General features: G+C 63.5%; 210 protein-coding genes, 8 tRNA genes and 4 pseudogenes (1 of these 222 cut by a window edge). 141 read left to right on the top strand and 81 right to left on the bottom strand.

The window, feature by feature from the left end; translation table 11 throughout:
- Positions 1–465: 465 nt before the first annotated feature.
- Both WS68_RS27800 and WS68_RS17980 read left to right on the top strand, forming a co-directional pair.
- A complete protein-coding gene (locus tag WS68_RS27800; protein WP_156429568.1) occupies positions 466–825 on the top strand; it encodes a hypothetical protein in 360 nt (119 codons plus the stop codon).
- 498 nt (positions 826–1,323) lie between these two features.
- Positions 1,324–1,701, top strand: coding sequence for a hypothetical protein (locus WS68_RS17980; protein WP_059572086.1), 378 nt, complete (start codon positions 1,324–1,326; stop codon positions 1,699–1,701).
- A 286-nt stretch (positions 1,702–1,987) separates the two neighbouring features.
- Here the strand turns inward: WS68_RS17980 and WS68_RS17985 are convergent.
- From WS68_RS17985 to argA, 3 genes are all read right to left on the bottom strand, one after another.
- Positions 1,988–2,062 (bottom strand) — tRNA-Val (locus WS68_RS17985).
- Positions 2,063–2,373: 311 nt separating this feature from the next.
- Positions 2,374–2,649 carry an oxidative damage protection protein gene (locus tag WS68_RS17990; protein WP_059572212.1) on the bottom strand — a complete coding sequence of 92 codons (276 nt, stop codon included), beginning with the start codon at positions 2,647–2,649 and terminating at the stop codon, positions 2,374–2,376.
- Between the two features lie 46 nt (positions 2,650–2,695).
- Complete coding sequence (gene argA, locus WS68_RS17995) at positions 2,696–4,072, bottom strand: amino-acid N-acetyltransferase (RefSeq protein ID WP_059572087.1); 1,377 nt, start codon at positions 4,070–4,072, stop codon at positions 2,696–2,698.
- Between the two features lie 23 nt (positions 4,073–4,095).
- On the opposite strand from argA, the gene hrpA reads away from it, so the two are divergent.
- The 5 genes from hrpA (at position 4,096) to WS68_RS18025 (ending at position 12,671) form a co-directional block, all read left to right on the top strand.
- Positions 4,096–8,490 (top strand): ATP-dependent RNA helicase HrpA, encoded by a 4,395-nt coding sequence (gene hrpA / locus WS68_RS18000; protein WP_059572088.1) that lies wholly within the window; start codon positions 4,096–4,098, stop codon positions 8,488–8,490.
- Between the two features lie 352 nt (positions 8,491–8,842).
- Positions 8,843–9,835, top strand: a complete 993-nt coding sequence (locus tag WS68_RS18010) for a YVTN family beta-propeller repeat protein (protein WP_059572090.1) — start codon at positions 8,843–8,845, stop codon at positions 9,833–9,835.
- A gap of 19 nt (positions 9,836–9,854) precedes the next feature.
- Complete coding sequence (locus WS68_RS18015) at positions 9,855–10,841, top strand: sterol desaturase family protein (protein ID WP_059572091.1); 987 nt, start codon at positions 9,855–9,857, stop codon at positions 10,839–10,841.
- Positions 10,842–11,019: 178 nt separating this feature from the next.
- The gene (locus WS68_RS18020) at positions 11,020–11,862 is read left to right on the top strand and encodes an EI24 domain-containing protein (RefSeq protein WP_059572092.1); all 843 of its coding nucleotides are present in this window, start codon (positions 11,020–11,022) and stop codon (positions 11,860–11,862) included.
- On the top strand, positions 11,859–12,671 hold the full coding sequence (locus tag WS68_RS18025; RefSeq protein ID WP_059572093.1) for a competence/damage-inducible protein A: 813 nt from the start codon (positions 11,859–11,861) through the stop codon (positions 12,669–12,671). Before WS68_RS18020 ends, WS68_RS18025 begins: the two co-directional genes overlap by 4 nt.
- 93 nt (positions 12,672–12,764) lie before the next feature.
- Here WS68_RS18025 and WS68_RS18030 read toward each other — a convergent pair whose 3' ends face one another.
- The gene (locus WS68_RS18030) at positions 12,765–13,229 is read right to left on the bottom strand and encodes a rhodanese-like domain-containing protein (RefSeq protein WP_059572094.1); all 465 of its coding nucleotides are present in this window, start codon (positions 13,227–13,229) and stop codon (positions 12,765–12,767) included.
- 420 nt (positions 13,230–13,649) lie between these two features.
- On the opposite strand from WS68_RS18030, the gene glnA reads away from it, so the two are divergent.
- From glnA to ntrC, 3 genes are all read left to right on the top strand, one after another.
- On the top strand, positions 13,650–15,065 hold the full coding sequence (gene glnA, locus WS68_RS18035; RefSeq protein ID WP_059516496.1) for a type I glutamate--ammonia ligase: 1,416 nt from the start codon (positions 13,650–13,652) through the stop codon (positions 15,063–15,065).
- 163 nt (positions 15,066–15,228) lie between these two features.
- Positions 15,229–16,371: a nitrogen regulation protein NR(II) gene (gene glnL, locus WS68_RS18040; RefSeq protein ID WP_059572095.1), complete on the top strand. Its 1,143-nt coding sequence runs from the start codon at positions 15,229–15,231 to the stop codon at positions 16,369–16,371.
- A 37-nt stretch (positions 16,372–16,408) separates the two neighbouring features.
- Entirely contained in the window at positions 16,409–17,926 is a 1,518-nt protein-coding gene (gene ntrC, locus WS68_RS18045) for a nitrogen regulation protein NR(I) (protein WP_059572096.1), read from the top strand.
- Between the two features lie 166 nt (positions 17,927–18,092).
- On the opposite strand, the gene xth is transcribed toward ntrC, so the two are convergent.
- On the bottom strand, positions 18,093–18,869 hold the full coding sequence (gene xth, locus WS68_RS18050) for an exodeoxyribonuclease III (RefSeq protein ID WP_059572097.1): 777 nt from the start codon (positions 18,867–18,869) through the stop codon (positions 18,093–18,095).
- A gap of 214 nt (positions 18,870–19,083) precedes the next feature.
- Between xth and WS68_RS29635 the strand changes: the two are divergent.
- A pseudogene (locus tag WS68_RS29635) lies at positions 19,084–19,182 on the top strand (hypothetical protein); the annotation flags it as partial.
- Positions 19,183–19,324: 142 nt separating this feature from the next.
- Here WS68_RS29635 and WS68_RS18055 read toward each other — a convergent pair.
- Positions 19,325–20,245, bottom strand: a complete 921-nt coding sequence (locus WS68_RS18055; protein WP_156429569.1) for a hypothetical protein — start codon at positions 20,243–20,245, stop codon at positions 19,325–19,327.
- A gap of 508 nt (positions 20,246–20,753) precedes the next feature.
- On the opposite strand from WS68_RS18055, the gene WS68_RS18060 reads away from it, so the two are divergent.
- Positions 20,754–21,461 carry a dienelactone hydrolase family protein gene (locus tag WS68_RS18060; protein ID WP_059572213.1) on the top strand — a complete coding sequence of 236 codons (708 nt, stop codon included), beginning with the start codon at positions 20,754–20,756 and terminating at the stop codon, positions 21,459–21,461.
- Between the two features lie 202 nt (positions 21,462–21,663).
- Here WS68_RS18060 and WS68_RS18065 read toward each other — a convergent pair whose 3' ends face one another.
- Positions 21,664–22,461, bottom strand: coding sequence for an FkbM family methyltransferase (locus WS68_RS18065; protein WP_231753054.1), 798 nt, complete (start codon positions 22,459–22,461; stop codon positions 21,664–21,666).
- Positions 22,462–22,666: 205 nt separating this feature from the next.
- Between WS68_RS18065 and WS68_RS18070 the strand changes: the two genes are divergently transcribed.
- Positions 22,667–22,743: transfer RNA gene (locus WS68_RS18070), tRNA-Met, on the top strand.
- A 289-nt stretch (positions 22,744–23,032) separates the two neighbouring features.
- A complete protein-coding gene (dinB, locus tag WS68_RS18075; protein WP_082710155.1) occupies positions 23,033–24,235 on the top strand; it encodes a DNA polymerase IV in 1,203 nt (400 codons plus the stop codon).
- A 105-nt stretch (positions 24,236–24,340) separates the two neighbouring features.
- On the opposite strand, the gene WS68_RS18080 is transcribed toward dinB, so the two are convergent.
- The 4 genes from WS68_RS18080 to fixL form a co-directional block, all read right to left on the bottom strand.
- A complete protein-coding gene (locus tag WS68_RS18080) occupies positions 24,341–26,455 on the bottom strand; it encodes a M3 family metallopeptidase (protein ID WP_059572099.1) in 2,115 nt (704 codons plus the stop codon).
- Between the two features lie 526 nt (positions 26,456–26,981).
- Positions 26,982–27,839: a bifunctional methylenetetrahydrofolate dehydrogenase/methenyltetrahydrofolate cyclohydrolase FolD gene (gene folD / locus WS68_RS18085; RefSeq protein WP_059572100.1), complete on the bottom strand. Its 858-nt coding sequence runs from the start codon at positions 27,837–27,839 to the stop codon at positions 26,982–26,984.
- Between the two features lie 397 nt (positions 27,840–28,236).
- Positions 28,237–28,875 carry an oxygen response regulator transcription factor FixJ gene (fixJ, locus tag WS68_RS18090; RefSeq protein ID WP_006025940.1) on the bottom strand — a complete coding sequence of 213 codons (639 nt, stop codon included), beginning with the start codon at positions 28,873–28,875 and terminating at the stop codon, positions 28,237–28,239.
- Complete coding sequence (gene fixL, locus WS68_RS18095) at positions 28,872–31,382, bottom strand: oxygen sensor histidine kinase FixL (protein ID WP_059572101.1); 2,511 nt, start codon at positions 31,380–31,382, stop codon at positions 28,872–28,874. The genes fixJ and fixL overlap by 4 nt, the downstream gene beginning before the upstream one ends.
- Between fixL and WS68_RS29410 the strand changes: the two genes are divergently transcribed.
- The 4 genes from WS68_RS29410 (at position 31,302) to lpdA (ending at position 38,016) form a co-directional block, all read left to right on the top strand.
- Positions 31,302–31,514, top strand: coding sequence for a hypothetical protein (locus WS68_RS29410; protein WP_082710156.1), 213 nt, complete (start codon positions 31,302–31,304; stop codon positions 31,512–31,514). The genes fixL and WS68_RS29410 overlap by 81 nt on opposite strands.
- A gap of 156 nt (positions 31,515–31,670) precedes the next feature.
- The gene (aceE, locus tag WS68_RS18100; RefSeq protein ID WP_059572102.1) at positions 31,671–34,367 is read left to right on the top strand and encodes a pyruvate dehydrogenase (acetyl-transferring), homodimeric type; all 2,697 of its coding nucleotides are present in this window, start codon (positions 31,671–31,673) and stop codon (positions 34,365–34,367) included.
- Positions 34,368–34,491: 124 nt separating this feature from the next.
- Positions 34,492–36,156 carry a dihydrolipoyllysine-residue acetyltransferase gene (aceF, locus tag WS68_RS18105; RefSeq protein ID WP_059572215.1) on the top strand — a complete coding sequence of 555 codons (1,665 nt, stop codon included), beginning with the start codon at positions 34,492–34,494 and terminating at the stop codon, positions 36,154–36,156.
- A 105-nt stretch (positions 36,157–36,261) separates the two neighbouring features.
- Complete coding sequence (gene lpdA / locus WS68_RS18110; RefSeq protein ID WP_059572103.1) at positions 36,262–38,016, top strand: dihydrolipoyl dehydrogenase; 1,755 nt, start codon at positions 36,262–36,264, stop codon at positions 38,014–38,016.
- Positions 38,017–38,220: 204 nt separating this feature from the next.
- Here lpdA and WS68_RS18115 read toward each other — a convergent pair whose 3' ends face one another.
- Positions 38,221–38,799, bottom strand: coding sequence for a phasin family protein (locus WS68_RS18115; protein ID WP_059572216.1), 579 nt, complete (start codon positions 38,797–38,799; stop codon positions 38,221–38,223).
- Between the two features lie 664 nt (positions 38,800–39,463).
- Between WS68_RS18115 and pbpG the strand changes: the two genes are divergently transcribed.
- Positions 39,464–40,579, top strand: a complete 1,116-nt coding sequence (gene pbpG / locus WS68_RS18120; protein ID WP_059572104.1) for a D-alanyl-D-alanine endopeptidase — start codon at positions 39,464–39,466, stop codon at positions 40,577–40,579.
- A gap of 138 nt (positions 40,580–40,717) precedes the next feature.
- On the opposite strand, the gene WS68_RS18125 is transcribed toward pbpG, so the two are convergent.
- The gene (locus WS68_RS18125; RefSeq protein WP_059572105.1) at positions 40,718–41,530 is read right to left on the bottom strand and encodes an IclR family transcriptional regulator; all 813 of its coding nucleotides are present in this window, start codon (positions 41,528–41,530) and stop codon (positions 40,718–40,720) included.
- Between the two features lie 383 nt (positions 41,531–41,913).
- Here WS68_RS18125 and WS68_RS18130 point away from each other — a divergent pair, with 383 nt between their 5' ends.
- The 10 genes from WS68_RS18130 to iscX all read left to right on the top strand — a co-directional run bounded on the left by WS68_RS18130 (position 41,914) and on the right by iscX (position 49,008).
- Entirely contained in the window at positions 41,914–42,123 is a 210-nt protein-coding gene (locus WS68_RS18130; RefSeq protein ID WP_442857176.1) for a hypothetical protein, read from the top strand.
- 91 nt (positions 42,124–42,214) lie between these two features.
- Positions 42,215–42,703, top strand: coding sequence for a low molecular weight protein-tyrosine-phosphatase (locus WS68_RS18135; RefSeq protein ID WP_059572107.1), 489 nt, complete (start codon positions 42,215–42,217; stop codon positions 42,701–42,703).
- Positions 42,704–42,812: 109 nt separating this feature from the next.
- The gene (gene iscR, locus WS68_RS18140; protein ID WP_059572108.1) at positions 42,813–43,352 is read left to right on the top strand and encodes a Fe-S cluster assembly transcriptional regulator IscR; all 540 of its coding nucleotides are present in this window, start codon (positions 42,813–42,815) and stop codon (positions 43,350–43,352) included.
- A gap of 75 nt (positions 43,353–43,427) precedes the next feature.
- Entirely contained in the window at positions 43,428–44,651 is a 1,224-nt protein-coding gene (locus WS68_RS18145; protein ID WP_059572109.1) for an IscS subfamily cysteine desulfurase, read from the top strand.
- An 81-nt stretch (positions 44,652–44,732) separates the two neighbouring features.
- Positions 44,733–45,143 carry a Fe-S cluster assembly scaffold IscU gene (gene iscU, locus WS68_RS18150; protein ID WP_059572110.1) on the top strand — a complete coding sequence of 137 codons (411 nt, stop codon included), beginning with the start codon at positions 44,733–44,735 and terminating at the stop codon, positions 45,141–45,143.
- A 193-nt stretch (positions 45,144–45,336) separates the two neighbouring features.
- Positions 45,337–45,660 carry an iron-sulfur cluster assembly protein IscA gene (gene iscA / locus WS68_RS18155; RefSeq protein WP_059572217.1) on the top strand — a complete coding sequence of 108 codons (324 nt, stop codon included), beginning with the start codon at positions 45,337–45,339 and terminating at the stop codon, positions 45,658–45,660.
- 126 nt (positions 45,661–45,786) lie between these two features.
- The gene (hscB, locus tag WS68_RS18160; RefSeq protein WP_059572111.1) at positions 45,787–46,314 is read left to right on the top strand and encodes a Fe-S protein assembly co-chaperone HscB; all 528 of its coding nucleotides are present in this window, start codon (positions 45,787–45,789) and stop codon (positions 46,312–46,314) included.
- Between the two features lie 143 nt (positions 46,315–46,457).
- Positions 46,458–48,326, top strand: coding sequence for a Fe-S protein assembly chaperone HscA (hscA, locus tag WS68_RS18165; RefSeq protein ID WP_059572112.1), 1,869 nt, complete (start codon positions 46,458–46,460; stop codon positions 48,324–48,326).
- A 111-nt stretch (positions 48,327–48,437) separates the two neighbouring features.
- Positions 48,438–48,779: an ISC system 2Fe-2S type ferredoxin gene (fdx, locus tag WS68_RS18170; RefSeq protein WP_059572113.1), complete on the top strand. Its 342-nt coding sequence runs from the start codon at positions 48,438–48,440 to the stop codon at positions 48,777–48,779.
- 22 nt (positions 48,780–48,801) lie between these two features.
- Positions 48,802–49,008, top strand: coding sequence for a Fe-S cluster assembly protein IscX (gene iscX, locus WS68_RS18175; RefSeq protein WP_059572114.1), 207 nt, complete (start codon positions 48,802–48,804; stop codon positions 49,006–49,008).
- Positions 49,009–49,305: 297 nt separating this feature from the next.
- Here iscX and WS68_RS18180 read toward each other — a convergent pair whose 3' ends face one another.
- From WS68_RS18180 to WS68_RS18200, 5 genes are all read right to left on the bottom strand, one after another.
- Positions 49,306–50,043 (bottom strand): glycine zipper 2TM domain-containing protein, encoded by a 738-nt coding sequence (locus tag WS68_RS18180; protein WP_059572115.1) that lies wholly within the window; start codon positions 50,041–50,043, stop codon positions 49,306–49,308.
- 491 nt (positions 50,044–50,534) lie between these two features.
- The gene (gene lysS / locus WS68_RS18185) at positions 50,535–52,061 is read right to left on the bottom strand and encodes a lysine--tRNA ligase (RefSeq protein WP_059572116.1); all 1,527 of its coding nucleotides are present in this window, start codon (positions 52,059–52,061) and stop codon (positions 50,535–50,537) included.
- Positions 52,062–52,192: 131 nt separating this feature from the next.
- Positions 52,193–53,297 (bottom strand): peptide chain release factor 2 gene (prfB, locus tag WS68_RS18190; RefSeq protein ID WP_156429570.1). Its coding sequence is split into 2 segments (ribosomal slippage): positions 52,193–53,215 and positions 53,217–53,297, totalling 1,104 coding nucleotides; the frame shifts between segments, so codons are not numbered across the junction.
- A 398-nt stretch (positions 53,298–53,695) separates the two neighbouring features.
- The gene (recJ, locus tag WS68_RS18195) at positions 53,696–55,390 is read right to left on the bottom strand and encodes a single-stranded-DNA-specific exonuclease RecJ (protein WP_059572117.1); all 1,695 of its coding nucleotides are present in this window, start codon (positions 55,388–55,390) and stop codon (positions 53,696–53,698) included.
- 12 nt (positions 55,391–55,402) lie between these two features.
- Complete coding sequence (locus WS68_RS18200) at positions 55,403–56,500, bottom strand: regulator (RefSeq protein ID WP_082710157.1); 1,098 nt, start codon at positions 56,498–56,500, stop codon at positions 55,403–55,405.
- Between the two features lie 239 nt (positions 56,501–56,739).
- On the opposite strand from WS68_RS18200, the gene WS68_RS18205 reads away from it, so the two are divergent.
- The 4 genes from WS68_RS18205 to WS68_RS18220 all read left to right on the top strand — a co-directional run bounded on the left by WS68_RS18205 (position 56,740) and on the right by WS68_RS18220 (position 62,413).
- A complete protein-coding gene (locus WS68_RS18205; RefSeq protein WP_059572119.1) occupies positions 56,740–57,993 on the top strand; it encodes a lipoprotein-releasing ABC transporter permease subunit in 1,254 nt (417 codons plus the stop codon).
- Positions 57,994–58,012: 19 nt separating this feature from the next.
- Positions 58,013–58,741: a lipoprotein-releasing ABC transporter ATP-binding protein LolD gene (gene lolD / locus WS68_RS18210; RefSeq protein WP_082710133.1), complete on the top strand. Its 729-nt coding sequence runs from the start codon at positions 58,013–58,015 to the stop codon at positions 58,739–58,741.
- 282 nt (positions 58,742–59,023) lie between these two features.
- Positions 59,024–59,812, top strand: a complete 789-nt coding sequence (locus tag WS68_RS18215) for a TatD family hydrolase (RefSeq protein WP_059572219.1) — start codon at positions 59,024–59,026, stop codon at positions 59,810–59,812.
- Positions 59,813–59,866: 54 nt separating this feature from the next.
- Positions 59,867–62,413: a ComEC/Rec2 family competence protein gene (locus tag WS68_RS18220; protein WP_082710134.1), complete on the top strand. Its 2,547-nt coding sequence runs from the start codon at positions 59,867–59,869 to the stop codon at positions 62,411–62,413.
- Here WS68_RS18220 and WS68_RS26490 read toward each other — a convergent pair.
- The 26 genes from WS68_RS26490 to WS68_RS18325 all read right to left on the bottom strand — a co-directional run bounded on the left by WS68_RS26490 (position 62,308) and on the right by WS68_RS18325 (position 78,880).
- On the bottom strand, positions 62,308–63,378 hold the full coding sequence (locus WS68_RS26490; protein WP_082710135.1) for a tyrosine-type recombinase/integrase: 1,071 nt from the start codon (positions 63,376–63,378) through the stop codon (positions 62,308–62,310). The two genes, WS68_RS18220 and WS68_RS26490, sit on opposite strands and share 106 nt — an antisense overlap.
- A 208-nt stretch (positions 63,379–63,586) precedes the next feature.
- Complete coding sequence (locus tag WS68_RS18235) at positions 63,587–65,047, bottom strand: DEAD/DEAH box helicase (RefSeq protein ID WP_059516560.1); 1,461 nt, start codon at positions 65,045–65,047, stop codon at positions 63,587–63,589.
- Positions 65,044–65,205 (bottom strand): hypothetical protein, encoded by a 162-nt coding sequence (locus WS68_RS18240; protein ID WP_197419637.1) that lies wholly within the window; start codon positions 65,203–65,205, stop codon positions 65,044–65,046. The genes WS68_RS18235 and WS68_RS18240 overlap by 4 nt, the downstream gene beginning before the upstream one ends.
- Entirely contained in the window at positions 65,202–65,345 is a 144-nt protein-coding gene (locus WS68_RS28460; RefSeq protein ID WP_176704078.1) for a hypothetical protein, read from the bottom strand. The genes WS68_RS18240 and WS68_RS28460 overlap by 4 nt, the downstream gene beginning before the upstream one ends.
- Positions 65,346–65,424: 79 nt before the next feature.
- On the bottom strand, positions 65,425–65,835 hold the full coding sequence (locus WS68_RS27810; RefSeq protein ID WP_125910447.1) for a hypothetical protein: 411 nt from the start codon (positions 65,833–65,835) through the stop codon (positions 65,425–65,427).
- Positions 65,828–66,037 carry a hypothetical protein gene (locus WS68_RS18250; protein ID WP_125910448.1) on the bottom strand — a complete coding sequence of 70 codons (210 nt, stop codon included), beginning with the start codon at positions 66,035–66,037 and terminating at the stop codon, positions 65,828–65,830. Before WS68_RS18250 ends, WS68_RS27810 begins: the two co-directional genes overlap by 8 nt.
- Positions 66,027–67,565 (bottom strand): hypothetical protein, encoded by a 1,539-nt coding sequence (locus tag WS68_RS18255; protein ID WP_059516567.1) that lies wholly within the window; start codon positions 67,563–67,565, stop codon positions 66,027–66,029. The genes WS68_RS18250 and WS68_RS18255 overlap by 11 nt, the downstream gene beginning before the upstream one ends.
- Positions 67,566–67,674: 109 nt before the next feature.
- The gene (locus WS68_RS28465; protein ID WP_176704079.1) at positions 67,675–68,094 is read right to left on the bottom strand and encodes a VRR-NUC domain-containing protein; all 420 of its coding nucleotides are present in this window, start codon (positions 68,092–68,094) and stop codon (positions 67,675–67,677) included.
- 3 nt (positions 68,095–68,097) lie between these two features.
- The gene (locus WS68_RS18260; protein ID WP_059516569.1) at positions 68,098–70,227 is read right to left on the bottom strand and encodes a DNA polymerase I; all 2,130 of its coding nucleotides are present in this window, start codon (positions 70,225–70,227) and stop codon (positions 68,098–68,100) included.
- Positions 70,224–70,496: a hypothetical protein gene (locus tag WS68_RS18265; protein WP_059516571.1), complete on the bottom strand. Its 273-nt coding sequence runs from the start codon at positions 70,494–70,496 to the stop codon at positions 70,224–70,226. Before WS68_RS18265 ends, WS68_RS18260 begins: the two co-directional genes overlap by 4 nt.
- Before the next feature lie 53 nt (positions 70,497–70,549).
- Positions 70,550–70,936 carry a hypothetical protein gene (locus WS68_RS18270; RefSeq protein WP_197419638.1) on the bottom strand — a complete coding sequence of 129 codons (387 nt, stop codon included), beginning with the start codon at positions 70,934–70,936 and terminating at the stop codon, positions 70,550–70,552.
- 511 nt (positions 70,937–71,447) lie between these two features.
- Positions 71,448–72,056: an ssDNA-binding protein gene (locus tag WS68_RS18275; protein ID WP_059516573.1), complete on the bottom strand. Its 609-nt coding sequence runs from the start codon at positions 72,054–72,056 to the stop codon at positions 71,448–71,450.
- Between the two features lie 5 nt (positions 72,057–72,061).
- Positions 72,062–72,340: a hypothetical protein gene (locus WS68_RS18280; protein WP_059516575.1), complete on the bottom strand. Its 279-nt coding sequence runs from the start codon at positions 72,338–72,340 to the stop codon at positions 72,062–72,064.
- Positions 72,337–73,725, bottom strand: a complete 1,389-nt coding sequence (locus WS68_RS18285) for a DUF2800 domain-containing protein (RefSeq protein ID WP_059516577.1) — start codon at positions 73,723–73,725, stop codon at positions 72,337–72,339. The genes WS68_RS18280 and WS68_RS18285 overlap by 4 nt, the downstream gene beginning before the upstream one ends.
- Positions 73,722–74,261 carry an Nmad5 family putative nucleotide modification protein gene (locus WS68_RS18290; protein ID WP_059516579.1) on the bottom strand — a complete coding sequence of 180 codons (540 nt, stop codon included), beginning with the start codon at positions 74,259–74,261 and terminating at the stop codon, positions 73,722–73,724. The genes WS68_RS18285 and WS68_RS18290 overlap by 4 nt, the downstream gene beginning before the upstream one ends.
- Before the next feature lie 5 nt (positions 74,262–74,266).
- Entirely contained in the window at positions 74,267–74,851 is a 585-nt protein-coding gene (locus WS68_RS18295) for a hypothetical protein (protein WP_059516581.1), read from the bottom strand.
- Between the two features lie 389 nt (positions 74,852–75,240).
- Positions 75,241–75,555, bottom strand: a complete 315-nt coding sequence (locus WS68_RS18300; RefSeq protein ID WP_059516583.1) for a hypothetical protein — start codon at positions 75,553–75,555, stop codon at positions 75,241–75,243.
- 28 nt (positions 75,556–75,583) lie between these two features.
- A complete protein-coding gene (locus WS68_RS18305) occupies positions 75,584–75,784 on the bottom strand; it encodes a hypothetical protein (protein ID WP_059516585.1) in 201 nt (66 codons plus the stop codon).
- Between the two features lie 29 nt (positions 75,785–75,813).
- Positions 75,814–76,038 carry a hypothetical protein gene (locus WS68_RS18310; protein WP_059516587.1) on the bottom strand — a complete coding sequence of 75 codons (225 nt, stop codon included), beginning with the start codon at positions 76,036–76,038 and terminating at the stop codon, positions 75,814–75,816.
- A 15-nt stretch (positions 76,039–76,053) separates the two neighbouring features.
- Entirely contained in the window at positions 76,054–76,260 is a 207-nt protein-coding gene (locus WS68_RS26500) for a hypothetical protein (protein WP_082710136.1), read from the bottom strand.
- 27 nt (positions 76,261–76,287) lie between these two features.
- Positions 76,288–76,419, bottom strand: a complete 132-nt coding sequence (locus tag WS68_RS29300) for a hypothetical protein (RefSeq protein ID WP_269434553.1) — start codon at positions 76,417–76,419, stop codon at positions 76,288–76,290.
- Between the two features lie 115 nt (positions 76,420–76,534).
- Positions 76,535–76,723 (bottom strand): hypothetical protein, encoded by a 189-nt coding sequence (locus tag WS68_RS18315; RefSeq protein ID WP_125910449.1) that lies wholly within the window; start codon positions 76,721–76,723, stop codon positions 76,535–76,537.
- A gap of 365 nt (positions 76,724–77,088) precedes the next feature.
- Positions 77,089–77,619, bottom strand: coding sequence for a DUF2569 family protein (locus tag WS68_RS26505; RefSeq protein ID WP_082710137.1), 531 nt, complete (start codon positions 77,617–77,619; stop codon positions 77,089–77,091).
- A complete protein-coding gene (locus WS68_RS18320) occupies positions 77,609–77,941 on the bottom strand; it encodes a hypothetical protein (protein ID WP_082711896.1) in 333 nt (110 codons plus the stop codon). Before WS68_RS18320 ends, WS68_RS26505 begins: the two co-directional genes overlap by 11 nt.
- A complete protein-coding gene (locus WS68_RS27815; protein ID WP_082711897.1) occupies positions 77,931–78,161 on the bottom strand; it encodes a hypothetical protein in 231 nt (76 codons plus the stop codon). Before WS68_RS27815 ends, WS68_RS18320 begins: the two co-directional genes overlap by 11 nt.
- Positions 78,162–78,184: 23 nt before the next feature.
- Positions 78,185–78,880 carry a S24 family peptidase gene (locus WS68_RS18325; protein ID WP_231753056.1) on the bottom strand — a complete coding sequence of 232 codons (696 nt, stop codon included), beginning with the start codon at positions 78,878–78,880 and terminating at the stop codon, positions 78,185–78,187.
- 71 nt (positions 78,881–78,951) lie between these two features.
- Between WS68_RS18325 and WS68_RS26510 the strand changes: the two genes are divergently transcribed.
- The 19 genes from WS68_RS26510 to WS68_RS18415 all read left to right on the top strand — a co-directional run bounded on the left by WS68_RS26510 (position 78,952) and on the right by WS68_RS18415 (position 96,077).
- Positions 78,952–79,194 (top strand): transcriptional regulator, encoded by a 243-nt coding sequence (locus WS68_RS26510; protein WP_059516593.1) that lies wholly within the window; start codon positions 78,952–78,954, stop codon positions 79,192–79,194.
- Positions 79,195–79,241: 47 nt separating this feature from the next.
- A complete protein-coding gene (locus tag WS68_RS18330) occupies positions 79,242–79,502 on the top strand; it encodes a hypothetical protein (RefSeq protein ID WP_059516596.1) in 261 nt (86 codons plus the stop codon).
- A gap of 19 nt (positions 79,503–79,521) precedes the next feature.
- Positions 79,522–82,083, top strand: coding sequence for a phage/plasmid primase, P4 family (locus WS68_RS18335; protein ID WP_082710138.1), 2,562 nt, complete (start codon positions 79,522–79,524; stop codon positions 82,081–82,083).
- Positions 82,084–82,304: 221 nt separating this feature from the next.
- Positions 82,305–82,574, top strand: coding sequence for a hypothetical protein (locus WS68_RS18340; RefSeq protein WP_059516598.1), 270 nt, complete (start codon positions 82,305–82,307; stop codon positions 82,572–82,574).
- Entirely contained in the window at positions 82,571–83,293 is a 723-nt protein-coding gene (locus WS68_RS18345; RefSeq protein WP_059516600.1) for a terminase small subunit, read from the top strand. Before WS68_RS18340 ends, WS68_RS18345 begins: the two co-directional genes overlap by 4 nt.
- Complete coding sequence (locus WS68_RS18350; protein WP_059516602.1) at positions 83,290–83,550, top strand: hypothetical protein; 261 nt, start codon at positions 83,290–83,292, stop codon at positions 83,548–83,550. The genes WS68_RS18345 and WS68_RS18350 overlap by 4 nt, the downstream gene beginning before the upstream one ends.
- On the top strand, positions 83,547–84,968 hold the full coding sequence (locus tag WS68_RS18355; RefSeq protein ID WP_059516603.1) for a TerL: 1,422 nt from the start codon (positions 83,547–83,549) through the stop codon (positions 84,966–84,968). Before WS68_RS18350 ends, WS68_RS18355 begins: the two co-directional genes overlap by 4 nt.
- Before the next feature lie 292 nt (positions 84,969–85,260).
- A complete protein-coding gene (locus WS68_RS18360; RefSeq protein ID WP_059516604.1) occupies positions 85,261–86,910 on the top strand; it encodes a portal protein in 1,650 nt (549 codons plus the stop codon).
- Positions 86,910–87,206: a Bbp19 family protein gene (locus tag WS68_RS18365; protein ID WP_059516606.1), complete on the top strand. Its 297-nt coding sequence runs from the start codon at positions 86,910–86,912 to the stop codon at positions 87,204–87,206. The genes WS68_RS18360 and WS68_RS18365 overlap by 1 nt, the downstream gene beginning before the upstream one ends.
- Positions 87,203–87,553, top strand: a complete 351-nt coding sequence (gene gp10 / locus WS68_RS18370; RefSeq protein ID WP_059516608.1) for a capsid staple protein — start codon at positions 87,203–87,205, stop codon at positions 87,551–87,553. Before WS68_RS18365 ends, gp10 begins: the two co-directional genes overlap by 4 nt.
- 11 nt (positions 87,554–87,564) lie before the next feature.
- Entirely contained in the window at positions 87,565–88,296 is a 732-nt protein-coding gene (locus WS68_RS18375; RefSeq protein WP_059516610.1) for a hypothetical protein, read from the top strand.
- Between the two features lie 9 nt (positions 88,297–88,305).
- Positions 88,306–89,301 carry a major capsid protein gene (locus tag WS68_RS18380; protein WP_059516612.1) on the top strand — a complete coding sequence of 332 codons (996 nt, stop codon included), beginning with the start codon at positions 88,306–88,308 and terminating at the stop codon, positions 89,299–89,301.
- Between the two features lie 63 nt (positions 89,302–89,364).
- Complete coding sequence (locus WS68_RS18385; RefSeq protein ID WP_059516614.1) at positions 89,365–89,769, top strand: Bbp16 family capsid cement protein; 405 nt, start codon at positions 89,365–89,367, stop codon at positions 89,767–89,769.
- 71 nt (positions 89,770–89,840) lie between these two features.
- Entirely contained in the window at positions 89,841–90,065 is a 225-nt protein-coding gene (locus tag WS68_RS18390) for a hypothetical protein (RefSeq protein WP_059516616.1), read from the top strand.
- 11 nt (positions 90,066–90,076) lie between these two features.
- Positions 90,077–90,694 carry a hypothetical protein gene (locus WS68_RS18395; RefSeq protein WP_059516618.1) on the top strand — a complete coding sequence of 206 codons (618 nt, stop codon included), beginning with the start codon at positions 90,077–90,079 and terminating at the stop codon, positions 90,692–90,694.
- Positions 90,695–90,713: 19 nt separating this feature from the next.
- Positions 90,714–93,023: a phage nozzle protein gene (locus tag WS68_RS18400; protein WP_059516619.1), complete on the top strand. Its 2,310-nt coding sequence runs from the start codon at positions 90,714–90,716 to the stop codon at positions 93,021–93,023.
- Positions 93,013–93,438, top strand: coding sequence for a hypothetical protein (locus WS68_RS18405; protein WP_059516621.1), 426 nt, complete (start codon positions 93,013–93,015; stop codon positions 93,436–93,438). Before WS68_RS18400 ends, WS68_RS18405 begins: the two co-directional genes overlap by 11 nt.
- The gene (locus WS68_RS18410) at positions 93,439–94,005 is read left to right on the top strand and encodes a hypothetical protein (RefSeq protein ID WP_125910451.1); all 567 of its coding nucleotides are present in this window, start codon (positions 93,439–93,441) and stop codon (positions 94,003–94,005) included.
- 2 nt (positions 94,006–94,007) lie between these two features.
- Entirely contained in the window at positions 94,008–96,077 is a 2,070-nt protein-coding gene (locus tag WS68_RS18415) for a hypothetical protein (protein ID WP_059516625.1), read from the top strand.
- Between the two features lie 67 nt (positions 96,078–96,144).
- Here the strand turns inward: WS68_RS18415 and WS68_RS29020 are convergent, their stop codons facing one another.
- Entirely contained in the window at positions 96,145–96,465 is a 321-nt protein-coding gene (locus tag WS68_RS29020) for a hypothetical protein (RefSeq protein ID WP_231753057.1), read from the bottom strand.
- On the opposite strand from WS68_RS29020, the gene WS68_RS18420 reads away from it, so the two are divergent.
- From WS68_RS18420 to ftsB, 13 genes and pseudogenes are all read left to right on the top strand, one after another.
- A complete protein-coding gene (locus tag WS68_RS18420) occupies positions 96,460–98,775 on the top strand; it encodes a lytic transglycosylase domain-containing protein (RefSeq protein WP_231753058.1) in 2,316 nt (771 codons plus the stop codon). The two genes, WS68_RS29020 and WS68_RS18420, sit on opposite strands and share 6 nt — an antisense overlap.
- Positions 98,776–101,367 (top strand): hypothetical protein, encoded by a 2,592-nt coding sequence (locus WS68_RS18425; RefSeq protein WP_059516627.1) that lies wholly within the window; start codon positions 98,776–98,778, stop codon positions 101,365–101,367.
- A 58-nt stretch (positions 101,368–101,425) separates the two neighbouring features.
- Positions 101,426–103,585 carry a hypothetical protein gene (locus WS68_RS18430; RefSeq protein WP_059516629.1) on the top strand — a complete coding sequence of 720 codons (2,160 nt, stop codon included), beginning with the start codon at positions 101,426–101,428 and terminating at the stop codon, positions 103,583–103,585.
- Between the two features lie 11 nt (positions 103,586–103,596).
- On the top strand, positions 103,597–103,881 hold the full coding sequence (locus tag WS68_RS18435) for a phage holin family protein (RefSeq protein ID WP_059516631.1): 285 nt from the start codon (positions 103,597–103,599) through the stop codon (positions 103,879–103,881).
- A gap of 2 nt (positions 103,882–103,883) precedes the next feature.
- Positions 103,884–104,303: a glycoside hydrolase family protein gene (locus WS68_RS18440; protein ID WP_059516634.1), complete on the top strand. Its 420-nt coding sequence runs from the start codon at positions 103,884–103,886 to the stop codon at positions 104,301–104,303.
- Positions 104,300–104,788, top strand: coding sequence for a DUF2514 family protein (locus WS68_RS18445; RefSeq protein WP_059516636.1), 489 nt, complete (start codon positions 104,300–104,302; stop codon positions 104,786–104,788). Before WS68_RS18440 ends, WS68_RS18445 begins: the two co-directional genes overlap by 4 nt.
- A gap of 8 nt (positions 104,789–104,796) precedes the next feature.
- A complete protein-coding gene (locus tag WS68_RS18450; RefSeq protein ID WP_059516639.1) occupies positions 104,797–104,988 on the top strand; it encodes a hypothetical protein in 192 nt (63 codons plus the stop codon).
- Between the two features lie 166 nt (positions 104,989–105,154).
- Positions 105,155–105,340 (top strand): annotated as a pseudogene (locus tag WS68_RS18455) (competence protein ComEC); the annotation flags it as partial.
- A 44-nt stretch (positions 105,341–105,384) separates the two neighbouring features.
- Positions 105,385–106,215: an alpha/beta fold hydrolase gene (locus WS68_RS18460; RefSeq protein ID WP_059572123.1), complete on the top strand. Its 831-nt coding sequence runs from the start codon at positions 105,385–105,387 to the stop codon at positions 106,213–106,215.
- A gap of 177 nt (positions 106,216–106,392) precedes the next feature.
- Positions 106,393–108,054, top strand: coding sequence for a CTP synthase (locus tag WS68_RS18465; protein ID WP_059572124.1), 1,662 nt, complete (start codon positions 106,393–106,395; stop codon positions 108,052–108,054).
- Positions 108,051–108,905 (top strand): 3-deoxy-8-phosphooctulonate synthase, encoded by an 855-nt coding sequence (gene kdsA, locus WS68_RS18470; protein ID WP_059572125.1) that lies wholly within the window; start codon positions 108,051–108,053, stop codon positions 108,903–108,905. Before WS68_RS18465 ends, kdsA begins: the two co-directional genes overlap by 4 nt.
- Positions 108,906–109,009: 104 nt before the next feature.
- The gene (eno, locus tag WS68_RS18475) at positions 109,010–110,293 is read left to right on the top strand and encodes a phosphopyruvate hydratase (RefSeq protein ID WP_059516650.1); all 1,284 of its coding nucleotides are present in this window, start codon (positions 109,010–109,012) and stop codon (positions 110,291–110,293) included.
- A gap of 81 nt (positions 110,294–110,374) precedes the next feature.
- The gene (ftsB, locus tag WS68_RS18480; protein ID WP_059572126.1) at positions 110,375–110,821 is read left to right on the top strand and encodes a cell division protein FtsB; all 447 of its coding nucleotides are present in this window, start codon (positions 110,375–110,377) and stop codon (positions 110,819–110,821) included.
- Positions 110,822–110,930: 109 nt separating this feature from the next.
- Here the strand turns inward: ftsB and WS68_RS18485 are convergent, their stop codons facing one another.
- The 3 genes from WS68_RS18485 to WS68_RS18495 are packed head-to-tail and all read right to left on the bottom strand — an operon-like array spanning position 110,931 to position 112,842.
- Positions 110,931–111,278 carry a hypothetical protein gene (locus tag WS68_RS18485; RefSeq protein WP_059572220.1) on the bottom strand — a complete coding sequence of 116 codons (348 nt, stop codon included), beginning with the start codon at positions 111,276–111,278 and terminating at the stop codon, positions 110,931–110,933.
- Between the two features lie 47 nt (positions 111,279–111,325).
- Complete coding sequence (gene hslO, locus WS68_RS18490) at positions 111,326–112,276, bottom strand: Hsp33 family molecular chaperone HslO (protein WP_059572127.1); 951 nt, start codon at positions 112,274–112,276, stop codon at positions 111,326–111,328.
- A 41-nt stretch (positions 112,277–112,317) separates the two neighbouring features.
- Positions 112,318–112,842, bottom strand: coding sequence for a gamma carbonic anhydrase family protein (locus tag WS68_RS18495; protein ID WP_059572128.1), 525 nt, complete (start codon positions 112,840–112,842; stop codon positions 112,318–112,320).
- Between the two features lie 180 nt (positions 112,843–113,022).
- Between WS68_RS18495 and WS68_RS18500 the strand changes: the two genes are divergently transcribed.
- The 10 genes from WS68_RS18500 (at position 113,023) to WS68_RS28470 (ending at position 122,068) form a co-directional block, all read left to right on the top strand.
- On the top strand, positions 113,023–113,841 hold the full coding sequence (locus WS68_RS18500) for a ferritin-like domain-containing protein (RefSeq protein ID WP_197419643.1): 819 nt from the start codon (positions 113,023–113,025) through the stop codon (positions 113,839–113,841).
- 156 nt (positions 113,842–113,997) lie between these two features.
- Complete coding sequence (locus WS68_RS18505) at positions 113,998–114,888, top strand: alpha/beta fold hydrolase (protein ID WP_059572130.1); 891 nt, start codon at positions 113,998–114,000, stop codon at positions 114,886–114,888.
- 315 nt (positions 114,889–115,203) lie between these two features.
- Positions 115,204–116,034, top strand: a complete 831-nt coding sequence (locus WS68_RS18510; RefSeq protein ID WP_059572131.1) for a 3',5'-nucleoside bisphosphate phosphatase — start codon at positions 115,204–115,206, stop codon at positions 116,032–116,034.
- A gap of 67 nt (positions 116,035–116,101) precedes the next feature.
- Positions 116,102–116,731 carry an L-threonylcarbamoyladenylate synthase gene (locus tag WS68_RS18515; protein ID WP_059516665.1) on the top strand — a complete coding sequence of 210 codons (630 nt, stop codon included), beginning with the start codon at positions 116,102–116,104 and terminating at the stop codon, positions 116,729–116,731.
- A 115-nt stretch (positions 116,732–116,846) separates the two neighbouring features.
- Positions 116,847–117,509 carry a site-2 protease family protein gene (locus tag WS68_RS18520; protein ID WP_059572132.1) on the top strand — a complete coding sequence of 221 codons (663 nt, stop codon included), beginning with the start codon at positions 116,847–116,849 and terminating at the stop codon, positions 117,507–117,509.
- An 8-nt stretch (positions 117,510–117,517) separates the two neighbouring features.
- A complete protein-coding gene (locus tag WS68_RS18525; RefSeq protein ID WP_059572133.1) occupies positions 117,518–118,720 on the top strand; it encodes a tryptophan--tRNA ligase in 1,203 nt (400 codons plus the stop codon).
- A 120-nt stretch (positions 118,721–118,840) separates the two neighbouring features.
- Positions 118,841–119,743, top strand: a complete 903-nt coding sequence (dapA, locus tag WS68_RS18530) for a 4-hydroxy-tetrahydrodipicolinate synthase (protein WP_059572134.1) — start codon at positions 118,841–118,843, stop codon at positions 119,741–119,743.
- Between the two features lie 110 nt (positions 119,744–119,853).
- Positions 119,854–120,999, top strand: a complete 1,146-nt coding sequence (bamC, locus tag WS68_RS18535) for an outer membrane protein assembly factor BamC (protein ID WP_059572221.1) — start codon at positions 119,854–119,856, stop codon at positions 120,997–120,999.
- Between the two features lie 7 nt (positions 121,000–121,006).
- Complete coding sequence (locus tag WS68_RS18540; RefSeq protein WP_059572135.1) at positions 121,007–121,783, top strand: MBL fold metallo-hydrolase; 777 nt, start codon at positions 121,007–121,009, stop codon at positions 121,781–121,783.
- A gap of 93 nt (positions 121,784–121,876) precedes the next feature.
- Positions 121,877–122,068 (top strand): hypothetical protein, encoded by a 192-nt coding sequence (locus tag WS68_RS28470; protein ID WP_059516879.1) that lies wholly within the window; start codon positions 121,877–121,879, stop codon positions 122,066–122,068.
- Here WS68_RS28470 and WS68_RS29415 read toward each other — a convergent pair.
- Together WS68_RS29415 and WS68_RS18550 are read right to left on the bottom strand one after the other, a co-directional pair.
- The gene (locus WS68_RS29415; protein WP_009904701.1) at positions 122,065–122,334 is read right to left on the bottom strand and encodes a hypothetical protein; all 270 of its coding nucleotides are present in this window, start codon (positions 122,332–122,334) and stop codon (positions 122,065–122,067) included. The genes WS68_RS28470 and WS68_RS29415 overlap by 4 nt on opposite strands.
- A gap of 63 nt (positions 122,335–122,397) precedes the next feature.
- Entirely contained in the window at positions 122,398–123,621 is a 1,224-nt protein-coding gene (locus tag WS68_RS18550; RefSeq protein WP_059572136.1) for a cupin domain-containing protein, read from the bottom strand.
- 32 nt (positions 123,622–123,653) lie between these two features.
- On the opposite strand from WS68_RS18550, the gene WS68_RS18555 reads away from it, so the two are divergent.
- On the top strand, positions 123,654–124,196 hold the full coding sequence (locus tag WS68_RS18555) for an FKBP-type peptidyl-prolyl cis-trans isomerase (RefSeq protein WP_059516678.1): 543 nt from the start codon (positions 123,654–123,656) through the stop codon (positions 124,194–124,196).
- On the opposite strand, the gene WS68_RS18560 is transcribed toward WS68_RS18555, so the two are convergent.
- Genes WS68_RS18560 through WS68_RS27825 form a run of 4 tightly spaced genes read right to left on the bottom strand, consistent with a single transcriptional unit; the run spans position 124,176 to position 128,566 of the window.
- Positions 124,176–125,429, bottom strand: coding sequence for a hypothetical protein (locus WS68_RS18560; RefSeq protein WP_059572137.1), 1,254 nt, complete (start codon positions 125,427–125,429; stop codon positions 124,176–124,178). The genes WS68_RS18555 and WS68_RS18560 overlap by 21 nt on opposite strands.
- The gene (mutS, locus tag WS68_RS18565; RefSeq protein ID WP_059572138.1) at positions 125,416–128,061 is read right to left on the bottom strand and encodes a DNA mismatch repair protein MutS; all 2,646 of its coding nucleotides are present in this window, start codon (positions 128,059–128,061) and stop codon (positions 125,416–125,418) included. The genes WS68_RS18560 and mutS overlap by 14 nt, the downstream gene beginning before the upstream one ends.
- Before the next feature lie 3 nt (positions 128,062–128,064).
- Positions 128,065–128,250, bottom strand: a complete 186-nt coding sequence (locus WS68_RS29025; protein ID WP_156429572.1) for a hypothetical protein — start codon at positions 128,248–128,250, stop codon at positions 128,065–128,067.
- 16 nt (positions 128,251–128,266) lie between these two features.
- Positions 128,267–128,566: a hypothetical protein gene (locus WS68_RS27825; RefSeq protein WP_156429573.1), complete on the bottom strand. Its 300-nt coding sequence runs from the start codon at positions 128,564–128,566 to the stop codon at positions 128,267–128,269.
- 155 nt (positions 128,567–128,721) lie between these two features.
- Here WS68_RS27825 and WS68_RS18570 point away from each other — a divergent pair, with 155 nt between their 5' ends.
- Together WS68_RS18570 and WS68_RS18575 are read left to right on the top strand one after the other, a co-directional pair.
- The gene (locus WS68_RS18570; RefSeq protein ID WP_082710143.1) at positions 128,722–129,873 is read left to right on the top strand and encodes a lipid II-degrading bacteriocin; all 1,152 of its coding nucleotides are present in this window, start codon (positions 128,722–128,724) and stop codon (positions 129,871–129,873) included.
- An 82-nt stretch (positions 129,874–129,955) separates the two neighbouring features.
- Positions 129,956–130,273 carry a hypothetical protein gene (locus tag WS68_RS18575; protein WP_231753059.1) on the top strand — a complete coding sequence of 106 codons (318 nt, stop codon included), beginning with the start codon at positions 129,956–129,958 and terminating at the stop codon, positions 130,271–130,273.
- A 125-nt stretch (positions 130,274–130,398) separates the two neighbouring features.
- Here WS68_RS18575 and WS68_RS18580 read toward each other — a convergent pair whose 3' ends face one another.
- The gene (locus WS68_RS18580; protein ID WP_059572141.1) at positions 130,399–130,803 is read right to left on the bottom strand and encodes a DoxX family protein; all 405 of its coding nucleotides are present in this window, start codon (positions 130,801–130,803) and stop codon (positions 130,399–130,401) included.
- A 373-nt stretch (positions 130,804–131,176) separates the two neighbouring features.
- Positions 131,177–131,980 (bottom strand): inositol monophosphatase family protein, encoded by an 804-nt coding sequence (locus WS68_RS18585; RefSeq protein ID WP_059572142.1) that lies wholly within the window; start codon positions 131,978–131,980, stop codon positions 131,177–131,179.
- A gap of 305 nt (positions 131,981–132,285) precedes the next feature.
- Between WS68_RS18585 and WS68_RS18590 the strand changes: the two genes are divergently transcribed.
- On the top strand, positions 132,286–133,128 hold the full coding sequence (locus WS68_RS18590) for an RNA methyltransferase (RefSeq protein ID WP_059572222.1): 843 nt from the start codon (positions 132,286–132,288) through the stop codon (positions 133,126–133,128).
- A gap of 205 nt (positions 133,129–133,333) precedes the next feature.
- A complete protein-coding gene (cysE, locus tag WS68_RS18595) occupies positions 133,334–134,104 on the top strand; it encodes a serine O-acetyltransferase (RefSeq protein WP_059572143.1) in 771 nt (256 codons plus the stop codon).
- A 187-nt stretch (positions 134,105–134,291) separates the two neighbouring features.
- On the opposite strand, the gene WS68_RS18600 is transcribed toward cysE, so the two are convergent.
- The 4 genes from WS68_RS18600 to WS68_RS18615 form a co-directional block, all read right to left on the bottom strand.
- Positions 134,292–135,092, bottom strand: a complete 801-nt coding sequence (locus tag WS68_RS18600) for a UDP-2,3-diacylglucosamine diphosphatase (protein WP_059572144.1) — start codon at positions 135,090–135,092, stop codon at positions 134,292–134,294.
- Positions 135,093–135,129: 37 nt separating this feature from the next.
- Entirely contained in the window at positions 135,130–135,621 is a 492-nt protein-coding gene (locus WS68_RS18605; protein WP_059572145.1) for a peptidylprolyl isomerase, read from the bottom strand.
- 79 nt (positions 135,622–135,700) lie between these two features.
- Positions 135,701–136,276 (bottom strand): peptidylprolyl isomerase, encoded by a 576-nt coding sequence (locus tag WS68_RS18610; RefSeq protein WP_059516703.1) that lies wholly within the window; start codon positions 136,274–136,276, stop codon positions 135,701–135,703.
- 52 nt (positions 136,277–136,328) lie between these two features.
- Entirely contained in the window at positions 136,329–137,048 is a 720-nt protein-coding gene (locus WS68_RS18615) for a tetratricopeptide repeat protein (RefSeq protein ID WP_059572146.1), read from the bottom strand.
- 231 nt (positions 137,049–137,279) lie between these two features.
- On the opposite strand from WS68_RS18615, the gene cysS reads away from it, so the two are divergent.
- The 4 genes from cysS (at position 137,280) to tilS (ending at position 142,326) form a co-directional block, all read left to right on the top strand.
- Positions 137,280–138,677 (top strand): cysteine--tRNA ligase, encoded by a 1,398-nt coding sequence (gene cysS / locus WS68_RS18620; protein WP_059572147.1) that lies wholly within the window; start codon positions 137,280–137,282, stop codon positions 138,675–138,677.
- Positions 138,678–138,724: 47 nt separating this feature from the next.
- Complete coding sequence (locus WS68_RS18625) at positions 138,725–139,660, top strand: DNA-3-methyladenine glycosylase family protein (protein ID WP_059572148.1); 936 nt, start codon at positions 138,725–138,727, stop codon at positions 139,658–139,660.
- Positions 139,661–139,773: 113 nt separating this feature from the next.
- A complete protein-coding gene (locus WS68_RS18630) occupies positions 139,774–140,745 on the top strand; it encodes an acetyl-CoA carboxylase carboxyltransferase subunit alpha (RefSeq protein WP_059572149.1) in 972 nt (323 codons plus the stop codon).
- A 42-nt stretch (positions 140,746–140,787) separates the two neighbouring features.
- Positions 140,788–142,326 carry a tRNA lysidine(34) synthetase TilS gene (tilS, locus tag WS68_RS18635; RefSeq protein ID WP_059572150.1) on the top strand — a complete coding sequence of 513 codons (1,539 nt, stop codon included), beginning with the start codon at positions 140,788–140,790 and terminating at the stop codon, positions 142,324–142,326.
- A gap of 399 nt (positions 142,327–142,725) precedes the next feature.
- Here the strand turns inward: tilS and WS68_RS26530 are convergent.
- Positions 142,726–142,967: pseudogene (locus WS68_RS26530) on the bottom strand (hypothetical protein).
- On the opposite strand from WS68_RS26530, the gene WS68_RS18645 reads away from it, so the two are divergent.
- Both WS68_RS18645 and WS68_RS18650 read left to right on the top strand, forming a co-directional pair.
- A complete protein-coding gene (locus tag WS68_RS18645) occupies positions 142,950–144,200 on the top strand; it encodes an aspartate kinase (protein ID WP_059572152.1) in 1,251 nt (416 codons plus the stop codon). The pseudogene WS68_RS26530 and the gene WS68_RS18645 overlap by 18 nt on opposite strands.
- A 115-nt stretch (positions 144,201–144,315) precedes the next feature.
- Positions 144,316–144,409, top strand: a tRNA-Ser gene (locus WS68_RS18650).
- Between the two features lie 923 nt (positions 144,410–145,332).
- Here the strand turns inward: WS68_RS18650 and WS68_RS27830 are convergent.
- Complete coding sequence (locus WS68_RS27830) at positions 145,333–145,869, bottom strand: hypothetical protein (RefSeq protein ID WP_197419640.1); 537 nt, start codon at positions 145,867–145,869, stop codon at positions 145,333–145,335.
- A gap of 557 nt (positions 145,870–146,426) precedes the next feature.
- Between WS68_RS27830 and WS68_RS27835 the strand changes: the two genes are divergently transcribed.
- From WS68_RS27835 to WS68_RS18765, 23 genes are all read left to right on the top strand, one after another.
- Entirely contained in the window at positions 146,427–146,765 is a 339-nt protein-coding gene (locus tag WS68_RS27835; protein WP_156429575.1) for a hypothetical protein, read from the top strand.
- Between the two features lie 220 nt (positions 146,766–146,985).
- On the top strand, positions 146,986–147,915 hold the full coding sequence (locus WS68_RS18665) for a type VI secretion system protein TssA (protein ID WP_059572155.1): 930 nt from the start codon (positions 146,986–146,988) through the stop codon (positions 147,913–147,915).
- Between the two features lie 28 nt (positions 147,916–147,943).
- Positions 147,944–148,510 carry a type VI secretion system contractile sheath small subunit gene (tssB, locus tag WS68_RS18670; RefSeq protein ID WP_059572156.1) on the top strand — a complete coding sequence of 189 codons (567 nt, stop codon included), beginning with the start codon at positions 147,944–147,946 and terminating at the stop codon, positions 148,508–148,510.
- A complete protein-coding gene (gene tssC, locus WS68_RS18675) occupies positions 148,507–150,027 on the top strand; it encodes a type VI secretion system contractile sheath large subunit (RefSeq protein WP_059572157.1) in 1,521 nt (506 codons plus the stop codon). The genes tssB and tssC overlap by 4 nt, the downstream gene beginning before the upstream one ends.
- Before the next feature lie 151 nt (positions 150,028–150,178).
- The gene (locus WS68_RS18680; protein WP_059572158.1) at positions 150,179–150,706 is read left to right on the top strand and encodes an Hcp family type VI secretion system effector; all 528 of its coding nucleotides are present in this window, start codon (positions 150,179–150,181) and stop codon (positions 150,704–150,706) included.
- Between the two features lie 91 nt (positions 150,707–150,797).
- Positions 150,798–151,223, top strand: a complete 426-nt coding sequence (locus WS68_RS26535) for a GPW/gp25 family protein (protein WP_082710144.1) — start codon at positions 150,798–150,800, stop codon at positions 151,221–151,223.
- Between the two features lie 15 nt (positions 151,224–151,238).
- Positions 151,239–153,101, top strand: a complete 1,863-nt coding sequence (gene tssF, locus WS68_RS18685; RefSeq protein ID WP_059572159.1) for a type VI secretion system baseplate subunit TssF — start codon at positions 151,239–151,241, stop codon at positions 153,099–153,101.
- Positions 153,098–154,093, top strand: coding sequence for a type VI secretion system baseplate subunit TssG (locus WS68_RS18690; RefSeq protein ID WP_059572160.1), 996 nt, complete (start codon positions 153,098–153,100; stop codon positions 154,091–154,093). The genes tssF and WS68_RS18690 overlap by 4 nt, the downstream gene beginning before the upstream one ends.
- A gap of 2 nt (positions 154,094–154,095) precedes the next feature.
- A complete protein-coding gene (gene tssH, locus WS68_RS18695) occupies positions 154,096–156,852 on the top strand; it encodes a type VI secretion system ATPase TssH (RefSeq protein WP_059572161.1) in 2,757 nt (918 codons plus the stop codon).
- The gene (locus tag WS68_RS18700; RefSeq protein WP_059572162.1) at positions 156,843–159,134 is read left to right on the top strand and encodes a type VI secretion system Vgr family protein; all 2,292 of its coding nucleotides are present in this window, start codon (positions 156,843–156,845) and stop codon (positions 159,132–159,134) included. The genes tssH and WS68_RS18700 overlap by 10 nt, the downstream gene beginning before the upstream one ends.
- Before the next feature lie 5 nt (positions 159,135–159,139).
- On the top strand, positions 159,140–161,359 hold the full coding sequence (locus WS68_RS18705) for a DUF2169 family type VI secretion system accessory protein (protein WP_059572223.1): 2,220 nt from the start codon (positions 159,140–159,142) through the stop codon (positions 161,357–161,359).
- Positions 161,356–162,426: a pentapeptide repeat-containing protein gene (locus WS68_RS18710; RefSeq protein WP_059572163.1), complete on the top strand. Its 1,071-nt coding sequence runs from the start codon at positions 161,356–161,358 to the stop codon at positions 162,424–162,426. The genes WS68_RS18705 and WS68_RS18710 overlap by 4 nt, the downstream gene beginning before the upstream one ends.
- A 2-nt stretch (positions 162,427–162,428) precedes the next feature.
- Complete coding sequence (locus WS68_RS18715; protein WP_059572164.1) at positions 162,429–163,028, top strand: DUF3540 domain-containing protein; 600 nt, start codon at positions 162,429–162,431, stop codon at positions 163,026–163,028.
- A gap of 24 nt (positions 163,029–163,052) precedes the next feature.
- Positions 163,053–163,439 (top strand): DUF4150 domain-containing protein, encoded by a 387-nt coding sequence (locus WS68_RS18720; protein WP_059572165.1) that lies wholly within the window; start codon positions 163,053–163,055, stop codon positions 163,437–163,439.
- The gene (locus WS68_RS18725; RefSeq protein ID WP_082710147.1) at positions 163,439–164,017 is read left to right on the top strand and encodes a type VI secretion lipoprotein TssJ; all 579 of its coding nucleotides are present in this window, start codon (positions 163,439–163,441) and stop codon (positions 164,015–164,017) included. Before WS68_RS18720 ends, WS68_RS18725 begins: the two co-directional genes overlap by 1 nt.
- On the top strand, positions 164,014–165,375 hold the full coding sequence (gene tssK / locus WS68_RS18730; RefSeq protein ID WP_059516742.1) for a type VI secretion system baseplate subunit TssK: 1,362 nt from the start codon (positions 164,014–164,016) through the stop codon (positions 165,373–165,375). Before WS68_RS18725 ends, tssK begins: the two co-directional genes overlap by 4 nt.
- An 82-nt stretch (positions 165,376–165,457) precedes the next feature.
- The gene (icmH, locus tag WS68_RS18735; RefSeq protein WP_059572224.1) at positions 165,458–167,011 is read left to right on the top strand and encodes a type IVB secretion system protein IcmH/DotU; all 1,554 of its coding nucleotides are present in this window, start codon (positions 165,458–165,460) and stop codon (positions 167,009–167,011) included.
- Complete coding sequence (gene tssM / locus WS68_RS18740; protein ID WP_059572166.1) at positions 167,008–170,502, top strand: type VI secretion system membrane subunit TssM; 3,495 nt, start codon at positions 167,008–167,010, stop codon at positions 170,500–170,502. Before icmH ends, tssM begins: the two co-directional genes overlap by 4 nt.
- Before the next feature lie 54 nt (positions 170,503–170,556).
- A complete protein-coding gene (locus tag WS68_RS18745; protein ID WP_059572167.1) occupies positions 170,557–170,916 on the top strand; it encodes a DUF6277 family protein in 360 nt (119 codons plus the stop codon).
- Between the two features lie 86 nt (positions 170,917–171,002).
- The gene (locus WS68_RS18750) at positions 171,003–171,254 is read left to right on the top strand and encodes a hypothetical protein (RefSeq protein WP_059516747.1); all 252 of its coding nucleotides are present in this window, start codon (positions 171,003–171,005) and stop codon (positions 171,252–171,254) included.
- A 244-nt stretch (positions 171,255–171,498) separates the two neighbouring features.
- Positions 171,499–171,774: a hypothetical protein gene (locus tag WS68_RS29030; protein WP_059572225.1), complete on the top strand. Its 276-nt coding sequence runs from the start codon at positions 171,499–171,501 to the stop codon at positions 171,772–171,774.
- Positions 171,775–173,319: 1,545 nt separating this feature from the next.
- Complete coding sequence (locus WS68_RS18760) at positions 173,320–174,243, top strand: LysR family transcriptional regulator (protein ID WP_059572168.1); 924 nt, start codon at positions 173,320–173,322, stop codon at positions 174,241–174,243.
- Between the two features lie 510 nt (positions 174,244–174,753).
- Positions 174,754–175,398, top strand: a complete 645-nt coding sequence (locus tag WS68_RS18765) for an alpha/beta hydrolase (protein WP_231753061.1) — start codon at positions 174,754–174,756, stop codon at positions 175,396–175,398.
- A gap of 170 nt (positions 175,399–175,568) precedes the next feature.
- On the opposite strand, the gene WS68_RS18770 is transcribed toward WS68_RS18765, so the two are convergent.
- Positions 175,569–175,811, bottom strand: a complete 243-nt coding sequence (locus WS68_RS18770) for a hypothetical protein (RefSeq protein ID WP_059572169.1) — start codon at positions 175,809–175,811, stop codon at positions 175,569–175,571.
- Positions 175,812–176,411: 600 nt separating this feature from the next.
- Here WS68_RS18770 and WS68_RS18775 point away from each other — a divergent pair.
- Positions 176,412–177,755: a hypothetical protein gene (locus WS68_RS18775; RefSeq protein ID WP_156429576.1), complete on the top strand. Its 1,344-nt coding sequence runs from the start codon at positions 176,412–176,414 to the stop codon at positions 177,753–177,755.
- 208 nt (positions 177,756–177,963) lie between these two features.
- Entirely contained in the window at positions 177,964–178,323 is a 360-nt protein-coding gene (locus WS68_RS18780) for a hypothetical protein (RefSeq protein ID WP_059572171.1), read from the top strand.
- 95 nt (positions 178,324–178,418) lie between these two features.
- Here the strand turns inward: WS68_RS18780 and fabI are convergent, their stop codons facing one another.
- Positions 178,419–179,213: an enoyl-ACP reductase FabI gene (fabI, locus tag WS68_RS18785; RefSeq protein WP_059572226.1), complete on the bottom strand. Its 795-nt coding sequence runs from the start codon at positions 179,211–179,213 to the stop codon at positions 178,419–178,421.
- Between the two features lie 127 nt (positions 179,214–179,340).
- Here fabI and WS68_RS18790 point away from each other — a divergent pair, with 127 nt between their 5' ends.
- The 5 genes from WS68_RS18790 to WS68_RS18810 all read left to right on the top strand — a co-directional run bounded on the left by WS68_RS18790 (position 179,341) and on the right by WS68_RS18810 (position 186,037).
- Positions 179,341–181,320, top strand: a complete 1,980-nt coding sequence (locus WS68_RS18790) for an extracellular solute-binding protein (protein ID WP_059572172.1) — start codon at positions 179,341–179,343, stop codon at positions 181,318–181,320.
- A gap of 85 nt (positions 181,321–181,405) precedes the next feature.
- Positions 181,406–182,449, top strand: coding sequence for a microcin C ABC transporter permease YejB (locus tag WS68_RS18795; RefSeq protein WP_059572173.1), 1,044 nt, complete (start codon positions 181,406–181,408; stop codon positions 182,447–182,449).
- A gap of 1 nt (position 182,450) precedes the next feature.
- Positions 182,451–183,548: an ABC transporter permease gene (locus WS68_RS18800; RefSeq protein WP_059572174.1), complete on the top strand. Its 1,098-nt coding sequence runs from the start codon at positions 182,451–182,453 to the stop codon at positions 183,546–183,548.
- Positions 183,545–185,212, top strand: coding sequence for a dipeptide ABC transporter ATP-binding protein (locus WS68_RS18805; protein WP_231753062.1), 1,668 nt, complete (start codon positions 183,545–183,547; stop codon positions 185,210–185,212). Before WS68_RS18800 ends, WS68_RS18805 begins: the two co-directional genes overlap by 4 nt.
- Before the next feature lie 135 nt (positions 185,213–185,347).
- Entirely contained in the window at positions 185,348–186,037 is a 690-nt protein-coding gene (locus WS68_RS18810) for a C40 family peptidase (protein WP_059572175.1), read from the top strand.
- Positions 186,038–186,204: 167 nt separating this feature from the next.
- On the opposite strand, the pseudogene WS68_RS18815 reads toward WS68_RS18810, so the two are convergent.
- Positions 186,205–187,261, bottom strand: a pseudogene (locus WS68_RS18815) (patatin-like phospholipase family protein).
- A 243-nt stretch (positions 187,262–187,504) separates the two neighbouring features.
- Between WS68_RS18815 and gltX the strand changes: the two are divergent.
- From gltX to WS68_RS18850, 7 genes are all read left to right on the top strand, one after another.
- Positions 187,505–188,914: a glutamate--tRNA ligase gene (gene gltX / locus WS68_RS18820; protein ID WP_059572229.1), complete on the top strand. Its 1,410-nt coding sequence runs from the start codon at positions 187,505–187,507 to the stop codon at positions 188,912–188,914.
- Between the two features lie 146 nt (positions 188,915–189,060).
- Positions 189,061–189,136, top strand: a tRNA-Ala gene (locus WS68_RS18825).
- A gap of 148 nt (positions 189,137–189,284) precedes the next feature.
- Positions 189,285–189,360, top strand: a tRNA-Glu gene (locus WS68_RS18830).
- Positions 189,361–189,436: 76 nt separating this feature from the next.
- Positions 189,437–189,513, top strand: a tRNA-Asp gene (locus WS68_RS18835).
- A 66-nt stretch (positions 189,514–189,579) separates the two neighbouring features.
- A tRNA-Glu gene (locus tag WS68_RS18840) sits at positions 189,580–189,655 on the top strand.
- A 76-nt stretch (positions 189,656–189,731) separates the two neighbouring features.
- Positions 189,732–189,808, top strand: a tRNA-Asp gene (locus tag WS68_RS18845).
- Between the two features lie 204 nt (positions 189,809–190,012).
- Positions 190,013–190,483 (top strand): GNAT family N-acetyltransferase, encoded by a 471-nt coding sequence (locus tag WS68_RS18850; protein ID WP_059572176.1) that lies wholly within the window; start codon positions 190,013–190,015, stop codon positions 190,481–190,483.
- 47 nt (positions 190,484–190,530) lie between these two features.
- On the opposite strand, the gene WS68_RS18855 is transcribed toward WS68_RS18850, so the two are convergent.
- Positions 190,531–191,409, bottom strand: coding sequence for an AraC family transcriptional regulator (locus tag WS68_RS18855; protein ID WP_059572177.1), 879 nt, complete (start codon positions 191,407–191,409; stop codon positions 190,531–190,533).
- 141 nt (positions 191,410–191,550) lie between these two features.
- Here WS68_RS18855 and rraA point away from each other — a divergent pair, with 141 nt between their 5' ends.
- Both rraA and WS68_RS18865 read left to right on the top strand, forming a co-directional pair.
- Entirely contained in the window at positions 191,551–192,048 is a 498-nt protein-coding gene (rraA, locus tag WS68_RS18860) for a ribonuclease E activity regulator RraA (RefSeq protein ID WP_059572178.1), read from the top strand.
- Between the two features lie 57 nt (positions 192,049–192,105).
- Positions 192,106–192,513 carry a gamma-glutamylcyclotransferase family protein gene (locus WS68_RS18865; RefSeq protein WP_059572179.1) on the top strand — a complete coding sequence of 136 codons (408 nt, stop codon included), beginning with the start codon at positions 192,106–192,108 and terminating at the stop codon, positions 192,511–192,513.
- A gap of 385 nt (positions 192,514–192,898) precedes the next feature.
- Here the strand turns inward: WS68_RS18865 and aceB are convergent, their stop codons facing one another.
- Positions 192,899–194,491: a malate synthase A gene (aceB, locus tag WS68_RS18870; RefSeq protein WP_059572180.1), complete on the bottom strand. Its 1,593-nt coding sequence runs from the start codon at positions 194,489–194,491 to the stop codon at positions 192,899–192,901.
- Between the two features lie 64 nt (positions 194,492–194,555).
- The gene (locus WS68_RS18875) at positions 194,556–195,341 is read right to left on the bottom strand and encodes a haloacid dehalogenase type II (protein WP_059572181.1); all 786 of its coding nucleotides are present in this window, start codon (positions 195,339–195,341) and stop codon (positions 194,556–194,558) included.
- A 158-nt stretch (positions 195,342–195,499) separates the two neighbouring features.
- On the opposite strand from WS68_RS18875, the gene WS68_RS18880 reads away from it, so the two are divergent.
- Both WS68_RS18880 and WS68_RS18885 read left to right on the top strand, forming a co-directional pair.
- Positions 195,500–196,402: a LysR family transcriptional regulator gene (locus WS68_RS18880; RefSeq protein WP_059572182.1), complete on the top strand. Its 903-nt coding sequence runs from the start codon at positions 195,500–195,502 to the stop codon at positions 196,400–196,402.
- Positions 196,403–196,594: 192 nt separating this feature from the next.
- On the top strand, positions 196,595–197,029 hold the full coding sequence (locus tag WS68_RS18885) for a universal stress protein (protein WP_059516783.1): 435 nt from the start codon (positions 196,595–196,597) through the stop codon (positions 197,027–197,029).
- A gap of 438 nt (positions 197,030–197,467) precedes the next feature.
- Here WS68_RS18885 and aceA read toward each other — a convergent pair whose 3' ends face one another.
- The 3 genes from aceA to WS68_RS18905 all read right to left on the bottom strand — a co-directional run bounded on the left by aceA (position 197,468) and on the right by WS68_RS18905 (position 201,391).
- Complete coding sequence (gene aceA, locus WS68_RS18895; protein WP_059572184.1) at positions 197,468–198,787, bottom strand: isocitrate lyase; 1,320 nt, start codon at positions 198,785–198,787, stop codon at positions 197,468–197,470.
- Positions 198,788–199,158: 371 nt separating this feature from the next.
- Positions 199,159–200,700 carry a DEAD/DEAH box helicase gene (locus WS68_RS18900; protein ID WP_059572185.1) on the bottom strand — a complete coding sequence of 514 codons (1,542 nt, stop codon included), beginning with the start codon at positions 200,698–200,700 and terminating at the stop codon, positions 199,159–199,161.
- A 421-nt stretch (positions 200,701–201,121) separates the two neighbouring features.
- Entirely contained in the window at positions 201,122–201,391 is a 270-nt protein-coding gene (locus WS68_RS18905) for an acyl-CoA-binding protein (RefSeq protein WP_059572186.1), read from the bottom strand.
- Between the two features lie 167 nt (positions 201,392–201,558).
- Between WS68_RS18905 and tsaB the strand changes: the two genes are divergently transcribed.
- Genes tsaB through WS68_RS18925 form a run of 4 tightly spaced genes read left to right on the top strand, consistent with a single transcriptional unit; the run spans position 201,559 to position 205,139 of the window.
- Positions 201,559–202,329, top strand: a complete 771-nt coding sequence (tsaB, locus tag WS68_RS18910; protein WP_442857175.1) for a tRNA (adenosine(37)-N6)-threonylcarbamoyltransferase complex dimerization subunit type 1 TsaB — start codon at positions 201,559–201,561, stop codon at positions 202,327–202,329.
- On the top strand, positions 202,326–202,823 hold the full coding sequence (gene rimI / locus WS68_RS18915; RefSeq protein ID WP_059572187.1) for a ribosomal protein S18-alanine N-acetyltransferase: 498 nt from the start codon (positions 202,326–202,328) through the stop codon (positions 202,821–202,823). The genes tsaB and rimI overlap by 4 nt, the downstream gene beginning before the upstream one ends.
- A complete protein-coding gene (locus tag WS68_RS27840; RefSeq protein ID WP_059572188.1) occupies positions 202,810–204,063 on the top strand; it encodes a uracil-DNA glycosylase family protein in 1,254 nt (417 codons plus the stop codon). Before rimI ends, WS68_RS27840 begins: the two co-directional genes overlap by 14 nt.
- Positions 204,060–205,139: a DUF1853 family protein gene (locus tag WS68_RS18925; RefSeq protein ID WP_059572189.1), complete on the top strand. Its 1,080-nt coding sequence runs from the start codon at positions 204,060–204,062 to the stop codon at positions 205,137–205,139. The genes WS68_RS27840 and WS68_RS18925 overlap by 4 nt, the downstream gene beginning before the upstream one ends.
- A 141-nt stretch (positions 205,140–205,280) precedes the next feature.
- On the opposite strand, the gene thiD is transcribed toward WS68_RS18925, so the two are convergent.
- Entirely contained in the window at positions 205,281–206,090 is an 810-nt protein-coding gene (thiD, locus tag WS68_RS18930; RefSeq protein WP_059572190.1) for a bifunctional hydroxymethylpyrimidine kinase/phosphomethylpyrimidine kinase, read from the bottom strand.
- A 100-nt stretch (positions 206,091–206,190) separates the two neighbouring features.
- A complete protein-coding gene (lplT, locus tag WS68_RS18935; protein WP_059572231.1) occupies positions 206,191–207,501 on the bottom strand; it encodes a lysophospholipid transporter LplT in 1,311 nt (436 codons plus the stop codon).
- 215 nt (positions 207,502–207,716) lie between these two features.
- Here lplT and alr point away from each other — a divergent pair, with 215 nt between their 5' ends.
- The 3 genes from alr to WS68_RS18950 all read left to right on the top strand — a co-directional run bounded on the left by alr (position 207,717) and on the right by WS68_RS18950 (position 210,629).
- On the top strand, positions 207,717–208,787 hold the full coding sequence (gene alr, locus WS68_RS18940; protein WP_059572191.1) for an alanine racemase: 1,071 nt from the start codon (positions 207,717–207,719) through the stop codon (positions 208,785–208,787).
- Between the two features lie 24 nt (positions 208,788–208,811).
- Positions 208,812–210,188: a DNA repair protein RadA gene (gene radA, locus WS68_RS18945; protein WP_059572192.1), complete on the top strand. Its 1,377-nt coding sequence runs from the start codon at positions 208,812–208,814 to the stop codon at positions 210,186–210,188.
- 174 nt (positions 210,189–210,362) lie between these two features.
- The gene (locus WS68_RS18950; protein WP_231753063.1) at positions 210,363–210,629 is read left to right on the top strand and encodes a DUF2866 domain-containing protein; all 267 of its coding nucleotides are present in this window, start codon (positions 210,363–210,365) and stop codon (positions 210,627–210,629) included.
- Between the two features lie 318 nt (positions 210,630–210,947).
- Here WS68_RS18950 and WS68_RS18955 read toward each other — a convergent pair whose 3' ends face one another.
- Positions 210,948–212,882, bottom strand: a complete 1,935-nt coding sequence (locus tag WS68_RS18955; protein WP_059572193.1) for an ATP-binding cassette domain-containing protein — start codon at positions 212,880–212,882, stop codon at positions 210,948–210,950.
- A gap of 154 nt (positions 212,883–213,036) precedes the next feature.
- Here WS68_RS18955 and WS68_RS18960 point away from each other — a divergent pair, with 154 nt between their 5' ends.
- Positions 213,037–213,516, top strand: coding sequence for a glutathione peroxidase (locus WS68_RS18960; RefSeq protein WP_059572194.1), 480 nt, complete (start codon positions 213,037–213,039; stop codon positions 213,514–213,516).
- 119 nt (positions 213,517–213,635) lie between these two features.
- Here the strand turns inward: WS68_RS18960 and cls are convergent, their stop codons facing one another.
- The 6 genes from cls to dapC all read right to left on the bottom strand — a co-directional run bounded on the left by cls (position 213,636) and on the right by dapC (position 219,902).
- Positions 213,636–215,075 carry a cardiolipin synthase gene (cls, locus tag WS68_RS18965; protein WP_059572195.1) on the bottom strand — a complete coding sequence of 480 codons (1,440 nt, stop codon included), beginning with the start codon at positions 215,073–215,075 and terminating at the stop codon, positions 213,636–213,638.
- Positions 215,076–215,252: 177 nt separating this feature from the next.
- Positions 215,253–216,167 (bottom strand): 50S ribosomal protein L3 N(5)-glutamine methyltransferase, encoded by a 915-nt coding sequence (gene prmB / locus WS68_RS18970; RefSeq protein ID WP_059572196.1) that lies wholly within the window; start codon positions 216,165–216,167, stop codon positions 215,253–215,255.
- 13 nt (positions 216,168–216,180) lie between these two features.
- On the bottom strand, positions 216,181–217,320 hold the full coding sequence (gene dapE / locus WS68_RS18975; protein ID WP_059572197.1) for a succinyl-diaminopimelate desuccinylase: 1,140 nt from the start codon (positions 217,318–217,320) through the stop codon (positions 216,181–216,183).
- A 74-nt stretch (positions 217,321–217,394) separates the two neighbouring features.
- Positions 217,395–217,769, bottom strand: a complete 375-nt coding sequence (locus WS68_RS18980; protein ID WP_059572198.1) for an ArsC family reductase — start codon at positions 217,767–217,769, stop codon at positions 217,395–217,397.
- A complete protein-coding gene (gene dapD / locus WS68_RS18985; RefSeq protein ID WP_059572199.1) occupies positions 217,769–218,596 on the bottom strand; it encodes a 2,3,4,5-tetrahydropyridine-2,6-dicarboxylate N-succinyltransferase in 828 nt (275 codons plus the stop codon). The genes WS68_RS18980 and dapD overlap by 1 nt, the downstream gene beginning before the upstream one ends.
- An 85-nt stretch (positions 218,597–218,681) precedes the next feature.
- Entirely contained in the window at positions 218,682–219,902 is a 1,221-nt protein-coding gene (gene dapC / locus WS68_RS18990; RefSeq protein WP_059572200.1) for a succinyldiaminopimelate transaminase, read from the bottom strand.
- A 392-nt stretch (positions 219,903–220,294) separates the two neighbouring features.
- Between dapC and WS68_RS18995 the strand changes: the two genes are divergently transcribed.
- The 4 genes from WS68_RS18995 (at position 220,295) to WS68_RS19010 (ending at position 226,775) form a co-directional block, all read left to right on the top strand.
- Positions 220,295–221,239, top strand: coding sequence for a DMT family transporter (locus tag WS68_RS18995; protein ID WP_082710163.1), 945 nt, complete (start codon positions 220,295–220,297; stop codon positions 221,237–221,239).
- 119 nt (positions 221,240–221,358) lie between these two features.
- Complete coding sequence (gene smc, locus WS68_RS19000) at positions 221,359–224,877, top strand: chromosome segregation protein SMC (protein ID WP_059572232.1); 3,519 nt, start codon at positions 221,359–221,361, stop codon at positions 224,875–224,877.
- Between the two features lie 83 nt (positions 224,878–224,960).
- Positions 224,961–226,250, top strand: a complete 1,290-nt coding sequence (locus WS68_RS19005) for a cell division protein ZipA C-terminal FtsZ-binding domain-containing protein (protein WP_059572202.1) — start codon at positions 224,961–224,963, stop codon at positions 226,248–226,250.
- 90 nt (positions 226,251–226,340) lie between these two features.
- Positions 226,341–226,775: a MarR family winged helix-turn-helix transcriptional regulator gene (locus WS68_RS19010; RefSeq protein WP_059572203.1), complete on the top strand. Its 435-nt coding sequence runs from the start codon at positions 226,341–226,343 to the stop codon at positions 226,773–226,775.
- Between the two features lie 93 nt (positions 226,776–226,868).
- On the opposite strand, the gene WS68_RS19015 is transcribed toward WS68_RS19010, so the two are convergent.
- Positions 226,869–227,606, bottom strand: a complete 738-nt coding sequence (locus WS68_RS19015) for an enoyl-CoA hydratase-related protein (protein WP_059572233.1) — start codon at positions 227,604–227,606, stop codon at positions 226,869–226,871.
- A 178-nt stretch (positions 227,607–227,784) separates the two neighbouring features.
- Between WS68_RS19015 and WS68_RS27845 the strand changes: the two genes are divergently transcribed.
- Together WS68_RS27845 and ligA are read left to right on the top strand one after the other, a co-directional pair.
- Positions 227,785–227,943, top strand: coding sequence for a hypothetical protein (locus tag WS68_RS27845; RefSeq protein ID WP_156429577.1), 159 nt, complete (start codon positions 227,785–227,787; stop codon positions 227,941–227,943).
- A gap of 45 nt (positions 227,944–227,988) precedes the next feature.
- Positions 227,989–229,273 carry the 5' portion of an NAD-dependent DNA ligase LigA gene (gene ligA, locus WS68_RS19020; protein ID WP_059572204.1) on the top strand. Its footprint extends 791 nt past the window's final position, so 1,285 of the gene's 2,076 nt are visible here — the first part of the coding sequence; the start codon lies at positions 227,989–227,991; its stop codon lies beyond the right edge, outside the window.

The raw sequence follows: 229,273 nt of genomic DNA on the forward strand, positions 1-229,273 counted from the left end.
TCGCCGCCGCTCGTCATCTCCAAGCCCGAAATCGACGAACTGGTCGAGAAGGCGAAGCGCGCGATCGATGCGACGGCAAGGCAGATGGGCATGGCGTGAACTTGCCGGATTCGCGCTCGTTTGCCGGTGCGCGATGCATAGACGGGCCGCGGATGTTCGACCGGTATCCCGAGACGATCAGATTCAGGCCGAACATCCGGAATAGGCGTATTGCCGATTCGATTGCTCGGGCGGCGCGACGCCGGTTTCGCGGGATTTAGATTAAATGGGTATTGATTCATAATTAACGTGAATGATGGGATTGAATTAATTTTTTATTTTTAAATAAAATTTCCGGTATGGGGAATTTCATGTTTTTATAGATGATCATCATCTAATTAAAATGTGATGCTGGAAAATTGGTGGAGCGTTGCCTACTATATATCGGGAGCAGTATTGAGCGATCCATGATGACGGCGGCGTGGCATGAAAAATTCAAACGAACGCAGATTTTCAATTGTATTCGCCTTTATCGTTTTTCTGGCGCCCGTGGCGAGTCTTGCGGGAGGCAAGCGCTGCCTGTCGTCCAATGCGCTCATCGAATTCAGGTGTGGTCGCGCGATCAATGGATTGGATGTTGTGGTTATTACCGGGCGCCGTGGCAACGCCATGTGCAATGTTGCGCTTGCCGTCGCGAACGCTACCCTTGGAATGGGTAACGGGGCGGTGATCGTCAAAGGCAACAAATGGATATGCGCTGACGCTCAGCCAAAGGGATGGCCGGTTCCGTACAGACAGTGCATTAACTGGAATGCGCCTAGTGAAATTGTGAGGATATATTCGTAACGTAGGCAATAAGCGAGACACTTGCATCCGGCATGCTTGCATTGGTGTGCCCGAATGGAATCGTTCCTGGGGGGGCTTGAGTATTCAAATCGGGCGACGACGCTTAGCTTGGCTTCGATATGAACAGCATGCATGCGGGCGCGACACCGTTCGCGCGAATTTGAACCGGCGAGGCTGGGTTGGCAGTAAAAGCGGCTCGATGATTTTCCATTGTCTATCGTCGATGGCCGGTTCGCATATTTTTTCTGATTGTTTTACCAAACGTTCGCGTCATGGCCAGCTATAACGGGAACATTGCTGATTATGGAGAATTGGCCCGGCACTCGGACATCGGGCTTTGCTGCCGGAGTTTGGTTGGGTGCGGCATGTTTGCGCTCTCATAGAGCCCTTTGCGCTAATTCGATCTCCTATCCGGCGCGCTACCCATCTAATAGCGATGCCGCCCGTCATCGGCGGCCATGTGATATCGATCAACCTGAAGACAGATAAAAGGTGTTCATGAATTCAATCGGTTCATCCAGCTTTTCCAATGACTATCAGATCCAATCGGATTGCAGCCTGTCTCCCGGCACTGCCGCGTCGTACAGTCAGGCGGCGCCGGGAACGGCATCGGATTTGACGGGGGCGTTGAAAGACTTAGTGGATAAGGCTCATTCAGACGCGCGGAGGGAGATTTATTTCGGCTTGCGCGAAAAGGCGGCTGACATGGTGCCGATCCTGCAAATCGAGACGCAGCGGGGAAGGTCGGGCCGAAGCGTTGCAATGGAGCGGGGTTTTTCAGCCGGTCTTGCGTCCGAATACATGAAGAGAGGCATGGCCTCGGTAAAGGGCCAGCGTTCCATCCAAAAGCATTACCAAAACTATTGGCAGCCGTGAACGCGGCGTGGCCGATGCGAATGTGATGCGCGGTGCGGACGTGGCACCACCGCAGATTAAAACTCAGGTTTGAGATTCGGCTGCATTCGGTTTGTTGACGAACTCCACATCTCTGGAAATGTGGAGTTCCGTTTTGCAGGCGGCGGAGAGTAGATGCCGGCACCGATAGGGCGGACCATGATCGATCTCTTTTCGGGCAGCCCGATGGAAAGAAAAAAGCCCCGCGTGTGCGGGGCTTTTCAATTCAGCTTGCGATGCGCGCTACAGCTGCGCTTCAGGAATTCTTTGGTGGGCGGTACTGGGATCGAACCAGTGACCCCTGCCGTGTGAAGGCAGTGCTCTACCGCTGAGCTAACCGCCCAAAGAGCCTTGAATTATGTCAGAGCTTTTGATGCTCGTAAAGCATTTTCTGCAAAAATTTTATGAGTTTGCGCGGTGGCGGTTCTCACAGGCCATTTCGTGGCCCAGCGCGATGATCGATCGGACTGCGATAGCGCCGCGCGGTGTCGTGCGTCGGCGGGACGGGCGCCGGCCAGCATTACGATCGCGCCGACGCGGTGTGCGTGCAAGCCGCGCACGCTTCGGTCCGACAAGACAAAACGGCGCGACCGACCATGCGCGGCGCCGCTTTTTTGCGCACCTGCCGCGCACCCGGCGGGCAGGCGCGCGGTGTCAATCTTGCGTCGGCGGCACATACCCCGACGCCTGATCCGCACCTTCGCCGAAGAAATACTTCTCGGTCTGCTTCATCAGATATTGGCGCGCACGCGGATCAGCCATGTTCAGGCGGTTTTCGTTGATGAGCATGGTCTGTTGCTTGAGCCAGCCTTGCCATGCCTCCTTCGACACGCTTTCGTAAAGACGCTTGCCGAGTTCGCCGGGCAGCGGTGGAAAATCGAGCCCCTCGGCTTCCTTGCCAAGCTTCGCGCAATGAATCATACGGGCCATCGTGTACATCTCCTGTCAATCGATATCGGGGGGAAGGGCATGCCGCTCAAAGCTGCTTCATCAGTACGAGCGATTTGCGTTGCCAGTTATAGAGTTTGCGGCGATCCTCGGGGAGATCGTCGACGGTTGCCTTGACGAAGCCGCGCTTGAGAAACCAGTGCTCGGTGCGCGTCGTCAGCACGAAGATGCGCGTCAAACCGCGCGCGCGGGCGCGCTGCTCGATGCGCTTCAGGAGCCGCTCGCCGTCGCCCGAGCCTTGCGCTTCCGGCGCGACGGTCAGGCACGCCATCTCGCCGATTTTCTCGCTCGGATACGGATAGAGCGCCGCGCAGCCGAACAGCACGCCGTCGTGCTCGATCACCGAGAAATGATCGATATCGCGCTCGATCTGGTGGCGGCCGCGCCGCACCAGCGTGCCGTCTGCCTCGAGCGGCTCGATCAGCGCGAGGATGCCGCCGACGTCGTCTGGTGTCGCCTCGCGCAGGCTTTCGAGATTCTCGTAGGAGATCATCGTGCCGACGCCGTCGTGCAGGAACAGCTCGAGCAGCACGCTGCCGTCGAGCGACTGCGGAATCAGGTGCGCACGCGCGACGCCGCCTCGGCATGCGCGGATCGCGTGCTTCAGGTAGAACGCGTCGTCGCCTTGCAGGTCGCCCGAATCGAGCAGCTCGGCGGCGGCGTCGAGCGACATTTCGCGCACGAGCTCGCCCGCGTCATCGACGATGCCGGGCGAATCGGTCAGGAAGATGATTTTGTCGGCGCGCAGCGCGATCGCGGCGGCCGATGCGACATCCTCCATCGACAAGTTGAATGCTTCGCCCGTCGGCGAGAAACCGAGCGGCGACAGCAGCACGAGCTTGCGGCTCGCGAGCGAGTGGCGAATCGATTCGGCGTCGATTTTGCGCACGACACCGGTATGCGCGAAATCGACGCCGTCGAGCACGCCCACCGGCCGCGCGGTGACGAAGTTGCCCGACACGACGCTGATGTGCGCGTGCGCCATTGGCGTGTTCGGCAAACCCTGGCTGATCGCCGCTTCAATATCGAGCCGCACTTCGCCTGCGGCTTCCTTCGCCGATTCGAGCGCGCGCGCGTCGGTGATCCGCAGCCCGTGCGAGAAAGACGATTCGACGCCGTGCAGGCTGAGCTGCTCCTCGACTTGCGGACGCGACCCATGCACGAGCACGATTTGAATGCCCATCGCCTGCAGTAGCGCGATGTCGGATACGAGCGCGCTCAGCAATCCGCGATGCACGACCTCGCCGCCGAAGCCGACGACAAACGTACTGTTCCGGAACTTATGGATGTACGGCGCGACCGAGCGCATCCAGTCGACGAACTGCGCGTGATGCGCGGCTTCGTCGGCGGAATATGGGGGCGCGGCGTCCGGCTGGGCGGCGGGAAGGTCGGATTGGGAATTCATGGCCGGGATTATAATGCGCCCCCATGTCGAATGTACCTAAAAGTCCCGTGCGAAATCGTGCCGACACGCCGCACGGGCCGCGGCCTGAAAACGATGCCCGCGCGCCGCATGCGCAACAGCAGGCGGCGCGCCCGGCGCAGGCCGGCGTATCGCGCGGCGAAGCTCCACCCGCTGCCGCCTCTCACGGCGGCGCACCGCAAGCAGGGGCGCGTAGCCACGGCGCATCGCACGCTGCGGCTCCCGGCCGTGGCGCGCCGCAAGCCGCCACGTCGCGCGATAGCGCATCGTCATCCGCCGCGCCGCCAGCCGGCGCGGCGCACGGCGAAGCGGCCGGCCGCGCGCCGCGCGCCCGCGCCGAGCGCAGGCCGGTTGCGCCGAATCCCGTTCCGCCGATCACGTTTGCCGAAAGCCTGCCCGTGTCGGGCAAGCGCGACGAGATTGCGCGCGCGATCGCCGCGCACCAGGTCGTGATCGTTTGCGGCGAAACCGGCTCGGGCAAGACCACGCAGCTTCCGAAGATCTGCCTGTCGCTCGGGCGTGGGCTGGGCGCGGGCGGCACGGGCCTGATCGGCCACACGCAGCCGCGGCGGCTCGCGGCGTCGTCCACCGGCCGGCGGATCGCCGACGAGCTTGGCACGCCGTTCGGCGAGGTGGTCGGCTACAAGGTGCGCTTCACCGACAACCTCGCGCCGGGCGCGTCGGTCAAGCTGATGACGGACGGCATCCTGCTCGCCGAGACGCAGACCGATCCGCTGCTCAAAGCGTATGACACGCTGATCATCGACGAGGCGCATGAGCGCAGCCTGAACATCGATTTCCTGCTCGGCTATCTGAAACAGATCCTGCCGAGGCGGCCGGATCTGAAGCTGATCGTCACGTCGGCGACGATCGACGCGGAGCGCTTCGCGCGCCATTTCGGCCGCGACGGCGCGAACGCGCCGGTGATCGAGGTGAGCGGGCGCCTGTATCCGGTCGAGATCCGCTACCGGCCGATCGCCGAGGACCGGCCGGCCGCGGCGCGGCACGCGCAAGGCGCGCCGGGCGCCTCGGCAGCCGGCGCGGCGAGCGCAACAGGCGCGGCCGGCGGCGGCCGCGACCGCGCGAAAAACGCGCGCGGTGCCGAGCGCGACCTGATGGACGGCATCGTCGACGCGGTCGACGAGCTGTGCCGCGAAGGCCCGGGCGACGTGCTCGTGTTCCTGCCTGGCGAGCGCGAGATCCGCGACGCGGCCGAGGCGCTGCGCAAGCACCATCCGCCGCACACTGAGATTCTGCCGCTTTTCGCGCGGCTGTCCGCGGCCGAGCAGGAGCGCGTGTTCAAGCCGTCGAACGCGCGCCGGATCGTGCTGGCGACGAACGTCGCCGAGACGTCGCTGACGGTGCCGGGGATTCGCTATGTCGTCGATGCGGGCCTCGCGCGCGTGAAGCGCTATTCGTACCGCAACAAGGTCGAGCAGTTGCAGGTCGAGGCGATCTCGCAGGCGGCCGCGAACCAGCGCGCGGGCCGCTGCGGCCGCGTCGCGGACGGCATCTGCATCCGTCTGTATGAAGAAAGCGATTATCAGGCGCGGCCGCGCTTCACCGATCCGGAGATCCTGCGCTCTTCGCTCGCGGCGGTGATTCTGCGGATGAAGTCGCTGCATCTGTCGGAGATCGAATCGTTTCCGTTTCTCGAGCCGCCGCCCGGCCGCGCGATTGCCGACGGCTATCAGCTGCTCAACGAGCTGGGCGCAGTCGACGACGACAACGCGCTGACGCCGCTCGGCCGCGAACTGGCGCGGCTGCCGCTTGATCCGCGCGTCGGCCGAATGATTCTCGCCGCGCGCGACCAGCACGCGCTGCGCGAGGTGCTTGTGATCGCGAGCGCGCTGTCGGTGCAGGATCCGCGCGACCGGCCGATCGACGCGCAGGAGCAGGCCGACCAGGCGCACCGGCGCTTTGCCGACGAGCGCTCCGAGTTCCTGCAGTGGCTGAAGATCTGGACGTGGTTCGACGACGCGCTCGCGCACAAGAAATCGAACCGTCAACTCGCCGACGCGTGCCGTGCGAATTTCTTGTCGCATCTGCGGCTGCGCGAGTGGCGCGACGTCCATTCGCAATTGCTTACCGTCGTGCGCGAGCACGGCTGGCGGCTGAACGAAGCCGACGCGACGTTCGAGCAGATCCACCTCGCGCTCCTGACGGGCCTGCTCGGCAATCTCGGCTTGAAAGCCGACGACGAGCCGCATTACCTCGGCGCGCGCGGGATCAAGTTTCATTTGTGGCCGGGCTCCGCGCTCGTGAAGAAGGCGGGGCGCTGGGTGATGGCGGCCGAGCTGGTCGAGACGAGCCGGTTGTACGCACGCTGCATCGCGAAAATCGAGCCCGAATGGATCGAGAAGGTCGGTGCGCATCTATTGAGAAAGTCGCTGTCGGAGCCGCATTGGGAGAAGCGGCCTGCGCAGGTGAGCGCGTTCGAGCGCGCGACGCTGTACGGGCTGCCGGTCTACCATCGGCGGCGTGTCGCGTTCGGCCGCCAGGACCCGGCGCGCGCGCGGGAGTTGTTCATTCGCGGCGCGCTCGTCGACGGCGAGTTCGACACGAAACTTGCGTTTTTCGCGCACAACCGCAAGCTGCTGGCCGACATCGAGCAACTCGAGCACAAGTCGCGCCGGCAGGACGTGCTCGTCGACGACGAGCTGATCTACGCGTTCTACGATCAGACGATTCCGGCAGGCATTCATACGGGCGCGGCGTTCGAGCGCTGGTATCGCGACGAGGTGAAAAAGAGCGGTCAGCTGGAAGACAAACTGCGCCTGTTATATCTGTCGCGCGATGATCTGATGCGCCACGAGGCGGCGGGCGTCACGACCGACCTGTTCCCTAAGAGGGCGACGATGGCGGGCGTCGAGATGACGCTTTCGTACCATTTCGAGCCCGGCGCGCCGCGCGACGGCGTGACGCTCGCGGTGCCGCTGTTCGCGCTGAACCAGATTGATGCGCGGCGCGTCGAGTGGCTCGTGCCGGGGATGTTGAAGGAGAAGGTGCAACTGCTGCTCAAGTCGCTGCCGCAGAAGCTGCGCCGGCACTGCGTGCCGCTGCCCGAATATGCGGCGGGCTTCGTCGAGCGGCACGGCGCGGCGCGTTTCGGCACGGCCGGTCCAGGCACGGCCGCTGCGCCCGTGGGCGGCCTCGTTGATGCGCTGATCGCCGATATCCGCGAGCAAACGCAGATCGCGGCCAAGACCTCCGATTTCAAGCTCGAGACGCTGCCCGCGCATCTGTTCATGAATTTCAAGGTGGTCGACGAGCACGGCCGACAACTCGCGATGGGCCGCAATCTCGCGCAGCTGCGCGCGGAACTCGGCGCGCAGGCGCAACAGCATTTTCAGAAGATCGCCGCGGCCTCGACGCTCGCGCCGGTCGGCGGCGCGCAAGGCCAGGCGGCGCCGGGCGCAACGGCAGCGGGCGGCGACGGCGCGGCGCACGGTACGGGCGCAGCAGGCAAGGGCGCGGCAGGCAGCGGTGCGCGCGGCGCGGTTGTGTCGTCGGGCGGTGCGGCCGGGGCCGACGCCGGCGCGACCGCGCTCTACGAAAACCTGACGACTTGGAATTTCGGCAAGCTGCCGGAATTGCTCGAAATCCGCCGGCGGGGCGAGACGCTGTTCGGCTATCCGGCGCTCGTCGACCGGGGCGCGCATTGCGATGTCGAGGTATTCGACTCCCCGGACGAGGCGGCGCGGATTCATCGCGCGGGGTTGCGGCGGCTGTTTGCGCTCCAATTGAAGGAGCCGATCAAATATCTGGAAAAAAACCTGCCCGGCCTGCGCGAAATGGCGATGCAGTTCATGGCGCTCGGCACGCAGGACGAACTGCGTGACCAGTTGATCGCGCTCGCGCTCGATCGTGCGTGCCTGCAGGAGCCGCTGCCGGACGATGACGCGAGCTTCCACGCGCGCCGCGACGAGGGCCGGGGCCGCTTGAGCCTGCTCGCGCAGGAGATCGCGCGGCTCGTCGGACAGATCCTCGCCGAGTACGCGGGGCTCGTGAAGAAACTCGCGCAGGCCAAGCCGTTCGCGGCGGCCTATGCGGACATGCAAGGGCAGCTCGCCGCGCTGGTCGGCAAGCGTTTTGCCGTCGATACGCCCTATGCGCAGCTCGCGCATTTTCCGCGCTATCTGAAGGGCATCGCGTTGCGGATCGACAAGCTGAAAGCCGATCCCGCGCGCGACGCGCGCCAGCTCGCCGAACTCGCGCCGCTCGCCCAGCATTACCAGCGCGCGCTTGCGCAGCGCGGCGGCGTCGCCGACGCGCGGCTCGCCGAGTTCCGCTGGCTACTCGAGGAACTGCGCATTTCGCTGTTCGCACAGGAATTGCGCACGCCGATGCCGGTGTCGGTCAAGCGCCTCCACAAGGTGTGGGAGTCGATGCAGCGCTAGCGCGCATCGCTTTGCGCTTTGCCGCATGGCATTCGCCGCCGCCCGGTTTCGCCCGGGCCGCGGGCGGGTTGGGCAGGCGGACAAGCTGGCACGCGGCCTTCCGAGGCGGCGGCGCGTGGCGGCAGAGCGCACCGGCGAGTTTTTCGCGATCATGAAGCCCATTGCCGCGCGAAGCCGCCGCCTCGGTATCCTCGCGCGAGCGGGCAACAGGCAGCAGGCAGCAGGCAGCAGGCAGCAGGCGGGGCGACTGCCGCCCACGGCTGCGTTCGCTGGACCCCGGAAGGGCGTGCAGGTCAACCGTCGGCCTGCCCAAACGTTCTACAATGACGGCTGTCCCACGACGTGAGTCTTCATGCGCACTTTCCTGTCCCTCGGGCGCGCCGCCGCGCTCGCCGCCGCCTTTCTGGCGCCCGCCGCCGCTTTCGCCAACAATGTCATCGTGCTGAATTCGGCCGAGGCGACGCTGTCGCTGATCGACCAGAACAGCCGTCAGGTCATCGGCACGATGCCGACCGGCAAGGAGCCGCACCACTTGATGGCGACGCCGGACAGCTCGTCGCTGATCGTCGCGAACTCGGTGTCGAACAGCCTGATGTTCCTCGATCCGAAGACGGGCAAGCTGCAACGCACCGTCGAGAATATCGACGATCCGTACCAGCTCGGCTTCTCTCCGGACCGTAAGTGGTTCGTCGCGGCGGGGTTGCGGCTCGATCGCGTCGATATTTACGGCTACGACGGGCTCGACCTGAAACTCGTCAAGCGCTTGCCGCTCGAGGTGATGCCGAGCCACCTCGCGTTCACGAAGGACAGCAAGACGGTGCTGGTGTCGCTGCAGGTGTCGGGCGAACTCGCGGCGATCGATCTGCCGACGCAGACCGTCAAATGGAAGATGAAGGTCGGCAAGGTGCCCGCGGGCATCTGGCTTACGCCCGGCGACAAATATGCGCTCGTCGGGATGACGGGCGCCGATTACGTTGCGGTGGTCGACTGGCGCAACCAGAAGGTCGTGAAAACGATTCCGACCGGTAAGGGCGCGCACAATTTCCGCTCGCTCGCCGACGGCACGCACGTCGCCGTCACGAACCGCGTCGCGAACACGATCAGCATCATCGACGAGAATACGCTGACCAACGTCGGCGATATCACCGGCTTGCTGCCGGGCCCGGACGACATGGAGCTTGCCGCCGACAAGAAGACGCTGTGGGTCACGTTCCGCTTTGCGAAAAAGGTCGGCATCATCGATCTGCCGACCCGCAAGCTCATCCAGACGATCTCGGTCGGCCGCTCGCCGCATGGGATCTATTTCTACGATCGCGCGCCGTGGACGGCGCCGAACGGCGCGTGACGCGTGGCGGGAGCTTGCGATGTTCCACATGATTGCCGCCGCGCTCGACGGTTTCGTGTCGAACCTGCAGACCTGGCTGTACATCGACGTCGTGCAGCCGCTGCTGTTCAAGTTCGATCTGATGGGCTACGACGAGGACACCTACGACGCGCTCTATTGGGTGATCGTCGGCGCGCTGGAGGTGGTCGCGATGTATGCGCTGCTGCGCCCGCTCGAGGCGCTGCGTCCCATCGAGCGCTGGAAGAACCGCAAGGAAGCGCGCGTCGATGTGATCTACACGCTGATCGCGAAGCTCGGCATCTTCAATCTGGGCTTCTTCTTCGCATTCCAGCCGTTGTTCGATCATTTCCAGGCATGGCTGCGCTTCTTTGGCATCGCCAATGTCAATCTCGATTACCTGTGGCCGGGCGTGACGTCCCAGCCGATCGTCGCGTTCGCGATCTATCTGATCGTGCTCGATTTCGCCGGTTATTGGTATCACCGCTGGCAGCACCGCTTCGGCATCTGGTGGGAACTGCACGCGGTGCATCACAGCCAGCGGCAGATGTCGCTGTGGTGCGACGATCGCAACCATCTGCTCGACGACGTGATCCAGGCGGGCTTTTTCGCGGCCATCGCGCTGGTGATCGGCGTGCCGCCGTCGCAGTTCGTTGTGCTGACGGCGGTAACGAATTTCGTGCAAAGCATCCAGCATACGAACGCGCGGCTGCCGTTCGGCCGGCTCGGCGAGCGGCTGCTCGTCAGCCCGATGTTCCATCGCCGCCATCATGCGGTCGGCTATGGGCACGAAGGCACGAAGTATGGCTGCAACTTCGGCGTGCTGTTTCCATGGTGGGACATGATGTTCGGTACCGCATCGTGGAGCCGCACGGTCGAGCCGACCGGCATTCGCGAGCAGTACGAGGGCGTGTCGTATGGCGACGGCTTCTGGTCGCAGCACGGGCTCGCGTTCGTGCGGATCGCGAAGCGGCTCGCGCCTAAGAAGCGGGGCGCGGCGTCGGCGTAGGTGGCGGGCGCGACGGCGGGCCGCTCGGTCTGCCGCCATGGCCTTCCGGCGGCTGTCCCGTTTGCCGCATGCGTGATTCAGCGTGCGCGATTCAGGCTTGCGCCGTTTTGCCGAGCGAAAGCCGCGTGGTTTATCCTTGGCTGCCTTTCCCTATTTCCCGCTCGATGATTCTTTCCGCATGAACGATCTGCTGCGCTCCTTCGGCCGGGCGCTCGCGGGTGCGCTGCACCCGCGCATGCTCTGGCTTACCTTCGTGCCCTTCATCGTGGCCGCCGTGGTCTGGGGCGCCGTGCTCTGGTTCACCTGGCAGCCGCTTGTCGACACCGCGCGCACGGCGCTCGACGGCTTCGCGTTGACGGCGCTGCTCTACAAATTCTTCAATGCGATCGGTGCGTCGCAGTTGCATGCGGTCGTCGCGCCGTTCGTCGTCGTGTCGCTCGCGATTCCGCTGATCGCGCTGACGGTGCTGCTGCTGATCGCGACGCTATCGATGCCCGCCGTGGTCAATCACCTGTCGAAGCGCTCGTTTGCGACACTCGAGATGAAGCGCGGCGGCACCTGGTTCGGCAGCGTATTCAATTCGCTCGGCGCGGCGCTGGCCAGCCTCGTCGTGCTGGTCGTCACGGTGCCGCTGTGGCTGATCCCGCCGTTTTTCGCGCTGCTGCCGCCCGTGATCTTCGGCTGGCTCACCTATCGCGTGATGAGCTATGATGCGCTCGCGTCGCACGCGAGCCGCGACGAGCGCCGCGCGCTGATGCGCACGTACCGCTGGCCACTGCTCGGCATCGGCATCGCATGCGGGCTGCTTGGCACGGTGCCGACGTTCGTCTGGGTGTCGTCGATCTGGATGATGGTGTTGTTTCCATTCGTCGCCGCCGCGATGATCTGGGTCTACTCGTTCATCCTGGTGTTCTCGGCGCTGTGGTTCGGCTTCTATTGCCTGCGCGCGCTGGAGGATCAGCGCGCGGCGCTCGCCAACACGGCGGCGGCGACTTCGAATGAATTGACGAGGCGCGCATGACAATCGGCATCGTTATCATCGGCGACGAAATCCTGTCGGGACGGCGTCAGGACAAGCACCTGGCCAAGGTGATCGAACTGCTTCGCGCGCGCGGGCTGACGCTCGGCTGGGCCGAGTATGTCGGCGATGATCCCGCGCGGATCACCGCGACGCTCGAGCGCACGTTCGCATCGGGCGACATCGTGTTCTCGACGGGTGGCATCGGCGCGACGCCTGACGACCATACGCGCCAATGCGCGGCCGCGGCGCTGCGCGTGCCGCTCGCGTTGCATCCGGATGCCAAGGCGCTGATTCAAGCGCGCATCCGCGAGATGCATGTCGATCCGGCCGCGAGCGTCGATTTCGAGTCGCCCGAGAATCTTCACCGGCTGAACATGGGTGTGTTTCCGCAAGGCGCGTCGATCATTCCGAACGGCTACAACAAGATTCCCGGCTTTTCGGTCGGCGACCATCATTTCGTGCCGGGCTTTCCGGTGATGGCATGGCCGATGATCGAGTGGGTGCTCGATACGAAGTACGCGCATCTGCACCACGCGACGCCCCACGCGGAGCGCTCGCTTTACGTGTTCGATCTGCCGGAATCAACGCTCACGCCGCTGATGGAGAAGATCGAGCGCGATTTTCCCGGCGTGCGGGTGTTCAGCCTGCCGAGTGTCGGTGATGCGGAGCGCGGCGGTATCTACGCGCGCCGGCATATCGATCTCGGCGTGAAGGGCGAGCCGGAGGCGGTGGCGGCTGCGTTTGTCAAGTTGCGCGAAGGGGTGCATCTGCTTGGCGGCGATATCGTAGAGCCCCACATCGAACCCTGAGGCGCTTGAATAGCGCGGCCCTGCCGGGCCGCTCGCCCGGTGCGCGTCATCGCCGTGTCATCGGCCGGCCGGACGATGATGGGCGGCGGCGCATCATGCGCCGATCCACGGTAGGCCGCGGTGGCACCAGCCGTCGACTGTCTTGCGATGCCCTTGCGAATCCTTTGCACCTTCAAATCCTTCGAGCAGATCGTAGGCCTTCGCGAAGCCGGCCTGCGCGGCGGCAATCGCGGCGAGCTTCGAGCGCGCGGCGCTGCGGCACAGGAAGAGCACGGGCTGGTCGGCGCGCACGATCGAGCGCAATTGGTCGATGAATTCCGGGTTGGGCACGCCGCCCGGATAGCGGGTCCACTCGATATGCGCATATTGGCCGTCGCCGACGAGCGGCCGGCCAACCCAGTCGAGTTCCGCGCGGGTGCGCACGTCGACGAGACGCGCGTTCGGATCGAGTTGCAGCAATTCGAACGATTCGGCGGGCGACAGCGCGCCCGCATAGGTCAGGCCGCCTTGCGTGCGGCGCGCGTCGGCCTGGGCGTAAAGCTGTTCTAGTGTGCTCATGACGGGAGGTCTCCTGCAGATCAAAAAATCATTCTAGCGTGCCGTGCAGTCGATGATGGAAGCGCGAATCGCAATCTGAATGGCTCGTCGGTCCGGTTTGAAAGCTCCCGAAAATCACCAATCCGGTGCAGAATTGCTCTTTCGCACATGAATGGTGATTTCAATTGGCCGGATTGGCGGGCGTGCACAATCAATGTGCGAAATCGGACGCATTGGTTTGCATCCAAGCCCCGAAAGAGCGCGCCGATGCCCAGGCCGCGCGCGGCGAGACGCAATCCGCGCCGCTCTGGCGCATGGGTGGCATGGAAGCTGCTTTATCGGGATGGATCGGTTGTACGCGGCAAAGAACGCTGCGCCCAAGCAGCTCGCTTAACGAGGCGGTCCCAGTCCGCCGGATTTGTTCAATCAGGAGAAGAGGTTATGAGTAAAACCGTCGCCGACGTCATGCAGCTCGTGAAGGACGAGGACGTCAAGTTCGTCGATTTCCGCTTCACGGACACGCGCGGCAAGGAACAACACGTTTCGGTGCCGGTGTCGGCTTTCGAGGAGGACAAGTTCGAAAGCGGCCACGCGTTCGACGGCTCGTCGATCGCCGGCTGGAAGGGCATCGAGGCGTCGGACATGTTGCTCGTTCCCGATCCGAACACGGCTTTCATCGATCCGTTCTATGAAGAGTCGACGCTCGTTCTGACCTGCGACGTCGTCGAGCCCGCCGACGGCAAGGGCTACGAGCGCGATCCGCGCTCGCTCGCCAAGCGCGCCGAAGCGTACCTGAAGAGCACGGGGCTGGGCGACACCGCGTTCTTCGGCCCGGAGCCGGAATTCTTCATTTTCGACTCGGTCCAGTGGAATACGGACATGTCGGGCTGCTTCGTCAAGATCGGCTCGGAAGAAGCGCCGTGGTCGTCGGGCAAGGAATTCGAAGGCGGTAACACCGGCCACCGTCCGGGCACCAAGGGCGGTTACTTCCCGGTCGCGCCCGTCGACACGTTTCAGGATATGCGCTCGGAAATGTGCCTGTTGCTCGAGCAGATCGGCATTCCGGTCGAAGTGCATCATCATGAGGTCGCGGGCCAGGGCCAAAACGAGATCGGTACGAAATTCGCGACGCTCGTGCAGCGTGCGGACTGGACCCAGCAACTGAAATACATCGTCCACAACGTCGCGCACACGTATGGCAAGACGGCGACGTTCATGCCGAAGCCCGTCGTCGGCGACAACGGCTCGGGCATGCACGTGCACCAGTCGATCTGGAAGGACGGCCAGAACCTGTTCGCGGGCAACGGCTACGCGGGCCTGTCCGAGTTCGCGCTGTTCTACATCGGCGGCATCATCAAGCACGCGCGCGCGCTGAATGCGATCACGAACCCGACGACCAATTCGTACAAGCGTCTCGTGCCGCACTTCGAGGCGCCGGTGAAGCTCGCGTACTCGGCGCGCAACCGCTCGGCATCGATTCGCATTCCGCACGTGTCCAATCCGAAGGGCCGCCGCATCGAAACGCGTTTCCCGGACCCGATGGCCAACCCGTACCTCGCGTTCTCGGCGCTGATGATGGCGGGCCTCGACGGCGTGCAGAACAAGATTCATCCGGGCGAAGCCGCCGACAAGAATCTGTACGATCTGCCGCCGGAAGAAGACGCGAAGATCCCGACCGTCTGCGCCGGTCTCGACCAGGCGCTCGACGCGCTCGACAAGGATCGCGAGTTCCTCACGCGCGGCGGCGTGTTCACGGACGGGATGATCGATGCGTACCTCGAACTGAAGGAAGGCGAGCTGCAGCGCTTCCGCATGACGACGCATCCGATCGAGTTCGAGATGTACTACTCGCTGTAAGCGGCGATGGCGCTTCGTTTCGTCGGCGGGCGAAGCGCCGCGGCGCCGACCGGCCTTCGCGCGGCAGGTGCGCGCGAAGGCTTCGGACCTTGGGGGACGGCGAGACGCCGTCCCCTTTTTGTTCCGCCCGTCATGGCGGTTTTTGACACGGCATCCACGCAAGATGGTTCTGAAGAATCTGATCAAGGCCAGGGCCGGCCACTCGGAGCGCCTGTCGGACGATGACCGGCTGGCGCGCTCCGGGCTATTGACCGGGCTCGAAGCGTTGCCCACGGTCGTGCTCGTGCTCGACCGGCGCACGCTCAAGATTGCATTTGCGAATCCGTCGGCGGAGGCGATGCTCGACATCTCACGGCGGCAACTGTCGCAGATGCCGTGGGGCGAGATTTTTCCGAACGCGAACGAGCTGGCGACGACGATCACCGCGATCGGCGAGGAGCGTTTCCACGCGACCCATCTCGACACCGTGCTCGACCGCCCGGGCCGCGAACCGTTGCATGTGCACGCGATCGTCGGCTTTCTCGAGGGGGCGCCGGACTACGTGCTCGTCGAGCTGTTCGAAAACGAGCGGCAGTCGCGCACGGATCGCGAGGAACGGATTCACGATCTCACGGCCGTCAACAAGCAGTTGATCCGCAATCTCGCGCACGAAATCAAAAATCCGCTCGGCGGCATTCGCGGCGCCGCGCAACTGCTCGAATTCGAGCTTGGCGAGCGCGAGCGCGGCGAGCTGCGCGAGTACACGCAGGTCATCATCAAGGAATCGGACCGGCTGCAGACGCTCGTCGACCGTCTGCTCGAGCCGCACCGTCATCCGCACATCGTCGGCGACGTGAACATCCATGAGGTGTGCGAGCGGGTGCGTGCGGTGATGCTCGCGGAGTTTCCGCGCGGGCTCACGATCGAGCGCGACTACGACGTCAGCGTGCCCGATCTGCGCGGCGACAAGGAGCAGTTGATCCAGGCGCTCCTGAACGTCGTGCGCAATGCGGCGCAGGCGCTGCGCGAGCGCATCGCGCAGGGCGACGCGAGGATCGAGTTGCGCACGCGCGTCGCACGCAAGGTCACGATCGCCAAGCGTCTGTACAAGCTTGCACTCGATTTGCGCGTGACCGATAACGGCCCGGGCATTCCCGACGACATCCGCGACCGGATCTTCTATCCGCTCGTGTCGGGGCGCGAGGAGGGCAGCGGGCTCGGACTCACGCTCGCGCAAACGTTCGTCCAGCAGCATGACGGGATGATCGAAGTGGACAGCCGGCCGGGCCGCACCGAATTTCAGATTTTGTTGCCGCTCGATTCGTGAGCGGCGGCGCAGTGATTCTCCATACCTCTGACCGACTATGAAGCCGATCTGGATAGTAGACGACGACCAATCGATCCGCTGGGTGCTCGAAAAAGCGCTCGCGCGCGAGAGTTTCGCGACGAGGAGCTTTGCGAACGTGCGCGACGCGCTTGCCGCGCTCGATCATGAAACGCCGCAAGTGCTCGTATCCGACATCCGGATGCCGGGCGGCTCGGGGCTCGAGCTGTTGCAGGCGATGCATGAGCGCCTGCCGGGGCTGCCCGTCATCATCATGACCGCGTTCTCGGATCTCGACAGTGCGGTTGCCGCGTTTCAAGGCGGCGCGTTCGAGTATCTGGCGAAACCGTTCGATGTCGACAAGGCGGTGGAGCTGATCCGCCGTGCAGTCGACGAGAGCCTGCGCGGCGGCGCGCCCGACGACGACCGGCTTGCCGACGCGCCCGAGATGCTCGGCCAGGCGAGTGCGATGCAGGACATGTTCCGTGCGATCGGCCGGCTGTCGCACTCGGTGGCGACGGTGCTGATCACGGGTGAATCGGGGACCGGCAAGGAACTCGTCGCACGTGCGCTGCATCGGCACAGCCCGCGCGCGAACGGCCCGTTCATCGCGCTCAACACGGCTGCGATTCCGAAGGATCTGCTCGAATCCGAGCTGTTCGGCCACGAGCGCGGTGCGTTCACGGGCGCGCAGACGACGCGTCAGGGGCGCTTCGAGCAGGCGGAGAACGGCACGCTCTTTCTCGACGAAATCGGCGACATGCCGTTCGATCTTCAGACCCGGCTGCTGCGCGTGTTGTCGGACGGGCAGTTCTATCGCGTCGGCGGTCATAGCCCGTTGCGCGCCAACGTGCGGGTCATCGCGGCGACTCACCAGAATCTCGAGGCGCGCGTGCGGCAGGGATTGTTTCGCGAGGATCTGTATCACCGGCTCAACGTGATCCGTTTGCGGTTGCCGGCGCTGCGCGAGCGCAGCGAGGACATCGCGCTTCTCACGCGCCACTTTCTGCAAAAGAGCGCGCGCGAGCTGGGTGTCGAGCCCAAGCGCGTATCGGATGAGGCGCTGGCCTATCTGAGCTCGCTGCCGTTTCCCGGTAACGTGCGGCAGCTTGAGAATCTCGCCAACTGGCTGACGGTGATGGCGCCCGCGCAGACGATCGAGATCAAGGATCTGCCGCCCGATCTCGTCGCAACGCAGGTCGCGGCGGCCGGCGCGGCCGCGCACGAAGCCGTCGCGGGCGGCGACGCGCGCGCGGGCGGCGGTAGTCCGGCTGTCGTGCCGCAGGCCGCCGGCGCGGGCATTGCCAATGCCGCGAACAACGCGCCGCCTGCCGCCGCCTATCCGTTATGGGAGCATGGGTTGCGTACCGAGGTCGCCCGCTTGTTACGCGAGAATTCTGCCGATGTGATGGACGCGCTTGCCCGCCGCTTCGAGGCCGCGGTGATTCGCGAGGCGCTTGATTTCACGCGCGGTCGCAAGGTCGAGGCGGCAGAGCGGCTGGGCATCGGCCGCAATACGATCACGCGCAAGATTCAGGAGTTGCATCTGGAGTCGTGATGCGGTTGACCTGTGCGCTGGCGCCGGTCGCGACGGCGGCGGGAGATGGCACGCGTCCGAACGGATGCGCGCGGCTTGCCCGCAGATCCAAGCGTGCTTCGAACGCTCGCGCATTCGGCCTGAAACGGGCCGGGGCATTCGGGCGCCCCGGTCGCATTGTGCTGCGCTACCCGATCTGAGCGACGACTGGTGTGTGATCGGACGGCTGATCCCATTTGCGCGGCTCGCGGTCGACCGTGCAACTCGTGCAGGTATCGGCGAGCGCGCTCGACAACAGGATATGGTCGATCCTCAAGCCCGCGTTGCGGCGGAAAGCGAGCATTCGGTAGTCCCACCACGTAAAGGTTTTGTCCGGCTGCTCGAAGCGCCGGAACGCGTCGACGAGGCCGAGCGCGACGAGTTGCGCGAAATGCGCGCGCTCCTGCGGTGATACGAGATTCTGACCTTCCCATTTCGCGGGATCATGCACGTCGCGATCTTCGGGCGCGATGTTGTAATCGCCTAGCAGCGCGAGCTTCGGATAACGCATGAGTTCGTCTTTGAGCCACGTTTGCAGCGCGTCGAGCCACTGCATCTTGTAGACGAATTTGTCGGAGTCGAGCGCCTGGCCGTTCGGAAAATAGGCGCAGATGATGCGCACGCCGTCGATCGTTGCGGCAATCAGGCGCTGCTGCGGATCGTCGAATCCGGGAATGTTGCGAACGACATTCGTTTCATCGAACGGCAGGCTCGTGCGCGCGAGAATCGCGACGCCGTTGTAGGTCTTCTGACCGGCGAACCAGCTTCGATAGCCGGCCGCCTCGAGTTCCGCGACCGGAAACTTCTCGTCGGGAATCTTCAGTTCCTGCAGGCAGAGCACGTCGGCGCCGCTCTGCGCGAGCCAGTCGAGGACATGCTGCTTGCGCACGTTCAATGAATTGACGTTCCAGGTGGCAATCTTCATTAATTCGTCATCGCCTTATGTGGCGCGGGTTTCCGGTAGAGAGACGGCTGCAGGAATCGCCTGGCTGCCCATCCAGCTACCCGCTTCATCCGCAGTGGTTGGGGCACAACAAAAGTGCGTTGCTGCTTTCGGCCGTGATGCCGCTCTGGCGCGCGGGCCGATCTTGATGAGCCGAAGTTTACCAGCGGGGACGAGCCGGTAGCGCTTCGTCGACGCATACCTGATCGGCCCGACGGCAACGCAGGCGGCGATTTGCGCCGGATATGGCGAGCGCACGGCCAGCCTAATGGGCTCGGCATTGGCAATGCGATGAAGCGCCGCGGCGAGCGGCGCGAGAATGGGGATGCTCGTCTACCAGCGCGCCGAGTGTGGGCGCGGGCGGAATTCGCCCAGCCGCCGAACGAGCATGGCGGCTCAGGCAAGTGATGAGCGAGAAATGCGCTGCTCGACAGCCGTTAAGTTCTCTTCAAAGTATCCGTGTTGTGAAGCTTGCCGTCATTTCCCCGGTAAATACAGATAGGACGGTCATTTTGATTGAGTATCGCCGGCGAACCTGTTGCAGTGTTTGGCGTGGTGTCCAACCAAGTATCCTTTCCAAAGGAGGTTCCGTTTTCAGACGTTAGATAGAACAGATTTCCGTCGCCGTTGTGGTCCAGGTGAACGAGAGCGAACCCTAACTTATTCGAGTACACGGCTGCTGGCGCCGCGTCCATCGCGACCAGCTCATTCACTCGTTCGTCGGCTCCCCATTGAATTCCGTTGGTCCACGTGACCCAACAGCGGTTGGCTTCACTGCCGTCACCGCGGTGATAAATCCAAAGCGTATCTCCGTTGACTGCCAGAGCCGGTGAGTCAGAAGTCGTAACGCCATCAATGCGCGTGTCTTTTGTCCACGCCACGCCATTGAACTTGGTGTACCAAAGCTGATTGCTGTCGCCGCCCGCGCCGCGGTGCACGAGCCACAAGTAATTTCCAACTACGGCAAGGGCAGGGTTTCCGGTGATGCCGACATTTTCGATACGGGTGTCTTTTTCCCATGTATAGCCGTCATCGTGGGAAACCGTGATCCATACTTGGTTACCGTCATTGCCCTGGCCGCGGTGGGCTAAGTACAGCGTGTTTTTGTAAATGGCCATGGCAGGGCCGCCCGATATCCCAACGCCGGGCACAAGCTTAGGTTCGCTCCATTTGGGATCGACATATCGCGTTAAATACAATTCGCCGCTATTGTTCGGGCCTTGATACGCGATAAGGAGCCTGCCTAATAGGTAATTGATCGCCGCAGGCGTATCGCTGAGCGGATAGGGGGGAACAAATTCCCCGATGTTTCGATTATGGCCGGCGGACTCGCCGGTGGCAGCGTGTGGATTGCTCATGGCTTACCTCGGACTGGAGAGTCTAGACGATAGGACGAATCGTTTGATGAGCGGGCGACGGCACATGGATTCCGACCGAAGCCGCGCTAAGCAGTGTAGTTCGGCATCCGATTGGCATTTACCCCTGAAACTGAACCGGTGCGAGCGTGCAAAACAGGCGGTCTGTTCGTTGTATGCCGGTCAAAGGAAGCTGGCGAATGAAAACGGCCGAGCATAGGGAAACGAGCGAACGACGTGGGCGCGAAAAACAGTAACGCGGCCGCTGTGCGGCCGGCATTCCCGAAGGCGAAGTGTTGATCGGCGCGCTGAATGAGGTTGGGCAATGGGTGAGGTCAAAGCGTGGCGAAGCGGCGACGGCCATCTGTGCCGCATGCGCGCGCATCGCGCAGCCGCCAACAAACGGCGGTTGACACACGCGGTGTTCGGGCCGCCGGATCGGCTCGAACACCGAGCAGCGCCGTGAAGCGTGCGCTATGCTACGACGGTTCATATGGCTGAGGACCACACGATGACACAAACGCTCGGATCCACGATTACGTTTCAGCGGCCGGACGGCCAGACCGTGAACGGCTATCTTGCCCGGCCGGAGAAGGCCGAAGGCGCGCCCGCGATCGTCGTCATTCAGGAATGGTGGGGCTTGAATGATCAGATTCGCGGCGTCGCGGACCGGCTCGCACGGTCCGGTTATCTCGCGCTCGTTCCCGATCTCTATCGCGGCAAGGCGACAGTCGAAGAAGAGGAAGCTCATCACTTGATGAATGCACTCGACTTCGGCGACGCGACGAGCCAGGACATTCGCGGCGCGGTGTCCTATCTGAAACAGCATGCGGCGCGCGTCGGCGTGACGGGCTACTGTATGGGCGGCGCGTTGACCCTGCTCGCGCTGTCCCAGATTCCGGACGTATCGGCCGGCGTGGTCTGGTATGGCTTTCCGCCGCTCGACTATATCGACGCAACGAAGATCCGCGTGCCGGTGCTCGGCCACTGGGCCACGCAGGATGCGGCCTTTCCGATCGCGACCGTCGATGCGCTCGAAGCGAAGCTGCGCGAAGCCAACGTCGATTTCACGTTTCATCGCTATCATGCGCATCACGCGTTCGCGAACGAGACGGCGCTCGGCCCGGACCGGATCGCGATCACGCAGTACGATCCCGTATGGGCGCAACTGGCGTGGGACCGCACGCTGACGTTTTGGGGCCGTACACTCTGGAAGTAACGCGCAATCGAGCAGGCGCGCCGGCTGCGTGTGGCGGCAGCCGGCGCGGTTTTCAGCAGATGGTGGCGGTGCGCGTCATGCCGTCATCTTATCGACGGCCATCGAAAAAGCGCCGGGAAGGTTTTCTCCGAGCGTGCGGCGGTGTGGAGCGGAGCGGCCAGACCGGCGTGCGCCGCAACTGGCCTGCCATTGCATCGCTCAGTCAGACGGGCGCGCCGACGCTTGCGAGCGCGGCCGCGTTCGCGGCCATCGCATGGTCGAATTCGCCGCGCTTTTCGGTCGGCACCATGAAGTAATCCCAGCACACGTAGTCGCAGCCGAACTTCCAATCGTCGCGCGTTTCGAACGGCGTGAGGAAGATGCTGTATAGCGTGTAACCGTGTTGTTGCGCGAAGTCGAACAGCGTTTCGGCGGTGTTGCCGTAGGCGCTGTACGTCGGCAAGCCGTACTCGACCGACACGACCGGGCGAAAGCGCCCCAGCGTGACTTGCGCGCCGCGCAGGCAGTCGATTTCGCCGCCTTCGATGTCGATCTTCACGAACGACAGTGATTCGAGCGCGGACGTATGCGCATCGAGTGTGCTCACGGTGACTTCGATTTGCGTGGGGTTGGCGGCTTCGGGCCGATTGAACTGGCGCTGGCGCAAGCCGCTTTCCTCCGGCGTGCCTTGCGCATAGGAAAACGATGCGGTGCCGGGGATATTGCTCAACGCGAGATTGAATAATTGGACGTTGGGCGTCGCGGCGAATCGTTGGGCCAGCGCTTCGTATGCGAACGGCAACGGCTCGAAGCCGAGCGCACGGCCGTTCGGCCCGATACATTCGGCGAGCGGCCCGAGATGCCGGCCGACATGCGCGCCGATGTCGATGACCGTGTCTCCTTGCTTGACCCACTTGCGATAGTGATATTCGAGCAGCGCCTCGAAGCTGAAGCTGATTGCTCCCGCATCGAGCAGTTCACGAATCCGAATCAGTCTGGCACGGCTGGCGGAATGCTCCACGTTGTCCTCGTCCTTGTCGTCGAAGAGGTTAGAGAGGGGGTGACCTGTCCCCGGATGATCCTAACACAGGGACGATGGCGGCCGATATCGGCTTGTTCCGGTTGTGTTCCGGCGGTTTCAGATCGCCGCGCGGCGGTCTCATGGAAATAAATCGAATGAAAGTTTGACTCATTCTCATATATCTCATATAATTTTCTTTCTCTGACGCGGGGTGGAGCAGTCTGGCAGCTCGTCGGGCTCATAACCCGAAGGTCGTAGGTTCAAATCCTACCCCCGCAACCAAATACGGCGAAAAAATCCCGCGTATGTGACCGATGCGCGATTCGCCAAAAAGCCCGGCCTAGTGCCGGGCTTTTTTGTATCCGCATTCGCCGTTCGCGATCCTCTCCTGGCGCTTTTCCCGTTACATTGCGTCATTGCGCCGTGTTCTTGCCCGCGCGCTTTGCGTATGACCGCGCGTTCGAATCGATCTATCGCGAACCTGTTCTTCGGCGCGCGGCGTCGGTATGCGTGCCTCGCACCGAGTCGCGCAGTTGAAACGCGCACTGTGTTTTTGTACAGTATCGGCATCTTGGATAAGCCGACGTCCCCTCCCGACGTGCCGCCACCGCCATCGAGCGGCGCGTGTGCGTTCGTGCGCAAGATCATCCATTGCGATTGCGACTGCTTTTATGCGTCGGTCGAGATGCGCGACGATCCGTCGTTGCGCGGCCGCCCGCTCGCGGTCGGCGGCCGGCCCGATCAGCGCGGCGTGATTGCCACCTGCAATTACGACGCGCGGCGCTACGGCGTGCATTCGGCGATGTCGTCGGCGCTTGCGATGCGCAAGTGCCCCGGCTTATTGATTCTGCCGCCCGCGATGGACAAGTATCGTGCGGCGTCGCGGCTGATCATGGCGATCTATCGCGACTACACGCCGGATGCCGAACCGCTGTCGCTCGACGAGGCGTATCTCGACGTGAGCCGCGCGACACGCTGTCGCGGCAGCGCGACGCTGATCGCGCGCGAGATTCGCGAGCGCGTGCGCGAGACGGTCGGCGTCACGGTGTCGGCGGGCGTCGCGCCGAACAAGTTCGTCGCGAAGATCGCGTCCGACTGGAACAAGCCCGACGGCCTTTTCGTCGTGCGGCCGCATGAAGTCGACGCGTTCGTCGCCGCGTTGCCGGTGCGCAAACTGCATGGTGTCGGCAAGGTGACGGCCGCGCGGCTCGACAAGCTCGGTATTGGCACTTGCGGGCAACTGCGCGCATGGTCGCTGTTCGATCTGCATCGCGAGTTTGGCGCGTTCGGCCGCCGGCTTTACGAGCTGGCGCGCGGCATCGACGAGCGGCCGGTGCGCGCGGATCAGGAGCGTAAATCCGTTAGCGTCGAGACGACCTACGTGCAGGATCTCGCCACGCTCGAGCAATGCGCGGCCGAGATTCGCCGGCTGACGGCGCAACTCGACGTGCGCATCGAACGGGCAGGGGCGGTACGTTCGATCAGAAAGCTGTATGTGAAGATCCGCTTCGCGGATTTTCGGCGCACGACGGTCGAATGCGTGGCCGATGCGACCGATCCGGACACCGCGGTCGCATTGCTCGAAAAAGGGCTTGCGCGGCGCAGGCAGCCGGTGCGGCTGCTCGGCGTCGGCGTGCGGGTCGACGAGGATACGGCCGAGCGGCATGGGCAGATTGCGTTGTTCGATGACGATCCGTGCGCCGGTGGGGCAATTGACGATTGCGCGGCGCTCGGCGGTGCCGGCGATGGCAACGGCACTGCGAGCCCGGCGTGATAAACAAAAAAAGCGGCAACCCGCGACGCAGGTTGCCGCCTGTTTCACGCACGAACGGCTTAAAAGCGAGGGCATCGCGCACCGCACGCGGGCGATGCCGCGTGCTTACGCGTGCGCCGTGCCGGCATCGGCCATTCCGTTGTGGCGCAGCAGCGCATCAATGCGCGGCTCGCGTCCGCGGAACGCCTTGAACGATTCCATCGCCGGGCGGCTGCCGCCCACTTCGAGGATTTCGTGCCGATAGCGCGCGCCCGTTGCCGCGTCGAGCACGCTGCCCGCCGTGCGCGCGGCTTCCTCGAACGCCGCGTAGGCGTCGGCGGACAGCACTTCCGCCCACTTGTAGCTGTAGTAACCTGCCGCGTAGCCGCCCGCGAAGATATGGCTGAACGTGTTCGGCCAGCGCGAGAACGACGCCTGCGGAATCACGTGGAAGCGCTCGTTGACGGCACGCGCGAAATCGTTGACGTTCGTCATTGCGGCGGCGCCGCCGCTCTGCGGGTCGAAATCGACGTGCAGCAGCATGTCGAACATCGAGAATACGATCTGGCGCAGCGTGCCGAGGCCGCTTTGGAAGTTCTTCGCGGCGAGCATCTTATCGAACAGCGCGCGCGGCAGCGGCTCGTTCGAATCGACGTGCGACGACATCGATTTCAGCACATCCCATTCCCAGCAGAAGTTCTCCATGAACTGCGACGGCAGTTCGACCGCATCCCATTCGACGCCGTTGATCCCCGACACGCCGATCTCGTCGACGCGCGTCAGCATGTGATGCAGCCCGTGGCCGAACTCGTGGAACAGCGTGATCACCTCGTCGTGCGTGAAGCATGCGGGCTTGTCGCCGATCGGCGCGGAGAAGTTGCAGTTCAAATAGGCGACGGGCGTCTGCACGCTGCCGTCGTCGCGCTTCGCGCGTGAGCGCGCGTCGTCCATCCACGCGCCACCGCGCTTGCCCTCGCGCGCATACAAGTCGAGATAGAACTGCGCGACGAGCGAGCCGTCGCGGTTTTCGACGCGGAAAAAGCGCACGTCGTCGTGCCACACAGGCGCTTCGTCACGCACGATCCGCACGCCGAACAGCGTCTGCGCGACCGTGAACAGCCCCTTCAGCACCGCCGGCTCGGGGAAGTATTGCTTCACCTCGTTTTCGGAGAACGCATAGCGTTGCTCGCGCAGTTTTTCCGCCGCATACGCAACGTCCCACGGCTCGAGCGTGGCCAGACCCAGCTCGCTTGCGGCGAACGCGCGCAGTTCGTCCCAGTCTTTTTCCGCATAGGGGCGCGCGCGCTTGGCGAGATCTTCAAGGAACGCGATCACCTGCGGCGGTGATTCCGCCATTTTCGGCGCGAGCGATACTTCGGCGAAATCGTGGTAACCGAGCATCTGCGCTTCTTCGCGGCGCAGCTTGAGTTGATCCGCGACGATTGCCGTGTTGTCCCATTCGATCTTGCCGCCGCCGTACTGCGGGCCGAGTTCGGAGGCGCGCGTCACGTATGCGCGATAGAGGGTTTCGCGCAGCGGGCGGTTTTCCGCGTATTGCAGCACCGGGAAGTACGACGGAAAGTGCAGCGTGAATTTCCAGCCCGCATGGTTGTCCTTTTGCGCGGCTTCGCGCGCAGCGGCGATCGCATCGGCCGGCAGGCCGGCGAGTTCGTCCTCGCTTTGCGCGTAATACGCGTATGCGTTCGTCGCGTCGAGCACGTGATCGGAGAACGCCTTCGACAGCGCCGCCTGCTGCTCCTGCAACTGCGCGAAGCGCGGCTTCTGGTCTTCGGGCAATTCGGCGCCCGACAGGCGGAAATCGCGCAGCGCATTGTCGAGAATCTTTTTGCGTTCGGCCGACAGCGTCGCGTATTCGGCGCTCGCGGCGATCGCCTTGTATTTTTCGTAGAGCGCGAGATTCTGGCCGACGCTCGACCAGAATTCGGTCACGCGCGGCAGATTTTCGGCATGCGCCGCGCGCAGCTCGGGTGTGTCGGCCACCGCGGTCAGATGGCCGACGATGCCCCACGCACGGCTGAGCGGCTCGGTCGTGCGCTCGAGCGCGTCGATGATGTTGGCCCAGGTCGCGGGCGTGTCGGGATGCGCCGCGTGCGCAACGGCGTCGTTTGCGTTGGCGAGCAGCGTGTCGAGCGCGGGCGTCACGTGTTCCGGACGAATTTCGCCGAAACGGGGCAGACCGGAGAAATCGAGAAGCGGGTTGGCATGGGCGCTGACGGACATAGGGTTCCCTGGCGGTTGCGAAGTAGGTGAAAGACGAGCGGCATACCGCGTGCCGCCCGCCGGCGTCATATCGACATTATTGGGGCGCGTCGCGCGGTTTCCAATTGGAAGTTTCTAATGAAACGATTGGGGCGGGAGCGGAGCAGCCGGATGACGGGCCGCACGAAGGCGGCGCACGCCGAGCGCCGCAGTGTCGGAGGGGCGGCGGCAGGCAGCCTGCGACCCCGTATTCGGCTGATGCGGGGAGCGTTTGGCACCGCGCGTTGCGGCACCGGGGTTGGATGACGATTTGTCGAAGCCGGGACGGCTGCCGCGAGCGGTGCGCAGTCGCGCCGAGCGGGCGGATTGCGCTGGCGGCGCGCATCGAACCGCGTTGTTCCGCGGGCTGACGCCGACAGCGCCGCGCATTGGCGCACAGGGCGGTATCGATCGGCGCGGATCGACGCCTTTATCGTTGCGCCGCCGCGTGGTCATGCGTTCACGCCATCATGCCGACGAACCGCCGAACCGCCGTAATGTCCGGCCGTCAAGCCGCTTGGGCCGCGCGTTCGGCCGATTCGAGCGTATTGATGAGCAACATCGTGATCGTCATCGGGCCGACACCGCCCGGCACCGGCGTAATATGGCCCGCCACCTGCGCGACCCCCGCGAAATCGACGTCGCCGCATAGCTTGCCTGCGTCATCGCGGTTCATCCCGACGTCGATCACGGTCGCGCCGGGTTTCACCATGTCGGCCGTCAACACATTGCGCTTGCCGACCGCCGCGACGATTACGTCGGCGTTGCGCGTGTGCGCGGCAAGCTCGCGCGTCTTGCTGTGGCAGATCGTGACGGTCGCGCCGGCTTCGAGCAGCAGCAGCGCCATTGGCTTGCCGACGATGTTCGAGCGGCCGATCACGACCGCATTCGCGCCGACGAGTGAAATGCCGTGCGCCTCGAGCATCTTCATCACGCCATAAGGCGTGCACGGGCGAAAGAGCGGCTTGCCTGTCATCAGCGCGCCAGCGTTCGCGATGTGGAAGCCGTCGACGTCCTTCTCCGGCGCGATTGCTTCGATCACCTTATGGCTGTCGATGTGGGCCGGGAGCGGCAATTGCACAAGGATTCCGTGGATGCGCGGGTCGCGGTTCAATTCGCCGATGCGCGCGAGCAGGTCCACTTCGGCGAGCGTGGCCGGATAGCGGTCTTTCACGGAGAAGAAGCCGTTGTCTTCGCACGCCTTGATCTTGTTGCGCACGTAGACCTCGCTCGCCGGATTGTCGCCGACGAGAATCACCGCAAGGCCCGGCTGATGGCCGCGCGCGGCGAGCGCGGCGGCGCGCTCGGCCGCTTGCGCGCGCAGGGTCTTCGAAAGGGCGTTGCCGTCGATCAGGGTGGCTGTCATGGTGAAAATTCGCTTGGCAAGGTGGAAGGCGGGGGGGCGGCGCGAAAAAGCGCTGCGAAGAAGCGACGGATTATACCGCTCGGCCGCTGCCGCCCGAAGTGGGCGCGACGGCCGCGCTTGGTGCGCACGCTATAAAAATAATGAGAACGATGGGCGGCTACCGCAAGCCGGCTCGCAATCGTGAGCGGCACGCAAGTGGGGAAGGTGCGCAAAGAGCAAGCGCGATGGAATGATGAAAATGGCCCGAACTGGAGCCGGCGCGCGGTGCGACCAGCGAAGGCAATTGGGCGATCGAGGGCCAGTACAGCGCAGCGCGGGTGAAGCCGGGAAGGCGAAACGAGCGCTCGCCGGCGCGCGGCGCGCCCGGCAAGCCCAGCCGGACGCGGCGGCGTGCGCGTTACGCCTGTTTCTTCGACAGCGCGAGCCGCAGCAGATCGGCGACCGTATTGACGTTGAGCTTTTCCATGATGTTCGCGCGATGCGCCTCGACCGTCTTGATGCTGATGCCGAGATCGTCCGCGATCTGCTTGTTCAGGCGCCCGGCGATGATCCGCTCGAGCACCTGCTGCTCGCGCGCGGTCAGCTTCGACAGGCGTTCGCTCGCCGCGCGCTGCTCCTGCACGCTCTTGCTTTCGCTTCTCGCCTTGTCGAGCATCCGCTCGACGAGCTTGCGCAGTTCGGCCTCGTCGAACGGTTTCTCGATGAAGTCCATCGCGCCTTTTTTCATCGTCGACACCGCCATCGGCACGTCGCCGTGGCCGGTCACGAAGATGATCGGCAGCGCTGCGTTTTCGGCGATCAGCCGCTCCTGTAGCTCCAGGCCGCTCATGCCGGACATCCGCACGTCGAGGATCAGGCACGCGATCTGCCCCGCCTGTTGCGCGGGCTGGTATGCGTCGAGAAACTGCTCGGCGCTCGAGAAGCATTGCACGCGATAGCCGTTTGCCTCCAGCAGCCATCGCAGCGAGTCCCGCACGGCCTCGTCGTCGTCGACGACAAAGACGGTTTCCTGAGAGGTGGTGACAGGGCTATTCATATCTCTCCCGTTACGGTTTGTGTTGGCGAGGTCTCGGACCCGTGACCGGGATCCTCTGGTTCTCCAATCGGCAGGCTGCAGTGGAACGTGGCGCCGGATATGCTGCCGTCCGGCTCGACGTTGTTGACCACCCACAGGCGTCCGCGGTGCGATTCGATGATCGATCGGCAAATGTTGAGCCCCATGCCCATGCCGTCCGATTTGGTGCTGTAGAACGGTTCGAACAGGCGCTCGGCGGACGCTTCGTCGACGCCTGGGCCCTGGTCGATCACGCGGATGTCGACGAAGCCCGCTTCGAGATCGGCGACGATGCGGATCACGCCGTCCGCGTTCGCCAGCTTGACTTCCTGCATTGCCTCGGCCGCGTTCTTCAGCAGGTTCACGAGCACCTGCTCGATCAGCACGGGATCGGCATAAATAATAGGCATTCTCGCGCGGATTTCGGTGACGATCCGGATCCGGCGTTTTCTCGCTTCGATTTCGGCGAGGCCCACCGCGTCGGCAACGATGTCCACCACGCGCGACGGTTGCCGCTTCGGCTCGCTGCGTTTAACGAACTCGCGGATCCGCTTGACGATCATCCCCGCGCGCAGCGCCTGCTGCGCGGTCTTCTCGAGTGCGGGCGCGAGCGTCTCGGGCGTCGCGCGGCCGCCTTTCACGAGCGCGAGCGTGCCCGAGCAGTAGTTGTTGATCGCGGCGAGCGGCTGGTTGAGTTCATGCGCGATGGACGATGCCATTTCGCCCATCGTCATCAGCCGGCTTGTGAACTGCAGCTTCTCTTCCTGCTGGTGCGCCAGCTCCTGCGCTTTCTTGCGGCTCGTGATGTCGGTGGCGATCTGCATTTGCGCGAGATGGCCGTCGACCCACTGAATGTACTGGCGGCGCACTTCGAACCATTTCTGGATGCTCTCGACGTAGACTTCCTGTGCATCGGCCGTGCTTTCGGTCAGCGCGGCGGCGGGCAGGCCCGCGTAGGTGTCGACCAGGTCGATCGAATCCGACGACGCCTGCGCGCTGTCGAAACCGCCGCCCGACAATTCGAGATGGCCGTCCGGGCGGATGCCGAACAGGTGCCGGTAATAGCGATTCGCGAACAGCAGCTCCGCCTCGTCGGCGGCGAGCACCGACACGGCCGCGTCCAGGCTTTCGAGCACCGTCGTGAAGCGCTCGTGCGCGGCGGCCAACTCCTCGCGCGCGCGCTTGGGCTCGGTGATGTCCGTCATCGACGACATCCAGCCCGTTTGCCGGCCCGAACTGTCGATGAGCGGCGATACATATAGGCGTGCGTGGAACAGCGAGCCGTCCTTGCGGCGCACGCGCAGCTCGAAGCCCGAGCTGGGCGCCTTGCCGCGCAGCGTCATGTCGAGCTGGCGCTGCATTTCCGGGTAGGCGTCGCGCGGCCAGTACGGAAACGGTGCGATCTTGCCGACGAGATCGCTTTCGTCCCAGCCCGTCATCCGGCAGAACGCGGGATTCACGTGCGTGATCCGGCCGTGCATGTCGAGCACGCGCATGCCGATCAGCACCGAATTTTCCATCGCGCGGCGAAAGAACGCCTCCGCGTACAGCGCCTGCTGCGCCTCGAAGCGCTGGCGCGTGTGCTTCCAAAGGCTCCACAGGCTCCACAGCACGAAGCACGACAGGCCGGCGACCAGCCAGACGAGCGTGTTGTTGGTCAGGTTCGTTGTTTGCGGGTACGCGTAGACGCGCACCGTCAGGCCCTGGCCAGGCGGGTCCAGCGGCAGGTCGTAGTGCGCGTCGCGCGGCAGGCGCGGGCGCGACGATGTCGACGCGAGTTCGCGGCTGTTCGCATCGACGATGGAAATCTTGTATTTCGCGGACAGCTCCGGCGGGATGTCGTGCTTCAGGATGCCTTCGACCGAGAACACCGCGGCAATCGAGCCGAGATAGTCGCGCTCGCGGATCACGGGCGTTTGCAGCGTCAGGTAGCCGTAGCCGAAGTCGTCGTAGACGAGTGCGGAGTACGTTTGCCGGCGGGTGTTGCGCGCCGCGCCGAACGCGCCGCGCACGATTTCGTCCATCTGCGTGTCGTTCGGCCTCGCGAGCCGCTGGCCGAGCAGCGGGAGCTGCATCGCGGGCCAGCGCTTCGCGCCGGGCGCGGTGTACCAGTTCAGATAGAGAATTTCCGGATGCGCCTGCAACACGTCGCCGACCGTTGCCTGGAACGCGTGCTCATCGACACGGCCCGCGGCGATGTCGCGCGCGAACGCCTGCAACTGCTCCTGCGCGCTCGTCATCGACAGGCGAATCTGCTGCTGCGCCCACGCGACGTTGCGATACAGCGTGTCTTCCTGCTGCTGTTGCTCGCGGCGATTGAGGCTCCATAGGATGAGGCTCATCACGACGAGGAAAACGAGAATCGACAGCAGCGGCGTCAGCAGATAAGAGTTGGACCACCATGGTCCATGGTGCCAGCGGGACGGCTGCGACTCGGCCGGCGAACGCGACGGTCGCGCCGAGCGTGCGAGAAGCCGATCGGTCAACATGGCTGGATTGTAGCTCAGCGCGTATTGCCCAAAGGGCACGGAAGACAGTTTGAACCGAAAGCGGAAATAGCTGCGCGCGATCCGCTTTCGATGCCCATGCGGCGGGTGCGGCGCAGCATTATTTCACATTAAGAAAAATAATCTCATAATTCGAAAATTATGTTGCACGGGGCCCGCGACGCTCTTTACAATCCGCGGGAGCTTGCAGCAGCCGGCCATCGACGTCGTCTGCACGAAGAGCGATCCTCATATCCCAGGACGCCAGTCCAGGACACCCAGGAGACGAGCATGTCCGCTGTACCCAACGAAGTGCTGAAATACGTCACGGCCGAACGTGATGATGATCCGCAGGAAACCGTCGAATGGCTCGAAGCGCTTGACGGCGTGATTTCGTCAGTCGGCCCAGGCCGTGCGCACTATCTGATCGAGAAGCAGATCGAATTCGCGCGGGTACACGGCGAGCACCTGCCGTTTTCCGCGAACACCCCGTACATCAACACGATTCCCGTCGAAGCCCAGGCGAAGATTCCGGGCGACCAGGACATCGAGCACCGCATCCGCTCGTACACGCGCTGGAACGCGATCGCGATGGTGCTGCGCGCGGGCAAGGACACGAACGTTGGCGGCCACATCGCGTCGTTCGCATCGGCCGCCACGCTGTACGACGTCGGCTACAACCATTTCTGGCACGCGCCGTCGGACAAGCACGGCGGCGATCTCGTGTTCGTGCAGGGCCACTCGTCGCCCGGCGTTTACTCGCGGGCCTTCCTGCTCGGGCGTCTGAGCGAGGCGCAGCTCGACAACTTCCGCCAGGAAGTCGGCGGCAACGGTATCTCGTCGTATCCGCACCCATGGCTGATGCCGGATTTCTGGCAGTTCCCGACCGTGTCGATGGGGCTTGGCCCGATCATGGCGATCTACCAGGCGCGCTTCATGAAGTATTTGCAGTCGCGCGGGATCGTGAATACGGAGGGCCGCAAGGTCTGGGCGTTCCTCGGCGACGGCGAAACCGACGAGCCGGAATCGCTCGGCGCGATCGGCATGGCGAGCCGCGAAAAGCTCGACAACCTCGTGTTCGTGATCAACTGCAACCTGCAGCGTCTCGATGGCCCGGTGCGCGGCAACGGCAAGATCATCCAGGAACTCGAATCGGAATTCCGCGGCGCCGGCTGGAACGTGATCAAGGTGATTTGGGGCAGCCGCTGGGATGCGCTGTTCGCGCGCGACAAGACGGGCGCGCTGATGCGCCGGATGATGGAAGTCGTCGACGGCGAGTACCAGACGTACAAATCGGAGTCGGGCGCCTACGTGCGCGAGCATTTTTTCAACACGCCCGAGTTGAAGGCGCTCGTTGCCGACTGGTCCGACGACGACATTTGGAACTTGAACCGCGGCGGCCACGATCCGCACAAGATCTACGCGGCGTTCCACGAGGCCAGCAACACGAAGGGCGCGCCGACCGTCATCCTCGCGAAGACCATCAAGGGCTACGGGATGGGCGAGTCGGGCCAGGCGATGAACATCACGCACCAGCAGAAGAAGCTGCCCGTCGAGCAACTGAAGAAGTTCCGCGACCAGTTCCGCCTGCCGATCTCGGACGACGAAATTGCCGACGTGCCTTATGTGAAGTTCGAGGAAGGCTCGAAGGAACTCGAGTACATGCGCAAGCAGCGCATGGATCTGGGCGGCTATCTGCCGCAACGCCGCGAGAAGGCGCAATCGCTGCCGGTGCCGGCGCTCGACGCGTTCGAGCCGCTGCTCAAGGGCACGGGCGAGGGCCGCGAGATCTCGACGACGATGGCGTTCGTGCGGATCCTCAACATCCTGCTCAAGGACAAGACGCTTGGCAAGCGTATCGTGCCGATCGTTCCCGACGAATCGCGCACGTTCGGCATGGAAGGCCTGTTCCGCCAGATCGGCATCTGGAATCAGGAAGGCCAGAAGTACGTGCCGGAAGATTCCGACCAGCTGATGTTCTACAAGGAATCGCAGACCGGCCAGATCCTGCAGGAAGGGATCAATGAAGCGGGCGGCATGTGCGACTGGATCGCCGCGGCGACGTCGTACTCGACGCACGGCGAGATCATGGTGCCGTTCTATATCTTCTACTCGATGTTCGGCTTCCAGCGGATCGGCGATCTGGCATGGGCGGCGGGCGACATGCGCTCGCGCGGATTCCTGCTCGGCGGCACCGCGGGCCGCACGACGCTTAACGGCGAGGGGTTGCAGCACGAGGACGGCCATTCGCTGCTGTGGGCGGCGTCGGTGCCGAACTGCGTGAGCTACGATCCGACGTTCGGCTACGAGCTTGCCGTCATCATGCAGGATGGCCTGCGCCGGATGGTGCAGGAGCAGGAGGACGTGTACTACTACATCACGGTGATGAACGAGAACTACGAGCACCCGGCGATTCCGCAGGGCGAGCACGTGGCGGCCGACATCATCAAGGGCATGTACGCGTTCCGCAAGGCCGAAGCTGACAAGAAGGCGCCGCGCGTGCAACTGCTCGGCGCTGGCACGATCTTCAACGAAGTGATCGCCGCGGCCGATCTGCTGAAGAACGACTGGGGCGTCGCGGCCGATCTGTGGAGCGTGCCGAGCTTTACCGAGTTGGCACGCGAAGGCCACGACGTCGAGCGCTGGAACCTGCTGCATCCGTCGGAAGAGCGCCGCCTCACGCACGTGCAGCGCTGCCTGAAGGACACGCAAGGCCCGGTCATCGCATCGACCGATTACGTGCGCGCGCTCGCCGATCAGATCCGCGGCCAGATCGATCGCCGCTACGTCGTGCTCGGCACCGACGGCTTCGGCCGCTCGGATACGCGCCGCGCGCTGCGTCACTTCTTCGAGGTCGACCGCTATTGGGTCACGGTCGCCGCGCTGAACGCGCTCGCTGACGATGGCAAGATCGACCGCAAGATCGTTGCCGAGGCGATCGCGAAGTACGAGCTCGATCCGTCCAAACCCAACCCGATGACGGTTTAACACGTGCGCCGCGCGATGCCGCGCGCCCCGTTCGCGCGATGAGCACGGGGGCGCGGCTGCGCTGCGCATGGGGTCGGCGCTGGCCGCTGAAGCGGCGGCGCCGATCGACTGGAGACATGAACAGATGAGTCAAGCGATCGAAGTCAAGGTGCCGGATATCGGCGATTACAAGGATGTCCCCGTCATCGAGGTGCTGGTGAAGCCGGGCGATGCGGTCGAGCCCGAGCAGTCGCTCGTCACGCTCGAATCGGACAAGGCGACGATGGACGTGCCGAGCCCTGTTGGCGGCACGGTCAAGGAAGTCAAGGTGAAGGTGGGCGACGCGGTGTCGGAGGGTTCGCTGATCGTGCTGCTCGATGGCGCGCCGGCGGCCGGCGCATCGCAGCCGAACGGCGCGACCGCGCCGGCTGCCGCTGCGCCGGCTTCGGCGCCGGCCGCACCCGCGGCGAGCGCCGCGAGCGCGCCGGCCGCGGGCGGCACGGTCGACGTGAAGGTGCCCGACATCGGCGACTATAAGGACGTTCCGGTCATCGAGATCGCGGTGAAGGTCGGCGATACGGTCGAAAAGGAGCAATCGCTCGTCACGCTCGAATCGGACAAGGCGACGATGGATGTGCCGAGCCCGGCTGCCGGCGTCGTCAAGGCAATCAGCGTGAAAGTCGGCGATACGGTGTCCGAAGGCACGCTGATCGTCGTGCTCGAAGCAGCGGGCGGCGCGGCCGCGGGCGCGCCGCAAGCAGGCGCGCCGGCTCAGGCTGCACCGGCTGCCGCGCCGGTGTCCGCGCCGGCCGCGGCGCCCGCGGCGCCCGCGGCGCAGGTTGCGCCCGCAGCAGCGCCTGCCGCACCTGCCGCGAGCGGCGAATATCGCGCCAGCCACGCGTCGCCTTCGGTGCGCAAGTTCGCGCGCGAGCTGGGTGTCGACGTGTCGCGCATCACCGGCAGCGGGCCCAAGAACCGAATCACGAAGGAAGACGTCACCGCGTTCGTGAAGGGCGTGATGACGGGCCAGCGCTCGGCGCCCGCCGCCGCGGCCGCAGCGGCCGCGGGCGGTGGCGAGCTGAACCTGCTGCCATGGCCGAAGATCGACTTCACGAAATTCGGTCCGACCGAAGCGAAGCCGCTGTCGCGGATCAAGAAGATCTCCGGTGCGAACCTGCATCGCAACTGGGTGATGATCCCGCACGTGACGAACAACGACGAGGCGGACATCACCGAGCTGGAAGCGCTGCGCGTGCAGTTGAACAAGGAGCACGAGAAGGCGGGCGTGAAGTTCACGATGCTCGCGTTCGTGATCAAGGCGGTCGTCGCGGCGCTCAAGAAATTCCCGGCGTTCAACGCGAGCCTGGACGGCGACAACCTGGTGTTCAAGCAGTACTACCACATCGGTTTTGCCGCCGACACGCCGAACGGCCTCGTCGTGCCGGTGATTCGCGACGCCGACAAGAAGGGCCTCGTCGACATCGCGAAGGAAATGAGCGAGCTGTCGAAGGCGGCGCGTGAAGGCAAGCTCAAGCCCGATCAGATGCAAGGCGGCTGCTTCTCCATCTCGTCGCTCGGCGGCATTGGCGGCACGCATTTCACGCCGATCATCAACGCGCCCGAAGTGGCGATCCTCGGCCTGTCGCGCAGTGCGATGAAGCCGGTGTGGGACGGCAAGCAGTTTGCGCCGCGCCTCACGCTGCCGCTGTCGCTGTCGTATGACCACCGCGTGATCGACGGCGCGCAAGCCGCGCGCTTCAACGCGTATCTCGCGTCGCTGCTCGGCGATTTCCGCCGCGTGATTCTTTGATGAGCATGACGGCGCGCGGCGCGCATGAGCCGCTCGGCGGCTCGCGCACCGCGCGCCGTCGCTCTGTCGGTACGGTAGGAAGCCCATACAAGTAGGGGACAGTTCATGAGTCTCATCGAAGTCAAGGTGCCGGACATCGGCGATTTCAGCGGCGTCGACGTCATCGAAGTGAATATCAAGCCCGGCGACGCGATCGAAAAAGAGCAGACGCTCATCACGCTCGAGTCCGATAAGGCGTCGATGGAAGTGCCGAGCGATGTGGCCGGCACAGTCAAGGAAATCAAGGTCAAGGCGGGCGATAAAGTGTCGCAGGGCACGGTGATCGCGCTCGTGGAGGCGGCCGAGGCCGCGAAGGCGCCCGAAGCGGCGAAGCCCGCGGCCGCCGCGCAGCCCGCGCCGGCCGCGCGCCCGGCCTTGGCGCCCGAAGCGGGCAGCTACGGCGGCGCCGCCGATATCGAGTGCGACATGCTTGTGCTCGGCGCGGGCCCCGGCGGCTATTCGGCCGCTTTCCGCGCGGCCGATCTCGGCATGAAGACGGTGCTCGTCGAGCGTTATTCGACGCTGGGCGGCGTGTGCTTGAACGTCGGCTGCATTCCGTCGAAGGCGCTGTTGCATACGGCGCTCGTCGTCGAGGAGGCCGCTGCGCTTGCCGATCACGGCATTGCGTTCGGCAAGCCGCAAGTCGATCTCGACAAGCTGCGCGGTTTCAAGGCGGGGGTCGTCAAGAAGTTGACGACGGGGCTGGCCGGCATGGCGAAGGCGCGCAAGGTCGAGGTGGTGACGGGCGTGGGCGCGTTCGTCGATCCGCATCATCTCGAAGTGCAGACGCAAGGCGGCAAGAAGGTGGTCCGCTTCAAGCAGGCGATCATCGCGGCGGGCTCGCAGGCGGTGAAGCTGCCGTTCATGCCGGACGATCCGCGCGTCGTCGATTCGACGGGGGCGCTCGAACTGCGCCAGTTGCCCAAGCGGATGCTCGTGATCGGCGGCGGGATCATCGGTCTCGAGATGGCGACCGTCTACTCGACGCTCGGCGCGCAAATCGACGTCGTCGAAATGATGGACGGGCTGATGATGGGCGCGGACCGCGATCTCGTCAAAGTCTGGGAAAAATACAACGCGAAGCGTTTCGGCAACGTGATGCTGAAGACCAAGACGGTCGGCGCGCAAGCCAAGGAGGACGGCATCTACGTGCAATTCGAGGGCGAGAAGGCGCCGGCGGACGCGCAGCGTTACGACCTCGTGCTCGTCGCGGTCGGCCGCAGTCCGAACGGCAAGAATGTCGGCGCGCAGAATGCGGGCGTGGCTGTTACCGAGCGCGGCTTCATCGAGGTCGACAAGCAGATGCGCACGAACGTCCCGCATATTTTCGCGATCGGCGACATCGTCGGTCAGCCGATGCTCGCGCACAAGGCAGTGCACGAAGGCCATGTCGCAGCGCAAGCCGCGCACGGCGAGAAAGCGTATTTCGACGCGCTGCAGATTCCGTCCGTCGCGTATACCGATCCGGAAGTTGCATGGGCCGGCAAGACCGAGGATCAGTGCAAGGCCGAAGGGATCAAGTACGGCAAGGCAGTGTTCCCATGGGCCGCCTCGGGCCGGGCAATCGCGAACGGCCGCGACGAGGGCTTCACGAAGCTGATCTTCGACGAGCAAACCCATCGGGTGATCGGCGGCGGGATCGTCGGCCTGAATGCGGGTGATTTGATCAGCGAAGTGTGCCTCGCGGTAGAGATGGGCGCGGACGCGGAGGATATCGGCAAGACGATCCATCCGCATCCGACGCTCGGTGAATCGATCGGAATGGCCGCCGAGCTGTATGAAGGCGTTTGCACCGACCTGCCGCCGCAGCGCAAAAAGTAAACGCCGCTAGGCGGCGTTGCCGCCGCAGCAAGAGAAATGGCGCCTTCCGGCAACGGGAGGCGCCATTTTTTGCAATGCGAGAGCGGACCACGCACGAAGACGGCGCGCAGCGAGCATCGCGGCCGTGGCGGCTGCGCAATGAAAAAAGCCGCGCATATTCGCGCGGCTTTTCCCATTCAAGCAGAAGACGTCAACCAGAGACGCTTACGCCGGCTTATTCGTGGTGGTGCTGCGGCGCGACGCGGCGGCGGCATTGCTGGCGGCCTTGGTGGCGACAGCGGCGGCGGCGTTGAAGTTCGTTTCCGCGATTTCAACCGCTTGCTTGGCGGCCTTCTGCACCGTTTCGTAAGTGGTGTTCGCGGCGTTGATCGCGGATTTCAGCGCTGCGACGGCGGTTTCCGAGCCGGCCGGCGCGTTCTTCGCGACATTGTCGACCAGCGCCTGAACCTTGCGGTTTTGCTCTTCGTATTGCGCCTCGGCGACCTTCGCGAACTCGGCTTGCGTGGCCGACGCGATTTCGTACAGATGGCGGCCATACGACAGCACCTTCTCGGCGATCGGCTGCGTCAGGCTTGCTTGCAGGGCGAGCAGCTCTTGCGCGTCCTTCACGGACAGCGCGCGTTGCACATTTTCCTGGCTTTCCGCGAGCGTCGACTTCACGACTTGGAGATTCAGCTCGATCAGCTTCTCGACACCTTCAAATGCCTTCGACGTCAGGCCGAAGAGATTTTCGATGTTGGCTTTCTGTGCGGCGGCAATTTGCTCGGGGGTCAGAAAAGACATTTTCATGCTCCTGAAGAAGGGGTAGTCGATCGTGGGGACAACAAGCACAACTTTGGTGAACGAATGCTCAAAACAGCTTTGTGCAACGCAGCAATGGAGCATATTGTAGAGCGCCAAAATGGAAAGTCAAGTATTTTGTGCGCCGCACAAAATAGATAATTTATAGACAAAACAAAGAGTTGTGCTGTTTGAATGGAATCGATTCCAATTGCTGCGCGCTATGATTCAATACGGGGCGCTGCAACACGGCTGCACCGTTGCGATACGTCAAGTAAACCAAACAACGAAGCGGAACGTTTAACGGTTTAATTGGTCGAAGCGCTCATCGTTTTCTGCGCGGGGCGGGTTTTGCACTCGCCGTCGCGCCTGCCGGCGGGCCGTCGCATCTGTTTTGCCGGCAACATCACGATTTTCCCGCCTCAAGTTGTTTGCCGATCGCAGACCGATATGCCGAACGCCTACGGCAGCGCACATAGCTGCCGCGGGCAGCGGGCGTCATGCGTGGGCCATCGTATTTTTCGATGAGGCAGCGCGTGCCGATTGGCTTGGTGTAATCAATTCTTACATTTCGGTTTAACGAAGATCGGTAAGTGCCTAATATTGCTTCTTTTTTGAGCTTTTAATACACTGGCGAAAATTTCCTCGCCGTTTTGTTCGGACCCCAATGAAAGCCCAATTATTTGCCCCGCTCAGGATGATGCAGAGCGTCGCGCTCAGCACTGCCGTTTCGGTTGCCATCACGTTGATGGCGTCAGCGGCTGCTGTCGCTCCCGCGGACGCGTTTGCCGCGACAAAGACTTCACATAGCGCGAAAGGCAAGAAGAAGAGCGTGGCGAAGAGGTCGCAGCGCGTTGCGTCGGCCGATACGGCGCGCGCGAGCGGCTCGCGCAAGCGGATGACGCTCGCGGCCGGCGGCCGTCACCACGGTGGCGTGCGCCGGGTTGCGTTCCAGCCGCGCCAGCCGTCGGTCGGCCAGGCGTTCGGCCTGCATGACACGCCGGATGCGCTCGCGCTGCGCTCGGGCGTCGCGTATGTCGTCGATCAGAATTCGTCCGAGCCGCTGTTCGATAAGAACTCGCACGCGGTCGTGCCGATCGCGTCGATCACCAAGCTGATGACCGCGATGGTCGTCCTCGATTCGAAGTCGCCGCTGACCGATCAGATCGAAGTGACCGACGAAGATCGCGATTACGAGAAAGGCACGGGCTCGCGCTTGTCGGTCGGCTCGGTGCTGTCGCGCGAGGATATGCTGCACATCGCGCTGATGGCCTCGGAGAACCGCGCGGCGGCCGCGCTGTCGCGCTACTATCCGGGCGGCCGTCCGGCGTTCATCGCGGCGATGAACGCGAAGGCGAAGGCGCTCGGAATGGCCGACACGCATTTCGAGAATTCGACGGGCTTGTCGAGTGCGAATGTATCGACCGCGCGCGATCTCGTGAAGATGGTGAATGCCGCTTACCAATATCCGTTGATCCGCAACTTCTCGACTGATCGCAGCTATGAGGTGTACACGGGCAAGCGCACGATCGCGTACAACAGCACGAACGCGCTCGTGCGTAATGCGTCATGGGATATCGGGTTGCAGAAGACGGGCTTCATCAACGAAGCGGGCGAATGCCTGGTGATGCAGACGACGATTCACGGCCGCCCGATCGTGATGGTGCTGCTCGATTCGTTCGGCAAGTATTCGCGTTTTGCCGATGCGTCGCGCGTGCGCAATTGGCTCGACAACGGCGGCGGCGAGCGTCTCACCGCGGTGAACACGACGGCGGGCACCTGAGCCGGCGGCGGCGCGTGATCGCTTGATGAAAAGCCCCGCGAATGCGGGGCTTTTGCTTGGGCTGGGCGTCGCGCGCGGCCGCTCACGGCAATCAGCTGCCTAGGCGCGTGCCCGGGCTTTCGCTGCTGATCAACCTGGTTATGCTTGTTTTTGCGTGAGCGTATCCGCGTCCTTCAGCGCTTCGGGGTGATACCCGAGCGATTCGGAAATCGTCAGCGCGGTGCGGCTGAGTTGGCCGAGCCACGCGTCCTGAAGCCGGTCGGCTGGAGCGGACAACGATAGCCCCGCGACGAGCTTGCCCGTGTCGTCGTAGATGCCGGCCGCGATGCAGCGCACGCCGAGTTCCAGTTCCTCGTTGTCGCGCGCGCATGCTTGCTGGCGCACGAGCGCGAGTTCGCGCTCGAGCTTCGGCAGATCGGTAATGCTGTTTTGGGTGTGGCCGGCAAGCCCTGTGCGCGTCGCATACGCGCGCACCCGCGAGGTTTCGTCGGCGGCGAGAAACAGCTTGCCGACCGAAGTCAGATGCAGCGGCGCGCGGCCGCCGATCGCGCGCACGACCTGCATGCCGGAGCGCTCCGAATACGCGCGTTCGATATAGACAATTTCGTCGCCTTGCCGGACTGACAGGTTGACTGTCTGTCCGGTCAGTCGATGCAATTCGCGCATCGGCATCAGCGCCGCGTCGCGCACCGACAGCCGGGCTTTGACGAGATTGCCGAGTTCGAGCAGGCGCATGCCGAGCCGGTACGTACCGGGATCGGAACGATCGACGAGGCGGCAGGTAACCATGTCGTTCAGGATCCGGTGCGCGGTGGAAGGGTGGAGTTCGGTGCGCTGCGCAAGCTCCTTCAGGCTGACCGGATCGCTGTGCGCGGCGAGCGCATCGAGGAGCCGCATCATCCGCTCGATCACCTGGATCGACGTTTTGGAATCCGGGTTTGGGTTGCTCATCGTCGTGAATCGATTGACGCATCAAGAATACAGGAATGCGACGATTGTATCTCGTATTGTGAAAAGAACGGAAGGCATTCGAGGAAGTCTTCGCCTGCGACGGCGTATTGGCGTGCCCGCTGTTTGCGCCGTGGCAGGGCCGGGCCGGCGCGCTAACTGGATATGGCGCGGGTGCGCGATGCGTGAAATTCCGCGCGCAGCCGAATACCCACCGACCGCTCGCGACCGCACGCACGCGTGACTGTTCACTTGGTGACAACACTGCGTTCGCTATTCGTGGATTTATCTTGATAGAGACGGTTTATAGAATGTCGACATGCTGACATTGGGCGACGCCCAATGCGCGAGTCGAGTGAGGTCGCATCATGAAAAAGACAATATCGATGTACTGGCCGCTTGCGATCGTTGTGCCGCTTGCCGCCGCCGCTTATCTGCATTTGTCCGACGTTGGATCACCGCGCGCGGGCGCCGTCGTGCGCGATGCGTCGGCCGAGCTTGCGCGCACCGTGTCGTATGGGTTCGTCGACGACGCGTCGCAGCCGCTTCCCGCCGCGTCGCAAGGCGCTGCGCTCGTGACGCCGAAGGCGCTGTAATGCGCGCGCCGTTGCGAGCGGGAATCGGCGGGCGTTTGTATAATGCCGCGTTCTCCATTCGAGCGGTGCGCCGCACAATTCTGGCCGCGTGATGAAAAGCGTCGCGATCTGTTTCGTTTGCCTCGGCAACATCTGCCGTTCGCCCACGGCCGAAGGGGTAATGCGGCATCAAGTCGCGGCAGCGGGGCTCGATGGCGCGATCACCGTCGATTCGGCCGGCACCGGCGACTGGCATGTCGGTGAGCCGCCCGATGCGCGTGCGCAGCAGGCGGCAAGCCAGCGAGGCTACGATCTTTCGAAATCGCGTGCGCGGCAAATCGGCCCGGCCGATTTCGAGCGCTTCGATCTGGTGCTCGCAATGGATGCCGCGAATCTCGCCGAGCTGCAAAAGCGCTGCCCACCGCAGTATCGGGGCAAGGTTCGGCTGCTGATGGAATACGCGGGCGACGGGGCGTCGCGCGAAATCGCCGATCCTTATTTCGGCGGCTCGCAGGGTTTCGAGCAGGTGCTCGATCAGTGCGAGGCTGCGTGCGGCGGTCTTCTCGGCAGCCTACGCGCCGGCGTGCCGCACCGGCATTGAAGCATTTTCGATGTTGCTTTCCACCCTTTTGGAGATAGGGATACTTGACTGATTTTGTCGAATATTTATACTTGACAAAAATCGTCAAGATTGCTGCCCATTCAATACCATGAGACTCACCACGAAAGGCCGTTTCGCCGTTACGGCGATGATCGACTTGGCGCTGCGCCAGGAGCATGGCCCGGTGACGCTTGCAGGCATCAGCCAGCGCCAGCGGATTTCACTCTCCTATCTTGAGCAATTGTTCGGCAAGCTGCGCCGGCATGAAATCGTCGAATCGGTTCGCGGGCCGGGCGGCGGTTACAACCTCGCGCGCCGCGCGCAGGACGTGACGGTTGCCGACATCATCATCGCGGTCGACGAGCCGCTCGATGCGACGCAATGCGGCGGTAAGGGCGCGTGCGACGGCACGAAGCAGCGCAACGGCCACTGCATGACGCACGAGCTTTGGTCGACGCTGAATCAGAAGATGGTCGAGTATCTCGATTCGGTGTCGCTGCAGGATCTCGTCGATCAGCAGCGCGCGTGCGAAGGCTCGCCGGCGGTGTTGCGCGACAAGCGCAAGCCCGAGCCCTCCACGGCGGGCGTCGAGCCGGTCCGCTCGATTCCGCTTGGCCCGAATTCGGTTTTCAATATCGCGAACTCATGACCGCCGCCGCGCGCGAAAGGCCGCGGCGAGCATAACGAACAGTCCCGCACAGAACACGCATACCCGGAGCGACAGATGAATAACGAGATTCCCCACCTGCCCATCTATATGGACTACAGCGCGACGACGCCTGTCGATCCGCGCGTTGTCGACAAGATGGTGCCGTATCTGCGCGAGCAGTTCGGCAACCCGGCGTCGCGCAGCCACGCATACGGCTGGGATGCCGAGCGCGCGGTCGAACAGGCGCGCGAGCAGGTGGCGGCGCTCGTCAACGCGGACCCGCGCGAGATCATCTGGACTTCCGGCGCGACCGAGTCCGACAATCTCGCGATCAAGGGCGCCGCGCATTTCTATCAAGGCAAGGGCAAGCACATCGTCACGGTGAAGACCGAGCACAAGGCGGTGCTCGACACGTGCCGCGAGCTCGAGCGCGAAGGCTTCGAGGTGACCTATCTCGACGTGAAGGAAAACGGCCTGATCGATCTCGACGCATTCAAGGCCGCGCTGCGCCCGGATACGGTTCTCGTGTCGGTGATGTTCGTGAACAACGAGATCGGCGTGATCCAGGATATCGAGACGATCGGCGAAATCTGTCGCGAGAAGGGCATCGTGTTCCACGTCGACGCCGCGCAGGCGACGGGCAAGGTCGGAATCGACCTCGCCAAGCTGAAGGTCGACCTGATGTCGTTCTCCGCGCACAAGACCTACGGCCCCAAGGGCATCGGCGCACTGTACGTGCGCCGCAAGCCGCGCGTGCGCATCGAAGCGCAGATGCACGGCGGCGGCCACGAGCGCGGGATGCGTTCGGGCACGCTGCCGACGCACCAGATCGTCGGGATGGGCGAGGCGTTCCGGATCGCGCGCGAAGAGATGGCCACCGAGAATGAGCGGATTCGCGCGCTGCGCGACAAGCTGTTGCGCGGTCTCGCGCAGATCGAGGAAACCTATGTGAACGGCGACCTCGAGCACCGGATTCCGCACAATCTGAACATCAGCTTCAATTTCGTCGAAGGCGAGTCGCTGATCATGGCGATCAAGGACGTCGCGGTGTCGTCGGGCTCGGCGTGCACGTCGGCCTCGCTCGAGCCGTCGTATGTGCTGCGCGCGCTCGGCCGCAACGACGAACTCGCGCACAGCTCGATCCGCTTCACGGTCGGCCGCTTCACGACGGAGCAGGAAGTCGACTACGTGATCGAACTGCTGAAGAGCAAGATCGCGAAGCTGCGCGATTTGTCGCCGCTTTGGGAAATGCATCAGGAAGGCATCGATCTGTCGACGATCGAATGGGCGGCGCACTGAGCGCGGCGCGGGGTTGAGCGGTTTATCGCGGACGCTGAGCGAAAAGCGCGCCGCACGGACGAAATGCAAGGAGTTTGAGTCATGTCTTACAGCAACAAGGTTCTGGATCACTACGAAAATCCGCGTAACGTCGGTTCGTTCGCGAAGGACGACGATGCGGTGGGTACCGGCATGGTCGGCGCGCCCGCGTGCGGCGATGTGATGAAGCTGCAGATTCGCGTCGGCGCGGATGGCGTGATCGAGGATGCGAAGTTCAAGACGTATGGCTGCGGTTCGGCGATCGCGTCGAGTTCGCTCGTCACCGAATGGGTGAAGGGCAAGACGCTCGATGAGGCGCTCGCGATCAAGAACACGCAGATTGCCGAGGAACTGGCGCTGCCGCCGGTGAAGATTCACTGCTCGATCCTCGCCGAAGACGCGATCAAGGCGGCCGTTGCCGACTACAAGCAGCGTCACGCGGGCGCGGCGCAAGGCGACAAAGCCGCTGCGTGAGGCCGGCTATGCGCTGCGCGCCGGCTGGCCGTGCGTTGCGGGCAAGCGCCGGGATAGGCGCTGTGGGCAATGCGCGATGAGCCGGTGGTGCAGGCAGGCTCTGTGTGCGCTGACGGCGCGGCGGGTTGGACGGACGACGTTTGAGTTTGAACGCAATACGCGCGTGGCCCGGCTGCGCGCGGCGAAGGACATTATGGCAATCACACTGACCGAAAAAGCGGCGCAACACGTGCAGAAGTATCTGACGCGTCGCGGCAAGGGGCTGGGCCTGAGGCTCGGCGTGCGCACGACCGGCTGCTCGGGGCTTGCGTACAAGCTCGAATATGTTGATGAGCTTGCCGCCGAGGATCAAGTGTTCGAGAGCCATGGCGTGAAAGTCGTCGTCGATCCGAAAAGCCTCGCGTATATCGACGGCACCGAATTGGACTTCGCGCGCGAAGGGTTGAACGAGGGATTCAAGTTCAACAACCCGAACGTGAAGGACGAATGCGGCTGCGGCGAGTCGTTCCGCGTCTGACGACGATTCCATACGGCGCGGCAACAGGCGGCGCGGGCCGCCTTTTTAATGGGCGGCGCAACGGCTCGCGACAGCGGGCGTTGGGCCGCGCGATCGACAACGAATCCTGCACGATTGCGACACGCGATGGTTTCGCTCAAAGACAGCCACTTTGATTTGTTCGGCCTGCCGGCGCAATTCGCGCTCGACGAGCAGGCGCTGGATGCCGCTTATCGCACCGTGCAGTCGCAGGTGCATCCGGACCGCTTCGCGGCGGCGGGCGACGCGCAAAAGCGCGTCGCGATGCAATGGGCGGCGCGCGCGAACGAGGCGTACCAGACGCTGCGCGATCCGCTCAAGCGTGCGGCGTATCTGCTTGCGCTGCGCGGCGTAGAGGTCGGCGCCGAGAACAACACGGCGATGGAGCCGGCGTTCCTGATGCAGCAAATGGAGTGGCGTGAGCGCATCGAGGATGCGGCCGCCGCGAGCCATGTCGGCGAACTCGACGCGCTGCTTGCGGAGCTGCGCGACGAGCGGCGCGCGCGGATCGCGAAACTCGCCGCGCTCGTCGATAGCGGCGCCGACCAGGGGGCAGCCGAGGCGGTGCGGCAGTTGATGTTCGTCGAGCGCGTGACGGCGGAGATCCGCGCGCAGATCGAGCGTCTCGAGCGCTGATGCCCGGCTGCGATGCCCGGCTGCGCTCTCCAGTCGCAGCCGCAACAACGGCCGCGGATGCGCGGCCGCGATACTAACTGCGCGCGGCACCCCGGCTTCACGCGCGCGATGCAACGAGGGCTACGCCCCTCATCGAACTGAAGATGGCTTTACTGCAAATTTCCGAACCCGGCATGGCGCCCGCGCCGCATCAGCGGCGGCTCGCCGTCGGCATCGACCTCGGCACGACCCATTCGCTCGTCGCCGCGGTGCGCAACAGTATTCCCGAAGCGTTGCCCGACGAAGCGGGGCGGGTGTTGCTGCCGTCCGTCGTCCGCTATCTCGAGAACGGCCGCCGCCGGATCGGTCATACGGCAAAAGCCGAGGCGGCGCGCGATCCGCGCAATACGATCGTGTCCGTCAAGCGTTTCATGGGCCGCGGCAAGGCGGAAGTCGAGGGCGCGGCGAATGCGCCTTACGAATTCGTCGACGCGCCGGGCATGGTGCAGATTCGCACGGTCGACGGTGTGAAGAGCCCGGTCGAAGTGTCGGCCGAGATTCTCGCGACGTTGCGCCAGCGCGCGGAGGATACGCTTGGCGACGAACTGGTCGGCGCGGTGATCACCGTGCCCGCGTATTTCGACGACGCCCAGCGCCAGGCGACCAAGGACGCCGCGCGGCTCGCGGGGCTGAACGTGCTGCGCCTGCTGAACGAGCCGACCGCGGCGGCGATCGCTTACGGGCTGGACAACGGCGCGGAGGGGCTTTACGCGGTCTACGATCTGGGCGGCGGCACGTTCGATCTGTCGATTCTGAGGCTCACGAAGGGTGTGTTCGAAGTGCTCGCCGCGGGCGGCGATTCGGCGCTCGGCGGCGACGATTTCGACCATGCGCTGTTCGATCATGTGCTCGCGCGCGCGAACATCGATGCGAAGACGCTCGCGCCCGAAGACGTGCGCCTGCTGCTCGACCGGGTGCGCATCGCGAAGGAGGCGCTGTCGGATGCGCCGGACGTGAAATTGGACGTGACGCTGTCGACGGGCGCGACGCTCGCGCAGGCGATCTCGCGCGATACGTTCGCGACCGTCGCCGAGCCACTCGTGCAGCGGACGCTCGGGCCGACCCGCAAGGCGCTGCGCGACGCGCAGGTCACGGCGGCCGACATCAAGGGCGTCGTGCTCGTCGGAGGGGCGACGCGCATGCCGGTGATTCGGCAAGCGGTGGCGGAATTCTTCGGTCAGCCGCCGCTCGTCAATCTCGATCCGGACCAGGTGGTCGCGCTCGGCGCGGCGATTCAAGCCGACCTGCTCGCCGGCAACCGCGGCAGCGGCGACGATTGGCTGCTGCTCGACGTGATTCCGCTGTCGCTCGGCGTCGAGACGATGGGTGGTCTCGTCGAGAAGATCGTTCCGCGCAATTCGACGATTCCCGTCGCGCGCGCGCAGGATTTCACGACGTTCAAGGACGGCCAGACCGCGATGGCGATTCACGTCGTGCAGGGCGAGCGCGAGCTGGTGTCCGATTGCCGGTCGCTCGCGCGCTTCGAGTTGCGCGGCATTCCGCCGATGGCGGCGGGGGCGGCGCGCATTCGCGTCACGTATCAGGTCGACGCGGATGGCCTTTTGTCGGTGTTCGCGCGCGAGCAGGGCTCGGGCGTCGAGGCGTCGGTGGTCGTGAAGCCGTCGTATGGTTTGGCCGACAGCGACATCGCGCGGATGCTCGAGGACAGCTTCAGCGCGGCCGAAGTCGACATGCGCGCACGCGCGCTGCGCGAAGCGCAGGTCGACGCGCAGCGCCTCGTCGATGCGACGCAGGCCGCGCTCGACGCCGACGGCGATTTGCTCGAGGCGGGCGAGCGCGCGGCGATCGACGGCCTCGTCACGTCACTGCGCACGCTTGCGACGGGCGACGATACGGACGCGATCGACGCGGCGACCAAGGCGCTCGCCGCGGGCACCGACGAGTTCGCCGCGCGCCGGATGGACAAGAGCATCAAGCGGGCGCTCGCCGGCCGCAAGCTCGACGAGATTTGATATACGCTGCGCCGCGCGGCCGGGCTGACGCCGCGGGCCGCGCGGCGCGACGACGAACCCGCGCGGCTGCGCGCCGAGCCGGCCGCGCCTAGCGCAACGAACGGAACCAACATGCCTCAACTCGTAGTACTGCCGCACGTCGAACTGTGCCCGGACGGCGCGGTGATCGACGCCGTGCCCGGCAAGAGCATCTGCGACAATCTGCTCGACAATGGCGTCGAGATCGAGCATGCATGCGAGAAATCGTGCGCATGCACGACCTGCCACGTGATTATCCGCGAGGGCTTCAACGAACTCGAGCCGTCCGAGGAGGACGAGGACGATCTGCTCGACAAGGCGTGGGGGCTTGAGCCTACGTCGCGCTTGTCATGCCAGGCGATCGTGAAGGACGATGTGGATCTGGTGGTCGAGATCCCGAAGTACTCGATCAATCACGCGAAAGAAAATCACTGATGACGCGCAAGGAGAGACGGCGATGAAATGGACCGATTCGCGCGAGATCGCGATTGCGCTGGCAGAACTGCATCCGGACGTCGATCCGAGGACTGTCCGCTTTACCGAGCTGCGCGAGTGGGTGCTCGCGCTTGACGGCTTCGACGACGATCCGAATCGCTCCGGCGAGAAAATTCTCGAAGCGATCCAGACGTATTGGATCGACGAATCGGATGTCGACGACGATTGAAGTGCTGAAGTGCTGAAGTGCTGAAGTGCTGAAGTGCTGAAGTGCTGAAGTGCTGAAGTGCTGAAGTGCTGAAGTGCGGTCGGGCGAGTGTTCGCGCATGTGGGCAGATGTCTGCAACGTTCGCGCGCACGGCCCACGCGCACACGCGAACGGATATGGCTGCCGAGCGGTGCTCGCACGGCGTTGCGTCGGCGGCGGGTCGCAGCGAAATCGAATCATGCGTAAAGAAAAACGGCTCGTGAAGCGATCGCTTCACGAGCCGTTTTTTCATACCGCCCCGCTCGCGCGGTGCGCTGATCAGGCGCCGACCAGTGTGCCGTTTTCGACCCGCACGCGCTGCCCTTGGCCGAACGGCGGCGGGTTGCGGTACGTAAAGGTGCGCGTCGAGCCGTCTTGCATCTGCACTCGCACCTGATAATCGGTTTCGCTGCGAACCTGTTTTTCGATTGCATTGCCGGCGAGCCCGCCGCCGAGTGCGCCAAGGATCGTCATTGCCGCGCGGCCGTTTCCGTGGCCGAACTGGTTGCCGGCAAAGCCGCCCGCCGCCGCACCGCCGATCGCGCCAAGCCCCGAACTGGTGCCGGCACTGCGTACCGGCACGATGGCGGCGACGGTGCCGCAGCTCGAGCAGTAAGACGCCTGCGACGGTTGCGGCGAATACGGCTGCTGCGCATATTGCGGCTGCGGTGCGGCGGCCGTGTTGTGCTTGCGCGGCGTGTGGCGCGCCGGCTGTTGAGGTGCGGCCTGCGCGACAGTTTGGCGTTGTTGCTGCGCGGCTTGCTGGGCGGCCTGCTGCTGCGCTTGAGCGGCGAGCGCGGCGCTTGCCGCGGCGGCCGTATCGACAGCCGGTTGCGACGCGATCAGCGCGGCCTGCGTTTGCGGATTCTGCTCGGCGGTGCTGCTCGCTTTCGGGAACAGGCCCGTGACGGCGGCCGTTGCCGCGAGGCTGGCGATGATGACCGCGCCCGCGGCGGTAGCGATGAGCGGATGGAGGCGCTGACGTTGCTGCGTAGTAGCGGTGTTTTGATTGTCCATTTTCGACTCTCCTGACGCGCACGGACGTGCGTTATTTTCTGCAGTCAAGTGTCGATCATCCGCTATGGGCGCGCCGTTTCAAGTTGTAACGATTCGCTGTGGAAACTTCGGTGTCAAACACCGTCAAATGCGCGCACGGGCCGCTGCGGCAATGGCGGCGCGCTGAAAGGGACGGAGCGCAAGACGCGTGCGACGGCCGTGCTTTAACCAGTGGTTACAAAGCACGCGATCAGGTAGGCGGCGGATTGGGCGTTTGGGGGGATTCGAGCGCCGCTGACGCGCTTACGGCGAGGTTCTGCCCACGCTGAAGGGGGCGCGGCTTTGCGCCACACGGTGGCGGTGGAGCAAAAAGTGGCGCAGGTGAAGCGAAAAGCGGCTGCGCCAGGCGGGCGAATCGCCGGTGTCGAACGGACGGACGGCGGGCCGCCCGGCCGGGCGATCAGGCAACTGAACGATCGGCCGGCCGGGCGCGGCGCTGCAAGCCGCCGCCGTCAGTCCTCGCGGCGCAGATGCGGGAACAGCAGCACGTCGCGGATCGTTGGGCTGTCGGTGAGCAGCATCACGAGGCGGTCGATGCCGATGCCGCAGCCGCCGGTCGGCGGCATGCCGTATTCGAGCGCGCGGATATAGTCGGCGTCGAAATACATCGCTTCTTCGTCACCCGCGTCCTTTTGCTCGACTTGCTTCTTGAAGCGGGCCGCCTGATCTTCCGGGTCGTTGAGTTCGGAGAAGCCGTTCGCGATCTCGCGGCCGGTGACGAACAGCTCGAAGCGCTCGGTGATGCCGGGCACCGTGTCCGAAGCGCGCGCGAGCGGCGATACCTCGACCGGGTAGTCGATGATGTAGGTCGGTTCCCAGAGCTGCGACTCGGCGGTTTCCTCGAAGAGCGCAAGCTGCAGTGCGCCGATGCCCGCGTTCAGAAACGCCGGCTGCGACGCGTCCACGCCGAGCCGCTTGAGTTCGGTGCGCAGATAGGCGGGATCGGCAAGCTGAGCGTCGGTGTAGGACGGCGCGTACTTCTGGATCGCCTGCGTGATCGTGAGCCGGTGGAACGGCTTCGACAGATCGAGTTCGCGGCCTTGATACTGGAACGTCGCGGTGCCGAGCGCGTCGATCGCCGTCTGGCGGATCAGTTGTTCGGTGAAATCCATCAACCAACGATAATCGGTGTACGCAGCGTAGAACTCCATCATCGTGAATTCCGGATTGTGGCGCGGCGACACGCCCTCGTTGCGGAAATTCCGGTTGATTTCGAATACGCGCTCGAAGCCGCCGACGATCAGGCGCTTCAGATACAGCTCCGGCGCGATGCGCAGGAACATCTGCATGTCGAGCGCGTTGTGATGCGTGACGAACGGCTTGGCCGCCGCGCCGCCTGGGATCGGATGCAGCATCGGCGTTTCGACTTCCATGAATTCGGCGTCGCTCATGAACTTGCGGATCGACGCGATCGCCTTCGTGCGCGCGCGGAACGTCGCGCGCGTTTGCGGCGTGACGATCAGATCGACGTAGCGCTGGCGGTAACGCATTTCCTGGTCCGCGAGGCCGTGGAACTTGTCTGGCAGCGGGCGCAGCGCCTTCGACAGCAGCCGCAGCGCCGTACACTTCACCGAAAGCTCACCCTTGTTCGTGCGGAACAGCACGCCGCGCGCGGCGACGATGTCGCCCAGATCCCACTTCTTGAATGCTTCGTAAGTGTCCGCGCCGACGTCGGCGGGCGTGACGAAGAACTGGATCTGGCCCGAGCCGTCCTGCACGGTCGCGAAGCTCGCCTTGCCCATCACGCGTTTCAACATCATCCGGCCGGCGATCGCGACTTCAAGGGACTTTGCTTCGAGCGCTTCCTTGTCGGCATCGGCGTGTTCGGCTTGCAGATCGGCTGCGTGGTGGGTCGGCCGGAAGTCGTTCGGGTACGCGACGCCTTGCTCGCGCAGCGCGCGCAGCTTGTCGCGGCGCTCCGCGATGATCAGGTTTTCGTCCGCCGCGACTGCGGCCTGCGGTTGGGTCGGTTCGGTCATGATGGTCGGTTCGGTGGTGATGCATGAGCGGGGCGGTGCGACGGCGATGCACGAGGCGGCCCGCCGGGCGGGCGCCTCTTCGTCGCGCGGGCGCGGATGGCGGCCGTGCGGGCCGCGCCGCGCGCGGGCGCTTACACGCCCTGTTTGAGACTTGCGCTGATGAAGTCGTCGAGATCGCCGTCGAGCACGGCCTTCGTGTTGCTCATTTCGACGTTCGTGCGCAGATCCTTCACGCGGCTCTGGTCGAGCACGTACGAGCGGATCTGGTGACCCCAGCCCACGTCGGTCTTGCTCGATTCGAGCTTGTCCTGCTCGGCCTGGCGCTTGCGCAGCTCGGCTTCGTAAAGGCGCGACTTCAGCATCGCCATCGCCTCCGCGCGGTTGCGGTGCTGCGAGCGGTCGTTCTGGCACTGGACGACGATGCCCGTCGGCATATGCGTGATGCGCACGGCCGAATCGGTCTTGTTGATGTGCTGGCCGCCCGCGCCGGACGCGCGATAGGTGTCGATGCGCAGATCGGCCGGGTTGATTTCGACTTCGATCGAATCGTCGATTTCCGGATAGACGAACACCGACGAGAACGACGTATGGCGGCCGCCCGACGAGTCGAACGGCGATTTGCGCACGAGCCGGTGAATGCCGGTTTCGGTGCGCAGATAGCCGTATGCGTATTCGCCCGTGACCTTGATCGTCGCGTTCTTGATGCCGGCGACATCGCCGTCGGACTCTTCGAGCACCTCGGCCTTGAAGCCCTTGCGCTCGCAGTAGCGCAGATACTGGCGCAGCAGCATCGACGCCCAGTCGCACGCCTCGGTGCCACCGGCGCCTGCCTGGATGTCGATGAAGCAGTTGTTCGGATCGGCCGGGTTCGAGAACATCCGGCGGAATTCGATGTCGGCCACGCGCGCCTCAAGCTGCGCGGCGTCGCTTTCGGTCGCGACGAGCGTGTCTTCGTCGCCTTCGTCGCGCGCGAGGTCGAACAGATCCTGCGTGTCGCGCAGGTCGTTATCGAGTTGCGTGAGCGTCGTCACGACGCCTTCGAGCAGCTTTTTCTCCCGGCCGAGCGCCTGGGCGTTCTTCGAATCGTTCCAGACGTTCGGGTTTTCGAGGGCCTTGTTGACTTCGGCTAGACGTTGCGATTTGACGTCGTAGTCAAAGATACCCCCGTAGCTCGCCCGCGCGCCGGCGCAGGTCCGCAAGGGAGCTTTCGATCGCGTTCAGACGTTCCGCTTCCATGATCTCGTTCGCTCGTGATGCTTCGTGAAAAGGGGAAATTATAGCCGATGGTGGTGGGCGACCGGCCGGGCGGCCAGGCTCGCCGGCGGCATGCGCGGGCACTCATGTGCGTAGCCGGATTCGCGCGCGCCTCATGCCGATGACGGCGGCCGCTGCTTCCCGCTGCCTGCGGCGGTTGAGCGCCTGGCGACAAGGTGGTGGAGTGATACGGGTTCATGCGGGCTGGTTCGGGCCGGCTCGGATTGGTTTGGACCGGTTCGGACGGGTTCGGGCTGCACGGGCGTTTCGGAACACGCCTTTCGATGCCCGCCCGGCGCAATGACGCGGGCCGCCCGGCCGGGCCCGGCGCGCTCGACCAAGCCTGGCCCGCCGCAACGGGCCAGACGCTCGCCGCCGTTTTACGCCGCGTGCTCGACGATCAACTGCAAGCGCGTCATGCCGTTCCACGTATCGCTCGCGAGCCGGTATGCAAGCGTCGCGCGCGCGGGCAGCGGCTCGGTGCGGTTGAACCAGATGGCGTTGAAGCGTTGCCGGCCGCGCGTCAACTGCAGCTTCAGATGCTTGTCTTTCACGAGCGCCTGCGACGCGACGCCGAATTCGCCCGAGAACAGCGGCGCCGGGAATCCCTGGCCCCAGACGGCCGAGTCGAGCAGCTCGACGATTTGCGGCGTGAAATAGGCTTCGTCGAGTTCGCCGTCGGTCTCGATCACGCGCGCGAGCGCGTCGTCGGTAAGCGATTCGCGCGCGACCGATTCGAACGCGGCCGCAAAGCGCGGCACGTTTTCGGTGTCGAGCGTGACGCCCGCGGCCATCGCATGGCCGCCAAACGTGATGATGAGGCCCGGTTCGCGCTTCGAGATCAAGTCGAGCGCGTCGCGCAGATGAAAACCCGCGATCGAGCGGCCCGAGCCCTTGACGCGCGCGCCGTTGTCGTCGGCGTGCGCGAACGTGAACGCCGGCCGGTGAAAACGCTCCTTCAGCCGTCCGGCGACGATGCCGATCACGCCCTGGTGCCAGGCCGGATTGAACAGCGTGATCGTCGCGGCTTCGGCGGGATCGACCGACGACAGATCGGCGAGCGCCTGCTGTTGCATGCCCGCCTCGATTTCGCGGCGCTCGCGGTTCATCGCGTCGAGTTGCTGCGCGAGTTCCCACGCGCGGCCGGCGTCGTCGGTCGTCAGGCATTCGATGCCGAGCGACATGTCCGACAGCCTGCCCGCCGCGTTCAGCCGCGGGCCCAGGCCGAAGCCGAGATCGAAGCCGCAGGCGCGGCGCGCGTCGCGCGCGGCCGCGCGAAACAGCGCGGCGACGCCCGGTTGCATGCGGCCGCTGCGGATGCGCGCGAGCCCCTGTGCGACCAGCACGCGGTTGTTCGCATCGAGCCGAACGACGTCGGCGACCGTGCCGAGCGCGACCAGGTCGAGCAAGCCGTCGAGCCGCGGTTCGGGGCGCGCGTCGCCGAACGCGCCACGCGCGCGCAGCTCGGCGCGCAGCGCGAGCAACACGTAGAACATCACGCCGACGCCGGCGATGTGCTTGCTCGGGAACGTGCAGCCAGGCTGGTTCGGATTGACGATCGCGCGCGCGGCGGGCAGCGTGTCGCCGGGCAGGTGATGGTCGGTGACGAGCACGTCGATGCCGCGCGCGTTCGCGGCCGCGACGCCATCGACGCTCGCGATGCCGTTGTCGACCGTGATCAGCAGATCGGGCCGGCGCTCGGCGGCGAGCGCGACGATTTCCGGCGTGAGGCCGTAGCCGTATTCGAAGCGGTTCGGCACCAGATAATCGATCTGTGCGCCGAACATGCGCAGGCCGCGCACGGCAAGCGCGCAGGCGGTCGCGCCGTCGCAATCGTAGTCGGCGACGACGAGCATCCGGCGGCCGGCCGCGAGCGCGTCGGCAAGGAGCGCGGCCGCGTCCGCGCAGCCTTTCAGTTGCGTCGGCGGCAAGAGGCGCGTGAGCGCGGTTTCGACGTCGGCGGGCGACGCGATCCCGCGCGCGGCGTACAGGCGCGCGAGCACGGGGTGCAGGCCGTGGCGGGCGAGCGCGTCGAGCGCGTCGGGAGCGCAGGGGCGGGTGACGATGCGGGTCATGCGGGAAACCGGTTATTCGATCGGTGTTTCGATCGGTGTTTCGAATAGGGATGCGAACGTGCGCCGGCGCCAGAATTTGCGCAACTCGCCGCGCGTGACGGCGAGCGTGACGGTGCTGGTGTCGCCGCAGAGCGTGAGCGCGAGTTCATCGAGCCGGCCGTCGCCGAGCGCGGCGAGCGCGGGCGCGAACCAGTCGCGTTCGAGCACGGCCAGCGCGTCGTGCCAGCGCGCCCAGTCCTGTTCGATGAACGGCGCGCTCAGCGCGTCGAGTTCGACGAGCGTTGCCGCGCCAGGCTGAGCGGAGCCGGCAGGCGGCAGCGCGTCGAACGACGCGGGCGGCGCATCCGTTGCCGCGCGCGCCGCAAGGGCGAGCCCGCGCGCGCCCGGCGAACGCGACAACACGCGCGCGAACGGGCTCGTCACGGGCTTCATCGCCCCTTGCGCATGGAACCAGATCGAATTGACGGCCGGATAGCCGCGCGCTTCACGCGCGTCGTTGACCGGATGGCCGAACCACGCCATCTGCACTTCGTTCTGCAGTTTCATCCACGCGCGCGAGCGTTCGCCCGTCTGCGTCTCGTGCGGCAGCCAGATTTCGATGTTGCGTCCGCTCGCGCGCAGCGGCGCGGCGCCCGCAAGGCTCGCGAACTGCGGGCTCGACAAGTACCAGCGCGCCGGCCGCGGCGCCTGTAGCGTGACGCCCAGCTCCTCGATCAGCGGGCGGGCGGTGGCCAGAAGCGCGGCCGCTTCGTCGTCGCGGATGTCGAGCGAGGCCGGATCGATCAACACCAGATGATCGGTGGCGATCCGCACATGAACGGGCTCGACGCATGCCCATGTGTGGCTGCCCGGCTCGCCGCCGTCGGCGGCGAGCATGTAGGGCGCGAGCGGCGCGTCGTCGGTGCCGGCATCGGTTGCGCCGAAGCGGCACGCGAGCCAGTGCTCGTGCGGCAGCGTGCGCTGGAACGCTTCGCCCGCCACGCGCTCGACGATACGTGCGCGGGCGACGAGCTTGTCGAGTGCCGGGCGGGCGGCTGGCGGGCCGGCGGCGTTGTCGGCTGCCGAAGGCAGCGCGAAAGGCAGAAGAAGGTGAAGACGTTGGGCGCGCATGATGGTGCGCATTGTAGGCCATAAGGGCAGCGCTGCTGGCGCGATGGCCGCAGGCCGCGTCGCGAAGGGCGCGATTGGTAAAATTGCCGGGCGGCGCGGCGCCCGAGGCCCGCGGCGCGCGCCGCCGCGTTTTCAGGGGCGATTAAGCATTGTGTGGCACACTGCGCGCACATGTCGGTGACCGCCCGGTTCGCGCGCTGCGCGGGCCGCGACGCATCCAACCCGTAGAAAGGACACGCTTGAAACTTCCGTATGAATGGCAGATCGGCTGGCGCTATACGCGCGCCGGCAAACGCACGACCGGCAACGGCTTCATCTCTTTCATCGCGCTCGCATCGATGCTCGGAATCGCGCTCGGCGTCGCGGCGCTCATCGTCGTGCTGTCGGTGATGAACGGCTTTCAGAAAGAGGTGCGCGACCGGATGCTGTCGGTGCTCGCGCACGTCGAGATCTTCTCGCCGACGGGCTCGATGCCCGACTGGCATATGACCGCGAACGAAGCGCGGCTGAACAAGTCCGTGATCGGCGCGGCGCCGTATGTCGAGGCGCAGGCGCTGCTCACGCGCCAGGATGCGGTGAGCGGCGTGATGTTGCGCGGCGTCGATCCGTCGCTCGAGCCGCAGGTGTCCGACGTCGCGAAGGACATGAAGGGCGGCGCGCTGTCGGCGCTCGCGCCGGGGCAGTTCGGCATCGTGCTCGGCAATGCGCTTGCCAGCAATCTGGGCGTGTCGATCGGCGACAAGATCACGCTCGTCGCCCCGGAGGGGACGATTACGCCAGCCGGGATGATGCCGCGTCTGAAGCAATTCACGGTGGTGGGCGTGTTCGAGTCCGGGCACTACGAATACGACAGCTCGCTCGCGATGATCGACATCCAGGATGCGCAGGCGCTTTTCCGGCTGCCCGCGCCGACGGGCGTGCGGCTGCGCCTGGCCGACATGCAAAAGGCGCCGCAGGTCGCGCGGGAACTCGCGCATTCGCTTTCGGGCGAGCTGTATATCCGCGACTGGACCCAGCAGAACAAGACATGGTTTTCCGCGGTGCAGATCGAGAAGCGGATGATGTTCATCATCCTGACGCTGATCATCGCGGTCGCGGCGTTCAATCTCGTATCGTCGCTGGTGATGACGGTGACCAACAAGCAGGCCGACATCGCGATTCTGCGCACGCTGGGCGCGCAGCCGTCGTCGATCATGAAGATCTTCGTCGTGCAGGGCGTGACGATCGGCTTTGTCGGCACTGCGTCGGGTGTCGCGCTCGGATGCCTGATCGCGTGGAGCATTCCTTGGCTCGTGCCGATGATCGAGCATCTGCTCGGCGTGCAGTTCCTGCCGCCGTCAGTGTATTTCATCAGCGAACTGCCTTCGGAATTGGTCGCGGGCGATGTGATCAAGATCGGTGCGATTGCGTTCGCGCTGTCCGCGGTCGCGACGCTCTATCCGAGCTGGCGCGGCGCGAAGGTCCGCCCGGCGGAGGCGCTGCGCTATGAATGATCAGGTGTTCGAACCAGCAATGAATCAGCAACAAGAAAAAGCGCGCGTCGCCGCGCACGGCTATGTGCTCGAGGCGCACGGGATCACGAAATCGTTCGTGCAGGGCGGCCTCGACGTGCAAGTATTGAAGAACGCTGAGGTATCGGTGCGGCGCGGCGAGAAACTTGCGATCATCGGCGCGTCGGGCTCGGGCAAGAGCACGCTGTTGCATGTGCTGGGCGGTCTCGACGAGCCGAGCGCGGGGCAGGTGTCGCTGCTCGGCAAGCCGTTCACACAGCTTGCCGAGCGCGAGCGCAACGATCTGCGCAACCGCTCGCTCGGCTTCGTTTATCAATTCCATCATTTGCTGCCCGAATTCAGCGCGCTTGACAATGTCGCGATGCCGCTGAGGATTCGCCGGATGCCGGTCGAACAAGCGCGGCGCGAGGCGCGCGAGATGCTCGATCAGGTCGGGCTTGCCGCGCGTGCGAAGCACCGGCCGGGTGAGTTATCCGGCGGCGAGCGGCAGCGCGTCGCGATCGCGCGCGCGCTCGTCACGAAACCCGCGTGCGTGCTCGCCGACGAGCCGACCGGCAATCTCGACGGCGCGACCGCCGATCACGTGTTCAATCTGATGCTCGATTTGTCGAAAACGCTCGACACGAGTTTTGTGATCGTCACGCACGACATCGAACTGGCCGCGCGCTGTGACCGCATCCTGAGGTTGCGCGATGGCGTGCTGCACGAGGAACCCGCCGTGACGGCGTAACATTGAACGGCGGTTGTCCGGTTTCACGCGAGGCTGGGTGCCGGTTTGGGTTCCCATGCCGCTCGCGGTGACCGGGCGCGGCGCGCAGGAACTTGGAGTGACTGGCGTGCGGCGGTTGTCGCGCCGCGCTCGCGCGGGCAGTTCACGGGCGGCTCAAATGGGCTGCGAGTGCGTTCGGCGCGGCGAGCGGACACGGGCTCGCGGCCGCTCGCGCTTTCGCCGGCCGCCGCTTTTCTGAACAGCGGCCAGCTCTTCGCGGCCGGCTTGGCGAGTCAAACTGACATGTGGATCGATACGCACTGCCATCTCGACGCTGCCGAATTCGACGCCGATCGCGCGTGCGTCGCCGATGCGGCACGCGAGGCGGGCGTGTCCCGGATCGTGATTCCGGGCGTGGCCCGCGACAACTTCACGGTAGTGCGCGAGCTTGCGCACGCGACGGCGGGCGGCGCTTACGCGTTAGGCATCCATCCGATGTACACGCCGCACGCGCACGACGCCGATCTCGAGCGGCTGCGGATGGAAGTCGAGGCAAGCCTCGACGATCCGCGCTTTGTCGGCATCGGCGAGATCGGTCTCGATTACTTCGTGCCGGGGCTCGATGCGAATCGGCAGGCATTTTTCTACGAAGCCCAGTTGCGGCTCGCGCGCGATTTCGATCTGCCCGTGCTCTGCCACGTGCGCAAATCGCAGGATCGCGTGCTGGCTGGGCTGCGGCGCTTTGGCGTGCGCCGCGGGATCGCGCATGCGTTCAACGGCAGTTTCCAACAGGCGAACGCCTACCTCGCGCAGGGGCTCAAGCTCGGCTTCGGCGGCAACGTGACGTTCGGTCGCGCATTGCAGATCCGGCGGCTCGCGGCGCAACTGCCGCTCGATGCGCTTGTCGTCGAGACCGATGCGCCCGACATCCCGCCCGAATGGCGTTACAGGGCGCGCAACACGCCCGACCAGGTGCCGCCGATCGGCGCCGCAATCGCCGCGCTGCGCGGCATCGATCCGGCGCAGTTTGCGCTATCCACTTCGGCTAACGCGCTTGCCGCGCTGCCCCGTCTGGCGCTCGCCGCCGCATAATCGATTCGTGATGCGGACGCGCCGCGCGGGCGGCGCACGAAACGCGGAGGCGCGATGCGGGCGATGGTCGGCGCGTTCGCGCTCGGCGTCGTCGCGCTGCAACAGCAGGCGGCGTTGCCGGGCGCGGCGGCATGGGCGGGCGGCGTGCTCGCATTCGGGGTGTGCGTGTGGCTCGCGGCCGTTGCGTATCGCGGCTGCCGCGACGGGCCGCCGCGCCGGCGCCGGGCTGGCTTGTGCGCGTGCTGTTGCGCGGCGGCGCTTGCCGGCTTCGGCTATGCGGCGGCACGCGCGCAATGGCGCTTGAGCGATACGCTGCCCGAGCGGTGGGAAGGGCGCGATATCGTCGTGACGGGAGCGGTGCGCGGCTTGCCGTCACGCGATGCGAAGGGAGTGCGTTTTCTGTTCGATGTCGACGCAAACGATGCGGGCATCGCGCGCTTTCCTGCGACGCTGTCGCTCGGATGGTATGCGCTTGGCCGCGACGCGGCCGCGTCGCCCCGGCTCGTGCCGGGCGATCGATGGCGGTTGCGCGTGCGTTTGAAACGGCCCCACGGCAACGCGAACTTTGGTGTGCGCGACGCCGAGGCGAGCTGGCTCGCGCGCGGCATTCGCGCGCTGGGGTACGTGTCGGCGCCGCGCGATGCGCGGCGGCTCGCAAGCGGGGCGTCCGGCGCCGGCTATGCAATCGATCGGGTCCGTGCGCGCTTGCGTGAGCGCATCGATAGCGCGCTCGGCGCCGCGCCGCATCGCGGTATCGTCGCGGCGCTCGCGATTGGCGCGCAGGACGGCATCGGCGACGACGACTGGCGCACACTGCGCGAGACCGGCACGAGTCATTTGGTCGCCATTTCCGGGCTGCATGTCGGGATGGTGGGCAGTTTGTGCGGATGGCTCGCAGGCTGGTTCTGGCGGCGCTCGGGCTATGTCGGGCGTGCGTGGCCGCTTGTCGCGCCGGCGCAGAAAGTTGCCGCGCTCGGCGCGCTTGTCGGCAGCGCCGGTTATGCGGCGCTGGCGGGCTTCAACGTGCCGGCGCAGCGCGCGTGGTGGATGCTCGCCGCGGCGAGCGTCGCGTATCTGAGCGGGCGGTCGTTGCCGGCATCGTCGGTGCTCGCGGCGGCGCTCGTCTGCGTGCTGTTCGTCGATCCGTGGGCCGTGACATCGCCGGGATTTGGGTTGTCGTTCGGCGCAGTCGCGGCGATTTTGTTCGCGTCGGCTGGCCGCAGGGCAGCAGCGCGCGATGCGGCAGATGCCGCTCGGCCAAGTTCGGCTGACGCGGCAGGCGCTGGCCCAACCGCTGACGGCGTGTCGCCGTCGCATCAGGTCCGGGTGCGAGGCGCGATCGTGCGCATCGCGCGGCGTGCGATGCGGCGCCTGCGAGAGGCGTCACGCACGCAATATGCGGTGACGATCGCGCTCGCGCCGCTCACTGTTTTATGGTTCGCGCAGATTCCGCTTGCCGGGCCGCTTGCCAATGCGTTCGCGATTCCATGGATTGCCTCGCTCGTCACGCCGCTCGTGCTCACCGGCGTCGTGCTGCCCGCGCCGCTCGACGCCACGGTGTTGACTGTCGCCCATGCGCTCGTCGGTGCGCTGATGCGGTTGCTCGAAGCGATCGCCGGGGCTGGGCGCACGGTCTGGTTCTTGCCGCTGCCGGGCGGCTTCGCGCTTGCGGCAGCGGTCTGCGGTATCGTTTGGGCGCTCGCGCCGCGCGGCTGGCCGCTGCGGCATGCCGCGCCGCTTACGTGGCTGCCGCTCGTCGCGCCGGGGCCGCACGCGCCCGCCGATGGCGCATTCCGGTTGACGGCGCTGGATGTCGGGCAGGGGTCCGCGATCGTGATCGAAACCGCGCGGCATACACTGCTGTTCGACGCCGGGCCAGGGCCGGAGGCGTCGAACGCGGGTGAGCGGGTCGTCGTGCCGTTTTTGCGCGCGCACGGTGTGCGCGTGCTCGACGCGCTCGTAATCAGCCACGCGGATGCCGATCACGCGGGCGGCGCGCCCGCGATACTTTCGGCGTTGGCGGTTCGGCAACTCGTGGGCGGTCTGCCGCCGTCGAATCCGCTATGGCGCACCGCGCACGACGCCGGTGTGGCTGATGCGCTGCCTTGCGCGGCCGGGCAGCGCTGGCGCTGGGACGGCGTCGATTTCACGATGCTTTGGCCTGCCGTCGGCCCGCGCGCGCGCGGGCCGACGAACGCGCAGTCATGCGTGCTGCGTATCACGGCGCGCGGGCCGATGGTTGCGCCGATGGCGCGCGGCGCAACCGAGCAGCCGCCCGAGCGTTCCGCGCTGCTGACGGGCGACATCGACGCACGCTCCGAGCGCACGCTCGTCGCGGGCTCGCGCGCGGCGCTCGCCGCGCATGTGCTCGTCGTTGCGCATCACGGCAGCCGCACATCATCGACCGAACCTTTCCTCGACTCGGTCGAGCCGCGCGTCGCGGTATTTCAGGTAGGCTATCTGAAACACCGTGCCTACCTCGGGCCGGGAAAACCTTACGCAGCAAAGCTTTCCGGGGGTGTGTCAGTGCTGTCACGTGCTGCCTGTGACCAAATCGTGACCGCTTCTGCGTGCGCCGCAAGATGGTCAGGCGCGAGATGAGCGTATCGCAAAACCATCTCGTATTTCGACCAACCGCCGAGTTCCATCAACCGATTGAGTGGCGTACCCGCTTGCACGTGCCAACTCGCCCAGGTGTGCCGCAAGTCATGGAATCGAAAGTTTTCGATCCCGGCCCGCGCACATGCGCGCCTCCACTGCATCCGGTCCCAGCGCTCAATCGGTTTGCCGCGGCGCGTGAACACGCGCGTTGGATGCTTGCCGAGTTGACGCCGGATGACTGTAACCGCCTCGTCGTTCAACGGCACACCGATCGGTTTTCGCGCCTTTGCTTGATCGGGGTGAATCCATGCGCGGCGATTCACCAAATCAATTTGCGACCATTCCAGCCCGAGCACGTTGGCTTGACGCAGGCCAGTAGCGAGCGCAAGCGTTGCGACGTCACGCAACCATTCCGATCGAATTGCTTCGAGCAAGCGGTGGGCTTCGCCGCGCGTGATCCAACGTATGCGCTTAGGCGGCATTGCAAGTTCCGACAGTTTCGGGGCCTTATCGAGCCACCCCCATTCGTTCGCTGCGGCATTGAGCAACGCACGCATCGTGCCGAGATACCGATTCTTCGTCGTGGCCGTTAGCGGTCGGATGGCTTTTGTGCAGCCGTTGTGTTGCGGGAGCGCAGCAAAAATCTCATCGCGCGTGATCGAGTCTAGCCGTCGGCCAGCGAAGAATTGCCGGAAGTGTCGGATATGTATCCGCTTGTTCACGTTGTCGTGCGCGCACGTGCGTCCTGCACTTTCTTCAAGGAACCGGAGCGCCGCTTCATCGAACATGCGCGCAGGGCGTTCGCCAAGCTTCACGACGCGCCACGCCTCATGCTTCAACTTGTCGTGGAACTCTTGCGCCTCCTTTCGATTGGTTGTGCCAGTAGTTTGTCTAATGCGACCGCCGCCCGGCGTGCGGATGTCAACGTGCCAGATGTCACTGCCTTTGCGCTTTCGGATGGGCATTGAAAACTCTCCTTTCCTTCCGTCCGCGCCGGTCGATCGGCATTGTAACTGGACGTTTGTGCTTTCAGATTTTCGGGCCACACGCGCCACGCTGCGCCTACGCGGAAGAAGCCAAGGGCTTCCTTGTTTGCGTAGAGGGTCGAATACGAGACTTTGAGTAGCGCGGCCGCTTCCTTCAGGGTCAGTGCGCGGGTTTCCGTGTCGATAGTCATCGATTCCCCCTTCGTTTCATTGAGTCGAGCAAGATGTCTTGCACTTGGCGTTTGGTTTCCCGGCGCAGCACGACGTCTTCGTCGATCGTGTCGCGCGCGAGAATGTGGTAAATGAAGACCGGCCGGCGGCGTCCGGCCTGCAATTGACGGACGGGACCGATCCGCTCGACGATCTGCTGATATTCTTCGAGATTCCACCAGTGCCCAAAGACAGCGAGAATGTTTCCGCCGTCCTGCAAGTTCAGGCCGTGCCCGGCGCTGGCCGGGTGCGCGAACATCACGGGAATCTTGCCGAGATTCCAGTCACGAATCGTCTGTGGGTTCTGGTCGAGCGGCCGGCCGCGCGGGAATGCGCGCTGCAGCCGCGCAAGGTCCGACTTGAAGTGATAGGCGACGAGTACCGGCATGCCAGCGGCTTCCTCGACAATTTCTTCGAGCGCTTGTATCTTCAGGTCGTGGACCTCGTGCCACGGCGCCGTGTCGCTACCGTCATCGTCCTGCTTGTAGACGGCACCGTTTGCGAGTTGCAAGCACTTCATTGTCTTGCTCGCCACATTTACGGCTTCGATTGGACTGCCGTCGATTTCCATGAAGAGATGGCGTTCCATGTCACGATACAGGCGGCGCGCGCCGCTTGGCAGGTCAACGTAAACCGGTCGCACGATCGGTTCTTCGAGATCGAACCAATCAGCAGGGTCGAGGGAGATCGTGCAATCGGCGAGCGCTTCCTGAATCTGCTGCTGCGCGTGCGGCAACGGGCGCGTCTGGTGGTAGCCGTCGCCGCCTCGGATCGATTGGAACCAGCGTTCCTCGAACGCCGAATAGCTGCGCCCGAGCCGCCGACCACCATCGACGAACCACTGTTGCCCCCATAGATCCTGTAGCCCGTTGGGGGACGGTGTGCCGGTTAAATTGACCCATCGATGCACCTTTGTGTGGGCGATCTCGGCGAGGGCGCGGCCGCGCACACTGCCGCTGGATTTCCTCAGAAACTCGACGCCTTTCGTGCTGCGCTGCTTCGATACGCGAGTCGATTTAAGCTTGGTAGACTCGTCGGCGATGATCGTGCCGAACGGCCAGGGACGCGGATTGTGCTTGAACCAGTCAATCAACCATGGCAAGTTTTCGTAGTTGATCGAGAAGACCGGCGCGTCGCGGCGCAGTTGCATCGAGCGCCGGTTCGCATCTCCGATGATCGGCACAATTTCCATACCGGACAGGTGCTCCCATTTAGCGACCTCATCCGGCCACGTCGATTGCGCGACGCGCAGTGGCGCGACGACGAGCGTGGGCATCGTCTCAATCCCGAAGTGATAAAGCGTCTCAAGCGTCGTCAGTGTGCTTACCGTCTTGCCTAGGCCCATGCCGGCCCACACATTGGAGCGATCGATTTCGGATTCGTGACCGATGATAAGACGTTGGTAATCCCAAGGGGTAAAGGTGCGACGAGCCGTCATAGCCGGCGCTCCGTAGCGAAGAACAGCACGCAGCGAAAGTACAGTTTGAGCGCAGCGTCGAGCGTGGTTTCGAATACCGAATTACCGTGCTTGTCATACACCATCCAGTTGTGCGTACTGAGTTGCCGTGCGCGTGGCTTCGTGGTGATCTGGATCATGTACCGTACCCCGCTGCAAAGCATTTGACTGGTGCAACACCGTAGTAGAGGCGGAAGTAGCCGATGCCAAACGAGCCCGCGATGTAAAGCGCCATCACGACAGCACCAACGCAGGCGAATAAATAGAGAGTGGGTTTCATGTGATAGATATCGTTCGGGGTGTGCGAGACGCCGTGATCGTTGGCCGATCAACACGGTGCGTTATTTTTATGCCCCTCCTTATTCGCGCGGCTCTGGCCACACGACTCCGTTAAAAATTTCCCGAAGTTGGGCCGCGCGAGCTGCGAGCGCTCGACGATCGCGCGAACCTTCAGCCATCGTCACGCTAATTTCGTCGCGATTAAATGGAATGAGCCCATCAGTCAGCCGATATAGCAACGCGCCAGCTTGCAGCCAACCGCCGAATAAATCGACGCGCGGCTTCGATCGGATCAAGCGCGGGTCGAACTTTGCATCCCAACTGACATAGTTCATGCCATTGCAGTGGGGGCAAACATAGCGTTGATGGCACGGCGTACCGTCCATGTCTCCACCTTCGACGTCAAAGTACTGGCGACAATGTCCGCACTTGAGTCGCCAGCCCCCGACACTTCTGAAGTAGCGGCCGATCCGCTGGGTTTCGTCAGTCATGATCGGCTCCATTGAGAAGGGCGCGCATCGCCTCGATATGCGTTTGCGACACTGCCATCGCGCGACGGTCATGCGCTGCGATCTCGCGATCGTAGGTCGCTGCCAAGGCGCGGAGCGCGGTTTGCTGGGATTCACCCTTCTCGTTCAATTCGAGAAGCTCGCGGCATCGTTGCAGCAGGTCGTCGGTGGGCTTACCGGTCATGATCGGCTCCATTGAGAAGGGCTCGCAGAGCGACAGCAGCGAGCCTGCTATGCGTCAGTTCAAGGAAGTCCGCGGCTTGCATCAGCATCGCGCGCTGCTCGTCCGTCAGGCGCGCCTCTCCCGCATCGGCGGGGGCACTGACGATCGGCGAACCGTGATGCCAGAGCATCATGCAAAGGTTCGCCACGTCGCGCGGGTCGCCTTTGTCGACGTGTTCGAGCAGCATCCGCGATAGGTCGGCTGGGCTGCACGTCTCCCATCCGCCGCGGCCCTTGTCACGGGCCAGCGCGAGCTTGTGCTTCATGACGGCGGCGAACGAGTCCACGGCAACATCGTCGGAGTGAGGCTCGAGCGCCTCTGCCGGTGCGTCGCCGAACGCATCCCGGAACGCTTTCACCGAAATCGCCACGTTGCCGCCCTCGACCGTCGTGGCTGCGGCGATCGCGTTGAACGTCTTCTGGTATGGGAACGGCTCCGCCGGTGCGTCGGCGGGGGCTACCGGTTCCGTAACTTCGTTGCAGCGCGGGCAAAGAGCATTTGGAAAGCCGTGCTTCATCGTCATGGTTGCGGAGGCGTCCCCTTTCCACGCACACTCGCTGTTGCAGCATTGGTGTGTCTCTGCCGGTGCGTCGGCCTGCGCGGGTTGCGGGGCAGCGAGATATGCGCGGACCAGTGCCTTGAATTCATCACGCCGTGCATGATCAGTAGGGCCATCCGGCTTGTTATCGAGTAAATACAGCGCTTCGCGCAAAAGCGACTCCGCAACGGGAGCACGTGCATTCAGGAGACGCTTCAACTCTGCGCAGTCTTTTTCGAGTTGCAAATAAGATGGCTTCCAGTCGTACTCAGCCGCCGCCTCCGCAGCGGGCGATGCTGCCGCGCGGGCCTGCCAAGCGTCCCACGCCGTGACTGCATCGCGGTCGTGGTCTGCGATCGGCCGCATCGTGCCGCGCGTGTACCAGCGCTCGAACGCCGCCCGCTCGTCGACCGACGCTACCATTTTGCGGTCGTGCGCAATTTGGTCGGCCGACGCTGCTATCGCCATAGCGGGTTGCATCGACGTCCACCGTTCGATTGTCTTGTTGGCATAGTCGCTGGCCGCGCTCCAGCTATCCACTTGGTCGGGGAAATCCTCACGGTCATAATGTTGCCCTTCACGCCATGCTGCGCGTAGGTAGGCGAACAGATCACGCACGTCGATCGTTACCCGATACGGCTCGTCGGTCGGCGCTGTTGCCGGAGCGGCGGAGCGAGATAGTGCGCCGATCGCTTGCTCAATCGTATTGCGGGCGAACTCGCTTCTGCAAAGTGCACTGTCGCCGCTCATCAGCAGTCGAAGCCGTTCGATGAGGGCTCCTTCCGCACCTGTCTCATTGACGATGGAAGTCGGCGCTGCGGCGGGTGGTGCGTCGGCTTCGCGCAACAGTTCGCGCAGCGCACCGATCTGCTTTTCACCGCTGATCAGTATCGAAGGCAAACCGATCGCGCGCAGCGTCTCGGCAACCCGTTCGGGAAAGGTTTTCGTCATGATTAATCTGTTCCGAAAAAGAAGCGGGCGCGTCGAACAGACCGCGCCCACCAAAGAAGCCGCACCCCGAAATATTGGGAAATTGGCGCGGCATTACGGGGTAACAGGATCAGGATGTTGGTCGGGCTGCTGCGGTGCCCGTGTGCATGGCAGCGCGAATGATGCGTTCGGCAAATTGAATTGGTGACTCGCCAAGACTTGGCTGTAAATCAGCAATTTGCATACTGTCTGGGTGCTCTTGCACTCGTTGGAAAAACGCGTCGATCGCCTCTCTGGTGTCGACAACTAATGCGTTACAGCCGAACCCGATGAGGCGTTTCAATTCGCGCTCTTGTGCCAATGTGGGCTTGCCACCGGGCCGTTTGACTTCAATGAAGAAGATTCGGCCAGGCGGCAGGATGACGATCCGATCGGGTACACTGCGCCGAGCTGGACTCCTGAATTTGTAGGCACTACCGCCGGCTGCTCGCACACGGTCGACGAGATACGTCTCGATTTCTCTTTCAAGCACAGGTGATTGTTTTCCCATAGATCAGTCCTTCTTGTATCGGTACGCAGAGAAACCGGCCGCTGACAGAGGCAAGCCGTCGGCCCACGCCGGCACCGTTGCGATCAAGCTGGAAAGGTGCTCGGCGTTGAAATCGTCGCGGTCGGGTGCTTCGGTGACGACTTCGTCATGCACCTTCAACACCAGTTCATAGCCGGCTGCTTCAACAGACGGCGCGTTGTGAAATAGCACGTCACGCGCGACGGCTTGGCACAAGTTCTCGAAAATCTTTCCGCCGTAGGTCTTTGTGCGCTGCCACTTCCGCGAGTACTGGTTCACGCCCATGTAACTGATCTCGCCGTCGTCGCTCACGCGCGGCGCGAGATAGCAGAGCTGGCGCTTGCTCGGCAGCTGCACGCGCAGCCATTCGCCGTCGCGCCGCATGATCACGCGCCGCGCGCGAACGGTCTTGCCCGGCGAGCTGATCGTCTGCACCGCCGCGTCGCGCAGCTCACCCCAGTAACTCGATATCTGCGGGTGCGCTGCACGCCACAGGCGTTTCAGGATGTCGCAGGCGATGAACACGTCCTGCGGCAGGCCGAGCGTGCGGCGCTTCTTTACGGCCCAATCCCACATGCCGCGTGCCGCGCGCACGATCTCCGGGTCGACGGTATCGAGCGCTGCGAATACGGCCGCGCGGATGTTATCGAGGTCCATCTTGTACGTCATCGTGAAGGTGACGAACGCACCGACGCCACCCTCGTAGGCGAGCGCCAGCTCCATCACCTTTCCGAGCTGGCGCATGTATTTGTCGACTGCTTCGACTGCTACGCCGAACGCCCGCGCATACGCCAGCTTGTACAGATCGGTGCCGATGCCGGCATCGAAGTCTCGGAACGCTTGCAGCTTCCACTTCTCGCCGGCCAACCACGCTGCGTCACGCCCCTCGATGTTCGAAAGGTCGGCGACGGCGATTTTCTTGCCGGGCGGGGCAATGATCGCGCCGCGCACGACGTTTGCCGTCAGTCCGATAACATTGCTGAACACCAGATCGGCACAACCTGATTTCAGCGCCTCGATCCCCATTTCGGTGTAGCGGTCGGCGTCACCCTCCGAAATCTTGTCGACGCCGAGTTCGCGTTTCATCAGTGCAACATCCGGGCGCGGCATGTTGCCGGGCTGGTAGAGGCGGTGGGCGTCACGTCCGGTGCGCGCTGCACCGCAGAACTGCGTCAACCCCCGCAACCGACCATCACTCGACACGCCGCGCAACAGCGTTTTGTATTTCGACGAACTCGTCATCGTTGCTTCGAGGCGGATTGCGAGCAGTTCGCGCAGCGCGTCTGGCAGATCAGGGTCGTTGATGCGTCGCTCAAGCGTCGACTTCTTCATGTCTGGCAGATCGATGTCGTACTCTTTGAGCAGGTGTGCGAGCAATTTATCGCGTTGTGTCGCCTTCGCGACTTCGCCATCGGTCAGTTCGACTGTGCGAGCGGCGAGTTCTTTTTGCGCCCTGTCAATTGCATCGACGGCAGCGCGTGCGAGATCGACGTCCATTTGGATTCCGCGCATGTTGATGCGTTGGTCTTGATGCCAGAGTGCCAATTCGTCCGCATTGTTTGGATAATTCCATTTCGGCATCTTCGCGTGTACCGCGCGCATTGCCGTAATGTCGCGGCCGGCGTATTCGAGGAACCGCGCCCACTGCTCGGGGTGCGTTTCGCGCGTGGCGCGGCGCAGTTCGCTGAACGCTGGCCGTGGTTTGCAGAACAGCTGGATCAGCTGCGCCCCTTCCTTGTCCTTCGCTTGGTCGGTCGGCACGTTGAAGATCTCGCAGAGCAGGGCAAGCGCGCCGGGCAGGCCGTGCGCGTAAGCCTGCACCATCGTGTCGCGCCACTTTTCCTCGGGCATGCGCGCGTACACGTCGGGCATCGCGTGCATCAGCACGACGCGGTCGAACATGCCGCCGTTCTGCCACCAGTATTCATCGGCCGCGTCGATCGCCGCGTCGAGTTCGGCGGGCATCCGCGCGACTGCCGTGCGATCCCATGTGCCGACCGGACCGTCGTCGATGGCCCACGTCCAGATCATGATCTCGGCCTGCTTGGCGTAGCGGTGCGTGCCGTGCTTCAGCGGTATGGGCGAGAATGTTTCGGTGTCGAGCCACAGCTTCATGCCGCACCCTGCGCGATCGAGCGCGCCTTCGTCAGCGGCCGGATGTCGTTCAGCAGGCGCATGTTCTCGGTTTCGGTGCCGCGATACTTCAGCTTCACGAACACGCGGTGCAAATTGCGCTCGCCACTCAGCGACTCCTGCACGTCGTACCCGGTCACTTCGCACACGTGGTCGAAGTCATCGCGGCCGTGCGCGATCAGCACGAGCGCGCCGATCGGTGGCAGCAGTGGCGCGCCATCCCACAGCCGCGCGGTGTTTTCGTTGGGCATGGTTGCTCCGTACAGGCGACAGGCTGTATCCGGCAGATACAGCCTATGGGTTGTTAGAGGAGGGCGATCTGCTCGAAAGGCATATCCGGCCACGTGTGCCACGCCTTCACGGCGTTCTCGCGCCAGTGCGTAACGCGCATGTTCCAAGGCACGTGCAGCCCGCACACCAGCTTTCCATCAAGCGGCACGATGTGGTCAACGACGTGTTGCTCGCCCGTTTCTCGGGTCAAGCGTTCGGCGGTGGCGTATAAGATTGCGATTGCGACTCGTTGTACGGGCGTTAGCCATGGCGGTATCGCGCGGCGTTCACGCGCTCGGCGCCGTGCGCCATGCATACGGCTCGTGCGTAGGATCGGTACGCGCTGTTTGGCGATCACAAACAGCGGGCCGACGTGATGGCCGCCGCGCAGGTCAAGCGGCATCTGCTGTTTCAGGTTCATAATTCGGGTCTTCGAAATCGTCATCGCCGGGCATACGCATTGAGCCATCGGCACGGTAGTAACAAAAGCGCGAGCCGCGACGATGGGGCGGTCGGTTACCCGTGTAGTTATCACCCCACTGGTAGCCCGCACACGTGCAAAGCTCGTATTTCCCACGATCACGCGCCATGTTCGGAATCACGCGGAACTTCGTGCCACCGCACTTCGCGCACTTCCTCGGCCGCCGGTAGTCGTCCGGGTGTTTCGGGAAGACGTAGCGCAGCTTGCATTTCTCGCGACTGCATCGGACGTTCCATCGACGCATAATTTATTAAATAGGATTACTAACCGACGTCCCAATCTTTCCGCCTACGATTTAAGCGCTCACGGTTTGCGCATGCCGATGTCGTGAGATCCAGAGCGGGCGACGCCGGTTAGCGAGAAAGGGTTTGGAATCGCCGCGCCGGCGGCGATTGGAGACGAGCGCCCCGCGATATTCGTTGCACTCCGGGCATAAAACCCGGAGTGATGATTACGCGAAGTCGTCGGCAGTTTCCGGCGCCGCTGCTTCGAAGTCGTCTTCATTCGCGCGTCGTGCGCCGCTGAAGCTGTCGCCATCCCCTGCAAACTGCACACCTTTCAGCGATGCGCGGATGCCTGGGTAGTTCTTCGTCTGCGCGTAGATATCGACTGTTGCATTCACATAGCAGCCGGCGTAGATGCGTCCTTCTTTGCCGGGCAGCCATTCACCTGTCGATTGGTCGATTAGGCGTGCTGGCTTGCCTGTTGCCGGGTCGGCGTACATGTCAAGCAGCAAAGGGCGGCCGTCATCCTGCTTGCGGTGCGAGCTAAGATAAAACATGTCCTCGAAGCCTTCGTACTCCGGCTTCGTGTTGCCGTCGATGTAGCAGAACTTGTTCGAGTTGCCACGAAAACCGGTGAGCATTGCCTCGGCTTTCTTGCCCCAAGCTTCGGCTGCAGCCTGATTGATTGCGTCGTTCACCTTCTTGTCGTTCTCGCTGCCCGGTTCGACAAGAAATGTCGCGCTGTAGCGAAACGCGCCTTGGCCGTCGAATTGTGCGGCGTTGCGCAGGTTGTCAATGAATGCTATACGGACATTTGTGAGTTTTATGCTGGCCATGAAATTTACTCCTTTGGTGACGTTGGTTGTTTGTCCAACTGCGAAATCAGTTCGTCGGCGATTTCGACGGCGCGCTTGCAAATCATGACGGGTGATTGGTGCCCGCTATCGAGCGAAGCAAATGCCGCCGTCGCTATTCGCTCACGTCGATCGCGGAGCACAAGATTTCGAGCTTCTTCTTTCAGTTTCCTGGTGAGGGCTAACGCGTCAGTCATTGAAAAACCAGCGGACTGAAGGCCGATGACGATCGTCCGTTCGGTGCTGTAGGGCGAGTGCTCGTTCATGCAAGATCGCTCCCATCGTCGGCCGAGACGACTTCAAAATCGTCTTCGGGTGGTTTGATAACAAGAGCGGGACGGCTGTCGGATTCGGGAGCGACCGACGGGCGACCGTCACGCTGTACGATCAGCGCTTCAACCTTTTTCCACCGGCGCGGCGATTCCTTCGACAGTAGCTTGTCGGCTTGCGTTGGGCTAATGAGTTTGAAGTTGTACATTTGATCCTGCTTCAAACGCATCGACTTCATCAGGCGTTCGGCGTCGACTTCATCGCGCCACTGGCGCGCACCGCGACGGCCAGCAACCAGTTTCACTCCGGGCACTGCACGAGCGTTTAACAGTTCGTGCTCGATACGGCCGCGCACTGCTTTTACCCAATCGTCGATCAGGTCGAGAGTTTCGTAAATCAATCCGAGGCGATCGTTACTGAGCAGTTCGACGTTGCGGCCGATGAACTCAGACTGCACGCCGTATGCTGATGCTTCCGCAACAACTTCGAATTCCGCGCCGATAGTCGCTTCGACGTGGGTGGCGAGCGCCGGGCACACGGCCTTGGCTTTGCAGAATTTGCACTGCTTCTCGCCTGGGTTGAAATCCCCGGTTGCGAGCTTGAATTCACGTGGGCGCTCTTCGACGTTCCGTAGCAACCAACGGGCGCGCTCGGCGGCCGGTTTCGCGGTGCCATCGATCCAGGCAAGGAGATCAGCCGGGGCGGTCGACCATTCGCTGGGCCGCTCGTTGATGCGTGGCTGGTGGATAACGATGTTTACTCGTTCGAAATCGACGAACGCGCTGTGCTCTTCAAGAGCAGCGGCGGCATAGAGCATTGCCTGATAGTTGCGTTCGGCTGACACTTCAACGCCACGCCCATACTTCAGGTCGCGCACTTCGATCTCGGCGCGGCCATCCGGCCAGACGGCGATGATCACGCAGTCGCTCGTGCCGCGCGCGCCATGCTCGCCAGTAATGTGTTCGATTGACAGCCGCTGTTCGACGAGTAGCGTTACGTCGGCACCGGCGAGCCGCAGAGCCTCGACCCGCTCACGCACCCCGTCGACGTACAACTGCACGTGTTCGGCCATTTCCTCGTCGACTTCGAACGTGCGGCGCGGTTCAGTGATCATCTCGCCGGTTTCCTCGTCGCGGCGCGTGACCGTGCCGACGGGAATCACCGCTCCGATGTACTGCTCGGCGGCCTCGTGGCGCTCAAGACACCACTTCGCCAACTCGTGCGCGGCGGTGCCTTCGTCGGCGTACTCGCTCGACGCATCCGGTTGGCCGATCTGTGCGGCTGTCGATGCTGCGCACTCGATCCAAGTATAGGCCGACGATGGAGACAGGAGCGCGTGCTTCTGATCCTCGACGACGGCCGCAATAGCGGTTTTGTTCATTTGCGCACTGCCTTCTGTGCGGTTGGCTTCTTGCCCTTCGGCCAACCTGCGGCGGTGAGATCGGCAACGAGATACGCGATCACGGTGACCGTGCGATCGATGGTGGCGTCGAGCGGTGGCAGGTATTTCGCGAACTCCGGTAGGCGTTCATGTGCCTGCTTCACTGTCGTGCACGCCGCGATCGCGGCGTCGACCTTCGCACGCAACGCCTTACGTGCCTCCGATTGCTCGTCGCTGAGCTTCGCAAGCTCCGTTATCCGAGCCCAAAACGGCGCGTCCGCCTGCATCGCTGCGTGCATACTCGAGTTGGTCGAACCAATCACAACACGAACCGACGACAGCGAACCCGGCAGGCGGACGTACTCGTGATTGAAATGGCCGTCGAACTCTTTGTACAAAGCACGAAGCTTCGGGGGCAAGTGGTCGACGGCCCATTTTTGAGCGGCGATCCGGGCCTCTTCCTGGTAGTCGGTGCGCGGCACGTCGTCGAGGACCGACTTAACGAAAGCCGAACGCGCGTAGTTAGTGAGTCGCATAGCCTCTACTCCTGCGGAATTGATTCGGTCGGATCGACGCGGCCGGCAAGCACTTCCCGCGCGAGCGCCATGTATTCACCGAACAGAGACTCGTCAAGATGCTTTTGACCGGGTTTCGGCGATACGACCTGCGCACCAAACCGCGCAAGAAGCGCTACTGCCTGTGCGCGGCCTACATGCGTACTGACCCCGATGATTGCCCTTTTACATGCCTCGAGCGTTGGCTCAGCGTCTTTCAGTTCGGCATATAGGGCCGCCGTTTTCTTGTGCCAGGGCTTGAGTGCGGCGGTTTTCTGCTCGGGCGAGAATGACTCGGGAATCGGTGCAGACGGTTCGCCAGACAGCTTTGATTCGGTCGTCACAGCATCGTCGGCAGTAGCAGTGGCTGCCGTGTCCGTCTTCGGCTTTTTTCCCTTCTCAGCCTCCCGCTCAGCAAGGTTTTTCTGTGCCGCGACTACTGCTTGAACGGCGGGCGACGCGTGCGCCGTCGCGCTTGCTTGAGCAGTTTGCAGCGCGCCGAGCGAAAGCAGGGCTGCGATCAGTTCGCGTACTGCGGCAGTGTTTTCCTGAATGGCAGATTCGAGGCTCATAAGTAGGAATCCTTATGAATAAAAAAAATGTTGAAATACCGAAGGTGATAATGTTTGCGCGGCGAAGCTATTTACCCTGCGGACGGCTCAAGCACGGAACCGGCGGTACTGGCCATAGCAGTGATTTGTGACATTCCTATCCCCAAATGAAATCAGAAAAAGCAGGGCGTCGTTCAGACCGCCCCTTCAAATAGCCGCACGGTAGAGACAGGGGACCGCACGGCTAAGCCGTAATTGATCTGTTATCCGAAAAAATGGCGAGCGCCATACGGGCCGCTCGCCGAAAAAGCGTCGCGCTATCTGAGGGCCACAATTGTGCGCGACGCTGAGAGAAGAGGGGTTACAGCCGCACCGCGCTCTTTAGCACATCTCGTGCAGCTTGAAGACGGTCAGGAGAGGTACAGGAACGACAGCAACGCATCAAACCAAGGCGTACCATCCAGCGTGTCGTCAGTGCTGAAGTCGGTTCCTTTCTTCAGCGCGCCTTTGCCGGTCGACTGAGCGTATTCGCCGAAGGCTCGGCCGTTGACGGTGCTGTAGAGCGCACTGACGAAGATGCGGCCGTGCTGAAACCCGAAGTGGATGTAATCGCTACCTTCTTCGAGGTACTTGCGCGGCTGGCACGGGAAGCCTTCGCGCTCGCATGCTGCGATCAGCTCGTCGCCGGTAATGTGGCGCGTAAATTTCTTGATCTCGGTTTGCACGTCGTTCTCCTGTAGCGGGCGCGGTTGGTCAGGCGTAATTCCGGACGATGACGGGGCGGCCTGTCTGTTGGCGAATAACTTCGTCGTGCAAGTCTTGCGCGACGGCGTTCGCCTTCTCTAGCGTGAGTCGCGCAACCCCGCGCCACGTGCCAACAAGCCCGAATGAAATGCGATAGGTTTCGTCGCCTTCGTTTTTGCTGATGATAATTTCCACCTTTGCGCGTGCCATCGTCGTTCTCCTGTAGCGGGCGTGGTTGGTCAGGCGGCGTCCAGCTTGCCGAGGATGTCGCGCGCCCCGATATAGGCTCCGTATGCCTTCTGTGCTTTCAGCTCCGGGCTCAAATTCGGAAGGTCGGCAAGTATCGGCTTGCCAGCTTCAGCCATCGCGCGCAATGCCGCCACCAATTCCGAGTAGGTAGGCAGGCCGGCATCGTTCAGGTGCGCGTCTGCGTTCGCGATTGCCGCCTTGGCTTTCTCGCTCATGTTTGGCTCCAGTAGTTACGCCTGCGCTATTTCGTCGGGAGTTGCTTCGCGCACCTTGAACGCTCGACCCATCCGGTTCCAGGGCGCAACAGCGCGCTCGGCGTCCTCACGCGATTCATATCGTTTGGCGTGGCAGAAGTACGGACTACCCGCCCCGACTTCGTACAAGCCGTTGAAGTAGAACGGGCGACCTGAAAAATTGATTTCGTGGGCGATGAACACGTCGTTCTCCTGTAGCGGGCGGGGCGGTTAGATCACGTTATCGGCAGGCACGACGTGCGCACCGCCGCTGACGGCGCTGGTGAAGAAATAGATCCGTTTCCAGATCATGTTGTGTACCAGGAATGCGTAGTTGTTGATCGAGTTGCCGAAATCGTCCATCCTCGTTCCCCTTCGCGTTGCGTTAGTCCGTATCTGATTAGGAATCCGAAAATATGACAGCGCTCAACGAACGACACTGACGTTCAATGCCATCCGGGTCAGCTACGAGTCTTGATTAATAGCCGAGCCAGTTACGCACTGCTACTTTGGTCGCAGGAACTGGAGTCCAATAGGGCCCATAGAATTCATTCGCAGTGTCAGGGAAGCTCTCGCCCGCGAACTGCTCTTCGCAGAGAAACTTGTCCGAGCCGAGCGGCACAGCTCGGCAACCGTGTTCAGCGATGAACTTGATCAGGATCGACATGCGAATCTCCATTTAGTAATGCGAAATGTATAAAGCAGATTTCAGCGGACTGGTATGCGCCGATCCGCTCAAAGCTGCTAGGCGTGGGTCGCTACTCCCGTTCTCGGGTGCCGCCTTACACACGGCCGGTTGCTTCGCTTATGCGGTCCCGGCGTGAAAACTACGATTGTTAAAGAGCTGGCCGCTGTTCGCGGTGTGCCGTTCCGTGACGGCTTGGAATGAATATTAGTAAATACTAAACCTTCCAGTCAAGCAAAAACTAAACTCGCGGGTGGGAAAATTTGTAACAGCGCAGCGGTGGCGATGGTGGGCAAGAAAAACCCCGCGCGAGGGCGGGGCTTGATGTTCGGGGGCGGTATGCAGCCCTAACGCCGGCTGTAAGTTTCGCGGATGCGTTTTGACTTCGATAGATAGATCAGCCATAGCCCCGACCACACGCAGGATGCGCCAATCGCTGCAACGGAGCGAGAAGTGAACTCTAATGTTTGAGCTAGTTGCGGGTATTCAGTGCGGGTAAGGAAACAAGTTAAGGCCAGTGCAATCGGTGGTAGCGCGCACGCAAATAGCTTTGCAAAGAGAACGCTGAACGGCCGTTGATGGAGCCAAAGGAGAAACCCGGCGGCTACACCCGCGGCAAGTACGCTTGATTGGATGCCCCATAGCACTGGTTTAAACGCCACCCACACCGGGTCGGTACGCAGCACTGGGTTTGCTTCTTCGAGTAGAGCATTTGACATTAGCAACCCGGTGGTTACAAGAAGGGGTTGAACCGTGATCAGTACGATGATGAGCAACATTAGCCCGCCCCCGATTCCGGTTTCGTATTCGTCTCCCATTTGTGTTGCCTCAATGCCCGCCAGCGAGCTTGGTACGGGGCGCAGCTTGTCAGGCGACATGCTTAGCGAGGAAGTAGGTTGCGGCAACCAGTGCCGTGCCGAAACTGCAGACGAACGTCACGAGCTTCCACGTCTGTGCGTTGATTTCTTGGTGAAGCGTCGCTTTCACATCCAACAAATCGGCCTTCGTCGCGACGGAATCGAGACGAGTTTCGATTCTCGCGAGCCGGTCGCGAGTCTCAAGGTTGGCTGCTTCGAGCGCTGAAATTCGGGTTTCCATACCGCTATCATCGCCTCCACCACCCCCGCCGTCAAATGCGGGAAGCGGGGGCTCTCTGTAGTTCTTTGCCCATTGTTCGAGTTGATGGATTTCAGCCGCCATTTGGGCCCGCCTCGATTCGAGCCGTAGCTTGGCTCATGATATTCGTCAAATTTGCAACAAGCGAAAGAAAAGCGGGGTCGGGCATGCTATTTGGCGAAGACATTGTTGCTCGCTGGATTGCTTGCTGAAGTTGCTCTTTGATTTCACGCGTCATCCTGTTGTATTCGATTATTTCGAATCGCAGGCGGTTAATTAACTCGCTGTTTTCCGGCGTTGTCATAGCATCTCCGTTAAGTAGAGCGATCAATTGCCGCCCGCGAGCCCGGAGCCTGAACGGTACATGACTTCGCCGGCTATCTGCAGCCCCCCAAGCTGGTCTGCGGTGACTACCCGATCGGGAAACTCAGGATTGTAGGAATGCAGCCGAAGCGCACCCTCGGGTTCCTTGAATATCTGTTTCACGAGGGGTTCGTCTTCAAAATACACGGCGTAGACCCGCCCGTCCCGCACGTGTGTGCGCGTCGTGCAAATCATCATCATGTCCCGATTGAAGAGGTAGGGCTCCATGCTGCGGCCGTGCACTTGCACCAGCTTGCAGTCCTGAGGCTTCACGCCCAAGGCTTTGAAGAAGCCAACGTCAAACGGTAATTGCTTTTTCTCTCGCACTTCCCACTGAATCAATCCAGTCCCCGCACTGAACTTGTAATCGTACTTGTCCAGCCAGACGCGATCGTCATCTGGCGGCAGATCTTCCGGGTGCTCCCACACCAGGACATTCCCCTTGTCTTCGGGGAGTTGAAGGGTACCCGGCAGCGATTCGAAAGGCGTGTCAAGGTAGCCTTCGCCCATTTCGTAGTCGCGCTCAAGTCTTCGCGCAGCGCGCTCCCCAAACGACCCACCGCCCAGGAGTTGCGAAAAATAGCTTTTTTCCTTGGATGGAATGGGGTGCGTCTCGGTCCATTCACGCAGACGCGCGCGGCGAATTTCTTGAATTTTCATACAGGAAGTTTAGATAATTCTAAATTAGTGTTCACTTGACCGAAGGTTTAGCTATAACTAAACTGCCGTGCATGGACCTGAAAAAATTCATCCGGACAAGCGAGCGAGGGACGGCTACGAAACTGGCTGGCGCCCTTGGTGTGTCTGTGTCCTACCTATCGCAGATGGCCGCCGGCCACTGCCCGATCTCCGAAAAGCGGTGTGTGCTCATCGAGTGCGTTACAAAGGGGGTTGTTTCGCGTCGCGATTTGCGTCCGGACGACTGGCACTTGATCTGGCCCGAACTTGTTGCTGATTTGGAGATTGCACGATGAGTGAAGTATCCAAGGCAGCAGCAGATAGGTCACGCAAGGCGTATTCCATGGTCTTGCAACGCTTGCAAGAGCCCGGCATTCAGGCCGCGCTCGCGGTTGCGCAGGGGGTGTCGGAATCGACAGTGAGCCGAACCAAAACCGACAAGCTCGAAGACGCGATCGCGATGATTACGCACTTGGGATTCAAGATTGTCCCGGAGAGCAAAGTGTGCGTGGACCGAGCGATGTATGAGGCGATGGCAACGATCGCGGGCCGCGCGATGTCCGACGACTCGACTGCGCGGCGGCTCGTGTGGGAAGAGGATTGATCGGTGGCCGCCTATTACAATGGAAATGAAGAATAAAACACTCGCTGCTGCGCTCACGCCGATCGTTTCTCGCGTCGTCACTTCACACTGTTGGGTCAAGCGCGACGGCGCGCCTTCCCATATTTGCCGCCCCCTTACTGAAGACAAACTCGCGCACCACGTCAACGGTGGGCCCGCCTACGGTGTGGCGCAGATTGCCCCCGGCGAGTCGACAACGCGTGTTGCATTGCTCGATCTTGACTCGCACAAAGGTGAGACGCCGTGGCCGGACATGCAGGCCGCCGCGCTTCGCATCATGGCGCAGCTTGAGGCAAAAGGTTTGCGCCCGATCCCGTTCCGCTCATCCGGTGGTGCGGGGCTGCACATTTATTTGTTGTGGGATGAACCGCAAGATGCCTATAGCGTTCGCGCTGCGCTGCGCGCAACTTTGGCCGCGTGCGGATTGCGCGACGGTACGAAGGGGCTCGCGGCGGGTCAAGTCGAGGTGTTCCCAAAGCAGAACAGCGTACCGTCCGACGGCTTTGGCAACATGTTTGTCCTGCCGCTTGCCGGTGCGTCAGTGCCGCTCGACCCGTTCGAACTCGACGACATGCCGAAGGGGTATGCCGCCGAAATGGACTGGCTGATTAGCGAGAGGGTGCCGCGCGCCGCACGTGAGGAAATCGTTTTGCCTAGCGCGGTCGACGTGCCAGTCGAACTCGGCATCTTGAAATCAGCGCTCGACATGATTCCTAACAGCGGCTCAGACGAGCTTGACTACGAGGCGTGGCGCGACGTTGTGTTCGGCATTCACCATGCGACGTGCGGCTCGGATGACGGCCTTGCGCTTGCGCACGAACTCTCGGCTCGGTCAAGCAAGTACAACCCGCGGTTTCTCGATGAGCGAGTTTGGCCGCACATCGGGAAGACGTCACCTGACGAGCGCGCGCCGATTACCGGCCGCACGGTGTTGCATCACGCACGTACGCACGGTTGGTTAGAGCCGATCGCAGACGATTTCGATGTGCTTGCGCGCGCCGAAGCTGCCGCCGTTGGAGCACCAGCACGTACCGAACCTAACGCGGTCGAGGCACGCGACACTCCGGAAGAGCCGCCAGTGCTGTTTTTTGAATCCGATCCACCAGCCAAGCCGCCGCGCGCCTCGAAAAAGGGCGGCGGGGACGGCAAACCATCGAAGGGGTATCGCGCTCGTACAGAGTTCGGTAACGCCGAGCGTATGCTCGATCGCTACGGCGCCGGCTTGATGTACGTCCCCGAACTCGAAGCGTGGTTCATATGGACGGGCGTCTACTGGCGTCGTGCCGTACAGGTTGAGCTTGAAAATCTGGCGAAAGAGACGATCCGCGCATTGCCCGATGAAGTCGACGGGTTGCAGAGCGACGAAGAGCGTATCGAGTTTTTCAAATTCTGCGCCGCTTGCCAGAAAGCCGCGATGGTGTCGAACATGATTCGGCTCGCGGCGTCCGATCCGCGCGTCGTCGTGCCCGTTGACGAACTCGACAAGCACGCACACCTGCTCGGCGTTGCCAATGGCGCTGTCGATCTGCACACGGGCGTGTTGTTGCCGCCGAACAAGGAACACCGGATCACGGTCGTTACACCAATTGAGTATGACCCCGCTGCTAGCGCGCCGCTGTTCGAACAGACGGTTAGCGAAGTGTTTTTCGATAACACCGAACAGATCGAGTTTTTCCAGCGCCTTGTTGGGTATGCATTGCTCGGGCAGCCAAAGGAGGACGTGCTCGTTATCCCCTTTGGGTCGGGTTCCAACGGCAAATCGACGGTGCTCGGCGCAATTCGCAGCGCTTTTGGGGGCTATGCCAAGTCAGCGAGCGCCGAAACGTTTCTCTCGTCCGGCGCGGGAGCGGGTAACGCCGGCGGGCAGGCACGCGAGGATCTGTTACGCCTGCGCGGCGCGCGGTTCGTCTACGTTGGCGAGCCGGACGAAGGAAGCGAGCTGCGCGAGGGGCTGGTGAAGAGTATGACCGGCGGCGACCCGATCCCGGCGCGCGGTATGTGGGCCAAGACGACAGTCGAGATTACTCCGACCTGGGTTGCTTTCATGCCGACCAACCATCGCCCGATCGTGAAGGGTGACGATCATGCGATCTGGCGGCGTCTGATGCTGGTGCCGTTCACACGGAACTTCGATACCGATCAGGACGTGAAGAAGGACACGAGCCGCGCTGAGCGGATCGCCGCTGAGTTGCCCGGCGTGCTCGCTTGGTGCGTGCGCGGCGCGCTGGCATACCGCCGACTTGGCCTGAAGCCGACGAAGAGCATCGCCGCAGCGCGTGACTCGTACAAGGCGGATATGGATTTGCTGGCTGACTGGATCGAAGAGTGCTGCAACGTTGGGGATTCATACGCCGCTTCGAATGAGGAATTGTGGGTGTCGTGGAGGCATTTCGCTGAGCGACGCGGAGAACTGCGATTTATTTCAAATTCGCGCGCGCTCGGACGTCGCTTGTCTGCGCGTGGTTTTTTGCAAATTCAGCACACGATGGGTGTTCGTGGGCGTGGATTCGCAGGAATTCGCGTCGTTGCCGAGCGGGGGTTTGAAGTTTGCGACTTAGCGTAAGCGAGCGCGCTAAAAATCGCGCGTTTGCTTCGAACATGGGGTTGGGTTGTACCGTTTTGTACCGTTATTTTGTTGTTTTTGGCTATCTTTTCTCGCCTATATAGACTGAGAAAAGATAACCAAAAACACGATGAAAACGGTACAAAACGGTACAACGAAGAACCTGTAAAAATTTACAGATTAGGAATGCAAAATTTTGCAAGTTTGAAGGAGGGTAGTCTATGACGCCTATCGAATTTGACTGGCGCGAAATTCTTTTCGACTTGCGCCGTCTCGGGCTGATGCCGACTCAGGTGTCGCGCGAACTGCGCGGGGCGATCAGCGAACGCCAACTGCGGGATTACGCCGAACAGGTGAGCGCACCGTCACACTGGCGCGGTGAGTTGATTCTCGATTTTTGGTGCCGGCGAACGGGCCGCGGGCGTGACGACGCGCCGCGCCGCGCAACGATGCTGCGGACCATGCCGAGCGCGCGGACGGTGCAGGTATGAGCAAGCTGACTGCAAAGCAACAGCGATTCATCGACGAATATCTCGTCGACTTGAACGCGTCGGCCGCTGCGCGGCGCGCCGGGTACAGCGTGAAGGCCGCGGGTCAGATCGGTGATGAGAACCTCAAGAAACCGCAAATCGCCGCCGCTATCGATGCGGCGATGAAAGCACGCGGCGAGCGCACGCGCATGACCGCGGATCAGGTGCTCAAACTGGCCGAGTCGATGCTGTTGGCCGACGTGAATCAGCTGATCTCGTACCAGCATCGCTGTTGTCGCCATTGCTGGGGTGTCGGGCACGCGTATCAGTGGAAGAACGAGCGCGAGCTTATGACCGCCGTCAATGGGCATTCGCGCGCTCTCGCGGCAGCGAAGAAGGCCAAGGTGCCGCCGGACGCGTGGCCCGCGCCGCCGGATGAGTCGGGCGGTTTCGGCTTCGATCCGCGCCGCGATCCGCACCCCACGTGCCCCGAGTGCTTCGGCGAGGGCGTCCAACACGAAGTGATCGCGGACACGCGTAAGCTGCCGCCCGCCGTGCGTGCGCTTTACACCGGCCTGAAACGGACAAAGGAAGGGTTCGAGATCAAGACTCAGTCGAAGGACCGCGTGCTCGAACTGATGTTCCGGCATCACGGTCTGCTGAACGACAAGCTCGAACTGACGAAGCCGCGCGTGCGCGTGAAGGATCTGACCGGCCGCAAGAAAGGGGATCAGCAATGAAGTTGAATGTGCTCGCGCGCGGCGTCCGGCCGCGATTGAAAGTGTCAGCCTTTGAGCGCAAGGGCGGCAAGTTGAAGCGCCGCCAGCGCTCGTCGTTTCGGCAACGTCAGCAGGAGCGCACGATCGAACGGCAGCTTCGCGAGATGCTCGAGATCGAGCAGAACGTGCGTGATAGCGAAAAGCGGTCATCGTTTATTGGAGATGTTCCTGCGACGTTTATGGGGCTCGCCAATCGCTTCTTCCACAATGCGCCATGAGCGAAATCGAATTCCACTACAAGCCGCAGGGCGAGACGCTCGAACGCTACATCCTCTCGCGCGCGCCGCGCTCGTTCATCATGGGTCCGCTCGGCAGCGGTAAGACGAACGCCAGCTGCTGGAAGGCATTCCGCATCATGTGCGAGCAGGAACCCGATGCCGATGGTGTGCGGCGCTCGCGCGGCGCGGCCGTGCGCAACACGTACCCGGACCTGCTGTCGACGACCGCGAAGGATTGGCTCGATATGTTCGGCGATCTCGGTCGATGGGTGGGCGGCGGCCTGGAACCACCGACGCACCACCTGTCGTTCGAGCTTGAGGACGGCACAAGCGTCGAAGCCGAAATGGTGTTCATCGCGCTTGATCGTCCTGAGCACGAGCGCAAGCTGCGCGGCATGCAGCTCACGTTCGCGTGGCTCAATGAAGTGAAGGAACTCGCGAAGCCAATTCTCGACATGCTCGACCTGCGCGTCGGCCGCTACCCGAAGGACGTGCACCCGACTTGGTACGGCGTGTTCGGTGACACCAACGCGCCTGATTCGGACCATTGGTACTACGTGCTCGCAGAGGAAACGGAGCCTGAGGGTTACGCGTTCTTCCGGCAACCGGGCGGCGTCATCCGCGACGGTGATCGGTGGGTCGTTAATCCGCTCGCCGAAAATATCGACAACCTGCCGCCCGGATACTACGAGCGCGGCATGCAGGGCAAGAAGTTCGACTGGATCAAGGTGAACCTCGGCAACGAATACGGATTCGTCGTCGACGGCAAGCCTGTGCATCCGGACTACGCGGACTCGCTGCATTGCAAGCTCTTCGAGCTTGTGAAGTCGCAACCACTCTGGATCGGCATGGATTTCGGCCTGACGCCGGCGGCCGTGATCGGGCAGCGCAAACCGATGGGCGGCTGGCGCATCCGGTCGGAAGTTGTCGCGACGAGCATGGGTGCGCGGAAGTTCGGGATTGAGCTGAAGCGCCATCTTGCCGAGATCTACCCAGGTTTCGAGATTGGCGGCATCTACGGCGACCCGGCTGGCGACCAGCGCTCGCAGGCGGATGACGAGGACACACCGTTTCGCATCCTTCGTGCCGCCGGCTTCGAGGCGCGACCCGCGCCGACGAACGACACGGCGTTGCGCTACGGCGCCGTCGACGAGGCGCTGACGCGGATCATCGACGGCGAGCCGGGCCTGCTCGTACATCCCGATTGCCGCACGCTGCGTAAAGCGCTGTCCGGCGGCTATTGCTTCCGCCGCATGGCCGTGAGCGGCGAGCGGTACGCGGACAAGGCGGACAAGAACATGTACTCGCACGTGGCCGAGGCCGCGCAATACCTGCTCGTCGGTGCAGGCGAGCACAAGCACTTGGTGCGTGTGAAGCGCGCGGGCGGCCCGCGCCCCACGCGCGCCATCACCGACTGAAAGACGGGGGATTCCCCGCCTCGATCCGCATAGCCTCTCCAGGAACTCCCCGGAGAGGCTATGAATTTTCTTGGCTTGACCCCTGATATTCCGGCGCCGCCGCCCGTTCCCGACACGACTCAGCCAACGACCGATACGTCAGCGGCTGCCGATGATGCAACCGCGCGTCTGCGTAAGCGTCGTGGCACGGCCGCAACTATTCTTGCGGGGGATTCCGCGACCGTCGGTGCGTCGTCCGTAAGCGCACCGGTCGCCACTTCCGCCGCCGGAAAAGCAATCTTGGGCCAGTGACGTGACGAACGACGACGTGAAGGTCATCGACGCGCTGCGCGCGGATCACGAGCGCTTAAGGCAAAAGCGGCAGTCGTATGAGGCTGTCTGGAACGACGTCATCGATTACTTGATGCCGCGGCTGGATAAGTTCGGACAGCAGCCACGCAACGCAAATGACCGCGGCCGCGAACGCTCGCAGAAGATTTTCGACTCGACCGCGCCGCTGGCGCTGCGTAATTTCGTTGCCGCAATCGACTCGATGATCACGCCGGCGACACAGTTTTGGCATCGTCTTGCGACCAGTTCGGAAGCGCTCACCCAACAGCCGAACGTCAAAGGCTACCTGCAATCGGTTGTCAATACGCTGTTTGCTGCGCGCTATCGCTGGCAGGGTGGGTTTGTGACGCAGATCGGTGCAACATACCAGAGCATTGGATTATTCGGACCCGGCGCGCTGATGATCGAGCACGACGTCGGGCACGGCATCGTCTATCGGAATCTCCCGCTCAGCCAGCTTTGGTTCGCAGAGAATAATGCAGGTCTCATCGACAAGACGCACGTTGCGTGGCGTCTCACTGCTCGACAGGCAGCCCAACGTTTCGGGCGCGCGAACCTATCGCCGTCAATGCAACTCGTGCTGGAGCGCGATCCCGAGAAGGAATTCGATTTTCTACATGTCGTCGAGCCGCGCGCCGACCGCGATCCCCGCAAGCTCGACGGCCGCAACATGAAGTTTGCATCCTATTGGCTTGACGAAGGCCGCGAGCGAGTCGTACAGCAGAGTGGTTTTCGCACGTTCCCAATTGCCGTTGGGCGTTTCTATGTCGGCACCGCCGATGTGTACGGCGGGAGCCCGGCTTATGACGCAATCCCCGACATCCGTATGGCGAATGAGCAGGCGCGCACGAATATTCGCGGCGCGCAAAAGATGGTCGATCCGCCAATTTTGTTGCCAGAAGATGGCGCACTCGAAGGGTTTGACTTGCGCTCAGGCTCATTGAATTGGGGCGGCCTAGATGAGCGTGGCAACGAACTTGCAAAACCGTTGAATCTCGGCAAACAGGCACAGATCGGCATCGAGTTCGCGAATCAAACTCGCGAGACGGTGAACCAGTGGTTCTATGTCACGTTGTTTCAGATTCTCGTTGACAGCGGCGACATGACCGCGACGGAAGTGCTGCAGCGCGCGCAGGAGAAAGGTGTGCTGCTCGCGCCGACGCTCGGCCGCACCCAGGCCGAACTGCTCGGGCCCATGATCGAGCGCGAAATCGACATCCTGTCGGAAGCCGGTCAATTCCCGCCGATGCCGCCTGAGTTGCATGACGCTGGCGCAGATGTCGACATCGAATACGACAGCCCGCTCAATAAGGCGATGCGTGCAAGCGAGGGCGCGGCGATTCTGCAGTGGCTTCAGCAACTCAGCGTCGTTCAGGCATTCGACCAAAGCGCGGCGAAACTCGTCAACGGTCAGCGGATTGGCAAACTGCTTGCGGACTACGGCGGCGTGCCGGTCGAGGCGATGAATACTGACGATGAATTGCAGGTGGCTGCTGAGCAGGAAGCGCAAGCACAGCAAATGCAAACGCTGCTCGCGGCCGCGCCGGTCGCGGCTGGCGCAGCGAAAGACCTTGCAGACGCACAGGTGTCGGCGCAGACGGCGAGGGTGTGATGCGAACAACCACGAACCGATTTCTCCGTTTCTGGAACCGCCGCGAGCAATACCGGCGGTGCTTCTGTGACGAGCGCGGGAAGCTTACGCCGGCCGGCGAGGCCGTGCTCGCCGATCTCGCGCAGTTCTGCCGCGCCAACCAGTCGACCGTGATCACGTCTCCGGTGCAACGAACGATTGACCCGCTCGCGACGATGGTCGCCGAAGGTCGGCGCGAAGTGTTTGTGCGACTGATCCAGATCCTCGGCATGGACGACGAACATCTCAATTCCCTCAAGGATGAGGTCGCCGAATGAATCTCGTGTCGATGAAGCTCACGCCCGCCGAGGCGAAGACCGAAGCCGGCGAAGGCACCGCGCTCGCCGCGCTCGCCGCGCCGGAAGACCAGCCCGCATACCCGTGCGGGCTGACGATCTATCTCGACGATGAAGCGCTCGCCAAGCTCGGCATGACCGCGCTGCCAGACGTCGGCACGCCGCTGACGCTGGTGGCACGCGTCGAGGTGTGCAGCAAGAGCCAGTACCAGAATCAGGATGGCACTGACACTAGCCTGTCGATGCAAATCACGGACATGGCACTCGCACCTGAAACGCAATCTCCCGAGCAGCGCGCAGCTAAGTTCTACAGCAATACGACTACCTGACAGGAGGCTCCATGTTTCTTCGCATGATTCGAAAATTCCGATTTCTCGAGGCTGACCCAGGCGCCGGTGGTGCACCAAACGGCGGCGCGTCAGCCGCGGGCGGCACGCCAACGTCGGATACAACGCAGGCCAACGGGGGTACGCCGCCTGCGAATACGGGGGATTCCCCGTCGTCGTGGCTGCAATCTATCGCCGATGCTGACCTGCGGCAATTCGTCGAGGCCAAGGGCTTCAAGGACGTGGGTGACGCGGTGAAGGCGATGCGCGACTTCGAGGCGAGACATGCGATACCAGCGAAGGTCGAGGACTACCAGCTCGGGGACGACGATTTCGCAAAGACGGCAGCGACGTGGTTTCACGAAACGGGCGTGCCGGCAGAAACCGCGAAGGCACTTGCCGCAAAGTGGAACGGTTACGTTGAGGAACAGAACAACGCAGCCGAAGCTGCGCGAATCGCGAGGGGCGAAGTCGAACTCACGGCACTGAAAGGCGAGTGGGGCGACAGCTACGACAAGAACGTCGAACTCGGTCGTCAGGCGATGCGCAAGTTCGGTGTGCCAGTCGAGATGATCGACAAGCTCGCCGGTCAGATGGGCGACGCACAGGCGATCAAGGTGTTTTCGTCGATTGGCGCGTCGCTGAGTGAGGGAACTTTGAATCCGGGTGGCGATGGTGGTAGCAGCGGCGCGGCGCTCACCCCTGAACAACGCGCTGCGAAGTTCTACGCCAACACAAAAACGTAAGGAGCATTCATGGTTACTCTTGCTACGAACAACCCGACTATCGCCGACATCGCGAAGGGTCTCGACCCCGACGGCGCGCCGGCGCAGACGATCGAGATCCTCGATCAGACGAACGAGATGCTTGCCGACGCGACGTTCATCGAAGGCAACCTGCCGACGGGCAACCGCACGACGATCCGTTCGGGCCTGCCGACGCCGACGTGGCGCAAGCTGTACGGCGGCGTTCAGCCGACGAAGGCGACCAAAGTGCAGGTTACCGACAACTGCGGCATGCTCGAAGACTACGCTGAGGTCGACAAGGCTCTCGCGGATCTGAACGGAAACACGATGGCGTTCCGCCTGTCCGAAGATCACGCGCACATCGAGGGCATCAACCAGGAAGCGGCGCAGACCCTGATCTACGGCAACGAAGGGTCGGCGCCGGCTGAATTCACCGGTCTCGCGCCGCGCTACAACTCGCTGTCCGCGCAGAACGCTGAAAACATCATTGACGGCGGTGGAACGGGTTCCGATAACACGTCGATTTGGCTAGTCGTGTGGGGACCGAATACGGCGCACATGATCTACCCGAAGGGCTCGAAGGCCGGTGGCATCAACGTCGACGACAAGGGGCAAGTGACGGTCGAGAATGTCGACAACGCTGGCGGCCGCATGGAAGCGTACCGCACGCACTACAAGTGGGATATCGGTTTTACGCTGCGCGACTGGCGCTACGTGGCGCGCGTTTGCAACATCGATGTGTCCGATCTCGCGACGTCGGCCAATGCGCAAGCGCTCATCCGCTACATGATCATGGCGTCGGAACGCATCCCGCAGTTCGGCATGGGCCGCGCGGCGTGGTACGTCAATCGCAACATCCGCGAGAAGCTGCGGCTCGGCATCATCGACAAGATCGCGAACAACCTGACCTGGGAAACGGTCGCGGGCCAGCGCGTGATGATGTTCGACGGCATCCCGGTGCGCCGTACCGACGCGATTCTCAACTCGGAATCGCGCGTCGTCTAACGCGGCCGGACGGTGCTATAGCGCCGTCCGATTCTACCGAACACCATTCGAAAGGGCATCTCAATGTACATCGACTCGCTTCTTGAATTCTCGCGTGCGCAGGCGCTGTCGGCGACGGGCGCATCGCAGAACGTCATCGATCTCGGCAGCGACCGCGACATCGGTCCCGGCCGTCCGTTGTGGATCGTCGTCGCGTTCAAGGCGGATGCGGTCGCCGGCGGCACGTATCAGATCGATCTGCAGACTGACGATAACGTCGGCTTCGCATCGCCGACGGTCATCGCTTCGGTTTCCCCGTCGGCGCCGAAGGCCGGCCAGCGCGTTGTGATCGGCATGCCGTTCAATAACGAACGCTATCTGCGTCTGAACTACACGCTCGGCGGTACGGGGCCGTCCATGACGGTCGACGCGTTCCTGACCGATCAAGATCCGGCGTCGTGGCAGGCGTACCCGGACGGCATCGCGTAATTCACGCGGGCCGATCGAAGGGGAAATAGGGTGGCGACTGCCGTCTGTTCAACTACATCACGAGGTACAGCATGCCGAAGGTCAAGGCGATCAAGATGGGTTTCTACCGCGGCGCGCGCAAGCGTCCGGGCGAAGTGTTCGACGTCGAAAAGGGTGAAAAGGCGTCGTGGTTCGTTCCGACCGACGAGGTGCTGACGGGCCCAAAAGTCCGTGGTCGCGCCGACGGCACGTCGAGCATGGTTCAGAAGACTGGTTCCGACTTGTCCGACGCGCCGGACGGCGCCGATTTGCAATAACGGACTGACGTATGGCATCGGAGGTGCAAATTGCCAATCGCGCGTTGACTAAGCTCGGGTCGTCGCGCATTACGTCACTCGGTGAAGACTCGAAGGCGGCGGCAACATTGAATTCGATGTTTGCAACCGTGCGTGACGCGGAGTTGACTGAACACCGCTGGCATTTCGCGAAGGCACGTGCGTTACTGCCGAAACTTGCCGAATCCCCTGCTTTTGGATTTGCGAATCAGTACCGGTTGCCCCAGGATCATCTCTCGTTAATTCAGATTGGTTCGTTCACGATCTACCGACGAACGGATACACGGGGGCTATACAGCCTCGAAGGCGGCAACATTCTGACGGATCTCGACGCACCGCTACCAATCCGGTATGTGCGTCGCGTTACTGATCCAAACGCATTTGCACCGTTGTTCATTGAGGCGTTCGCGTGCCGACTCGCTGCAGAGTCATGCGAAGAGCTCACGCAGAGCGCAACCAAGCAACAGGCTGCATGGGCGGCATACAGCCGCGCGATCGCGGCGGCCGTGCGAATCAACGCTATAGAGCGTCCGCCACAGTCAATTGCTGATGACACCTGGATCGAATCGCGTCACGGAACGACGGTGTGCGATCGAGTGGATCGATATTAAGTCGGCGATAGGGGGGTATGTGCCCAAGGCTTCTCCACAGCAGGTATCGTTCGACGCCGGCGAACTCTCACCGTTGATGGGCGCGCGCGTCGATCTTGCAAAATACGCGAATGGCTGCCTAACACTCGAAAATTTCATTGCAACAGTGCAAGGCCCGCTGATTCGCCGTGGCGGCAAGCGATTTGCCGCACCTATTAAGGATTCGAATCGTTGGGCGTGGCTGTTGCCGTTCATCGTATCGGACGGGATCGCCTACATGCTCGAGTTTGGCGATCGCTATATTCGATTCTTCGTCAACCGCGGACAGCTCGTTAATGGCGGCGTGCCAGTTGAAATAGCGACGCCATACGCACTCGACGATCTCACAACTCCGGACGGCACGTTTGCGATCCGCGCGACGCAAAGCGCAGACACGATGTATTTGTTTCACGGTTCCTATCCGACACAAAAATTGCTGCGCACTTCTGCGACGACTTTCGAGTTGCGTGCCGTGACATTCGTAGGCGGTCCATTTACAACTGTGAACAGCGATGCAGGTATCAAGGTCCGGGCGAGTGGGCAGAGCGGCGCTGTCACGCTCACCGCGACGAGCGATTTGTTCCGGCCATCGGATATCGGGACGCTGTTCTATCTGGAGCAGGAAGATAACTCGTTTGTGAAACCGTGGGCCGTACACCAACGTATCGTTGTCGGGGACGTGCGGCGTGTCGAGACGCGGACGTATCGATGTACGAAGATCGGGCCTAATGTTCCGGAATTTTTCCAAGTAACGGGAGCCGAGACTCCGACGCACACTTTCGGAGAGCGCGCAGACGGCGACTTCACTGACCAGCAAGGAGATAACTACGGTGCTGTCGGAGCAATGTGGCTGTATCTGCATTCTGGATACGGCACTGTGCAAATCACAGGTTATACAGATGCGAGAACAGTGACGGGGGTCGTTACAACGAACGATCCGACCGATCCGTGTATGTTGCCGGACACCGTTGTTTCGTTGGGCACGTACAAATGGGCGCGCGCGCTATTCAACGCAACGGACGGTTTCCCTCAAATGGGTACGTTCTGGCGCAATAGATTGTGCTTGATGCGAGATCGTTGGCTCGCCATGTCCGTATCGGCCGATTTCGAGAATTTTAAAACGAAGGATGCCGACCAGCAGACCGACGACTCGGCTATCGTCGAGCAACTCAATGCGCGGCAACTGAATAAGCTGGCTTGGATGGTCGAGTCAGACAGTTTGTTGATCGGCATGACGGGAGACGAATGGGTCGTTGGGCCGGCGAACGCATCGCAGCCGATTAGTGCAACAAACCTGAACGCATCGCGCCGTACTTCTTACGGATCGAAGAGATTGCAACCGGTGCAAGTCGGTGGGACGCTTCTTTTCGTGCAGAAGAGCGGGCGCAAGTTGCGCGATTTCAAATACGATTTTTCATCAGACAACTATGCATCTACTGACGTTACGAAGCTCGCGGATCACGTAACGCGCGGCAGAAACGAAGCGAATAACGGAATCATGTCGATTTGCTATCAGCAAGAGCCGCACTCCGTCATTTGGGCTGCGCGCGCTGATGGTCAGCTAATCGCCGTGACGTATGACGAAGAGACGGGACGCAGCGACGTGTATGGCTGGCACCGCCATCCCGACGCAAACGGGTTTGTTGAATGCGTTGCGTCGATGCCTGCTCCGGATGGTGCTGCCGATGACCTTTGGATGATTGTACGTCGACAGATTAACGGGCAGACCGTGCGCTACGTCGAATGGCTCAGCCCATCATTGCAGGACGACGATCCACAATCCGCAGCGTTCTATGTTGACTCAGGAATCACTTACCGTGGTGCACCGACGACGGTGATTTCGGGCTTATCACATCTTGAAGGCCAAACTGTTGCGGTGCTGACCGATGGCGCCGCACACCAAACGCGGACGGTTTCAAGCGGTTCAATCACGCTCGATTGGCCTTCCTCCATCGTTCATATCGGAATCCCGCAGAGATGCCGTGTTCAAACCATGCAACTTAACGCGGGCTCTGCTGACGGGACGGCGCAGGGAAAGACGAAGCGAGTCACGAACGTTGTCACGCGGCTTTCGCGAAGCTTGGGGGGCAAGGTGGGCCCGACGTTCGAGGACGCTGATCTCGAGCCCCTGAATTTTAGAAAACCATCAAATTCGATGGACCGGGCCGTGCCGCTCTTTACGGGCGACGTCAAGGCAAATTGGCGCGGCAGCTATGAAGGGCAGTCGTGGATCTGTTACCAGAACGACCAACCATTGCCGGTAACGCTGCTTGGATTTTTCCCGATCGTGGAGACACAGGATGATCGCTGAGCGCCTGGTCCCTGAACACATCCTATCGATTGGATTGCAGCCGGCGCAGGCGCATGTTGCGGGGGTGCTCACGCACGCCTATGCAGAGCACCTGTGCTCGTTACCCGGTGTTGGGTGGGCACTCGTCGAAAACGGTGTGACGTTGGGTTGCGGGGGCATCGTCGAGATATGGGAAAACCGTGCGCAAGCGTGGACCCTGATCTCGCCTGAGTTGCTGCTGCGCTTCCGGCTAGCGCATCGCATGGTGCGCGACGTGCTAAACGATGCCCCCTGGCGACGTATCGAAATGGACGTCGACGCGGAGCATTGCGCTGGTATTTCTTGGGCGCGCCGGCTCGGATTTATCGAGGAAGGTGTGCGAAGAAAATACACGGTAGACGGCCGTGACGTGATTCTTTTTGCAAGGGTGAAATAAATGGACCCGATGACCTTAGCGATCGGCGGCGCGGCGCTCTCGGGTGTTGGAGCGTTGTCCTCCGGTATAGGCCAAGGAAACCAGTACAGCCAACAGGCCAGTGCGTTGGACCGTAACGCGGCGCTGTCCGATCAGCAGGCGCAGCAGACCTATGCACAGAACGTGAACCGTGAGACGGTGCAACGCCGCCAAGCGGGGCAGCAACTTGGTGCGCAACGCGCGGCGATCGCTGAATCTGGCTTCAATCCAAGTGAGGGATCGGCGCTGGATACGCAGGTTCAGAGCGCACGCAACGCTGAACTCGATGCATTGCAGCTACGTTACCAAGGGATTTTGCAAGGGCAATCGCTCGAAGATCAGGCGCAGCAACAACGCTATCAAGCACGTACCGCGCGCGCGAGTTCACGAAATGGGCTATTTGCCGGCGGATTGTCGGCCGCAGCATCGGTGCTCGGTGGACTGTCGTCATACGCAAAGCTGGGCGGTGTGGGCGGTATTGGCTCAAGCCTCAAAACGTTCGGCAAGACAGCAGCCGGTAACCCGATCTTATTCTCGATGCCTTCTTGACTATGGCGATCAAGATTCCCACCTACGAATCACAGGTAATGCCGCAGTTGCAAACGTCCGGTGCACAGACGCCGCTTGTGGGTGTCCAAGACGGGGCGGGGGTTGCGCTTCAGCAGGTTGGCGCCGCGGTGGCGCAGACAGCCGGGGTTCTTGAAGCTCAGCGTCAGCAGGACGAGCAGGCGACGGTCGCGCGGCAGATCGGTAACGATAAAGTCACGTGGCTGCAGAACCTGCAGCAGATGAAAGACAACGCGGCGCCTGGGGCACCAGATTTTACCCCGAGCGTGCTGAAAGGGTTTGACGATTACGCACAGCAGCAACTCGGACAGATGCCCGAAGGACGTGCAAAGAAGTTCTATGCATTGCAGCTTGACGAGTTGCGAACTTCGCTCGCATCGAACGCGATCAACTGGCAAGCGCAGCAGCACCGCGCCTATAACATTGACCAGTATGCACAGGGCAACGACGCCGCCGCGCGTGTGGTGGCGATGGATCCGAGCCAATACGGCACGACACGCGCGTCACAGATCGCACTCATCAATTCTTCCACGCTCGACGCGCAGACGAAATCGAAGCTTGTCGAGCAATTCAAGGAAGCAGCAGCGGCAGCGGCCGGTGCGCGTATGGTTGCCGACGATCCCGCCGCGGCACTCGCGGCACTGACGGGAAAACCAGATCAAGCGCCGCCGCAAGGTTACGAGTGGGTCGGTGACCTACCTGCGCAAAAGATGGTCGTGTTGCAGAACCACGCTCGTTCTCTGATCGCGCAACAGCAGAACGAGGCCGAACGCGAGGCGTTACAGCGTGAAAATAATGCCGCAGATCTGTACAACAAAGCGCTTGACCTAGTGCATCAGGGGTTGCAATTAAGCCCCGAATTTCAGAACCAGTTGTTGTCAGCAACGACCGGCACGTCGATTGGTACCCCCGCGCAAAAACTGCTTTCCATTGCGAGTCAGAATGCTGGGTTTGCAAGTAGTTCGCTCGCGCAGCAGGCGGCGGCACTGCAGCGATACCACGCCGAAATGGTGACAAACGGAACCGATCCGGACACTGCCGCCGTTGTGAAGCAACTTGACCAAATCCACACCGCGAGTATCGAGGCGTACAAAGTCGATCCTTGGAACGCCGCACTTGCACGCGGCGCTATCAAGGCCGTGCCGCCAGTCGACACGACGAGCATTCCAGGACTGGTGTCGTCGCTTACGGCACGTGCACAGGCTGTCGGCCGCGTCGAGGAAGCGGCCGGCCGGCGTGTGTCGTTGCTGACACCGGACGAGTCGCGGGCGGCGTTGCAGGCGATTGACGCACTGTCGAACAACACGAAGGCACAGGCGCTGTCGGCGCTCGGCCGTGCGATGGGTAATGCAGGCCGTATCAATGATCTCGCGGAGCAGTGGAAGGAAAAGAACCCAGCGGTTGCGCTCGCAATGAAGGCAGGTGCCGCAGACCCATCCGGGGGGCCGCTCATGACTAAAAGCGGCATGCCCGTCGCCCAATATGTCATCGATGGCGCGGACGCACTTGCGAATAAAACGGTGAAGGTTGACGCCGCGGCCGCCAGCGGCTTGCAAGCCACTATCGCAAAGCAGATTGGCGACGCATTGCCTCCACAGCAATTAAGCGACGCACGGGAAACGGCCTATTTCGCTGCAGTGGCAGCAGCCCGAAATAATGGTCGCGACATGCCGAATTCGACGGATATAGAGAGCGGTATCAACGTTGCGACAGGTGGTCTCTTGAAGACGGGAGGCACCGATATTCGCGGCGATCGTTGGGTGGCGGCGAAGCCTTGGGGGTGGAGCGATGACGACTTCGAAGCCGGTGTGAAAACAGCATCGGTCTCGAGCATCGAGAACCGGACGGACGGTCGGCCCGTCGATGCCGTCGTCGCGAACGGGACGAAGATCCCCGTTGATCAGTTTATGAAGCAGTTTTCGAGTTACCGGCTGCAGCGCGTCGGTATCGGCGGAACGTACACCGTCATGACCGGAGCGCGTCCAGTGACCGACACGAGCGGCACGCCGATCTTAATTCATCTTACGCGCCCCGTTCCGAAAGCGAGCAATTGATATGCCGATCGATCCACTTTACGAAGACTCCACGCTGGCGTATTTGAAGGGGCAGGGAAGTGTTTCGTTACCGCTTGATCCAGTGCGCTCGCCGTCTACAGGTATCGGTTCGATTGCGCGTGCGATCGGCCGCGGCCTTGGACAGGGCGGTGCGGCGCTGTTCGGTGCGGCGGCCGATACCGGCGCGGCGGTAGGGCAGCTTACTAACGTGCCCGGTTCGCTCACGTTTGATCCGATTGCGCTCGCGGCGTCCGACCAGCAAGAAAATATCGCGCGCGCGAAATCTGGCCATCTCTTCGAATCGCCGCTCGGCGCGCGCGGCTACGATCTCGCGTCGACGCTGAAGCCGGACCCGACGAAGACAACGGCAATCGACCAGATCGTGCAAGGCGTCGTGTCGGGCCTCACGCAGATCGTGCCGGCCGCGGTGTTCGGCGGTCCGCTCGCCGGCGCAGCTGTCGGCGGCACGTCGATCGGCATGTCGCGCGCCGAAGACCTGAAGCGGCAGGGCGTCGATGTCGGCACGCGTACCGCGGTCGGCGCGGTAGAGGGCGCGCTCGCAGGCGCCGGCGCCGTGCTCCCGGCCGGTGGCTCGACGCTCGCGCGCACGGCGGGGCTCGTCGCCGTAGGTGGGCCGGGCATGGCCGTCGGGCAGGCTGCGGCCGAGAAAGCCATTTTGCGCAACGCCGGTTGGGGACACCTATCGGATCAATCTGATCCGCTTGATCCGACGAACCTTGCTGCCGCTACGATGGTTGCCGGTTTTCTCGGTGGCGTGCACGCAGTAGGAGTCGCACGAGCGAATCGCGCGGTAGGCGCTACCCCTTCCGCCGCAACGCCTGCGCAGGACGTGCCGCTCACGAGCATGGATGTTGCCGCACGTAAGGCGCTCCCCTACAACGCACCGGCGCTCGATGCCTACGCGGTACAGGTCGCGCAGCGCGAAGGGGTGCCGCCGGCGTTGATGCTTGCGTTGAAGAATGCCGGTGAGAAGTCGAATTCGAATCAGGTGTCCCCGAAGGGCGCTCGTGGAGTGTCGCAGATGATGCCCGGCAATCTGCGGAAATACGGTGTCGCTGATCCGACCGACCCGGTGCAGGCTCTTGACGGCATGGCCCGTTATCTCGCTGAGACCATGAAGTATTACAAAGGGGATATTCAGGCTGTAATCGCGGACTACAACGGCGGTCCACGCGCGGCCGCTGCCTTGAAAGGCGATGGCACGATGCCGCGTGAGTCTGCTGCGTATCTGGATCGCGTGAATGCGTATATGGCCGATCGCGCGATTGATGATTTCACGTTCAAACCGACGCCGCAAGAGGTGGATGCAGCACTCATCGCACGCGGGCAGCGGATCGTCGATGATGCATACGTGTTCGGTCGGCCAGACGATATTAACGGAATGGCCGCGCACCAGGACATGTTCGAACTTGCTGCGCGCCAGATGGACAACGGGCAATTTCCCGACGTCGCGCATTTTGTTACGCCGGACGATGCCGCACGCGCAACGGCGCTTGATTCTCTAATCGCTGACACCGAGGCACAACGGTCGCAAATTGTGCAACAAGCGGCTGATTTGGCCGAGCCAAGTACGGTCACACAAATGCGTGCCGAGCTAGACCAACTCGTCGCCGCGCGTCCGGACGATTCGCCGGGCGGCGTCAAAGACTTGACGCGGCAATTGCAGGGCCAAGGCATGCGTTATAAGAGCGCCGCTGCGGAAGCGCAAAAGCGTATCGACGCGCTCGTCGCCGATCACGATCTCCAGGTTCGGCGATTGCGTGCGGCGATTGAGCGAAACACGCGTGCGCAGCAGGCGCATCAGCAGCTTGGGGCGCTCGACTCGCAGCTTGCCGATCTGCGCGCGTCGCGCGCAACGATCGACGTGCCGGCGACGCGCCGCACGCCGCTGTCGCAATTCATTGAGGGCGTGGTGCGTGCACAGGCTGCAAGACCGGACGTTAGCCCGCTTGCAAGTGCCGATCCACACCCTGCAGGGGAACCACGCACGGGAATTTTCGGCCCGATTCACGATAATTTTCGAGGGGATGCAAAGGGCGCGATCGAACGGTTGATGGCGGACCAGACTGGCGAGGCGACGGCGGCGCTTCATCACCCCGATGTGGGCGATATCGACCTTGTGTACGGCAAAGCTCCACAGGGACGCAGCGAAGGGTTCGGACTGGCGAAGATCGCTGCAAAGCATCCGGAGGTCATGGGTGACTTGCAGGGGTTTTTGTCGCGCTTGCACAAGGACGAGGCAAAATCGGGGCCGAATCGTGTGCGACTGGTCGACGACACGGGGCACGCCGTTGTGAGTCTCGACTGGAAGGGGAATCCTAAGACGTGGCTGCTGACAGCATACGAAGGCAGAAATGCCGGAAGAGACGCTACGATGGACACCGCCTCTTTAAAACCCTCGGATGACACAGCTAGCCTCGGGACCGGCAAAAATATTGTAGGCCCAGGCGGCACGAAAGGCAACGGGGGCCCGGTAGCGGCAGCTATTGACGCAAATCTACGCGAAGCCGCGCTCAACGACACGCACAGCCAGATCACCATAGACACGCCGGCCGGCGAGCGCACCGGCACGATTGCAGAACTTTTGCAGCAGATCGACGAAGAGCATGCGATGAACTGGCAGGACGCGCAACTGTTCGACGTGGCGGCGAATTGTTTTATCAGCCTGGGGGGTTAAATGCACCAGAAATGTGTCAGCGCTGTCGAACAATCGGCTGGGCGAAAGCTTACGCAGGCCGAGATCGACGGGATCGAAAACCGTGTGCGCGCCGGGATGCGCGCCGTTTCGCGCGGCGATATCGATGCCTGGCGATCAATGTCGGACGCGGAGCGCATCAAGGCAGGTGCAGAGTGGGCACGCCAACAACTCGAGCGTGAAGCTGATCTCATGCGGTTGCGTCAGCAGTTGCAAATTGCAAAGCAAATCCAAACGACTGACCGGATTCAAGAGGCGTTGTTCTCCGATCCCGAAAAGGCTCACTCTAAACGGGCGCGTGAGAAGATTGTGAAAGCCGACATCGAACAAGCATACGAACTCGCCGGCGCGATCAAGGCCGATTACATGCGCGGCACGATGGGCGCGATTGAGGCGATGAAACACGGCCAAAATTTTGTCGCACGCGCGTTTGATGTGGACAACCCGGCTATGGAGCGCGATATTATCCGCGAGATTTATCGGGGCGCAGATGGCTCGACCGGAAATGAAGTAGCAAAGGCAGCCGCTGAGCAGATCAGTGCGACGTCGAACGCTATGCGTGAGCGTTTTAACCGGGCTGGCGGCGACGTCGGGCAACTCGATTACGGCTATGTGCCGATTCGGCACAGCCAGGATAAGGTGCTCGGCAATGGGTCCGACGCCGCGCGCCACGCGTGGGCGGATTTTGTTTTGCCGCGCCTCGACCGGACACAATATCTCGACGACGCCGGCAACCCAATGAATGATGCGGATCTACGTCGTGTGCTGACTGGCGAGAATCGCGAGGATTGGGAGCAGCGTAACGCGGCGGCGCGCGGTCTGATAGCACCACGTAAAGAGGGCGTGTGGGATACGATTGCCTATGGTGGGGTCAACAAGATTGTGCCCGGCGAGGCGAAGGGCGGCGCCGCGCGCGCGAACGCCGGATCGCAACATCGTGTGCTCCATTTCAAGGATGCCGACGCGCACATCGAATACAACCGCATGTACGGCGAAGGCTCGTTGCTGAATGCGCTGATCGATCATGTCGGCGGCATGTCGAAGAACATTGCACTCGTTGAGCGTTACGGACCGAACCCGACTCGCAACATGCGCACGCAGATGCAGCTAACCGCACAGCACGATCGGACGGAGTTGCGCACGCTCGAAGGTGGCATGACATCGATCGGCGCGTACTGGAATTATGTGACAGGGGCGACGAACACGCCGGTCAATCCTGCATTGGCCCGTCGGATGGAGACGCTACGCACGACGGTAAGCGCGGTTAAACTTCAAGGCACGATCCTAGCTGCGCTTGGTGACGTCGGCACAATGTTTGTGACGGCAGGTTATAACAAGGTGCCGTTCTTCAAGACGCTCGGCACTGCCGCGCGGCTGTCGACGCCGGGTTCGAAAGACTTCCGCTCGTGGCTGTCGTCGCAAGGGCTGATCGCCGAATCGCTCGAGCATGGGCTGAACCGGTGGGGCACCGACAATCTGGCGACGACGTGGGCGCGGAACCTGTCTGCGGCGACGATGAAGTTCGGCGGCGTTACCGGTTGGACCGACGCGTTGCGCACGGCATTCCAGTCGCACATGATGCGTGGCCTTGCCGGCATCGGCCGCACCGACTGGAACAGCCTGACCGAATGGGACCGGCGCGCGCTGACTCGCGCCGGGATTACGGCAGACGATTGGGCCGTGGTGAACAAGGCCACGCCGGGCAAGTACGGCGACGCCGAATATCTCACGCCCGACGCGCTGTATGCGACTGGCGACGCGCGCGCGGCGGACGTCGTGCCGAAACTGCTTGGCATGATCCGCGAGGAAGGGGAGTTCGCCGTGCTGAACCCGGACCTGCGCACGAAAGTGATCGCGTCTGCCACGCCGGGCACCGCTATGGGCGAGCTGAAAAAGACCTTCATGCAGTTCAAGTCGTTCCCGATCGCGATGATCTCGCGGCATTGGGGGCGTATCGGCGACATGCGCCGCTCGGGAGACTTTCACGTTGACGGCGCGCCGGCGCTCGCGAACCCGATGGCCTACGCCGCGGCGCTCGTCGTGAGCACGACGCTGATCGGCGCGATCTCGACGCAGGCGAAAAATCTGCTCGCTGGTAAAGACCCGGAGCCGATGTTTGATGACCCAAAGCACGCCGCCGGATTTTGGACGCGTGCATTTTCGGTCGGGGGTGGTGCAGGCTTTGCGGGTGATATGCTGGTTGCCGCGTTCGAGTCGGCCGACTACGGCTCGCTGCTCGGCAGCGCGGTCGGCGGCCCGCTGCTGTCGACGCTGTTTCAGCCGCTACGCGCCGTGTCGTCGAACGTGCAGGACGCGGCACAGGGCAAGGACACCCACGTCGGCGCAGACCTGCTGAAGATCGCGCAATCGAACACGCCGCTCGTGAACCTGTGGTTCTGGAAAACCGTGTGGAACCGCCTGATATGGGACAATCTCGCCGAGAACTTGTCGCCGGGCGTGACCCAGCGGAACGTGAACCGGTCGCGCAATCAATACCACAACGATTATTACTGGCAACCAGGCGCGGCCGCACCCCAACGTGCGCCAGACCTGAGCCAAGCACTTAGCGAATAACGGGGGATTCCCCGTCTGACATTCGCCAATATGGCGCAGTCCACGCAAGGGCTGCGCCATGACGGTCACATCCGATTTTCAGGAAATTGCCTACCAGACGGACGGGGCGACAGTGCATTTCCCGATTCCGTTCTATTTCCTTAGCGACGATCACATCGTTGCTTATATCGTCTCGCCTGATGGGGCTGGCCGAGATCTTACGCATGGCACAGACTTCACGTTGTTCGGGGCGGGAAACGAGAGCGGTGGATCGCTTACGTTGCTTGTGTCGATCGCAGCAGGCAACTTGCTGACAATTTCACGCGTTGTACCGATCACGCAAGAATCGAAATATCAGCAGAACGATCCGTTCCCGTCGGGCACGACAGAGAAAGCGCTCGACAAGCTGACGATGATCGATCAGCAACACGCGAGCACGCTTGAACTCGCGTTGCTCTTTCCGCGCACTGAAAAGTCATCATCGTTGAATCAAAATTTACCGACGAAATCAGCGCGCTCCAACGCTGCGCTTGGCTTTAACAACGATGGTAACCCGATCTCGCTGTCACTCGAAATCGGGGCGGTCGAGACGCCGGTCGTTGATAATCGCACGATGTTGCGGGCTGTCGACACGTCGACGAAGAGCGTATTTGTCGCGGGCGCTGATGCGCCTGCTGATGGCGGTGGCGGCCTCTATGTTCCGCAGCACCGCAATGCTCCCGCCGACTACGACAACGACGGAACGCAGATTGTCACCGCACGTGGTATTGGCTATGAACTGCAATACACCGACGCAGTATCTGCGGCGGTTTTTGGTGCGCGTAGCGATGGTGTGACGAACGACCGTAGCGCCTATCAGAAAGCGATCGATTATATGTTCGCGCGCGGTGGCGGCATCGTCTATATCCCGGCAGGGGGGCGGTCGTTGATTGATGGCGATTTGGACATCCTTCCGAATGTCGCTCTTATGGGGCGGTATGAAGGCGTCGGTTCACCGGGCAGCAACTATTCAACTCCCTACGCCAATGTGTGCGGGGCGTTAATCTTAAATTCGGCGGCGGCGATTCGCGTTCACAGCAACGCATCCTTCACGCGTGCGCTGCTTTATCGGAAAGGAATGACCTTTCCCGCAACTGATATCCGTGATTGGGCCGGCACCGCGATTATCGGGGTTGGCGAAGACATCACGCTCGAGCGTCTTTTGATCCTCGGCTTTGACCGTGCGGTGTACTTGTCCGGCTGTAATCGCCCGCGGATCATGTACGTGTACGGTGATTGCAACAACGGGATCGACATGACCGAGTGCCGTGATATCCCGCACATCAACAAGTGCCATTTCTGGCCATTCGCAACGATCGCGTCGGTGGCGGCTACCGGGCGAGGTGATTTACTGTTGCGGCCGGGTACCGCATACAGTTTGCACGACGGTGTTGACGGCTGCATGTTCACGAACAATTTTAGCTTCGGCTATCAAGTCGGTACGCTGATTCAAAATGCGGATTCGACGACCGTGATAGGTTTCTGGGCCGATAGCATGCTCAACTATGCGAATCCCGGCAGTATCGGCATTCAAGTTGAGGGGAACTGTCACGATACGCGTTTGATCGGCTGGCAGGTGTCTGCGCAGAATCGAACGGGAGTGCTGATCAACACGAACCCAGGCTTGCTCACCACGATCGTAAATGGCAATGCTTGGTACAACAACGGGGCGGGTATCGAGCTTACCGGCGGTGACACGATCATTACCGGCAACGGCTTCATCGCCGGCAACAACGGGATCATTGTCAACACGCCGTCGACAGCAGTGATTAAGCACAACCGATTCCAAGGACAAACGGACAGGCCGATCAATACGCCGGTTCGAACCGCAGGCATCGACGTTGGCGATCCCGACACGAACCAATACGTGACGTTGCCGGCAGGGCAGCCGCCTGTTGGCAGCGGGTTAATTCTGACCGGTCGCCCCTTGGACGGTGCGGCGCTGAATTTGCCGCCGACGATCCCGCAAGGCACGCTCGCGATTATCGGTGGTGGCAGCTTCGGCACCATCAACGGGGGCTACGCAGGGCGTCGCGTGTGCCTCTCGATGTTGAATGACACAACGATTATCCATACGAGTTACGGCGGCGATCTCGCGCCGGTTAACTCGATCGTTAATAAATCCGGTGCAAATAAGACTGTACTCGCCGGGCTCATGGTCGAGTACCGATTCAACGGTCGGCAATGGATCGAGCTATAGGGGACGGGGTTATGCAAGAGCACGAGAAGACGATTTTGGAACTGATCATCATGGGTGCGTTGATTGGCATCGCGAAAGTGCTGGTCGGACATGAGAACTTGACGTTTCGGCTCGTCATCGGGAGAGCCATGCTCGGCTCGGCGACATCGATGGTCGCCGGCATTGCGCTGTTGCAGATTCCCGATTTGCCGCCGATCGCGCTGCTCGGCATCGGCAGCGCGCTCGGCATCATCGGGTCGCAGTATTTGGAAGTGCTGCTGCGCCGGAAAGCCAAGATGATTTTTGGGGAGAAGTAAGCGTGAGCAGTTACGACGCAGCGAAGCTGAAGGCGGAATTGACGCGTGACGAAGACAGGCGAAACCGGATCTACGTCGACACCGTGGGCAAGGTGAGCGGTGGGATTGGCCGCAATCTGACCGACAAGGGGTTTCGCGATAACGAAATCGACTTGATGTACGAGAACGACCGGGCCGATACCGAGGCGTGGCTCGATCGCAATTTGCCGTGGTGGCGCTCGCTTGATTCAGTCCGACAGCGTGTGCTGATGAACATGGCGTTCAACATGGGCGGCAAGCTGTTGACGTTTGTGAACACGCTGGCGGCGATGAAGCGAGGCGACTACGCGGCGGCGGCGGACGGCATGCTTGCGTCGAAATGGGCGGGGCAGGTTGGCGCGCGTGCGACGCGGCTCGCCGCCATGATGCGGAGCGGCGCATGACGTGGCTCGACCCGCGCCTCTGGCTGGTCATTGGTGCGGCCGGCGTCATCGGCTCGGCGACCGGCTATTTTAAAGGGCACGCCGACGGCGTGCGCACGACGACGGCTGCCGCGCAGAAGGCGCAACTTGATGCCGTTGCCGCCGCGCGCACCGAGGAACAACGCCGCACCGCGGCCCAACAGGAGATTGCTGAAGATGCTGCGAAACAACGTGACCGGGCGCGCGCTGATGCTGTCGCCGCTGCTTCTGCTTCTGCTGCTGCTGACGGCCTGCGCAAGCAAGTCGCCGTGCTTGTCGAGCGCGGCCGCCATCCCACCCCTACCGCCGGAAGCGCGCCAACCGGCGACGCCCTCGATTTGCTCGCCGACGTGCTCGGCCGGGCTGACACGCGAGCGGGAGAGTTGGCGGAATACGCTGATCGCGCCCGCATCGCCGGCGAGCAATGCGAACGAGACTATGCCGCGCTAACCCGAGCCAACGATTAGAGGTGTCTATGAGCAATGCCAACGAGGCGCAAAATCCTCCATCGACCGACGATCCTTTCGGGTTCGCAGCATGGGTTGCAAGCAAAACGGATATGAACCGGTGCCCGTATTGCGGGGCGAATCTTGCGGTGCCGTTGTTCGCTCAGTTCTGTTGCCAGAACCAGAAGCGCGACGGCGGCGTGCCGTCGAGTGCGTCGTGATCGAACCGGCACGTACCGCTGTGACCAAATCGTGCCCAACTTCTTCGATAACCCCTTCGGTTTGACACAAAAATTTAGCAGTAGATGAAAGTCTCGAAGCTGACCGGCGCGAGACTATTCTTTAAGAATCAATGGGTTACGTGCTAATTCCAATAACAACATTGTGGTAGGCTATCGAAGCCGTTTCGGGCATCCTCATCCGAGCGTCTGGGCGCGCTACGCCAGGCGCGGTATCGAGCTGCCGCGCACCGATTGGGACGGCGCGGTGCGCATCGACGTCGCGGCAAGCGATGAGCCGATCGTGCCGGTACGGTATCGCGACGTGCATCGGCGCTACTGGATGGACCGGTGAGGCAATCGGAAGCAATCTCGAGAACAGCAAGGGACAACGGCGCTTTGAAGGACATCATCCATTTCTCGCACGCCAACGGCTTTCCGGCGTCCACTTACCGGACGATCTTCGCCGAGCTGGCGGACGAATATGAGTTGCGCTATATCGAGCGGATCGGCCACGACAAGCGCTTTCCTGTCACGCGGGACTGGGCGCACCTCGTCGAGCAATTGCTCGACGATATCGGTCGCACGTATGAGCGGCCCGTATGGCTCGTCGGCCACTCGCTCGGCGGCTATCTGTCGTTGATGGCGGCGCTCAAGCGTCCTCAATGGGTGCGGGGCGTCGTGATGATCGATTCGCCCGTGATCGCCGGCTGGCGCAGCAGCGCGTGGCGCGTAAGCCAATGGGCGGGGCTCGACGAGCGTTTGTCGCCCGCCGCCGCTACGCGAAACCGCCGCACCCGTTGGGCGAGCCGCGACGAAGTCTGGCGCCATTTCCGTCAGAAGCCTGCATTTGCCCGCTGGGACGAGCGAATGTTGTCCGATTACATCGACTACGGCATTCCGCAGACAAGTCCTGCGGGCGAGCGCTCGCTCGCGTTCGATCGCCAGATCGAATACATGATTTACCGGACAGTGCCGCACACGCTCGGTCCGCGCCTGTCGCGCGGCGCGCCGGTGCCGGTTGGTTTTCTCGCCGGCACGCGCTCGCGCGAGATTCGCCAGGTCGGGCTCGACGCGACGCGCCGCACGGTGCGCGGGCGGATCGAATGGATCGAGGGCAGCCATCTTTTCCCGATGGAGCGGCCGATCGAGACCGCGCGGGCGCTGCAGCGGATGCTCAACGCGCTGCGCGTCGACGGCAGCGCGGCCGCGGCGCATAGCTTCGAATGATGCATGGGGCGGTAGCGGGCGGGTGACGCACCGCCCGGCTCCGGCCGCGCAGTGCGAGCGCGAGGCCGGTTGCGGCACGCATGCGCCGGCGGTAAGGTGGCAAGGTTTTCGGGCGTCGATTGCTGAGAGATGCGCGGCCTTTACGGTATAATCCGTTTTTCCCGCGAGCATCCAGCGATGACCAAATATGTTTTCGTCACCGGCGGCGTAGTTTCTTCCCTCGGCAAGGGTATTGCCGCCGCTTCTCTCGCCGCGATCCTCGAATCGCGCGGTCTCAAAGTCACCCTCCTCAAACTCGATCCCTACATCAACGTCGATCCCGGCACGATGAGCCCGTTTCAGCACGGCGAAGTGTTCGTGACGGAAGACGGCGCTGAAACCGATCTGGATCTCGGCCACTACGAGCGCTTCATCAGTACGAAGATGCGCCGTGCGAACAATTTCACGACCGGTCAGATCTACGAATCGGTGATCCGCAAGGAGCGCCGTGGCGATTACCTCGGCAAGACCGTGCAGGTGATTCCGCACATCACGAACGAGATCCAGGCGTTCATCGAGCGTGGCGCGGCGTCGGCCACCTGCGGCGAGCCGGATGTCGCGATCGTCGAGATCGGCGGTACGGTGGGCGATATCGAGTCGCTGCCGTTCCTCGAGGCGGCGCGCCAGATGAGCCTGCGTCTTGGCCGCAACAGCGCATGCTTCGTTCACCTGACGCTCGTGCCGTTCATCGCGACGGCGGGCGAGCTCAAGACGAAGCCGACGCAGCATAGCGTGCAGAAGCTGCGCGAAATCGGCATTTCGCCGCACGTGCTGCTCTGCCGCGCGGACCGTCCGATTCCGGACGACGAATCGAAGAAAATCTCGCTGTTCTCGAACGTGCCGGAAGACGCGGTGATCTCGGTGTGGGACGTCGATAGCATCTACAAGATTCCGCAGATGCTGCACGATCAGGGCCTCGACCGGTTGATCTGCGAGGAATTGCGGCTCGATCCGCAGCCGGCCGATTTGCGGATGTGGGCCGAACTCGTCGAAAAGATCCAGCACCCGAAGCATGAGGTGACGATCGGCATGGTTGGCAAGTACATCGATCTGACGGAGTCGTACAAGTCGCTGATCGAGGCGCTGCGCCATGCGTCGATCCATACGTCGACGAAAGTCAACATCGAGTACATCGATTCGGAAGAACTCGAGGCGAACGGCACCGCGAGCCTTGCGCATCTCGACGCGGTGCTCGTGCCGGGCGGTTTCGGCCGGCGCGGCACCGAAGGCAAGATCGCCGCGATCCGCCATGCGCGCGAGGCGAAGGTGCCGTATCTCGGTATTTGCCTCGGCATGCAGCTTGCCGTGATCGAGTTCGCGCGCGATGTGGTCGGGCTGAAGAACGCGAACAGCACCGAGTTCGATCCGAACACGACGGAGCGCGTCGTCGCATTGATCACCGAGTGGTACGACCGTGACGGCAAGATCGAGAAGCGCAACGAGGAATCCGATCTCGGCGGCACGATGCGGCTCGGTTCGCAGCGTTGCCCGATCAAGGCGGGCACGCTTGCCGAGGAGATTTACGGCAGCGACGTGAACGAGCGTCACCGCCATCGTTACGAGGTCAACAACCGCTTCGTGCCGCAACTCGAGGAAGGCGGCCTCGTGATCAGCGCGCGCACGCCGAGCGAGGATCTGCCAGAGATGATGGAATTGCCGCGCTCGATGCACCCATGGTTCGTCGGCGTGCAGTTCCATCCGGAATTCACGTCGACGCCGCGCGACGGCCATCCGCTCTTCAAGTCGTTCGTCGAAGCCGCGCTTGCGTATCAGCACGCGCGCGCCGGAGTGAAAGCATGAAACTAGCCGGATTCGAAGTCGGGCTCGACAAGCCGTTTTTCCTGATCGCGGGCACCTGCGTCGTCGAATCCGAGCAGATGACGATCGATACGGCGGGCAGGCTGAAGGAAATCTGCGCGAAGCTCGGTGTTCCGTTCATCTATAAGTCGTCGTATGACAAGGCCAATCGCAGTTCGGGCAAGTCGTTCCGCGGCCTCGGGATGGACGAGGGGTTGCGCATTCTCGCCGAGGTGAAGCGTCAGCTCGGCGTGCCGGTGTTGACCGACGTGCACGAGATCGACGAGATCGAGGCCGTCGCGTCGGTCGTCGACGTGCTGCAGACGCCTGCGTTTTTATGCCGTCAGACCGATTTCATCCACGCGTGCGCGCGCTCGGGCAAGCCCGTCAACATCAAGAAGGGCCAGTTTCTCGCGCCGCACGACATGAAGAACGTGATCGATAAGGCGCGTGCCGCCGCGCGCGAAGCGGGGCTGTCCGAGGACCGCTTCCTCGCGTGCGAGCGTGGCGTGTCGTTCGGTTACAACAATCTTGTGTCGGACATGCGCTCGCTCGCGATCATGCGTGAGACGCGCGCGCCCGTCGTATTCGATGCGACCCATTCGGTGCAGTTACCGGGCGGGCAGGGCACGAGTTCGGGCGGCCAGCGCGAATTCGTGCCGGTGCTGGCGCGCGCGGCTGTGGCCACGGGTGTCGCGGGGCTCTTCATGGAGACTCATCCGAGCCCGGCCGAAGCGAAGTCCGACGGCCCGAACGCGGTGCCGCTCGGCCGGATGGCCGCATTGCTCGAGATACTCGTCACGCTCGACCAGGCGGTCAAGCGCGCCCCGTTCCTGGAAAACGATTTCAATTAATGAACTTGGCAGCCGTCGCGCGCGTCAGTAACGCAAGCAGTTCTCGCGCGGGCGGCAGCCGCCGTCGCTGAAGACAGAATTCATCGTCAATTTCAGAGGAAACCATGAGTGCAATCGTAGATATCATCGGCCGCGAGATTCTGGATTCGCGCGGCAATCCGACCGTCGAATGCGACGTGCTGCTCGAATCGGGCACGATGGGCCGCGCAGCGGTGCCGTCGGGCGCGTCGACCGGCTCGCGCGAGGCGATCGAGCTGCGCGACGGCGAGGCCGGCCGCTATGGCGGCAAGGGCGTGTTGAAGGCGGTCGAGCATATCAACACCGAAATCTCCGAAGCGATCATGGGCCTCGACGCGTCCGAGCAGGCGTTCCTCGACAAGACCTTGCTCGAACTCGACGGCACCGACAATAAGTCGCGCCTCGGCGCGAACGCGCTGCTTGCGGTATCGATGGCCGTCGCAAAGGCGGCCGCCGAGGAAGCCGGCCTGCCGCTGTACCGCTACTTCGGCGGCTCGGGCGCGATGCAACTGCCGGTGCCGATGATGAACATCGTCAACGGCGGCGCGCACGCGAACAACAGCCTGGATATCCAGGAATTCATGATCGTGCCGGTGAGCCAGCCGACGTTCCGCGAAGCGCTGCGCTGCGGCGCCGAGGTGTTCCACGCGCTGAAGAAGATCCTCAGCGACCGTGGGATGAGCACGGCTGTCGGTGACGAAGGTGGTTTCGCGCCGAACTTCGGCAGCAACGACGAGTGCCTGTCGACGATCCTGCAGGCGATCGAGAAAGCCGGCTATCGCGCGGGCGAAGACGTGCTGCTCGCGCTCGACTGCGCGGCATCCGAGTTCTACCACGACGGCAAATACCAGCTCGCGGGCGAAGGCTTGCAACTGTCGTCGGCCGAGTTCACCGACTATCTCGCGACGCTCGCCGACAAGTTCCCGATCGTGTCGATCGAGGACGGCATGCACGAAGGCGACTGGGACGGCTGGAAGCTTCTGACCGAGCGTCTGGGCAAGAAGGTGCAGCTGGTCGGCGACGATCTGTTCGTCACGAACACGCGCATTCTGAAGGAAGGCATCGAGAAGGGCATCGCGAACTCGATCCTCATCAAGATCAATCAGATCGGTACGTTGACCGAAACGTTCGCGGCGATCGAAATGGCAAAGCGCGCGGGCTATACCGCCGTGATTTCGCATCGCTCGGGCGAAACCGAGGATTCGACGATTGCCGACATCGCGGTCGGCCTGAATGCCGGTCAGATCAAGACGGGCTCGCTGTCGCGCAGCGACCGGATTTCGAAGTACAACCAACTGTTGCGCATCGAAGAGGATCTCGGCGATATCGCCAGCTATCCGGGCAAATCGGCTTTCTATAACCTGCGCTGACGCGTTACTATCGGTCTTGGTTCTGTCGACGCCGCTTCGCGTTCCCCGTGAAGCGGCGCTTCTTATATCTGCGGCTTATTCATGCGGCTTGTTACCGTCGTTCTGATCGCCTTGTTGGCGTTGATTCAGTACCCCTTATGGTGGGGGCATGGCGGCTGGCTGCGGGTTCACGAATTGCGTCAGCAGTTGAGCAATCAATTGCAGAAAAACGCCGACGACAAGCTGCGCAACGAGCGCATCGCGGGCGAGGTGCAGGACTTGCAAAACGGCACCGCGGCGATCGAGGAGCGCGCGCGCTACGAAATGGGAATGGTGAAGGACGGCGAGGTGTTCGTGCAGTTCGTGTCGCCGAATTCGCCGATGCCTGCGGTGTCGGGCACTACGCAGTCATCGACGGCGACGCGCGGTGACGTATCGGCCGCGCCGGTGCGCGTCGTGCCGAATCCCGAGTCGCGCGCGAAACCGGAAAAGCGGCGCAGCGCGGATAAGACGACTACACACAAGCCCACGGCGCGTCACGACGGCTGACGTCACGGTGCACGATTCGATATAAAAAACGCGGCCCGCACGTGCGGGCCGCGTTTTTCTTTCCTGCTGGTGATGAATTGGCCGCAAGCGGCCGGGCGCCGGTCTTCTCTTACCACCACCAGCCCGGATAGCCGTAGCTCAGGCCCGTGCCCCAGCCGCGCCCCCAGCCGCCGTAATATCCGCCGTAATAAGTGACGGGCGGGGTGTAATACGATATCGCGCGCGCCGCTTCTTGCGCCGCGATGGCCGCGTTTTGTTCACGCATTACCTGCTTGTCGATCTCGTCGTAGCGCTTGCGCTCTTCAGGCGTGAGCGTGGGAGTTGCGCCGGTTCGCTCGGGCAGGCGGCTCAAGACGGTCGTCGACGGCGGCGCGACGCAGGCCGTGAGCGATGCGGCGGCGAGCAATGCCGCAAGCGGCGCGGCGAGCGGTGCGGCGCGAACAATGATCGGTTTCATGAGGCTTACCTCCATGCTGACTCGTAACTTGAGCCGACGCGCGCGGGTCAATGCCGTTGCGCGGCGGCGGGTGTGACGCCCGCGCCGAGTTCGGGCGACGTGAACAATTGCGCGACGTCGACCGGATCGAATTCGTAACGTTGATTGCAGAATTCACAATGGATTTCGACGTGACCGCGCTCTTCGATCACGCTGTCGATCTCGGGGCGCCCGAGCATGCGCAGCATCGCGCCGACCTTTTCGCGCGAGCACGTGCATTGAAAGCGCGTCGCGGCCGGTTCGAAATGCTGAACATGCTCCTGCCAGAACAGACGGCGAAACACGGTCTCGGGTTCCACTTCGAGCAACTCCTGTGTCGATAGCGTGCCGCCGAGCGTGCAGACACGTTCCCAGGTATCCGTGTCGGTTTGCTCGGCGCGCGGCACGATGCCGCCGTCGCCCGGCAGTTTCTGCAGCAGCACGCCGACCGCACGCTCATGATTCGCCGCGAGCCATAGGCGCGTGTCGAGCTGCTCGGAATGGTGCATGTAGTGTTCGAGCACGTCGGCGACCGACGCGAGCGGGCCGTCGTCACCGTTGAGCGGCACGATGCCCTGATAGGGCTGCTGGCCGGGGCGCTTGTCGGCCGGATCGAGCGTGATCACGCAACGTCCGTGGCCGCTCGCGTTGATCAGGTCGGCGAACGACGCGCCGTCCCAGTCGGATTCGCCCAGCTCGCCCGACAGCTTGGCAGTCGCACGCATCGCCAGATCGGAGCTGCATTGGACGACGAGCATCTTCACTGGTCCGTCCCCGTAAATCTGCATGACGAGCGTGCCGTCGAACTTCAGGTTCGCCGACAACAGCGCGCATGCCGCCATCATCTCGCCGAGCACGTTGCGCACGGGAGCGGGATAGTCGCGGCGCGTGAGCACCTCGCGCCACGTATTGCGCAGCGAAACGATTTCGCCACGCACCGGGGCGGTGTTGAACATGAATTTCTGTAACTGGTCGCTCACTTTTTTCCTCGACAAACAAACGGCTCGTGCGGACCGGCCGGTCAGCCGATCCGCACGAGCTGCTCCTTGAAATACGCGCGCCGCATCGCATAGCTTTGCGTGTTCATATGCATCCGGGCGATGTCTTCGTCGGACAGCGTGCGCATGGCCCGCGCCGGTGCCCCGAGAATCAGCGAATTGTCGGGGAACGTCTTGCCTTCGGTCACCACCGCGCCTGCGCCAACCAGACAGTTGCGGCCGATTACCGCACGATTCAAGATCACCGCCTGGATGCCGATCAGCGAACCTTCTCCGATCGTGCAGCCATGCAGCATCGCTTGATGGCCGATCGTCACGTTCGGCGCGATCACGAGCGGGCAGCCGGGGTCGGTGTGCAGCACCGAGCCTTCCTGCACGTTGCTGCCGGCGCCGACCGTGATCGGCTCGTTGTCGCCGCGGATCGTCACGCCGAACCAGACGCTCGCGTTCTCTTCGAGCACGACCTTGCCGACGATCGTCGCGTTGTCGGCGACGAACACGCTTTCGTGAATGGACGGCGCGTGATCGCCGAGCTTATAGATGGCCATGTTGTCTCCATGTGGGGCGTTCAGGCGGCCGGTACAATGGCGCGCGAGTGGCGTCGCGCGTGAATGCGGCGCGATCGAATCGTCTATTGTAAACCGGTTGTTCCGATTGTCCGTGCGCGCCGCCGGTGCGCATTCGTGCCTCTTTTCATGTCATTCGTTCCGACTTCGTCGCCCCAGCCCGTGCGTTGCGTGCGCAGCGGCGCGCTCGCCGCGCTTGGCGAACCCGATCCCGCGCGCAAGGCCGCGCTTGTCGCCGAATTGCGCGCGGCGTTGCAGGACGGCCGCGCGGCTGTCTTGCCGCAACGCGTGCTGAGCGTTCCCGAAGGCGGCTTGCCGGGGCGGCCGGCGCGCCCCGAACTCGTCGAGCCGGCGCGGCTCGAGCGGCGCGGCATGCGCTCGCCGCAGGGGCGCGCGGCGCTGCTGCATGCGCTCGCGCATATCGAATTCAATGCGATCAATCTCGCACTCGATGCAGTGTGGCGTTTTCCACGGATGCCGGCTGAGTTCTATGCGGATTGGCTGAAGGTCGCGGCGGAGGAGGCGCACCATTATTCGCTGCTAGCCGCGCGTCTTGCGCAACTGGGTCACGCATACGGCGATTTTCCCGCGCATAACGGCCTTTGGGAGATGTGCGAGCGCACGGCGGGCGACGTGCTCGCACGCATGGCGCTCGTGCCGCGCACGCTGGAGGCGCGCGGGCTCGACGCGTCGCCGCCGATTCGTGCGCGGCTCGAGTGGGCGGGCGATCATGCGTCCGCGGCGATTCTCGACGTGATTTTGCGCGACGAGATCGGGCACGTGTGGATCGGCAATCGCTGGTTTCGTCACCTGTGCGGCGATGCGAAACTCGATCCTCATGTGGCTTATGAGCGGCTCGCCAGCCAGTATCGCGCGCCGCGGCTGCGCGGGCCGTTCAATTTCGATGCGCGCCGCTCGGCGGGATTCGACGAAGTCGAGCTGGCGGCGCTCGCCGCGCGGGAGGCCGTCGACGCACGCTAGCCGCGCCGTTTGCCGGTGGCGCAGCCGCCGTCGGACGGCCCACGATTTTCTTTAGAGAAGTGCCTCGACACCCACGCAAACACGGCGATTGATCGACGTTGACGGTGCACCGCACGATAGAATAAAACGAACGATCATTCTTTTTTTGGACTGACAATGCACTCCACCGAATCCGTCTCCGATTTCGTCACGGTCCGCGGCGTCAAGCTGCATGTGCGGCGCTGGGGGCGGCCCGAAGCGCCGACGCTCTACATGCTGCACGGTTGGATGGATGTTGCGGCGTCGTTCCAGTTCGTCGTCGACGCGCTCGCCGGCGACTGGCAGGTGATCGCGCCCGATGCGCGCGGCTTCGGCCTGTCTGATTGGCCGGTCGCGGCGCACGGGGGCGGCCATTATTGGTTCCATGAATATCTCGGCGATCTCGAAGCGCTAATCGACCATTACACGCCCGAAGGCGAAGTCAATTTGGTCGGGCACAGCATGGGCGCGAACGTCGTGTGCCTGTATGCGGGCGTGCGGCCGCAGCGGGTGCGGCGGGTTGTCGATCTGGAGGGTTTCGGGCTCGCGCCCGCGAGTATCGACGAGTCGCCGCGCCGGATCGCGCAGTGGCTCGACGATCTGCGCGATCCGCCGACGCTCAGCCGCTACGCATCGCTCGACGCCGTCGCCGCGCGCCTGATCAAGACGAATCCGCGCCTGGACCCGCGCCGCGCGGCGTTTCTTGCCGAACACTGGTCGGCTCGCGATCTGGATGGCCAGTACCGGCTTCTTGCCGATCCCGCGCACAAAATGCGCGGGCCGATGCTGTACCGGCTCGACGAGGTGATGGCGGTGTGGTCGAAGGTGCGCGCAAAGGTGCTGCACGTCGAGGCGGTCGATTCGCCGACGCTCGCGTTTATCGCGCGCGGGATTCCGATTCCCGAATTCAAGGCCCGTTTCGCCGCGTTCGGCGATTGGCGCGAGAAGCTCATCGAGGATGCGGGGCATATGGTCCACCATGATCAGCCGGAGCAGGTCGCGGCGTTGATCGAAGCATTTTGCGCATGATGGGGCGGGCCGCCCCGTTCGATGCACCGTCGCGCAATTGGCTGGTTGCGAGCCGATTCGCATCCGGGCGGACGCCGAAGCATGCCGGACCCGCGAGCGACGCACGCGCGGCATCCGGGCGCGCTTGCCCGGCCGTATGTCCAAGCGGCCCTTGGCGCGCCGCCGCCATGAAGGCGCCACGGCAACGCTAGCTTCGGCCCGGGTCATCGAGGCCGGCGCAACGCCATGCGCAGCACGCGCGCCGCGCCGCCGTTTCCGGCGCATTGGTTCATTTGCGCATTGCAGTAGAATGGATATCTACCCTCGATGCCGACCATGAACGCCGACCTTCACTGCCATTCGAACGTCTCCGACGGCAAGCTCAGTCCCGCCGACGTCGCGCGCCGCGCGCACGCGGGCGGTGTCACGCTCTGGGCGCTGACCGATCACGACGAACTCGGCGGGCAGCGCGCCGCGCGCGAAGCCGCCGAGGCGCTTGGCATGCGCTACCTGAGCGGCGTCGAGATCTCGGTGACGTGGGCATCGCGCACGGTGCACATCGTCGGCCTGAATATCGATCCGGAGAACCGCACGCTCATCGACGGCCTTTACCAAACCCGCAACGGCCGGGCGGCGCGCGCGGTCGAGATCGGCAACGCGCTCGCGGCGCTCGGCATCGAGCGCGCATACGAGGGCGCGCTCGCGTATGTATCGAATCCGGACTTGATCTCGCGCACGCACTTCGCGCGCTTTCTCGTCGACAGCGGTTACGCCACGTCGACGGCCGACGTGTTCGACCGCATCCTCGGCGACGGCAAGCCCGGTTATGTTCCGCACCGCTGGGCGAAGCTGGCCGACGCGGTGGGGTGGATCAAGGCGGCGGGCGGCGAGGCGATCGTCGCGCATCCCGGCCGCTACGCGTACACGCCGGTCGAATTCGATGCGTTCTTCGGCGAATTCGTCGAGCTGGGTGGCGTCGCGATCGAGGTCGTGACGGGCAGCCACACGCCCGATCAGTACCGCGAATATGCGGATGTCGCGCGGCGTTTCGGCTTCGAGGCGTCGCGCGGCTCCGATTTCCACGCGCCCGGCGAGGGCCGCACCGAACTCGGCGGCTTGCCGCCGCTGCCATCCGATCTCAAACCCGTCTGGGAGCGCTGGCTGTAGCGGCGTTCGCGCAGCCGCGCGGCCGGCCGGAAGCCGGCGCGCGCGTCGACCGATTCCTTCTGTCCCCATGTCCCAATTTTTCAGGATTCATCCGGACAATCCGCAGCCGCGGCTTGTCAAGCAGGCAGCCGAGATCGTGCGCGGCGGCGGCGTGATCGCGCTGCCGACCGATTCGAGCTATGCGCTCGCGTGCCATCTCGACGACAAGGATGCGGTGGAGCGCGTGCGGCGGATTCGCGGGCTCGACGAGAAGCAGCATTTGTCGCTGCTCGTGCGGGATCTGTCCGAGCTGGCGACGTTCGCGATGGTCGACAACCGCCAATACCGGCTGATCAAGTCGGTGACGCCCGGGCCATACGTGTTCATCCTGCAGGCGACGAAGGAGGTGCCGCGCCGGCTGTCACACCCGTCGCGCAAGACGATCGGGTTGCGCGTGCCCGCGCACGCGATCACGCTCGCGCTGCTCGAGACACTTGGCCAGCCGCTCCTTGGCACGACGCTGATCCTGCCGCCCGATCCCGATCCGCTCAACGATCCGGACGATATTCGCGCGCGTCTCGAAAAGCAGCTCGATCTCGTGATCGATGGCGGCGCATGTCCGCGCGAGCCGTCGACCGTGATCGATCTGACGAGCGACGAACCGCAACTCGTGCGGGCCGGGCGCGGGCCGCTCGAGCCGTTCGGCCTTTCCGCGTGAGCACGAGCGGTGCGGCCCGGCTGCCGGGACCTTCCCACTGCCAGGCCGCCCGCGCGTACATACCTGTCGGACCACGCACCGTCCGCCTATTTTCCGCTTGTTACAATAGCGTGCTATGAATGCTTCCCTGATCCAGACGATCGCCGTCTATGCGCTTCCCGTGATCTTCGCAATCACTCTGCACGAGGCCGCGCACGGCTATGCCGCGCGCCTGCTCGGCGACAACACCGCGTACATGATGGGCCGCGTGTCATTCAATCCGATGCGCCATATCGACCCGATCGGCACGATCGTGATTCCGCTCGCCCTGTATTTTCTGACGAGCGGCGCGTTCCTGTTCGGTTATGCGAAACCCGTGCCCGTCACGTTCCGCAATTTGCGCGACGTGCGCTGGGGAACATTCTGGGTATCGCTCGCCGGGCCGGGCTGCAATTTTGTGCAGGCGCTCGTGTGGGGTTTCGTGAGCATCGGCCTCGCGGCGCTGTCGATTGACGAGCCGTTCTTCACGCGGATGGCGGCCGCGGGCGTAGGTGTGAATCTGGTGCTCGCGGTGCTCAATCTCTTTCCGCTGCCGCCGCTCGACGGCGGCCGCATTCTGGCCGCGCTGCTGCCGCCGAAGCAGTCGATCGCGCTGTCGCGGATCGAGCCGTACGGTTTCCTGATCGTGCTTGCGCTCGTGGCGACGGGGCTGCTGACGAAATTCTGGTTGCGTCCGCTCGTCGGCGCCGGCTATGCGGCCGTCACGGCCATCCTGACCCCTTTCGCTTCGCTTTTCTAACGACAATCATGTTCCCAGACCGTATTTTTTCCGGCATGCGACCCACGGGCTCGCTCCATCTCGGCCATTACCACGGCGTGCTGAAGAACTGGGTGAAGCTGCAATCCGAGTATCCGTGCTTCTTTTGCGTGGTCGATTGGCACGCGCTGACGACGCACTACGAAACGCCCGAGGTGATCGAGAAGAACGTCTGGGATGTGCTGATCGACTGGCTCGCGGCGGGCATCGATCCCACGCAGGCGACGCTCTTCATTCAGAGCAAGGTGCCCGAGCACGCTGAGCTTGCGCTGCTGCTCGGAATGAGCACGCCGCTCGGCTGGCTCGAGCGCGTGCCGACCTACAAGGAGCAGATCGAGAAGCTCAAGGACAAGGATCTGTCGACATACGGCTTTCTCGGCTACCCGGTGCTGATGGCGGCCGACATCCTGCTGTACCGCGGCTCGCTCGTGCCGGTGGGCGAGGATCAGGTGCCGCACGTCGAGATGACGCGCGAGATCGCGCGCCGCTTCAATTACCTGTACGGCCGCGAGCCTGGCTTCGAGGAGAAGGCGAACGAGGCGGCGAAGAAGCTGGGCGGCAAACGCGCGAAGCTTTATCACGAGCTGCGCAATGCCTACCAGCAGGAGGGCGACGACGAGGCGCTCGAGCAGGCGCGCGCGATGTTGCAGGAATCGCAGAGCCTGTCGATGAGCGACCGCGAGCGGCTGTTCGGCTACCTCGAAGGCGCGCGCAAGATCATTCTGGTCGAACCGCAGGCGTTGTTGACCGAAGCGTCGCGGATGCCCGGCCTCGACGGGCAGAAGATGTCCAAGTCGTATGGCAACACGATCGGCTTGCGCGAGGACGCCGAGACGATCGGCAAGAAGGTTCGCACGATGCCGACCGATCCGGCCCGCGTGCGCCGCAGCGATCCGGGCGATCCGGATAAGTGCCCGGTGTGGCAGCTCCATCAGGTCTACACGGACGAGGCGACGCACGACTGGGTGCAAAAGGGCTGCCGTTCGGCGGGTATCGGCTGCCTCGAATGCAAGCAGCCGGTGATCGAAGGGATTCTGCGCGAGCAGCAGCCGATGCTCGAACGTGCGCAGAAATATATGGACGACCCGTCGCTGCTGCGCGCAATCGTCGCGGACGGTTGCGACAAGGCGCGTAAGCATGCGACGGAGACGATGCGTGACGTGCGCGAGGCAATGGGCCTGTCGTACAACTGACGCGGATGACGGCGGCGGCGCTTGCCGCGCGATGCGGCAAGGCTCGGGAATGCCGCGTTACGGAATGGCCGTCTAATCCGCTACAATCGACGCTTACCGATTTTTCATCGTGTTTGTTTCATGACCAACGGCACTCAAGACGGCATTCAAATCCGCGGCAGCATCCCCGCGATCGTCACCCCGATGCTCGATGACGGCAGCCTCGATCTGGCGGCCTTTCGCAAGCTGATCGACTGGCATATCGAAGAGGGGACGGATGCCCTCGTGGTGGTCGGCACGAGCGGCGAATCGGCCACGCTCGCGGTCGACGAGCATGTGCTGATGATCGAGACCGCGGTTCGCCAGGCGGCAAAGCGGATTCCGATCATCGCGGGCGCGGGCGGCAATTCGACGGCCGAGGCGATCGAACTGTCGAGGCGCGCGAAATCGGTCGGTGCCGATGCGACGCTGCAAGTGGTGCCGTATTACAACAAACCGACGCAGGAAGGGATCTACCGGCACTTCAGGGCGATTGCCGAGGCCGTCGATCTGCCGATGATCCTGTACAACGTGCCGGGGCGCACGGTCGCGGACATGTCGAACGAGACGATCCTGCGCCTTGCGCAGGTGCCGGGCATCGTCGGCGTGAAGGAGGCAACGGGCAATATCGATCGCGCGGCGCACCTGATCAAGTCGGCACCGGCTCATTTTGCGATCTACAGCGGCGACGATCCCACTGCGATCGCGCTGATGCTGCTCGGCGGCCACGGCAACATCTCGGTAACGGCGAACGTCGCGCCGCGCGCGATGAGCGAACTGTGCCGCGCCGCGCTTGCTGCCGACGCGAAGACGGCCCGGGACATTCACCTGAAGCTCCTGTCGCTGCACAAGAACCTGTTCATCGAGGCGAATCCGATCCCCGTGAAATGGGCTCTGCAGCAAATGGGCAAGATCGCGGGCGGCATTCGCTTGCCGCTCACGCCGCTCGATGCGCGCTGCCATGACGCCGTGCGCGACGCGCTGCGCGAGGCGGGCCTTCTGTAAGACAGGCACGGCCGGCGCGTGCGGCCGCCTGTTGCCCGATTCATCCGAACCCCGACCCGGCGCACTCCGGCGTCGTGCGTGACACGCGTTTCAGCAAGACGAAGGACTTCATGAAACATTCCGCCTTTTCCTCCCGCGCGATCCACGCATCGGTGTTGACGTTGGCGCTCGTCGCGCTCGCCGGCTGCGACACGCTGAACGACTATCTCGCACCGGATCGTGTCAATTACAAATCGACCGGTTCCGCGCCGCCGTTGCAGGTGCCGCAGGATCTGACCGCCGTGCCGCTCAACCCGGCTTATATCGCGCCGCCGACGAATTCCGGTCTCGGCGCCGCGCCGACGCGCGTGGCCACTGCCGCGGGCAATGCAACGCAAGGGCAGCCGACCACGCAGGACCCATTCGGAATGCACGTCGAGCGCGACGGCGACCGCCGCTGGCTCGTGGTCGACGGCCGCACGCCCGAGCAGCTTTGGCCGCAACTGAAGGATTTCTGGCAGGACAACGGCTTTTCGCTGAAGACCGACGCGCCGTCCACCGGGATCATGGTGACCGATTGGGCGGAAAACCGCGCGAACATCCCCGACGACTGGTTCCGCAGAACGGTCGGCCGGGTGATCGATTTTGTCTATTCGTCGGGTACGCGCGATCGGTTCCGTACGCTCGTTACGCGCACGGCCGATGGCAATACCGACATCTCGATCACGCACAGCGCGATGGAAGAGAAGATGACGGGTACGCAGGGCGGCACGTCGTCGCGCTGGGAGGAGCAGCCGCGCAATCCGGTGCTTGAGGCGGTATTTCTCGCGAAGCTGATGGAAAAATTCGGTTTGACCGAAGCGCAGGCGAAGCAGTTGATCGCCGATGCGCGTCCCGCCTCGGCGCCTTCGACGGTCGTCGGTTCCAATGCCGGCGGGGCGACGCTCGATCTGGCCGAATCGTTCGATCGCGCATGGCTGCGCGTTGGCCTGGCGCTCGATCGGACCAATTTCACCGTCGACAATCGTGACCGTGAAAAGGGCATCTACTACGTGCGTTACGCGAATTCGATGGAGGAGCTCAAGCGCGACGGGCTGTTCGGCAAGCTGTTCTATGGCGGGCCGACCGCGGCCAAGCCCGGCAAGGAATTCCTCGTCAACGTGCGCCGACAGGGCGATGCGCAGACGCAGGTGGCTGTCGTCGATGCGAACGGTCAGGTCGACAATTCGTCTGAAGCGCGGCGGATCATCTCGCTGCTGCATGCGCAACTGAACTGACGCGCGCGTGCGATTCGCGAGCTTGGGAAGCGGCAGCGAAGGCAACGCGCTCGTCGTCGAAGCATCCAGCGGTGTGACGACGACGCGCGTGCTGCTCGATTGCGGTTTCTCGGCCAAGGAAATCGAGCGCCGTCTCGCGCGTCTCGATCTGGGCGTCGGCGCACTCGACGCAATCTTCGTCACCCACGAACACGGCGATCATGTCGGTTGCGCGTTGACGCTCGCACGCCGCGCGTCGTTGCCACTCTATATGAGCTGGGGCACTGCGCGCGCGATCGGCGCCGATGACGCGGGCATCGATCTGCGCGTGTTGTGGGAGGGCGAGGCGGTCGCGTTGGGCGATCTGAGCGTGCTGCCCTATACCGTGCCGCATGATGCGCGTGAGCCGCTCCAGTTCGTGTTCGGCGACGGGGCGATGCGCCTTGGCGTATTGACCGACGTTGGCATGTCGACGCCGCATATCGGCGCCGTGCTGAGCGGCTGCGACGCTCTCGTGCTGGAAGCGAATCACGATGCCGCAATGCTTGCCGCAAGCCGCTATCCGGCATCGCTGAAGGCGCGTATCGGCGGCTCCCACGGCCATCTGAGCAACGACGCGGCGGCGCAGATCCTCGCGGCGCTCGATTGCAGCCGGCTCAAACATCTGGTGGCCGCTCATCTGAGTCAGCAAAACAATACGCCGGAACTGGCGCAGGCGGCGCTCGCCGCGGCGCTGGGGAGCGGGGCGAGCGACGTGCTCGTCGCGTCGCAAGGCGACGGCTTTGGCTGGCTTGGCCTGGGCTGAACGTATATCGGCATTCCGGCCAGCCTCGAACGGCGGCGGGCGCCATGCGGCAGACGTAAAAAAACCGGCCCGAAGGCCGGTTTTTTGCTGGTGCTGACCTGCAACAGCCTTACTGGCTCGCGCCCGAAGCCGGAGCAGCCGTCGCTGCCGAAGCAGCCGACGCCACTGCAGCAGCCGCATCGCTCGCAGCAGCCGCGACGCTCGAAGCAGCAGCGGCAGCAGCGTCCGAAGCAGCAGCGGCAACCGTCGAAGCAGCCGAAGCGGCGGCAGCACTCGCGTCGCTAGCAGCCGACGAAGCAGCTTGCTCGGAGCTCTTGTTGCACGCAGCCAGTGCAACGGCAGCCAACAGGGAAGCTACGAGGAGGGATTTCTTCATGATCACGTCCTTTTATGGTTAAAGGTAAGCAACAGCGCGAAACAATACCGGTAATGTGCTCCAACACCGACCTGGGCCGCTGGTGGAGATGCACTTCTAGAGCGTGAATCTTCCCTACGGCTTGGGCGGAAATTATATGCACTTTCCTATCGACCGTCGACAAATGCGGGGTCAATACGTTGTCTTTCCCATACAAAACAGGCGTTCGCATGGGCGTACAGTCAGGCAACTTGCAACTTTACTCCAAGTTGCCCACCTGTATCCAGCCCGCACAATACCATTCGTGCAGCAAGGCTGTCATCGACGGGTCCTTTGAGAGTGTTACAAACCGTTTCGCATCGATTTGGCGCATATCGGCCAATTCAGGCAGCCATTTTGCCGTGTCCGCGAGCGCATAGGCTTCGCCGTTGATGAAATACGAGCGGCGGTTGTACAGCAACGCCGTTTTCCTGTCGAGCCGGACGCCATGGCGGCCCGCCTGCGCCGCGAACGCGGCTTCGCTGATGCGCCGGGCAGGGGGCTCGAACACGACGTTCGATTTGGGCTCGCTCAAATAGCAACCCAGGAAATCGCCGATGTCGCGCTCGTCCCATTTGATTTTCGACAGCATCGCGGCGACGCGCTCGACCATCGCCGGCGGCAGTTGCGCGGGCGTGTCGACGGCGGGCTGCGCGGGATCGCGGTATGGCGCGTCATCGTGCGCGCCCGTGCGCAGGCTGCCGCGCTCGGCAAGGTGATAGAGGAACTGCGCGCGCAATTCGCCGGCGCACGGCGCTCGGAAGCCGATCGAGCACGTCATGCATTCGCCGATCGCGACGCCGTCGTGTGCGATGTGCGGCGGCAAATACAGCATGTCGCCGGGCTCGAGCACCCATTCGTCGGTTGGCTCGAAGTGCTCGAGAATCTTGAGCGGCAATCCTTCCTGCAGCGACAGATCGCGCTGCGCGCCGATTCGCCAGCGGCGCTTGCCATGAACTTGCAGCAGGAACACGTCGTACGAGTCGAAGTGCGGGCCGACGCCGCCGCCGTCCGTTGCATACGAAATCATCAGATCGTCGACGCGTGCGTCGGGGATGAAGCGAAAGCGTTCGAGAAGCGCGCGGGCGCGATCGTCGTGCAGATCGAGCCCTTGAACGAGCAACGTCCATTCGCGGCGTTTCACGGGCGGCAAATCACCCTGCTCGAACGGGCCATGCTTCAGTTGCCATCTGTTACGAAAATGCGTGACGAGCCGCGATTCGACATCGTAATCGCCGGCCAGCTCGAAGAGCGCATCGCGCGAGACGGGCGGCGTGATGCCCGGCACGGCCTGGCGGATCAGCAGCGGCTTTTTTTGCCAATATCGGCGCATGAATTGCGCGGCAGTGAGATTGCCGACGAGTGGTGTCGGTGCATCGGCGCGTGGCGCGCGGCTGCGCGCGCGCGCACGGCCGGACAGTTCGGGTGGTGGCCGTTGGGGCATCGTATAATGACTAATGTACTTGGGAGAATTGGATGAAAATCGCAAAAAACACTGTCGTATCGGTCGCCTACAAGCTGTCGGATGCGCAAGGCAATCTGATCGAGGAGAGCGATGAGCCGATGGTCTATCTGCACGGCGGCTATGATGGCACGTTCCCCAAGATCGAGGAACAACTCGACGGCCAGGAACCCGGCTATCAGGCGCAAATTCAGTTGGAGCCGCAGGATGCGTTCGGCGATTACGATCCGGAACTCGTGAAGATCGAACCGCGCGACCGTTTTCCCGAACCGCTCGAAGTCGGCATGCAGTTCGAGGGCACGCCGGAGGACGGCGACGAAGAAATCGATTCGCTGATCTACACGGTGACCGACATCGCGGAAGACAAAGTAGTGCTCGACGGTAACCACCCGCTCGCGGGGATGGCACTGCGTTTCGCGCTGACGGTAAAGGATGTGCGGGAAGCGACGGAGGACGAGATCGAGCACGAGCATGCGCATGGCGCGCAAGGGCTCGAGATCGTCGACGACGACGATGACGACGGCGAGGACCGCGACTCAGCGCGCACGCTGCATTGAGTCGGCCGGCATGCTGCCCGGCGTTTGCACGGGTGGCGTGCCGGATGAGCGATAGCTGTTGTCGTGCGGCTCGTAGCCGGAGGGCCATGCGCTGCTTGCCCCTGAGTCGGGCAGAGCGGGCGGTGTCTGGATTTCCGGCATGTCGGGCATTTGCGTCTCGTCGCGCGGCGCGACGGGCAGCGCGGGCGGTGGTGGCAGATGCTTCGGCACGGTCTGCACGCTGACGCTGAACATCGGCTGCCGCGCGGGATCGACGCCGATCTTCACCCATTGCGTCAGACGCGCGCGCGGCGCGATCGCAATGCGGGTCAAATTGCCGATCGGATTTCCTTTGTCGTCATGCAATGGGCGGTCGATCATGAAACCGCTCGCGAGCGGTTCATCGGTCGAATGCACGACGACGATCGAGCCGCGGAAAACCGTCGCTGCTTTGACCAATGAGCGTTTGAATTCGCGAAAGCCATCGCGCGTGCGCGGGCGGTTGAAGCGCAGCCATCCGAAGCGCTCTGCGCGTTCATAGCGATCGAATTGCGGATCGCCTTCGACGAAGATCACGAGTGCGCGCGCGTCGCGGCGTTTCGCGTACTCTGCCGCATGATCGATCCAGAACGCGTTCGCGATCACGCGGTCCTCGAATTCGCCGTTGCGTCCGCCTGCCGTCAGGTAATGATTGTTTGGACTTGGCGCATTCAGACCGATGAACACCGTATCGCCCTGAGTCCAGCGGACATTTTCGCGGTATGGGTGAAAACGCGGCACTTCGCTTTCACGCGTGAGCGCCAGCGAATTCGCGCCCGGCGATGCAGGCTCGGTAAATACGTTCTGCCGCAGGAAATCCAGCCGCTCGACGGGGTCGTATGCGCCAGCGTCGCGCGTATTGCACGCGGCCCAGTCGAATTGACCGGGCAGCAGCACGAGCGGCACGCGCGACGTCGCGAGGATTGCGCTGCGCTCGTCGTAGAGCCGGTCGCGGCATGCTTCGCCCGGCCCCTTCAAATTGCCTTCATAGACGATGAACGACACGGCGCGGTCGCGCCCGATCGCATCGATCAGATGCCGCGCATGCGGTTCGTCTTCGGGCGACGCGATCACGCCGGACACCACCGCGAACGCGTATCGGCCGCCGCGTGCGAGCGCGTGCGGCGAGCCGCACGCGAGTATGCACGCAAGCGCGAGCGCGGCCACGCGTGAGCGCGGCAAGACGCGTCGAGCGATGGTGTCAGTGTGGCGCATCCGTCGCGTTCGAGCGGGCGAGTGCATGAAGCTCGTAAAGCAAATCGAGCGCATCGCGTGGCTTGAGGTCATCCGGATCGAGCGCGAGCAGGCGCTCGAGCGCCGGATTCGGCGCGGCGGGAGACGCTTCGTCACGGTCCTCGGCCACTGCCGGCGGCGCGGCGAAGAGATCGAGCTGCGGTGCCGCTTGCGCGGCGGATTGCTGTTCGAGATGCGCGAGATGCTTGCGCGCGGCCCGGATTACGGGCGCGGGCACGCCTGCGAGTTGCGCGACCTGGAGCCCGTAGCTCTGGTTCGCCGGCCCTTCTTCGACCGCATGCAGGAACACGATGCCGTGGCCGTGCTCGACCGCCGACAGATGCACGTTTGCCGCGTGCGGGAATTCCGCCGGCAGTTGCGTCAACTCGAAGTAATGCGTCGCAAACAGGGTGTAGCAGCGGTTGTGCGCAAGCAGATGGCGCGCGATCGCCCATGCGAGCGCGAGACCGTCGAATGTCGACGTGCCGCGGCCGATTTCGTCCATCAGCACGAGACTCTGCGGTGTCGCGTCGTTCAGGATCGCGGCGGCTTCCGTCATTTCGACCATGAACGTCGAGCGGCCGCCCGCGAGATCGTCGGCTGCGCCGATGCGCGTGAAGATGCGGTCGATCGGGCCGAAGCGCGCCGCTTTCGCGGGCACGTAGCTGCCGACATAGGCCATCAGCGCGATGAGCGCGGTTTGACGCATGAAGGTCGACTTACCGCCCATGTTCGGGCCGGTGATGAGGAGCAGCTTGCGATCGGGGGTTAGCTTGCAATCGTTCGCGATGAAGCGCTCGACCTGCGCTTCGACGACCGGATGCCGGCCTTGCTCGATCTCGATGCCGAGCTCGTCGGAGAACGTTGGTGCGACCCAGTCGAGTGTGCGCGCGCGCTCGGCGAACGCGGCGAGCAGATCCAGTTCGGCCAGGCCGCCGGCAACGCGCTGACAGCCCTCGATATGCGGCAGCAGCGCTTGCAGCACGCCGTCGTAAAGCGCGCGTTCGCGAGCGAGCGCGCGCTCCTGCGCGGACAGCGCCTTATCCTCGAAGGTCTTCAGCTCGGGGGTGATATAGCGCTCCGCGTTCTTGAGCGTCTGGCGGCGGCGGTAATCGTCGGGCACCTTGTCGGTCTGGCCGCGCGTGACTTCGATATAAAAGCCATGCACCTTGTTGTATTCGACGCGCAGGTTGGCGATGCCAGTGCGTGCGCGTTCGCGCGCTTCGAGATCAATCAGAAATTGACCGCAGTTCTCGGAGATGTCGCGCAGCTCGTCGAGTTCGGTATCGTAGCCGCGCGCAATCACGCCGCCGTCGCGCACCATCGCGGCCGGCTCCGGCGCGATCGCTCGGGTGAGCAGATCGAGACAGCCGGCGGGCGGTTCGAGCGCGGCCTCGATGCGGGCGAGGGCGGGGGCATTCGGTGCGATCGCGGCGACCTGCTGCCGTAGCGCGGGCAATGCGGCGAACGTATTGCGCAGGCTGGACAGATCGCGCGGGCGCGCGGACAGCAGCGCGAGGCGTCCGGTGATCCGCTCGACGTCGGCGATCTGCCGCAGCGCCGAGCGCAGATTGTCGAGGCCCGCGTGCGCGGGGGCCTCGATGAGCGCGCCGATCGCCAGGTGGCGCGCTTGCGCGGCGACCGACGCGCGCGGCGGATGATGCAGCCAATGGCGCAGCAGACGGCTGCCCATTGCCGTGCAGCAGGTATCGAGCAGCGAGTAAAGCGTCGGCGATTCGGTGCCGCGCAGCGTTTCGGTGAGTTCGAGATTGCGCCGCGTCGACGGGTCGAGCCCGATGTATTCGGATTCGGTCTCGACTTTCAAGCTGCGCACGTGACGCAATTGCTGGCCCTGCGTCGAGGCAGCATAGATGAGGAGCGCGCCCGCCGCGCCGCAGGCGCTCGCAAGCGACTGCGCGCCGAAGCCGTCGAGGCTGGCGACTTCGAGCTGATCGCATAGCCGTTGCGTGCCGGAGGCGATGTCGAAGTGCCAATCGGGCACGCGCGTGATCGCGCCGATGCCCGCGGGCACGGCTTCGAGCGTGCTGTCCGCCGCGAGAATCTCGGCGGGACGGATGCGCTCGAGCGTCGCGCCGAGTTCGTCCGGTGCGATTTCGGCGAGCCGTAGCGCGCCGCTCGCCAGATTGAGCCACGCAAGGCCGACGTTCGATGCGACCCCGCGCTTGTTGTGCGCGATACAAAGCGCGAGCAGGAAGACATCGCTTTTGTCGGACAGCAGCGCGGCGTCGGTTAGCGTGCCGGGCGTGACGACGCGCACGACCTTGCGCTCGACAGGCCCTTTCGACGTTGCCGGATCGCCGATCTGTTCGCAGATCGCGGCCGATTCGCCGAATTTCACGAGCTTCGCGAGATATTGCTCGATTGCATGGTGCGGCACGCCCGCCATCTTGATCGGCGTACCCGCGGACGCGCCGCGTTGCGTGAGCGTCAAATCGAGCAGGCGCGAGGCTTTTTCCGCGTCACCGAAGAACAGCTCGTAGAAATCTCCCATTCGATAGAAGACGAGTGTGTCGGGATGCTCAGCTTTGACGCGCAGGTACTGCTGCATCATCGGCGTATGGCCGGCGAGGGCGTCGGGTGACAGGGTGCTCATGAGTCAGGTGCAAAGTTGCTTTGGTCGGCTGAGTTTACCAGCCGCTTCGATGCTTTCGCGCGACGTTGGCTTTTCGGCCAAGTCGCAGCCTTCGATTACACCACCGATCAAGCGTCGCCCAGGTATCGGAAAGCGATGGCCGTTGTCCGTGCCGGTGGCGGTGCATAGCGATGCTTCGTGCAGGCCCATGCGATTTCCACTGCGGTCATGGCAGGCGCCGGTCGTCGCGTTTTGTTGCCGAGAACTGCGCCGCGCCGGCGGGCGCGGCGCATTTGAGCAAACGGTTCCCGAGACGGATCAGGCGCATTGCGGCAAATGGCGCGGAGTGAAAGTGCTGGACATTATCCATTGGAACAGCCGGGATTGAATCGGATGAAGGCGGTGATTCATATGGCATCGGCGTGTCCGCACGCGGGGCGGCAAGATTTCGATAATCACCGTTTCGGGTGCGCGCGACGGGCAATAACGGACGAATTTCAATCGGTTTTGCGCAATTTACATTCATCTTTCGGCTTCTGCTTTTCCAGCTGAATCTTACTGCGTTGTAATGTGCGCTGGGTGAGCCATGGCGGAAATGTCGGGGATTGCGGCCCTGAATGGCCGATACGCTGGTTCCGTATCGCTCGATACTATTCTCATAAGATATAAATAGATGATGAAATGAATGGCGACATCGATTATGCAACGTTGGGCGGGGAAGATTTAACGGGCATGAGTAATGGAAGGCGACGATTACTTCGCGTCTCTATGGCTATTCCCGCAGCCGCATTGGTTCATCCGATCCGTAGCTGGGCAAATGGGCATGGCCCGGCCAACGAGCTTCCCGCCATCCAAGTCACCGCATCTCCCGAAACCAGCTTGCCGCTTCCATCGCCCGGCGGACCCGCCGGCGGATATAGTTGGACGACCGGGCTGGAAAATTATCGTGGCGGAATTTTTCAAATCGGAAAATTCAAACTAGTTAATGGAAATAGAATATTCGCCGCCGCAAGCGAGGGCAGGACGATCGACGCACTGGCCGAATTCGCTTACGGGATCGAATTGTCCAGTAATAAGTTGATACAGGCGCAGATCGCGACATACGGATTATTTACGCAATGGCTGGCGAATAACGGATGGCGTGATATCGTGGGGGCCAATGAATATGGCCTGTCCAATACGACATACAGTGGGCTGACTGCCGCATTCGGATTGTTCAGCGATTATTACTTTAGCCGGCTGCCGGCGCCGCCGATTTCTGATTTCCGGTTCTACGCCACGCCGTTTTTTACGCTGGCTGCCTATGATTACTGGTTCAGGGGAAACGGTGCTTCGAGAACGGTGGATTTGCCGTCCCTTCGGTTGGGGATTGGCGTCAAGCAAATAGACGCGATCAAGAATATCGTCGTCAATGATGGCATGGGGCCTGGTGTCTATCCGATCGATGCGGTGTTCAGCACGAACCTGATTTCGGAAAACGAGTGGATCGTGGGAGCGGCTCTTGGGCGTGTCAGCGGACATGTCACGGGGCAACTCACCCTGGCAGCCAATGGCGGCTATTCTTTCCTGGGGGAATATACGCTGAATCCGGACAAGTTCGACTTTGATGCATCGAGATCGCGGCCCGATGTTCAAGAGCGGTTGACCACATTGGTGCGCAAACTGGGCGAGATTGCCGGACACACCGACTTCACGATTTATTTCAATGGATCGCAAAAGGTGGATGAATCCGGGACGCGTGCCAGCATCAAGGCGATGGCCAGCGGCGGACCGATTCTGAGGCCGTCCTTTGGCGGCAGAGCGCCCAACCGGTTTGGTGCCGCCGCCGGCTAACCGGCCCATCGCGGGGGAGCCGATCAAGGATTCCTGATGCGCTCGCAGCGGCGGGTTCGGAATGAGGTGTATGGTGAGGTCGATGCTCAAGTGTTTGGGATATTTGCTGCTGCTGTTCGTTATCGTTCTAATGGCTTTGGCGGCGTTACTGGTTTATGTCAGAACTTACGACGGCAGCGGTGGCGTGTGTCCGGACATGGACAAGTCGAAAATCGAAGCACACATCAGAGGTTACGCCAATAGAAAATTTCCTCGTGCCGACTTGGCCTTTAACGAGGAATTTTCTTATATGAGCGATTTGGCGCAATGGAAGGTGCCCTACTATGTCGGCGGGTATAGGTACGTGGCGAAAATGAACTGCGCCGGATATATTCTCGACGACGTCGGGCCATACAACTGATTGGGTCCGGAAAGGTTGGCCGATGAGAATGGCGCCGATGTCGTCATGACTGTCGCATTCGGCGGGCGCGGCAGGTTCGCCGTGCGTGTTCATCGGCCTGAACAAATTCCGCCGCATTGTCGCGCTCAACGCCGTTTCCCAGGGCACAGCGCGTATGCGCCATCACCGATCAGGAATAGTGCGATCAATGCGATCGCCCAGAACATCGGGTATTCCCAACCGCCGCCCGGGTTCGTGAACAGCCAGCCGTTCGCGCCGTGCACCATGAAAACGGTGCCGAGCATCTCGAGGGCGAGCGGTAGCGCGACCCACGGCGAGTACACGCCTAAAACCAGCGCGAGTCCACCGAAGAGTTCGAGCGCGATCGTCAGGTAGGCGGCGATCGGGGGCAAGCCGAGCGACGCGAAATAACCGACGAATCCCGCAATCGTGAAGACGAAGATTTTCAGGCTCGCATGAGCGAGAAAGAGAATGCCCAGACTCATGCGCAGCAGCAGCGCGGCATACGGGGCGGTATCGAGTTTGATCATCGGGCTTGTCTGTCCAGTTGAGGTTGGAAACGGAAAACGGGCTGCGTTATCGGCACGCGTTGACTGGAAGGTTAGAGATAAGCCGATTCGGCATCAATTCGCGATCGATGGATTGATTAATTCTTATTGATTATTAATTGTGCGCAAGCCGCGCAGGCGATCGATGCATCGGCGCGTGCGCGGCGTTTGCCCTCGGCTGGCGGCATGGAGTTGGCAATACGGAAGGACGCGGGGGAAAGAGGCGAGAGCCTGCGCCGCGAGCCGACCGTGCGGCGGAAAAGCAAACGGCCCGCGGCGCATCGAGCGCAAAGCTCGAAGGCCGCGGGCCGTCAAAGAGCGCCGCTGCCGCGGCGGACGCGGGGGCGCAGCCGCCTTATTCCGCTGCCGGCCGCGTATGCGTGTAGCGGTTCAGGATCGGGATCATCTGCGCATAGATTTTCGGGTTCGCGGCGACGATTTCGCGCTGATGCAGAAAATCGGAATCGCCCGTGTAGTTGCCGACGAGGCCGCCTGCCTCGGTGATCAGCAGGCTGCCCGCAGCAACATCCCACGCGTTGATGCCTTGCTCGAAAAAGCCGTCGAGGCGGCCCGCGGCGACGTTCGCCAGATCGAGCGCCGCGGCGCCCGGGCGGCGCAGGCCGGTGCATGCCTGCGTCATCTCGGTGAACAGGCGCGCATACGCTTCGAGCCCTTCCTGCTCGCGGAACGGGAAGCCCGTGCCGATGAGCGCGTCGGCCAGACGGTCGCGCCGGCCGACGCGGATGCGGCGGTCGTTCAGAAAAGCGCCGCGGCCGCGCGTGGCGGTGAACAGATCGTTATTGTTCGGATCGTAGACGACCGCCTGCGTGACGACGCCCCGATGCGCGAGCGCGATCGATATGCAGTAATACGGGAAGCCGTGGATGAAGTTGGTCGTGCCGTCGAGCGGATCGATGATCCACTGGTATTCGGATTCGTTGTCCGATTTGCCGGATTCCTCGGCGAGGATCGCGTGATCGGGGTAGGCAGTTTTCAGCGTCTCGATGATCGCATCTTCCGACGCTTTGTCGACCTCCGTCACGAAATCGTTGTGCTGCTTCTTGCGGATTTCGATCAGATCGAGATCGAGCGATGCGCGGTTGATGATTTGCCCGGCGCGGCGCGCGGCCTTGACGGCAATGTTGAGCATGGGATGCATGGGCCTGAATCCTGAATCCAGTGGCCGGCGGTGCGAGGCCGCCGCGTGATGATCGAACCGGCGATGCGGCGCCTGGCTTGCGGTTGCGGCAGGCCAGGCGTTTCGCCGACGGAAGACGAATTGGCAAAGAGCGATAAAAGTACGGGCCGGACGATGCGGATGCCGCCTTTGAATACGCAATTTTACCCGACTCGCGGCGCTTTGATGCGAAACCGCCGCGGGGATTCGCCTGGCCATTCGGCCGAGTGGGTTTGCGCGCGGGATGGCGATACCATACCGGCATTCTTGTCACTTTGAAGAATCTCTTGGACTCTCAGCAAAAACCTTCCGCGCCGGCCGCCGGCGACGGGCCGTCCTCCGCGGCGAGGGCTGCTCGCGGCGGATTTACGTCCACACGCTTCGTGCTCGTCGAGCCGAGTCATCCGGGTAACGTCGGCGCCGCCGCGCGCGCGCTGAAGACGATGGGCTTTTCGCGTCTGGTGCTCGTCGCGCCGCGCGTGCCGCATGTGCAGAGCAATCCGGAGGCGATCGCAATGGCGAGCGGCGCCGACGACGTACTTGCGTGCGCGCACGTTGTGCCGACGCTTGCCGACGCGCTGAACAGTGTGCACTGGTCTATCGCGCTCACCGCGCGCTCGCGCGAATACGGCCCGCCTCGGCTCGCGCCGCGTGCGGCTGCCGCGAACGCGAGCCGCCATGTGCAGATGGGCGACATCGCGCTCGTGTTCGGCAACGAGCGTACCGGTTTGTCGAACGAGCACGTCGAGCGTTGCAGCGCGATCGCGCATATTCCGGCCAACCCCGCCTACAGTTCGCTCAATCTCGCGCAAGCGGTGCAGGTGCTTGCCTACGAGCTGCGCGTCGCGTTGCTCGACGACGAGGCGGGGGCACTGCCGCAGGATGCTGCCGCGGGCGAACTCGCGCAAAGCGACGAGATCGAGCGCATGTTCGTGCATCTGGAGAATGCGTTGATCGCACTCGATTTCCTTGATCCGCGCCATCCGAAGAAGCTGATGTCACGGCTGCGGCGGTTGTTCTCGCGAACCGGGCTCGAACGCGAAGAGGTCAACATCGTGCGCGGAATCGCGAAGCATATCCTGCTGAAAACGGGCGAGCGCGGCGCTGGCGACGAGGGCGGGCAGGTATGACCGGTGGCCGCACGCATGAGCCGCAGGTAGTCCCGCAAGAAAAACGGTTGGCGTGCCGATATCCGCCATGACGGCGGGGGCAAGCGGCGCGCGTCCTGCACGCACGGGGCGCGCGCTCTACAATCGTGCGGACGTCATAAGCAAAGCGGTTAAAACGATATCGGTTCCGTGCCGCATCCTGGCTCCTACTTGCATCGCCATCATCATGTTCACGAGACTTCGCGAAGACATTGCCACGATCCGCGAGCGCGATCCTGCCGCTCGCAGCGCCTGGGAGGTGCTCACGTGTTACCCGGGGCTGCACGCGCTGATGTTTCATCGGATCGCGCACGCATGCTGGCGCGCGAATCGGCGTTGGCTTGGCCGGTTCGTGTCCCAGATCGGGCGCTGGCTGACGGGCATTGAGATTCATCCGGGCGCCACGCTCGGCCGGCGTGTGTTCATCGATCACGGGATGGGTGTCGTGATCGGCGAGACGGCTGTGGTCGGCGACGATTGCACGATCTATCAGGGCGTGACGCTCGGCGGCACATCGCTTGCGCGCGGCGCGAAACGTCACCCGACGCTCGCGCGCGGCGTGATCGTCGGCGCCGGTGCGAAAGTGCTCGGTGGCTTCGCGATCGGCGAGGGCGCGAAGATCGGCTCGAACGCGGTCGTCGTGAAGCCGGTGCCGGCTGGCGGGACGGCGGTTGGTAACCCCGCGCGGATCGTGTTGCCTGCCGCCGCTGGGCAACGCACGCCCGAGCCCGCCGCGTTTTGCGCATACGGCATCACGCCTAACGCGGACGATCCGATGTCGCTCGCGATTCATGGGCTCATCGATCACGCGGCGAAGGAGGCGCGCCGGGTCGACGAAATCGTCGCCGCGCTTGAGCAGCTTGGCGCGCATTTGAATGCGCTGCGGGGCGTGAATGGCGCGCAGCTCGATTTACGCCGGCTGTCAGCGGTGCTCGAGGGCAGCGCACTCGAACGTTGACGGCGGGCAAGCGCGGCCGGGAGCGGCTGCATTGCTATGCGTTGACGTCAATCAAATCTCACGTGAAGTCATGCCGAGAGGTGCACGGGGTGCGCATCGCGGATCGTGAGTGATTGCGGTACGCAATCGCGTATCGCACGCTCGCCAGGCTGATGAAGCGCCCGGAAATCCGCAGAGGCCGATGCGCTCAATCGAGCGGCAACGCGCGAATTCCTTGTGCGTCGATGCATAAATAACCGCCGCGCGGCAGGCCGTGATCGAATTCCCAGTCGGGCAGCACCCAGCGTGTGCCTTCCGGTTCGGCGTGGCGTGCCGGTTTGTGCGTGTGACCGTGGATGATGACCTTTGCGGCGCTGCGCACGAAGAGCGCGGCCACGCCCCGGCGCGTGACGTCGTAAAGCGCGGAGGCGGGGCGCATCCGGCCCGCTTCGCTGTTGGCGCGCATCCGCTTGGCGAGCGCGCGCCGCCAGCGCAGCGGGCAGCGCTGGAACAGCCACTGCGCGGCGCGGTTGCGTGCAAAGCGCCGGAATATCTGGTAGCCGCGGTCGGCGGTGCATTGTGCGTCGCCGTGCGCGAGCGCGATCCGCCGGCCGAACGCGATGACGACGGACGGATCGGGCAGCAGCATCGCGCCCGCCGCTTTCATGAAGCGCCGGCCGAGCAGGAAGTCGCGGTTGCCGTGCATCACGTAAAGCGCGATGCCGCGCTCGGAGAACGTGTGCAGTAACGCGGCAATGTGCTGCGCGAAAGGGTCGTCTTCTAGAACGTCATCGCCGATCCAATATTCGAACAGATCGCCGAGAATGAAGACAGAATCCGCGCTGTCGGCCGTCACGCGCACGAAATGCTCGAACGCGGCAACCGTGCGCGGAATCGCGTCGCTCAGGTGCAGGTCCGAGATGAACAGGAACGGGCGTGTGGCGTGCGCGACTCCGCGTTCGCCCGGTACGCCCGCAAAGACGCTACGCGGCGGCGTTTCCTGCAGCATCGAAGATCCCCCCGGCGTCGTTATGCGCGGTATCGCGTCAGACCACCACGGCCTTTTCGATGACGACGTCGTCGGTCGGCACGTCCTGATGGAAGCCCTGGTTGCCCGTCTTGACCGCCTTGATTTTGTCGACCACGTCCTGACCTTCGACGACCTTGCCGAACACCGCGTAGCCCCAGCCTTGAGGCGTCGGGGACGAGTGGTTCAGAAAGCCGTTGTCGTTCACGTTGATGAAGAATTGCGCGGTCGCCGAGTGCGGGTCGTTGGTGCGGGCCATCGCGATCGTGTACGTATCGTTCTTGAGACCGTTGTTCGCCTCGTTCGTGATCGGCGCGTCGGTCGGCTTTTGCTTCAGGCCCGGCTCGAAGCCGCCGCCCTGGATCATGAAGCCGTTGATCACGCGATGGAAGACCGTGCCGTCGTAGTGGCCCTTCTTGACGTAGTTGAGAAAGTTCTCGACTGTCTTCGGCGCTTTCGCGGCGTCGAGTTCGAGCTTGATGACGCCGTGATTCGTATGCAGTTCGACCATGATGATTCCTTCGATGAAGTGGGTTAAACGGCGCGCGGCCGGTCGGAACGACACGGCCGCGCGAAAAGGGGGCGTCGACTTATTTCGAGACGATCGTGGCCGATTCGATCACGATCGGCTTTTCGGGCACGTCGCGCATCGGGCCGCGCACGGTCGTCGTCGTCGCTTCGATCTTCTTCACGACGTCCATGCCCGAGACGACCTTGCCGAACACGGCGTAGCCGTTGCCGTCCGGGTTCGGATAGTCGAGGCCCGCGTTGTCGACGGTGTTGATGAAGAATTGCGCGGTCGCCGAATTCGGATCGCTCGTGCGGGCCATCGCGATCGTGCCCGCCAGGTTCTTCAGCCCGTTCTTGCTTTCGAGCGGGATCGGCGCGCGGGTCGGCTTCTCGTCGAAGTTCGCCTTGTAACCGCCGCCTTGGATCATGAAGCCCTTGATCACGCGATGAAAGATCGTGCCGCTGTACTGGCCTGCCTTCACGTAGTCGAGGAAGTTGGCGACCGTCTTCGGCGCTTTTTCCGGATACAGCTCGACACGGATGTCGCCCTGGGTGGTCTTCAGTTGGACGACGGGGTGCGTGGCGGCCGTTTGCGCGAACGCGGGGGCGCTCGCGACGAGGGCGGCGCTGCCAAGCGCCAGCAACAGACGTTTCATAACGATCCTCTGGGTGGATGAAGATAGAAAAGGCACGCGCCGCACCGTTTTGCTACCGGGGCGGTGCGAGGTACGGCGTCGCAAGCGAGCCGCTCGGGCCGCCGTACTGGAATGTCGGTGACAGCGGCAGCGTGGTGGTGGTCATGTTCGCGCTCGCGCGCTCCACGTAGTCGCGCACGGACGCCGCCGATGCGCCCGTCGCCTTGGCGGCCTTCGGCGGCGAGACGATCTTTTGCAGATCCGCCAGCCGCTGTGCGGTTGCGCCGCTCGTGCGGCCGAGCTTTTGCGCGCGCTTGTACGATTCGGCGGCGAGCCGCAGGTACAGATCGCCGAGGTTCTCGTAGGCGAGGCCGTAGTTCGGGTTCGCCTGCGTCGCGGTGACGAGCGCGTTGCGCGCATCGTCGTAGCGGCCGTGCTTCGCGTAGAGCGCGGCGAGGTTGTTGTACGGCTCGGGCAGCTCCGGGTACGACTGGGTCAGCTCGACGAACTGCTTGATCGCGTCGTCGTCGCGATTCAGGTGGGCGAGCACGGTGCCGCGCTTGAACTGCGCCTGCACGTCGCGCGGGTTCGACGCGATGCGCGCATCGAGCTGGGTGAGCGCGCGCTGCCAGTTTCGGCCCGCGATCGACGCGTCGATTTCCGGTGTGCCATCGGTTGGCGCGCGGGAGATCTGCGCATGGGCCGCTGCGGCCGACAACGCGAGCACGGCGCTCACGGCGGCGGTCGCAACAAGGGTCGCAGCGCTCGGCGCAAGGCCGCGGGAAGGTTTCATAGGCTCAAATCGGAATGTTATACTCCGACCCATTCTAACAAAACGTCCGCGCGTTCCGGCGAGCCGCGGTCAGTCTTTGCCTCTTGTGGCCGTTACCGCAACGACTGCGGACCGATCGGCCGCATGTCACCGAGGAAGTGCACGGCACGCGGCCCGGCGGGAGAGTTCCGCCAGGCTTCGCATGCACGGCGAGTATCGCCAGGCGGTTTCCTTCGGCTCACTTTCGTCTCTATGGAATCACTGCGCATCTACAACACGCTCGCGCGTGACAAGCAAGTTTTCGTGCCGCGGCAGCCCGGCGAGGTGCGGATGTATGTCTGCGGGATCACCGTCTACGACTATTGCCACATCGGACACGCGCGGATGGTGGTCGTGTTCGACGTCGTCCAGCGCTGGCTGCGCGCGAGCGGCTACCGCGTGACTTACGTGCGCAACATCACCGATGTCGACGACAAGATCATCCGCCGCGCGATCGAGAACGGCGAGCCGGTCAGCGCGCTGACGAGCCGCTTCATCGATGCGATGAACGCGGATTTCGACGCGCTCGGCGTCGAGCGGCCTGACCACGAGCCGCGCGCGACCGCGTTCATTCCGCAGATGCTCGGCATGATCGAGAAGCTCGAGGCGAACGGCTATGCCTATCAGGCAAAGGACGGCGACGTCAATTTCTCGGTGCGCAAGTTCGACGGTTACGGCAAGCTGTCCGGCAAGTCGCTCGAGGATCTGCGCGCGGGCGAGCGGGTGGCCGCGAACGATGCGAAGGAAGACCCGCTCGACTTCGTGCTGTGGAAGCGCGCGAAACCCGACGAGCCAGCCGAGACCGGCTGGGATTCGAAATACGGGCGCGGCCGCCCGGGCTGGCATATCGAGTGCTCGGCGATGGGCTGCACGCTGCTTGGAGAGCACTTCGACATTCACGGCGGCGGGCAGGATCTGCAATTTCCGCATCACGAGAACGAGATCGCGCAAAGCGAGGGCGCGACCGGGCAGACGTTCGTCAATTACTGGATGCACAATGGCTTCGTGCAGGTCGACAGCGAGAAGATGTCGAAATCGCTCGGCAACTTCTTCACGATCCGCGAGGTGCTCGAGAAATTCGACGCCGAGGTCGTGCGCTTTTTCATCTTGCGCGCACATTACCGCTCGCCGCTCAATTACAGCGACGTGCATCTGGACGATGCGCGCGCGTCGCTCACGCGTCTTTACACGGCGCTGAAGGATGTGACGCCCGACGGTGCGGCGCTCGATTGGCACGACGATCACGCACGCCGTTTCACGGCGGCGATGAACGATGATTTCAACACGCCGGTTGCGGTCGCGGTGCTGTTCGAGCTGGCGACCGAGGTGAACCGCTCGCGCGATCCGGCGCTTGCACGCCAGTTGCGGCGGCTCGCCGGTGTGCTCGGCCTGCTCGGCCGCGAACCGCGCGTGTTTCTTCAGGATGCGGCGGGCGCGGCACGCACGGGCGCGATCGATGCAGCCGAGATCGAAACGAGGGTCGCCGCGCGCGTTGCCGCGAAGCAGGCGAAAAACTATGCCGAGGCGGACCGGATCCGGGCGGAATTGCTCGACGCCGGCGTCGCGCTTGAAGACAAACCGGGCGGATTGACCGAGTGGCGCCGTATATGAGCGCGCATCGTCTGTCCCATTGATCGATTCGCCAGGTAGGAGGCTAGATGGTAACGGCCAGAAAGGCGCCGGCTAAGCGAGCGGCGACGCAACCGTCAGTAGCGCTCAAGCGTGCCGGCGCGCGTGCGCCGGCCGCGCAGAAAAGCGCGGCCGGGCGCGCGGCGCCCAACGGCGCGGCGAACGGCGCCGCGTACAAGCCGGGCGTGCGCGACGCCGCCGCGAAGCGTGCGAAGAGCGACGGCGAATACGCGGCCGATCTGCCGCAAGACGGCGCGGCCGCATCGGCGGCCGAGCCGCAAACCGCGCGCAAGGCGAAGGTGTCCGAGGCCGCGGTGCCCGTGCAACTGAACGACGCGGGGATGGTCGCGCGCCCGCCGTACTGGGACAAGGCGTGCGCCGATCTCGTCAAGCGCGACCGGATCCTGAAGAAGCTGATTCCGAAATTCGGCCCCGCGCATCTCGTGAAACGCGACGATTCATTCGTCACGCTCGCGCGCTCGGTCGTCGGCCAGCAGATCTCGGTCGCGGCCGCGCAGTCGATGTGGCTGAAGATCGAGACCGCGTGTCCGAAGCTCGCGCCGCAGCAGATCATCAAGCTCGGCCAAGAAAAGCTGATCGGATGCGGGTTGTCCAAGCGTAAATCCGAATACATCCTCGACCTGGCGCAGCACTTTGTGTCGGGTGCGCTGCACGTCGACAAATGGGCGACGATGGACGACGAGGACGTGATCGCAGAGCTTACGCAAATCCGCGGCATCGGCCGCTGGACCGCCGAGATGTTTCTGATTTTCAATCTGTCGCGGCCAAACGTGTTGCCGCTCGACGATCTCGGGTTGATTCGCGCGATCAGCGTCAATTATTTCAGTGGAGAGCCCGTCACGCGCAGCGAAGCGCGTGAAGTGGCGGCGAACTGGGAGCCGTGGCGCACCGTTGCCACCTGGTACATGTGGCGCAGTCTCGATCCGTTGACTGTCAGTAGCTGATCCAATAGCCAGTCGAAGCTATTGCAAATTATCTGTCGATAGTTTTGACCCGTACTTGCGCCGGATGCGCGCGGTAGAATACGCGCTGCCGCAAGACCCAAGGATTCCAACACATGAAGACCACATTTCTGGATTTCGAGCAGCCTATCGCCGAACTCGAGGCGAAAATCGAAGAACTGCGCTTCGTGCAGGACGACTCGGCTGTCGACATCTCGGAAGAGATCGAGCGGCTGTCAAAGAAGAGCCAGCAGCTCACGAAGGATTTGTACGCGAACCTGACGCCTTGGCAGGTCTCGCAGATCGCTCGCCATCCGCAGCGGCCCTACACGCTCGACTACATCAGCGAGTTGTTTACCGATTTTCATGAATTGCACGGCGATCGCGCATTCGCGGATGACCAGTCGATCGTCGGCGGTCTCGCCCGTTTCAACGGTCACGCGTGCATGGTGATTGGCCATCAGAAGGGGCGCGACACCAAGGAGCGTGCCGCGCGCAACTTCGGGATGCCGCGGCCGGAGGGTTACCGCAAGGCCGAGCGGCTGATGCGTCTTGCCGAAAAGTTTGGGTTGCCGATTTTCACGTTCGTCGACACGCCGGGTGCGTATCCGGGCGTCGGCGCCGAGGAGCGCGGCCAGTCCGAGGCGATCGGCCGCAATCTGTATGTGATGGCTGAACTGAAGACGCCGATTATCACCACGGTGATCGGCGAAGGCGGCTCGGGCGGCGCGCTGGCGATTGCGGTTGCCGACAGCGTATTGATGCTGCAATTCGCGACGTATTCGGTGATCTCGCCGGAAGGCTGTGCGTCGATTCTGTGGAAGAGCGCGGCGAAGGCGCCCGAGGCGGCCGAGGCGCTGGGCCTGACCGCGCACCGGCTGAAGGCGCTTGGCCTGATCGACAAGATCGTCAACGAGCCGCTCGGCGGCGCGCATCGTGATCCGAAGGGCATGGCAGCGCTGCTACGCCGCGCGCTTGCCGACACGCTGCGCCAGTTCCAAGGCATGAGCATCGACGCGCTGCGCGCGCGCCGCTTCGAACGCCTGATGGCTTACGGCAAGTTCAAGGAAACGGCGCTGGGCGCGTAAGCGCCGGGCGCTCGGCTTGGACGAACGGCGCGCCGCATCGCCTTGATTTCCCCCAATGAGTTTCCCGCCGATCGCGTTGTGCTCGACGCAATCGGCGTAGCGTCATCCGCGTGGCCGGGCGACGCTACGTTTGCGCTTGCGTACAGCGGCGGGCTCGATTCGACTGTCCTGCTGCATGCGGCGGTGCGGGTCGTCGGCGCGGCGCGCTGCGTGGCGCTGCACGTTCATCATGGATTGAGTCCGAATGCCGACGCGTGGCTCGCGCATTGCGCGCAGGTGGCGCATGCGCTGGGTGTACGCTTCGACGCGATGCGTGTCGACGTGCCGCGTGCAAGCGGCCAGGGGGTCGAAGCGAGCGCGCGCGATGCGCGCTATCGGGCGCTCGACGCGATGTGCGCACGGTATCATGCGCCCGTGCTGTGGCTGGCGCAGCATGCGGACGATCAGGCCGAGACGGTGCTGCTGCAGTTGTTGCGCGGGGCCGGCATTGCCGGGCTTGCGGCGATGGCGCCGCAGTATCGGCCTACCTCGGCGAGCGTCGTGCGTGCACGGCCGTTGCTGCATCTGCTGCGCGTGCAGCTCGAGCGCTATGCGCAACAACAGGCGCTGCGCTGGATCGACGACGAATCGAACGAAAACACGCGCTATGCGCGCAACGCGTTGCGCGCCGACGTACTGCCCGCGCTTGCGTCACATTTTCCTGGGTTTCGCGATGCGCTCGGCCGTGCCGCGCAGCATGCGGCAGCTGCGCAGCGGCTGCTCGACGCGCTTGCCGCGAGCGATCTGCGCGCCCTCGCGCGGGACGATGGGCGCGTGCTGTCGCGCGCCGCGCTTGTCGCGCTCGACGACGAGCGCGGCGCGAATCTGCTGCGCTACTGGATGCGCACGCTCGGGCTGCCAGGCGCGTCGGCCGCGCGTCTTGCCGAGATGATGAAGCAGTTGCGCGCGGCGCGTGACGCGCATGCGCTGCGCGTCGATCATGCGGGGTGGCGTCTTCGTCTTTATCGCGACGACGTTCAGTGGGAGGCCAGCGAACGCACGGGGCTGAGCGGCACGAAAGTGGGCGATGCGGCCGCGGATAAGCATTCAGGCGCGAGCGTCGATAGCCGACGCCAGACCGACGGTGGCAATGCCGCGGCCGATGCCGGAGGCGCGCCGGGTGGGGCGGCGTCGCAGGCGCGCGCGGCGGCGGCTGCGCGAATGGATCGCGTGCTTGTTTGGCGCGGCCAGGAAGTCTGGCATCTGCCGGCGTGGCGCGGCACGTTCGTGTTCCATCCGACGCACGCGCACGATCGCGATGCGGTGCCTGAGGCGCTTCTTGCCGGCGCGGAGCTGCATGCGCGCGCGCGCACCGGCGGCGAGCGGATGCGCGTATTGCCGGGCGGGCCGGGGCGCACGTTGAAGAATTTGTTTCAGGAGCGCGGCGTGCCGGCCTGGCAGCGCGATGTGCCGCTGCTATACGTCGGCGACCGGCTGCTGTTCGTGCCGCGCGTCGGTGTGAACCGCACGCTCCAGCCGGACGCGGATGCGCCAGGCGAGTGGCGGCGCATCGAGTGGCGGCCCGATTGGCTGATTGCCTAGCGCTGGCGCGTTCCGGCAACGATGAACATGCGAGCCGGCCTTGCGTGCGCAACCCGACGACGAGGGCCGCGCACCGGCCGCGCCGCTTTTGCCGCGACGAACGGCGCCATCCCGTCTGCGCGCAAAAACGCGCGCTTTCGAATACAAACGCGGTGTGCTCGCCGTCGCCCGCCGCCGCTCAGTTCGGCGGGAGGCTTCGGGCCGGCGCAAGCGGATCGTCGATTGGGTGCGCAGGCATCGGCGCGTGGCTTGCCCGACGCGCCGGCAACCGCGCCGCATCGATCTGGTTGATCCGGTTGCGAGCGACGGCGCTTGCTTGCGCGCCGGGCCGCTAAAGAGGTTGCGACCCGTGCGATGCTTGGCGGCGCGGCTTGTCAAGCAGCGATCGATCGGGTACGCTCAAGTGTTTGCTCGGCTCGATTTTTGAGCATTTTGTGCAGGTTTCCCGCGTGACGTACCCGGTTTGCGCGGCCTGAGCCGCCTTCCGGGCAAATCGCCACGCCCTGCGTGCTGCGCCCCAGCCGTTCTTCCCGTCGTCCGTCCACAGCCACAAGCCGCGTGACCGAACGGCACCGCGGTCTGTCCAGCATGTCCGTGCGGCCTCTCTCCAGTTCTGAACGACAATGGCACTCATCGTACATAAATACGGCGGCACCTCGATGGGCTCGGTCGAGCGCATCAAGAACGTCGCAAAACGCGTCGCAAAATGGCATCAGGCCGGACACCGGATGGTGGTCGTGCCGTCGGCGATGTCCGGCGAAACGAACCGTTTGCTCGGGCTCGCCAAAGAGATTTCGAGCCAGCCGAATCCGCGTGAGCTCGACATGATTGCGTCGACGGGCGAACAGGTCAGCGTCGGCCTGCTGTCGATCGCGCTGCAGGAAATCGGCGTCGATGCCGTGAGCTACGCCGGTTGGCAGGTGCCGGTCAAGACCGACAGCGCTTACACCAAAGCGCGCATTCACTCGATCGACGACGAGCGCGTGACGAAGGATCTCGACGCGGGCAAGGTCGTCATCATCACGGGTTTTCAAGGTGTCGATCCAGAAGGCCATATCACGACGCTCGGCCGCGGCGGCTCGGATACGTCGGCGGTCGCGGTTGCGGCTGCGCTTGGAGCCGACGAGTGCCTGATCTACACCGACGTCGACGGCGTCTACACTACTGATCCGCGCGTCGTTGAAGAAGCGCGCCGCCTCGATCGCGTGACGTTCGAGGAAATGCTGGAAATGGCAAGTCTCGGCTCGAAGGTGCTGCAAATCCGCTCGGTCGAGTTTGCCGGCAAATACCATGTGAAGACGCGTGTGCTGTCGAGTCTCACCGATCCGCAGATTCCGCTCGACGAAGAGATGTGCTCGGGCACCCTGATTACTTTTGAAGAAGACGAGACCATGGAAAAGGCAGTCATTTCCGGTATTGCGTTCCAGCGTGACGAAGCGCGCATCGCGGTGATGGGCGTGCCCGACAAGCCGGGCATCGCATATCAGATTCTCGGCCCGGTGGCCGACGCGAACATCGACATCGACATGATCATCCAAAACCAGAGCGTGCAAGGTAAGACCGACTTCACGTTCACGGTCGGCCGTGGCGATTATCAGAAGGCGATGGATATCCTCACGAACCAGGTGAAGGGGCATGTGAGCGCCGAGCAGGTGCTGGGCGACCCGAAAGTGTCGAAGGTGTCGGTGGTCGGTGTCGGGATGCGTTCGCATGTCGGCGTCGCGAGCACGATGTTCCGCACGCTGTCGGAAGAGGGAATCAACATCCAGATGATCTCGACGTCCGAGATCAAGATCTCGGTGTTGATCGACGAGAAATATATGGAACTCGCAGTCCGCGCGTTGCATAAGGCGTTCGAACTCGAGCAGGCATGATGAAATTTCCGTGACGGGTGCGTTAAGTGTGCGTCGCGGAAATTTGACGTTCTGCTCGGAACCCTATATTATCTTGGCTTCGTCGCGCTGCCTCCCTGGCGCGAGCGAAGGTTTGGGAGACGTGGCCGAGAGGTCGAAGGCACTCCCCTGCTAAGGGAGCATCTGGGCCAAAACCTGGATCGAGGGTTCGAATCCCTCCGTCTCCGCCATCTTATGGCGGCGAAACCCCGCAGAGTCCAGGCTCTGCGGGGTTTTTGTTTTGCGGCGGCGAGTAAGGGTGGTAATTAAAACGATCGTCGCTTTGACAGTCCCTTTCCATGCGGCGGCAATTTGGCCCATTTCATTGGCTCCTGGCGGCAACGATATGCGAGGTGCGGCAGGGCATGCGTCCGGCTTCCAGTGCCCCTAAGTCCACGGTCAAGGCGCAGGCCGGCGTGAACGCGAATACAACGTATTCCGGCGCGATGATTTTGTCGTGAGGTGCGGGCGAGCGGTTTCTCCTCTCAGATCTGATGCACGTTGCCGTGTGCCGGTTTTTTCACCGCTATGTAATCCGGTGCGTGCGCATGCATTGGTGCCTTGCACTCGCGGACATGACGGGCGTATCGAAAGTGAAGCCTCTCGTGCACGATCGCATGGTCTTGACCCTCCTGTTCCCGATCGACTGGATTTATCGCGAGCGAGAATCCCGTTTGCGCTTCATTTCCTGAATGCAAATAGCGTGGGGCAAACTTGCTGCTTCGCTGGCTAGGCAGGCGCGTTGCCCGAGTTGCGTGCGTGGATAAAGCGATGACTGCGATCGTTGTCGTTCCTCAGAATCCGCTTGATGAATCACGTCGGCTGCGCAGGCGTGATCGTACGGTGGCAGGCTGCGCAGAAGTATGTGGTGCGCGGCTCGAGAACGCTGCTGTTCCCGAGTGTTTGCCGCAGCATCGGGAAAGCGCGCAAGCAGGCTTTTCGCTTTACGAGCGGCGCTCGTCGAAACGATGCCGGTGTGCCGACGGTTGGCGTGGGCGCATTCTTTCGGATAAGGGTGAGCCAAAGGCGGTGGGGAGCGTTTGAGCAGATTTGGCACGATGGGATGGCCGACGCATGCATTGCGTTGCTGATCTGGACGCCGGCGAAGCCAGGACTAATTTTCGTGACGCGGCTTCGCGGCGCGGCAATCATTGCCAAGCCACTCGCTCCAAGGTCCACATTCGCGCTTGCCGCTATGGGGCGACAAACCACTCGTCGAACTCGCGATGCAGTGCGGCTTTGACGATGATCGTGTCGCAACGGTTGCGTGAACAACAGCATTCGCGGCTTGCCTATTTAAATCCATTGAACGTCGGCACGGGTTCCGAGGTATGACCCGGCTTAGCAATGAGGCGGTCACGGCGCTTGCATCACGGGCGGTCGTGACCGCGAGCGCATCGGCGGCAGGCAGGGGCCGATCGATGGCGAGCATGTGTAGGCCAGTGAGATGGAGCTTGGCGATGAAGGCACGAAGCTTGGCGAGGTTGTTGAGCAGCGTGCTGTTGTGCAGGCGCTTGCCGTCCCGATCGGCGGGCGGCCTATGGCGGGCGCGGCGTGCGGCGCCGATCTTGTCCAATTGGTATGGCATTGGAATGGTCCTCGGGCTGTGAGATTTTTCATCGAGTGCGCCGTGATTTCGTTCTATGGCCATTGAATGCTCGATATGGGCGCCGCATGTGCGATGCTGGGTAGCTGGCCAAACCGGTAACTGGGCTTGTAACGCAACTGGAGCGCGCGCACCTTGCGCTTTCCGTATTTATCGTGGTTTGGTGTTCTTGCTAACTATGTAATGCGGCAATGCGCAATGCTACCGTTACCAAGGTATTACGGGGCGGGTTATGGGTTCGACATCGGAAATTCAAACGGCAAGCACATCGAATGTTTTGCGGAAATATTTATGTATTAAATAATTTATTATTTGTTTGTATAAGAATTTAATTTTGCACATTAAATAATGTGAGTAAATAATCTTTTTGGCGATTTGGGGCGCGAGATTTGCTATGTAATCTCCCGCACATTAGGGGAAACCGTCGTAAATTAGGAAATTCTTTACAGAAAATTAAATGACGGGCTATTATGTTGGCCAGCGGTGCAAAGTTTGTTCCGCTGTTATTTGAGCGTGGTGGGGGTAGTGATCGAGTTAGGGAAAACACCTATCGAGGTAAATAACTAATATAAATTTCATAAGATTTAGAAGGGAGCATAGAAATGGGTCACGACAAAGAACTTGTATTCCTGGCGTTTGCCGCCTCAGTGATATGGATAACCGCAGGCGTGCAGGCTGACATGCCCACCTACGCGGCGCAAAGGAATAATGGGGCTGACATCTCCCACGGGCGGCCTGGGCAGGTGTGCTGCATGCCGCAGTCGGCTGGACTCATTGCTGAAAATGGCTTCGGCAAACTCCTCCCTCGTAGTAATGATGCTTCGAAGAGATCTGTTTCCCAAAATACACAATTGCTCAGGAAGCCGGCAGATTTAATTGCGCCATCTCTCGGATTGTTTAATGTCGTGAGAATAACATTTTCTGGAAATATTCTTTCGTGACCCAATTTCGTGATGACTTGGGAATCACGGCGATGAATGATTGATGTAAATTCTTCCGGTAGCGTGGGGTTTCCCAGAAGGGATTAGTTCACTTGGATAATATTTACCGATTTTGATTTGAAGGTCGGTGGCGCTGATTTCATTGGATATCTCTATATCCGTTGGTTGGGTGGCGTTTGGTGGTCAAGAGTGGATTTAATGTTGACGTTAAGGAATTGAGATGGGCGAAGATGCGGTACAGGCCGGCTCATCGGATCCTGATGGGCTGGATTTCGATGAGGAGTTTATCCAGGTCGATGCCTTGATTTGTGAGTACGATTCAGTTGGAGAGGCGCAACCCCGGAAAGCGGGATATACCTTCCAGTGGGCACAAATCGAAAATTCTTGCTACTCGCTCTTGAAAAAGGAGCGAGATGTCCGTGTGGCGATATGGTATATCCGGGCGTGCATGGCGAGGAGAGGGATTCCTGGCCTTGCCGAAAGTATCAGAATGCTTGCGGACATCATGAGTTTGCCGATCGAGCAGATCCACCCGCGGGCGCAGCCGGGTGAGTTGCCTTGCGACGCGCTTCTGCTTCATCTCAACTGGCTCCTGAGCCCCCAGTTCCTACATCAGTTCGGCAACGCTCAAGTTGTTGAGCAGGGCGCTACGTTGAGCGCGTTGGCGAGCGGTGATGTTGGCTCGCTACTGGAGAGTAACGAGCGCAGGGACACGGCGGTAAGGTTTCTATCTGAAGCTAAGGAATCCTTATTACTTATTGAGAAAAACATCAAGGCTTTGGAGCGAGAGTTCGACGTTTCAGGCATGTCCGGCTTGATTGACCGAGCGCTAGCCAGATTGAAGCCGGCGGAAGATCCGAAGGCGGACTCGGTTCAACCGGCCGTGCAGGTGAACGATACTGGTGAGCGAGAGCGAGACTGCCGTCTTGCGGCTGGCGGCACGCTGACCTCGAGGAAGGATGTCGAAGCCACGTTACAACGCCTCGCCGAGTACTTCCGAGTATATGAGCCGAGCCATCCGGCGCCGATATTTTTGGCTCGGATTCAACGGATGCTGGGGGCGCAGTTTGGCGAAGTGATGGCTGAACTTTATGCCGACGGGACGGCGCTGGCGGCCCAGATCGACCGACCCAACGGGGCTATCAAGTAAATCTTTTAGTTCTACTTAGGAGGCAGCAATGGTTCGTCAAAAAGATGGTCAGAAATTTATCGGAGAGAGCCGCGCTCCGAGAGTGCAGATCGAATACGACGTCGAGATCTACGGTTCGCAAAAGAAAGTCGAGCTTCCGTTTGTGGCGGGTGTGATGGCCGATTTGTCCGGCGACAACGTCGAGCCGCTCGGTCCGGTGGAAGAGCGCCGGTTCTTGGAAATCGATGTCGAGAACTTCGACGACAGGATGGCACAGATCGCGCCGTCGCTCAGCTATCACGTAAAAAACGTGCTGACCAACGACGGCACACTGATCCCGATCGATTTGACCTTCACGTCGATGGATTCGTTTGAACCCGCCGAGGTCGTCAGGCGTATTCCCGAGCTTTCGACATTGCTCGATGCGCGTAGCCGGCTCAAGGAGTTGCTAACTTACATGGACGGCAAAGCCGCCGCCGAGGATCTGATCCACGAGTTATTGCGCAGACAGAACGTGACGGATGACGATGCCGCCGCCGTCGCGTCGGCGCCCAGCGATGTCGCTCCCGACAACACGCCGTCTGGCGAGGGAGCGCCGAATCAGGAGGTAAAATGAGTACGCTCAACCAACTGGAATCCGCGGCCGAGCAGGTCGTCTTCAAAGAACATCAGGAACAGGTCGACGACGATCTGAAAGACATCCTTCGGCGTTCGTTCAGGCCAAGAACGACCGAGGCTGCCGAAGCCGTCGAGTCTGCGGTTGCGACGCTGTTGAAATATGCCCGTCGAGGCAGGGTGGTCGTGCGCGAGGACGTCGCGCAAACGATCGAGCAACTGATCGTGGAGCTGGACAAGAAGATCTCCGAGCAGCTGACGCTGGTGCTGCATAACAAGCGGTTCCAGGCGTTGGAAGGCGCATGGCGCGGTTTGCACTACCTGGTATCGAATACGGATACTAGCGAGAATCTCAAGATCCGCTATTTGAATATCTCGAAGGCCGATCTCGCCAAGACGCTGCGACGCTTCAAGGGTGTGGTATGGGACCAGAGCCCGATCTTCAAGATGATTTATGAGCAGGAGTACGGACAGTTTGGTGGCGAGCCGTTCGGTTGCCTGATCGGAGACTATCAGTTCGATCACGGCATACAGGACGTATCGATTCTGACCGAGATGTCGAAAATCGCTGCTGCCGCGCACGCGCCGTTCATTGCCGCAGCCGCGCCCGGCTTGCTGCAGATGGACAATTGGAACGAGCTGTCGAATCCTCGCGACGTCTCCAAGATCTTCACTTCGAGTGAATACACGTTCTGGCGCCGTCTGCGGGAGAGCAATGATTCCCGCTACCTGGCACTGACCCTGCCGCGTTTTCTCGCACGGGTGCCATACGGGCCGAAGACCCAGCCCGTCGAGGAGTTCGGCTTCGAAGAAAAGGTCGACCCGAACCGAGCCGAGGATTTCTGCTGGGCGAATTCCGCCTATGCGATGGGCGCCAATATCACGCAGGCGTTTAAAACATACGGCTGGTGCACGAAGATTCGCGGCATCGAGTCGGGTGGCGCAGTCGAGGTGCTGCCGAAGTTCGTGCTGCCGTCGCAGGACAACGATATCGAACTGCACTGCCCAACGGAGATCGCTATCTCGGATCGGCGTGAGCATGAACTCTCGGAGTCTGGGTTGATGCCGCTCGTGTATCGGAAGAATTCCGACACGGCCGCGTTCATCGGCGCGAAAACTGTGCATCGTCCGGCCGTATACGAAGATGATGATGCGACTGCGAATGCCAATTTGTCGTCCCGGCTGCCATATATTTTCGCGACGTGCCGCTTTGCGCACTACTTGAAGTGCATCGTTCGCGACAAGATCGGCTCGTTTAAATCGCGAGAAGACACGCAACGATGGTTGAACGACTGGCTGATGAATTACGTCGACGGCGATCCGACGATCTCTAGCGAGGTCACCAAGGCGCAGCGTCCGCTGTCGGCCGCGGAAGTTGTCGTGGACGAAATTCCGGAAAACCCTGGCTACTATCGTGCGCAATTTTTCTTGCGTCCTCATTTCCAACTGGAGGGGTTGACCGTGTCCCTCCGGCTGGTTTCGAAGCTGCCTTCGATCAAGCAGGAGTCGGGAGGCTGACTGGCAACAGTTAGTCGGATGTCCCGTGCACCGATCGACAAGCGGGTCTCGAATCGTCGCGACGCAGCATCGTAGCGGATGATGCCGAGCGATCAAGTCGTATTCACGGTGGGTTAGTTGGATTTCTTAAAGTGATTTAGGAGTTCTTATAATGTCAAATGCGTTGGTTGATTATTTTCTGCAGATCGATGGTGTTGAAGGCGAGTCGACCGATCAGCAGTACCCGGGTCTGATTCAGATTCAGAGTTGGCGGTGGGCGGAAGAGAACTCGGGTCGCTGGGGGTTTGGCAGCGGCGGCGGTGCAGGCAAGGTAGAGATGAAGGACTTCGAGTTCCGCATGGTCTCGAACAAGGCGTCTCCGAAGTTGTTCCTGATGTGTGCGACGGGCGAGCATATCGCGAATGCAAAGCTGATTTGCCGCAAATCGGGCAAGGGGCAGCAGGAGTTCCTGACGATCACCTTCGCAAGTGGCTTGGTGTCGTCGTTTCAAACGCTCGGCAACATGCCGTTCTCCCAGCTTGGCCATGGCAGTGGGGAAGTCGACAACGTGCTGCCGACTGACGAAATCAAGATCAACTTCGCCCAGATCGAGTTCGAATATCGCGAGCAGCGTAACGACGGCACGATGGGGGCGGTGATCAAGGCCGGTTACGACCTCAAGCTGAACGCTGCAGTCTAACGGGCAGAGCGTTTGTCCGGGTCAATCATGGACCGTGTTGCGTCTCGGGGCGCAACACGCGCATCGCATCAGTTGCACGAATAAACAGACGATGGTGGATCAACTCTATAACAAGCTGTCCAAGCGTTTTAAGCGGGACTCGCTTAAGGATGTCGTGGGACATCATCTCGTGGATTTGATGAACTGTTCGATGCGCGGTGCACGCATCAGTGTGCTCGACAACAGTCCGGCAGCCCATTCGGTGTTGAACTATGGTTGTCCGCCGATGCAGGTTCCTGGCTCGACCCGGATCGATCCCGTGCAAACGGCTTCGCATATATGCGAGGTGATGCGACGCTTCGAGCCGCGTGTCGATATGACGCGCACGAGTGTTCGGCCAAGACCTGGACGTGATCGGCATGCAAGGCAAGTTATGTATTTCGATATCCTAACAATATCGAAAGAAAGTAAATCCGAAATCAAGTTGAGCCTTGCGCTCGACTATTTGGATGGTTTTTTTAGCCTGGCTGATGCTTAAGCGCCGAGAACGACCATGAACTTCTTGGACCACTACAACGACGAACTGCGCCAACTGCGCGATGCGGGCACCCGTTTTTCCAGGGAGCATCCGCAGGTCGCATCGGCGCTCGGTTTGCATCCGGATACGGTTACCGATCCGTTCGTCGAGCGGTTACTCGAAGGCGTGGCTTATTTGTCGGCTCGCGTGCAAACGCGCCTGGACCGGGAATGCGCGGAATTCGCGCAGCAGGCACTGGGACGCGTGTGCCCACTCTTCATGGGCGCGACTCCGGCAATTTCGACTTTTGCATTTCATCCCGACCTGGACTCGCCGGAAGCGTTTCGAAGCAACACGCTGCCGCGCGGTTCGCTGATCGCAGCCCGCCTGCCCGGGCGCAAGCTGCCGGTGACGTTTGCGACCGCGCGCGACGTGACGCTCTTGCCGATCCGGCTCGCGAAGGTCGAATGCAGCCGCAGTCTGAACGGCTTGCCGACGTTGCTTGCGCAGCGTCTTGCATCCGCGCAAGCCGTGCTGCGGTTTCGTTTCGAGCTCGATGGCTTGTCGACGGTGGGCGACTTGAAGAAGGACGAGGCGAAGCTCGAGCCGCTGCACTTGAGTTTCGCCGGCGACTTGCCGCGCGCTTATGCGTTACACCAGGTGATGCTCGCGTCGAGCAGCGCGTGGTACGCGGTCGTGCCGACCCGGCGCGGCGACGAGGTGCTGACGTTGCCGATGACGGGAATCAGGCTGTCGGGTGTCGACGACAGCGAGGCGCTGCTGCCGGCCGATTTAGGCGGACTGCCGGGGTTGCGGTTGCTGCGCGAATACTTTGCGCAGCCCACCCGTTTTCTGGGCGTCTATCTCGACGTGCTTGAAGCGGTTGCGAACGCCGATCCGTCGGCGCAGTCGTTCGAATTGTTCTTCGCGCTGCGGCACGTGCCCAACGGATTGATCGGCGAGGTGTCGGCCCAACAGTTCCGGTTGTTCGCAACGCCCGTGATCAATCTGTATCCGAAGCGTTTCGACCCGTTGCCCTACGACCCGAATCTGACCGAGCAGTGGGTGCCGGTCGACCGCATGTCGCCAGCGGCTTATCACCTGTGGGGTTTGACGGAAGTCAGCGTATACGAAAGTAACGGCAACGCGCACGCCGCACGCTCAGTACTGGAGACGGGGGGGTACGAAGCGACGGACGGCTCGATCCGTTACAGCTTGCGGCGGGAAAACGCGCTGCTGGCCGACGGTGCGCGTCGCGACCGGTTCGATCCACTGGCGAGTCATGACCTGATCTCGGTGTCGACGTATGGTGACGCGCTCGAACTGGACGACATCGCGTCGATTGCCGGCAAGGCGCTGGTGGCGGATCGGGACTGGCGGCCGTCGTCGCTGCTCGATGCCGAACTGAGCCTGCTCGATCCGCTCGCGGTCAAACGTATCGAGTGTTTATGGCCGGCAAGCTTGCCACGCGGGATGCCTTCGATCGATGCGTGCTGGGAAGCCGTGTCGCATCTCGGCCATAACCCGCTCGCATTGCGCACTGGCCGGCGGGAGGACATCACCGCGCGCGTCATCGAGCAATTGCAACTGGCGATGAATCGCGAAGACGCGCTTGACCGGCAACGAGTCGAGAGTCTGCATTCGGTGCATCTCGAATCGCGCTTCATTGCATCCGGCCGCGCGACGCCGATTGCACTAGTGCGGGCAACGCACCTCGAGATCGATGTCGCTGAATCGGCGCATGCGGACCGCGGCGGCTGGCTGTTCGCACGCGTGCTGGCGCAGGTGCTTGCCGAGGCGGCATCGCTCAACGACGGCGTCGAGGTCGTGGTGCGGCTCGACGGCGAGGCGATCAGCACCCATGTGAGCACGGCATACGCCGACGGGAGGCTGCGATGAAATTTCATCGAGTCAGGCGCATGTTGAGGCCGAGCCGGACTTTTTTCGAGTTGATGCGCCGAGTTGAAGTACTGGAGCGCGAGCGCAGCGGCGCGGCACGATTCGTTCGGCACAGCCCTGCGTGGCTGCGTATCGAGCAATTGGCTGGCATGCACTTCGCAAGTTCTGAAGTGGAAAGCGTGGATGTCCAGCTGTCGCACTTCGTCGAAGCGGACGATCACCCGCAGGTCAAGGTCACGCAACGGCATTTCGGCCTGTTCGCGCCATACGGGCCGATGCCGTTGCACGTGACCGAGCATGCGATGCAGGAAAAGCGCTTCGAGCGCAACGCGGCGTTCGAGCGCTTCGTCAATCTGGCTTGTGGCGATTTGGCGTGGCTGCATTACCTCGCGTGGTCGTCGATGCATCCGGTGCTGGGCTACGAGCGTGCGCGCAATCCGTTCGTCGAGCGCGTCACGTCGCTGGCCAACGCGAAGGCGAAGACGAGCGGGTACGCGCCCGGCGGCGAAACCGTGGAGCGTCATGCGCTCGCATGCAGGCGAGCGTTCCCCGGCGTCTACTGCGCGCCGCGGCGCTCGCTTGCCGATCTGCAGCGCATGCTCACCCGCTATTTCAGCGTGCCGTTGCGCATCGTGCCTCGCTACGGACGCTGGATTCCGGTGCCGGGGTCCCGCGGGGGCGGGTTGCGCATCGGTGCGTGGCGGCTTGGCGCGCGAATCTGGGATGTTCAGCATTCGCTGGAGATCGTGATCGGTCCGATCGAGGCCGACGAGTTTTACCGTTGGCAGCGCCGTGCGGCGGCCGTAATGGCCGTCCATGCAGTCACGGCGGATTTCGTCGACGGAAGGATTGACCCCGTCATCAAGGTTCAGGTGCGCACGCGTCCTGAGTTGGCGGGAAAAGTTGGGCGCATGCGCATCGGTGTCGATGCATGGTCTCGGCCGAATCATGCATTACGCACCCTGACCATCTATGAATCTTTTCGGGACTAGACGTGAATCGCGAACGCATTTTTAATTGTCTTGGCCGCACGACTTATGCGGCCCTCGTCGATGCGACGGCGCTGGGCCGATCGCGGCGGCATACCTTCATCGATCTCGATCACTGGGCACTGTGCCTGCTGCAACGCGAGCGCAGCGACTTCGCGAAACTGTTCGCGGAGTGGGGGCACGATATCGGTGACGTGAAGCGCCGGCTGGAAAAGGCGCTCGACGCGTTCGACGTGAGCGGCGAATCGCTGCGCGACATCTCCGGCGCGCTGGAGCATAGCGTCGGTCCGGCGGTGATCTGGAGTCAGGTCGCCGCGCCGTCAAGCAAGGTACGCTCGGGCCATCTGCTGCTTGCATGGCTGAACGACGACCTCACGCGGCGCTGGCTGCAACAGCGCGTGCCGGGAGGGATCACGGGTGCGTCGACGGACGAAATCGTCAAGCGCTACGAAGCATTGGCGGCGAGTTGGCCGGAAGCGGGTGAATGCGTCGCGTCGTCTGGCGACGATGCGCTCGCGGATGATGCTTCAGCCGATGCGGCGAGCCCGGACGCGCTCGCGAAATGGGCGACCTGTTTGACCGATCAGGCGGCGCGCGGCGAACTGGACCCGGTCGTCGGCCGCGATGCCGAGCTGCGTACCGTGATCGACATTCTGTCGCGGCGGCGCCAGAACAATCCGATTCTCGTCGGCGAAGCAGGGGTGGGCAAGACGGCAGTGGTCGAGGCGCTCGCGCAGAAGATTCACGCCGGCGATGTGCCGCCCGGCCTGCTCGGCGCGCAGGTATGGGCGCTGGATCTGGCGAGGCTGCAAGCGGGCGCGGGCGTGCGCGGGGAATTCGAGCAGCGCCTGAAGGCCGTGATGGACGCGGTGCTTGCGGCGCCCAACCCGGTGATTCTGTTCTGCGACGAAACTCACACGCTGGTGGGCGCGGGCGGCGCGGCCGGCACAGGCGACGCCGCGAATCTGATCAAGCCGATGCTTGCTCGCGGCCAGTTGCGGATGGTGGCGGCTACGACGTGGTCGGAGTACAAGCAATACATCGAGCCGGACGCAGCGCTGGTGCGCCGCTTTCAAGCGGTTCCCGTCGAGGAGCCGGACGACGAAGCCGCGGTCGACATGTTGCGCACCATCGCGCCGCGTTTTGCCGAGCATCATGGCGTGCATATCATCGACGCCGCGCTGCGCAGCGCCGTTGCGCTGTCGCGCCGGTATTTGCCGGCGCGGCAATTGCCGGACAAGGCGATCGGCTTGCTGGATACCGCGTGTGCACGGGTCGCAATGAGTCAGAATTGCGCGCCCGCCGAACTGGATCGGCTCGCGCAGCAGGCGTTCGCGATCGAGCAGACGCTTAACTGGCGCGCGAACGATCGGCACATGGGCGTGCCGACGCCTGGCGACGAAGCTGATTTGCAAGCACGGCGCGGCGAACTCGTGCAGCAGGTGCGCACGCTCGAGAAGGCGGTCGAGGGCGAGCGCGAGGAAGTCCGAGCGTGGCGCGCGCGGCTGAGTGCGCCGCCGTCGGCCGAGCAGGCGGACGAAGCCGACAGCAACGCATGGGCGGCGCGCATCGATGCCGAACGCTGGGTGCGGCCGTGGGTCGACGAGCACGTGATTGCCGAGGTGCTGTCCGAATGGACCGGTGTGCCGGTCACGCAACTCGCGCAGGATGAGGCACAGCGCATCGTCGAGTTGGAGCGCTCGCTCAACGAGTGCATACACGGGCAGGCGCATGGGCTGCGCTCGATCGCGCAGGTGCTGCAGGTATCACACTCTGGGCTCGGCGACCCCGAGCGCCCGCTCGGCGTGATGCTGCTCGCAGGGCCGACCGGTACCGGCAAGAGTCAGGCGGCCGCGAAGCTCGCCGAGTTGCTGTTCGGCGGCGAGCGCAATCTCGTGCAATTCAACATGAACGAGTTTCAGGAAGCACACACCGCGTCGACGCTCAAAGGCGCGCCGCCCGGCTACGTCGGCTACGGCAAGGGGGGACGGCTGACCGAGGCGATCCGCAAGAAGCCGTATAGCGTGCTGCTGCTCGACGAATTCGACCGCGCGCATCCGGACATCCACGAGGTGTTCTACCAAGTGTTCGACCAGGGCTGGATGGAAGACGGCGAAGGGCGGCGGATCAGTTTCCGCAACAGCCTGATCCTGCTGACCACCAATCTCGGCGATGCGGATATCGAGGCGGCGTGCGAAGCGGATCCGCAAACTTCGCAGGCCAACCTCGAGTCGCTGGTGCGCGAGCGACTGCAAGGGCGCTTTTCCGCGGCGCTGCTCGGCCGTATCCAGATCGTCGTGTTCCGGCCGCTCGATCACGACGCATTGGCGGGCATTGCTCGGCAGGCGCTCGACGAGATCGGCGAGCGTCTTGCGCAGAACGGGCTGGCATGGCGTGTCGACGAAGGCGTGGCGGACTGGATCGCGCGCGCGGTGGCGCGGCACCCGTCGAACGGACGCGCGGTGCGCGACCTGCTGCGTCAGCACGTGATGCCGGCCGTGGCGCGCGGCGTGCTGGCCGCGCGCGCGGAGGACCGGTCGCTGCAGATCGTGCGGCTGTCGGCGGGCGACACGCTGTCGCTGTCGTTCGACGACGACGCAGCAGTGCTGAACGACGCGGCGGCGTTGCCCGAGGCGGCGCCCGAGGCCGAGGCGGCGCACGTCGCTGAAACCGCTGCGGCGACGGCCGACGTCGAAGGCGCTGTTTGCGAGGGCGAGTTTCCGGCCGATGCCGGATCGAAGGGGGAAACGGCATGCGTTTAATCGAATTGCGCAGCGATGTAGTCGATCCGAGCTGCATTGCGCTGGCGCTGAAAGTTCACGAGCGATTCTCGCAGGAGCCGTCTTATCGGCTCGATCTGCTCAGCCGCGACCCGGAGCTGGATCTGGATGCGATGCTCGGCGCGCCGCTGTCGGCCGACATCGATCTGGGCGCAGGCGCGGTGCGGACTTTCAACACGGTGATCTTCGGCGGCTACGACACGGGCCAACTGAGCGGCCAGTACACGTACACGCTGGATCTGAGAAGCTGGCTGTCGTTTCTCGAGGAGAACCGCAATAGCCGGATCTTCCAGAACATGACGGTGCCGCAGATCGTCGAGCAGGTCTTCCAGGGCCACCGGCGCGACGATTATCGCTTCGAGCTTGAAAGCACGTATGACGAGCGCGAGTATTGCGTGCAGTTTCAGGAAACCGATCTGAATTTCATCAAGCGCTTGCTCGAGGACGAGGGCATTTATTTCTGGGTCGAGCACGAGGACGATCGGCACGTCGTGGTGCTGTCCGACACCCAGCGCTTCGAAGACATGCCGTTTCCCTATGGGCAGATGCTGTATTTGCCTGACGGCGAGGAAGAGCGCGCGATTCAGGGGCGCGAAGGGGTGCAGCGGCTGCAGCGTACCCGGCGGGTGCGCTCCAACAACGTCGCGCTGCGCGACTTCAATTACTGGATTCCGTCCAACCGGCTCGACAGCGATGCACAGACGCCGCCGGAGCCCGCGCTGTCGGGCATCCAGCTGCAGTATTACGACTATGCGACAGGCTATCAGAACGAGCAGACCGGTGAGCGTCTCGCGCGGCTGCGGCTCGAGGCGTTCCAGGCGGATTCGCACGTGTTGATCGGCGAGGCGAATGCACGCGGGCTTGCGACCGGGCGGGCGTTCACGCTGGCAGGGCATCCGGCCGTAATGCGCAATCGCCGGTACTACGTATTCAACAGCGACCTGACCTTCATCCAGGATGGGCCGGACAGTACGTCGCAAGGCCGTAACGTCACGGTGAAGTTCCAGGCGCTCGCGGACGACCGGCCGTATCGTCCGCTGCTCACGACCCCGCGCCCGGAGGTGCCGGGCATCCAGAGCGCGACGGTGGTCGGGCCGGAGGTGTCGGAGGTCTATACCGACAAGCTCGGGCGCATCCGCGTGCATTTCCACTGGGATCGCTACAAGTCGACGGAAGCCGATGCGTCGTGTTGGATTCGGGTGTCGCAGGCATGGGCGGGCAAGGGCTGGGGCGTGATCGCGATGCCGCGGGTTGGCCAGGAAGTGCTGATTACCTACGTCGATGGCGATCTCGACCGTCCGCTCGTAACCGGGATCGTCTACAACGGCGAAAATCCGACGCCATACGATTTGCCGAAAGATATCCGCTATACGGGGCTGGTGTCGCGCTCGATCAAGCGCGCAGGCACTAATCAGAACGCCAGCCAGATCACGTTCGACGATCAGCGCGGCGCGGAACGCGTGATGGTCCATGCGGAGCGGGATTTGCAGCATACCGTCGAGCGCAACAGCTCCACGGCGATCGGCCAGGATCTGAATCTGAGCGTCAAGGGCACGTCAACGTCGGTTGTCGGGATCTCGGTCAGCTTCACGGGGATCTCGGTGTCCTACACCGGTCTGTCGGTGAGCTTCACGGGCGTGTCGGCGAGCTTCACCGGGTTGAGCACGTCATTTACGGGTATCAGCACCAGCTTCACTGGCGTATCGACGTCGTTCACCGGCGTGAGCACCAGCTTTACCGGCGTATCGACGTCGTTCACCGGCGTGAGCACGGGTTTCACCGGCGTGAGCACGTCATTTACCGGCGTATCGACGTCGGTGACCGGTCATAGCAATTCGGTGACGGGCGTCTCGAACAGCATGACGGGCATTTCGTACTCCAGAACGGACACCAGCATCTCGGAGACGGGGCAGTCGCAAAGCATGACGGGTGTGTCGCTGTCGTACACGGGCACGTCCAACAGCATGACCGGCACGTCGACGTCGGTAACCGGCAGCTCGACGAGCATTACCGGCTCGTCGATGTCGAATACCGGCACGTCGACCAGCATCACCGGCACGTCGACGTCGGTGACGGGCAGCTCGACGAGCGTGACCGGCTCGAGCATGTCGACTACTGGCAGCGCGGTGAGCAGCACCGGTTCGAGCGTATCGACGAAGGGCAGCGATGTGTCGGTCACGGGGTTCGCGTACTCCTATACCGGCGTGAGCTACTCCGATGTCGGCGTGGATTTGAAAAAGCTTGGAATGCAGGTGAAAAGCTAATGCCAATTCGCCATGTCAAACCTCAGTCCGTGCTCGTCGCGACGACGCGCACCCAGATTGGCTCGCAGCCGATGATGGCGCTCAGTTTGGGCGTTGGCTTCCGGCTCAGCGATCCGGCGATTCTCGTTCACGAGGCCGCCGTCTGGGAGGCATTGAAGGCGGCCGCGCCGTCGGTGCCGCTTGCCGAAGCGGCAATGCCTAAGCAGTGCGCGGAATGGCTGCTTGTCGGGCATTCGGTGCACCGGGTGCCGCCCGGCGCGCTCGGCCACGCGGTCGACTGGGCCGCGTGGGTCGAGCTGGACGGCGTGCGCAAGACTGTTTCGTGCCGCGCGCCGGTCGATCGGCGCACCAGGGCCGAGCCGCTGGTGCGGCTTGCGATCGATCCGACGCAGGCGGTTGCGGGCAGCGCGAACGAAAACCCGCTGGGCATCGCGTCGGGTACCGCGCCGCTGCTGCGGGTGGGCTCGCTCGGCGTCGGGCCCGAACCGTTGGCCGCAATGGGCGCGCTTGCGAGCGACTGGCCGGAGCGCAGGCAATGGATGCCGAACCGCCCCAGCTCGCTCGACGCGATGGCCAATGACGGCACGCATTTGGGCTGGCCGGAAAGCGTCGATCGGCGTTACTTCCAGCAGGCGGCGCCCGATCAATGGTCGCGCCGCGAGGATTGGCCGTGCGGCGCGCGTTTCGAGTTGAGCCGGTTCGGCGCGCAGGGCGACGGATATGCCGGTGAGTTGCCGCGGCTTACCGCCGTGGCGCTGGTGACGCGCACCGAGCAGCCGCATGCCGAGCGAGTGGCGCTCAAGCAGCAGACCGTCTGGTTCTTGCCGGACCACGATATCGGCGTGCTGTGGTGGAACGGTTCGGTCGGTATCGACTATCTGCTCGACGACAGCCTGGAGATGCTGGTCGCCGCGCTGAAGGACGTGAACGAGCGGGTCGACGCCGACGCGTTGATGCGCTTTGCCGAGCTGCGCTCGGATCTGACCTCGACCGATCCGGTGCAGGAGGCGGACCATGCGTTGATGCCGGCCGTCGACAAGGGTTGGGTCTGGGAGATGATTCTCGACGCCGACGATCATCCGCGCTTTTCGCCGCCGCCGCGCAGCCGCGACGAGATCGCCGAGCGGCTCGAACATCACCGTCTGGGCCTGCTCGAGGCGCGTGAAGGTCGCGCGCGGATGGATGCGTTCGATGAGCGCATGCAGCGCGAGACTTTGCCAGCCGCGCCGCCCGACGGCAGCGACTGGCGGCAGCGGTTTGCCGAGGCGGCTTCTCGCGAACTTGCGCGGGTGACGGTGCGCGACGCGGATCTGACCGAACTGTGCTTCGAAGGCTGGCGCTTGGACGAAGTGCGATTCGAGCGTTGCAGGCTCGATCGCACCGAATGGCGCAGATGCGAGCTGAGCAACGTGCACGTGGTCGATTGTTCGTTCACCAATGCAACGCTCGATGCCACCGTCTGGAGAGATGGCGCGATCGTGCGCGGCCAACTGCATCGCGGCGCGTGGAGCAATGTCGTGCTGGAGCGCGTCAACATCGAGGATTGCTATTTCGACGAACTGACGGTCGAAGGCGGGTCGTGGTCGCTGGTTTCGATGCAAGGCTGCGGCGGCGCGCGCGGCAGCGTGCGCGATATGGTCTGGTCGGGCGTGTCGTGGAACGGCACCGATGTGCGGTATTGGAACTGGAGCCGGGTACGGGCCGACGATCTCGGCGTCGTCGAATGCAAGATGACAGGGCTGACTCTTTCCCAGTGCACGATGGTCAAGCCGAGCATTTTGCTGAGCGATCTGTCGTCGAGTGCATGGCAACGCAGCACGCTGTCGTTCGCGGTGCTGTCGCACGGCACGTCGATCGATCACGCGCAGCTGTGCGACTGCGTGTTCACTTCGTCGAGTTTTCAGGATCTGCGCGCGGACGCGGTGCAGGTCGATCACTGCTCGTTCATGCAGCTCAATGCGCAGCATCTGCAAGCAGAGCGCTCGAACTGGACTTGCACGCTGCTCGACGGCGCGAACGTCACGCATTCGTGGCTCGTCGGCGCGTCGTTCGACCGCTGTTCGCTGAAGGAGGCGATGCTGTACGGCGCCGACATGCGCGAGACCCGCATGTTCGACTGCAACCTGATCCGCGCACGCACGTCGTGGGCGCATTTGCCGGGCGCGAGGGCGTGGCAGGGTAACTTGAACGTCGGCCGCCTCGATGTGCCGGGGAGGGAAAAATGAACGGGCCTCAATTGCCGATGCTTGCGCCGACATTGCCGCAAGTGATCAAAGGGCGGCATTACACGACGTCGCATCGCGAGCTGGAGCTGTCGGACACGATCTACGAGGATTGCCATTTCGATCAACTGACGTGGCGCGGATGCCGGTTGTCCAACCTGCGCTTCGTCAATTGCCGGTTCGACTCGAACCTTTTCGAGGGATGCGAGCTGATCAATCTGATCTACGAGGATTGCCGCGTTGGCGCGACCCGATGGAAAGACTGCGTGCAGCGCGGCGTGTCGTTTACCGGCGGCGAGATAGCCGATGCCGTATGGGCCGACAGCCTGATGCGCGATGCGATCTTCTCGAAAATGACCGGTTCGAGCTGGCAGTTCGACGCGGTGCGCTCGGCGCACGTGTCGTTTGTCGCCAGCGAATTCACGGACATCGCGGTGAGCGGCGGGCGCTGGTCGGATACGTCGTGGATCGACGTGCGGATCGCGGGCATCGAGATCCAGGCAACGGAGCTTGAGAACTTCATTGTCGGGCAGAGCGGCTGCAGCCGGTGCACGCTGTCGAAGTGCCGGGGTATCAACGTGCGCTGGATCGATTCGCAAATCGAACGCATGACCCTGCACGGATGCGAGCTGAAGCAGGCCGCCTGGTCGCATTCCACCTGGTCGAGCGGGCGCATCGGCGCAAGCCGGTTGCCGCTCGCAAGCTTCGATCACGCGAAGGTCAACAACCTGATGGTGCGCGATACCGAATTGCCGCAGGCGATCTTCGATCACGCGAGTGTGATGGACAGCGATCTGCTGCGCCTGCATGCGCCGCGTATCGCGTTTCGTCATGCGCAACTCTCGCGCGTTCAATTGTCCGGAGCGCATCTGCAAGGGCTCGATGCGCGCGGTGCGAGGCTCGACGAAGTCGATCTGAAAGGCAGCGATTGCCGATCCGGCCTGCTGATCGGCCAGCCGAAACAAGCGTGGCTCGCCGCGAATACGCGGCAAGCGATTTTCGATGAGGCTGCCGCCGAGGACGACCACTTGTGGCGGCAGCGGACTCAGCCTGGAGCAAGAGGAGTATGACGATGACAGTTCTTCATTCGCTTCCCGTTCGTGAGACACGGATTCTCAATCAGGACGATGAACTCCCTGGGACAGTCGCATCGCTGCTCAGGCGCCCGGCGCAAGCCGGCTTCAGCGAGCCGATGACCATCGCCCGGGTGCGCGAGCCGGCCGACGGCGCGTGGTGGGTCGTCACGGAATCCGGCGAGCCGGTGCTCGCGAGCGTCGCGGTCAGTTGCATCGTGAAGCCGCAACCGGACGATCTGGTTCAACTCTATCGGGCGTCCGGCCGCTGCTGGGTGCTGGCGATTCTCGAGCGCCGTGTCGAGGCGCGCGATATCGCGCTGGACTTCGGTTCGGCCCATGTGCGGCTGCATGCGCACGACATCGAAGTGCAGGCGCGTGACCGTCTGCATCTGGAAAGCGCGCATCTCGCGAGCCGCGCAAGCGTGGTGACGCAGGCAGCCGCGGAGCGGCATGCGCACGTGAGCGGCACGGACACCGTGCACGCCGGTAACTCGTTCGTTCACGCGGATAGGCACATGAGCATGCATGCGAAGAGCGCGTGTGTGAAATCGGAGTCGCTGCTCAAGATGGACGCTGGGCAGATTCATATGGGCTGAGCCCAGCATAAATGGGAGGATGTGATGTTTTCTAATTGCTCTGCAGGCGGAATGGCGCTGTCGGGGGCCGATGTTTGCAAGACCCCGCCGCTCGGCATTCCGGTGTCGTATTCGAATATCGCGAACAAGCCCGAGGCGGTGCCGAACGTGCCGAACATGCTGATCAACGGCGGGCCGGCGCACAACATGAACACGATCATTCCGGTGACGCACGGCGACGAGGGCGGCTCGATGGGTGGCGTGGCGTCGGGCACGGTGGCGTCGCAATCGCGCCATGTGACGGGCTCGGGCAAGGTGTTGATCCAGGGTGCGCCGGAAACCCGGCTGACGGATACCAACATGCCGAACAACCAGAACACGGCGGGGCAGACCATCGTTCCGTCTCAGACCATCACCATGACCCTCAGCTAATGAACATGCTTCGCTCGATCTTCGTGGCTTTCGCGCTTTGCGCGCTGGCCGGCTGCGGGCTCTTCTCGTCGTCGAAGAGTGTCGAGCCGCGCCAGTTGCACGTCACGCTGATCGGGGGCAGCCGTTTGAACCTCAGTCCAAGCGGCGAGCCGCGCCCGGTCGAGACGTGCGTGTACATCGTGCGCATGGCTGACTGGGTGCCGATGGCAAGCGCCGGCGATTCGTCGTGCGCCGGCCGCGATCAGGATGCGGTGGTGAGTTCGTCGCGTCATGTGATCGCGCCCAATCAGGTGTTGCAGTTCTGGATCGACGTGCCCACCAAGGGCGAGATCTGGCTCGTCGCCGATGCGGACTACGCGCAGCGCCCGGCGCAGTACGCACCGCTGCGCCTGCGTGTCGATGGAAGCGGGGTGATTCATCTCGCGGTGTGGTTCGATGCGGGCGGCATCTATAACGCGCTGCTGCCGGGGCCCGTGCCCGTCGCAGCCTATGTGCCAGTCGTGCCGGACGGCGTGGGTGCTGGCACGAAGTTCAATAAACGCAGTGCGTCGTCGGGCGCAAAGAGAGTCAAGCAATGAGCAGCCTGCCGGTCGGACCGGTCGCGTGGAGCGATGGAATGCTGATCGAAACCCAGCATTTCCAGCAACTCGAGCGCCATCTTTCTCATCAGATCGCGTTGCGGCTGGGTCAAACGTCGAATCACGGCTGGGGTTTCACGATGCTCGACGTCGATCAGGACGGGCTCGGGCTCGGCAGGCTCGGGTTGCGCCGCGCGCGCGGCGTATTCCAGGACGGCACGGCGTTCTCGGTGCCGTCCTATGATCCGTTGCCCGCGCCGCTGGAAACCGAGCACGCGCAGGCGGGCGACATCGTTTGTTTCGCCGTGCAGGCCGCACGCAGCGGCGGCCCCGAAATGGCGTTCGGCGACGTGGCGTCCGCGTCGCGCTATCGCGCGATGGCAACCGAGGTGCCGGACTTGGCGGTGGGCCTCGATGCGCCCGGCACGCCGCGCAACCTGACGATCGAGACCGGCCAACTGATCACGCGCCTGTGCTGGAAATCGCAACTGCGCTCCGACGAAGTCGCGCTGCCCATCGCGCGGGTGGCGGGGCGCAGCGCGAGCCGCGCGGTGTTGCTGGACCCGCGTTTCGTGCCGCCTTTGCTCGATACGCGTGCGCATGTCGTGCTGAAGTCGCTGATCGACGAGCTGCAGAGTACGTTGCGCGTGCGTCTTGCGAGCACGTCCGGGCAGCGCGTGCTCTCGGCAGGCGGCGGCATCGCGGACCTGATCGAGCTGATGTTGCGTCAGGCGATTGCCGAATACCGGATGCGTCTTGCAAATCTCGACGCATTCGATCCGCTGCCGCCCGCGATGCTGTATCACGAATTGGTCGGGTTGCTGGGGCGCCTGAGCGTGCTGCCGGGCGTCGACGACGAACTCGCCGATCGCGAGTTCAACTATCGGCACGACGATTTGCAAAGCAGTTTTGAACCGCTCGCCGCGACGTTGCGCCGCGCGCTGGCGCGGGTAATCGAAACGCCGGTGCTGCCGTTGCGTTTCGAGGATCGCGGCGACCAAGTGTACATCTGCGTCGTCGACAAGCAATGGAATCTGAAGAAGCTGGTGTTCGCCGTATCGGCTGCGATGCCGGCGGACAAGCTGCGTCAACTCCTGCCCCAGCAAACCAAGCTCGGCGCAGTCGAGCAGATCCAGAAACTCGTGGATCTGCAACTGCCGGGCGCGCGTTTGCTGCCGTTGCCGAACCCGCCGCGGCAGATTCCCTATTACGCCCAGAGCATCTACTTCGAAGTCGAGTCGACCGATCCGTTCTGGGCACAGACGCTCGCCGGCTCTGCGATGGCGCTGCGCATCGTCGGCGATTTTCCCGAGCTTCGTTTCGAAGCGTGGGGATTGAGAGACGGCAAGGTGGCGTGAGCTTACGACAAGGACGCTATTCATCATGAATCTGCTCAGAAATTTCTCCTCTGCGATCAGGCGGGCGTCGTCGGCGTCCCATCTGGTTGATCGGGCGATGGCGAATCCCGATCTGATGACGCGCGTTCCGACCGTGTCGTCGCTCGTCAATGCAGCATCGGCCTCGAGCGCCACCACGGTTACCGAGCTTGCGCCGTCGGCGCCGCAGGATGGCGCGCCGGCCCGGGATCATGCGGTATTGCGCTTTCCGGAGCCGCCGGGCGGTGCGCGCGCGCCGCAGGACAGCGCGGATGCTGCTCCCGTGGTGTACAGCCAGCCCGGCGGGCAGGCGGCGATCCTGAAGGCCGGGCAGCAATCGGCGAGCTGGAGCAATCCGTTCGTCTCACATGCGTTGCCTGCGATTCTGCAACTGCAGCGTCATCTCTCGAACCCGCCTCTGAATCAATCTGCGGTGCGCACGCAGCTCGGGCTCGAAGTCAGGCTGTACCGGGAGCGGCTCGCGAGCGCGGGTTGCGCGTGGGAGCAGATCCGCGATGCGTCGTATCTGCTGTGCACGTATCTGGACGAGCGCGTCAACGACGCCGCGCGGGCTGCATCGCAGGAGCCGTATGACGGCGAGCGCAGCCTGCTGGTGGAATTTCATGACGATGCATGGGGCGGCGAAGACGCTTTCTCCGATCTGTCGCGCTGGATGAAGGCCGAGGAGCCGCCTGTGCAGTTGCTCGCGTTTTACGAGCTGATCCTGTCGCTCGGCTGGCAGGGGCGCTACCGGATACTGGATCGCGGCGACGTGTTGCTGCAGGATCTGCGCTCGCAACTGCACGCGCTGATCTGGCATCACATGCCGCCTGGGCTGCTCGGCACGGACCTGCTCACGCCCGCGCGCGCGCGGCGTAGATGGTGGACGCCGTTTCGCGCCGGGGTAGCCGCGTTGGTCACCGCGCTGTTGGCTTACGCGATCATCAGCGCCGTGCTGAGCGCGCAGGGCCGGCCGGTGCGCGATGCGCTCGCCGCGTGGATGCCGCCCACGCGCACCATCAACATTGCGGAAACGCTGCCGCCGCCGTTGCCGCAACTGCTCACCGAAGGGTGGTTGACGGCATACAAGCATCCGCAAGGTTGGCTGCTGGTGTTCCGCAGCGACGGCGCGTTCGATATCGGACAGGCGAAGGTGCGCCCGGACTTCGAGCACAACATCGAGCGGCTTGGTCTCGCGTTCGCGCCGTGGCCTGGCGATCTGGAAGTGATCGGACACACCGATCGGCAGCCGATCCGCACCAGCCAGTATCGGGACAATCAGGCGCTGTCCGAGGCGCGCGCGCGCACCGTGGCCGACGAGTTGCGCATGACCGCGTTGCCGGGCGGCGCGCGTGCGCCTCAGAACGCCGTGCAGCGCAATATCGAATATTCCGGCCGCGGCGATACGCAACCGATCGATCCTGCGCATACGCCGGCCGCTTATGAGCGCAACCGCCGGGTCGACGTGCTGTGGAAGGTCATTGCGGCCGGCGCGAAGCGCACGGACGCATCTTCAGCGCCGGGCACCGACGCGAATGCGCGCCCGGCGATGCCCGAAGGTGTGGTGATCGCGCCCGAAGGGCAGTCGCCCTATGCCACGCAGGAGAAGCAGCCATGATACGAACCAGCTTGCGGTTTTTCGTCGCGGTGCTGATTGCCATCGCGATCTGGTGGGTGGGACCGTTGTTCGCGATCGGCATCTACCACCCGTTCGGGCCGGTTTGGGTGCGCGAGATTCTGGTTGCCTGCGTACTCGCTTGGGGATTGTGGCCGACGCTCGGCCGCTTGTGGGCGCGGCTCGCGATGAGTCCGCGTCAGGTGCGCGCGCCCAAGCCGGCAGCACGCGCCGATTTCGTCGACGAGCGGTTGGGCGATCTGGACCGCCAGTTGAAGGCGCACTGGCTGCGCGAGCCTCGCAGCCGCTGGAAACATTGGCTGGGCGTGCTGCGTCGCGAGCATCGCGCGACGCTGCCGTGGTATCTCGTGCTCGGTGCCGAAGGCAGCGGCAAGACCAACCTTGTCGCGAAGGCGGTGCATGCGGCCGGCTCCGACGAGGAGCGCGCGGTCGCGGTCGATCCGCTCAGCAGCCGCGGCGAGGATTTCAATTTCCGCATCACGCATGGCGCTGTCTGGTTCGACATCGGCGGACGCTGGAATATACGCGACGGCATTGACGATTCGGTGTTCGAAGCATGGAAGAAACTGCTGCGCGGGCTGCATAGGTTGCGCGGCAGCGCGCCGGTCAGCGGCGTGGTGCTGTGCGTCGACAGCGCGTCGATGATCGATTTGCCGCAGGACACGCGCAAGCGCCTCGCCGACATCGTGCACCGGCGGCTTGCGGAAATGCGCGAAGTATTCGGTCAGCAAGCGCAGGTGTATGTCGCGCTGAACGGTATCGACAAGCTCGACGGCGCTGTTTCGACGCTGTCGCTGATGGATGCCGATCGCTGGGCGGGCGGCGTCGGCTTCTGTCTGCCAGACGACGCGATCGAGGCGAACGCGTCGGCGGCGAGCGCGCGCTGGAAAGGCGAGTTGGAGCGTCTGCAAGAGCGCGTTCAGCAACAAGTGCTGTTTTCCGCGCCTGCAGCAACCGAAGTGGCGGCCAACTACGCGCAATTGCGCTTTGTCGAGACGCTTAGCCAATTGCACAAGGCGCTGCTGGTCTGGTTGCAGATTGCGATCGCGCCTGGTGAGAATCATGCGGCCTCGCGGCTGCGCGGAGTGTGGATGGGCTCGATGGCCGAGCTTGCCGCCGCGGGCGGCGGCGCGGGTGCCGGCGCAAGCGGCGGGCCCGAGCCGACCCGGCCGTTGAGCGCGCTTTGGACGCCGTTGTTCCGTCAGGTCGCACTCGAGCGCGATGCGGTTCGGCCGGGCGGCGTCAAGTCGTGGCGCGGCCGGCTCGGCCGGATCGCGAGCTGGATCGTCGCGCCGGCATTGGCAGTATGCTTGCTGCTGTGGTTCGGCTGGGGATATTTTGCTGAGCGAAATTATCTCGACGACGTATGGGCGCAGTTCAGCGAAGCGAAGCGCATTGCCCAAACGCAGGCGGCTTACGGCCCGGAGGGCGGCTCGCCGCTGCTCGACGTCGCAGGCCAGATGCGTTATGCGCAGGCTCAGGCGGAAGATGCGGGACGAGGCATGGCGACCCCGTATTTCGAACACGGGCTTGTCGCCGACGCCGCGCTCGACACCTATCATCGTCAATTGCAGAAGATGCTGATGCCGGAGTTGTACAACGAAGTCCGGCGCACGTTGGTCGCACAGACGAACGGCACACCTGGCGACATCTACCAGACACTCAAGGTTTATCTGATGCTGTGCCGGCCCGCGCGGCGCAATGCGGACGATGTCGTGCGCTGGCTCAACAGCCGCTGGGACAGCCTGACGGGCGGCCAGCAATACAGCGATGACGATCGCAATGCGCTGATGGCGCACGTGCGCGAGCTGATCAATTTGCCGAAGCTGCAAGGCACGCCGGAAGACGCGAATCTCGTGCGTTCCGCGCGCGCCATGGCCGCGCAGCTTCCGCTTGTGACGCGGGTGCTCCAGCATATCCGTGCGCAGGGGCTGCCGCCGCAGGTCAACGATATTTCGCTGTCGCGCGCGGCGGGCTTCGAATCGGCGATGAGTCTGCGAATGCGCAGCAATATCCCGTCCACCGACGTCGCCGTCTCAGGCTGGTATACCCGCGCCGGCTACACGGACGTATTCGTGCCGCGCCTCGAGAAGAGCGCGAGAGCGATGCTCGAAGAGGAGAGCTGGGTGTTGCGCGACGAGACGTTGCATGGCAACAGCTTCCAGATCGACGGGCTGGTGCAGAAGCTTGCCGATTCCACCCGCGCGCAGTTCCTGCAGGACTACATCGCGAGTTGGCAGCATTTCCTCGACGACGTCACGGTGCGCAACGTCACGGGCCTGGACGATGCGTCGCAACTGGCGGCCGCGATGATGGATTCGCAATCGCCGCTGGCGAGCCTGCTGCGTTTCGCCGCGCGCGAGACCACGCTGACGGGGGCGAGCGACGAAGGCAACATCGATAGTTGGATCGACCGGCAGAAATATCGGTTCGAGAAGGGGCGGCGCCAGATCGTCGGAGAGTTGAGCGGCCAGCATTATCGGACCTTGTTGTTGCCGGAGCACGTTGTCGAGGATCATTTTCAGGCGATCCGGCAACTGGCCGCGCAGCTCAACAATCGCAACACGGCTTCGAGCAATCCGCTCGGCCGGCTGTTCGAGCCGCTGTATCGCCAATTGGGGCTCGTGAATGGCGCGTTGCAGGCGGGGCAGGTGCTGCCCGCGCAATACGACGCGTTTGCGCGGCTCAAGGAAACCGCCGCGCGTCAACCTGATCCGGTGCGCAACATCATGCTCGACCTGATCGGCAGCGGCAGCACGATGTCGACCCGCGAATCGGGCGCGCTGCTCAGCCGGGGGGCGGCGGGGGCGACGTCGGTGGTATGCAGCACGGGTTTCACCGGCCGCTATCCGTTTCGCCGCAACTCGCAGATCGATGCCGGCGTCGACGATTTCGAGCGGCTGTTCAGTGCGCAGGGCGTGATGGCGGCGTATTTCCGCGACCATCTCGCGTCGTATGTCGATACGTCGGCCACGCCGTGGCGGGCGCTGCCCGTCAATGGCGGGACGATTGGCATGGTGAGCCCGAGCGTGCTGAGGTCCTATGAAATGGCCGACCGCATTCGCGGCGCGACGCTCGACGAGGGCGGTCATTTGCGCATCTCGGCGGTGCTGCGCTTCATCGACATGGACTCGCAGCTCTCGGAAGCCCAATTGACCATCGGTGGACAGACCGTGTGTTATGCGCACGGTATAACCACGCCGCAACGCGTCGACTGGAACGGCCAGAGCGGCAAGCTCGCTATCACGCTGCAACTGAAATCGGTCGATGGACGGCTGACTTCGCTTCAGTTCAATGGCCCCTGGGCGCTGTTCCGCTTCTTCGATGCGGGGCAGGCGGTGGGTGGAACGGCGGATCGCCGCGAAAGGCTGTATGAGACGAGCCTTGGCACGGTTCGCCTGGAATGGCAGGCGTTGACAGCGCCTTCGCCGATCTGGTCGGGCATCCTGCAGTCATTCAGGTGTCCATCGTGATGCACGAGTTGCATCGATATGCGCCGCAAGGCGCGAACTTGAAAGGAGCAGCAGATGATTGATCCCAAGGAGATCTTCGCGGCGTGCAGCGATTCGCACGCGTATGGCCAGAACGCCAGCAGCTCGATGGCCGAGCCGTTTATCAGCTCGATCTCGGATATGTCGGTGGCGTCATCGAGCAATGCGAGCAACCTGATCGGCCACGTTCAGCAGGTTGGGGGCAAGATGCTCGACCACATGTCGAATATCAAGTCGGCCGTCGATCGGCAGGTCGCTGCTCACCAGGATGCTCAGCAGCGGCAGCGGACTTACGACTTCAACGTGAACATGAACGATTTGCGTCCCACCGTTGCAGTCGGGTTTCCGCAGGAGATGCCGTCGAACTTTTTCGCTCCGTTCAGAACGACGAAGTAGGCGGGCAACGAACCGCGCCGGCGCGTTCGCACGGTTGCGGCGCGGCGGCACCACGGTTTCATTTTTTTGAATTGGAGGTTGGTATCATGAAGAAAGCAACTTTTGGACTCCTGATCGGTTTGGTTTCGGTAAGCGCATATGCGCAGTTCGATCAGATCCTTCAATCGGTCAAGAGTCAGGTATCGAACGCGGTGCAGTCGCAGGTGAGCCAGGGTGTGCATTCGGCGACGAACGATGCGATCCAGTCGGCGCAAACGCAGACGCACAAGATCGTCGACTCGGTGCGCACGCCCAGCAATAGCAACGAAACGAAGGGGGTGCAGGATGCTAAGCCCTAATGATTTTCTGCCCCTTCGTCTGGCCGTCCGAGTTATCCGCATTACGGCGTTCGCGCACGCGTGCCGTTAGATGGAGAGCTGGATGAACGAAGCGCGGGTGCAAACGCAGCGTGAGGCGCATGTCGGAACGCTGCCGGGAGGCAAGCGGATGCTGGCGTTTTCGGTGGTGTCGGCCATCAGTTTGATCGTCACGATCGCCATGGTGTCGCTGATCGTTGGGGTGACATTCGGGTTGCCCAAAATCATCTCGGCCGCGCATGCGGATCCCGCGATCAAGGACGGATATTCCGCCGATGCCGAAGTCGTGGAAATTTCGCAAACCGGCGTGACGCTCAACCAGGTGCCGCTAATGCGTATCGTCTTGCGCGTCGACGACCGCGGCGGACAAAGAGAGCTCACCATTAGGCAATACGTCGATCTCGGTAATATGCCGCGTGCGGGCGAACGGGTTCGGGTTGTCGTCGACAAAAGCGATCCCAAGCGAGTGACTTATATCGGCCTTGCACCTCGCAAGCCTTGACGGGAGCAGCGATCGGGTGCCGATGTAGGCGGGCATGCGGGTCGGCGTCGCCTGGCACCGTGTGCGGGATATCGGCCGGCATTCGCGAATGTCGCGTATTTCGTGACCATCACGAACGCCGGCCGATGCCCGATGATTGCATCCGGTTCAATGGAGGATCGGTTGCCGCGCGGTTTGTTGTTTCAACAACACCGTGAGAATAGTCACGACTAGACGTAACGGCACTGCAATCGCGATGGGTTCGCGACGGCGCCGGGAGCACACGCGTGGCAATAACCGTTTTTATTGGCACGACGCATGCAAAGGGCGGGCTCCGGGGCGGTATATGGATGCTTGATTGAAGGATCATTCGATCGAAATCGGACGGAAATGTTTGCCTCCGATCAAATTCGCCGGCTGCTCGGGTGAATGATGGCTGGTGTTTGCGGCGATAGTTTATCGACAGGAAATGTCGAGGGCGCGTCTCGCTTGAATATCGATGCCGTGAATATTTAAATTAAATATTAATTGTTTGACGGTCGCGCGCCGCTGTTGATAAATATAAGGATGTTTTGATTTGCTTGGTGCTGGGTGTAACGAATGCAAATCAAATCTGCGTCTGATTGATTCGAATTTCTGGTTTTCATTGAATTCATTTGAGTTTTTAATGATCGGATCGGGGTAATTGTTTACGGTCCGGTTGGCCGTTCATCCATTATTCCAATTCTCGCTCGCCAATTCGAGTCACCTGCGTGTCCAATCGACGAATGAAACGACTTGCTCCTGACCGGATGTGGATGTGCGGTGTTTTGCTGCGTGCCGGCAGTGGCCGTATGCGGGAAAGTGTCAACGAAATCAGCCGGAATCGTGTTGTGAAGTTTCGAACAAGCACGGCCGACCTGATCCGGTTCCGGGTCCAAAATCTTCGCGAGTGGGTGTTCTGTTTCTTTGTCTCGAGAACATATTCCGAGCGCTCGAAATATGCGAGATCCGATGTCCTCCCAGTGCCGGGATGGGCGCTGCCGTGATCTGGTTCCGGTCGAATGCAATTCCATGTCTGTTTTTTTCTCACCAGGCCCCACTCTGGTGTTCCATCCGTGAAATCGTGTCGGTTGAGTACGGATGGGTTTGCCGTGCGCAGGCGCGCACGGCCTTTTTTCAATGAATTCGCACCGGTATCAGTGCCGGACGATTGGGCGTCCGGCACTTTCTCGAGATGGATTTTGATTAGACATCCTTTAATTTTTCGCCGCTGGCTTGCCCCTGCCTCCAAGCAAGCGGCTTCCGCGATCGACTTCACGATCGCGCTTTTTATTCCGCGAAACCGGCTTGACGATGCGCGACGCTGCCCGGGTTCGGAGCGCGCGCGAATCGTAATGGCGGTGCGATAACCTGTCCTTGGGCCGGGCGTCGCAAACGGCGCGGGAAAGCCGAGGACGGACGTGCTGCCGCACGCTGAAACGGCGGATGTATTTTTTTTCAGGTGCGCGCTTTTCCAATCGATTGCGGATTCCGAAGAGCATCTCTCCGGAGGTAATTCAGGTGCCGAATGTTGCCCCCTTCCTGATGGATCGCATCGACTGGAATCTCTTGCGGACTTACCAGGTCATCATGCAGGAGAAAAGCATCAGTCGCGCGGCGGCGCGGCTGCATCTGACGCAGTCGGCCGTCAGCGCCGCGCTCAAGCGGCTCGAGGACACGGTCGGGTGCACACTGGTCCAACGTGGCGGCGCGCGGTTCGAGCCGACCGGAGTGGGGCGCGAGATTTACCAGATCTCAACCGAGATTTACGGCCATATGTCGAGACTCGATACGGTTCTTGGAAATCAGGACGACGAGATTGCCGGTTCGATTCGCCTGCTATGCGTGAGCCGGTTGGAGTCGTCCGTCTACGATAGGTTTCTGCGGGACTTTCATCAAATCTATCCGAAGGTGAGGATTAGTATCGATGTCGCCGCATCGGCGGACATCTTGGCGGCGTTAGAGCAAAAAGTCGCTACATGCGGGTTCACGCTTTGCCGCAAACCGGCCGGCAAGCTCGAATATCGCTGTTTTCTGCGCCAGCGCTACACAATGTATTGCGGCCCGAGCCATCGATTGTTCGGGCAATCAAATCTGACGGTCGGCGATCTGCGCGACGAGCACTTCGTCTCTTTCCACAGCGATCGGATCGGAGGAGCCTTGTCGTCGCTCGCGGCGTTTCGTGAAGAGCGAGGGTTGTTCGGCGAAATCGTGGCGACCTCCGCAAGCGTGGATGAAATACGGCGTTTGATTATTGCCGGGTATGGGATTGGGTGTTTGCCGGCGCATGTCGTGCAGGGCGACGTGGCACAGCGGCGGCTTTGGCCGTTGCCTCCGGAGGAGGGGCTGGCCGATGTCGATATTTTTTTGATGTGGAATCCTGAGCGCCGGATGAATCAAGCTGAGCGCGCGTTCATCGATGCGCTGGAATCCGAAATGGCAAAGCATCCGCTCATGGCGCGTTTTTAGGGCGCCGCATGCGGGTAGAAGTGCCGAATCCGCAAAAAGTTTGGCTGTGACGCGGCAAGCAAACGGCCGATGTTTCGGCGTGCGTCACGCGGTACGCAGGTGTGCGCATGCTGAGTTTGGGGCGGTGCAATCTGATGAAGGCCATGCTGACACTCGGCGCATATCTTGGTCGAATCGGCACGAAATGATGAAGGGTTGCCGGACGGGGAGAAGCTGGCACAACGCGCCTTCGTCTGGAATAAGGGTTTACGATAGGTCTGGGAACGAAATTATATGAACAATAATAGGCGCGAATTCGAAAATATCATGACGCAATTCGAATATGCGGCGCTCGGCGGCACACCATGCCCGATGCAACGGCGCCGGTTTCGTTCGATCAAACCAACGCGAGGCCGATCTGATGACTTCCCACCCCGTTCTTGACGGCGCCGAGCCGTTCCTGCTCGAGGCAGTTCCACCGGCATTCTGATTTCGCACGGCTACACCGGCTCGACGCAGAGCGTACGGTATGTGGCCGAGCAGTTGCATCGAATCGGCGGCTATACCGTGCTCGGCCCTCGGCTGGCAGGCCACGGCTTGAGTCCGCAAGAGATGGGCCGCACGCGCGCGCAGGACTGGGTCGACAGTATCGACGAAGCGCTCGGTACGCTGCGGCAACGGTGCAAGCGGATCTTCATGATGGGGCTATCGATGGGCGGGTGTCTGACCTTGCTGTCGGCTGCGCGTCATCCGGACATCGCGGCAATCGTGCCGATCAATGCATGCGTGTATTTCGGCGCGCCCGCGCTGGCCGCGAAAGCCTACGACCGGTCGGCGCCGCGTTTTTTCGACACCATCGGCGCGGACATCAAGGCCGAGGGCGTCACCGAACTCGCCTACGACGAGATTCCGACGTCGACGCTGGCTGAGATCTATGGGTTGATGTCGGTCGCGCGCGATCTGCTGCCGGAAATCAAATGCCCCGCATTGGTGCTGCAATCGACGGAGGATCACGTCGTGCCACCCGACAACGGCAACGTGATCGTCGACGGCATCGGCAGCGCCGACAAAACGCTGATATGGCTGGAGAACTCGTATCATGTCGCGACGCTCGACAACGACAAAGATTGGATCGTTGAACTCGCGCATCGCTTCTTCGAACGTTTGTCGAAATAACGGGAAGTGGCCGCACGGCTTCATGGGCGGAGGGAGGCCGGTGGCGTTGCCCGTCGGGCCGGCGGCATAAAGTAGCTGGCGGTGATGGATGTCGAGTATGCCGGTGGCGGCGAGGATGCTCGCGACGCCGATATACGTATAGAACGCCGGCCGAATGCGCGGCATGCGCCTTAAATAAAAGACCGGTCAATCGATTTGCCGGCACGTTGCCATTCGCGTTGCAACAAGTCGATAACCAGAAAGCCGCTCAGCACGAAAAGGATGAGTACGCCGAGGCGGCCGTTCACGAATCCACGCAGCGCGGCGAGCCAGCCGTGATAGCCGTTCGCCGCCGTATGTTCCGCGTAACTGACGATCACCAGCGTGATGGCTGCGCCGCGCAGCCCGGTGAACTCCTCGGTGCGATAGCTCATGATCGATTCAGTCCAAGTGCTGAATTATTCCGCGCGCGCGCGTTCCGATATTACTTTCCAACGAAAAGTCAAAAAAATTAAAGAAAATAAAAAATCAGTCGCGCGGGCTTAGGTCGGCGGGTATGCGGACGACGGTAATGAGGGCAACGGCACGCTGTACCGGACGTCGAGCGCGCGTCGCAATCGCCGTTATTGGTCCGGGCATGCCGGACAGTCGATTCTTTTAATTGAAAAGAAAATCGACTCGGCAGATAAGCGGAAAAGGGCGTGCACGAAGTGTGGACGAAGGGCAATTGCCAATAGTTCGTGAGCGGCGGTGTGGCTTTCGGAGAAATTGGAGCGGTTTCGTGAGAGGCGAATGACAGGATTCGCCTGCGTGGATAGTGTATGAAGGCTGCAAGGCTTTGTTGGAAAAATGGTGGGTGCACTTTTCTTTATCGCATTCATATTTCATAAAAATCCCGAGACGATACGGATGGCATGTTCGCTGTTACCGAGAGAGGCGGCGAACCGAGTATTGATCGGCGATGTATTCGGTATTCCATGTGGCCATATCTGGGGATGGGAGCTGGATTCTGGATCTGTAATTTATAAAATTTCATGAAAAAAAATACGTCGGTATTGATTGACCATTCGGTCGGAAATAAAAATTCAACTGTAATTCATATCCCGGATGAGCCGTATACATCCCAAACCGGTGGCGTGATGTCGATATCCGTCGGCAAGCCGATTGCGTGCCGTCCGCAACCGGGTTCGACGTTGGAAGGGCTCGCGACTATCGTGCCGAGGCCACACACCGACGCGGCTGCGCCGGCGGCGGCATTTTTTTCATACGCGATCGACATACCGGAATCCGAGGCGATGTTCTCGTATCTGAGATCGCTGATGGCAAGGCTGGACGCGGAAAAATTCAGCGGGTGCGAGCCACATTACGCACAGGTTTGCAGCAGACTTGCGGCAAAAGGAGAAACGTGCGAAACAATGAAGGCCGTGCTTCGGAAAGCCAAGCGATTGGATTATTTGGCTGCAACAGCGGGCGGCGGGGTGAAATCCATTCCGGGCATGGTGGCCGATATATTTAAAAATCCGATTCCCGAGCATTTCAAGAAATCGGATAGCATCAGGGTCGAACTGAGTGAAACGGCCAAGATGGCCGCGACTTTTGCGGGCATCGAGCAAGCATCCGATGTGGGTGGCGGACAGCTTCTGTCGCTTGGTCTCGTTCCGTTCGACGATGGTGATCGATATTATTTGGCGCCGAATCGAAATGAGTTGGTCGGGCCGGTAAGGCAGGTTATGGAAGCCATGTCGCCGAATATAATAAATAAAGCATGGCAAAAATTTCTGCTGGGGCAAACTGCAACCGTGCGAAACGCATTGGTGGTGATACCGTTTAGATCCATTATCGAAAAATCCATGGCAAACGGAGCGCGCATTCCGTTGGGCATGTTGCAGGATTTTCTTTACTACTATATCGAGTATTCCGCCAGACGTTTTGGCCCTTTATGGCTGCTTGGGCGCAGGGATTGGGAGAGGGAATATGACAAATTAAAGCAAGTCAGCGCACCTGATCTGGCTGCCAATGTTGCAAGGAAAATCGCGCTGCTGCCGGTGGATTCGGTTCGCTTTTATCGTTTCATGCTGGCAAAACTGGTGTCGCCCGGAAAATTGGCGGAAAGCGCGGTGGGAGTGGCCGGCCCAGTTGCGGCGTCGATCGTGAGAGCCCTGGTCAAGAGCAGGATCGAGGCGGTGGGCGGACATTCGGGGTTGGCAGACGCTGCCGGGAAGATCGCTGCGTTGCCGGTAAGAAGCCTTGCGAACGGAGTTGGTTTTGCGATTGAAGAGCCGGTGGACGCAGGTGCCCGGAAATTGAGCGAATGGGCCGATATGAAGTTGCCAGCGGTGGCCTGCCGGAATGCCGGCGGCGAGCGCAATCGCGAATAGCCGCCGCCGTTGCGCACCGGGCTGCCTGGGCGGGCGTGCAGGCCGTTGAGGGTGCTTGGCGGTGCGCTTTTCCGATCCCGAATGTTACGAATAGTTAGCGATTCGTTCACATTGCGACGCGGCGCATCAGTTCTTACAAAGTGGAAATATGCGGGGTGGATGCTTGCGGCTATAGTCGATTTAAACGAACCAACCCGAAGAGGAGTCCATGAAAATCCTGCGCGCTGCGTCGCTCGCCATCGGTTTTACTGCGCTGTTCGCGTCCGGCGCCGCATCGGCCGGCGTGAACGTTGGCATCAATGTCGGCGTGCCCGCGCCGGTCTATGTTGCGCCGGCGCCCGTTTATGCGCCGCCTCCGCCGCCGGTGGTTTATCAGCCTGCGCCGGTCTATACGCCGGCTCCCGTGTACGCGCCGGCCCCCGTGGTCACGATCGGCTGGCATGGCGACCGTTACTGGGATGGCCGCCGCTACTGGGGGCGCGACGAGTGGTATCGCCGTCACGGCCGCGGCCCCGGCTGGGATCGAGGTCATTGGGACAACGGCAGGCATAACGGCTGGCGCCACTGATCCTGCCGTTGGCGGCGCGCGGCGGCAGATCAGCGTCGCCGCATGACGCGGCGGCCGCGCGGCGGCAACGCAACGCGTCGTCGCGCGCTTACTCCTTACTCGCCTTCGCCGCCCGCCATGCCGCCCACCACCGCATTGAAGCCGGAGTCGACGTGCATGATCTCGGCCGTGATGCCGCTCGCGAGATCCGATAACAGGAACGCGCCCGCGTTGCCGACCTGTTCGATCGTCACGTTGCGCTTGAGCGGTGCGCTTTGCTCGACGAAATCCAGAATCTTGCCGAAGCCCTTGATGCCGCTTGCGGCGAGCGTCTTGATCGGCCCGGCCGAGATGCCGTTTACACGCACGCCCTTCGCGCCGAGCGACACCGCGAGATAACGCACGCTTGCCTCGAGCGCAGCCTTCGCGACGCCCATCGTGTTGTAGTTCGGAATCGCGCGCTCTGCGCCGAGATAGGTGAGCGTGAGGATCGAAGCATCGCTCGAGAGCATCGGCTGCGCGGCTTTCGCGAGCGCGGGAAAGCTGTATGCGGAGATGTCGTGTGCGATGCGGAAGCTCTCGCGCGACAGACCGTCGAGGAAATCGCCGGCGATCGCCTCGCGCGGAGCGAAGCCGATCGAATGGACGAGGCCGTCGAGGCTGTCCCAGTGTTCCTTCAGCGACGCGAAGAGCGCGTCGATTTGCGCGTCGTCGGCAACATCGCACGGGAACACGAGTTCGCTGTCGAACTCGGCGGCGAACTCGGTGATGCGATCCTTGAAGCGATCGCCGACGTAGGTGAATGCGAGTTCGGCGCCTTCGCGCTTACATGCCTTGGCGATGCCGTAGGCGATCGAGCGGTTCGACAAGAGACCCGTCAGCAGAATACGTTTACCGTCGAGAAAGCCCATGAATTCTCCTATATGAAGCGGGCGCGCCCACGCCGGCGCGGGCAGCGGTTGGCTGTAATCGGTTGCAAGTGGGTAGAATTCTCTCACAACGCCATCCTCGAAGACTTGCCAACGCATCTATTCATCCATGACGATCGGTTTGCCCCACGCTTTTTGGCCACGGCCGCCGCGGCACGCGGCAACGCCCGCATCGATCGAGCGATCGGCCGTGCTGCAACCTGCGCGCGATGCGTGGCGCGCCGTGTTTGCCCGGGCGTCGCGCCACGCACGCCTCGCTCGCATGGCGGCGGCCGCGGGCGTGGTATTTGCATTCGCCGCGGCACAGTCGGCACACGCGGCCTACGCAATCGCTCAGTATGGCGAACCAAAGTATCCGCCCGGCTTCAAGCATTTCGACTACGTGAATCCGCAGGCGCCCAAGGGCGGCACGCTCGTGCTTGCGAATCCGAGCCGGCTGTCGACTTTCGACAAGTTCAATCCTTTTACGATGCGCGGCAACGCGGCGCCCGGGCTCGATTTCCTGTTCGAAAGCTTGATGACGGGCAGCGCTGACGAGCCCGCGTCGATGTACGGGCTGCTCGCCGACGATATCGCCGTCGCGCCGGACGGGATGTCGGTCACGTTTCATTTGAATCCGCGCGCGCGTTTCTCGAACGGTGATCCCGTGACCGCGGCGGACGTCAAATTTTCGTTCGATGTGCTGAAAAGTCCGCAGGCGGCTCCGCAATTCCCGGCCTATTACGCGGATATCGTTCGCGCGGTGGCGGTCGATCCGGCAAGCGTGCGCTTCGACTTTCGCCGCCCAAGCCGAGAGCTGCCGCTCATCGCGGCCGGCGTGCCGGTGTTCTCGCGCAAATGGGGCTTGAGGCCGGACGGCACCCGGATGCGCTTCGACCAACTCGCGTTCGAGCCGCCGATCGGCAGTGGTCCGTATGTAATCGAGCGCTATGACAGCGGCCGCACGATCACGTACCGGCGCGATGCAGCGTACTGGGGCGCCGCGCTGCCGGTGCGAGTGGGCACGAACAACTTCGAGCGCATCGTCTACAAACTCTACGGCGACGGCGTAGCGAAGCTCGAGGCGTTCAAGGCGGGCGAGTACGACGCGCTCGTCGAATACGGGGCTCGTAACTGGGTGCGGCGCGATGTCGGCAAACGCTTCGACAGCGGCGAGCTTGTCAAGCGCGAGTTCCGTCAGCACAATGGCGCGGGGATGCAAGGGTTCCTGATGAACTTGCGGCGCCCGCTCTTCCAGGATGTGCGCGTCCGGCAAGCGCTCGATCTCGCGTTCGATTTCGAATGGCTGAACCGCCAGTTGTTCTACGGCGCTTATACACGGTTGGACAGCTATTTCGCCGATACCGCGTTGCAGGCGAGCGGCGTACCCGGCTCGGGCGAACTCGCGTTGCTCGACCCGCTGCGCGCGCAACTGGATCCGGCCGTATTCGGGCCGATGCCCAAGCAGCCGAGCACCAATGCGCCCGGCTCGCTGCGCGCCAATCTGCTGAAGGCCCGCGCGCTGCTTGCGCAAGCGGGCTGGACATACCGCGACGGCGCGCTGCGCAACGCGAAGGGTGAGCCGTTCGCGTTCGAGATTCTCGACGATTCGAGCGCGGGGATGGAGCCCATCGTGACCGCTTACGCGCGCAATCTGGCAAAACTCGGGATTGCCGTGAAGTTTCGGACGGCCGATTTCGCGTTGCTGCAAAATCGTTTCAACGCGTTCGACTATGACATGACGTCGATCCGTTACGCAGGCGTTCAAGTGCCGGGAACCGAGCAGCTCACACGCTTTGCGAGCCGCTATGCCGACGAGCCGGGCTCGGACAACATGATCGGCCTGAAATCGCCGGCGGTCGACGCGATCCTGAACGCGCTCGTGCGCGCGCAAACGCGCGAGCAGTTGTCCGATGCGGCGCGCGCGCTCGACCGCGTGCTGATACACGGCTACTACGTGGTGCCGCATTGGTACAGCACGACGTGGCGCGTCGCGTACAAGCGCACGCTCGGCTATCCGCAGACGCTGCCGCTGTACTATGCGGCGGAAGGCTGGATCGCGTCGATGTGGTGGGCGAAGCCCGGACACGATTCGCCGGCCGCGCTGTGACGGCCGGCAAGCGGGCCATCCGCTGGTCATAAGCATGGTCGATCGCCGGTCGGCCAAATCGTTCGAACCTTCTCGACAAGCGCCTATGTGGAGCTACATCCTCAAACGTCTTTTGCTGATGATTCCGACGCTCGTCGGCGTGCTGACGATCACGTTCGTCGTGATCCAGTTCGTGCCGGGCGGCCCGGTCGAGCAGGCCGTGTATGAGCTGCGCAAGGGCGCCGGGCAGGGCGGCGCAGTGCCGTATGGCATGCGCGCGCATACCGGCGTCGACGCGCAGCAGCTCGCGCAACTGAAAGCGCTGTACGGCTTCGACAAGCCGCCCGTCGAACGCTATGGGTTGATGCTCGCGCGCTTCGCGCGCTTCGATCTCGGCGACAGCTATTTTCATCATCGCAGCGTGTGGTCGCTGATCGTGTCGAAGCTGCCGGTGTCGATCAGCATCGGCGTATGGACGTTCCTGCTCACTTACCTGATTTCGGTGCCGCTCGGCATCGCGAAGGCGGTGCGAAACGGCTCGACGTTCGATCTCGCGACGAGCCTCGCCGTATTGATCGGCTACGCGATTCCCGGCTTCGTGCTCGGCGTGCTGCTGCTCGTGTTGTTCGGCGGCGGCTCGTTCTGGCAGATCTTCCCGCTGCGCGGCCTCACGTCGGACAACTTCGCGCAGTTGTCCGTCGCGGGCAAGGTCGTCGATTATTTGTGGCATATCGTGCTGCCGATCACCGCGTCGGTGGTCGGCAGTTTCGCGGTCGTCACGATGCTCACGAAGAACGCGTTTCTCGACGAAATCCGCAAGCAATACGTGCTGACCGCACGTGCAAAGGGGCTCGCCGAGCGCCGTGTGCTATGGAAACACGTGTTTCGCAACGCGCTGCTGCCGCTCGTGGTCGGTTTTCCGGCGGCGTTCATCGGCGCGTTCTTCACCGGCAGCCTGCTGATCGAGACGCTGTTCTCGCTCGACGGGCTGGGCTTGCTGTCATACGAATCGGTGATCCGGCGCGACTACCCGGTCGTGCTCGGCACGCTGTACATCTTCACGCTGATCGGGCTCGCGACGAAGCTCGTATCCGATCTCTGCTACGTGTGGGTCGACCCGCGCGTGCAATTCGAGCAACTGGAGCGCTGAATTGAGCCGATCCGCCGTTTCTTCCCGCATCGACGCCGCGCGCGCGCACGTGTCGCCTTCGCCCGCGCGGCGCGTGTGGCGGCGTTTCAAGGCGCAGCGGCTCGGCTACTGGAGCCTCGTGATCTTCGCCGTCGCGTTCGCGGTGAGCATTGCCGCGCCGCTGTGGTCGAACGATAAGCCGCTCGTCGTGCGCTACGACGGTCATTACTATTTCCCGCTGCTGCGCGACTACCCGGAGACGGCGTTCGGCGGCGATTTCCCGACGCCCGCCGACTATCTCGACCCCTACGTGCGCGGCAAACTCGCTGCACCGGGCAATTTCGCGCTGTATCCGCTGAACCGCTACTACTACGACACGCTCAACTACTTTTCGACGCAGCCCAATCCCGCGCCGCCGTCGCGCGGGAATTGGCTCGGCACGGATGCGCAGGGGCGCGACCTGCTCGCGCGGCTCGTCTACGGCTTTCGGGTGTCGGTCGAATTCGCGCTGATCCTCACGTTCATCGGCACGGTGCTCGGTGTTGCCGCGGGCGCGGTGCAGGGTTACTTCGGCGGACGCATCGACATCATCGGCCAGCGTCTCATCGAGATCTGGAGCGCGATGCCCGAGCTGTATCTGCTGATCATCTTCGCGTCGGTGTTCGAGCCGAGTTTTGCGTTGCTGATCGTGCTGCTGTCGCTATTCGGCTGGATCGGACTGTCCGATTACGTGCGCGCGGAGTTCCTGCGCAATCGCTCGCAGGACTACGTGCGCGCCGCGCGCGCGATGGGCCTGTCGAGCTGGCAGATCATCTGGCGGCACGTGTTGCCGAACAGCCTCACGCCCGTCATCACGTTCTTGCCGTTCCGGATGAGCGGCGCGATTCTCGCGCTCACGAGCCTCGATTTCCTCGGCCTCGGCGTGCCGCCGCCGACGCCGAGCCTGGGCGAGCTGCTCGCGCAAGGCAAGGGCAATCTCGACGCGTGGTGGATCTCGCTCGCGACGTTCTGCGTGCTCGTCGCGACGCTGTTGCTGTTGACCTTCATGGGCGATGCGCTGCGTAACGCGCTCGATACACGCGTTGCCGATACGACGCGCGCGGCGGGAGGCGCCCGATGAGCGCGGCCGACGTGAACCGCAGCGATTCGCAGCGTGCGCCGGGCGGCAGCCGGCTGCGCAATGGGCAGGCGCTGGGCGAGCCGCTGCTGTCGATCGAGCGGCTGTGCGTGCGTTTCGGCGATATGCTCGCCGTCGACGACGTGTCGTTGGCGATCGGCCGCGGCGAGCGCGTCGCGCTCGTCGGCGAATCCGGCTCGGGCAAGAGCGTGACCGCGCTGTCGATCCTGCGGTTGCTGCGCGACGCCGACGTGTCTGGCGCGATCCGCTTTGCCGGTGAGAATCTCGTGGGCAAGAGCGAGCGCGAGATGCGCGCGCTGCGCGGCGCGGATATCGCGATGATCTTCCAGGAGCCGATGACGGCGCTCAATCCGCTTTACACGGTCGGCGAGCAGATCGGCGAGACGATCGAGCTGCACGACGGCGCGACGAAGCGCGACGCGCGTGAGCGTGCGATCGCGCTGCTGGCGCGCACCGGCATCGACCGGCCGCGCGAACGCGTCGACAGCTACCCGCATCAGTTGTCGGGCGGCCAGCGGCAGCGCGTGATGATCGCGATGGCGCTCGCGTGCCGGCCACGCCTGCTGATCGCCGACGAACCGACGACCGCGCTCGACGTGACGATCCGCGCGCAGATCGTCGAGCTGCTGCTCGAGCTGCAACGCGACGCGGCGGCCGAGCGCGGGATGGCGGTGCTGCTGATCACGCACGATCTGAATTTGGTGCGGCGCTTCGCCGAGCGCGTCGCGGTGATGGAAAAGGGGCGGCTCGTCGAATCCGGGCCGCTCGAGCGGATCTTCGGCGCGCCCGAGCATCCGTATACGCAGCGTCTGTTGAACAGCCGGCCGCAGCGCACGGTGTCGCCCGTGTTGCCGATCGCGCCCGTCATGCTCGACGCGCGTGGCGTGACGGTGCAGTTCAAGCAGAAACGGCCGGGCTTCGCCGGCTGGTTCCACGACGGGCGGTTCACGGCGGTGTCCGACGCGAGCGTATCGGTGCGGCAGGGCGAGACGCTCGGGATCGTCGGCGAGTCCGGGTCAGGCAAATCGACGCTCGCGATGGCCCTGCTCGGGCTGCAACGCCTCGCGCAGGGCGACGTCCAGTTCGACGGCCGTTCGCTTGCGAGCTATCGCGGCCGCGAGCGCCGCACATTGCGCGCGGATATGCAAGTGGTCTTTCAGGACCCATTCAGTTCGCTTTCGCCGTGGCAAACCATCGAGCGCATCGTGTCCGAGGGGCTCGCGCTGCACCGTCCGCAACTGTCTGCCGACGCGCGCCGCGACAAGACGATCGCGGTGCTGCGCGAGGTCGGGCTCGACCATACGGTGCTGCATCGCTATGCGCACGAGTTTTCGGGCGGGCAGCGCCAGCGGATCGCGATCGCGCGCGCACTCGTGCTGGAGCCGCGCGTGCTCGTGCTCGACGAGCCGACGAGCGCGCTCGACGTGTCGATCCAGCAGCAGGTGCTGAAACTGCTGGCCAATCTTCAGCGCAAATACAACCTCGGCTATCTCTTCATTAGTCACGATTTGGAAGTAATCGGGGCGATGGCGCACCGAGTCGCGGTGATGCAAGGGGGGATAATCGTCGAAACGGGTGATGTCGAGCGAATCTTCTCCAAGCCGGCGCATCCTTACACGCAACGCCTGCTGAAAGCTATTGGTTAGGTCTGTTGAATGAAGGGTGATGCACCCATTTGGCTCAAAATCATTAATTCCTTTTGACAAACATATCCGTCGTGGCTAGTATCGACCGAAATTTTCCGCCAATCGACTGATTTTTCAGCGCAAATCTATCGACTCATGCAGCACCGCTCCCTCACCCAGGCTTGCACGCGCGTCGTCGCCGGGATGTTCATAGGCGTCTTGATCGCTGCCGCTCCCAGCGCGTTCGCCGACGAAGTCAGCAGTTCAAGCCAAAATGCCGTTAATTCGGCTCAGTCCGACATCGGTTTCCTTCCGCAAAATTCCCAGCAGCAGCCCAATGGCACGGCCGCGCCCGCGAAGAGTCAAGGCGGCGCGAAGTCGTTCCTCTCCGGCATGGCCGGCAAGGCAGGCGACGTCGTCGTCGGCGCGCTGAACATGATCGGCGTGCGCTATCGCTGGGGCGGCAACACCCCGGATTCGGGGCTCGATTGCAGCGGCTTCGTGCGCTACGTGTTCCAGGACACGCTCGGCATGTCGCTGCCGCGCCGCGCCGAAGAAATGAGCCGCGTGGGCGAAAAGGTGCGGATGAGCGAACTGAAGCCGGGCGATCTCGTGTTCTTCAACACGATGCGCCGGACGTTCTCGCATGTCGGCATTTATATCGGCGACAACAAGTTCGTGCATTCGCCGTCGACGGGCAGCACGATCCGCGTGGACGATCTCGATAGCAGCTATTGGGAAAAGCGCTTCACCGGTGCGCGCCGGATCGAGACGCAGTTCACGACGAAACCCGACGATCTGCGTCAGCGCGTGCGCGCGACGATCGGCGACAGCGGCAGCAACTGAGTCAGCCGCGCTCCGGTTTGGCGCCTGAGTCGGCCGAGTCGAAACCCCGTCACCCAATTGGGATGGCGGGGTTTTCTATTTAAGCGCGCCCCCAATTTTGGCGCGCTGTCCGTGCGCTTGCTGCCAATGCGCCGCCGCATGCGGCGCGATGAGCGCAATGCGGGCGCTTATGCCGCGGCCGGGCGCGCGGCCGCCAGCTTGCGCTGCAACTCCGGCATGACCCGCGCAACCGCTTCCTCGCCCGCCAGGATCGCCGCGTTGCGCTGGTTGAAGTCGCTGCCGCCCATTGCGGCGAGATTCGGGCGGATCACGACATCCGCGTACTTGTCAAGTTCGTAGGTCTTGATCGTCTGCCCCATGATCGTGAATGTCTGCAGCAGCATTTCGATCGGATTTTGCGTCGCGGCGCCTTCGGGGCGCGCGGAAATGTCGACCGCGATCACGAAGTCGGCCCCCATCCTGCGCGTGAACGACGCGGGCACGGGGCTGACGAGCCCACCGTCGACATACTCGTGATCACCGATCCGCACCGGCTCGAACACGGACGGCACGCTGCACGACGCCCGCACCGCGAGCCCGGTGTTGCCGCGCTGGAACAGCAGCGGCTGGCCGCTTTTCAGATCGGTCGCGACAATGCCGAGCGGCTTGGCCATCTTCTCGATCGGCCGGTTGTTGAGCGTCCTGTTGATGAAATTCTGCAGCGCCATGCCTTGCAACAGGCCGCGCGAGCGGAACGGCACGGCCCAGTCGCTGATCGACGCCTCGTCCATCGCGAGCGCGAGCTTGTTGATGGCGAGCGCATTCATGCCCGACGCATACAGCGCGCCGACGACCGAGCCCGCGCTCGTGCCGGCGACGATCTCGATCGCAATGCCGCGCGCTTCGAGCGCCTTCAACACGCCGACGTGCGCGAAGCCGCGCGCGGCGCCGCCGCCGAGCGCGATGCCGATGCGTACCGGGCGCGGCTGGGGCTGATTCGTCGGCGGCGTGACGGCGCCTGACGCGGTCGGCTTGGTGCCGAACGGCGTGCAGGCGGCGAGCGCGGCTGACGCGCAGGTGAGCGTGAAGGTGCGGCGTGACGGGCTGCGAGGCGGCATCGATTTCATTCTCCGGCGGCAAGCCGCGCTGAGTGCGTGACGGATGCACGGCATGCGCGGCGAAAATTCGGCGGCCTTGCCGCGCCGACCGCCGGATTGCAGGCGGATCGCGGGCAAACGCGAACAATCGCGGCCAGCCGTGCGCGGCCGCCAAGGCGGGCGCGGCGCACATCATAAAGCAACTGCCACGGCGGTGCGAAACTCGCGCGGCGCTTGACGGCGGGCGGCTCCGGAAAGCGCGGCGCGGCGAGTATAATTCGTGCTCTTTCAGTTCCGGCCGGATGCGCACCCCGGCGTTCGCCGCGCGGCGGGCGCGGCCGGCCGCGTCGTTCCAATTGATGCGCCGCTTGAGGCGTTCGAGCTATCGTTTATGACCCGTCCTGTCCGCACCCGTTTCGCGCCGAGCCCCACGGGCTTCATTCATTTGGGCAACCTGCGTTCCGCGCTGTATCCGTGGGCATTCGCCCGTAAGACGAAGGGCACCTTCGTGCTGCGCATCGAGGATACCGACGTCGAGCGTTCGAGCCAGGAGGCGGTGGACGCCATTCTCGAAGGCATGGGATGGCTCGGCCTCGATTACGACGAAGGTCCGTATTACCAGATGCAGCGGATGGACCGCTATCGCGAGGTGCTTGCCAAGATGCAGGAGCAGGGCCTTGTCTACCCGTGCTACATGTCGATGGAGGAGCTTGACGCGCTGCGCGAGCGGCAGCGTGCGGCGGGCGAAAAGCCGCGCTATGACGGCACCTGGCGCCCCGAGCCGGGCAAGGTGCTGCCCGAGCCGCCTGCCGGCGTGCAACCGGTGCTGCGCTTCAAGAATCCGCTGACGGGCACGGTGGCGTGGGACGACGCGGTGAAGGGGCGCGTCGAGATCTCGAACGAGGAACTCGACGACCTGATCGTCGCACGGCCGGACGGCACGCCGATGTATAACTTCTGCGTCGTCGTCGACGATATCGACATGGGCATCACGCACGTGATTCGCGGCGACGATCACGTGAACAACACGCCGCGCCAGATCAATATCCTGCGTGCGCTCGGCGCCGAGGTGCCGGTCTACGCGCATCTGCCGACCGTGCTGAACGAGGCGGGCGAGAAGATGAGCAAGCGGCATGGCGCAATGAGCGTAATGGGCTATCGCGATGCAGGCTTTTTGCCGGAGGCGGTGCTCAACTATCTCGCGCGCCTCGGCTGGTCGCACGGCGACGCGGAGATCTTCTCGCGCGAGCAGTTCGTCGAATGGTTCGATCTCGAACATCTGGGCAAGTCGCCCGCGCAGTACGATCACAACAAGCTGATGTGGCTGAACAACCATTACATCAAGGAGGCGGACGACGCGCACCTCGCGGAGTTGTCGAAGCCGTTTTTCGCGGCGCTCGGCATCGACGCTGCGGCGCTTGCGAGCGGGCCGGATCTTCCCGCCGTGATCGGACTGATGAAGGACCGTGCATCGACGATCAAGGAGATCGCGGAAAACGCCGCGATGTTCTACCGCGCGCCCGCGCCCGATGCCGACGCGCTCGCGCAGTACGTGAGCGACGCGGTGCGTCCGGCGCTTGCCGAATTTGCCGCCGCGCTCAAGCAGGTCGAATGGACCAAGGAGGCGATCGCATCCGCGTTGAAGGCGACGCTTGCCGCGCACAAGCTCAAGATGCCGCAACTCGCGATGCCGGTGCGCCTGCTCGTCGCGGGCACGACGCACACGCCGTCGATCGACGCGGTGCTGATGCTGTTCGGCCGTGAGGTTGTCGTATCGCGTCTCGAGGCGGCGCACGCATAAGCGGGAGGCGAGCCGCCATGCGTCGGCCCAGTGCCGGCACAGGGCGGCTCGCAAAAAGATCGATTGAATCGCAAATAGGGTATTTACAAACGCCAAGACCGACTCTACAATCTCGCTTCTCTGTTGTTCAGCAGTCTTCGAGACACGGGGGTATAGCTCAGCTGGGAGAGCGCTTGCATGGCATGCAAGAGGTCAGCGGTTCGATCCCGCTTACCTCCACCAGTTGAACGCAGAGTAAATAAAGTTTGCGAAGCATCAGGTGACAGAAAATGCTTCACAAACGGAATGAAAGAAGTTAGAATTTCGTTCTCTGCTGTTGATGAAAATTAATGGCGCGAACAGAGCGGTAAGACAGATCTGAAAAGATTTTGTCCCCTTCGTCTAGAGGCCTAGGACATCACCCTTTCACGGTGAGTACAGGGGTTCGAATCCCCTAGGGGACGCCAAACATCGGCGTCGTTTCGAAAGAGGCGGCGCAGCCGGCAAGAGCGTAACCGACGCTTGCTGGTTGGTGCAGAAAGTGGAGCGGTAGTTCAGTCGGTTAGAATACCGGCCTGTCACGCCGGGGGTCGCGGGTTCGAGTCCCGTCCGCTCCGCCAAATCGAAAGCCCGTTCAGGCTGTATATTTGAACGGGCTTTTTTGTTAAAGGTGTAAGCAGTACGTTGTCCCCTTCGTCTAGAGGCCTAGGACATCACCCTTTCACGGTGAGTACAGGGGTTCGAATCCCCTAGGGGACGCCAAACATCGGCGTCGTTTCGAAAGAGGCGGCGCAACCGGCAAGAGCGTAACCGACGCTTGCCGGTTGGTGCAGAAAGTGGAGCGGTAGTTCAGTCGGTTAGAATACCGGCCTGTCACGCCGGGGGTCGCGGGTTCGAGTCCCGTCCGCTCCGCCAAATTCAAAGCCCGTTCAGGAATGCCTGAACGGGCTTTTTGTTTTGCGTCGCGGACGCTGCCGCTTATTTGCGCGCGCGGGGCGATCCGTACCGCGACGGGTCTGCGTAGCCGTAGGCGCGTTCGTGGCCTATGCGTGCAAATTGGCATTGCAACCCGTGGCGGCTGCGCTATCGTGGCGTTGACACAGGCTTTGCGAACCCGCCATGTCCGATTCTGCCGCTGATCCGCTCGTTTATTCATTGCGTCCCGCCCAACCGCGCGACTTCGATTTTGCTCAAGCGCTGACGCACGGCAACATGGATGCGTACTATCTACGCCACGGCCTCAAGTGGCGCGCCGATCTTTTTTTTGCAAGCTGGCGCGATTCGGAAAACTTTATCCTCGAACTCGACGGCGTGCCGATCGGTTTGCTGCGGATTACCGAAGAGGGCGATTCGCTGCATATTCGTGACGTGCAAATCATGCCAGGCTACCGGCAGCGTGGCGCGGGCACGTATTTGCTCGACATGTCCCACCGCTTCGCGCTGGCGCGCGGATTACGCGAGACGCAGTTGCGCGTGTTCGTCGATAATTCGGCGGCGCGCCTGTATTTGCGCATGGGCTACCGGCTCGCGGGGCCGCGCCTCGCACAGCTCGGCTCGATTCGGCATATGGTGCGGCCCGTGCGGCGGTGACGCGCGGCGTGTGCCGGCGGCGCGGTGTGGAGGGGGGCGCGCCGGCGCTATAGCAGCGGCCTGATGTCGCCGTCGTCGGACGGCGGCGCACCGGCATCGGCCGCCGCATCCGCGCCGCCGCGCTGAATGAACGCGCGCGGGCTCGCGCCGAACGCGCGCCTGAACATTGCCGAGAATGCGCTCTGACTTCGGTAACCGAGTTCGTGTGCGATGCGCGACAGCGGCCGCCCCTGGTTCAGCAAGGGAATCGCGCGGGCGAGCAGCGCTTGTTGCCGCCATTGCGAGAAGCTCACGCCGAGTTCGTGCCTGAAAAGACGCGCGATCGTTCTCGTGCTCGCGCCGACGCTCGTTGCCCAATATTCAAGCGTTTCGCCTTGCGCCGGCTGCGCGAGCACCGCTTCGCACAGCGCGCGCAGCCGTTTTTCGGTCGGCATCGGCACCGCGAGCGGCAACGGCTCGGCGTGCGCGAGTTCGTCGAGCACGAGCGCGCCGAGGAGCCGTTCGCGCGCGTGGCCGAGCGGCTTGGCGTCGAGTGCGATGATCAGCTCGCGCAGCAGCCCCGATACTTCGACAACACGGCACGCGTCGAGCCCCTTCGGCACCGCCGATGCGTCGACATACAGCGTGCGCAGATAGGCCTCCTCGACAATCACCACTTCATGCTCGATTTGCGGCGGCACCCAGATCGCGCGCGACGGCGGCACGACCCAGGTTGCATCGGCCGTGGCGAGCCGCAGCACGCCGCGCGACGCATACGCGAGCTGCGCCCACGCATGCGAGTGCGCGGGCACGCGCATGCCCGGCGGCACCGGGCGGGCGCGCACGCGCATCGGACGCGCGGCGTTCGGCGCGAATTCGGACGGAACGTCAAACGTGCTGGTGGCGCCGGCGGGCGGCCGCGTTGAACGGGGAACGGACAGGTTCATCGATGATCGAAGACGGGGCGAATGGCGTCCGGCTATTGTAGGGCGAGCGCTCTACCTGACGCAGCGTAATGGTCTTAGCCGATAATGCCGGATCGTCGCGGTACGAATCGAATTCGATCGAATCATCCAGGAGCTTTCGACATGACGTTTGCCACCACCGATCTTTGCGACGCGAACGAGAGCCGGCTCGCCGCCGGCACGCTGCGGGTGCTCGAGCCCGTGTTCCGCTCGTTCGGCGGCGTGACGCGTTTTGCCGGCCCGGCCGCGACGCTCAAGCTGTTCGAGGACAATACGCTCGTGCGGACGGCGCTCGAAGCGCCGGGCGCGGGGCGGGTGCTGGTGGTCGATGGCGGCGGCAGCCTGCGCTGCGCGCTGGTCGGCGGCAATCTCGGCAAACTCGCCGAGCACAACGGCTGGGCCGGCATCATCGTGAACGGCTGCGTGCGCGATACGCACGAGCTTGCCGAGTGCGCGCTCGGCGTGCTTGCGCTCGCGTCGCATCCGCGCAAGAGCGACAAGCGCAATAGCGGCCAGTGCGACGTGACTGTCGACGTGCGCGGCACGCGAATCGTGCCGGGCGATTGGATCTATGCGGACGCCGACGGCGTGCTCGTCAGCGACGCCGCGCTGATCGACTGACGCGACGGCCTGCCCCGGCCGGGGCGGCGCGAATCATCACGCTGCGAGGATTTCACGATGCGCCACGTTTTCGTCTACGGCACGCTCAGAGCGGGCGAAATCAACGATATCGGCCGCGCGGCGGCGAAGCACGGCATCGTGCAGCCGACGCTGATCGGCGCGGCCGCGATGCCAGGCCGGCTCTACGATTTCGGCCGTTACCCTGGGATGATCGCTGCGGCGGGCCGCGATCTCGTGTGGGGGGACGTCTATGCGGTCGACGAGCGGCTCGTGCCGGTGCTCGACGAGATCGAAGGCGTGTTTCCGGGCATCGCGGGGCTGTTCATATCGCAGCACGCGGCGATCGAACTCGGCGGCCGGCGCTACGAGTGCCTGTATTACCCGGTCGTCGCGCATGCGGTTGCGGATAAGCCGCGGATCGAATCCGGCGATTGGGTGCAATATCGCCGCGCGCGGGCGGATTGAAGGGCGGCATTTGCCGCACGGGCCGTGATGTCCATTGACGAGCCTGCCGGTTGCCCCGGTGGCGAAACCGCGCGGGCCCCCGCGCTTTTCGCAAGACGCCTTGCCGCGAGCAGCGCACGGCGCGAGATGGTTGGGTTTGACAGCCATGTTATTCGATCGAGGCCGCACGGGTCATGCTGAATGCGGCGCGCTGCTTTCGATGTGCGGGCTGCCCGATCGCAATATGCGTGCGTTTGTCGATGTCATTACCGTTGCCGCGGCGCGCGAGAAACGTCAGCGTTTGCGATCGACATCGTGCATGCATGAAAAAAAGCGCGCATCCATCAAGGATGCGCGCGTTGCGGCGGACCGGCTGCGCCGCCGGCCCGAGATGCCGTTCCGCGCGTTAGATTTCTTCGTACAGCGGCAGCGTCAGGAACTCGGTGAAGTTTTCCGACGTCGACATCTGCTCGAAGATCGCCGCGGCGCGGTCATATGGCGCTGTGTCGCCCGTGATGACGTTCTTCACGTTGTCGAGTTCGGCTTTCGCGTATTCGCGCACCAGCTCGGCGGTGACCTTGCGGCCGTCGTCGAGCACGCCCTTCGGCGAGCGGATCCATTGCCACACCTGCGAGCGCGAGATTTCGGCCGTCGCCGCGTCTTCCATCAGGTTGTGGATCGGCACGCAGCCGTTGCCCGCGAGCCACGAGCCCAGATAGTGGATGCCGACGTTGATGTTGTTGCGCAGGCCCGCCTCGGTGATCGGCGCTTCCGGCTGGAAGTCGAGCAGGTTCTTGCCTTCGATCTGCACGTCGTCGCGCTGCTTGTCGATCTGGTTCGGCTTGTCGCCGAGCACCTTGACGAACTCTTCCATCGCGAGCGGCACGAGCCCCGGATGCGCGACCCAGCCGCCGTCGTAGCCGTCGCCCGCGTCGCGCGCCTTGTCCGCGCGCACGCCGGCCATCGCGCGCTCGTTCGCTTGCGGATCGTTTTTGATCGGAATCAGCGCGCTCATCCCGCCGATTGCCGGCGCTTGGCGCTTGTGGCAGGTTTTCAGCAGCAGCAGTGCATACGCGCGCATGAACGGCACGGTCATCGTGATCTTCGCGCGATCGGCAAGGCAGAAGTCGCGGTCGTTCTTGAATTTCTTGATCGCCGAGAAAATGTAATCCCAGCGGCCGGCGTTCAGGCCCGAGCTGTGTTCGCGCAGTTCGTACAGGATTTCGTCCATTTCAAACGCGGCGAGGATCGTCTCGATCAGCACGGTCGCGCGAATCGTGCCGCGTGGAATGCCGACGGCTTCCTGCGCGGCGACGAAGATATCGTTCCAGAGCCGCGCTTCGAGATGGCTTTCCATCTTGGGCAGATAAAAGTACGGTCCCGAGCCGCGCGCGATCAGTTCCTTCGCGTTGTGGAACAGGTACAGCGCGAAGTCGAAGATGCCGCCGGACACGCGCTGGCCGTCGACCGTCACGTGCTTCTCGTCGAGGTGCCAGCCACGCGGACGCACGATCAGCGTGGCGATCTTGTCGTTCAGTTTGTACGACTTGCCATTCTGTTCGAGCGAGATGGTGCGGCGTACCGCGTCCTTCAGATTGATCTGGCCGTCGATCTGGTTCGTCCAGCTCGGTGCGTTCGAATCCTCGAAGTCCGTCATGTACGAATCGGCGCCCGAGTTCAGCGCGTTGATGATCATCTTGCGCTCGACGGGGCCGGTGATCTCGACGCGGCGGCATTGCAGATCGGCCGGCAGCGCGGCGACCTTCCAGTCGCCTTCGCGGACCGCCTTCGTTTCGGCGAGGAAGTCCGGATGCTCACCTGCGTCCAGGCGCTGGGTGCGCGCGGCGCGTGCGGCCAGCAACTCGCGGCGGCGCGGCTCGAACTGGCGATGCAATTGCGCGACGAGCGCGAGCGCGTCGGGCGTCAGGATCGCTTCATAGCCGGGTTGAATCTCGCCCGTGATCGCCATGCCTTGCGGCAGTTTCAGCGTCGTGGTCATGCGTTTCTCCTTGGTCGGTCAGTCAGTCATGAAAATGGGGCATGGCCGCGCCGCATAGCGCGCGCTATGCGGCGTCGCCCGGCGCCGCGCGCGCGCGGCTTGCGGGCTTCGGGGCCGCGGTCAGCGTGTCGATGAACGCGAGCAGATCGGCCATGCCGGCGCCGGTGCCGGCGCTCGGCAAGCCGAGTTCCTCGGCCGGCGCGCCCGCGCGGTTGAGCCAGAACGTCCGGTAGCCGAACCAGCCGGCGCCCGCAGCGTCCCAGCCGTTCGACGAAACGAACACGATATCGGCCGGCATGGCGCCGAACGCGGCCGTGCCGAGTGCGTAGGCGGCGGGCGACGGCTTGTACGCGCGCACCGCGTCGACCGACAGCACGCGATCGAACAGCCCGCTCATACCGGCGCTCTTGATCGCGATGTCGAGCATCTGCGGATTGCCGTTGGACAGGATCGCCAGTTTCGGCGGGCTCGTGCGCGCGCGCAGCGCGCGCAATGTCGGCACGGTGTCCGGATAGGTCGACAGGCACGCGTACTCATCCATCAGCCGCTTTTCCGCGACAGCGGCCAGCGTCAGGCCGAGCGCGCGCGCGGCAAAGCGCAAGGCGTCGAGTGTCAGCTCCCAGAACGGCTTGTAGCGTCCGCCGCCCGGATCGGCAAGCGTGCGCAGTTGCGAATATTCGAGCTGCTTGCGCCGCCAGAGTTGCGATAGCGCCTCTCCTCGGCCGGGAAACATCTGCTCGGCGGCCGCGACGACCGCATGCACGTCGAACAGCGTGCCGTAGGCGTCGAACAAGACGGCCTTCGGGAAAACGGGCTGAGCGTCGGACATCGGATTGTGCTCCGCAATCAGAAACTGAATCGATTCTATTCGTGATCGCTTGCACTTAAAAAGACAATAATCATCACTTGATCTTTTACTTTTGCATCACTAATCTGGCTCGGTTTCATCGTTTTCATCCTTTTTCAACCCATCAACAGGCCGGACGGCTCGCGCCGTTCGTGCGCGGCATGGATCGCTTCAAGCAAATCGAGACGTTTGCCGCTGTTGCGGCAAAAGGCAGCCTGTCGGCGGCGGCGCACGCCGAAGGGGTCGCGCCCGCGATCATCGGGCGCAGGCTCGATGCGCTTGAGGAGCGGCTCGGCGTGAAACTCCTCGTGCGCACGACCCGCAAGCTCACGCTGACGTTCGAAGGTTCCGCGTTTCTCGAGGATTGCCAGCGGATCATCCACGACATGCACAACGCCGAGGCGAGCGTATCGGCGGGCGGCGTGAAGGCGAGCGGGCATTTGCGCGTATCGGCGCCCGCGGGCTTTGGCCGGCGTCACGTCGCGCCGCTCGTGCCGGCATTTTGCGATGCGCATCCGGACGTGTCGGTCACGCTCGATTTGTCCGACCGGATGGTCGATCTCGTCAACGAAGGCTTCGATTGCGCGGTACGTCTGGGCGAGCTGCCCGATTCGTCGCTCGTGTCGCTCAAGCTCGGCGAGAACCGGCGCGTGTGCGTCGCGTCGCCCGTGTATCTGGCGCGCGCGGGCGTGCCGCAGACGCTGGCCGATCTTGCGCGCCACAACTGTCTCGCACTCGCCGCGAATGCGAACCAGCAGCGCGGCTGGACTTTCGCCGACGACGGCAAGATCGTATCGATTCGCGTGGCCGGCATGATGGAATGCTCCGACGGCGCGGTGCTGCACGAATGGTGCCTCGACGGCCACGGTCTCGCGTGGCGCTCGTGGTGGGAGGTCGGCGCGGATATCGCGGCGGGGCGGCTCGTGACCGTGCTCGATGCGTTCGCCGCGCCGCCGATCGGCATACACGCGGTCTTTCCGCAGCGCCGGCATCTGCCGTTGAGGGTCCGGCTGTTTCTCGATTTCGTGAAGCACACCTACGAGCAGCCCGGTTATTGGGGCTGACGCGCGCATGCGATATGAGGGCGAACCCGACGCGGCGCCCGGCGCGGCGTTTTCGCGCACTACAATCAAGTTACCTGGTGCAGGCGCGGGCGGGTTCGCACGGCCGGCTGTGCGCCGCGCGCGTCGAAGGGCGGCGGCGGGCTGCGGACGTGAGCGCGGCCGGCCGCACAACGGTTGCTGACGGAGGCCGCCATGTTCAAGCACATTCTGGTTCCGACGGACGGTTCCGATCTGTCGAAAAAGGCGATTGACGGCGCGATCGATCTTGCGCAGACGGTCGGCGCACGCGTGACCGCCTATGCGTGTCTGCCGCAGTATCCGTATTCGCCGTTTTCCGAAATGGTGATCGAGCCTCCCGCCGATTTTCGCGAGCGCAGCGAACGCGAGGCGCGCGCGCATCTGGCTGAGGTGGAAGATGCCGCGCGGCGCGCGGGCGTGGTTTGCGAGTCGTGTACGAGCGTGCATCCGTCGCCATATCTCGGCATCATCGAAGCGGCGCAGCGCGGCGGCTGCGACGTGATCTTCATGGCGTCGCACGGCCGGCGCGGGCTCGGCAGCCTGTTGATCGGCAGCGAGACGCAGCGTGTGCTGACTCATACGAAGATTCCCGTGATCGTCTATCGATAGGGTTTGCGTGACGTTTGCGGCAGGCAGCGTCGAACGCACGCATATGAGCGGGCGGCGGCGCGCCGCGCTGTGGGTTGCGCACCGGCCTCACGCCGGGATGAAGGGCTGGCGTGCCGCCCGGCTCAGAGGGCAACTGCATGCCGGGCAAACCGGGCGCTTGAGCGTCCAGCCCGGTTGGGTACGATGCGGCCGGCGCAGCCGCGCGGGCTTTGATTCCACGTGTCGCCCGCGAACCGATGCGAAGCCGGGCGTGGTGCGTTTGCCGTCAGCGGCGTTCGATGTCAGCCACTGAACCCGGGCGTCCGCGTGGCAGCGCGCGGACGTCTGGCGGGCAGTACTCCCCCGGCTGGATGACCCCGCCGGGCGGCCACCGGGCGGCGTCGCCCGCCGCGCCCGTGACGCGGTATGCGCCGCCGCCGGGGCAAAGCAACGTCAGGCTCAGGCGACCTTTTCGGCCTTTTGACCGTCGAAGAACTGCTCGTCTTCGGTCGAGCCGTGCAGCGCGGTCGTCGACGCTTCGCGCTCGACCGTCTGCGTGACCGCGTCGAAGTAGCCCGTGCCGACTTCGCGCTGGTGTTTGACCGCCGTGAAGCCCTTGTCAGCCGCCGCGAACTCGGCTTGCTGCAATTCGACGAACGCGCTCATCTGCGTGCGTGCATAGCCGTGCGCGAGGTTGAACATCGAGTAGTTCAGCGCATGGAAGCCGGCCAGCGTGATGAACTGGAACTTGTAGCCCATCGCGCCGAGTTCCTTCTGGAACTTCGCGATCGTCGCGTCGTCGAGGTTCTTCTTCCAGTTGAACGACGGCGAGCAGTTGTACGACAGCAGCTTGCCCGGGAACTGCTTGTGGATCGCTTCGGCGAACTTCTTCGCGTATTCGAGATCCGGCTTGCCGGTTTCGCACCAGATCAGGTCGGCGTATGGCGCATACGCGAGACCGCGCGAAATCGCCTGCTCGAGGCCCGGCTTCGTGCGGAAGAAGCCTTCCACCGTGCGCTCGCCCGTCAGGAACGGCTTGTCGTTGTCGTCGATGTCCGACGTGATGAGGTCAGCCGCTTCCGCGTCGGTGCGCGCGACCAGCACGGTCGGCACGCCGAGCACGTCGGCCGCGAGACGCGCGGCGGTGAGCTTGGCCACGGCTTCGCGGGTTGGCACGAGCACCTTGCCGCCCATGTGGCCGCACTTTTTCACCGATGCGAGCTGGTCTTCGAAGTGAACGCCCGATGCGCCGGCCTCGATCATCGCCTTCATCAGCTCGAACGCGTTCAGCACGCCGCCGAAGCCTGCTTCGGCGTCCGCGACGATCGGCGCGAAGAAGTCGACATAGCCTTCATCACCCGGGTTTTTGCCTTCCGACCATTGGATCTGGTCGGCGCGCGTCAGCGTGTTGTTGATGCGCTTGACGACGAGCGGCACCGAGTTCGCCGGATACAGCGATTGGTCCGGGTACATTTCGCCCGCGACGTTCGCGTCGCCCGCGACTTGCCAGCCCGACAGATAGATCGCCTTCAGGCCGGCCTTGACCTGCTGCATTGCCTGGTTGCCGGTCAGCGCGCCGAGCGCGTTGACGAACGGCTCTTCGTTGATGAGGCTCCACAGCTTCTCGGCGCCGCGGCGAGCGAGCGTATGCTCGGGCTGGATCGAGCCGCGCAGACGCACGACGTCTTCGGCCGTGTACGCGCGCTTGATGCCTTTCCAGCGCGCATCGGCTTCCCATTGTTGTTGCAGTTCCTGAGCTTGTTGTTGACGCGTTGCCATGATGAATGCTCCTTGTTGGTCGTAGCCGTGATGATGATGGGTGAACCGGCGGGGGCGGCGGGCGCCCCGGTTCGTTAAGTCTTGTATAAGAGTCTAGGCAAATCGGCGGCGTCGAAACAGGGGCTTTTTCACATGTTTGAAAAAAATTTATCCTATATAAATCAGCAATTTATTTTTTATATTTCATATTGAGGAATGTAGTTTCCTATCCTGCAATGGCTTGGGTTGTGCCACGCAGCATGGCTTTTTACGACGCAAAAGATTTTTTCGCATCGTGAAATTCCGGGTGCAAACAAAAACCGGCGCAAAAGCGCCGGTTCGCAAGAAGGGAAAGCCAGCCCGTTCTCACGGGCTGGCCGGCAAGCAATCGGTCAGGCTGCCGAATTGCCGCGTCGCGGGCCGCGCGGGCCTTCGCTGCGGCCTTCGCTGCGCCGCGCGCCACGGTAACCGCCGTCGCGGCTGCCGCCCGGCTTGCCGCCCCAGCCGCTATTGCCGTCACGGCCGCTGCCCGGCTTGCCGCCGAAGCGGCGAGCACCGTTGCCATTGCCGCCCGGCCGGCCGCGTCCGCCGCGGTCGTTGCGCGGCGGCGGCGCCTTGCGCGGCTCGAAGCCCGCGACGACATTGACCGGCAGCGACGCCCGCACGAAGCGCTCGATGCGCTTGAGCGCGCCTTGCTCGGCGTGATGCACGAGGCTCACCGCGGTGCCCGAGCGGCCCGCGCGGCCGGTGCGGCCGATCCGGTGCACGTAGTCCTCGGCGAACTTCGGCAGGTCGTAGTTGAATACGTGCGTGATGCCGGGAATGTCGATCCCGCGCGCGGCGACATCGGTCGCGACGAGCACGCGCACGCGGCGCTCGCGCAGTGCGCGGATCGTCCGGTTGCGCGCGCCCTGCGGCAGATCGCCGTGCAGCGCGGCCGACTCGAAGCCCGCGTCGGCGAGGCGGCCGGCCAGTTCGTCGGCGTCGAGCTTCGTCGCGGTGAAGATGATCGCCTGGTCGAGCGAGACGTCGCGCAGCAGATGATCGAGCAGGCGGTTCTTGTGGTCGCGGTCGTCGACGTAATGCACGCTCTGCGCAATGTTCGTGCGCGATTCGATCTTCTGCGTAATCTCGATGCGCTCCGGGTCGGTCAGCAGACGGCTCGTCAGCGAGCCAATCTTGCCATCGAGCGTGGCCGAGAACAGCATCGTCTGGCGTGACGCCGGCGTCGCCGCGACGATCGTTTCGATATCGTCGATGAAGCCCATGTCGAGCATCCGGTCGGCCTCGTCGAGCACGAGCATCTTCAGCTCGGACAGATCGATGCGGCCGCGCTCGAGGTGATCGAGCAGGCGGCCCGGCGTTGCGACCAGGATCTCAGGGTTCTTCGCGAGCAGCATGAGCTGCTGGCCGTAGGCGACGCCGCCGAGAATGCTGACAGTGCGCAGGCGGCGCAGATGCTTGCCGTAAGTCGACGCGGCCGTCGTCACTTGCATCGCAAGCTCGCGCGTCGGCGTGAGCACGAGCAGGCCGGGGCGCGCGACCGGCATCGGCCGGCGGCGGCGCTCGCCGTTGCGCGGCGAGTCTTCGCGGGGCGCGCGCGGCTGCTGCGCCTGCGCCTTTTGAAGCTGCGCGAAGCGCTCGATCGCGGGCAGCATGAACGCGGCGGTCTTACCGGAACCCGTCGGGCTCGACACGAGCAGGTCGCGGCCTGCGATGCCGGCCGGAATCGCGCGTTCCTGCACCGGCGTCGGCTTCACGTAGCCGGCCGCTTGCAGTGCCGAGACGATTTCCGGCGACAGCCCGAGCGAAGCGAAGGTGGGGCCGTCGACGGCTGGCGCTTGCGGCGCGGCGTCAGTCTGGGCGGGCGTCTGGCCGTCGATCACGTCGTTCGCGATGGCGGTCAGCGGGCTGATGGGGTTGCTCGAAGTCATGTCAATCCTTGAAACACGGTGGGTCGAACGTCGCGCCAATCGCGCATACCCAAGTTGACGGATTCATCGAGCAAATCGGGAAACGTGGCGATTGCCCGCGCGCTTTCGTGTGCGGGCAACATTTCGTTAGAAGCTGTTTTGGGTGCGGCGCGCATCGGCTGCGCATGCCGCCAGCCTGAGACTTGACAGCCCGTTTGGGCTACGCAGGAAGGGACAGGTTCTAAACTGAATTGGAGCGAAACGCTATGGAACGCTGGCGGCGAGGGCGCCCGGGCTGGCCGGTCATCCGCTCGACGCGATGCGCAGCACGCATTGTACAATTTTTTGCTGCGCCGCGCCAGCCTGTGATCGCGTGCACCGCGTGACGCGATGGCCCCCGCGTGCGGCGGGGGCTGTCGCGTCACGCGCCGGGGGGGCGGCATCAGGATGCGGTGCCGTTCTTCAGCGATTCGACGAGTTCGATGTACTGCTTCTTCGCATCGTCCTGCGTGGTGCCTTTCAACGCTTCCCATGCATCGTACTTGTACTTGCCGACGATGTCGGTGAAGCCGGGTTTGTCGCCATGCACGTCGCCGTCGGTCGCTTGCTTGAAGAGCGCATACAGGCGCAGCAGTGTCAGGTTGCCGGGACGCTCGGTCAGTTGCTTCACGTCGATCTGCGCTTGTTCGAATTGGGCGGTGATGTCGCTCATGTGTGTCTCCGTCAGGTTGCAGGCTGGTTTTTCCAATCCGGCGATCTTAGCAAGCGGGGGCGGGCGGCGGCTCGAGCGTTTCTTCCAAACCGCCGCCGGCGCGAAACCGCATGCCTGACCGGCCGGAGTCGCCCGTGCCGGCGGGGCGTCGCATTACAATGTCGGCCATGACGCAAACAGTGCTTCTCGCTATCGATACGTCGACCGAGTTCTGCTCGGTCGCGCTCCTCGTCGCGGCCGACGCCGCCGACGCCTGTTCCATCCAAACCTGGGCTCGCCACGAGCGCACGGGGGCGGTGTCCAGTACCCGTGTGCTGCCGGCCGTGCGCGATGTGCTCGACGAAGCGGGATATCCGCTCGCCGCGTGCGATGCGATCGCGTTCGGCGCGGGGCCGGGCTCGTTTACCGGGCTGCGCACCGCGACGGGCATCGCGCAAGGGCTTGCGTTCGGGCGTGCGCTGCCCGTCGTGCCGGTCGGCACGCTCGTCGCGTGCGCGGAAGCCGCGCGGCTGAACGCGGGCGAAGCGGCCGGCGGCGTGACGCGAGTGCTCGCCGCGCTCGATGCGCGCATGGACGAGGTCTACTGGGCCGATTATGCGTGGGATGACGCGGCGGGCGATTGGCGCGAGATCGTGCCGCCGTCCCTCGACGCGCCCGCCGAAGTACGTGTGCCCGATGCGCGCTTCGTGCTTGCCGGCAACGCGGCGGCCGCGTTCGGCGAGCGTTTGCCCGCGTGCGCGCAAGCCGGCGCGATCGACGCGCACGCGCTGCCGCATGCCGTGCCGCTCGCGCATGTCGCGCTTCGTGCGTATCGCGCGGCGCGCACCGTGCCGGCCGATCTCGCGGCGCCCTTATACGTGCGCGACAAGGTCGCGCAGACCACGGCGGAGCGCCTCGCCGGCAAGCTCGCGCCGCGCGCGCACGGAGACGGCGGATGAGCGGCGTGCTGATGACCGACCGCTATCTGTTGCCGATGACGGACGCGGACCTCGATGAAGTCGTCGAGGTCGAACGGGCTGCCTATGAATTTCCGTGGACGCGCGGCAATTTCGAGGATTCGCTGCGCAACGGCTATTTCGGCGTCTGCATGCGGCATGTGACGGGCGTGCTTGTCGGTTATTGCATGCTGATGCCTGTCGTCGATGAGATGCATCTGCTGAATCTATGCGTCGCGCCCGCTGCGCAGCGCTCCGGCGCGGGGCTCGCATTGCTGCGCGAAGCGGTGCGGATCACGCGCGCCGAGCGGCTCGGCGGCGTGTTGCTGGAGGTGCGGCCGTCGAATCCGCGGGCGATTCATTTGTACGAGCGCTTTGGTTTCGAATCGGTCGGGCGGCGCAGGAACTACTATCCGGCGAAGCATCGCGGCCGGGAAGACGCGATCGTGATGCGTCTCGCATTGACGAACGAAGGAGACGCACATGGGATGGGCTGACGCGGCGCTTGAAGAGTTGGGCTTGGCGCCCGCATGGGTGCGGCGCGCGCACGGCGAGCAGGTGGCGCGGCCGGCGTCCGGGCAAGCGGCCGAATCCGCATCCGCGACGCAGCCGCCGGACGGCTTGGCATCGATTTCCGGAGCACAGGCTGCGCCGGCGTCGCAGGCCGCCGCGATGCAGGCGCGCGCGGATGAGTTCGCGCCGGGATCGGCAGATCGGCGCGAGGCGGCGCGCGGGCTTGAAAATGCGCCGGGCGTGCACGACGGCGCTGCGCATTCGCCCGAGGCAGACGCGGCGCACACGGCACGGCATGCGACGTTGCCGGATGCGCATGGTGATGCGCCGCGGGCGGCTCGACGCGAAGACGCGGCGCTCGCGCCGGCTTCGATTGCACACCGCGGCGCAGCCGCCGCGCAATCGGGCGCGGCCGATCGCGGTGTCGAATCGTCGGATGCGTCGCCGCGCGTGGCTCGTGGAGCATTGGACGACGGCGATCCGGATAGCGCGGATAGCCCCGGTGATCCGGTTGCCTCCGAGCGCGCGACGGCGGTCGAGCCGGACACGGATATGTCGTGGTTCGATCTCGAACCGGTGCTCGAGCCGGCATTGCCGGACGTTGGCGCACTGCCTGCCGGGCCGGCGGCGTCGCAGGCGCCGGTTGCCGCGCTCGGCTGGGATGCGCTGCGCGCGCGCGTGGCCGATTGCCGGCGCTGTCGCCTGTGCGAGAAGCGCACCAACACGGTATTCGGCGTCGGCGACGAAAGCGCCGATTGGATGCTCGTCGGCGAAGCGCCTGGCGAGAACGAGGACAAACAGGGCGAGCCGTTTGTCGGCCAAGCCGGCAAGCTGCTCGACAACATGCTGCAAGCGCTGTCGCTCGCGCGCGGCGAAAACGTTTATATCGCGAACGTCATCAAATGCCGTCCGCCCGGTAACCGCAATCCCGAGCCGGACGAAGTCACGCGCTGCGAGCCGTATCTGCAGCGGCAGGTCGCGCTGGTGAGGCCGAAGCTGATCGTCGCGCTCGGCCGCTTCGCCGCGCAGACGCTTCTCAAGAGTGATGCGAGCATTGCATCGCTGCGCGGGCGCGTGCATCGATATGAAGGCGTGCCGGTGATCGTCACGTATCACCCGGCGTATTTGCTGCGCAGCTTGCAGGACAAATCGAAGGCCTGGGCCGATTTGTGCCTCGCGCGCGACACTTACCGCAGCGCCGCGTCCGACGCCGATGCGCAATGAGTGCCGCCGCGTCGCCCGTGCCGCTGAAGCGGTTGCGCGACGCGGCCGTGCGCGATCTCGCGTGGCTGCTGTCGAGCGTGAGCCTCGTCGCGCCGTCGGCGCACGCGCCGCTCGCGCAGCCATGGGCGAGCGGCGCCGATCCGGCCGCCGCGGCAGCGTGGCTGGCCGCGCTCGATGCGCATCCGGAGCCGCTGCATGCCGCGCTCGCGCAGGCGCGGCCGGTGCGCCTTGGCCGCTATGCCGAATGCCTGCTCGGCTATTTCGTGCAGCATGCGCCGTCGCTCACGCTCGTCGCCGCGAATCTGCCGTTGCGCCGTAACGGTCTCACGCTCGGCGAATGCGATTTTCTGGTCGAGACCGCGAGCGGCGAGCGCCTGCATTGGGAACTCGCGGTCAAATACTATTTGTGCGTCGCGGCCTCGGGCGCGGCATCGCTTGCCAGTTTCGTCGGGCCGAATCTGGCCGATCGATTCGATCTGAAATATGCGCGCCTCATCGATCATCAGTTGCGGCTGACCACGCGCGACGAGTTTGCGTCGCTCGGTCATCCGGGGCCATGGCGCGCGCAGATGCTCGTGAAAGGCTGGCTGTTCTATCCGGTGCGCGGCGGGCTGGCGGACGGGGCGGCGATGACGTCTGGCGCAGCTGCCGGCGATGCGGTTTGCGCGCGTCCGAACGCGAGTGGTCGGCCGGCTGCTTGCGCGTCGTTGACAGCCTTCGGGTGGCCAGCGATTCGCGATCCGCTCGAAGTCGAAGCAGGCCATCCGCGTGGATTCTGGATCACCCGTGATGAATGGCCGGCATTTGGCGCCGAGCAATGCCCGGATGCCCGCTGGATGCTGTTGCCACGCCTCGCATGGCTCGCGCCGCGCGTGATCGACGACGCTTCGGCGGCGTGCGGGCAAAACGCGTTGCTCGATGCCGACGCGATGCTGGCGCAAGCCGCCGAACTGCCGGGCCCGGCGCTCGTGGCCGGGCTCGTGCGTGACCACGATGCCGTATGGCGCGAGACGGTGCGCGGCTTCATCGTGCCCGACGGCTGGCCGGAGCGCGCGGCGGCGTTCGCCGGGCGTTGATTCGACGACGCAGGCGACAGACGCTGCCGTGCGGAGTGCGCGTTGGCGCGACGGATGTCGCACGGCGGATCATCTTCTGTTGATTCGCTGACCCTCGGCCCCTCGGCCTCGCCAACGGGCATCATCAACGCCGCTTGCCGCTCACCACCACCGATAGAAATGATGCACTGGCCCGACGCCGTGGCCGACATCGAGCCGTCCGTTCGCGTCGATGGCGCCGGTCAGATAGCGTTTCGCATCGGCGATAGCGTCGGCAAGCGTCGCGCGCTGCGGCAGCAGCGCGGCGATCGCCGACGACAGCGTGCAGCCCGTGCCGTGCGTATTGGCGGCCGGCAGCCGCGGACCGGCGAACCGTTGCGCGCCGTTCGCGTGGACCAGCCAGTCAGGGCTTTCGTCCCGGCTGCCGAGGTGCCCGCCCTTCATCAGCACCGCTTTCGCGCCGCGCGCGACAAGCGCTTCGCCCTGGCGCACCATCTCGTCCTCGGTCGTCGCGGCCGCGACGCCAAGCAACGCCGCGGCTTCCGGCAGGTTCGGCGTGACGAGATCGGCAAGCGGCAGCAGCTCCGCACGCAGCGCATCGACCGCTTGCGGCGCCAGCAGAGAATGAGCACTCTTCGAGATCATCACCGTATCGAGCACGACATGCGGCGGAGCATGACGGGTGAGTGCCGCCGCGACCGCGCGCACGATCGGCGCATTCGCGAGCATCCCGATCTTCACCGCGTCGATGCGGATGTCGTCGAATACGGCGTCGAGCTGGGCCGCGACAAAGCCCGCATCGGACGCATGCACATCCGTCACGCCACGGGTGTTTTGCGCGGTCAGCGCGGTGATGACGCTCGCGCCGTATGCGCCGAGTGCGGAGAATGTCTTCAGGTCGGCCTGGATGCCGGCACCGCCGCCGGAGTCCGAGCCGGCGATCGTCAGCGCGTTGGGAATCGGTACGCTCATGGGCGCGTGAAAAATTCGAGCGGGCAACAGGGGCAGTCTACGGCGAATCCGAACCGGCGGCGAGCGGCGTGAACCGGCCGCCCGCGCCGCTCGCCGCGCGTCAGTGTTTCGATTCGCCGATCAGCGAAACCGAGTCGAAGCGGCGCTGGTTCGCGATGTGCAGCCGCATCACCAGCCACATCGTCAGGCAGACGAACGTGCCGAACAGCACGATCACGACGCTCACCGACACGTCGAGCCACACGAGCGCCGCATAAATGCACAGCATCACGAGCACGGACAGATTCTCGTTAAAATTCTGTACCGCGATCGAATGCCCGGCCGACAGCAGCACGTGCCCGCGATGCTGCAGCAGCGCATTCATCGGCACGACGAAAAAGCCGGACAGCGCGCCGACGAACACCAGGAACACATAGGCGATCAACAGGTAGACAGGCAGGTGCACGTGATGGCCGATGCGTAACACCCAGTCGGCGGGAATCAGGTGGCGCGTGTAGAACGCCATCAGCATCACCGCGATGCCCATGATGATGCCGACGGGCAGCACGGACAGCGATTTGCGCAGCGGAATGCGGCTCGCCGCGATCATTGCGCCCGCCGCGACGCCGAGTGCCACGACGGCCTGCAGCAGCGCGCCTTCCGAGAGCGACATGCCGAGCGACACTTCGGCCCACTTGAGCACGATGAACTGCAGGGTCGCGCCCGCGCCCCAGAAGAGCGTCGTGACGGCGAGCGAGATCTGCCCGAGCTTGTCGCGCCAGAGCGCCATGAAACAATCGGCAAATTCCGTGACGAGCTTGATCGGGCCGTGCTGCTGCTTCGGATAGCGGGCGCCGGTGTCGGGAATGCGCAGGTTGAAGAGCGCGGCTATCACGTAGATCGCCATGATGACGAGCATCGCGGCTTCGGCGGGTGTGTTGATCGACTGCGGCGTATACGCGATCACGTGCGGCGCGATCTTCGGGCTGATCAGCGCGCCGCCCAGCACGGTGCCGAGGATGATCGAGCTGACTGTCGTGCCCTCGATCCAGCCGTTCGCGGCCACGAGCCGCTCGGGCGGCAGCAGTTCGGTCAGGATGCCGTACTTCGCCGGCGAATACGCGGCCGCGCCGAAGCCGACGATTCCATATGCGACGAGCGGATGAGCGCCGAACAGCATCAGCAGGCAACCGCCGACCTTGATCGAATTGGTGATGAACATCACGCGCCCTTTGGGCCGCGAATCGGCGAATGCGCCGACGAACGCGGCGAGCACCACGTAGGACAGCACAAAGAACAACTTGAGGAGCGGCACCATCCAGTTGGGCGCGTGCAGATCTTTGAGCAGGGCGATTGCGGCGATGAGAAGAGCGCTGTCGGCCAACGACGAGAAAAACTGCGCGGCCATGATGGAGTAAAAACCTTTTTTCATCTGAAGCGATGCTTTCCTCGCGGCGGCTCGGCCGCGCGTGGGCCGTGCAATCGGATTCGATTCCTCGAAATGGGTTGTGCGCACGGCTTTATATCACGAAAATACGTCAATTCGGACTAGCAAGATTCCCCGATCGTTCCGCTTATTGTCGGCATTGCGCCCAAAAAGCACGATAAGCTGATGATTAGCAAGCGTCTTTACGAATTCTCCTTCATATGCCGCGACCGATTTCCGCCACGATTCATACCGCCGCTCTTGCGAATAATCTTTCGGTGGTGCGTCGCCACGCGCCTCGCTCCAAGGTTTGGGCGATCGTCAAGGCAAATGCATACGGGCACGGCCTGGCGCGAGTCTTTCCGGGGCTGCGCGGCACCGACGGCTTCGGCCTGCTCGATCTCGACGAGGCCGTGAAGCTGCGCGAGCTGGGCTGGGCGGGGCCGATCCTGTTGCTGGAGGGATTTTTCCGTTCGACCGATATCGACGTGATCGACCGCTACAGTTTGACGACCGCGGTGCACAACGACGACCAGATGCGCATGCTCGAAACTGCGCGACTGTCGAAACCCGTCAATATTCAGCTCAAGATGAACAGCGGCATGAACCGGCTCGGCTACGTGCCGGAAAAGTTCCGCGCCGCGTGGGAGCGTGCGCGCGCGTGCCCCGGCATCGGACAGATCACGTTGATGACCCATTTTTCGGACGCCGACAGCGAGCGCGGCGTGGCCGAGCAGGTCGCGACGTTCGAGCACGGCGCGCAAGGAATTGCCGGCGCGCGCAGCTTCGCGAATTCGGCGGCGGTGCTCTGGCACCCGTCGACGCATTTCGACTGGGTACGCCCCGGCATCGTCTTGTACGGCGCATCGCCGTCGGGGCGCGCGGCCGACATCGCCACGCAGGGCCTGAAGCCTGCGATGACGCTCGCCTCCGAGCTGATCGCGGTGCAAACGCTTGCGAAGGGGCAGACGGTGGGCTACGGATCGCGGTTCGTCGCGCAGGGCAAGATGCGCATCGGCGTCGTCGCGTGCGGCTACGCGGACGGCTATCCGCGGATCGCGTCCGAAGGCACGCCGGTCGTCGTCGACGGCGTGCTTACGACGATCGTCGGGCGTGTGTCGATGGACATGCTCACCGTCGACCTGACGCCCGTGCCGCAGGCGGGCATCGGCGCGCGCGTCGAGCTGTGGGGCGAGGCGCTCGCGATCGACGACGTCGCCGCGCATTGCCAGACGGTCGGCTACGAGCTGATGTGCGCGGTCGCGCCGCGCGTGCCGGTGCGCGCGGAATAAAAAAGCAGAAAAGGATAGAAGCGCGTGGCAAAACAGAAAACGGTTTTCGTCTGCACCGAATGCGGCGGGCAGACGCCGAAGTGGCAAGGGCAGTGCCCGTCGTGCCACGCATGGAACACGCTGGTCGAATCGCTGGACACGCCGGCGTCCGCGCATCGCTTCCAGTCGCTTGCCAAGCGCGCGCCGGTACAGCGGCTTGCCGAGATCGAGGCGGCCGACGTGCCGCGCCTGTCGACCGGCATCGGCGAGTTCGACCGGGTGCTGGGCGGCGGGCTCGTGGCGGGCGGCGTCGTGCTGATCGGCGGCGATCCGGGCATCGGCAAATCGACGCTGCTGCTGCAATCGCTCGCGCAGATCGCGAGCGAGCGGCCCGCACTCTATATCAGCGGCGAGGAATCGGGGGCGCAGATCGCATTGCGCGCGCAGCGGCTTGCGCTGCTCGACGGCGGCGCGAGCGTTGCCGACCTGAAGCTGCTTGCCGAAATTCAGCTGGAAAAAATTCAGGCGGCGATCGACGCCGAGCGGCCCGAGGTCGCGGTCGTCGATTCGATCCAGACGATCTATTCGGACGCGTTGACCTCGGCGCCCGGCTCGGTCGCACAGGTGCGCGAATGCGCGGCGCACCTGACGCGTATCGCCAAGCAATCCGGCACTGCGATCATCATGGTCGGACACGTGACGAAGGAGGGCAATCTCGCGGGTCCGCGCGTGCTCGAACACATCGTCGATACCGTGCTGTACTTCGAGGGCGACACGCATTCGTCGTTCCGGCTGGTGCGCGCGTTCAAGAACCGCTTCGGCGCGGTCAACGAGCTTGGCGTGTTCGCGATGACCGAGCGCGGCCTGCGCGGTGTCGCGAATCCATCCGCGCTTTTTCTGTCGCAGCATACGGAGATCGTGGCGGGCTCGTGCGTGCTCGTCACGCAGGAGGGCACGCGGCCGCTGCTCGTCGAGGTGCAGGCGCTCGTCGACACCGCGAACGTGCCGAATCCGCGACGGCTCGCGGTCGGCCTCGAGCAGAACCGGCTCGCGATGCTGCTCGCGGTGCTGCATCGGCATGCGGGCATCGCGTGCTTCGATCAGGACGTATTCCTGAACGCGGTGGGCGGCGTCAAGATCACCGAGCCCGCTGCCGATCTCGCGGTGCTGCTCGCGATTCATTCGTCGATGCGTAACAAACCGTTGCCGAAAGGGCTGGTCGTATTCGGTGAAGTGGGGCTCGCGGGCGAAATCCGCCCGTCGCCGCGTGGGCAGGAGCGCTTGCGCGAAGCGGCGAAGCTCGGCTTCACGGCCGCGCTGATTCCGAAGGCGAATGCGCCGAAACAGCCGATCGACGGGCTGCGCGTGCTGGCGGTGGAGCGCATCGAGCAGGCAATCGATCAAATCCGCACGCTCGAGTGAGCGCGTGCGCCGGCCGCGCCGCAGCCGGCCGATTAGCCGGCGTCCGTCGCGTTTCACGATCGAGATCGTAAAACGATGTAACGTTTTGGTACGTTTGCGTAACCTTTTTCCAGTCGATTTCTTTCTATGCTTGCGCGAGTTGTCTGCCGCATCTCGCGGAAAAGGAAGGCTGTGTTGAAACGATCTCGTCAAGCAAGTGCGCCGATGCGCACCTACAAGGTTCGAGGCTGCCGTGTATCCGAGCCGATCGGCGCGCCATGGGGAGGAGGCTGCCGGATCGTCGAATGGGTCGGCACGGATGGGCGGATCGCGCGCCGCGTCGCCCACGTGAATGTGACCGAAGCGGAAGTCGCGGCGATGATCCGCCGGCCGCTCGAAGGCCGCCGTCATTTGATGGGCGACGACGAGCAAATGCCACGCGATACGTTGCCGCGGCGCTGAGCGTGATGCGCGCAGGCGCGATGCGCGGCATTTTTTATACCCGCGCGTCGCCGCTCGATCGAGCGCTGCCGCTCATGCAGGGCGGAAATACAATGCCGGCGCCACATGGCGAAAAGTGCCTGTCAATACGTCGGTATAAGCCATGCCCCCGGCGACTCACGCGGGGCCGAGCCGGATTGCCGTTGCATCGGCGCGTGCGGTGTGAGCCGCGAATCCGGGATCGGGCTGTTTGGCGCAAACGCCACGAATCGCGCCCGTTATCTCGCAGCTGTTCGCGCGGCCCGCGCATGTTGCCGCCAGCGCTTCTTTGCGCGCGTGCTATCCGATCTTCTCGAGTTCGTCCTGCGCGCCGAGCCAGTCGGCTTCGAGCGCCTCGAGACGGGCATTGACGTCGCCGAGCTTGCGGATCGCTTCGGTGAGCCGCGTCTTTTGGTCAGCCGCATAGCTTGCCGGATCGGCGACGTAGGCGTCGAGTGTCGCTTTTTCGGCGTGGAGCTGTTCCATGGCCTTTTCGATTTTCGCGATGCGCGTCTGCAGCGGCTTTTTCAGTTGCGCGAGCTGTTGCCGCGCTTGCGCCTCCTGCCGTTTCTGGTCTTTGCGGTTGACGGCGGGCGTGCCGCCTTCCGCCGCGGCGGACGCGTCGCCCTTGGCGGCCGCGCGCATGTCGGCGGCATGTTGCAGCAGCCAATCTCGGTAGTCGTCCAGATCGCCGTCGAACGGCTGCAACCGGTGTTTCGCGACCAGCATGAACTGGTCGGTCGTCGCGCGCAGCAGATGGCGATCGTGTGACACGAGAATCAGCGTGCCTTCAAATTGCGCGAGAGCCATCGTCAGCGCATGGCGCGTCTCGAGGTCGAGGTGGTTCGTCGGTTCGTCCAGCAGCAGCAGGTTCGGCTTTTGCCAGATGATGAGTGCCAGCGCGAGCCGCGCCTTCTCGCCGCCCGAGAACGGTGCGATCGGCGCGGTTGCCATGTCGCCGGAGAAGTTGAAACTGCCGAGAAAATCGCGCAGTTCCTGCTCGCGCGTATCGGGCGCGAGGCGGGCGAGATGCGCGAGCGCGGAGTCGTCGGGGCGCAGCGTCTCGAGCTGGTGCTGCGCGAAGTAGCCGATCGTGAGCCCGCGGCCGGTGCGCACGTCGCCCGTAAGTGGCGCGAGCGTGCCAGCCAGCGTCTTGATGAGCGTCGATTTGCCTTGGCCGTTCGCACCGAGCAGGCCGATTCGCTGGCCGTTCTGGATCGACAGCGCGACGCGCTCGACGATTGGAATCTCGCTGCCATCGTCCGCGCGATAGCCGCAACGCACGTCCTCCATCACCAGCATCGGGTTCGGCGCGGAATCGGGCGTGCGAAACTCGAACGTAAAGGGCGATGCAACGTGCGCGGGCGCGATCAACTCCATTTTTTCGAGCGCCTTCATGCGGCTTTGCGCCTGTTTCGCTTTGGTTGCCTTCGCCTTGAAGCGGTCGATGAAGCTTTGCAGGTGCGCGATCGTCTTGCGCTGCTTTTCGTAGGCGCTTTGCTGCAATTCGAGCTGCTGCGCGCGCAATACTTCGAATTGCGAATAATTGCCGCCGTAGCGCTTCACCTGCCGGTTGTCGAGATGGAGTGTGACATTGCAGACCGCGTCGAGAAACTCGCGGTCGTGCGAGATGACGACGAGGGTGCCCGCATAACGGTGCAGCCAATCTTCGAGCCAGACGATCGCGTCGAGATCCAGGTGGTTCGTCGGCTCGTCTAGCAGCAGCAGATCCGAGCGGCACATCAGCGCCTGCGCGAGGTTCAGACGCATGCGCCAACCGCCCGAGAAGCTGGCGACCGGCTCGCGCGTTTGCGCGAGCGTGAAGCCGAGCCCAAGCAGCAGTGCCTCGGCGCGTGCAGGCGCGGTATAGCCGTCGGCGTCGGCGAACGCCGCGTGCGCTTCCGCCTCGGCCGCGCCGTCGTGCGCGGCGGCGGCCGAGGCGATGCGCGCCTCGATCGCACGCAGCGCGGCGTCGCCGTCGAGCGTGTAGTCGAGCGCGGTGCGATCGACGGCGGGAGTTTCCTGCGACACGTGCGCGATGCGCCATGACGGCGGCATCGAGCAATCGCCCGCGTCCGAGTGCAGCTCGCCGCGTAATACGGCGAAGAGTGTCGATTTGCCCGCGCCGTTCGCGCCGACCAAGCCGGCTTTTTCGCCGGGGTTAAGCACAAACGACGTCGTGTCGAACAGCGGCTTCGTGCCGCGGGCAAGGCTGAACTGATTGAAACGGATCACGGCGGGGCAGGCTCGAAAAGCTCGGGAAAGCCGTATTCTAGACTGCGCGTCGCGTGGGAGGGATCGTCCGAAAGGCCGGGTTCGCGTGCGGCGTCGAATTGGCCTAGACTTTCGCGAACGGCAACGCCCTATTGGGGCACGGAGGAATGCGTCGATGTCGACACTCTATTCATTCAGCGCGCAGACGCTCGAAGGCGGCGACGTGCAGTTGGAGCAATACCGGGGCAAGGTGCTCCTCATCGTCAACACCGCGAGCCAATGCGGCTTCACGCCGCAATATGCCGGCTTGCAGCAGCTCTACGATCGCTTTCGCGAGCGCGGGCTCGTCGTGCTCGGTTTTCCTTGCAATCAGTTCGGCAAGCAGGAGCCGGGCGATGCCGCGCAGATCGGCGCGTTTTGCGAAAGGAACTACGGCGTGACGTTCCCGATGTTCGCGAAGATCGACGTCAACGGCGACCACGCGCACCCGCTTTATCGCTATCTGACGAACGAAGCGCCCGGCATTCTGGGGCTCAAGTCGATCAAGTGGAACTTCACGAAGTTTCTCGTGAACCGCGACGGCGAGATCGTCAAGCGCTATGCGCCGTCGACGAAGCCGGAGGAATTGGCGGCGGACGTCGAGAAGTTGCTGTGATGCGGTGAGCCGCCGGGCGGCACACCGGCGTGTGACGCCCGGCCCCGCGCATCGGGGTGCCATGCGAGCCGGTTCGCGCAGCCGGCTTGCGCGCGCGTCGCGCGCGGGCGTTTCAATCGCTACAGAATCGGCGCGAACAGCCGCGCAACGTGCATCGCGACGCGCCGCCACGCAGGCGAGCGCCGGTATTCGTCGAGACTGACTTCGAATGCGTCCGCGAAGTCGCGGTCGAGCATCGCTTCGACTTCGGCCGCGAAACCGTCGTCGAGAACCAGCACCATGATTTCGAAATTGAGCCGGAACGACCGGTTGTCGAGATTCGCGCTGCCGACCGCGGCCGCGGTGTGGTCGATCAGCACAACCTTCTGGTGCAGGAAACCGGGCCGGTAGCGGAAGATCTTCACGCCGGCGTCGATCAGATCGCGCGCGTACAGCTTCGATGCCTCGAACACGACATAGTGGTCGCGCCGGCTCGGAATCAGGATCCGCACGTCGACGCCGCGCATCACCGCGAGCTTGAGCGCGGAAATCACCGCTTCGTCGGGCACGAGATAGGGCGTCGTGATCCAGATGCGCTCGCGAGCCGCGTTGATCGCCTCCGCAAAGAACAGCGAGCCCGTCTCCTGCTTGTCGGCTGGACCCATCGGCACGACGAGGCAGTGCATCCGCGCGCCGGGCACGGGCGCGGGCGGCGGCGCCTGCGGCGGCAGTGACTGTGTCGCCCAGTGCCAGTCCTCGGCGAACACGTATTGGATGTGCGCAACGGCGGGGCCACGCACTTCGATGTGCGTATCGCGCCACGGCGAGAGCCGCGGATTGCCGCCGAGATATTCGGTGCCGATGTTGTGACCGCCGACGAATGCGCACTCGCCGTCGACGACGACGATTTTCCGGTGATTACGGAAATTGAGCTGGAACCGGTTGACGAACTGCTTGTTGGTCGCGAACGGATGGACTTCCACGCCGCCGTCGCGCAGCGCGTCGACATAGCGCGACGGCAGGTCGAAGCTGCCGATGCTGTCGTACAGCAGATAGCAGCGCACACCGGCTTGGGCGCGCGCGAGCAGCGCGTCGCGCAGCATTGCGCCGAGCGCGTCGTCGCGGATGATGAAGAACTGCACGAGCACATAGCTGCGCGCGGTTTCGATCGCGGCGAGAATCGCGGAAAACGTCGCTTCGCCGTTGACGAGCGTGCGCACCGCGTTGCCGGCGACAAACGGCATTCCGCCCAGATGGGTGAGCGCGCGCACGCGCGCGGAACCGAGCGCATCGTGAGGCAGGCCGGGCATCGGGTGCGCTGCGTCCCATGGCATCGGATGCGTGCGCGTGCGCAGCGCCGCGGTTTCCTGGCGGCGTGCGTCGACGTAGCCCGAAAACTTGCTGCGGCCGAGGAACAGATACGGGATCAGCGTCAGATAAGGCATCGCCGTCAACGATACCGCCCACGCGATCGCGCCTTGCGACGTCCGGGTATTCAGGATCGCATGACAGGCGGCGATCACGCCGAGCACGTGAGCCGCGCCGATCAGAGTGCCGAGGCTGAGCCAGTCGATTTGCATGAGCGCACGGAATATCCGAGGAAGTTCGTGCGGCCCGCCAGGTTCGGCGCACCGCTTCGCGCATCTTACCGAGCGCCCGGGCGAGCGGCCACCCCCAGTGGGCGGGAGTCAGCCGCGTCGATGGCGGCTGCCAGGCGGATCGGGCCAATGCGCCGCCCGGCAAATCTGCGTCGGGTGTCAGGCGGCGGGCAGATCTGCCGCGTGGATCAGGAACACGCTGTCGTCGCCCGCGCTCGTCGGCAGCCAGATCAACTCGAGGCCGCCGAACGCGGCCTCGACGTTCGCGCGTTCGTTGCCGATTTCGACGACGAGCACGCCGTCGTCGGTCAACCAGCGGCGCGACTCGCCGACGATGCGGCGCACGATGTCCATGCCGTCCGTGCCGCCCGCGAGCGCCATTTCCGGCTCGTGGCGGTATTCGTCGGGCAGCGCCGCCATCGATTGCGCGTTTACATAAGGCGGATTCGTGATGATCACATCGTAGCGATGCTCGGGCTCCTGCCGCGACGCCGGCAGCGGCGCGTATAAATCGCCGTGGTACAGCGTGACGCGCTCGTCGAGCCCATAGTCGCCGACGTTGATCTTGGCGACATCGAGCGCGTCGGTGCAAAGGTCGACCGCATCGATTTCGGCGTTCGGAAACGCGAGCGCCGCGAGAATCGCGAGGCACCCGGAGCCCGTGCAAAGCTCGAGCACCGAGCCGACCAGCTCGGGGTCCTCGACATAGGGCTGCAGGCCGTCGTCGAGCAGCTCGCCGATAAATGAGCGCGGCACGATCACGCGTTCGTCGACGTAGAAACGGTGGCCATGCATCCACGCTTCGTTCGTGATGTACGCGGCGGGCACGCGTTCGGCCGCGCGGCGTTCGATCACGGCGAGCACCGCGGCGATTTCATCGGGCGCGAGGCGCGCGTCGAGGAACGGCTCGAGCGTGTCGAGCGGCAGGTGCAGCGTATGCAGCACGAGGTAGACCGCTTCGTCATACGCATTGTCGCAGCCGTGGCCGAACGCGAGTTTCGCGGCGGAAAAGCGCGATACCGCGTAGCGCACCAGGTCGCGCACGGTCGCAAATGGAGTGGGGGAGGTCGTCATCAGGCAGTCTCGGTCAAGCGATCAGTTGTTCGAGCACGCGGCGGTATACGTTCTTCAGCGGCTCGATGAAGCGCACTTCGATGTGCTCGTCGATCTTGTGGATGCTGCCGTTCGGCGGCCCGAACTCGATGACTTGCGGACAGATCCGCGCGATGAACCGGCCGTCCGACGTGCCGCCCGTCGTCGACAGCTCCGGCGTGACGCCTGTTTCCGCGCGAATCGCGTGCTCGAGCGCATTCGACAGCTCGCCGCGCGGCGTGAGGAACGGCAGACCGCTTACCGACCACGTCAGTTCGTAGTCGAGCCCGTGCCGGTCGAGAATTTCGTGCACGCGGCGTTGCAGCCCGTCTACCGTGCTTGCCGTGGAGAAACGGAAGTTGAACAGCAGCTGCGCGTGGCCGGGGATCACGTTCGTCGCGCCGGTGCCGGCGTGCAGATTCGACGCCTGCCAGGTGGTCGGCGGGAAGTATTCGTTGCCGTCGTCCCAGCGCTCGGCCGCAAGCTCGGCGAGTGCGGGCGCGATCAGATGGATCGGATTTTTCGCGAGATGCGGATACGCGATATGGCCCTGCACGCCCTTGACGATGAGTTCGCCCGACATCGAGCCGCGCCGGCCGTTCTTGACGACGTCGCCGAGCGTGGCCGTCGATGTCGGTTCGCCGACGATGCAGTAGTCGAGCCGCTCGCCGCGCGCTTGCAGCGCGTCGACGACTTTCACGGTGCCGTCCGTCGCGGGGCCTTCCTCGTCGCTCGTGATCAGAAAGCCGATCGAGCCGCGATGCTGCGGATGCGCGGCGACGAATTCCTCAGCCGCGACGACGAAGCCTGCGAGCGACGTCTTCATGTCGGCGGCGCCCCGGCCGTACAGCTTGCCGTCGCGATGCGCGGGCGCGAAAGGCGGCGAACTCCATTGTTCGAGCGGGCCGGTCGGCACGACGTCGGTGTGGCCGGCGAAGGCGAGCAGCTTGCCGTCGCGGCCTTGCGTGCCGCGCTTGACGGCCCAGAGATTCGTGACGCCGTGCGACGCGATCGTCTCGCACTGGAACCCGAGCGCCAGCAGGCGTTCGGTCATCAGTTGCTGGCAGTGTTGATCGTCGGGCGTGACGGACGCGCGCGCGATGAGTTGTTCGGTGAGGGCTAGGGTGGCGGACATGATTCGGACCACGGTTCGATAAAAAATGCCGGCGCGACGGCCGGCAGCGTGTCAGGCAAGACGGCGGCGCGCGTTCAGGCGAAATGCCCGGCGTACTCGTCGGCCGAGAAGCCCAGCGTTTTCACGCGGCCGTTGACGACGACGACGGGCCGCTTGATCACGGAAGGCTTGTCGATCATCAGCGCGATCGCGCCCGCTTCGGATTCGGCCGATGCCTTCTGCTCGTCGGTGAGGCCGCGCCAGGTCGTGCCGCGCCGGTTGACGAGCGCATCGAGCGGCACATCCTTCAGCCAGCTCTTGACGAGCGGCGCGGTGACGCCGGCCTTCTTGAAATCGTGGAACGCGAACGCGACGCCGTGCGATTCGAGCCACGTGCGGGCCTTCTTCACGGTGTCGCAGTTCGGAATCCCGTAGACGACGATCCCGGCGGTGTTCGCTGCGCCCGCCATCAGTCGCCTCGCAGCAGCTCGTTCAGGCCGACCTTCGCGCGCGTTTTCGCGTCGACCTTCTTCACGATCACCGCGCAGTATAGGCTGTGCGAGCCGTCCTTCGACGGCAGGTTGCCCGCGACGACGACCGAGCCGGCCGGAATGCGGCCGTAGCTGATCTCGCCGGTTTCGCGATCGTAGATCTTCGTGCTTTGGCCGAGGTAGACGCCCATCGAAATGACCGAATTCTCCTCGACGATCACGCCCTCGACGACTTCCGAGCGCGCGCCGATGAAGCAGTTGTCCTCGATGATGACGGGGTTGGCCTGCAGCGGTTCGAGCACGCCGCCGATGCCGACGCCGCCCGACAGATGCACGTTCTTGCCGATCTGCGCGCACGAGCCGACGGTCGCCCAGGTATCGACCATCGTGCCTTCGTCGACATACGCGCCGATGTTCGTGTACGACGGCATCAGCACGACGTTCTTCGCGATGAACGAGCCGCGGCGCGCGATCGCCGGCGGCACGACGCGAAAGCCGCCGGCGGCGAAGTCGTCGGCCGAGTAGTTCGCGAACTTCGACGGCACTTTGTCATAGAACTGCGAGTAGCCGCCCGCCGGCATCGGCGCGTTGTCCTCGAGGCGGAACGACAGCAGCACGGCTTTCTTCAGCCATTGGTGCACGGTCCAGTTGCCGTCGACTTTTTCGGCGACGCGCAGCGCACCGCGGTCGAGTTGCTCGATCGCGTGCGCGACGGCCTCGCGGACTTCCGCGGGCGCGGCCTTCGGCGACAGTTCGGCGCGGTTTTCCCACGCGCTATCGATGATTTGCTGAAGTTGTTGCGACATGTTCGTGGCTATGCTGGACGTGGAGGTCAATCAAACGGGATGCATCAGGGCCGGGCGCGCGGGAAAACCTCGGCGCCGCCGGGTTTCAACGTGTGAGGCCGCGGCAGAAATCGACGATGCGCTGCGCGCCTTCGACGCATTCGGCCGAGCCCGCGACGAGCGCGATGCGGATGAAGTCGCGGCCGGGATTCACACCGTGTGCATCGCGGGCGAGATACGAGCCGGGCAGAACCGTCACATTATAGTCGGCGAACAGGCGGCGGGCGAACTCGGTATCCGATAGGCCGGTGCGCGCGACGTTGGCCCACAGATAGAATGCGGCGTCGGGCATGCGCACGTCGATCACGTCGGCGAGCATCGGCGTGAGTGTCGCGAATTTTTGCGCATAGCGCGCACGGTTTTCGCGCACGTGCGCCTCGTCGCCCCATGCGGCGAGGCTCGCGTGCTGCCACACGGGCGACAGCGCCGCGCCGTGGTACGTGCGATACAGCAAGAAGCGCTTGAGCAGCGCCGCGTCGCCCGCGATAAAGCCGGAGCGCATCCCCGGCACGTTCGAGCGCTTCGACAGGCTCGACAGCATCACGAGCCGCTCGAATCCGCGGCCGAGCCGGTGCGCGGCCTCGAGGCCGCCGAGCGGCGGCTTCGCTTCGTCGAAATAGATCTCCGAATAGCATTCGTCGGATGCGATCACGAAGCCGTGGCGTTCCGACAGCGCGAACAGTTCGCGCCAATCGTCGAGCGTCAGCACGGCGCCCGTCGGATTGCCGGGCGAGCACGCGTAGACGAGCTGCGTGCGTGCCCACACCTCGTCGGGCACGACCGAATAGTCGGGCGCGTAGTTGCGCGCCGGGTCGCTGTTCACGTAATACGGCTCGGCGCCCGCGAGGAGCGCCGCGCCTTCGTAGATTTGATAGAACGGATTCGGACAGAGTACGATCGGCTTTTCGCGGCCGCCGGCTGCGCGGGTCGGGTCGATCACCGCCTGAGCGAGCGAGAACAGTGCCTCGCGCGAGCCCGACGCGGCCAGCACTTGGGTGGCGGCGTCGATCGCGGCAAGCCCGTAGCGGCGCGTGAGCCAGCGTGCGATCGCCTCGCGCAGCGCGTCGGCGCCGGCCGTGGCCGGATACGCGGCGAGGCCGTCGAGCGCGTGGGCGGCGGCCTCGCGGATCAGCGCGGGCGTCGCGTGTTTCGGCTCGCCGATGCCGAAGCTGATCGGCGGCAGATGCGCGGGCGGCGTGATGCCGGCGAGGAGCGCGCGGAGCTTTTCGAACGGATAAGGCTGGAGCGTGTCGAGACGTGGGTTCACGGGCTTGGGCGGACTGAGCCGGTAGGGCCGACGGATGGGCCGGGTTGAGCAAAGCGGGCGCGGCGCAGCATGCGCCGCCGGGCGCGCTGCGCCAAGGGCGCCGCCGGCAAGCGCGGCATATGCCGCCGGACGCACGCGCGACCGCGCGCGGATCGCAGCGCGGCTGCCGGCGTGCCGCGCCTGATGGGCGCAGGGACGAGCCGGCGGCGATCGGGCCGGTGCATCGGGCCTGGGTGCGGGCCTGGATCGACCTTCCGGTCTCAGGCCGGATGCGGCGGCGTCCGATTATAGCGTGACATCGTCGCATGACGAGCAGCGGTTGCAGGACGGAAGAAGGACGGGACCACGCGCGCACGGCCGCGCGTCGTCGCAACAGCATGAAGAGGTTGGGTTTGCAGATGAATGAACGGCGGGCCGCATGGCCCGCGCTTGCGATTCTGATCGGCGCGTCGGTATGGGGCCTGATCTGGTATCCGCTGCGGCTGCTGGCGTCGCTCGGCGTGACGGGCACGGCAGCGAGCGCCGCGACGAGCTTGGTCGCGTGCGCGTTCGTGCTGTGTGTGCGGCGCAAGTCGATCGTGACGGTGCGCTGGCATTGGCTGCTGCCCGCGCTTGCCGTCGCGGCGGGCGTGACGAATCTGGGCTTCGTCTGGGGCACGATACATGGCGAAGTGCTGCGCGTGATGCTGCTCTTTTACCTGACGCCCGCGTGGACCGCGATCTACGCGCACTTCATCCTGCGCGAGCGCCTGACGGCCGCGGGCGCGGCACTCGCCGCACTGTCGCTCGCCGGTGCGGCGTTGATGCTGTGGTCGCCGCGGCTGGGCATGCCGCTGCCGTCCAATCCTGCCGAGTGGGCGGGGCTTGCGGCCGGGCTGAGCTTCGCGATGAGCAACGTGCTCGTCGTCAAGGCAAGCCGCGAGCTGCCGCAGATGAAACCCGAGATGCGCACGGCGACGCTGTTCGGCGGCGCGGCCGCGCTCGGCATCGTGGCGTCGTTCGTCGAAGGCTTGCCCGCGCTGCCCGCGGCGCAGCACCTGGGCGCGGCCGCGCTGCTCGTCGTCGGCATCGGCGTGACGGTGGCGGTGAACAACATGCTGGTTCAATATGGCCTGTCACGGGTGCCGGCGAACCGCGCGGCGATCATCATGCTGTTCGAGATTCTCATCACCGCGCTGTCGGCGTGGCTTTTTGCCAACGAGGCGCCGAGCGCGCGCGAATGGGCGGGCGGCCTTTGCATCGTCGTCGCGACCCTATTGTCGAGCCGCGTGCATCGCGCCCGGCCGGCCGGGGACGAGCCGGGCGAGCCGCGGGACGGCACACGCGCGATGGTATGATTGCCCCATACGCGGGGCCGAATGCTTGACAGCACGGCCCCGTTTTTCGAATCTTGGGCGTGTCGCGCCGCGCCGCGCCTGTTTCAATCCGTTTCACACTCTTTACCACCGGTACTGCCGTGCGTCTGAGCTCGATCAAACTCGCTGGCTTCAAATCTTTCGTCGATCCCACGCACTTCCAGGTCCCAGGCCAATTGGTCGGCGTGGTGGGCCCGAACGGGTGCGGCAAGTCCAATATCATCGACGCCGTGCGCTGGGTGCTCGGCGAATCGCGCGCGTCCGAGCTGCGCGGCGAATCGATGCAGGACGTGATCTTCAACGGCTCGACCACGCGCAAGCCCGGCAGCCGCGCGAGCGTCGAGCTGATCTTCGACAACTCCGACGGCCGCGCGGCCGGCCAGTGGGGCCAGTACGGCGAGATCGCCGTGAAGCGCGTGCTCACGCGCGACGGCACGTCGAGCTACTACATCAACAATCTGCCCGCGCGGCGCCGCGACATCCAGGACATCTTCCTCGGCACCGGCCTGGGCCCGCGCGCTTACGCGATCATCGGGCAGGGGATGATCGCGCGGATCATCGAGGCAAAGCCCGAGGAGCTGCGCGTGTTCCTCGAAGAGGCCGCGGGCGTGTCGAAGTACAAGGAGCGCCGCCGCGAGACCGAAAACCGGCTGCACGACACGCGTGAGAACCTGACGCGCGTCGAGGACATCATCCGCGAGCTGGGTGCCAATCTCGAGAAGCTCGAGGCGCAGGCGGTCGTGGCGACGAAGTACAAGGAACTCGTTGCCGACGGCGAGGAGAAGCAGCGCCTGCTGTGGCTGCTGCGCAAGAACGAGGCGGTAGCCGAGCAGCAAAAGCAGCGGCACGCGATCGGGCAGGCGCAGATCGAACTCGATGCGCAGACCGCTAAGCTGCGCGAGGTCGAGGCGCAGCTCGAGACGCTGCGCGTCGCGCACTATTCGGCGAGCGACGCGATGCAGGGCGCGCAGGGCGCGCTGTACGAAGCGAACGCCGAGGTGAGCCGGCTCGAGGCCGAGATCAAGTTCATCGTCGAATCGCGCAACCGCGTGCAGGCGCAGATCGCGGCGCTCGTCGCGCAGCAGGAGCAATGGCGCGCGCAGGCGCAAAAGGCGCAGGGCGATCTGGAGGAAGCAGAGGAGGCGCGCGCGATCGCCGAGGAAAAGGCCGCACGCGCCGAAGACGATGCCGCGGCCAAGCACGACGCGCTGCCCGCGCTCGAGACGCGCTGGCGCGACGCGCAGGCGCAGTTGAACGACGAGCGCGGCAGGATCGCGCAGACCGAGCAGTCGCTCAAGCTCGAGGCCGCGCACCAGCGCAACGCCGATCAGCAGCTCCAGCAGCTCCAGCAGCGGCACGAGCGCCTGAAGGCGGAGGCGGGCGGGCTCGACGCGCCGGACGAGGCGCAACTCGAGGAACTGCGCATGCAGCTTGCCGAGCACGAGGAGATTCTTGCCGACGCGCAGGCGCGCCTGGCCGACGCGCAGGACGCGCTGCCGACGCTCGACGCCGAGCGCCGCGCGGCGCACGAGCGGGTGCAGGCCGAAAGCGCGCAGATTCACCAGCTCGAGGCGCGGCTTGCCGCGCTCAAGCAGTTGCAGGAGAACGTGCAGACGGAAGGCAAGATCCAGCCGTGGCTCGACAAGCACGAACTGGGCGCGTTGCCGCGTCTGTGGAAAAAACTGCATGTCGAGGCCGGCTGGGAGCCCGCGCTCGAAGCGGTGCTGCGCGAGCGGCTCGCGGCGCTGGAAGTATCCAATCTCGACTGGGTGAAGGCGTTCGCGAGCGACGCGCCGCCCGCGAAGCTCGCGTTCTACGCGCCGCCGCCCGCGGGCGAGCCGCCCGCCGCGCCGGGCGCGTTGCGCGCGCTGCTGTCGCTCGTGCGTATCGACGACGCCGGCTTGCGCGCGGTGCTCAACGACTGGCTCGGCGCGGTGTTCGTCGCCGACGATCTCGCGCAGGCGCTCGCCGCGCGCACGCAATTGCCGCCGGGCGGCGCGTTCGTCGTGAAAGCGGGCCATGTCGTCACGCGGGCCGGCGTGCAGCTTTACGCAGCGGATTCCGAGCAGGCCGGGATGCTCGCGCGCGCGCAGGAAATCGAGAATCTGGCGCGCCAGGTGCGCGCGCAGGCGCTGCTGTCCGACGAGGCGAAAGCCGCGGTGGTGCGCGCGGAAGCCGCGCATACCCAGGCGTCGCAGGCGCTCGCCGAAGTGCGCGGCGAGGCCGAGCGCGCGACGCAGCGCGTTCACGCGTTGCAACTCGACGTGCTGAAGCTTGCGCAGGCGCACGAGCGTTACACGCAGCGCAGCACGCAGATTCGCGAGGAACTCGAGGAGATCGGCGCGCAGATCGACGAGCAGCGCGCGCTGCGGGCGGAGTCGGAAGCGAATTTCGAACGCCACGACGCCGAACTCGCCGAATTGCAGGCACGCTTCGAAGACAACCAGCTCGCGTTCGAAGCGCTCGACGACGAATTGACCAATGCGCGTCAGCACGCGCGCGATCTCGAGCGCGCAGCGACCGATGCGCGCTTTGCCGCGCGCCAGTCGGCCAACCGGATCGACGAATTGAGGCGCACGATCCAAGTCGCGCACGACCAGAGCGAGCGCGTCGCCGCGTCGCTCGACGATGCGCGCGCGGAACTCGAGACGATCAACGAGCAGACCGCGCACACCGGCTTGCAGGATGCGCTCGAGGTGCGCGCGCAGAAGGAGGCGGCGCTTGGCGCGGCGCGCGCGGAGCTCGACGATCTGAGCGCGAAGATGCGCGCGGCCGACGAGACGCGCATCGTGGCCGAGCGCTCATTGCAGCCGCTGCGCGATCGCATCACCGAATTGCAGTTGAAGGAGCAGGCCGCGCGGATGACGAGCGAGCAGTTCGCCGAGCAACTCGCGGCGGCCGAGGTCGACGAGGCGGCGCTCGCGCAGAAGCTGACGCCGGATATGAAGCCGTCGTACCTGCAAGGCGAGGTCACGCGGCTCAACAACGCGATCAATGCGCTCGGACCGGTCAACATGGCCGCGCTCGAAGAGTTGGCGGCGGCGAGTGAGCGCAAGGTGTTCCTCGACGCGCAATCGGCCGACTTGACGAACGCGATCGAGACGCTCGAGGACGCGATTCGCAAGATCGATCAGGAAACCCGCACGCTGCTGCAGGCGACATTCGACGAAGTGAACCGTCATTTCAGCGATCTGTTCCCGCGCCTGTTCGGCGGCGGCCAGGCGAAGCTGATCATGACGGGTGATGAGATCCTCGACGCCGGCGTGCAGGTGATGGCGCAGCCGCCCGGCAAGAAAAACGCGACGATTCACCTGCTGTCGGGCGGCGAGAAAGCGCTGACCGCGACCGCACTGGTGTTCGCGATGTTCCAGTTGAATCCCGCGCCGTTCTGTCTGCTCGACGAGGTCGACGCGCCGCTCGACGACGCGAACACCGAGCGCTTCGCGAACCTTGTGCGCGCGATGTCGGACAAGACGCAGTTCCTGTTCATCTCGCACAATAAGATCGCGATGGAGATGGCCCAGCAGCTGATTGGCGTGACGATGCAGGAGCAGGGCGTGTCGCGGATCGTCGCGGTCGACATGGAAACGGCTGCCGGGTTTGCGCAGAATAACGGTTGATGACAGAGCGCGCGAAGGCGCAACGCGAATCATCGATCGCGTTCGCACGCGCCGCATGACGAAGAATTGCTGATGGAGCATGCATGGACGAGTTGACACTCGGGTTGATCGGCGCGGGCGCCGTCGTGGTGGGCGGCGTCGTGGTGTACAACGCGTGGCAGGCGGCGAAGGTGCGGCGCAGGATGCCGCGTCCGATGCCGGCCGACGCGGCCGAGGCCGCCGCGCGGCACGAGCACGACGATGCGCCTTTCATCGAGCCGGTACGGCAGCCGGCGCGCCGTGACGCCGCCGCGGGCGCGGCGCCCGCGCAGAGCGACGCCGCGCGCGTCGAGCCGACGTTCGGCGGCGCGGCGGCGGCCGTGGCGCCGGCCGATACGCCCGCCGATCTGCAAGCCGAGGCGACTGCCGCGAACGGCGCGGCCGAACCCGCCGCCGAGCCGGCGCAAACGCAGGGCGCGGAAGGACAAAGCGCGCCGCCTGCCGCGGCCAGCGCCACCGCGGCACCCGAACCCGTCGAGCCAGTATTGCCCGCCGCGACCACGATTTCGGCTGCGCCGCCCGCAATCGTCGACAAGCGGATCGACTGCATCGTGCCGATTCGCCTCGCGGGCCCGCTCGCGGGCGACAAGATTCTCCCCGCCGCGCAGCGGCTGCGCCGCGCGGGCAGCAAGCCGGTGCACATCGAAGGTAAGCCGGAAGGCGGCGCGTGGGAACTGCTGCAAAACGGCGTGCGCTACGAAGAGCTGCGCGCAGCCGCGCAACTCGCGAACCGCAGCGGCCCGCTCAACGAACTCGAATTCTCCGAGTTCGTCACCGGCGTGCAGCAGTTCGCGGATGCGATCGACGGCGCACCGGAGTTTCCGGACATGATGGAAACCGTATCGATGGCGCGTGAACTCGACGGCTTCGCCGCGCAGTGCGACGCGCAGTTGTCGATCAACGTGATGTCGGACGGCGCGCCGTGGTCGGCAAACTACGTGCAGGCAGTCGCGTCGCAGGACGGCCTGCTGCTGTCGCGCGACGGCACCCGCTTCGTGAAGCTCGACGCGAAGCAGAACCCGGTGTTCATGCTGCAATTCGGCGACACGAATTTTCTGCGCGACGATCTCACCTACAAGGGCGGCAACTTGATCACGCTGGTGCTCGACGTGCCGGTCGCCGACGAGGACATCTTGCCGTTCCGGCTGATGTGCGATTACGCGAAATCGCTGTCGGAGCGCATCGGTGCACGCGTGGTCGACGATCAGCGCCGGCCGTTGCCGGAATCGACGCTGCTTGCAATCGAGCAGCAATTGCTGAAGCTGTACGCGCGGCTCGAGGAGGCGGGAATTCCGGCCGGCTCGCCGGTCACGCGGCGGTTGTTCAGCCAGTAAAAGGCCGGCGCCGGCGTGCGGCCATCGGCGCCGGCGCGCGCTGACCGGTCAGGCCCGCCGCCCGGCATGCGTGTGAGCACAAGCTAAAAAATGGATCATCGACTCGTCTATCTGTTGAACGTGGGCCAGCGGCGCTTGCATCGATGGACGCAGGCGCGCACCGCCGCGGGGGGCGTGACCGCGGCCCAGGCCGGGCTGCTGTTTTTTCTCGGCAAGCATGACGGCTCGCTGATGAGCGAGGCGGCCGCCGCGCTGGATCTCGGCGCGCCGGGCATGAGCGGTCTCGCCGACCGGATGGAGCGGGCCGGGCTCGTCGAGCGCCGCCTCGACGAACTCGACCGGCGCGCGGCGCGGCTTTGGCTGACCGCCGGCGGGCGCGCGGCGCTCAAGCGGGCGAAGGCCGGGCTGGCCGAGTTGAATGCACGCCTGACGGACGGGTTCACGCCGTCCGAGATCGATGTGGTCGCGCGCTGGCTGGCCAGCCTGCAAGACAAGTTTCCGGCGACCGACGACGGCCTGGCGTGATGAGCCGCGCTGGTTTTCGTTCGCCCGGCGCGCGGGCGAACGCCGTCGCGGCATCCGGCAGCCGCCCGCGCCGTGCGCCCGTTGCCGCCGGTCCTATCGTTGCGCGATCTTCGTGAAGTCCGGCGGGCGTTTCTGCGCGAACGCGACGAACGCTTCCTTCGCCTCCGCGCTTGCCATGCGTTCGACGAATACCTCGCCTTCCCGATCGATCTGCGCGACCAGCTTCTCGGCTTCGCGCATCAGCCGCTTCATTGTCGCCAACGAGCCGCGCGGCTTGGCGGACAAGGTCCTGGCGATTTGCTGTGCCGCGTCGCGCAACTGCGCGAGCGGCACCACCTGATTGGCGATACCCCATGCAAGCGCGGTCGCGGCGGGCAGCGGCGCGCCGAGCGAGAACATCTCGAAGGCCCGGACATGGCCGATGCGCAGCGGCAGCAGATAGCTCGACGCCGCTTCCGGAATCAGCGCGAGATTCACGAAAGGGGTGATCAACTGCGCATCGTCGGCCAGGATGACGTAATCGCAATGCAGCAGCAAGGTTGTCCCGATTCCGACGGCCTTACCCTGCACGGCGGCGACGACCGGAATCGACGCATTCGCGAGATGGTGCAGGAAACGCACGACATGCTGCTCGCTTGGGCCGTTTCCCAACGCTTGCGCGGCGAATTCGGCGACGTCGTTGCCGGCCGTGAAGGTGTCCGCGTCGGCCTGAATCAGCAGCACCCGGACATCGTTGTCGGCGTGCGCGCGTTCGATGACGTCCGCCAGCGCGCGATACATCGCGTTGGTCAGCGCGTTCTTTTTGTCGGGGCGCGAAAGCGTAACGGTCATGATGCCGTTGGCCAGGTCGGTTTTGATTTCCGTCGTGGGCACGGTTTGTCTCCGGAGTTGAGGGGCGGGGCGCTGCTGCTTGATCTGGCGCGTGCGCGCAACGGCCTTCCAATCGGCCGCTCGCGGCGGCAAACAACATTCGCATGCGAAGTATATATGATTCGCATGCGAAACAAGTGTGACGCCGCGGCTCGGGAAATGGAAAGAGGAGGAATGGCAAGCGGATACGGGCGGCAAGCGCGACGAAACCGGCAGCGCGGCGATTCGTGCCCCCGGCGGGCGCGAACCCGGCCATTCGGCAGACCATTCAGACGATGCCGAAAAGGGCGCGAACTGAGATAATCGTCGCCTGATCAATCCCGCAATACATGCCGCCAGCATCATGGCCCGATCCTCCAAAGAACCGCCAGCCAGCCAGCCGGCCGAGCGCGCCACATGGCTGCGCGCCGAGCTTGAGCGCGCGAATTACGCTTATTACGTGCTCGACCAGCCGGATCTGCCCGACGCCGAATACGACCGCCTTTTCATCGAACTGCAGCAGATCGAGGCCGCGCATCCCGAACTCGCGACGCCCGATTCGCCGACGCAGCGCGTGAGCGGCGAGGTTGCGAGCGGTTTCACGCCGGTCGTCCACGACAAGCCGATGCTGTCGCTGAATAACGGCTTTACCGACGACGATGTCGCCGCATTCGACAAGCGCGTTGCCGACGGGCTCGACAAGCAAGCCGATCTGGCCGGCACCGTGACGGAACCTGTCGAATACGCGTGCGAGCTGAAGTTCGATGGTCTCGCGGTCTCGCTGCGCTACGAGGACGGCCGCTTCACGCAAGCGTCAACGCGCGGCGACGGTACGACCGGCGAGGACGTGACCGAAAACATTCGCACGATCCGCACCATTCCGCTGCGCTTGAAGGGGGAGCGGCTGCCGCGCGTGCTCGACGTGCGTGGCGAAGTGCTGATGTTCAAGCGCGATTTCGCGCGTCTGAACGAACGTCAGCGCGCGGCCGAGCAGCGCGAATTCGCGAATCCGCGCAACGCGGCGGCGGGCAGCTTGCGGCAGCTCGATCCGAAGATCACCGCGCAACGGCCGCTGTCGTTCTTCGCCTATGGAATCGGCGTGCTCGAAGGCGCCGATATGCCCGATACGCACAGCGGCCTGCTCGACTGGTACGAGACGCTCGGCCTGCCGGTGAACCGCGAGCGCGCCGTCGTGCGCGGCGTGGCGGGATTGCTTGCATTTTTTCGTGCGATCGGCGAGAAGCGCGAGTCGCTGCCGTATGATATCGACGGTGTCGTCTACAAGGTGAACCGGCGCGACGAGCAGGACAAGCTCGGCTTCGTATCGCGCGCGCCGCGTTTCGCGCTTGCGCACAAGTTTCCCGCGCAGGAGGCGTTGACCAAGCTCGTGTCGATCGACGTGCAGGTTGGCCGCACCGGCGCAATCACGCCAGTCGCGCGGCTCGAGCCGGTGTTCGTCGGCGGCGCGACCGTCACGAACGCGACGTTGCACAACGAGGACGAGGTGCGCCGCAAGGACATCCGGATCGGCGATACGGTGATCGTGCGCCGCGCGGGCGACGTGATTCCGGAAGTGGTGTCGGCCGTGCTCGACCGCCGCCCGGCCGATGTGCGCGAGTTCGTGATGCCCGATGTTTGCCCCGAGTGCG

The sequence above is a fragment of the Burkholderia sp. TSV86 genome (assembly GCF_001522865.1).
GTDB lineage: Bacteria > Pseudomonadota > Gammaproteobacteria > Burkholderiales > Burkholderiaceae > Burkholderia.

Bases quoted from the DNA above. Each gene is read 5' to 3' on its own strand.
- WS68_RS27800 (WP_156429568.1), top strand. From the start codon at position 466: ATGAAAAATTCAAACGAACGCAGATTTTCAATTGTATTCGCCTTTATC.
- WS68_RS17980 (WP_059572086.1), top strand. From the start codon at position 1,324: ATGAATTCAATCGGTTCATCCAGCTTTTCCAATGACTATCAGATCCAA.
- WS68_RS17990 (WP_059572212.1), bottom strand. From the start codon at position 2,649: ATGGCCCGTATGATTCATTGCGCGAAGCTTGGCAAGGAAGCCGAGGGG.
- argA (WP_059572087.1), bottom strand. From the start codon at position 4,072: ATGAATTCCCAATCCGACCTTCCCGCCGCCCAGCCGGACGCCGCGCCC.
- hrpA (WP_059572088.1), top strand. From the start codon at position 4,096: ATGTCGAATGTACCTAAAAGTCCCGTGCGAAATCGTGCCGACACGCCG.
- WS68_RS18010 (WP_059572090.1), top strand. From the start codon at position 8,843: ATGCGCACTTTCCTGTCCCTCGGGCGCGCCGCCGCGCTCGCCGCCGCC.
- WS68_RS18015 (WP_059572091.1), top strand. From the start codon at position 9,855: ATGTTCCACATGATTGCCGCCGCGCTCGACGGTTTCGTGTCGAACCTG.
- WS68_RS18020 (WP_059572092.1), top strand. From the start codon at position 11,020: ATGAACGATCTGCTGCGCTCCTTCGGCCGGGCGCTCGCGGGTGCGCTG.
- WS68_RS18025 (WP_059572093.1), top strand. From the start codon at position 11,859: ATGACAATCGGCATCGTTATCATCGGCGACGAAATCCTGTCGGGACGG.
- WS68_RS18030 (WP_059572094.1), bottom strand. From the start codon at position 13,229: ATGAGCACACTAGAACAGCTTTACGCCCAGGCCGACGCGCGCCGCACG.
- glnA (WP_059516496.1), top strand. From the start codon at position 13,650: ATGAGTAAAACCGTCGCCGACGTCATGCAGCTCGTGAAGGACGAGGAC.
- glnL (WP_059572095.1), top strand. From the start codon at position 15,229: ATGGTTCTGAAGAATCTGATCAAGGCCAGGGCCGGCCACTCGGAGCGC.
- ntrC (WP_059572096.1), top strand. From the start codon at position 16,409: ATGAAGCCGATCTGGATAGTAGACGACGACCAATCGATCCGCTGGGTG.
- xth (WP_059572097.1), bottom strand. From the start codon at position 18,869: ATGAAGATTGCCACCTGGAACGTCAATTCATTGAACGTGCGCAAGCAG.
- WS68_RS18055 (WP_156429569.1), bottom strand. From the start codon at position 20,245: ATGAGCAATCCACACGCTGCCACCGGCGAGTCCGCCGGCCATAATCGA.
- WS68_RS18060 (WP_059572213.1), top strand. From the start codon at position 20,754: ATGACACAAACGCTCGGATCCACGATTACGTTTCAGCGGCCGGACGGC.
- WS68_RS18080 (WP_059572099.1), bottom strand. From the start codon at position 26,455: ATGTCCGTCAGCGCCCATGCCAACCCGCTTCTCGATTTCTCCGGTCTG.
- folD (WP_059572100.1), bottom strand. From the start codon at position 27,839: ATGACAGCCACCCTGATCGACGGCAACGCCCTTTCGAAGACCCTGCGC.
- fixJ (WP_006025940.1), bottom strand. From the start codon at position 28,875: ATGAATAGCCCTGTCACCACCTCTCAGGAAACCGTCTTTGTCGTCGAC.
- WS68_RS29410 (WP_082710156.1), top strand. From the start codon at position 31,302: ATGGTGCCAGCGGGACGGCTGCGACTCGGCCGGCGAACGCGACGGTCG.
- fixL (WP_059572101.1), bottom strand. From the start codon at position 31,382: ATGTTGACCGATCGGCTTCTCGCACGCTCGGCGCGACCGTCGCGTTCG.
- aceE (WP_059572102.1), top strand. From the start codon at position 31,671: ATGTCCGCTGTACCCAACGAAGTGCTGAAATACGTCACGGCCGAACGT.
- aceF (WP_059572215.1), top strand. From the start codon at position 34,492: ATGAGTCAAGCGATCGAAGTCAAGGTGCCGGATATCGGCGATTACAAG.
- lpdA (WP_059572103.1), top strand. From the start codon at position 36,262: ATGAGTCTCATCGAAGTCAAGGTGCCGGACATCGGCGATTTCAGCGGC.
- WS68_RS18115 (WP_059572216.1), bottom strand. From the start codon at position 38,799: ATGTCTTTTCTGACCCCCGAGCAAATTGCCGCCGCACAGAAAGCCAAC.
- pbpG (WP_059572104.1), top strand. From the start codon at position 39,464: ATGAAAGCCCAATTATTTGCCCCGCTCAGGATGATGCAGAGCGTCGCG.
- WS68_RS18125 (WP_059572105.1), bottom strand. From the start codon at position 41,530: ATGAGCAACCCAAACCCGGATTCCAAAACGTCGATCCAGGTGATCGAG.
- WS68_RS18130 (WP_442857176.1), top strand. From the start codon at position 41,914: ATGTACTGGCCGCTTGCGATCGTTGTGCCGCTTGCCGCCGCCGCTTAT.
- WS68_RS18135 (WP_059572107.1), top strand. From the start codon at position 42,215: ATGAAAAGCGTCGCGATCTGTTTCGTTTGCCTCGGCAACATCTGCCGT.
- iscR (WP_059572108.1), top strand. From the start codon at position 42,813: ATGAGACTCACCACGAAAGGCCGTTTCGCCGTTACGGCGATGATCGAC.
- WS68_RS18145 (WP_059572109.1), top strand. From the start codon at position 43,428: ATGAATAACGAGATTCCCCACCTGCCCATCTATATGGACTACAGCGCG.
- iscU (WP_059572110.1), top strand. From the start codon at position 44,733: ATGTCTTACAGCAACAAGGTTCTGGATCACTACGAAAATCCGCGTAAC.
- iscA (WP_059572217.1), top strand. From the start codon at position 45,337: ATGGCAATCACACTGACCGAAAAAGCGGCGCAACACGTGCAGAAGTAT.
- hscB (WP_059572111.1), top strand. From the start codon at position 45,787: ATGGTTTCGCTCAAAGACAGCCACTTTGATTTGTTCGGCCTGCCGGCG.
- hscA (WP_059572112.1), top strand. From the start codon at position 46,458: ATGGCTTTACTGCAAATTTCCGAACCCGGCATGGCGCCCGCGCCGCAT.
- fdx (WP_059572113.1), top strand. From the start codon at position 48,438: ATGCCTCAACTCGTAGTACTGCCGCACGTCGAACTGTGCCCGGACGGC.
- iscX (WP_059572114.1), top strand. From the start codon at position 48,802: ATGAAATGGACCGATTCGCGCGAGATCGCGATTGCGCTGGCAGAACTG.
- WS68_RS18180 (WP_059572115.1), bottom strand. From the start codon at position 50,043: ATGGACAATCAAAACACCGCTACTACGCAGCAACGTCAGCGCCTCCAT.
- lysS (WP_059572116.1), bottom strand. From the start codon at position 52,061: ATGACCGAACCGACCCAACCGCAGGCCGCAGTCGCGGCGGACGAAAAC.
- recJ (WP_059572117.1), bottom strand. From the start codon at position 55,390: ATGACCCGCATCGTCACCCGCCCCTGCGCTCCCGACGCGCTCGACGCG.
- WS68_RS18200 (WP_082710157.1), bottom strand. From the start codon at position 56,500: ATGCGCGCCCAACGTCTTCACCTTCTTCTGCCTTTCGCGCTGCCTTCG.
- lolD (WP_082710133.1), top strand. From the start codon at position 58,013: ATGAATCAGCAACAAGAAAAAGCGCGCGTCGCCGCGCACGGCTATGTG.
- WS68_RS18215 (WP_059572219.1), top strand. From the start codon at position 59,024: ATGTGGATCGATACGCACTGCCATCTCGACGCTGCCGAATTCGACGCC.
- WS68_RS18220 (WP_082710134.1), top strand. From the start codon at position 59,867: ATGCGGGCGATGGTCGGCGCGTTCGCGCTCGGCGTCGTCGCGCTGCAA.
- WS68_RS26490 (WP_082710135.1), bottom strand. From the start codon at position 63,378: ATGCCCATCCGAAAGCGCAAAGGCAGTGACATCTGGCACGTTGACATC.
- WS68_RS18235 (WP_059516560.1), bottom strand. From the start codon at position 65,047: ATGACGGCTCGTCGCACCTTTACCCCTTGGGATTACCAACGTCTTATC.
- WS68_RS18240 (WP_197419637.1), bottom strand. From the start codon at position 65,205: ATGATCCAGATCACCACGAAGCCACGCGCACGGCAACTCAGTACGCAC.
- WS68_RS28460 (WP_176704078.1), bottom strand. From the start codon at position 65,345: ATGAAACCCACTCTCTATTTATTCGCCTGCGTTGGTGCTGTCGTGATG.
- WS68_RS27810 (WP_125910447.1), bottom strand. From the start codon at position 65,835: ATGACTGACGAAACCCAGCGGATCGGCCGCTACTTCAGAAGTGTCGGG.
- WS68_RS18250 (WP_125910448.1), bottom strand. From the start codon at position 66,037: ATGACCGGTAAGCCCACCGACGACCTGCTGCAACGATGCCGCGAGCTT.
- WS68_RS18255 (WP_059516567.1), bottom strand. From the start codon at position 67,565: ATGACGAAAACCTTTCCCGAACGGGTTGCCGAGACGCTGCGCGCGATC.
- WS68_RS28465 (WP_176704079.1), bottom strand. From the start codon at position 68,094: ATGGGAAAACAATCACCTGTGCTTGAAAGAGAAATCGAGACGTATCTC.
- WS68_RS18260 (WP_059516569.1), bottom strand. From the start codon at position 70,227: ATGAAGCTGTGGCTCGACACCGAAACATTCTCGCCCATACCGCTGAAG.
- WS68_RS18265 (WP_059516571.1), bottom strand. From the start codon at position 70,496: ATGCCCAACGAAAACACCGCGCGGCTGTGGGATGGCGCGCCACTGCTG.
- WS68_RS18270 (WP_197419638.1), bottom strand. From the start codon at position 70,936: ATGAACCTGAAACAGCAGATGCCGCTTGACCTGCGCGGCGGCCATCAC.
- WS68_RS18275 (WP_059516573.1), bottom strand. From the start codon at position 72,056: ATGGCCAGCATAAAACTCACAAATGTCCGTATAGCATTCATTGACAAC.
- WS68_RS18280 (WP_059516575.1), bottom strand. From the start codon at position 72,340: ATGAACGAGCACTCGCCCTACAGCACCGAACGGACGATCGTCATCGGC.
- WS68_RS18285 (WP_059516577.1), bottom strand. From the start codon at position 73,725: ATGAACAAAACCGCTATTGCGGCCGTCGTCGAGGATCAGAAGCACGCG.
- WS68_RS18290 (WP_059516579.1), bottom strand. From the start codon at position 74,261: ATGCGACTCACTAACTACGCGCGTTCGGCTTTCGTTAAGTCGGTCCTC.
- WS68_RS18295 (WP_059516581.1), bottom strand. From the start codon at position 74,851: ATGAGCCTCGAATCTGCCATTCAGGAAAACACTGCCGCAGTACGCGAA.
- WS68_RS18305 (WP_059516585.1), bottom strand. From the start codon at position 75,784: ATGGCACGCGCAAAGGTGGAAATTATCATCAGCAAAAACGAAGGCGAC.
- WS68_RS18310 (WP_059516587.1), bottom strand. From the start codon at position 76,038: ATGAGCGAGAAAGCCAAGGCGGCAATCGCGAACGCAGACGCGCACCTG.
- WS68_RS29300 (WP_269434553.1), bottom strand. From the start codon at position 76,419: ATGGACGATTTCGGCAACTCGATCAACAACTACGCATTCCTGGTACAC.
- WS68_RS18315 (WP_125910449.1), bottom strand. From the start codon at position 76,723: ATGTCGATCCTGATCAAGTTCATCGCTGAACACGGTTGCCGAGCTGTG.
- WS68_RS26505 (WP_082710137.1), bottom strand. From the start codon at position 77,619: ATGTCGCCTGACAAGCTGCGCCCCGTACCAAGCTCGCTGGCGGGCATT.
- WS68_RS18320 (WP_082711896.1), bottom strand. From the start codon at position 77,941: ATGGCGGCTGAAATCCATCAACTCGAACAATGGGCAAAGAACTACAGA.
- WS68_RS27815 (WP_082711897.1), bottom strand. From the start codon at position 78,161: ATGACAACGCCGGAAAACAGCGAGTTAATTAACCGCCTGCGATTCGAA.
- WS68_RS18325 (WP_231753056.1), bottom strand. From the start codon at position 78,880: ATGAAAATTCAAGAAATTCGCCGCGCGCGTCTGCGTGAATGGACCGAG.
- WS68_RS26510 (WP_059516593.1), top strand. From the start codon at position 78,952: ATGGACCTGAAAAAATTCATCCGGACAAGCGAGCGAGGGACGGCTACG.
- WS68_RS18330 (WP_059516596.1), top strand. From the start codon at position 79,242: ATGGTCTTGCAACGCTTGCAAGAGCCCGGCATTCAGGCCGCGCTCGCG.
- WS68_RS18335 (WP_082710138.1), top strand. From the start codon at position 79,522: ATGGAAATGAAGAATAAAACACTCGCTGCTGCGCTCACGCCGATCGTT.
- WS68_RS18340 (WP_059516598.1), top strand. From the start codon at position 82,305: ATGACGCCTATCGAATTTGACTGGCGCGAAATTCTTTTCGACTTGCGC.
- WS68_RS18345 (WP_059516600.1), top strand. From the start codon at position 82,571: ATGAGCAAGCTGACTGCAAAGCAACAGCGATTCATCGACGAATATCTC.
- WS68_RS18350 (WP_059516602.1), top strand. From the start codon at position 83,290: ATGAAGTTGAATGTGCTCGCGCGCGGCGTCCGGCCGCGATTGAAAGTG.
- WS68_RS18355 (WP_059516603.1), top strand. From the start codon at position 83,547: ATGAGCGAAATCGAATTCCACTACAAGCCGCAGGGCGAGACGCTCGAA.
- WS68_RS18365 (WP_059516606.1), top strand. From the start codon at position 86,910: ATGCGAACAACCACGAACCGATTTCTCCGTTTCTGGAACCGCCGCGAG.
- gp10 (WP_059516608.1), top strand. From the start codon at position 87,203: ATGAATCTCGTGTCGATGAAGCTCACGCCCGCCGAGGCGAAGACCGAA.
- WS68_RS18375 (WP_059516610.1), top strand. From the start codon at position 87,565: ATGTTTCTTCGCATGATTCGAAAATTCCGATTTCTCGAGGCTGACCCA.
- WS68_RS18380 (WP_059516612.1), top strand. From the start codon at position 88,306: ATGGTTACTCTTGCTACGAACAACCCGACTATCGCCGACATCGCGAAG.
- WS68_RS18385 (WP_059516614.1), top strand. From the start codon at position 89,365: ATGTACATCGACTCGCTTCTTGAATTCTCGCGTGCGCAGGCGCTGTCG.
- WS68_RS18390 (WP_059516616.1), top strand. From the start codon at position 89,841: ATGCCGAAGGTCAAGGCGATCAAGATGGGTTTCTACCGCGGCGCGCGC.
- WS68_RS18395 (WP_059516618.1), top strand. From the start codon at position 90,077: ATGGCATCGGAGGTGCAAATTGCCAATCGCGCGTTGACTAAGCTCGGG.
- WS68_RS18405 (WP_059516621.1), top strand. From the start codon at position 93,013: ATGATCGCTGAGCGCCTGGTCCCTGAACACATCCTATCGATTGGATTG.
- WS68_RS18410 (WP_125910451.1), top strand. From the start codon at position 93,439: ATGGACCCGATGACCTTAGCGATCGGCGGCGCGGCGCTCTCGGGTGTT.
- WS68_RS18415 (WP_059516625.1), top strand. From the start codon at position 94,008: ATGGCGATCAAGATTCCCACCTACGAATCACAGGTAATGCCGCAGTTG.
- WS68_RS18425 (WP_059516627.1), top strand. From the start codon at position 98,776: ATGCACCAGAAATGTGTCAGCGCTGTCGAACAATCGGCTGGGCGAAAG.
- WS68_RS18430 (WP_059516629.1), top strand. From the start codon at position 101,426: ATGACGGTCACATCCGATTTTCAGGAAATTGCCTACCAGACGGACGGG.
- WS68_RS18435 (WP_059516631.1), top strand. From the start codon at position 103,597: ATGCAAGAGCACGAGAAGACGATTTTGGAACTGATCATCATGGGTGCG.
- WS68_RS18445 (WP_059516636.1), top strand. From the start codon at position 104,300: ATGACGTGGCTCGACCCGCGCCTCTGGCTGGTCATTGGTGCGGCCGGC.
- WS68_RS18450 (WP_059516639.1), top strand. From the start codon at position 104,797: ATGAGCAATGCCAACGAGGCGCAAAATCCTCCATCGACCGACGATCCT.
- WS68_RS18465 (WP_059572124.1), top strand. From the start codon at position 106,393: ATGACCAAATATGTTTTCGTCACCGGCGGCGTAGTTTCTTCCCTCGGC.
- kdsA (WP_059572125.1), top strand. From the start codon at position 108,051: ATGAAACTAGCCGGATTCGAAGTCGGGCTCGACAAGCCGTTTTTCCTG.
- eno (WP_059516650.1), top strand. From the start codon at position 109,010: ATGAGTGCAATCGTAGATATCATCGGCCGCGAGATTCTGGATTCGCGC.
- ftsB (WP_059572126.1), top strand. From the start codon at position 110,375: ATGCGGCTTGTTACCGTCGTTCTGATCGCCTTGTTGGCGTTGATTCAG.
- WS68_RS18485 (WP_059572220.1), bottom strand. From the start codon at position 111,278: ATGAAACCGATCATTGTTCGCGCCGCACCGCTCGCCGCGCCGCTTGCG.
- WS68_RS18495 (WP_059572128.1), bottom strand. From the start codon at position 112,842: ATGGCCATCTATAAGCTCGGCGATCACGCGCCGTCCATTCACGAAAGC.
- WS68_RS18505 (WP_059572130.1), top strand. From the start codon at position 113,998: ATGCACTCCACCGAATCCGTCTCCGATTTCGTCACGGTCCGCGGCGTC.
- WS68_RS18510 (WP_059572131.1), top strand. From the start codon at position 115,204: ATGAACGCCGACCTTCACTGCCATTCGAACGTCTCCGACGGCAAGCTC.
- WS68_RS18515 (WP_059516665.1), top strand. From the start codon at position 116,102: ATGTCCCAATTTTTCAGGATTCATCCGGACAATCCGCAGCCGCGGCTT.
- WS68_RS18520 (WP_059572132.1), top strand. From the start codon at position 116,847: ATGAATGCTTCCCTGATCCAGACGATCGCCGTCTATGCGCTTCCCGTG.
- WS68_RS18525 (WP_059572133.1), top strand. From the start codon at position 117,518: ATGTTCCCAGACCGTATTTTTTCCGGCATGCGACCCACGGGCTCGCTC.
- dapA (WP_059572134.1), top strand. From the start codon at position 118,841: ATGACCAACGGCACTCAAGACGGCATTCAAATCCGCGGCAGCATCCCC.
- bamC (WP_059572221.1), top strand. From the start codon at position 119,854: ATGAAACATTCCGCCTTTTCCTCCCGCGCGATCCACGCATCGGTGTTG.
- WS68_RS18550 (WP_059572136.1), bottom strand. From the start codon at position 123,621: ATGCCCCAACGGCCACCACCCGAACTGTCCGGCCGTGCGCGCGCGCGC.
- WS68_RS18555 (WP_059516678.1), top strand. From the start codon at position 123,654: ATGAAAATCGCAAAAAACACTGTCGTATCGGTCGCCTACAAGCTGTCG.
- WS68_RS18560 (WP_059572137.1), bottom strand. From the start codon at position 125,429: ATGCGCCACACTGACACCATCGCTCGACGCGTCTTGCCGCGCTCACGC.
- mutS (WP_059572138.1), bottom strand. From the start codon at position 128,061: ATGAGCACCCTGTCACCCGACGCCCTCGCCGGCCATACGCCGATGATG.
- WS68_RS29025 (WP_156429572.1), bottom strand. From the start codon at position 128,250: ATGGGCCTGCACGAAGCATCGCTATGCACCGCCACCGGCACGGACAAC.
- WS68_RS27825 (WP_156429573.1), bottom strand. From the start codon at position 128,566: ATGAATGTAAATTGCGCAAAACCGATTGAAATTCGTCCGTTATTGCCC.
- WS68_RS18570 (WP_082710143.1), top strand. From the start codon at position 128,722: ATGAATGGCGACATCGATTATGCAACGTTGGGCGGGGAAGATTTAACG.
- WS68_RS18575 (WP_231753059.1), top strand. From the start codon at position 129,956: ATGCTCAAGTGTTTGGGATATTTGCTGCTGCTGTTCGTTATCGTTCTA.
- WS68_RS18580 (WP_059572141.1), bottom strand. From the start codon at position 130,803: ATGATCAAACTCGATACCGCCCCGTATGCCGCGCTGCTGCTGCGCATG.
- WS68_RS18585 (WP_059572142.1), bottom strand. From the start codon at position 131,980: ATGCATCCCATGCTCAACATTGCCGTCAAGGCCGCGCGCCGCGCCGGG.
- cysE (WP_059572143.1), top strand. From the start codon at position 133,334: ATGTTCACGAGACTTCGCGAAGACATTGCCACGATCCGCGAGCGCGAT.
- WS68_RS18600 (WP_059572144.1), bottom strand. From the start codon at position 135,092: ATGCTGCAGGAAACGCCGCCGCGTAGCGTCTTTGCGGGCGTACCGGGC.
- WS68_RS18605 (WP_059572145.1), bottom strand. From the start codon at position 135,621: ATGGTCGAACTGCATACGAATCACGGCGTCATCAAGCTCGAACTCGAC.
- WS68_RS18610 (WP_059516703.1), bottom strand. From the start codon at position 136,276: ATGAAACGTCTGTTGCTGGCGCTTGGCAGCGCCGCCCTCGTCGCGAGC.
- WS68_RS18615 (WP_059572146.1), bottom strand. From the start codon at position 137,048: ATGAAACCTTCCCGCGGCCTTGCGCCGAGCGCTGCGACCCTTGTTGCG.
- cysS (WP_059572147.1), top strand. From the start codon at position 137,280: ATGGAATCACTGCGCATCTACAACACGCTCGCGCGTGACAAGCAAGTT.
- WS68_RS18625 (WP_059572148.1), top strand. From the start codon at position 138,725: ATGGTAACGGCCAGAAAGGCGCCGGCTAAGCGAGCGGCGACGCAACCG.
- WS68_RS18630 (WP_059572149.1), top strand. From the start codon at position 139,774: ATGAAGACCACATTTCTGGATTTCGAGCAGCCTATCGCCGAACTCGAG.
- WS68_RS18645 (WP_059572152.1), top strand. From the start codon at position 142,950: ATGGCACTCATCGTACATAAATACGGCGGCACCTCGATGGGCTCGGTC.
- WS68_RS27830 (WP_197419640.1), bottom strand. From the start codon at position 145,869: ATGGCCATAGAACGAAATCACGGCGCACTCGATGAAAAATCTCACAGC.
- WS68_RS27835 (WP_156429575.1), top strand. From the start codon at position 146,427: ATGGGTCACGACAAAGAACTTGTATTCCTGGCGTTTGCCGCCTCAGTG.
- WS68_RS18665 (WP_059572155.1), top strand. From the start codon at position 146,986: ATGGGCGAAGATGCGGTACAGGCCGGCTCATCGGATCCTGATGGGCTG.
- tssB (WP_059572156.1), top strand. From the start codon at position 147,944: ATGGTTCGTCAAAAAGATGGTCAGAAATTTATCGGAGAGAGCCGCGCT.
- tssC (WP_059572157.1), top strand. From the start codon at position 148,507: ATGAGTACGCTCAACCAACTGGAATCCGCGGCCGAGCAGGTCGTCTTC.
- WS68_RS18680 (WP_059572158.1), top strand. From the start codon at position 150,179: ATGTCAAATGCGTTGGTTGATTATTTTCTGCAGATCGATGGTGTTGAA.
- WS68_RS26535 (WP_082710144.1), top strand. From the start codon at position 150,798: ATGGTGGATCAACTCTATAACAAGCTGTCCAAGCGTTTTAAGCGGGAC.
- tssF (WP_059572159.1), top strand. From the start codon at position 151,239: ATGAACTTCTTGGACCACTACAACGACGAACTGCGCCAACTGCGCGAT.
- WS68_RS18690 (WP_059572160.1), top strand. From the start codon at position 153,098: ATGAAATTTCATCGAGTCAGGCGCATGTTGAGGCCGAGCCGGACTTTT.
- WS68_RS18700 (WP_059572162.1), top strand. From the start codon at position 156,843: ATGCGTTTAATCGAATTGCGCAGCGATGTAGTCGATCCGAGCTGCATT.
- WS68_RS18710 (WP_059572163.1), top strand. From the start codon at position 161,356: ATGAACGGGCCTCAATTGCCGATGCTTGCGCCGACATTGCCGCAAGTG.
- WS68_RS18715 (WP_059572164.1), top strand. From the start codon at position 162,429: ATGACAGTTCTTCATTCGCTTCCCGTTCGTGAGACACGGATTCTCAAT.
- WS68_RS18720 (WP_059572165.1), top strand. From the start codon at position 163,053: ATGTTTTCTAATTGCTCTGCAGGCGGAATGGCGCTGTCGGGGGCCGAT.
- WS68_RS18725 (WP_082710147.1), top strand. From the start codon at position 163,439: ATGAACATGCTTCGCTCGATCTTCGTGGCTTTCGCGCTTTGCGCGCTG.
- tssK (WP_059516742.1), top strand. From the start codon at position 164,014: ATGAGCAGCCTGCCGGTCGGACCGGTCGCGTGGAGCGATGGAATGCTG.
- tssM (WP_059572166.1), top strand. From the start codon at position 167,008: ATGATACGAACCAGCTTGCGGTTTTTCGTCGCGGTGCTGATTGCCATC.
- WS68_RS18745 (WP_059572167.1), top strand. From the start codon at position 170,557: ATGATTGATCCCAAGGAGATCTTCGCGGCGTGCAGCGATTCGCACGCG.
- WS68_RS18750 (WP_059516747.1), top strand. From the start codon at position 171,003: ATGAAGAAAGCAACTTTTGGACTCCTGATCGGTTTGGTTTCGGTAAGC.
- WS68_RS18760 (WP_059572168.1), top strand. From the start codon at position 173,320: ATGGATCGCATCGACTGGAATCTCTTGCGGACTTACCAGGTCATCATG.
- WS68_RS18770 (WP_059572169.1), bottom strand. From the start codon at position 175,811: ATGAGCTATCGCACCGAGGAGTTCACCGGGCTGCGCGGCGCAGCCATC.
- WS68_RS18775 (WP_156429576.1), top strand. From the start codon at position 176,412: ATGAAAAAAAATACGTCGGTATTGATTGACCATTCGGTCGGAAATAAA.
- WS68_RS18780 (WP_059572171.1), top strand. From the start codon at position 177,964: ATGAAAATCCTGCGCGCTGCGTCGCTCGCCATCGGTTTTACTGCGCTG.
- fabI (WP_059572226.1), bottom strand. From the start codon at position 179,213: ATGGGCTTTCTCGACGGTAAACGTATTCTGCTGACGGGTCTCTTGTCG.
- WS68_RS18790 (WP_059572172.1), top strand. From the start codon at position 179,341: ATGACGATCGGTTTGCCCCACGCTTTTTGGCCACGGCCGCCGCGGCAC.
- WS68_RS18795 (WP_059572173.1), top strand. From the start codon at position 181,406: ATGTGGAGCTACATCCTCAAACGTCTTTTGCTGATGATTCCGACGCTC.
- WS68_RS18805 (WP_231753062.1), top strand. From the start codon at position 183,545: ATGAGCGCGGCCGACGTGAACCGCAGCGATTCGCAGCGTGCGCCGGGC.
- WS68_RS18810 (WP_059572175.1), top strand. From the start codon at position 185,348: ATGCAGCACCGCTCCCTCACCCAGGCTTGCACGCGCGTCGTCGCCGGG.
- gltX (WP_059572229.1), top strand. From the start codon at position 187,505: ATGACCCGTCCTGTCCGCACCCGTTTCGCGCCGAGCCCCACGGGCTTC.
- WS68_RS18850 (WP_059572176.1), top strand. From the start codon at position 190,013: ATGTCCGATTCTGCCGCTGATCCGCTCGTTTATTCATTGCGTCCCGCC.
- WS68_RS18855 (WP_059572177.1), bottom strand. From the start codon at position 191,409: ATGAACCTGTCCGTTCCCCGTTCAACGCGGCCGCCCGCCGGCGCCACC.
- rraA (WP_059572178.1), top strand. From the start codon at position 191,551: ATGACGTTTGCCACCACCGATCTTTGCGACGCGAACGAGAGCCGGCTC.
- WS68_RS18865 (WP_059572179.1), top strand. From the start codon at position 192,106: ATGCGCCACGTTTTCGTCTACGGCACGCTCAGAGCGGGCGAAATCAAC.
- aceB (WP_059572180.1), bottom strand. From the start codon at position 194,491: ATGACCACGACGCTGAAACTGCCGCAAGGCATGGCGATCACGGGCGAG.
- WS68_RS18880 (WP_059572182.1), top strand. From the start codon at position 195,500: ATGGATCGCTTCAAGCAAATCGAGACGTTTGCCGCTGTTGCGGCAAAA.
- WS68_RS18885 (WP_059516783.1), top strand. From the start codon at position 196,595: ATGTTCAAGCACATTCTGGTTCCGACGGACGGTTCCGATCTGTCGAAA.
- aceA (WP_059572184.1), bottom strand. From the start codon at position 198,787: ATGGCAACGCGTCAACAACAAGCTCAGGAACTGCAACAACAATGGGAA.
- WS68_RS18900 (WP_059572185.1), bottom strand. From the start codon at position 200,700: ATGACTTCGAGCAACCCCATCAGCCCGCTGACCGCCATCGCGAACGAC.
- WS68_RS18905 (WP_059572186.1), bottom strand. From the start codon at position 201,391: ATGAGCGACATCACCGCCCAATTCGAACAAGCGCAGATCGACGTGAAG.
- tsaB (WP_442857175.1), top strand. From the start codon at position 201,559: ATGACGCAAACAGTGCTTCTCGCTATCGATACGTCGACCGAGTTCTGC.
- rimI (WP_059572187.1), top strand. From the start codon at position 202,326: ATGAGCGGCGTGCTGATGACCGACCGCTATCTGTTGCCGATGACGGAC.
- WS68_RS27840 (WP_059572188.1), top strand. From the start codon at position 202,810: ATGGGATGGGCTGACGCGGCGCTTGAAGAGTTGGGCTTGGCGCCCGCA.
- WS68_RS18925 (WP_059572189.1), top strand. From the start codon at position 204,060: ATGAGTGCCGCCGCGTCGCCCGTGCCGCTGAAGCGGTTGCGCGACGCG.
- thiD (WP_059572190.1), bottom strand. From the start codon at position 206,090: ATGAGCGTACCGATTCCCAACGCGCTGACGATCGCCGGCTCGGACTCC.
- lplT (WP_059572231.1), bottom strand. From the start codon at position 207,501: ATGAAAAAAGGTTTTTACTCCATCATGGCCGCGCAGTTTTTCTCGTCG.
- alr (WP_059572191.1), top strand. From the start codon at position 207,717: ATGCCGCGACCGATTTCCGCCACGATTCATACCGCCGCTCTTGCGAAT.
- WS68_RS18960 (WP_059572194.1), top strand. From the start codon at position 213,037: ATGTCGACACTCTATTCATTCAGCGCGCAGACGCTCGAAGGCGGCGAC.
- cls (WP_059572195.1), bottom strand. From the start codon at position 215,075: ATGCAAATCGACTGGCTCAGCCTCGGCACTCTGATCGGCGCGGCTCAC.
- prmB (WP_059572196.1), bottom strand. From the start codon at position 216,167: ATGACGACCTCCCCCACTCCATTTGCGACCGTGCGCGACCTGGTGCGC.
- dapE (WP_059572197.1), bottom strand. From the start codon at position 217,320: ATGTCCGCCACCCTAGCCCTCACCGAACAACTCATCGCGCGCGCGTCC.
- WS68_RS18980 (WP_059572198.1), bottom strand. From the start codon at position 217,769: ATGGCGGGCGCAGCGAACACCGCCGGGATCGTCGTCTACGGGATTCCG.
- dapD (WP_059572199.1), bottom strand. From the start codon at position 218,596: ATGTCGCAACAACTTCAGCAAATCATCGATAGCGCGTGGGAAAACCGC.
- WS68_RS19005 (WP_059572202.1), top strand. From the start codon at position 224,961: ATGGACGAGTTGACACTCGGGTTGATCGGCGCGGGCGCCGTCGTGGTG.
- WS68_RS19010 (WP_059572203.1), top strand. From the start codon at position 226,341: ATGGATCATCGACTCGTCTATCTGTTGAACGTGGGCCAGCGGCGCTTG.
- WS68_RS19015 (WP_059572233.1), bottom strand. From the start codon at position 227,606: ATGACCGTTACGCTTTCGCGCCCCGACAAAAAGAACGCGCTGACCAAC.